This window comes from Adhaeretor mobilis (genome assembly GCF_007741515.1).
GTDB lineage: Bacteria > Planctomycetota > Planctomycetia > Pirellulales > Lacipirellulaceae > Adhaeretor > Adhaeretor mobilis.
In genome coordinates, this window is sequence record NZ_CP036263.1 from 5,565,455 (window position 1) to 5,796,140 (window position 230,686).

At 56.7% G+C, this 230,686-nt stretch carries 197 protein-coding genes (1 of these 197 only partly in view); 89 read left to right on the forward strand and 108 right to left on the reverse strand.

Translation table 11 applies throughout. The features are described from left to right. The first annotated feature begins 22 nt into the window (after positions 1–22). The gene (locus tag HG15A2_RS21895) at positions 23–619 is read left to right on the forward strand and encodes a helix-turn-helix domain-containing protein (RefSeq protein ID WP_145063327.1); all 597 of its coding nucleotides are present in this window, start codon (positions 23–25) and stop codon (positions 617–619) included. Between the two features lie 102 nt (positions 620–721). On the opposite strand, the gene HG15A2_RS21900 is transcribed toward HG15A2_RS21895, so the two are convergent. The 8 genes from HG15A2_RS21900 to HG15A2_RS21930 form a co-directional block, all read right to left on the reverse strand. Next, positions 722–1,366 (reverse strand): hypothetical protein, encoded by a 645-nt coding sequence (locus HG15A2_RS21900; protein ID WP_145063329.1) that lies wholly within the window; start codon positions 1,364–1,366, stop codon positions 722–724. Next, the gene (locus tag HG15A2_RS21905; protein WP_145063331.1) at positions 1,363–1,590 is read right to left on the reverse strand and encodes a hypothetical protein; all 228 of its coding nucleotides are present in this window, start codon (positions 1,588–1,590) and stop codon (positions 1,363–1,365) included. The genes HG15A2_RS21900 and HG15A2_RS21905 overlap by 4 nt, the downstream gene beginning before the upstream one ends. Then, positions 1,590–1,988 carry a hypothetical protein gene (locus tag HG15A2_RS21910; protein WP_145063334.1) on the reverse strand — a complete coding sequence of 133 codons (399 nt, stop codon included), beginning with the start codon at positions 1,986–1,988 and terminating at the stop codon, positions 1,590–1,592. Before HG15A2_RS21910 ends, HG15A2_RS21905 begins: the two co-directional genes overlap by 1 nt. Next, positions 1,988–2,113 (reverse strand): hypothetical protein, encoded by a 126-nt coding sequence (locus HG15A2_RS24910; RefSeq protein WP_261342141.1) that lies wholly within the window; start codon positions 2,111–2,113, stop codon positions 1,988–1,990. The genes HG15A2_RS21910 and HG15A2_RS24910 overlap by 1 nt, the downstream gene beginning before the upstream one ends. 115 nt (positions 2,114–2,228) lie before the next feature. Beyond that, positions 2,229–3,386, reverse strand: a complete 1,158-nt coding sequence (locus tag HG15A2_RS21915) for a phage major capsid protein (protein WP_145063336.1) — start codon at positions 3,384–3,386, stop codon at positions 2,229–2,231. A 92-nt stretch (positions 3,387–3,478) separates the two neighbouring features. Then, positions 3,479–3,952: a capsid cement protein gene (locus HG15A2_RS21920; protein ID WP_145063338.1), complete on the reverse strand. Its 474-nt coding sequence runs from the start codon at positions 3,950–3,952 to the stop codon at positions 3,479–3,481. Positions 3,953–4,029: 77 nt separating this feature from the next. Beyond that, on the reverse strand, positions 4,030–5,046 hold the full coding sequence (locus tag HG15A2_RS21925) for a hypothetical protein (RefSeq protein WP_145063340.1): 1,017 nt from the start codon (positions 5,044–5,046) through the stop codon (positions 4,030–4,032). Between the two features lie 444 nt (positions 5,047–5,490). Continuing rightward, entirely contained in the window at positions 5,491–5,676 is a 186-nt protein-coding gene (locus HG15A2_RS21930; protein ID WP_145063342.1) for a hypothetical protein, read from the reverse strand. Positions 5,677–6,333: 657 nt separating this feature from the next. Between HG15A2_RS21930 and HG15A2_RS21935 the strand changes: the two genes are divergently transcribed. Together HG15A2_RS21935 and HG15A2_RS21940 are read left to right on the forward strand one after the other, a co-directional pair. Then, complete coding sequence (locus HG15A2_RS21935) at positions 6,334–6,801, forward strand: hypothetical protein (protein ID WP_145063344.1); 468 nt, start codon at positions 6,334–6,336, stop codon at positions 6,799–6,801. After that, positions 6,798–7,775 (forward strand): hypothetical protein, encoded by a 978-nt coding sequence (locus HG15A2_RS21940; RefSeq protein ID WP_218932172.1) that lies wholly within the window; start codon positions 6,798–6,800, stop codon positions 7,773–7,775. The genes HG15A2_RS21935 and HG15A2_RS21940 overlap by 4 nt, the downstream gene beginning before the upstream one ends. Position 7,776: 1 nt before the next feature. Here the strand turns inward: HG15A2_RS21940 and HG15A2_RS24355 are convergent, their stop codons facing one another. From HG15A2_RS24355 to HG15A2_RS22000, 13 genes are all read right to left on the reverse strand, one after another. After that, positions 7,777–7,932, reverse strand: coding sequence for a hypothetical protein (locus HG15A2_RS24355; protein WP_218932173.1), 156 nt, complete (start codon positions 7,930–7,932; stop codon positions 7,777–7,779). A 522-nt stretch (positions 7,933–8,454) separates the two neighbouring features. Continuing rightward, positions 8,455–9,246 (reverse strand): peptidoglycan recognition protein family protein, encoded by a 792-nt coding sequence (locus tag HG15A2_RS21945; RefSeq protein ID WP_145063348.1) that lies wholly within the window; start codon positions 9,244–9,246, stop codon positions 8,455–8,457. Between the two features lie 284 nt (positions 9,247–9,530). Continuing rightward, positions 9,531–10,886 carry a phage portal protein gene (locus HG15A2_RS21950; RefSeq protein WP_218932174.1) on the reverse strand — a complete coding sequence of 452 codons (1,356 nt, stop codon included), beginning with the start codon at positions 10,884–10,886 and terminating at the stop codon, positions 9,531–9,533. Between the two features lie 211 nt (positions 10,887–11,097). Next, a complete protein-coding gene (locus tag HG15A2_RS21955) occupies positions 11,098–12,660 on the reverse strand; it encodes a phage terminase large subunit family protein (protein ID WP_145063352.1) in 1,563 nt (520 codons plus the stop codon). An 11-nt stretch (positions 12,661–12,671) separates the two neighbouring features. Continuing rightward, positions 12,672–13,199: a hypothetical protein gene (locus HG15A2_RS21960; protein WP_145063354.1), complete on the reverse strand. Its 528-nt coding sequence runs from the start codon at positions 13,197–13,199 to the stop codon at positions 12,672–12,674. A 268-nt stretch (positions 13,200–13,467) separates the two neighbouring features. Beyond that, positions 13,468–14,616, reverse strand: coding sequence for a GNAT family N-acetyltransferase (locus HG15A2_RS21965; protein WP_145063356.1), 1,149 nt, complete (start codon positions 14,614–14,616; stop codon positions 13,468–13,470). Beyond that, positions 14,592–15,158, reverse strand: coding sequence for a ParB N-terminal domain-containing protein (locus HG15A2_RS21970; protein WP_145063358.1), 567 nt, complete (start codon positions 15,156–15,158; stop codon positions 14,592–14,594). Before HG15A2_RS21970 ends, HG15A2_RS21965 begins: the two co-directional genes overlap by 25 nt. Before the next feature lie 167 nt (positions 15,159–15,325). Continuing rightward, positions 15,326–15,637 carry a hypothetical protein gene (locus tag HG15A2_RS21975; RefSeq protein WP_145063360.1) on the reverse strand — a complete coding sequence of 104 codons (312 nt, stop codon included), beginning with the start codon at positions 15,635–15,637 and terminating at the stop codon, positions 15,326–15,328. Between the two features lie 163 nt (positions 15,638–15,800). Continuing rightward, entirely contained in the window at positions 15,801–16,475 is a 675-nt protein-coding gene (locus tag HG15A2_RS21980) for a hypothetical protein (RefSeq protein WP_145063362.1), read from the reverse strand. Between the two features lie 94 nt (positions 16,476–16,569). Then, positions 16,570–18,003, reverse strand: coding sequence for a S1 family peptidase (locus tag HG15A2_RS21985; protein WP_145063364.1), 1,434 nt, complete (start codon positions 18,001–18,003; stop codon positions 16,570–16,572). Next, positions 18,000–18,620: a hypothetical protein gene (locus tag HG15A2_RS21990; RefSeq protein ID WP_145063366.1), complete on the reverse strand. Its 621-nt coding sequence runs from the start codon at positions 18,618–18,620 to the stop codon at positions 18,000–18,002. Before HG15A2_RS21990 ends, HG15A2_RS21985 begins: the two co-directional genes overlap by 4 nt. 453 nt (positions 18,621–19,073) lie before the next feature. Beyond that, positions 19,074–20,237, reverse strand: a complete 1,164-nt coding sequence (locus HG15A2_RS21995) for an endonuclease/exonuclease/phosphatase family protein (RefSeq protein WP_145063368.1) — start codon at positions 20,235–20,237, stop codon at positions 19,074–19,076. A gap of 350 nt (positions 20,238–20,587) precedes the next feature. Then, positions 20,588–21,109: a MogA/MoaB family molybdenum cofactor biosynthesis protein gene (locus HG15A2_RS22000; protein ID WP_145063370.1), complete on the reverse strand. Its 522-nt coding sequence runs from the start codon at positions 21,107–21,109 to the stop codon at positions 20,588–20,590. Positions 21,110–21,361: 252 nt separating this feature from the next. Here HG15A2_RS22000 and HG15A2_RS22005 point away from each other — a divergent pair, with 252 nt between their 5' ends. From HG15A2_RS22005 to HG15A2_RS24915, 6 genes are all read left to right on the forward strand, one after another. Continuing rightward, positions 21,362–22,579 carry a HEAT repeat domain-containing protein gene (locus HG15A2_RS22005; RefSeq protein ID WP_145063372.1) on the forward strand — a complete coding sequence of 406 codons (1,218 nt, stop codon included), beginning with the start codon at positions 21,362–21,364 and terminating at the stop codon, positions 22,577–22,579. A 197-nt stretch (positions 22,580–22,776) separates the two neighbouring features. Continuing rightward, positions 22,777–23,163: a CoA-binding protein gene (locus tag HG15A2_RS22010; RefSeq protein WP_145063374.1), complete on the forward strand. Its 387-nt coding sequence runs from the start codon at positions 22,777–22,779 to the stop codon at positions 23,161–23,163. Positions 23,164–23,324: 161 nt separating this feature from the next. Next, positions 23,325–23,885, forward strand: coding sequence for an NUDIX hydrolase (locus tag HG15A2_RS22015; RefSeq protein ID WP_145063375.1), 561 nt, complete (start codon positions 23,325–23,327; stop codon positions 23,883–23,885). Positions 23,886–24,218: 333 nt separating this feature from the next. Further along, entirely contained in the window at positions 24,219–24,659 is a 441-nt protein-coding gene (locus HG15A2_RS22020; protein ID WP_145063377.1) for a YkgJ family cysteine cluster protein, read from the forward strand. Positions 24,660–24,951: 292 nt separating this feature from the next. Further along, positions 24,952–25,494 (forward strand): HYExAFE family protein, encoded by a 543-nt coding sequence (locus tag HG15A2_RS22025; RefSeq protein ID WP_145063379.1) that lies wholly within the window; start codon positions 24,952–24,954, stop codon positions 25,492–25,494. A 250-nt stretch (positions 25,495–25,744) separates the two neighbouring features. After that, positions 25,745–25,873 carry a hypothetical protein gene (locus tag HG15A2_RS24915; RefSeq protein ID WP_261342142.1) on the forward strand — a complete coding sequence of 43 codons (129 nt, stop codon included), beginning with the start codon at positions 25,745–25,747 and terminating at the stop codon, positions 25,871–25,873. 222 nt (positions 25,874–26,095) lie between these two features. On the opposite strand, the gene HG15A2_RS22030 is transcribed toward HG15A2_RS24915, so the two are convergent. Both HG15A2_RS22030 and HG15A2_RS22035 read right to left on the reverse strand, forming a co-directional pair. Next, complete coding sequence (locus HG15A2_RS22030; protein ID WP_145063381.1) at positions 26,096–27,280, reverse strand: DegT/DnrJ/EryC1/StrS family aminotransferase; 1,185 nt, start codon at positions 27,278–27,280, stop codon at positions 26,096–26,098. Between the two features lie 641 nt (positions 27,281–27,921). After that, positions 27,922–28,827, reverse strand: a complete 906-nt coding sequence (locus HG15A2_RS22035; RefSeq protein ID WP_246117826.1) for a peroxiredoxin-like family protein — start codon at positions 28,825–28,827, stop codon at positions 27,922–27,924. Between the two features lie 277 nt (positions 28,828–29,104). On the opposite strand from HG15A2_RS22035, the gene HG15A2_RS22040 reads away from it, so the two are divergent. After that, on the forward strand, positions 29,105–29,677 hold the full coding sequence (locus tag HG15A2_RS22040) for a DUF1579 domain-containing protein (RefSeq protein ID WP_145063383.1): 573 nt from the start codon (positions 29,105–29,107) through the stop codon (positions 29,675–29,677). Between the two features lie 110 nt (positions 29,678–29,787). On the opposite strand, the gene HG15A2_RS22045 is transcribed toward HG15A2_RS22040, so the two are convergent. Continuing rightward, the gene (locus HG15A2_RS22045) at positions 29,788–30,564 is read right to left on the reverse strand and encodes a lipoate--protein ligase family protein (protein ID WP_145063385.1); all 777 of its coding nucleotides are present in this window, start codon (positions 30,562–30,564) and stop codon (positions 29,788–29,790) included. A gap of 237 nt (positions 30,565–30,801) precedes the next feature. Here HG15A2_RS22045 and HG15A2_RS22050 point away from each other — a divergent pair, with 237 nt between their 5' ends. From HG15A2_RS22050 to HG15A2_RS22065, 4 genes are all read left to right on the forward strand, one after another. Next, positions 30,802–31,893 carry a HEAT repeat domain-containing protein gene (locus HG15A2_RS22050; RefSeq protein ID WP_145063388.1) on the forward strand — a complete coding sequence of 364 codons (1,092 nt, stop codon included), beginning with the start codon at positions 30,802–30,804 and terminating at the stop codon, positions 31,891–31,893. Between the two features lie 410 nt (positions 31,894–32,303). Then, a complete protein-coding gene (locus tag HG15A2_RS22055) occupies positions 32,304–33,611 on the forward strand; it encodes a hypothetical protein (RefSeq protein ID WP_145063390.1) in 1,308 nt (435 codons plus the stop codon). A gap of 498 nt (positions 33,612–34,109) precedes the next feature. Further along, the gene (locus HG15A2_RS22060; protein ID WP_145063392.1) at positions 34,110–35,105 is read left to right on the forward strand and encodes a tetratricopeptide repeat protein; all 996 of its coding nucleotides are present in this window, start codon (positions 34,110–34,112) and stop codon (positions 35,103–35,105) included. A 130-nt stretch (positions 35,106–35,235) separates the two neighbouring features. After that, a complete protein-coding gene (locus HG15A2_RS22065; protein ID WP_145063394.1) occupies positions 35,236–36,714 on the forward strand; it encodes a hypothetical protein in 1,479 nt (492 codons plus the stop codon). A 167-nt stretch (positions 36,715–36,881) separates the two neighbouring features. Here the strand turns inward: HG15A2_RS22065 and HG15A2_RS22070 are convergent, their stop codons facing one another. Then, positions 36,882–37,547: a hypothetical protein gene (locus tag HG15A2_RS22070; RefSeq protein ID WP_145063396.1), complete on the reverse strand. Its 666-nt coding sequence runs from the start codon at positions 37,545–37,547 to the stop codon at positions 36,882–36,884. Positions 37,548–37,806: 259 nt separating this feature from the next. Here HG15A2_RS22070 and HG15A2_RS22075 point away from each other — a divergent pair, with 259 nt between their 5' ends. From HG15A2_RS22075 to HG15A2_RS22090, 4 genes are all read left to right on the forward strand, one after another. Beyond that, positions 37,807–38,700, forward strand: coding sequence for a DMT family transporter (locus tag HG15A2_RS22075; RefSeq protein ID WP_218932175.1), 894 nt, complete (start codon positions 37,807–37,809; stop codon positions 38,698–38,700). A 317-nt stretch (positions 38,701–39,017) separates the two neighbouring features. Continuing rightward, positions 39,018–39,218, forward strand: a complete 201-nt coding sequence (locus tag HG15A2_RS22080) for a hypothetical protein (protein ID WP_145063399.1) — start codon at positions 39,018–39,020, stop codon at positions 39,216–39,218. A gap of 218 nt (positions 39,219–39,436) precedes the next feature. Beyond that, positions 39,437–40,051, forward strand: coding sequence for an HAD family hydrolase (locus HG15A2_RS22085; protein WP_145063401.1), 615 nt, complete (start codon positions 39,437–39,439; stop codon positions 40,049–40,051). Positions 40,052–40,088: 37 nt separating this feature from the next. Continuing rightward, the gene (locus HG15A2_RS22090; protein ID WP_218932176.1) at positions 40,089–41,822 is read left to right on the forward strand and encodes a DUF3592 domain-containing protein; all 1,734 of its coding nucleotides are present in this window, start codon (positions 40,089–40,091) and stop codon (positions 41,820–41,822) included. Positions 41,823–41,912: 90 nt separating this feature from the next. Here HG15A2_RS22090 and HG15A2_RS22095 read toward each other — a convergent pair whose 3' ends face one another. From HG15A2_RS22095 to HG15A2_RS22130, 8 genes are all read right to left on the reverse strand, one after another. Next, entirely contained in the window at positions 41,913–42,551 is a 639-nt protein-coding gene (locus tag HG15A2_RS22095) for a PEP-CTERM sorting domain-containing protein (protein WP_145063405.1), read from the reverse strand. 335 nt (positions 42,552–42,886) lie between these two features. Then, a complete protein-coding gene (locus tag HG15A2_RS22100; protein ID WP_246117827.1) occupies positions 42,887–44,191 on the reverse strand; it encodes an APC family permease in 1,305 nt (434 codons plus the stop codon). Between the two features lie 641 nt (positions 44,192–44,832). Further along, a complete protein-coding gene (locus HG15A2_RS22105) occupies positions 44,833–45,204 on the reverse strand; it encodes a hypothetical protein (protein ID WP_145063407.1) in 372 nt (123 codons plus the stop codon). A 142-nt stretch (positions 45,205–45,346) separates the two neighbouring features. Further along, entirely contained in the window at positions 45,347–45,559 is a 213-nt protein-coding gene (locus tag HG15A2_RS22110) for a hypothetical protein (protein WP_145063409.1), read from the reverse strand. Positions 45,560–45,708: 149 nt separating this feature from the next. Further along, on the reverse strand, positions 45,709–46,269 hold the full coding sequence (locus tag HG15A2_RS22115; RefSeq protein WP_145063411.1) for an REP-associated tyrosine transposase: 561 nt from the start codon (positions 46,267–46,269) through the stop codon (positions 45,709–45,711). 382 nt (positions 46,270–46,651) lie between these two features. After that, positions 46,652–47,497: a c-type cytochrome gene (locus HG15A2_RS22120; protein WP_145063413.1), complete on the reverse strand. Its 846-nt coding sequence runs from the start codon at positions 47,495–47,497 to the stop codon at positions 46,652–46,654. 236 nt (positions 47,498–47,733) lie between these two features. Next, positions 47,734–49,407, reverse strand: a complete 1,674-nt coding sequence (locus HG15A2_RS22125) for an ATP-dependent nuclease (RefSeq protein WP_145063415.1) — start codon at positions 49,405–49,407, stop codon at positions 47,734–47,736. Between the two features lie 119 nt (positions 49,408–49,526). Next, positions 49,527–52,628, reverse strand: coding sequence for a vitamin B12-dependent ribonucleotide reductase (locus tag HG15A2_RS22130; protein WP_145063417.1), 3,102 nt, complete (start codon positions 52,626–52,628; stop codon positions 49,527–49,529). Positions 52,629–53,286: 658 nt separating this feature from the next. On the opposite strand from HG15A2_RS22130, the gene HG15A2_RS22135 reads away from it, so the two are divergent. Together HG15A2_RS22135 and HG15A2_RS22140 are read left to right on the forward strand one after the other, a co-directional pair. After that, positions 53,287–54,054 carry a hypothetical protein gene (locus HG15A2_RS22135; RefSeq protein WP_145063419.1) on the forward strand — a complete coding sequence of 256 codons (768 nt, stop codon included), beginning with the start codon at positions 53,287–53,289 and terminating at the stop codon, positions 54,052–54,054. Between the two features lie 409 nt (positions 54,055–54,463). Then, positions 54,464–55,261, forward strand: a complete 798-nt coding sequence (locus tag HG15A2_RS22140; RefSeq protein WP_145063421.1) for a response regulator — start codon at positions 54,464–54,466, stop codon at positions 55,259–55,261. A gap of 86 nt (positions 55,262–55,347) precedes the next feature. Here HG15A2_RS22140 and HG15A2_RS22145 read toward each other — a convergent pair whose 3' ends face one another. The 4 genes from HG15A2_RS22145 to HG15A2_RS22160 all read right to left on the reverse strand — a co-directional run bounded on the left by HG15A2_RS22145 (position 55,348) and on the right by HG15A2_RS22160 (position 61,769). Beyond that, positions 55,348–56,931, reverse strand: coding sequence for a hybrid sensor histidine kinase/response regulator (locus tag HG15A2_RS22145; protein WP_145063423.1), 1,584 nt, complete (start codon positions 56,929–56,931; stop codon positions 55,348–55,350). A gap of 413 nt (positions 56,932–57,344) precedes the next feature. After that, entirely contained in the window at positions 57,345–57,899 is a 555-nt protein-coding gene (locus tag HG15A2_RS22150) for an REP-associated tyrosine transposase (protein ID WP_145063425.1), read from the reverse strand. Positions 57,900–58,251: 352 nt separating this feature from the next. Beyond that, positions 58,252–61,374, reverse strand: a complete 3,123-nt coding sequence (locus HG15A2_RS22155) for a M56 family metallopeptidase (RefSeq protein WP_145063427.1) — start codon at positions 61,372–61,374, stop codon at positions 58,252–58,254. After that, positions 61,371–61,769: a BlaI/MecI/CopY family transcriptional regulator gene (locus HG15A2_RS22160; RefSeq protein ID WP_145063429.1), complete on the reverse strand. Its 399-nt coding sequence runs from the start codon at positions 61,767–61,769 to the stop codon at positions 61,371–61,373. Before HG15A2_RS22160 ends, HG15A2_RS22155 begins: the two co-directional genes overlap by 4 nt. 455 nt (positions 61,770–62,224) lie before the next feature. On the opposite strand from HG15A2_RS22160, the gene ppc reads away from it, so the two are divergent. From ppc to HG15A2_RS22175, 3 genes are all read left to right on the forward strand, one after another. Continuing rightward, positions 62,225–65,038 (forward strand): phosphoenolpyruvate carboxylase, encoded by a 2,814-nt coding sequence (ppc, locus tag HG15A2_RS22165; protein ID WP_145063431.1) that lies wholly within the window; start codon positions 62,225–62,227, stop codon positions 65,036–65,038. 121 nt (positions 65,039–65,159) lie between these two features. Continuing rightward, a complete protein-coding gene (locus tag HG15A2_RS22170) occupies positions 65,160–65,549 on the forward strand; it encodes a type II toxin-antitoxin system RelE/ParE family toxin (RefSeq protein WP_145063433.1) in 390 nt (129 codons plus the stop codon). After that, the gene (locus HG15A2_RS22175; protein WP_145063435.1) at positions 65,542–65,856 is read left to right on the forward strand and encodes a helix-turn-helix domain-containing protein; all 315 of its coding nucleotides are present in this window, start codon (positions 65,542–65,544) and stop codon (positions 65,854–65,856) included. Before HG15A2_RS22170 ends, HG15A2_RS22175 begins: the two co-directional genes overlap by 8 nt. A 72-nt stretch (positions 65,857–65,928) precedes the next feature. Here HG15A2_RS22175 and HG15A2_RS22180 read toward each other — a convergent pair whose 3' ends face one another. Both HG15A2_RS22180 and HG15A2_RS22185 read right to left on the reverse strand, forming a co-directional pair. Continuing rightward, positions 65,929–66,909, reverse strand: a complete 981-nt coding sequence (locus HG15A2_RS22180; RefSeq protein ID WP_145064224.1) for a TolB family protein — start codon at positions 66,907–66,909, stop codon at positions 65,929–65,931. 506 nt (positions 66,910–67,415) lie between these two features. Continuing rightward, positions 67,416–68,603 carry an aminotransferase class I/II-fold pyridoxal phosphate-dependent enzyme gene (locus HG15A2_RS22185; protein ID WP_145063437.1) on the reverse strand — a complete coding sequence of 396 codons (1,188 nt, stop codon included), beginning with the start codon at positions 68,601–68,603 and terminating at the stop codon, positions 67,416–67,418. 487 nt (positions 68,604–69,090) lie between these two features. Here HG15A2_RS22185 and HG15A2_RS22190 point away from each other — a divergent pair, with 487 nt between their 5' ends. The 5 genes from HG15A2_RS22190 (at position 69,091) to HG15A2_RS22210 (ending at position 76,301) form a co-directional block, all read left to right on the forward strand. Then, on the forward strand, positions 69,091–69,798 hold the full coding sequence (locus HG15A2_RS22190; protein ID WP_145063439.1) for a DUF4864 domain-containing protein: 708 nt from the start codon (positions 69,091–69,093) through the stop codon (positions 69,796–69,798). Further along, a complete protein-coding gene (locus HG15A2_RS22195) occupies positions 69,795–70,439 on the forward strand; it encodes a sigma-70 family RNA polymerase sigma factor (RefSeq protein WP_145063441.1) in 645 nt (214 codons plus the stop codon). The genes HG15A2_RS22190 and HG15A2_RS22195 overlap by 4 nt, the downstream gene beginning before the upstream one ends. A gap of 25 nt (positions 70,440–70,464) precedes the next feature. Further along, positions 70,465–71,391, forward strand: a complete 927-nt coding sequence (locus HG15A2_RS22200) for an anti-sigma factor (protein ID WP_145064225.1) — start codon at positions 70,465–70,467, stop codon at positions 71,389–71,391. 313 nt (positions 71,392–71,704) lie between these two features. Then, positions 71,705–72,019, forward strand: a complete 315-nt coding sequence (gene rplU / locus HG15A2_RS22205; RefSeq protein ID WP_145063443.1) for a 50S ribosomal protein L21 — start codon at positions 71,705–71,707, stop codon at positions 72,017–72,019. 664 nt (positions 72,020–72,683) lie between these two features. Then, on the forward strand, positions 72,684–76,301 hold the full coding sequence (locus tag HG15A2_RS22210) for a mechanosensitive ion channel domain-containing protein (protein ID WP_145063445.1): 3,618 nt from the start codon (positions 72,684–72,686) through the stop codon (positions 76,299–76,301). A 74-nt stretch (positions 76,302–76,375) separates the two neighbouring features. On the opposite strand, the gene HG15A2_RS22215 is transcribed toward HG15A2_RS22210, so the two are convergent. Further along, positions 76,376–77,035 (reverse strand): methyltransferase, encoded by a 660-nt coding sequence (locus HG15A2_RS22215; protein ID WP_145063447.1) that lies wholly within the window; start codon positions 77,033–77,035, stop codon positions 76,376–76,378. A 360-nt stretch (positions 77,036–77,395) separates the two neighbouring features. On the opposite strand from HG15A2_RS22215, the gene cls reads away from it, so the two are divergent. Together cls and HG15A2_RS22225 are read left to right on the forward strand one after the other, a co-directional pair. Further along, the gene (cls, locus tag HG15A2_RS22220) at positions 77,396–78,859 is read left to right on the forward strand and encodes a cardiolipin synthase (RefSeq protein ID WP_145063449.1); all 1,464 of its coding nucleotides are present in this window, start codon (positions 77,396–77,398) and stop codon (positions 78,857–78,859) included. After that, positions 78,856–79,641, forward strand: a complete 786-nt coding sequence (locus HG15A2_RS22225) for an endonuclease/exonuclease/phosphatase family protein (RefSeq protein WP_145063451.1) — start codon at positions 78,856–78,858, stop codon at positions 79,639–79,641. The genes cls and HG15A2_RS22225 overlap by 4 nt, the downstream gene beginning before the upstream one ends. Before the next feature lie 427 nt (positions 79,642–80,068). Here the strand turns inward: HG15A2_RS22225 and HG15A2_RS22230 are convergent, their stop codons facing one another. The 6 genes from HG15A2_RS22230 to HG15A2_RS22255 all read right to left on the reverse strand — a co-directional run bounded on the left by HG15A2_RS22230 (position 80,069) and on the right by HG15A2_RS22255 (position 84,243). Next, positions 80,069–80,611: a hypothetical protein gene (locus HG15A2_RS22230; protein WP_145063453.1), complete on the reverse strand. Its 543-nt coding sequence runs from the start codon at positions 80,609–80,611 to the stop codon at positions 80,069–80,071. A gap of 133 nt (positions 80,612–80,744) precedes the next feature. After that, positions 80,745–81,113, reverse strand: coding sequence for a hypothetical protein (locus HG15A2_RS22235; protein WP_145063455.1), 369 nt, complete (start codon positions 81,111–81,113; stop codon positions 80,745–80,747). Positions 81,114–81,219: 106 nt separating this feature from the next. Continuing rightward, complete coding sequence (locus HG15A2_RS22240; protein WP_145063457.1) at positions 81,220–81,627, reverse strand: DUF5071 domain-containing protein; 408 nt, start codon at positions 81,625–81,627, stop codon at positions 81,220–81,222. A gap of 136 nt (positions 81,628–81,763) precedes the next feature. Beyond that, positions 81,764–82,417, reverse strand: a complete 654-nt coding sequence (locus HG15A2_RS22245) for a BCD family MFS transporter (RefSeq protein ID WP_145063459.1) — start codon at positions 82,415–82,417, stop codon at positions 81,764–81,766. A gap of 120 nt (positions 82,418–82,537) precedes the next feature. Next, the gene (locus HG15A2_RS22250; RefSeq protein WP_145063461.1) at positions 82,538–83,401 is read right to left on the reverse strand and encodes a DUF1963 domain-containing protein; all 864 of its coding nucleotides are present in this window, start codon (positions 83,399–83,401) and stop codon (positions 82,538–82,540) included. A 347-nt stretch (positions 83,402–83,748) separates the two neighbouring features. Next, complete coding sequence (locus HG15A2_RS22255; protein WP_145063463.1) at positions 83,749–84,243, reverse strand: anthrone oxygenase family protein; 495 nt, start codon at positions 84,241–84,243, stop codon at positions 83,749–83,751. 376 nt (positions 84,244–84,619) lie between these two features. On the opposite strand from HG15A2_RS22255, the gene HG15A2_RS22260 reads away from it, so the two are divergent. Continuing rightward, on the forward strand, positions 84,620–85,789 hold the full coding sequence (locus HG15A2_RS22260) for a hypothetical protein (protein WP_145063465.1): 1,170 nt from the start codon (positions 84,620–84,622) through the stop codon (positions 85,787–85,789). A gap of 164 nt (positions 85,790–85,953) precedes the next feature. Here the strand turns inward: HG15A2_RS22260 and HG15A2_RS24360 are convergent, their stop codons facing one another. From HG15A2_RS24360 to sppA, 6 genes are all read right to left on the reverse strand, one after another. Further along, positions 85,954–87,468, reverse strand: a complete 1,515-nt coding sequence (locus tag HG15A2_RS24360) for an anti-sigma factor (RefSeq protein ID WP_218932177.1) — start codon at positions 87,466–87,468, stop codon at positions 85,954–85,956. Between the two features lie 185 nt (positions 87,469–87,653). Further along, complete coding sequence (locus tag HG15A2_RS22270) at positions 87,654–88,289, reverse strand: RNA polymerase sigma factor (RefSeq protein ID WP_218932178.1); 636 nt, start codon at positions 88,287–88,289, stop codon at positions 87,654–87,656. A 355-nt stretch (positions 88,290–88,644) separates the two neighbouring features. After that, on the reverse strand, positions 88,645–88,848 hold the full coding sequence (locus tag HG15A2_RS22275) for a carbon storage regulator (RefSeq protein WP_145063467.1): 204 nt from the start codon (positions 88,846–88,848) through the stop codon (positions 88,645–88,647). 223 nt (positions 88,849–89,071) lie between these two features. After that, a complete protein-coding gene (locus HG15A2_RS24365) occupies positions 89,072–89,209 on the reverse strand; it encodes a hypothetical protein (RefSeq protein WP_218932179.1) in 138 nt (45 codons plus the stop codon). A gap of 17 nt (positions 89,210–89,226) precedes the next feature. After that, positions 89,227–90,282 (reverse strand): 23S rRNA (adenine(2503)-C(2))-methyltransferase RlmN, encoded by a 1,056-nt coding sequence (rlmN, locus tag HG15A2_RS22280; RefSeq protein WP_246117828.1) that lies wholly within the window; start codon positions 90,280–90,282, stop codon positions 89,227–89,229. Positions 90,283–90,416: 134 nt separating this feature from the next. After that, entirely contained in the window at positions 90,417–91,547 is a 1,131-nt protein-coding gene (gene sppA, locus HG15A2_RS22285; RefSeq protein WP_145063469.1) for a signal peptide peptidase SppA, read from the reverse strand. A gap of 283 nt (positions 91,548–91,830) precedes the next feature. On the opposite strand from sppA, the gene HG15A2_RS22290 reads away from it, so the two are divergent. Continuing rightward, positions 91,831–92,583: a sugar phosphate isomerase/epimerase family protein gene (locus HG15A2_RS22290; RefSeq protein ID WP_246117829.1), complete on the forward strand. Its 753-nt coding sequence runs from the start codon at positions 91,831–91,833 to the stop codon at positions 92,581–92,583. Positions 92,584–92,661: 78 nt separating this feature from the next. On the opposite strand, the gene HG15A2_RS24370 is transcribed toward HG15A2_RS22290, so the two are convergent. From HG15A2_RS24370 to panC, 4 genes are all read right to left on the reverse strand, one after another. Next, positions 92,662–93,132 (reverse strand): transposase, encoded by a 471-nt coding sequence (locus tag HG15A2_RS24370; protein WP_218932180.1) that lies wholly within the window; start codon positions 93,130–93,132, stop codon positions 92,662–92,664. Between the two features lie 163 nt (positions 93,133–93,295). Further along, positions 93,296–94,471, reverse strand: coding sequence for a S1C family serine protease (locus tag HG15A2_RS22300; protein WP_145063473.1), 1,176 nt, complete (start codon positions 94,469–94,471; stop codon positions 93,296–93,298). Positions 94,472–94,680: 209 nt separating this feature from the next. Next, positions 94,681–95,970, reverse strand: a complete 1,290-nt coding sequence (locus HG15A2_RS22305; protein ID WP_145063475.1) for a prolipoprotein diacylglyceryl transferase family protein — start codon at positions 95,968–95,970, stop codon at positions 94,681–94,683. Between the two features lie 184 nt (positions 95,971–96,154). Next, positions 96,155–97,003, reverse strand: coding sequence for a pantoate--beta-alanine ligase (panC, locus tag HG15A2_RS22310; RefSeq protein WP_145063476.1), 849 nt, complete (start codon positions 97,001–97,003; stop codon positions 96,155–96,157). A gap of 606 nt (positions 97,004–97,609) precedes the next feature. Here panC and HG15A2_RS22315 point away from each other — a divergent pair. After that, on the forward strand, positions 97,610–98,206 hold the full coding sequence (locus HG15A2_RS22315) for a tetratricopeptide repeat protein (protein ID WP_145063478.1): 597 nt from the start codon (positions 97,610–97,612) through the stop codon (positions 98,204–98,206). A gap of 351 nt (positions 98,207–98,557) precedes the next feature. Then, positions 98,558–98,722 carry a hypothetical protein gene (locus HG15A2_RS24375; protein WP_218932181.1) on the forward strand — a complete coding sequence of 55 codons (165 nt, stop codon included), beginning with the start codon at positions 98,558–98,560 and terminating at the stop codon, positions 98,720–98,722. A gap of 395 nt (positions 98,723–99,117) precedes the next feature. Here the strand turns inward: HG15A2_RS24375 and folK are convergent, their stop codons facing one another. Next, entirely contained in the window at positions 99,118–99,888 is a 771-nt protein-coding gene (folK, locus tag HG15A2_RS22320; RefSeq protein WP_145063480.1) for a 2-amino-4-hydroxy-6-hydroxymethyldihydropteridine diphosphokinase, read from the reverse strand. A gap of 1,112 nt (positions 99,889–101,000) precedes the next feature. Between folK and hemE the strand changes: the two genes are divergently transcribed. Continuing rightward, positions 101,001–102,923 carry a uroporphyrinogen decarboxylase gene (hemE, locus tag HG15A2_RS22325; RefSeq protein ID WP_145063482.1) on the forward strand — a complete coding sequence of 641 codons (1,923 nt, stop codon included), beginning with the start codon at positions 101,001–101,003 and terminating at the stop codon, positions 102,921–102,923. 2 nt (positions 102,924–102,925) lie between these two features. Here hemE and HG15A2_RS22330 read toward each other — a convergent pair whose 3' ends face one another. From HG15A2_RS22330 to HG15A2_RS22340, 3 genes are all read right to left on the reverse strand, one after another. Next, entirely contained in the window at positions 102,926–103,183 is a 258-nt protein-coding gene (locus HG15A2_RS22330) for a type II toxin-antitoxin system RelE/ParE family toxin (RefSeq protein WP_145063483.1), read from the reverse strand. A gap of 44 nt (positions 103,184–103,227) precedes the next feature. Next, the gene (locus HG15A2_RS22335) at positions 103,228–103,452 is read right to left on the reverse strand and encodes an addiction module protein (RefSeq protein WP_145063485.1); all 225 of its coding nucleotides are present in this window, start codon (positions 103,450–103,452) and stop codon (positions 103,228–103,230) included. A 157-nt stretch (positions 103,453–103,609) separates the two neighbouring features. Further along, on the reverse strand, positions 103,610–103,855 hold the full coding sequence (locus HG15A2_RS22340; RefSeq protein ID WP_145063487.1) for a hypothetical protein: 246 nt from the start codon (positions 103,853–103,855) through the stop codon (positions 103,610–103,612). Between the two features lie 421 nt (positions 103,856–104,276). Between HG15A2_RS22340 and HG15A2_RS22345 the strand changes: the two genes are divergently transcribed. After that, positions 104,277–104,756 carry a hypothetical protein gene (locus tag HG15A2_RS22345; protein WP_145063489.1) on the forward strand — a complete coding sequence of 160 codons (480 nt, stop codon included), beginning with the start codon at positions 104,277–104,279 and terminating at the stop codon, positions 104,754–104,756. Between the two features lie 250 nt (positions 104,757–105,006). On the opposite strand, the gene HG15A2_RS22355 is transcribed toward HG15A2_RS22345, so the two are convergent. The 5 genes from HG15A2_RS22355 to HG15A2_RS22375 all read right to left on the reverse strand — a co-directional run bounded on the left by HG15A2_RS22355 (position 105,007) and on the right by HG15A2_RS22375 (position 109,455). Next, positions 105,007–105,873 carry a hypothetical protein gene (locus HG15A2_RS22355; RefSeq protein WP_145063493.1) on the reverse strand — a complete coding sequence of 289 codons (867 nt, stop codon included), beginning with the start codon at positions 105,871–105,873 and terminating at the stop codon, positions 105,007–105,009. A gap of 432 nt (positions 105,874–106,305) precedes the next feature. Continuing rightward, positions 106,306–106,515, reverse strand: coding sequence for a CDGSH iron-sulfur domain-containing protein (locus tag HG15A2_RS22360; RefSeq protein WP_218932182.1), 210 nt, complete (start codon positions 106,513–106,515; stop codon positions 106,306–106,308). A 131-nt stretch (positions 106,516–106,646) separates the two neighbouring features. Continuing rightward, positions 106,647–108,242, reverse strand: a complete 1,596-nt coding sequence (locus HG15A2_RS22365) for an anti-sigma factor (protein WP_145063497.1) — start codon at positions 108,240–108,242, stop codon at positions 106,647–106,649. Positions 108,243–108,400: 158 nt separating this feature from the next. Beyond that, a complete protein-coding gene (locus HG15A2_RS22370; RefSeq protein WP_145063499.1) occupies positions 108,401–109,108 on the reverse strand; it encodes an RNA polymerase sigma factor in 708 nt (235 codons plus the stop codon). Between the two features lie 149 nt (positions 109,109–109,257). Next, complete coding sequence (locus HG15A2_RS22375; protein WP_145063501.1) at positions 109,258–109,455, reverse strand: cold-shock protein; 198 nt, start codon at positions 109,453–109,455, stop codon at positions 109,258–109,260. A 659-nt stretch (positions 109,456–110,114) separates the two neighbouring features. On the opposite strand from HG15A2_RS22375, the gene HG15A2_RS22380 reads away from it, so the two are divergent. Beyond that, positions 110,115–110,438 (forward strand): hypothetical protein, encoded by a 324-nt coding sequence (locus HG15A2_RS22380; RefSeq protein ID WP_145063503.1) that lies wholly within the window; start codon positions 110,115–110,117, stop codon positions 110,436–110,438. A 53-nt stretch (positions 110,439–110,491) separates the two neighbouring features. Next, on the forward strand, positions 110,492–111,022 hold the full coding sequence (locus HG15A2_RS22385; RefSeq protein WP_218932183.1) for a PEP-CTERM sorting domain-containing protein: 531 nt from the start codon (positions 110,492–110,494) through the stop codon (positions 111,020–111,022). Between the two features lie 77 nt (positions 111,023–111,099). Here the strand turns inward: HG15A2_RS22385 and HG15A2_RS22390 are convergent, their stop codons facing one another. The 3 genes from HG15A2_RS22390 to HG15A2_RS22400 form a co-directional block, all read right to left on the reverse strand. Further along, positions 111,100–112,803 (reverse strand): kelch repeat domain-containing protein, encoded by a 1,704-nt coding sequence (locus HG15A2_RS22390; RefSeq protein WP_145063507.1) that lies wholly within the window; start codon positions 112,801–112,803, stop codon positions 111,100–111,102. An 82-nt stretch (positions 112,804–112,885) separates the two neighbouring features. After that, positions 112,886–115,072 (reverse strand): DUF1559 domain-containing protein, encoded by a 2,187-nt coding sequence (locus tag HG15A2_RS22395; protein WP_145063509.1) that lies wholly within the window; start codon positions 115,070–115,072, stop codon positions 112,886–112,888. 109 nt (positions 115,073–115,181) lie between these two features. Further along, positions 115,182–115,865, reverse strand: coding sequence for a PEP-CTERM sorting domain-containing protein (locus HG15A2_RS22400; protein ID WP_145063511.1), 684 nt, complete (start codon positions 115,863–115,865; stop codon positions 115,182–115,184). 247 nt (positions 115,866–116,112) lie between these two features. On the opposite strand from HG15A2_RS22400, the gene hemP reads away from it, so the two are divergent. After that, the gene (gene hemP / locus HG15A2_RS22405) at positions 116,113–116,313 is read left to right on the forward strand and encodes a hemin uptake protein HemP (protein WP_145063513.1); all 201 of its coding nucleotides are present in this window, start codon (positions 116,113–116,115) and stop codon (positions 116,311–116,313) included. A gap of 127 nt (positions 116,314–116,440) precedes the next feature. On the opposite strand, the gene HG15A2_RS22410 is transcribed toward hemP, so the two are convergent. After that, positions 116,441–120,337 (reverse strand): DUF7133 domain-containing protein, encoded by a 3,897-nt coding sequence (locus tag HG15A2_RS22410; protein WP_145063515.1) that lies wholly within the window; start codon positions 120,335–120,337, stop codon positions 116,441–116,443. A gap of 249 nt (positions 120,338–120,586) precedes the next feature. Here HG15A2_RS22410 and HG15A2_RS22415 point away from each other — a divergent pair, with 249 nt between their 5' ends. The 3 genes from HG15A2_RS22415 to HG15A2_RS22425 all read left to right on the forward strand — a co-directional run bounded on the left by HG15A2_RS22415 (position 120,587) and on the right by HG15A2_RS22425 (position 125,022). After that, a complete protein-coding gene (locus tag HG15A2_RS22415; RefSeq protein WP_145063517.1) occupies positions 120,587–122,596 on the forward strand; it encodes an ABC transporter substrate-binding protein in 2,010 nt (669 codons plus the stop codon). 175 nt (positions 122,597–122,771) lie between these two features. Beyond that, positions 122,772–123,755, forward strand: coding sequence for an ABC transporter permease (locus HG15A2_RS22420; RefSeq protein WP_145063519.1), 984 nt, complete (start codon positions 122,772–122,774; stop codon positions 123,753–123,755). 112 nt (positions 123,756–123,867) lie between these two features. Continuing rightward, positions 123,868–125,022 carry an ABC transporter permease gene (locus tag HG15A2_RS22425; RefSeq protein ID WP_145063521.1) on the forward strand — a complete coding sequence of 385 codons (1,155 nt, stop codon included), beginning with the start codon at positions 123,868–123,870 and terminating at the stop codon, positions 125,020–125,022. Positions 125,023–125,172: 150 nt separating this feature from the next. Here the strand turns inward: HG15A2_RS22425 and HG15A2_RS22430 are convergent, their stop codons facing one another. Together HG15A2_RS22430 and HG15A2_RS22435 are read right to left on the reverse strand one after the other, a co-directional pair. Next, the gene (locus HG15A2_RS22430; RefSeq protein ID WP_145063523.1) at positions 125,173–125,688 is read right to left on the reverse strand and encodes a hypothetical protein; all 516 of its coding nucleotides are present in this window, start codon (positions 125,686–125,688) and stop codon (positions 125,173–125,175) included. A gap of 11 nt (positions 125,689–125,699) precedes the next feature. Beyond that, the gene (locus HG15A2_RS22435; RefSeq protein WP_145063525.1) at positions 125,700–126,185 is read right to left on the reverse strand and encodes a hypothetical protein; all 486 of its coding nucleotides are present in this window, start codon (positions 126,183–126,185) and stop codon (positions 125,700–125,702) included. A gap of 123 nt (positions 126,186–126,308) precedes the next feature. Between HG15A2_RS22435 and HG15A2_RS22440 the strand changes: the two genes are divergently transcribed. Continuing rightward, positions 126,309–126,758 (forward strand): flagellar basal body-associated FliL family protein, encoded by a 450-nt coding sequence (locus HG15A2_RS22440; RefSeq protein ID WP_145063527.1) that lies wholly within the window; start codon positions 126,309–126,311, stop codon positions 126,756–126,758. Positions 126,759–126,927: 169 nt separating this feature from the next. Here HG15A2_RS22440 and HG15A2_RS22445 read toward each other — a convergent pair whose 3' ends face one another. Then, positions 126,928–128,154: a leucine-rich repeat domain-containing protein gene (locus HG15A2_RS22445; RefSeq protein ID WP_145063529.1), complete on the reverse strand. Its 1,227-nt coding sequence runs from the start codon at positions 128,152–128,154 to the stop codon at positions 126,928–126,930. Between the two features lie 338 nt (positions 128,155–128,492). Between HG15A2_RS22445 and HG15A2_RS22450 the strand changes: the two genes are divergently transcribed. The 13 genes from HG15A2_RS22450 to HG15A2_RS22505 all read left to right on the forward strand — a co-directional run bounded on the left by HG15A2_RS22450 (position 128,493) and on the right by HG15A2_RS22505 (position 143,832). Further along, positions 128,493–129,881, forward strand: coding sequence for a Gfo/Idh/MocA family protein (locus HG15A2_RS22450; protein ID WP_145063531.1), 1,389 nt, complete (start codon positions 128,493–128,495; stop codon positions 129,879–129,881). Between the two features lie 298 nt (positions 129,882–130,179). After that, positions 130,180–131,430 carry a hypothetical protein gene (locus HG15A2_RS22455; protein ID WP_145063533.1) on the forward strand — a complete coding sequence of 417 codons (1,251 nt, stop codon included), beginning with the start codon at positions 130,180–130,182 and terminating at the stop codon, positions 131,428–131,430. A 183-nt stretch (positions 131,431–131,613) separates the two neighbouring features. Further along, the gene (locus tag HG15A2_RS22460) at positions 131,614–132,495 is read left to right on the forward strand and encodes a rhomboid family intramembrane serine protease (protein ID WP_145063535.1); all 882 of its coding nucleotides are present in this window, start codon (positions 131,614–131,616) and stop codon (positions 132,493–132,495) included. Positions 132,496–132,710: 215 nt separating this feature from the next. Beyond that, positions 132,711–133,685, forward strand: coding sequence for a formylglycine-generating enzyme family protein (locus HG15A2_RS22465; protein WP_145063537.1), 975 nt, complete (start codon positions 132,711–132,713; stop codon positions 133,683–133,685). A gap of 156 nt (positions 133,686–133,841) precedes the next feature. Then, a complete protein-coding gene (locus HG15A2_RS22470; RefSeq protein ID WP_145063539.1) occupies positions 133,842–134,768 on the forward strand; it encodes a TIGR01777 family oxidoreductase in 927 nt (308 codons plus the stop codon). A 605-nt stretch (positions 134,769–135,373) separates the two neighbouring features. Beyond that, positions 135,374–135,814 (forward strand): hypothetical protein, encoded by a 441-nt coding sequence (locus HG15A2_RS22475; RefSeq protein ID WP_145063541.1) that lies wholly within the window; start codon positions 135,374–135,376, stop codon positions 135,812–135,814. A gap of 283 nt (positions 135,815–136,097) precedes the next feature. Then, the gene (gene lpdA / locus HG15A2_RS22480; protein ID WP_145063543.1) at positions 136,098–137,528 is read left to right on the forward strand and encodes a dihydrolipoyl dehydrogenase; all 1,431 of its coding nucleotides are present in this window, start codon (positions 136,098–136,100) and stop codon (positions 137,526–137,528) included. A gap of 129 nt (positions 137,529–137,657) precedes the next feature. Then, on the forward strand, positions 137,658–137,741 hold the full coding sequence (locus HG15A2_RS24920; RefSeq protein WP_261342177.1) for a GxxExxY protein: 84 nt from the start codon (positions 137,658–137,660) through the stop codon (positions 137,739–137,741). Next, positions 137,728–137,991, forward strand: coding sequence for a GxxExxY protein (locus HG15A2_RS22485; protein ID WP_261342143.1), 264 nt, complete (start codon positions 137,728–137,730; stop codon positions 137,989–137,991). The genes HG15A2_RS24920 and HG15A2_RS22485 overlap by 14 nt, the downstream gene beginning before the upstream one ends. A 77-nt stretch (positions 137,992–138,068) precedes the next feature. Further along, positions 138,069–140,783 (forward strand): pyruvate dehydrogenase (acetyl-transferring), homodimeric type, encoded by a 2,715-nt coding sequence (gene aceE / locus HG15A2_RS22490; RefSeq protein WP_145063545.1) that lies wholly within the window; start codon positions 138,069–138,071, stop codon positions 140,781–140,783. Positions 140,784–140,846: 63 nt separating this feature from the next. Beyond that, entirely contained in the window at positions 140,847–141,101 is a 255-nt protein-coding gene (locus HG15A2_RS22495; protein ID WP_315851209.1) for a GxxExxY protein, read from the forward strand. A gap of 89 nt (positions 141,102–141,190) precedes the next feature. After that, a complete protein-coding gene (locus HG15A2_RS22500; protein ID WP_145063547.1) occupies positions 141,191–142,621 on the forward strand; it encodes a 2-oxo acid dehydrogenase subunit E2 in 1,431 nt (476 codons plus the stop codon). Positions 142,622–143,157: 536 nt separating this feature from the next. Then, positions 143,158–143,832: a toprim domain-containing protein gene (locus tag HG15A2_RS22505; protein WP_145063549.1), complete on the forward strand. Its 675-nt coding sequence runs from the start codon at positions 143,158–143,160 to the stop codon at positions 143,830–143,832. Positions 143,833–144,097: 265 nt separating this feature from the next. Here the strand turns inward: HG15A2_RS22505 and HG15A2_RS22510 are convergent, their stop codons facing one another. After that, positions 144,098–144,913 carry a toxin-antitoxin system YwqK family antitoxin gene (locus tag HG15A2_RS22510; protein WP_145063550.1) on the reverse strand — a complete coding sequence of 272 codons (816 nt, stop codon included), beginning with the start codon at positions 144,911–144,913 and terminating at the stop codon, positions 144,098–144,100. A gap of 335 nt (positions 144,914–145,248) precedes the next feature. Then, positions 145,249–146,400: a site-2 protease family protein gene (locus HG15A2_RS22515; protein ID WP_145063552.1), complete on the reverse strand. Its 1,152-nt coding sequence runs from the start codon at positions 146,398–146,400 to the stop codon at positions 145,249–145,251. A gap of 426 nt (positions 146,401–146,826) precedes the next feature. On the opposite strand from HG15A2_RS22515, the gene HG15A2_RS22520 reads away from it, so the two are divergent. Next, positions 146,827–149,037: a tetratricopeptide repeat protein gene (locus HG15A2_RS22520; protein ID WP_145063554.1), complete on the forward strand. Its 2,211-nt coding sequence runs from the start codon at positions 146,827–146,829 to the stop codon at positions 149,035–149,037. 143 nt (positions 149,038–149,180) lie between these two features. On the opposite strand, the gene HG15A2_RS22525 is transcribed toward HG15A2_RS22520, so the two are convergent. Then, complete coding sequence (locus HG15A2_RS22525) at positions 149,181–150,260, reverse strand: potassium channel family protein (protein ID WP_145063556.1); 1,080 nt, start codon at positions 150,258–150,260, stop codon at positions 149,181–149,183. A 125-nt stretch (positions 150,261–150,385) separates the two neighbouring features. Continuing rightward, positions 150,386–152,629 (reverse strand): glutamine synthetase III family protein, encoded by a 2,244-nt coding sequence (locus tag HG15A2_RS22530; protein ID WP_145063558.1) that lies wholly within the window; start codon positions 152,627–152,629, stop codon positions 150,386–150,388. 413 nt (positions 152,630–153,042) lie between these two features. On the opposite strand from HG15A2_RS22530, the gene HG15A2_RS22535 reads away from it, so the two are divergent. Further along, on the forward strand, positions 153,043–153,612 hold the full coding sequence (locus HG15A2_RS22535; RefSeq protein ID WP_145063560.1) for a hypothetical protein: 570 nt from the start codon (positions 153,043–153,045) through the stop codon (positions 153,610–153,612). 429 nt (positions 153,613–154,041) lie between these two features. Here HG15A2_RS22535 and HG15A2_RS22540 read toward each other — a convergent pair whose 3' ends face one another. After that, positions 154,042–155,442, reverse strand: coding sequence for a hypothetical protein (locus HG15A2_RS22540; protein WP_145063562.1), 1,401 nt, complete (start codon positions 155,440–155,442; stop codon positions 154,042–154,044). 371 nt (positions 155,443–155,813) lie between these two features. Between HG15A2_RS22540 and hpf the strand changes: the two genes are divergently transcribed. The 7 genes from hpf to HG15A2_RS22575 all read left to right on the forward strand — a co-directional run bounded on the left by hpf (position 155,814) and on the right by HG15A2_RS22575 (position 162,985). After that, complete coding sequence (gene hpf, locus HG15A2_RS22545) at positions 155,814–156,218, forward strand: ribosome hibernation-promoting factor, HPF/YfiA family (RefSeq protein WP_246117830.1); 405 nt, start codon at positions 155,814–155,816, stop codon at positions 156,216–156,218. Positions 156,219–156,314: 96 nt separating this feature from the next. Further along, on the forward strand, positions 156,315–156,800 hold the full coding sequence (locus HG15A2_RS22550) for a PTS sugar transporter subunit IIA (RefSeq protein ID WP_145063564.1): 486 nt from the start codon (positions 156,315–156,317) through the stop codon (positions 156,798–156,800). An 87-nt stretch (positions 156,801–156,887) separates the two neighbouring features. Continuing rightward, positions 156,888–157,241: an HPr family phosphocarrier protein gene (locus HG15A2_RS22555; protein ID WP_246117831.1), complete on the forward strand. Its 354-nt coding sequence runs from the start codon at positions 156,888–156,890 to the stop codon at positions 157,239–157,241. Positions 157,242–157,807: 566 nt separating this feature from the next. Continuing rightward, positions 157,808–159,550: a phosphoenolpyruvate--protein phosphotransferase gene (gene ptsP / locus HG15A2_RS22560; RefSeq protein ID WP_145063566.1), complete on the forward strand. Its 1,743-nt coding sequence runs from the start codon at positions 157,808–157,810 to the stop codon at positions 159,548–159,550. 176 nt (positions 159,551–159,726) lie between these two features. Then, positions 159,727–161,445 (forward strand): Rne/Rng family ribonuclease, encoded by a 1,719-nt coding sequence (locus tag HG15A2_RS22565; RefSeq protein ID WP_145063579.1) that lies wholly within the window; start codon positions 159,727–159,729, stop codon positions 161,443–161,445. A 209-nt stretch (positions 161,446–161,654) separates the two neighbouring features. Next, complete coding sequence (locus tag HG15A2_RS22570; RefSeq protein WP_218932184.1) at positions 161,655–162,149, forward strand: FxsA family protein; 495 nt, start codon at positions 161,655–161,657, stop codon at positions 162,147–162,149. Between the two features lie 95 nt (positions 162,150–162,244). Next, entirely contained in the window at positions 162,245–162,985 is a 741-nt protein-coding gene (locus HG15A2_RS22575) for a uracil-DNA glycosylase family protein (RefSeq protein ID WP_145063583.1), read from the forward strand. 202 nt (positions 162,986–163,187) lie between these two features. Here the strand turns inward: HG15A2_RS22575 and HG15A2_RS22580 are convergent, their stop codons facing one another. Together HG15A2_RS22580 and HG15A2_RS22585 are read right to left on the reverse strand one after the other, a co-directional pair. Further along, positions 163,188–163,586 carry a DUF4253 domain-containing protein gene (locus HG15A2_RS22580; RefSeq protein ID WP_145063585.1) on the reverse strand — a complete coding sequence of 133 codons (399 nt, stop codon included), beginning with the start codon at positions 163,584–163,586 and terminating at the stop codon, positions 163,188–163,190. Between the two features lie 36 nt (positions 163,587–163,622). Next, on the reverse strand, positions 163,623–164,060 hold the full coding sequence (locus HG15A2_RS22585) for a hypothetical protein (RefSeq protein WP_145063587.1): 438 nt from the start codon (positions 164,058–164,060) through the stop codon (positions 163,623–163,625). A gap of 726 nt (positions 164,061–164,786) precedes the next feature. Here HG15A2_RS22585 and dprA point away from each other — a divergent pair. Beyond that, positions 164,787–165,983, forward strand: coding sequence for a DNA-processing protein DprA (gene dprA, locus HG15A2_RS22590; protein ID WP_218932185.1), 1,197 nt, complete (start codon positions 164,787–164,789; stop codon positions 165,981–165,983). Between the two features lie 763 nt (positions 165,984–166,746). After that, positions 166,747–167,439 (forward strand): RNA polymerase sigma factor, encoded by a 693-nt coding sequence (locus HG15A2_RS22595; protein ID WP_145063589.1) that lies wholly within the window; start codon positions 166,747–166,749, stop codon positions 167,437–167,439. A 255-nt stretch (positions 167,440–167,694) separates the two neighbouring features. Here HG15A2_RS22595 and HG15A2_RS22600 read toward each other — a convergent pair whose 3' ends face one another. From HG15A2_RS22600 to HG15A2_RS22610, 3 genes are all read right to left on the reverse strand, one after another. After that, positions 167,695–168,453, reverse strand: a complete 759-nt coding sequence (locus HG15A2_RS22600; protein ID WP_145063591.1) for an exosortase-associated EpsI family protein — start codon at positions 168,451–168,453, stop codon at positions 167,695–167,697. 182 nt (positions 168,454–168,635) lie between these two features. Continuing rightward, positions 168,636–169,559, reverse strand: coding sequence for a hypothetical protein (locus HG15A2_RS22605; protein ID WP_145063593.1), 924 nt, complete (start codon positions 169,557–169,559; stop codon positions 168,636–168,638). Positions 169,560–169,885: 326 nt separating this feature from the next. Next, a complete protein-coding gene (locus HG15A2_RS22610) occupies positions 169,886–170,941 on the reverse strand; it encodes a polysaccharide biosynthesis/export family protein (RefSeq protein ID WP_145063595.1) in 1,056 nt (351 codons plus the stop codon). 603 nt (positions 170,942–171,544) lie between these two features. On the opposite strand from HG15A2_RS22610, the gene HG15A2_RS22615 reads away from it, so the two are divergent. From HG15A2_RS22615 to HG15A2_RS22625, 4 genes are all read left to right on the forward strand, one after another. Beyond that, positions 171,545–172,468, forward strand: a complete 924-nt coding sequence (locus HG15A2_RS22615) for an exosortase/archaeosortase family protein (RefSeq protein WP_145063597.1) — start codon at positions 171,545–171,547, stop codon at positions 172,466–172,468. A 161-nt stretch (positions 172,469–172,629) separates the two neighbouring features. Beyond that, entirely contained in the window at positions 172,630–172,872 is a 243-nt protein-coding gene (locus HG15A2_RS24380) for a hypothetical protein (protein ID WP_218932186.1), read from the forward strand. A gap of 11 nt (positions 172,873–172,883) precedes the next feature. Continuing rightward, positions 172,884–175,403 (forward strand): tyrosine-protein kinase domain-containing protein, encoded by a 2,520-nt coding sequence (locus tag HG15A2_RS22620; RefSeq protein WP_145063599.1) that lies wholly within the window; start codon positions 172,884–172,886, stop codon positions 175,401–175,403. A gap of 579 nt (positions 175,404–175,982) precedes the next feature. After that, positions 175,983–177,062, forward strand: a complete 1,080-nt coding sequence (locus HG15A2_RS22625) for a type II secretion system protein (protein ID WP_145063601.1) — start codon at positions 175,983–175,985, stop codon at positions 177,060–177,062. 32 nt (positions 177,063–177,094) lie between these two features. On the opposite strand, the gene HG15A2_RS22630 is transcribed toward HG15A2_RS22625, so the two are convergent. Then, positions 177,095–178,990 (reverse strand): ABC transporter ATP-binding protein, encoded by a 1,896-nt coding sequence (locus HG15A2_RS22630; RefSeq protein WP_145063602.1) that lies wholly within the window; start codon positions 178,988–178,990, stop codon positions 177,095–177,097. 113 nt (positions 178,991–179,103) lie between these two features. Here HG15A2_RS22630 and HG15A2_RS22635 point away from each other — a divergent pair, with 113 nt between their 5' ends. The 3 genes from HG15A2_RS22635 to HG15A2_RS22645 all read left to right on the forward strand — a co-directional run bounded on the left by HG15A2_RS22635 (position 179,104) and on the right by HG15A2_RS22645 (position 182,694). Next, positions 179,104–180,132 carry a hypothetical protein gene (locus tag HG15A2_RS22635; protein WP_145063604.1) on the forward strand — a complete coding sequence of 343 codons (1,029 nt, stop codon included), beginning with the start codon at positions 179,104–179,106 and terminating at the stop codon, positions 180,130–180,132. Between the two features lie 230 nt (positions 180,133–180,362). Continuing rightward, positions 180,363–180,857 (forward strand): SixA phosphatase family protein, encoded by a 495-nt coding sequence (locus HG15A2_RS22640; RefSeq protein WP_145063605.1) that lies wholly within the window; start codon positions 180,363–180,365, stop codon positions 180,855–180,857. Between the two features lie 193 nt (positions 180,858–181,050). Beyond that, positions 181,051–182,694, forward strand: coding sequence for a phytoene desaturase family protein (locus tag HG15A2_RS22645; RefSeq protein WP_145063607.1), 1,644 nt, complete (start codon positions 181,051–181,053; stop codon positions 182,692–182,694). Positions 182,695–182,862: 168 nt separating this feature from the next. Here HG15A2_RS22645 and HG15A2_RS22650 read toward each other — a convergent pair whose 3' ends face one another. The 3 genes from HG15A2_RS22650 to HG15A2_RS22660 all read right to left on the reverse strand — a co-directional run bounded on the left by HG15A2_RS22650 (position 182,863) and on the right by HG15A2_RS22660 (position 184,553). Continuing rightward, the gene (locus tag HG15A2_RS22650; protein ID WP_145063608.1) at positions 182,863–183,588 is read right to left on the reverse strand and encodes a hypothetical protein; all 726 of its coding nucleotides are present in this window, start codon (positions 183,586–183,588) and stop codon (positions 182,863–182,865) included. A gap of 202 nt (positions 183,589–183,790) precedes the next feature. Then, positions 183,791–184,270 carry a PA2169 family four-helix-bundle protein gene (locus tag HG15A2_RS22655; RefSeq protein WP_145063609.1) on the reverse strand — a complete coding sequence of 160 codons (480 nt, stop codon included), beginning with the start codon at positions 184,268–184,270 and terminating at the stop codon, positions 183,791–183,793. A 115-nt stretch (positions 184,271–184,385) separates the two neighbouring features. Then, positions 184,386–184,553, reverse strand: a complete 168-nt coding sequence (locus HG15A2_RS22660) for a DUF1328 family protein (protein ID WP_145063610.1) — start codon at positions 184,551–184,553, stop codon at positions 184,386–184,388. A gap of 224 nt (positions 184,554–184,777) precedes the next feature. Between HG15A2_RS22660 and HG15A2_RS22665 the strand changes: the two genes are divergently transcribed. The 4 genes from HG15A2_RS22665 to HG15A2_RS22680 all read left to right on the forward strand — a co-directional run bounded on the left by HG15A2_RS22665 (position 184,778) and on the right by HG15A2_RS22680 (position 188,056). Continuing rightward, positions 184,778–185,044, forward strand: a complete 267-nt coding sequence (locus HG15A2_RS22665; protein ID WP_145063611.1) for a helix-turn-helix domain-containing protein — start codon at positions 184,778–184,780, stop codon at positions 185,042–185,044. Between the two features lie 156 nt (positions 185,045–185,200). Then, entirely contained in the window at positions 185,201–185,590 is a 390-nt protein-coding gene (gene sufU / locus HG15A2_RS22670) for a Fe-S cluster assembly sulfur transfer protein SufU (protein WP_145063613.1), read from the forward strand. A gap of 118 nt (positions 185,591–185,708) precedes the next feature. Continuing rightward, on the forward strand, positions 185,709–186,992 hold the full coding sequence (locus HG15A2_RS22675) for a cysteine desulfurase (RefSeq protein WP_145063614.1): 1,284 nt from the start codon (positions 185,709–185,711) through the stop codon (positions 186,990–186,992). A 110-nt stretch (positions 186,993–187,102) separates the two neighbouring features. Next, positions 187,103–188,056, forward strand: a complete 954-nt coding sequence (locus tag HG15A2_RS22680; RefSeq protein ID WP_246117832.1) for a M48 family metalloprotease — start codon at positions 187,103–187,105, stop codon at positions 188,054–188,056. 82 nt (positions 188,057–188,138) lie between these two features. Here HG15A2_RS22680 and HG15A2_RS22685 read toward each other — a convergent pair whose 3' ends face one another. The 7 genes from HG15A2_RS22685 to HG15A2_RS22715 form a co-directional block, all read right to left on the reverse strand. After that, positions 188,139–189,035: a hypothetical protein gene (locus tag HG15A2_RS22685; RefSeq protein ID WP_145063615.1), complete on the reverse strand. Its 897-nt coding sequence runs from the start codon at positions 189,033–189,035 to the stop codon at positions 188,139–188,141. Between the two features lie 204 nt (positions 189,036–189,239). Beyond that, complete coding sequence (locus tag HG15A2_RS22690; RefSeq protein WP_246117833.1) at positions 189,240–190,820, reverse strand: cytochrome-c peroxidase; 1,581 nt, start codon at positions 190,818–190,820, stop codon at positions 189,240–189,242. A gap of 313 nt (positions 190,821–191,133) precedes the next feature. Then, the gene (locus HG15A2_RS22695) at positions 191,134–191,736 is read right to left on the reverse strand and encodes a peroxiredoxin (RefSeq protein WP_145063616.1); all 603 of its coding nucleotides are present in this window, start codon (positions 191,734–191,736) and stop codon (positions 191,134–191,136) included. 153 nt (positions 191,737–191,889) lie between these two features. Beyond that, entirely contained in the window at positions 191,890–192,408 is a 519-nt protein-coding gene (tpx, locus tag HG15A2_RS22700) for a thiol peroxidase (protein WP_145063618.1), read from the reverse strand. A 248-nt stretch (positions 192,409–192,656) separates the two neighbouring features. Further along, entirely contained in the window at positions 192,657–194,138 is a 1,482-nt protein-coding gene (locus HG15A2_RS22705) for a Gfo/Idh/MocA family protein (RefSeq protein WP_145063619.1), read from the reverse strand. A 226-nt stretch (positions 194,139–194,364) separates the two neighbouring features. After that, on the reverse strand, positions 194,365–196,935 hold the full coding sequence (locus HG15A2_RS22710; RefSeq protein ID WP_145063620.1) for a hypothetical protein: 2,571 nt from the start codon (positions 196,933–196,935) through the stop codon (positions 194,365–194,367). A gap of 233 nt (positions 196,936–197,168) precedes the next feature. Continuing rightward, positions 197,169–197,591, reverse strand: coding sequence for a hypothetical protein (locus HG15A2_RS22715; RefSeq protein ID WP_145063621.1), 423 nt, complete (start codon positions 197,589–197,591; stop codon positions 197,169–197,171). 491 nt (positions 197,592–198,082) lie between these two features. Here HG15A2_RS22715 and HG15A2_RS22720 point away from each other — a divergent pair, with 491 nt between their 5' ends. Together HG15A2_RS22720 and HG15A2_RS22725 are read left to right on the forward strand one after the other, a co-directional pair. Next, a complete protein-coding gene (locus HG15A2_RS22720; protein ID WP_145063623.1) occupies positions 198,083–198,592 on the forward strand; it encodes a TPR end-of-group domain-containing protein in 510 nt (169 codons plus the stop codon). A 135-nt stretch (positions 198,593–198,727) separates the two neighbouring features. Continuing rightward, positions 198,728–199,009, forward strand: a complete 282-nt coding sequence (locus HG15A2_RS22725; protein WP_145063624.1) for a hypothetical protein — start codon at positions 198,728–198,730, stop codon at positions 199,007–199,009. 148 nt (positions 199,010–199,157) lie between these two features. Here HG15A2_RS22725 and HG15A2_RS22730 read toward each other — a convergent pair whose 3' ends face one another. The 3 genes from HG15A2_RS22730 to HG15A2_RS22740 form a co-directional block, all read right to left on the reverse strand. Next, positions 199,158–200,936 carry a BBP7 family outer membrane beta-barrel protein gene (locus tag HG15A2_RS22730; RefSeq protein WP_145063626.1) on the reverse strand — a complete coding sequence of 593 codons (1,779 nt, stop codon included), beginning with the start codon at positions 200,934–200,936 and terminating at the stop codon, positions 199,158–199,160. Positions 200,937–201,448: 512 nt separating this feature from the next. After that, a complete protein-coding gene (locus HG15A2_RS22735) occupies positions 201,449–202,300 on the reverse strand; it encodes a ParA family protein (RefSeq protein WP_145063627.1) in 852 nt (283 codons plus the stop codon). A gap of 262 nt (positions 202,301–202,562) precedes the next feature. Continuing rightward, entirely contained in the window at positions 202,563–203,138 is a 576-nt protein-coding gene (locus HG15A2_RS22740) for a hypothetical protein (protein WP_145063629.1), read from the reverse strand. Positions 203,139–203,239: 101 nt separating this feature from the next. Between HG15A2_RS22740 and HG15A2_RS22745 the strand changes: the two genes are divergently transcribed. Then, positions 203,240–203,464 carry a hypothetical protein gene (locus HG15A2_RS22745; RefSeq protein WP_145063630.1) on the forward strand — a complete coding sequence of 75 codons (225 nt, stop codon included), beginning with the start codon at positions 203,240–203,242 and terminating at the stop codon, positions 203,462–203,464. A 224-nt stretch (positions 203,465–203,688) separates the two neighbouring features. Beyond that, positions 203,689–204,807, forward strand: coding sequence for a 3-dehydroquinate synthase (gene aroB / locus HG15A2_RS22750; protein WP_145063632.1), 1,119 nt, complete (start codon positions 203,689–203,691; stop codon positions 204,805–204,807). 202 nt (positions 204,808–205,009) lie between these two features. Here the strand turns inward: aroB and HG15A2_RS22755 are convergent, their stop codons facing one another. The 3 genes from HG15A2_RS22755 to HG15A2_RS22765 form a co-directional block, all read right to left on the reverse strand. Further along, positions 205,010–208,555: a M56 family metallopeptidase gene (locus HG15A2_RS22755; protein WP_145063633.1), complete on the reverse strand. Its 3,546-nt coding sequence runs from the start codon at positions 208,553–208,555 to the stop codon at positions 205,010–205,012. A gap of 121 nt (positions 208,556–208,676) precedes the next feature. Continuing rightward, on the reverse strand, positions 208,677–209,060 hold the full coding sequence (locus tag HG15A2_RS22760; RefSeq protein WP_145063634.1) for a BlaI/MecI/CopY family transcriptional regulator: 384 nt from the start codon (positions 209,058–209,060) through the stop codon (positions 208,677–208,679). 302 nt (positions 209,061–209,362) lie between these two features. Beyond that, positions 209,363–210,619 carry a DOMON domain-containing protein gene (locus HG15A2_RS22765; RefSeq protein ID WP_145063636.1) on the reverse strand — a complete coding sequence of 419 codons (1,257 nt, stop codon included), beginning with the start codon at positions 210,617–210,619 and terminating at the stop codon, positions 209,363–209,365. A gap of 202 nt (positions 210,620–210,821) precedes the next feature. On the opposite strand from HG15A2_RS22765, the gene HG15A2_RS22770 reads away from it, so the two are divergent. After that, on the forward strand, positions 210,822–212,456 hold the full coding sequence (locus HG15A2_RS22770) for an HDOD domain-containing protein (RefSeq protein ID WP_145063637.1): 1,635 nt from the start codon (positions 210,822–210,824) through the stop codon (positions 212,454–212,456). A gap of 111 nt (positions 212,457–212,567) precedes the next feature. Further along, on the forward strand, positions 212,568–213,857 hold the full coding sequence (locus HG15A2_RS22775; protein WP_145056780.1) for an IS1182 family transposase: 1,290 nt from the start codon (positions 212,568–212,570) through the stop codon (positions 213,855–213,857). A 231-nt stretch (positions 213,858–214,088) separates the two neighbouring features. Here the strand turns inward: HG15A2_RS22775 and HG15A2_RS22780 are convergent, their stop codons facing one another. The 4 genes from HG15A2_RS22780 to rpmA all read right to left on the reverse strand — a co-directional run bounded on the left by HG15A2_RS22780 (position 214,089) and on the right by rpmA (position 217,775). Beyond that, positions 214,089–215,375 carry a GTPase gene (locus HG15A2_RS22780; RefSeq protein ID WP_145063638.1) on the reverse strand — a complete coding sequence of 429 codons (1,287 nt, stop codon included), beginning with the start codon at positions 215,373–215,375 and terminating at the stop codon, positions 214,089–214,091. Next, positions 215,330–216,214 (reverse strand): type III pantothenate kinase, encoded by an 885-nt coding sequence (locus HG15A2_RS22785; RefSeq protein ID WP_145063639.1) that lies wholly within the window; start codon positions 216,212–216,214, stop codon positions 215,330–215,332. Before HG15A2_RS22785 ends, HG15A2_RS22780 begins: the two co-directional genes overlap by 46 nt. 83 nt (positions 216,215–216,297) lie before the next feature. Further along, positions 216,298–217,296, reverse strand: coding sequence for a GTPase ObgE (gene obgE / locus HG15A2_RS22790; protein ID WP_145063641.1), 999 nt, complete (start codon positions 217,294–217,296; stop codon positions 216,298–216,300). A gap of 203 nt (positions 217,297–217,499) precedes the next feature. Beyond that, the gene (gene rpmA, locus HG15A2_RS22795; protein ID WP_145063642.1) at positions 217,500–217,775 is read right to left on the reverse strand and encodes a 50S ribosomal protein L27; all 276 of its coding nucleotides are present in this window, start codon (positions 217,773–217,775) and stop codon (positions 217,500–217,502) included. A gap of 211 nt (positions 217,776–217,986) precedes the next feature. Here rpmA and HG15A2_RS22800 point away from each other — a divergent pair, with 211 nt between their 5' ends. Continuing rightward, complete coding sequence (locus HG15A2_RS22800) at positions 217,987–218,172, forward strand: hypothetical protein (RefSeq protein ID WP_145063643.1); 186 nt, start codon at positions 217,987–217,989, stop codon at positions 218,170–218,172. Further along, the gene (locus HG15A2_RS22805; RefSeq protein WP_145063644.1) at positions 218,162–218,458 is read left to right on the forward strand and encodes a type II toxin-antitoxin system RelE/ParE family toxin; all 297 of its coding nucleotides are present in this window, start codon (positions 218,162–218,164) and stop codon (positions 218,456–218,458) included. The genes HG15A2_RS22800 and HG15A2_RS22805 overlap by 11 nt, the downstream gene beginning before the upstream one ends. Before the next feature lie 27 nt (positions 218,459–218,485). On the opposite strand, the gene HG15A2_RS22810 is transcribed toward HG15A2_RS22805, so the two are convergent. Then, a complete protein-coding gene (locus tag HG15A2_RS22810) occupies positions 218,486–219,937 on the reverse strand; it encodes a hypothetical protein (protein ID WP_145063646.1) in 1,452 nt (483 codons plus the stop codon). 151 nt (positions 219,938–220,088) lie between these two features. Between HG15A2_RS22810 and HG15A2_RS22815 the strand changes: the two genes are divergently transcribed. Continuing rightward, the gene (locus tag HG15A2_RS22815) at positions 220,089–220,337 is read left to right on the forward strand and encodes a zinc ribbon domain-containing protein (protein ID WP_145063647.1); all 249 of its coding nucleotides are present in this window, start codon (positions 220,089–220,091) and stop codon (positions 220,335–220,337) included. 71 nt (positions 220,338–220,408) lie between these two features. On the opposite strand, the gene HG15A2_RS22820 is transcribed toward HG15A2_RS22815, so the two are convergent. The 3 genes from HG15A2_RS22820 to HG15A2_RS22830 all read right to left on the reverse strand — a co-directional run bounded on the left by HG15A2_RS22820 (position 220,409) and on the right by HG15A2_RS22830 (position 226,546). After that, positions 220,409–222,112 (reverse strand): SulP family inorganic anion transporter, encoded by a 1,704-nt coding sequence (locus HG15A2_RS22820; RefSeq protein ID WP_145063648.1) that lies wholly within the window; start codon positions 222,110–222,112, stop codon positions 220,409–220,411. A gap of 450 nt (positions 222,113–222,562) precedes the next feature. Beyond that, the gene (locus HG15A2_RS22825) at positions 222,563–223,558 is read right to left on the reverse strand and encodes a hypothetical protein (RefSeq protein ID WP_145063649.1); all 996 of its coding nucleotides are present in this window, start codon (positions 223,556–223,558) and stop codon (positions 222,563–222,565) included. Between the two features lie 363 nt (positions 223,559–223,921). Continuing rightward, positions 223,922–226,546, reverse strand: coding sequence for a M14 family zinc carboxypeptidase (locus tag HG15A2_RS22830; protein ID WP_218932187.1), 2,625 nt, complete (start codon positions 226,544–226,546; stop codon positions 223,922–223,924). A 475-nt stretch (positions 226,547–227,021) separates the two neighbouring features. Between HG15A2_RS22830 and HG15A2_RS22835 the strand changes: the two genes are divergently transcribed. Both HG15A2_RS22835 and HG15A2_RS22840 read left to right on the forward strand, forming a co-directional pair. Next, the gene (locus HG15A2_RS22835; protein ID WP_145056780.1) at positions 227,022–228,311 is read left to right on the forward strand and encodes an IS1182 family transposase; all 1,290 of its coding nucleotides are present in this window, start codon (positions 227,022–227,024) and stop codon (positions 228,309–228,311) included. 321 nt (positions 228,312–228,632) lie between these two features. Then, positions 228,633–228,842, forward strand: a complete 210-nt coding sequence (locus HG15A2_RS22840; RefSeq protein WP_145063652.1) for a hypothetical protein — start codon at positions 228,633–228,635, stop codon at positions 228,840–228,842. A gap of 400 nt (positions 228,843–229,242) precedes the next feature. On the opposite strand, the gene HG15A2_RS22845 is transcribed toward HG15A2_RS22840, so the two are convergent. Beyond that, positions 229,243–230,686, reverse strand: partial view of a beta-galactosidase gene (locus HG15A2_RS22845; protein ID WP_218932188.1) — the 3' portion only. It continues 500 nt past the right edge of the window; only the last 1,444 of its 1,944 coding nucleotides appear in the window; its start codon lies beyond the right edge, outside the window; the stop codon is at positions 229,243–229,245.

The window sequence follows — 230,686 nt, forward strand, 5'->3', positions numbered from 1 at the left end:
AAATAGTGTACACACGTACATTATGGCGATCCCTGCTCACTCTTCCCCGCCGCCCGCGATCTACGACTCCCCACGCGGCACGCTCGATTCCCCTCGCGGCACGCTCTACGGGGCGAATGTGCGGCGCTTGATGGCCCGCTTCAACATGACCTTGGCCGAGGTGGTCGAGGCTACTGGGCTGGATGAACGCACGCTGCGCAGCATCCTCCGCGAGAAAACCCGCCCGCATGCGCGCACGCTCCACAAGCTGGCCACCGGCCTGGGCGTCACGACCGACGAGCTCTTTCGCGAGCCATCCCGCGCTGCTCAGCAGTCAATTCAAAAAGGCCAATTGCAGCGCGCAGCATTCAATCGGGCCACCAACCCCACAGCCGTCGCTACCGTCGAGCGCCACCCGGAAATCTTCGCCGATTGGAACGAGCAAGACCTCGCCGAGCTGTGCAGCCACCGAGGCGTCGGCGGCGAACTCACCGAAGCGGGCACGCTCGCCACCGCCCAAGCAATGAACGAGCGCCGCGAGCTCCTCAACCGCGCAGCCCTGCTCCTAGAAACCGACCAAGCGGACTTGCTGCGCGAATTCATCGCGATGCTCTACAAACGGGCGAGCGTGGAGAGTTAAGGATGTTAACCTCGTTCCCACGCAGGAGCGTGGGAACGAGGATCGACTGGATAAGAAACACTCATCTCGTAAATCCAGTCGATCCAGTAATCCGGTCCAACCTCACCCCTCTTCCCGCACCACCGTTGCCACAGGCAGCACGTCGATCCGCTCCGCCTGCTCCAGCTTCTCCAACCAGTAGACCGTGCCGTCTTCGCCCACGAGCCGATCTTCGGGCTCCAGTTCGATCGCGCCGCCGAAGAGTATTTCCAAGCGCGTCGTGCTTGTCGGCGGTGTGGCCGTGCGATCGACGAGGGTTTCCACCGGCTGAATTCTCACCGGCACAGCCGTTGCGATGTACGTCCAGCTTTCGATCTCCAGCTCGCCTTCGTTGTCGACCCACACGGCCCGCTCTACGTCGACGCGGTCGCTCAGCCCGTAGGCGATGCGCAGCTCGCGCGTTTCGCATTCCCACAGGCCAACCGCCTCCAGTTGCTTGCTCGCAAGAATCGTCCAGCGATGCCCGAGCCCATCCACCAGCACGTCGCCCAGTGTCGGCTTGGCATCGCCCGCGGGGAAGACAAATCGCCAGAGCGCATCAGCAGCGGTCGCAGCACCGGCACTGGGCGCGGCTTCAGTCGTTGTGAATGTGTAGCGCCGCGCCGCAGCAATGGCCGTCGTGCTGGGAGAATCGTTTCGCGCGAGCGTCAACGGCTCCAGAAAATCGACAACCGTTGCAAAATCATCGGTCAGATCGAGGTCAATCATCCGGTCGTTCCTTCCGTGCGAATCTCAAAAGGCTGGCACTCGACGAGTTTGCGATCGCACCAGTCCACAGTGCGTTCGAGCGTTTCGATATACTCGCTCCACAGCACGCGCTGCCCGTCAAGCCAATACGTCGGCTTCGGGTTGGCGCGCAACTCGATGAGCTGGGCGAGCGTTTGCGTGCGAATAGTTGCCAGCTGTTCTTGGGTGGTCGTTTCGTCAGCCATTAGAGGCACCTCAGTTCAAAGCGAAAGACAATGGGCTGCCCAGTCACCGGGGTCAGTTCGTAACGCACCTGGTAGACAGCGCCTGCCGCGGGGAAAGCCGAATCGGTAGAAATATCGATCTCATGTCGGAAGTTGTAGCCTGTTTCATCGATACTCCAGGGCGCACCGGTTTGCAACGTGTCGAAAATCACGTCCGCGATCACGAGCGCCTGCCCATCGTGCCCCGTCACCACCGACTGCGTTGCCGGATCGCGCGGGTCGATTTGAAAGATGGAATACTCGGCTGCCGTTAGCGAGCTCTGCGTGACCGGCGAGTCGTCCGCATCGACGATCCGCGCCAGCAGCGTTGCCGTACCGTCGCGAAAGACCGCTCCGGGAATATCTCGTGCGTTGGACATTAAACAATTACCTCGCCTGCGAGTTTGGATTGGGATTCATCCGCCAGTTCCGCCCACGTCGCACCGGTAGTGGCAACTTCGCCTGCACTCGCTCCTGCGACGACCACCTCATAGGCTGCTGACATGATGTTTGCTCCTGAGTTGTGGAAGGGAAAACTGTAAGGAACGCCTTCGGTGGCATTTAAACCCACTGGCCCGGGGCGTTCCCTACAGATGTCATGCACTTTAAGAAAACGCCGCCTACCCCGTACACTTCACCACAAAGCGCGGGTTCATCACCGCGGCGGCGCCTCGTTCGCTCGCTTTGAAGCGCAGCACCACGTCGTTGTTGAAGTCTGCCTCGCTACCCAGGGGAGCTTGTGTCACGGTGATCGGCCAATTCTCCATGTAGGCAAACGCCTTGCGGAAGTCGCCCAGGAACCACCACTTCTTCGCGTCGTCGGCAGCTTCCTCAGTCGCCAACACACGCCGATACGCTAGCCGGCTCTCCCGCACGCGGTAACTGCCCAGCGGGTTGGTGGCGGTCGTCGTGGTTTCCGAACCGGCTGCCGCGTAGGTAATTTCTGCCGCGTTGAACACCCGATTCGCAGCGTGGCGATAGGCAGGCATCACCAGCACCGTCGTACCACTCACCAACACAGGCTCGTCGGTGTCCGGGTCGAGAATCTCTGCAAACAGTTGCTCGGCCGCATCCACGCTAGTCCAATCGACCAACTCATTCGAAGCCAGCTCGTTCTTCCACGGCCCGCTGGTTTGATACGTATCCAACGCAGTGCCGTTAGGCTTGTAGTTGTTGGTCGCGCCGATCACCACGTCCAGCAATCGCTTCTCTTTGCTCAGCCCAAGCGCTTCACCCACCTCGGCCGCACGACTCAGTACCAAGTGCGTGCGGTCGAAGAAAATCGCCTCCTTGGTCACCGGCACAATGAAGCCCCGTTTGGAAGTCGACGGGGTTTCGATGTAGTCCTCGCCGAAACCAAAGTGCGGGTACGGCATCCCCGGGGCGACTTCCTCAGCAACGTCGCCCAGCTTGGTAGCACCGGGGATTTTCTCGCCGTCGAGTCGCGTCGGAATCGTTTCGACCAGCTTGCTCGCCACGAACGCTTCCTGCGTGTAGGCGTCGAGAATTTTCGAGTAGATCACCTGCCCGGCGACATTCAAGAAAGCCGTCACATCGACACCGTCCGCTTCAGTGACGCTCACCGCGCCGCCGGCACGCGGGTCCAACAGCCGCACCCAATGGCGGCCGTCTGGCACCAGCGCTTCGGCCAAGTCGCGCAGGCTAAAGTCTTCCGCCTGCAGATCGCCCGAAGTAAGCGCCTCGCTCAGATGTTGCACCGTGCGATCAGCACCATCCGCTTCGTAGCGCCGCCGCAATTCTCGATAGTTCAGAGACATGTTGATCCTTTTGGTAGAAGTTTTGTTTTCCGCTTTTCGTACCACCCAACCTCGTTCCCACGCTCCCGCGTGGGAACGAGGACATAGAGGATTTACGCCGCCCCTTGCACTCCGCCGCGCATAATCGTGCTCACGATGTCCATCAACACACGTTCGCCGGCCGGGTTCACCTGGCGAGCGCAGCGACCGATTGCCAAGTTCGTCGTGGCCACCGCCTCGACTTCTTGGGAGAGTAGCTCCGTGCCCAGACCGTCTTCCGCCACGCCGATCAGCTCACCCAGCTCGACGGTCGCGCTGAGCATCGGGTACTCAAACACTCCGCTGGTGGCGATTCGCACCGGAGTCGTATCGCCGGAGGGAGAAGCCTGCATCGCGACGCCGACAAAATCGTCGTGCAACGCCTCCTGATTGGCAGCCTTGGTGCCTTGGTCAGACAGTTCCGAAGCGGCCACCGCTTGCCCGTTGCTCAAGTAAACCAAGTCGCCAATTTCAATCACTTGAGACTCGCCCGCAGGTAGTAGCACGGGATTGGTATCGCCGTAGCGCCATCGCATAACATTTGACATAGGGTTTTCCTCGGTAGGTTGGGGGATAAGTGTTAGGGGATAGGTGTTAGGGGGATAGGTGTTAGTCCGGAAGCCTCTCAGCGCACGTTGCCGACTAGCGAACTTGCTTTGATCGCCTGGGCAAACTCGCCGGCGCTGGCAACTTCCGTTGTGTCGCTCGCTAGCAGGCTTAGCTGGTCGACGCTCCGCGGACGGCGCAACAACGCTGCTCGTTCGGCAATCAGTGCGGGGAGCTCCTCCTCAGAGATCGCTCGCAGGGTGGCGAACAGACGCTCGCCGAGAGATTCCTCGACTGAACGCGACCCGCTAGCAACCAAGCCGTGCTGCTGCGCTAGCTGATGAATCTTCAAATCGCGCGAAGCCACTGTTGCTTGCGACTTCGCGAGATCGAGTTGCTCGCGCAACGTGCGTTCTGCTTCAGCACACAAGTCGGGCCGATGCAATCGCAATGTCTCCAGCGTAAGTCCATCGAAATTGGCCGCACCGGTAGCAACCGAACTGGCAGCATCACTCGCCTCTTGCGGATCGGCTTGCGATTCAAACAGCCCGTGCGTCGTAGCCGGATCGGCCACCAGATCGACACTCCTCACGTGGGTAATCTCTTCGACCACCGTTTGCGAGTCTTCCCGCGTGAGTCGTGCGAGCACATTGTGCGAGAAGCCCACATTCCGCGGGTTGTGCTGCGCGTCCCACACCAATTGCTCAGCCAGCGGATGCTTCGGATTGAAATGCAGATCGCCAAACAGGCCGCTCTGCTCAGTGCCGGCACCAACGTATTGCACATCACGAATCACGCCCAGACGATCGCGATAATCGCGCGGCACCAGCGTTCCGCCGGCCGGGTGATTCACATTCACTTTCGCTTCCTCGTAGAGTGCCGCCGCCTGACGCAGGGTCGATTCGCGATACTCGCGCCCATTCTTCGAGTGCCTACCAATGAGCTTCACGCCCCGCAGCACACCCCCCGCAGCATCCACGCGCAACCTGACGCCGCGCGAATCGACATACTCGCTAATCGGTTCCTCCAGCGAAGTGTTTCCTGGTGGGTTGTCAAACGGCAACTCGAGTTGCCGAGCCTTAGGTTCTTGGTTCATAAGCATGTCGCTCCTATCGATTTGGGGTCCGTTATCGGTTGGGATCATGACAAGAAAAAAGCCTCGCCCCCTGCGATTCCGAAGAAAGCAAAGGGCGAGGCTCGGTGCGATACCCACCGGAAGTGGGCTCGCAACTGGATACCGTTTCAAATTTGTCTAGAGTGCCTTAGTTTCGCACCTTCGTTGGCCCGCCACATCCCGAGGCGCGGTGTGTGGCAAATCCTTATGGCAAAACATTGGGAACCGCAAAGAGCGCGAAGAGCGCGGAGAAGCCAACTTTCAACACTACAAGTCGACGCGAAGAGCCCCAGAGCGTGAGTGTCTCAACGAACTCTTTCTTACTTATTTACTTTCTTGCATGTTTTCTTTGCGTCCTTTGCGGTTAATAAAACCCTGCCAGAAAACATCACCAGACACGAGGCAGAGTGGGAACGAACGTAAGTCTTACCCTCGCACCATTTGCTCGCTCGCCACGCGCACATGTTGTACGTGACCATCTTGCAAGCTCACCGTCAGCGTAGCCGTCCCGTGAAAACCGCGTTGGCTCACGCTCAGCAACAAGCGTTGCAACTCTCTCACAGGCAACTGTTGTTTCGATCCGCCGGTGCGGGTGCTTCGTGTGTCGTTCATGCGTTCATTATCCGGAAAACGCATTTCATTTCAGCAATGATTTTTGGCCACTTTGAGAGTTGGCTAGCCTGTCATCCCCAGAAGAGTCGAACGACTGAGGAATGACAGGTGGCACCTATTTTCCTGCCCACGCCGGGTGCCTACTAGCGAAGGATTCTCATCACAGAAACTCTCGCTTCACGATCAATGAGCTAGTCGCCAAGTACCCCAGGTCGACGCCTCTTGGGTTAGTTAGTAAGTGGCCAGATTGGGACCTTGCGTGATGAATTTGACCGATTTTAGGGGCTGCCGTTCGAGACAGAGGTCATCGACACCGCCTGGAGTTAGCACTAACCGCCATCCGCAGCGGCTGATGCAACCGACTGCACGAAGCGAATCTCGAAACTCGCATCGATCTAAATCACCTCCAGTATCTTCAGGAGTCTGTGTCTGCTTCCAGGAGGCGACCCACGCACGGCACTGTAAGCGAGATGAAATACGGCGGTCGATTACCGTGCAGCAGCTTACACGAGTGTTTTGCGTTGCGTCGGCGAAACGGTCAGAAGCATGTGGTCCCTTGGCGAGGAGAGCGACGAACGGTCGACGAACGGTGAAGCAACTAGCAATGGCACGACACCAGCTACTGGACTACAATCAGAATGTTGGAAGAACTCCGTCGTGAACCAGGAGCTGATTTTGCGAGAAGTTGCGTTGATCAGGTTTAAGCGAATTCACATACAGCCTGGAGGAGAAGACAAGGCAGGACATTGGTGGTTCGAAATCGGTGATCCAAATGACACCAACTCCGAAAGCTACGGATGGTGGCCCGCTAGTCCACTTGATTCTTTGTTTCATTGCCTGAAGGGTGTTGATGGTAAACTAAACAACGGTCTGTTTGGTTGTGCTCCAGCTCGAGATCCCCATCACGCAGAGGCTGCGGATGAAGAGTTTTCTCCTTTAGTAGCCCCCGAGGACGGCAGATCGGATGATGATGTCGCCGACTGCCTTCGTTTGTTTGCAAATGACTACAGAGGCAAATGGCAGTGGTTTCTAGGATGGGGGAAGAATTGCCACAACTTTCAACGTGCTGCACTGAAGCACTGTGGGCTAGAAGTTCCCAGTAACATCAGGAGGATCAAATTATGACAGGAGGGACACAGAACTCGCGAGACACTCGTTACTTTCGTTCGTTTTCTGCCCACCGGCACCCTGTGCAACCCCAAAAACAACTTGAGTATCCTCAGGCCCAAGAACTCTCGACCTATTACGAAGCTCAATACGACGAACAAGGACGCCTCGTCGAGTTTGCTAAGAAGTTGCGAGTAAACGATGACTCGGTCGAAGAATGGCGCATCGTTTTCACGGAAATGTACCAGTATCTCGAAAGTGGAAGCCTCAAGCAGCGTACTTTGAGAATCCCCGGACAAAGCGATCAAATCTGGGAATTTACTGAAAACCAGACGTCTTGGTCGGATTACTTCGAGCGACTGTCCGAACGGTGGTTTCGGCGGTCAAGCCCTATCGATCGACCCTCGCCCTCGCAGCTATCCTTGCTCGTTCACGAGCAGTTCACGGAATTAGAAGCGGAAGTATTTGAAGCTTCTGTTGGTGGGCCACGCGACAATGAATGGGCTTTCAATACCACATTGCAAATACTAAACAGAACGCGCGACATCATCGAGGAGATTGTTCCAAAAGCTGCTGCACGGATTTGTGCTTTGGCTATAGCTGAAGGGCAACAGGACGGACTCGTGTGGAAAGGATTCGATGAGCCCGAACCCAGCCTTTCCGGGGTTATCGAATCTTGGCGAGATGGGCATCCAGAAGTAGGCGAGCTTGAAACAGTCACACTCTTGGCCAAACGCGATCTTGATGAGATGGGCCAACGTTGGGCGGCTGCTGCAAAGATTGCCTCGATTACCTTCGCACCTATTAGAGCCGCCGATGGCGAAGACCTAACCATTGGCGCGATGCTTTTCCTCATAGCAGGGCAAACACTTAACGACGACAATCTTTGCGTCGTGAATTCTATCTTCCGCCGGCTGTTGCAGCAAATTCAGTCCGTTCTCGATATGGCCCGGGTCTACCAGACCTCGAATCAAAACTCCCAATGGCCCTAGCTCATGCGGCCTCACGCTTAGTTGTTTCAGGCGTGACCTGTGTGGCTTGGCTTAGCGACGCTTTCTCTGCCCCATTATTCCACCATGAAGCTAAACGCTTACTGAATGCCGCCTCGTAGTATCCAGGCTTGCTGCGTTCGTCTGTCTCTCTTGGCATTACAGATCCCTCCTGGAAGCATTTACGAATTCCTGCGCATATTAGGCAAGGCAGATACTGTGGGTCAATACCGAATCGCAGTGGTCCGCTAGCACTACTTCAGCGTGTCGTTTCGAGCGTCGCAGTCAAGCCAAGTGCATGGTGCCCCGGGGGCGAGTTAGCTTTGCACACTGATTTCGTGCAAATGGCTAATGGACATAAGTACGTTCGTGACATTTACCATTGGCAACGGTATCTTCGTAGAGTGCGGCGATGGGTCACGACCGATTTCATAGACGGGGTCTTGTCGGTGACGCACTCATGCACTGGGGACGGACGGTTTCGCAACTGCAGAGGTGTATCTACCGACTCCAATTCATGAATATGCAAACTGCTGAGTCTGGACAAACATCAGCAGATTCCGTCCGACGCTAACTCGCTGAGGTTGTCCAAACCGAATGTCAGTTTGGGCAGCAACTTATCTAATACATGAGTGACCCTCATGGGTCGCTGACAGCCGAGTGTCCTCTCATGCTCCGCATATCAATCAGCCCGCTTCGTTTCAGTAATCAACTGGGTAGGCCCGTCTTTCAACGGCTCGCCAAGATCGATGACTAGCGGCTTTCCTTGCAGGACTTGCTCGACCCATTGCTTGAAGTGCGCCGTCTCCTCATCAAAGTAGCGAGCAAAGTCGCGCCCCGGGCAGCCGGTTTGCCCCTTGGCGACCTTCGCGTGGGTCGTGATCGCTTCGCTGGGTAAGTCGTATCTCGATACCAGCCAGGCAACCAATTGGACGGCTGACTCTACTTGCGCGGGGCTGGGTCGTTGAGCTTCAAAATTGCCCATTAATTCGACGCCAAGAGTACCGGCCAATTTGTATTTCGTATTCGTCTCCGGTTCGTACTCGAGTGATCGGCCTTCGTAGATCGTACCATCGGGCGCGATAAGAAAGTGATACGGCAAATCGGGCCAGTAGGTGTTGCGTGGCGGTTTTTCAATCTCAGGTCGACGTTTTCCCCACGATTGCATGTTGCGAATGAACTGCACCGGATCGCGATCGGTGGTCCACAGCACACCCGCATGGTGCAGCATCACCCGCCTGGGCGCATGCCGACGGTCGTCATCAATCGGATCAGGTCGAGAACCCCACTGGGCGGCGCTAACGAACCTTTTAGGTTTGGGCACTTTGACGCGTTGCTGGAAAGCCTTCTCCTGGGGACTGAGCTTCTTAGAACTGGGCTGCTTAGGCGTAAGCTCCGCAGGCTCCGTAGCGACACTCAAGGAAGTGGTGAGTAACATTCCGGCTAGCAAGCCAGCTTGGCAGAATCGACTCATCGGTAAGTTACTCAACTTGGCATGAGGAAGGGAACGCGAAGACTCTCACCCAGTATGCACCTGAGTGCTACTTGATGGCAAGAATTATTCACCACAAAGAACACAAAGGGCACGAAGAAAACAAGAAAAAGAGTTTCTCAAACCACCTGCTATCTGGGTTGGTTCGCGTAGAGTTGTAGCTTCGAAAGGCGGCTTCTTTGTGATCTTCGTGATCTTCGTGTTCTTCGTGGTTCCAAGAGTTTCGCCGTTGAAGTCTGCCACACACGCGAGTTCGGACATGTGCATTAGCCCCCAGCCACCGCGATGTTCTTCTGTTCCTGTTCGTAATCAAATCCCAGCCGTTGACTCCACGTCTGGGGTGAGAGAATGCCCTTCTCGAAAGCAACGCGTTCGACCTGGCATTCGCGCAGTTGGTCGCGCACGCGTAGGCTCGGCGGGATGATCTGGATTTCTACCAGCTCGCGCACACCTGCAGGCAAGCGACCGGCTGATACTGCTCCCGCGATCACACGCCACAACAGGGTGCAATCGTCCTGCATGAGTGTCGCCTGCAGGCGCTCGAACATCTTCACCGCGGGGCCCTCCGCCACCAGCGTCGAGGCGTAATTGGCGTTGGACGCGTCGGAGGTGAACATGAACTCAGGCATCACCAGCCGCGCGGCAATGGCGCGTAGTTCTGCCTGCAAGACGGTGACAAAGCTAGCCGCATCGATGCCCGCAGCTGGGAAGTCGTACTCCAGTCCCGCCGGCGCGTCGAGAATCGTGCCCGGCGCGTATTTCGTCACGCCAGGAGCGTTACTCCCAGGTGTTGCCGACGTTTGATCGGCCACGAATTGCTCCACCCCGTTGCGTGTGGCGCTGCGATGCTTGCGAATCAAGGCGATGGCGGACTGGATCTCTGCCACGACGCTCATATTCCGCAGCAGCTTCTCCACGCGACGCAAATTACTACGCACGGCAAAGTACAACGGCAGACCGCGCTTCACGTTGCCATCGACATTTGCCTTGCGATGCTGCACCTCCTCGGCAGGCACCGGGCGGCCATCGACGTAGTAGCCGAGCACCGTCTCCACATCGTCCACCTCGGTTTGAATCCCGAAGCTCACGCCGGGGGTGCGTTTCAACTCACCCGGTGTGGTGATTTGCTCCGGCTCGATGAATCGCACGCGTGTCAGCCCATCGGGCGCGGGAAACACGCGCAAGAACGCTTCGCCATCGCGATCCATACGCCGCACAATTTCCTGCTGGCGACTTTGCCAGCGATTTTCGTGCGTGAACTCGTCAAGCACGTTCTGCACCTCCATCACCAACGTAGCCGGCGCGTCGACGCCCTTGCGAACGGTCGCCAAGTATTGATGCCCAGGTCCCACCAGGTAACTGATGCGATTCTCCATGCCATTGATGGCAAACTCGTTAGTCGCCGCCAACAATCGGCATTGTCGGCGCACCTCAGCCAGCTGCGTTTCGTCGCGCACGAGACTCGCCGTGCCGCTGGGACTTTGCCCATCGACACTCACCTCCGGCCACCACTGGCCATCGCCGTCGAGAAACGCCTCCCGCGGATCGACCAGCGAGTCCCATAGCAGGTCGCAAGCTTCACTGACGCGGGCTTCGAGTTGGTGCATTGAGTTCTTTGGCATCGTTGTTTCTCCGGTCATAGGTTTCATTTTTAGTTCCTAACTCCACGCAACCTCGTTCCCACGCTCCTGCGTGGGAACGCAAGAGATTGCCGCTCCGCGGCACTGCACCCTGGCTCAACATGCACTCCTGAGGAATACCGAAAGCAGTGCATCGCCGCAGAGCGGCTGGATATCCCGTTCCCACGCGGGAGCGTGGGAACGAGCTCTCTAATCACACAAGTCGCTCCCCCAGTCCGTCTCCTTTGCCGTTACCGTGATGCAACTGCTCTGCTAAGCGCAGTGCCATCTCCAGCGCATCGGGTCCGTCGTCATAGGTGCCCAGTGGGAAATCGCGCAGTTGATCCACCAGCAGGCGCGTCGACGGGCTACCCGCGTGAAATCGCAATCGCCGCTGCGAGAGGTACGGCCCCAGCCGGCGGATGCGTACTTGTTTGTTCGTGGTGTTAGTGATCGCGTAGGGCTGGCAGACGGGCAGAGCGCGCCGACGGAACTCCGCGATAAACTCACCCGCCAACAGTTCTTGAAATTGATTCGTCTCCACGCCAAACGCAGCGGGCTGAAACTGCTGGTGCAGTTTCACACCCGTGGCAACCATCTCCGGCGTGGGACGACGGTCAAGATTCGCCTTGATGTAGAGGATCCCCTTGGCGTCGACGCCCAGCATGACGAACGCGGAGTAGTCCCCATGGCGTGCGTCGGAGCCTTTACTCGGATCGAGTGCCATCGTCTTCAACTGCAAGTCGGCCGGCCAATCGCGGAACCACATTTCGCCCTCGTCAAAGTAGCTCTCCGGCCATTCGCAGCGCTCGGGGTCAATCGGCGAGCTTTGCTTCTCACGCTCAAACGCCGTGCGCCCTTCTTCGGTGCGCATGCGCATCAGACGGTACAAGTCCTCCTCGTCAGGCCACAGGAGCACCGCGCCCGCATCCATCTTCGCGCGGTTCCGCTCGTAGAAGGCTCGCGCCTTGTCTATTGCGTTGGGCGTTTCGCGATCGCAGTAGAGCTGCTCCCACTTGTCCCACAGGTCGGTGTTCGTGGGCCAAGTTTCGATGGCGCGAAACAGTGAGGATTTCCAACCGGGCGTGTGCAGTAGCTGCATGGCTAACGCATCGCGATGGAGCGCGGTTGCCAGATTCACCAAGTTCGTTCGCTTCGAACCGGCCTTGAGCAGCGAGCCGTCAAACCAATGGCGGCTTAATTCTCGCTGAGCAGCAGATGCAATGTGGCTATCGTTCTGCAGATCGTCGCACACAATGAGCGTCGGCCGATTCGAACCCCGTCGCCGCCCGCGCAATCGCTGCCCGGTGCCATACGCTTCGATAACCGAGCCGTTAGGAAGCTCGATGGCCGAAGCCCGCCAGCGGGGACCTTTGCCCACAGCACCCGGATAGTCGGCAGCTAGCAGCTCGTTGGTTTCCAGCTCGTGCTTGATGTTCTCCAAGTGCGTTTGTGCTTGGTTCTTCGTGTCCGAGACGATCCACACGTAAGGTTCCTGGTCTTCCAGCACCGCCTGCAAAACAAAGCTGAGCGAGCCAATGGTACTTTTGGCCGCACCGCGCGGGCCGACCACGTTGAGCTTGCCGCCCCGCTCGCGCCGCAGCCGGTCGAGTTCCTTGCCAAGCCACTTGTGGAGTTTCGAGGGCGCACGCAGGAAATGTGTCGGCAAGTAGCGACGCCCCCACTCGAGCGTACCCAAGCCTGACTGCGCAAGGTCGCACGCTTGCTCGCGTGATACGCGGGAAATCCCTCGGCAGAGTGCGTTTTCTGGAGTCATGCTTAGCCGGTTCAAGAAACGTCTTCAGCAGAGAGATCGGATATAGAGTCTTCACGGGTCTCAACACGGGGCTCTTCGGTGGACCTCTCACGGGTCGTACCGAAGTCAGCAAAATAGTCGGCCCCCTCAGGTCGGGGACGATCAATATCATCGAGCCGAGTGAGCAGCCGCTCGCGATCTTCTCGGTCGTGAATCTCTTCATTCACGAACGCTGCGAACTGGGCAGTCGCTGCGGCCAGATCGCGGGCAGTGACCGTCGCCGCCTTCCGCGCGAAGCGTTCCGGATTGCGGCGCTCAAACCACCAGACGCTCGCCCGCCAGTTTTTCGAGTCTTTCACCGCTTCGTGAATCGTGTTCATATAGCTCACCTCCGCATTGGCTTCCGCTTTGCGCAATCGCTTGCGAAAAGCCGTGTCACGATTCAGCGCATCCCGCAACTCCACCTGTGTGCAATCGACATACAGGCAAGCAGTCTCCCGATCGCAACCAAGCAGCGCGATGCGGCAGACTTCCTCTTGTTGGTCGGGGGTGAGAGGCATTGCGGTTTTGTGTGTTTGGGTCTACTTGCTGTCATTCCGAAAGGAGTCGAACGACTGAGGAATCCGGTTTAGAGCTCGGTTGATATTTAAGCTGTATTCCTCGTTCCCACGCTCCTGCGTGAGAACGGGATACCTAGCCGCTCCTGCGGCGATCCTGTCTGTGCTGCATTACTCGATTGCAGTGTTAGCTGACAGCGATAACGACGCGGGAGCGTCTGGAACTTGCGTTCCCACGCAGGAGCGTGGGAACGAGATAGGAAACAATCGCTCAACTCCCTTGGTACTCAAAACTCACCACGGCGCGTCCTGCCGAGCTACGATATCCGGCGCTAATCCGCGATCCGTGACGTCTACCCAACTTGTTCACGCTCACCGCCTTCCAAAGTGACGAGCTCCGACAGTGACGAATCAGCGAGGGGTGACTACTGGTGATGTTCACACGATGGCCCAACTCACGATGCAGCGAAGCGACTTCCGCCAACACGCGCGTGCCGATACCCATGCCTTGAAAATCAGGCAACGTGACAAGACGCGTAAAACGACGATGCGCTCGCCGACCGATCACCGGCAATGTCGCAGCGAAGGCGACGGGCACTCCGCTCCAAGTGGCCAAGTAGCAGCGTGCGACCCGGTTGAGCGAACCGCTCAAATAGTGATGACGCGCAAAGGGTTCCCACGCAGCCAACCCGCAGCGATGGATTGCCAGCTCAAGACGTGGTCGCCGAAGCCGCCTCCGGGTAAGTGTGCCAGTGGCCATGTCCAACACCCAATCCGCCTCCAGCCACTCGGCCACATCGTAGTGGCAAGTGACTGCCACGAAGCGCGGCAAGCTGCCTCGCCGGACGCCTTTGGCAATGGCCGTCGAGCAGGCTTTCGCCACGTTGCGATCCACGACGCTAGTGAATTCATCGAAGATTATGGGCGCTGGTTGGTGGGCGCTAGGCGCTGGTTTTACGGGTTCAGAACATGTACGGGCAGGAATCTGAGAACTAGCGCCTAGCGCCCCACAACCAGCGCCCAGTGCACTCACCAAATCGCAACGGAATTGCTCGCCGTTGCTCAACACGGCATACGGCTTCACCCAAGAAGGGGGCGAGCTGAACCCCACGGCAGTGAACAGTTCGACAACGCGCTCAATCGGCAGATGCTCGAAGCAGTCAATCACTGCGCGATCGGTTGGCCAATCAGCGCGTTGGTAGAGTTGCTCTCGGTAGGCAGCCCGCGCGACGGTACTTTTGCCGCTCCCCGAGGGGCCCACGATCAGGCCGACTTCCCACGGCTCTTCTAGCTCTGGTAGTTCGACGGAGAACGACTCGTGCGACTGCGCCTCGAGCGGCACATCGAACATGCCCGCGACTTGCTGCACGCGAAACGATTCGAACACCGGACAACTCACGCTAACGTCAACACGCGGCATCGTCGGCCCTCCTTGCACATGGCTTCGTAAACTGCTTGCTGTTCCTGCTCGTCGTCGCACTCGACGACCACTTGGTAACTCTCGGAGATGGTTTTCTCAGGCACCTCTTCCGCAGCCGCCAAAGCGGCTGCGGCCGTTTGGGTTGCCGTGCCAACTTTGGCGATCATCTTTTCGACTTCCGGCTCTTCGAATTGTGCGTCGGAGATCAAGTCGTCGAGTTGCTCCGAATCAACGCCTGCCATCGCGGCGAGCGGATCGTGGGTGAGCAAGATCTGCTCCGCTTCTTGCTCGTTCACGTCGAGCACCAACACGGGTACCTCGGCATCAGGAGTCGTCTGGGCGCGGAGGTGTCCGTCGATCAACTGCAACGTGCCATCGGCAAGCTCACGCACGAGCAGCGCATCCGCGTAGCCAATCTCCGCCAGCACCCCCCTCATCGCCGCTTGCTGCGCCGGCGGATGTGTGCGCCAATTCCTGGGATGCGCCCGCAGCACGGCCGCCGGCACACGACGCAGTCCTTTGATTCTGTCTCGGTATTGCATTCGTTCCTTTCTCGTACCCACGCTCCTGCGTGGATACGGGAGTTCCAGCCGCTCCGCGGCATTGATGTTCGGAAAAAGTTAAGTATTTTTGCAACAAACGCCGCGGAGCGGCTAGTTCGTGCGTTCCTACGCAGGAGCGTAGGAACGAGAATTCGACTGCGGTGAGATCACTGCCGCGATTCCACCCGCACCGACGGGCGCGTTTGTGCGTGGATACCGTCGACCACATCGTTGAGCATGTACCCCGCGGCCGCACCCAGTAGCGCGACGAGCGTGATCCACGTGCGTCGGAAAATGCTGATCCAACCCACGACGCCCAACTCGCCACCGGTGCCGCGCAGCGTATCTTCGATATTGCGAATCATCTGGTAATTCTCCTTGATATGCCTGGGCACGTTGCCGGGCAGTTCCGAGTCGTAACCCAACTCGCTCTGCAAGTAGGAAACCACGTGAACAAGTTGCGGATCGGGATCATTCATGGGTCATCTCTAAGAGTGTCACTTCGAAGCGAGCCGTAGATAGGTCGAGTTTCACGAGGCGTAGCAGCAGTCAGGCTTCAGACTTCAGACATCAGGGTTGCCAGGGAGGCCTGAAGCCCGAGGTCTGACGCCTTCGATTCCGGAAACCCGGTTACCACTCGATTCAGCCTCGCGCCGCGGTTCCACTGGCCGTCTCGCTTCGTAAGTTTGGCGAGTCCGTCGGGCCGAGTGGTTCCTCAGTCGGTCGCACACCGGCAGCCATATCAACGCGATTCGCATCGCCGGCGAACGCTTTCAGGTACTCCAGGGTTTGCACGTAGCTGCCGTACATGCGCATCGAGTCTTTCACATAGATAAACGTGCTGCGAAATCGGCTTTCCAGGCGGGTCCAATTGACGATTGCGCGATCCAGCGCTCCCAGCAAGATGAGCGCGTTCTGACTGCGGAAGTTCAATTGGCTCGAAAGCGGAATGTTCGGATCGCTCCCGTCGAGCGCCCACGGCAAAGCAATCAGCCCACCGGGAGCCTCCTGCACTTCATCACCTCCGAAAGGCGCCGTCGAACCGAGCAAGGTCTCCTGCGAAGAGGTCGCCCGTTCGATCAAATCGCCTAAAGGCGCGCGCTCCGGATTGTAGGTCACCCGCCGTCGCATGCGATCTGCGGCAAGCAAGTGCTCGACATAGTGCTCCTTCGTCGTGTCATCGAGCCCGCCGCGTACGCCGAACTCGTCGTTGGAAACGATCTCACTACGAAAATCAAACAACGGCCCGAGCGCCGCCACGATGTGTAAATTGCGAATCTCAGAAATCGCACGACGGAATTGTTCTTGGCCTGGCATTTGGGGAATCTCCAATTGGGGAAAGGTTGTTTAACGGGGAAAGACATTGGGTGCGTAAAGGGGGAAGGCGGAAGGAGGAAGCACAGGTGGAAACTCACTCGGCGAATTCCGCCTTCCGCCCTCCCCCTTCCGCCATAAACTGCGTCGGCGCGACATCGTTGAAGCGTTCACGTAACTCGCGTCTCAAATCGTCCGCGAAGTTCGCGTGCTCCACGTTGCTTTCGGCAATCTCGTCGAGCCGGTCGAGTGCAAGGCGTCCTGCAAGCGCGTCTTGTAACGGGTCACGTCCTTCGAGTTGCGAAAGTCGTAGAAGTTGACGAGCTTCACGATCGTCGCGTTCGATGGGGCTGGCGGTTTCGATCTCGTGGCTTTGCTCAGGAAACGAAGCCTCCGCGGCAGCGGTTGCCTCCCGCGACTCCTGATCGCCAACAAGTTTCATGCCCTCACGAGCGTTTGAAGACATTGCACGTCTCGAGCGCCAACCCCGCAGTCCGAAACCTGCAGCCCGACTCTCTCGCCGCTTCCTCCTGCAACCCAGCCACCAACCGCCCAGCGTTCCCGCAGCAATCGCCGCCCAACCTACGAAGTGACCAAGGCGACCACCCTGATTGAAACTGGCTGGACGCTCGCCACTTGGAGCCAACGCCGGCGGTGCCGCAACGTCAGCCGCGCCGCTTGCCGGTTTCGCCGCGATACGTGCCGCGTCACGCTCCAAAGCTTCCAATCGCGATCGCAACTCTTCACAAGCACAATCTTTCTCTTGAGGAACCACCGGCGCCGCAGGTCCCACGGGAACCAGCGGCCTTAGCGGAACCAGCGGCTTTACTCGAACCAGCGGGCAACGCCCATCCGGGCAGTTCGCTCTCGGGGCAGGAAGTGCCTTAGGGCTCACCGGACGCCTAGCAGTCACCCGCGCAAAACGCTGCCCAAGGGTGCGCTGCAAGAAACGTCGCAACGGGCGGCCAGAACTCGCATAGGTCACCCCGTCGGCTGTGCCCCAAATGACAGCGACCAGCTGCCCGCGCGCATTGAACACGCCGCCCCCCGAATCGCCAGAGCGCACTCGCCCGCGCATCCGCAGACTGGTTCGCCCAGCGCTGACGGTTTCGCCGATCAGCATTCCACTCGCGCACTCGTACTTTCCTGTGGGTCCGTAGCCGCAAGCGATGTAACGTGCCTGAGTGAGCGACGCCAACGAAACGGGAGCCGCCTGCTGCGCCGGCTTGGCGATTTCCAGCGCCGCCAGATCGGCCTCGCGATCTTTGCCGATGAGAATAGCTGCATATTTCTTGCCATCGCTAAATCGCACCGTCACTTGCCCCGTGCCTTCGCTGAACAAGTGCGCGCAGGTGAGCACCAACCCATGCTGCCGGTTCTCAGTCACGTCAATCAACGTACCGCTGCCCAGGTTGGCAGCGCCGCCGGGAAGCTCGTTCACCACGCGACAAACAAATCGCTGCGACGCGATGAGCTTCGGCGATATCGCAAGCAAGAGAGCCGTCATTAGCAATGCGATTAACTTATTCATCGCGTCCCCCCATTGCTCACTGTTTCGCGTTGCGCGGTACCGGCAGGAACCAACGTAAACCGATACCGATAGAAGGGGCTGCGCGCGAGATCTGCCGGCTCGGTAAGTCGGTCTGCCAAGTGCGGCACAGGATCGACGCCGCCAGCCAGGCGATCGGCCATGGCACACGCTTGGCTACAAAATGGCGGGCGATCCTGAAGAAGACGGTCTTCGGTTTCCGCATGGATGAGAAATCGCCACACGGGCAAGTGACGCAGCGCCGCGGCGAGCACACCGCCGTAACCATAGTCACAACCGGCCAAACGGCGCATGAACTTCGCAGCGCCGCGCCGATTGTACTGTCGCCAACGACCTGCGGGGTTGGTTTCAAACACATCGATCGCGCCCGGGTACTTGGCAACTTGCGAGGCCAACGTGACCGCCCTGCCCCCTTTCAGTTCGCGCACTTCGCAGCAAAAAGCATCCCCGCCCCACCACACGACGCGGGCTGCATGGGTGTACTCACTGCGTCCGGCCACGCCAATCAAGCGCGACACGAGCCCCCGCCCGCGAAACAACAGCAAATCGCCATCGCGAATCTCCGCGGACGCTTCGTCAATAGGAACCAGGCAACGCATCGACTCTCTCCTTGTAGGGTCCGCTGTGCGGACCGAAATGAACTGACAACACGGCACCCATCGCGTCGATTTGGCCCGCACAGCAGACCCTACGCGCACGAAAAAAGCCCGACGTCGGCAAACGTTGCCGACGTCGGGCTCAAGGCGGATACCACGGTTACTCAAGAACCAGGGCTCCGACAGATACCTTCATGTCACACGAGCGATTATAGAGAGTCGTCTGGCACAATTTCTATAAAGAAGTTGGGGGATCGGTTCTTATTGCCTACCGTCAATTCGTAGGGCATGTCGAGTGGAACGAGGCGTACCGAAGTCAGGCTTCAGACTTCGGTCCTCAGGGTTGTTATCGAGACCTGAAGCCCGAGGTCTGAAACCTGAAGCCTCTGTATCGTGAAGCTCGGTACGCCTCGCGGAGCTCGACATACCCTACCAAGTTCTTGGCGGTTCCAACTTCTAGCGCCGGTACTGCGCCTGCTGTCTGCTGCGGCTGGCGACTTGGCCGGAGTAGTCGCGCTCGTACGCGCTGAACTCGGCCCACACAGGCAAGTGGTCGGAAACCATCAGAGCTTGCTCCTGGGTGATGTTGAACTGCCGCACCATGTCGAACACGCCGCTACGACCGGTGTACTCGGTGGTCGAGGGCTGATGAATCACCAGATTGTCGTACAACTTCGTCTGCCGCGTGTTGGTGAAGACACCTTTAATGAGCGGGTAGACGCCAGGGATTTGCCCCAGGCGGCTGCTTGCGAGATCGCGATCATCGGCATTCCAATCCCCCAAAGCAATCACATCGTCCTCGTTGCCACCAGCCCGCCGCACCACGCGGTACACGTCGGCCATGGCATCGACTTCCTCATCGGCCTCGTCCGGGTCGGTGTGAATATTTACGAGCGTGAACGAAAACGCACTATCGGGGTTCAGACGCGTTTGGAAGTGCGCTACCAGCGGTTCTCGATGCAGCACGTTGTCTGGATCGCTCAGCGTGTAGACGCTGGAACGGTCGACCATGATCTTGCGTGTGTCAAAGATAAAAGCGTACTGCTCGGTCGAACGCGTGTTCCCAATGCGAGGTCCGGTCACATGGTCGTACTGCGCGCCGCCCGAGTTGATGAGCCTCACGAAATTGGGAATATGGTAGTCGTCGCTCGTGCGTATTTCTTGAATAGCCACGACATCGAACTGCCGGACGATTTCTGCAAGGGTGCGAATCACTGCACCGTTTGCTTTCTCAACTTTCGCCTTGCCGAACACTTGAATGTTGAACGACGCGATCTTGATGGTAGGCCCTTCGTCAACACGAGGGATTGAACCACCACTCCCAGAAGAAGCGGGACGGTAGATCGGAGGCGATGGCGTGCTAGGCTGTTGATAGACCGGCGGAGCAGGTTGCAACGGTGGCGTTTGGCCCTCCGTCCAGCTGCCTTGTTGCGGGTAATCTTGCTGAGGATACGAATCTTGCGTGTGTTGGTTGCTATAGGGCCTACTAGGATCTTGAACACCGGCATTCTGCGCATCGCGCGCAGCGCCAGCCATGTCTTCCAAGCCGCCACCGGTGAGGAACACCCACACCAGCCCACCCAGCACACCAAGAGTTCCTAGAGATAATAGCCGTTGCACTGCCCGCTCCTTGGGCGCCGTCGCCAGGGTTGTGTGGGTCCATCCGTGTGATCAGCGCAGCCGCAATGAAACTCCCGCGCCGAGAGGGGGCGAAGATTACCGCAAGAGCGAATTATGTGCCAGAGCGATCCGGCCGCTTGCGGCTTAGCTGTTCCCTGAGAGCTGTTTGCCGCAGTGCTACGTATCTCAGGACTGTGTGCGCCTTGCTAGCAACTCGGGTGGCATCGGCAACTTGTTGCCTATGCTTGGGGCGCCTGCCTGTTGCTTAGGGACGATTCGGAGGAACGACAACCCGCATCGCCACAAGGGTAGCAAGCTACCCATGCCACCCATTGCGATGATCAAATCCCTCACTTCGTCGCTTCGCGCACCAAGTGGGCTAGCTCGGGGAGAATGAGCTTCTCGGTGGCCAACCTCACCGCTGCCGTCGAGCCGGGCATCGTGAGCACGACGGTCTGATCCACCAGGCCGCCAGTCGCGCGGCTGAGCATCGCCGCGGGACCGATCTCTTCGTAGCTCAGCACGCGGAGCAATTCGCCGTAGCCGGGCAGCTCTTTGGTGAACACACCCGCCAGCGCTTCGGGCGTCTGATCGCGCGGCGAAATGCCCGTGCCCCCGGTGAGCAAAATCGCGTCGATATTCTCATCAACACTGAACTGCCTGACGGCAGCTGCTAGCAACTGCGGATCGTCGGGCAGTATCTGTCGAGCTATCACTTCGTGCCCTGCCCCGGTAAGCAGTTCCACGAGCATCGCCCCGCCGCGATCGGTTTCCAACGTGCGCGTGTCGCTCACCGTGATCACTGCGCAGGCAACGCTCTCGGGCGACTGTTGGCGATGCAACTTCACTGTGGGGCTTGAGTAGTCGGGCATACGATTGTTTCAAAATACTTTTGTGAACCTATTCCCTCGTAGGGAAGCAGCGATTCCTACTTGCCTAGTCAACTACGACTCAGTCTACATCTCTGCGGTCACTGCGTGGGGTCCTATTATAAGAGCATTCGCAGTCAGGCCGCTACTTTCGTGCCATCTTTTGCCTACTCCAGCCGCAGATAGGGACTATAATTGCCAGTGACAGGAAATGTCAGTTCCGGGCCACGTCCACTCATTCACACGTCTTACTCCATGCCCCGCCTCGCCCTTACCCTTGCCGTTTTGCTAACCTTCGTTGCTGGACACCCGGCCTGCGCGGATGTGTTTCAGCTGAAGACCGGCGGCGAGGTGGTCGGCACGCTGGTGGCTCGTGGTGAGCGCGACGGCTATGTGATTCGCACCGTCGAGGGGGCGACGCTCACTCTGTCCAAGTTAGACATCACAAAAATTGTTCCCGAACAACCTGAGTTGGCCGAATACCAACAGCGCAGCCGCAGTGCGCCCGACACGACAGACGCTCATCGCGAGTTGGCCGCCTGGTGTACCGAGCACAGGCTGCAGGACGAGGCGAAGCACCACCTGCGCCGACTGTTAGAGCTCGATCCCACCGACCAAGCAGCCCGGCTGAGTCTCGGATTTCAACGACACGGCAATCGTTGGATGTCGCGAGAGCAAATCATGCAAGAGCGCGGCATGGTCCTCTACGAAGGCAAGTATCGCACTCCCCAAGACGTCGCCCTGCGTTCGATGCAACAACAACGCGAACAGGCTGAGGCCGATTGGTACGGTGATTTAAAACTGTGGAAGGGTTGGTTGAACAACCGCCGGGCTGAGCGCGTGCAAGAGGCCGAGCGGTCCATTGCCGGCATCACCGACCCGCGGGCTGTGCCGGCACTGTTGAAATGGTTGGAGAATGAGCCGGACGAATGGACGCGACGCTTGCTGTTAGAAACCATGCACGCCCTGCCCCACCCAGATGTCGTCAGGAAACTCGTGCAGCTTTCGGTAGAGTCCAACGACCCCGAAGAGCGCGTGCTGTGCTTAGACTACTTACTGAGGCTGCCCACGCCGGTGAGTCTCACGCCCTACGTGAAGTATCTTACGAGCAAGAAAAGCGATAACGTGATCGTCAACCGCGCGGGCTATGCTCTCGGGCAACTGGGCAACAAGCAAGCGATCAGCCCGTTGATCGATCGGCTGATCACGCGCCACAAGTATCGCATTGGCCCCGAGGATGAGCCACAAATTAACGCGAACTTCTCGCCGACAGCTGGCGGCGGCGGTGGCGGTCTCTCGATGGGCGGTAAGGGACCTAAGTTCATTACCAAGGACCACAACAATCTCGAAGTCCTACGGGCATTAAGTGCGCTCTCAGGCGGCCAAGACTTTGGCTACAACCAACTCGCCTGGCGCCGCTGGTTTGTCAACGAGCAACAGTACGAATACTACAGCTCCCGACGGGACAAGTAGTTCTGAAACTGCCAAGAACTTGGTAGGGTATGTCGAGCTCTGCGAGGCGTACCGAGCTTCACGATTCAGAGGCTTCAGGTTTCAGACCTCGGGCTTCAGGTCTCGATGACAACCCTGAGGACCGAAGCCTGACTTCGGTATGCCTCGCTCCACTCGACATACCCTACCAAATAGCGGTTCAAACAAAGGCTTCCTTCATGAGCGATAAACCCACTGTGGCGATTATTGGCGCGAGCAGCGATCGCAGCAAGTTCGGCAACAAGAGCATTCGCGCGCACTTGGCGCAGGGCTACGAAGTGTTCCCTGTGAATCCCAAGGGAGGCGAAATCGAGGGGCTAACCACCTACGCTTCCATTGCGGACGTGCCGGTCGAGCAGCTCAATCGGGTGAGCCTCTACGTGCCGCCGAAGGTTGGCGAGAAACTCCTGCCAGAGATTGCCGCCAAGGGGTGCGACGAGCTGTGGCTTAACCCGGGCAGCGAAAGTGAGCAGCTCGTCCAAGCCGCCCGAGACGCCGGCCTCGAACCGATCGTTGCGTGCAGCATCGTCGACGTAGGTGAGTCGCCAGGAAGCTTTGGCGATTGAAGCTATTGGATGAAAACCAGGGAGGTTAGAACCACAGAGGGCACCAAGAGCAGGAAGATTTGATCATTGCGCCGCAGAACAAGTTACCTACCTAATTACTCTTAGTGCACTTCGTGTCCTTTGAGGTTCAATCCATTCCGTGTTGCAGCGATCGAGAGAATATGCACCGCCAACCACTTCTAGATCTACTTACGCAGTACGAGCAGCAGTACTCCGAGGAGAGTGCCGTTGTCGCCCAGATTCGCGCGTTGGTTGAAAACGCTGAAGATTGTTTTGACCGGACTTGCCGGCCGGGTCACATTACGGGTTCTGCCTGGGTGATGAGTACCGACCGCTCGCGCTGTCTGTTGGTCCATCACGGCAAGCTGGTGAAATGGCTCCAGCCGGGCGGGCATGCCGATGGCGATACCGACGTGGCCCGCGTAGCGATGAAGGAAGCTGCCGAGGAGACGGGCCTGCGTTCGCTCATGCTCGCCGACTTGCTGCCGCTGGATGTGGATGTTCACGTGATCCCCGAGCGGTGCGACGTCCAGGGGCAACTCATCGAAGACGCCCACGAGCACCACGACATTCGATTCTTGGTGCTGGCCAGCGAGAAGGAAGCGCCAACCGTCAGCCATGAGTCCCGCGACGTCCGCTGGTTCACTGAGGCGGAGTTCCGTGAGATCACCCAAGAGGAAAGCGTGCTGCGCCTGTGGCGCAAAGCAGCTGCGTGGGGCTGATTGGGTGTTGGCCTGATGCAGAGCTGCAGCGACAGGAGAGGACTGACCGGATTACCGGATAGGCCAGATCAACCAGAATAGGTTTTGGGAGACGGGATTTACAGGATTCACTGGATATTGTCCGCGGCCCTCGACAGCTACGCTCTAGATTTGGCAAACCCCTTAACTCAGGTGGTCCCTAGTCTCATTCAAATCTCGTTGATCTGGCTTATCCTGTTATCCGGTCCAATTCTATGCGACTCTGCGTGAGACTTTAGAGACTTCAAACTGAGATTGGCAACGACTACAATCTGCAGTGAGTAGTCCGTTCTAAGAATAGGGGAGGGTTTCGAGATGGCCGGTGGTTTTGGGACAGTAAAGATTGATCGCAAGGATTTGCCGGAGGGTGAGTCGTTGTGCGAGTATTGCACAGCTAAGTGTTGTCGTTACTTCGCCATGCCGATCGAAACGCCTGACACGTTCAAAGAGCTGGAATACCTGCGGTGGTTTCTGCTGCACGAGCGCTCGAGCGTGTTCAAAGAAGACGACGATTGGTACCTATTGGTCCACACCGTGTGTAAGCACCTGCAAGACGACAACCGCTGCGGCATCTACGAAACACGACCGCAGATCTGTCGCGACTACACCACCAAGAACTGCGAATACGACGACGAATGGACCTACGATTTTTACCTCGAAACTCCCGAGCAAGTTTGGGAATACACCGAGGCAGTCATTCAAAACAAAGGCGACAGCCTTCGTAGCCGTAAGCCCGAGCTGCTGCCGGTCCTTTGATTGACCGGTTCGTTGGATCGGATGACTGGAGGCGCCGGATCGAGCGGATGAAGAAACATCCTGTTGATCGTGTCAATCTTGTCTCGTTTCATTCCCTAGCTCGGCACTTTCGAGGGGACAGAAATCCGACAAGAATTGCCAACTCTACGGACGGCTTATTGCAGGTTTCTTACGGTTCGGACCATTAGCCATTGCCGGCATCTCGTTTTCTGGACACGATTTACTGGATCGACTGGATCAGCAGAGCTCCCGTCGATCCTATCAAATCCAGTCCTCCGGCCATTTCTTTCTCATGAAGCGAGACAATCATTACGAAGCGGCGTTCGAGGCGTACTTGCAACATCGGCAAGTGGCCTACGTGGCGGTCGATGAACAGCGGCGCAGCCAAGTCGTCGGGGGGTCGCTCAAGAATGCCGACTTCCTCGTCACCCCGTCCGCCGGCGCGACGCTGTTGGTCGACGTGAAGGGTCGACGGTTTCCGAGCGGGCAAACGAGCCGCCAGTACTGGAAGAATTGGTCCACTTGGGACGATCTTCACAGCCTGGCAAGTTGGCAGCAGCGGATTGGTACGGGAGCGGTGGCGATGTTTGCGTTTGCGTATCACTTAACCGAGGAGCGCTCGCCCGTGCCACGGCAGCAACTGTTTCAGTTCCGCGATCGCTGGTATGCATTTCTGGCCGTGCGCGTGGCGGATTACATCCAACGCATGAAGCCGCTCTCGGAGAAATGGCAGACCGTGTCGATGCCCGTGGCAGACTTTCGAGCCGCCGCCGTACCGTTTGACGATTGGCTTGGGCGTAATGCCACGGTGCCTCGTAGAGACGCTGAGAACTGACCGGATTACCGGATCGGATCGGACCGGATCGACCAGATTGAAAGTGATCCTGTAAATCCTGTCCAGAAAAACCTCTGCCGAGTATTGCTTGGCAACAGCGCTCAGGTCAATTAGGCTAAAGACTTACGAAGCTAGACCACCAATAGCGAGCGCATCATGGCTTGGGGAATTCTACTACTCTGTACCGTCTTAGGCGCACTGGCAGCGTATCGACCGAGCAAGCGCAAGAAAGACTTCCAGCGCCCCTCGGATGCGTAGCAGCAAACGACTTGCCCGCTTTGGTGCCAAGAGCGAGTTCCCCGAGCAATCGGGCGCTGAGTTCGGAAACCGCCAAGGACGCAAAGCGCGCCAAGTTCCTCGCCGCGGCGAAGGAACGTAGAGAGTCGGGACACACAACTAACTCTGACAGGAGGAAGCGGAGTGGACTTGCATTAACACTCAGTTCCCTCTGTTACCTTCTGTTCAATAAAAAGATTTTCAGAATCGACTGGATAGGTAATACACACCTAATCCTGTTCATCCTGTAAATCCTGTCTCGTTCTTTCTTTGCGTCCTTCGCGGTTCCCCTGAACTCTCCAAAGAAGCATCCAGCAATCTAGAATTAGGCAGCATGCCGTTCGCTGGGCACGTAGGCGATGCCAGAGAATTCGGCCAGCGCTGCGATCACGCGGTCTTGCTCACGGCGGGTCAATTCTGGGAACACGGGCAAGCTCAGCACTTCTTCAGCTGCCTGTTCGGTGACGGGCAAGCTGCCCTCGGCGTAGCCCAAGTTCAAGAAACACTTCTGGCGATGCAACGGCACAGGATAGTAAATCGCCGAGCCGATTTCACGTTCTTGCAGAAACGATTGCAGCGCATCACGACGGCCACCTGGAACGCGGACAGTAAACTGGTTCCACACGCTCGTGCAACCCGGAGATTCAACGGGCAAAGTCAGGCTAGCACCGAAACTCTGCTGATTGAAACCCAATCGATCAAACTCGTTGACATAATGGTCTGCATGACGTTGACGACTGGCGGCCCAATCATCCAATCGCGGAAGCTTGACTCCCAGCACGGCTGCTTGCAGCGTATCAAGCCGACTGTTCACGCCGACCAAGCTGTGATGATAGCGCGGGCGTTGGCCATGATCGCGAAGCACGCGTAACTTGTCGGCAATTTGTTCGTCGTCGGTCGTGAGCATGCCACCGTCGCCAAAACCGCCTAGGTTCTTCGTCGGATAGAAAGAAAAGCAGCCGATCTGGCCCAAACTGCCTGCCCGTTTTCCGTGGTAGTCTGCTCCGATCGCTTGGGCTGCATCCTCGATAATGGGAATGTCGCCACAAGCCTCGCTCAGCGCGTCCATCTCTGCACACTGTCCGAATAGATGCACCGGCAGCACAGCCTTTGTGGCGGAAGTGATTTTCTTGGCCACCTCGGCTGGGTCGAGATTAAACGTATCGGGCAAGATATCCGCAAACACGGGCGTCGCGCCCAATCGCCAGACCGCCCCGGCAGTCGCAAAGAAGGTAAAACTGGGCAGAATCACTTCGTCGCCAGGACCAATCTCCAGTGCCATCAAAGCGAGCAAGAGCGCGTCGCTGCCGGAGGCACAGCCGATGGCGTACTTGCTGCCACAGTACCCAGCAATCGCCGTTTCCAAGTCACCACAAGCCGGGCCATGCACGAAGGCACCGCTGCGAGTGACTTCAGCGAGAGCCGCATCGACCTCCGCCTGCAGAGGCTGGTTTTGACGATTCACATCAAGCATCGGAACAGGCTGATTGCTGGTGGTTGTGGCGCTCATGAGGTTCTCTTCCTAATTGATTCGACGCTCGCGTAGGGTCAGGTGGAGCGATTCGTCGCGAAGATTAGAAATTCACCGCAGGAGGGTCAACGCGAATGCTGCGAAGGGCACCGCTTTTTTTGACGAAAAGATCGCAGAGGTCGCAAAGAAATGCCAAGAGGTTGCGTAGCGTGCTAGCATTGCCTTCCGTACGGCCATGCACTGTGCGGCGAAGAATAGGGCCACGGATACAAGTGGAGCAGTCAAAAACTGACAAATCATCACGCCGAGTCACAAAAACCAGAGTGAGAGACTCCACGACTTCAGGGCTTCTGCCCCATCAGTTACACATGAATCGTCCGCACATTCGAAAGCATGAGCTAAACCATGAGATCGGTTAGCCGCGACACTTCGTCCGGCATGCGGGCTGCCTATTCAAACGGCTTGCTCGGACAAGTGTCGGGGCCGCTTGCGGCAAGAGGCCTACAAACGCTGCACTCGACCCCCGCACCCTCTTGTGCTGCGCACACCGACACTTCTCCCTTGCAGCACTACGAAGAAAAGAAGCGAAATGAGGAGAAAGTGTCGGTGCTTCCCCAGATTATGGAGTTGTGTGAAAAGACACGGCTCCCGCCGATTCTATGTCCTTAACAGCAAGCCAACTACAAAGCCTGCAATGCGGCAACGATATCGGCAGGCTCGGCCCGTTTGGTGTAGTCCGCATCGAGAAACGCGTAGCGGATTTTGCCCTCGGTATCGACTATGTAGACGGCAGAGAGGGGCAGTTCATAGGAGTCGTCGCCGTTGTATTCCTCTAGGGTGCCACGTTCCTTGTACTTCTCAGCCACTTCGGGCGGCAACTTGTAGACCAAGCCGAACTTGCGGGCCAGTTCGTTTCCAGGATCACTGAGAACCTGAAAGCCGATGCGTAGCTTTTCCTGGGTCGCCGCCGCCTTGGGGGGAAGTTCAGGTGTCAGAGCAACCACCTTCGCGCCCAGTCGCTTGATCGTTGGCAACGAGGACTGCATCGCTTCCAGCTGCAAGTTACAGTAGGGGCACCAGCCGCCGCGATACCAGACCAACACGACAGGCCCCTCGGCCCACAGGCTGCTCAGTTCGACCGTTTCCTCGGCGGGACTCTTGAGCTCGCCACCGGGTGCCGAGTCGCCCACCTGTTTGGCGCTTTCGGTGATGCCCGAGTTGGCAACTTGCTGCATGCCGTCGGCATAGATCTTCCGAATCTCCTCGGGAGCCTTCTGGGCGAAACCGGCTTTACGGGCGGCCAACTTTTCTGACAAGTTGGGTAGAGCGTCTGTGGATTCTGCGCTCGGAGCGTCATCTTCCTGCGACTTCTCCACCGAATCTGCTTGATCATCCCTATCCGTTTTTTTCTCCATGACTTCCTCGGCAGAGATGGGATCCGCGATCGTTTCCTCAGCAGGCGGCGGCTGGGGAATGGGCTCCTGACAGCCGGCACAGAAAAGCACGAGCAAACCGATTAGTAGTGCCTTTACGGGATGACTATGGTCGGGATGACTGTGGTCGGGGTGCCTCTGGTGAAATTTCACAGCTCGATTCCTCAATTTTGATCAGGTGGGGAAAGGTGGGAAACTCAACAGAACAAATTGCCCGCCAAACCGCAAGCAGGTTCTCTCTTGAATTGACGCCCGAGGATTCCTGTACCCTTTGTGTTATACGAAGTGCGTCGAAACAGTTTTTCAAGCACATTCTTGCCGTAGTCTTGCGTAAAGACTTGTACCACGCCGCGAGCACGGGATAATCACAGATCGTGCGGGCTCGGCTCGCGGAGGTAACCTGTTGGCAATCGTCTGTGGAGTAAAAGCAATGAATATCAAAGGAAGAATGCTTGGCTTGGTCCTATTGTCCTGTTCGGTCGGCTCAACAGCCGTTGCCCAGATGGCTACGCCGTCTGCGGAGCACAAAAACTTGGCCGCCGAGGTGGGTGTGTGGGATGCCAACCTGCAAATGTGGATGGCTCCTGATGCCCCACCAATGCCGAGCAAAGGTGTTGAAACCAACAAGATGATGGGCGATTTTTGGATCATCAGCGAGTTTAAGAGCGATATGGGTGGCATGACGTTTACTGGCCACGGTCAGCACGGCTACGATCCGGCTAAGAAAAAGTATGTGGGCACATGGATCGATTCGATGAGTCCCTATCTCTCTACGCAGGAGGGAGAGTTCGATGCCAAGTCAAATACGCTAACTCTGCTGGCTACCGGGCGCAACATGATGACGGGCGAAATCGAGAAGTCGAAAATGGTGAGCAAATATATCGACGAGAATACGAAAGTGTTCGAGATCTACATGCCCGTCGAAGGTGAAGAAGGTAAGTGGTGGAAGTCCTTGCAAATCGACTACAAGCGCCGTGCCAAATCCGACGCGAAGCTTCAGTGACTCCTGCCTAGCTAACCCCCCAGCAGAAGGCGCGAGGACAACTAGACGGGATGAACAGGATCGATTCGGACGTCAAAATCCAGTCGATCCTGTGAATCCTGTCTCGCTTTCTAAAGCGGCTCATACTCGCCTGCGAGTTGCCCAGTGCGCTCACGCGGCCATGCTTCTAAAGTGGCGCCCGCTTGCCATTGTTGGATGAGAGCCTGTCCTAAAGGCTTGCGACCAGCCTGGAGATTCGTGACGAAACTTGCATGCGTGCGTCCGGCACGATAGTCGGGCATGCGTTTGGGAGCTGCCAGCAGGCGAGCGATTTTGCTGAGATCGAAGTCGTAGAGTAGCGTGCCGTGGTAGAGCAGGTGTCGGCGTTTCACACGCAGGCTATTGCCGGAGAATTTCAGCGATTTGCCGCCAGCCTTTTCGAGGCTCAAGTCGCTCGTCCCCGCGCGCTGCACGGTCGTAGACTCCGCAGGGGAGCTTGTAGCGAGAACTTGCCTGACCGCGGCAGCCGTGCGATCGAGAACATAACGATGGGCCGCGTCGATATTGATTAAACCCGTATCGATCCGTCCAGCATCAACCAGCCCCGAGGCCTCCCCACTGGACAGCCGGGATTGTTCCAGCACGACGGAGAACATCAAACAGCCTGGTCCCACCAACACAACGCCGCCGCCGCTACCCCGACGAAAGATGCCAACGCCTTCTTCCTGGCAGGCCGCCTGGTTTACCTCCGCCAGGTCGGATGAGCGTCCCAACACGACAAAGTCGTCAGCCGATTCCCACAGCCGTAGGACCTCCCTTCCCTCGCCCTGCTCTGCTCGTTCAAGCAGTGCTTCGTCCAAAGCCAGATTGGCGGCCGGGGTGTCGAGGGTGAGTTCCAGGAGCTGCATGTTTTGACAAGTCTTCTTGAGAACCACGAATCTTACGAATTACACGAATGCTGGGCCCTCTCAAGAGCATCCATCTGGGAGTCCCAATTCGTGTAAATTCGTACGATTCGTGGTTAAGGAAATAAAAGCTCTCCTAATAGAGCAAACGAGGTTGGGAAGCTTGGTGGTTGAGAGCTATCCGGTGGACGTTTAAACTCAGGGATTCGCTGCCACCCATTCTTCCCACCAGGCATAGTGATGTCTTCCAGTCTACCTTCTCCCTCATCCTCTGACGAACCGCCTGCCGGATCGGTTGCAGCCGACGATCTGCTCCCACCGGTCGAGCCACCCAGTGCGAAGTTTATCATCCAGCTGTTCGTCACCCCGATGATTATCGTGGCCTGCGTCGTGGGCGTGTGGCTGTTAATCCAATGGCTAGCCAATTCGGGCGGAGAAGACCCCGACAAGATTGTGGCTGCGCTGCGCAGCTCCAACCAGGCCCGTTTTCAACAGGCGGAAAGGCTCAGCCACATGCTGCAGGCTGAGGGGCGCTATCCGGAGCTTAAGACGAACAGCAAGCTGCTAGGCAAGCTGGCCGACTTGCTCATTGAGCAAGTCGACGCACCCGGCGAAGGCGAAGGGGATATCACGATGCGGATTTTCCTGGCGAAGTCGCTCGGCGAATTTCACGTTGACGACGGCCTGCCTGCGCTGATTGCAACCGCCCAGCGAGACAAGGAGCGAGACGTGCGTCGCTTTGCCGTCAATGGGATTGCCGTGCTGGCGAGCACCGTGCCCGATTTAGATCGACCCGAGTTACGGGAGCTACTGCGCTCGCTTGCCGATAGCGACGACCAGCTACTGCGCAGCGAAGCAGCCTTTGCTGCGGGCGTCCTAGCAGCCGCACCGGAGGCCAATGCCGAGTACCGCGAATTACTGGCCGCCCTCGCTGAAGACTTCTATCCCGACGCGCGCTACAACGCCGCGCTGGGACTGGCCCGAGCAGGCGATCTACGAGCGGTGCCTGTTTTGCAGGAGATGCTCGACCTCGAATCACTCTCGGCCAGCGTTGAGAGCGAGGAGGGCGTGGGCGACCAGGCAGACCAGGACAAGAGTGACTTGCTCGTACGGTTGAGGAAATCGAAACGCGATACTCTCCTCAAGACGACCCTCCGAGGTGTCGAGCTGTTGTTGGAGAAACATTCGCCGGGCGATTTGTCTGGATTGAACGATTCGCTCGATCAGTTCCTCACACAGGCCGGACAGCTCGAGGAGCCCCAGCTGGTGCCGAATTCTCTGCTAGAGAAAGCAGAGCAGCTCAAATCGAAGTTCGAGTCGAGCGCCCCGTGATCGAAACCGCTTCGCGGTAAGACAGTACGGCCCACGATCTGACAACCTACTACGCACCCGCGTTAAACTGTACCGCTTCTATCAGCTTTGCCGCTGCGCTGTTGCGTTTTCTCAACATCGCAGCCGGTTTTCTCTTGAGCTCAGCCCGGGTGTCGAGTCCCATAGAGGGTGAGGCTCAAAGCGAGTTCGCACTAGAAAAGCAGCGTGAGATCGCCAGACCGACCTGCTAGCATCGCAAATTTTACTTAAAGAAATTTGCCTTGCGCATGTTTGTCCGCAAGACTTGATCTGATGAGGGGGAAGCTCATCTTGCCAGGTTCGCGTGCGCGCACCGTGGTTGCCATGCATGGCACCTCTATGGCTAGTAGCGTCTCCTCACGACTTGTCCTTCGTATTGGGTGAAGAAAACTATGAAACGTCAAATCACAAGCCTGTCTCGGTACTGCTCTGCTTTGCTCTGCGCTTTACTGTTCGGTGCGGTCTTCGCACTCAGTTCCTCAAGTCCCGTTGTCGCTACTGCACAAGAATGCGACGCCTGTGGAATTCAGACCTATCGCGTCGAGTGCCAAACGGTTTATGAAGAGAAAGAAGTCACCGCCTATCGCATGGTGCCTGAAACGGTCTACGAGCAACGGCAAATCACGCGCCGCGTTCCCGTTTGGGAAACCCAGACACACGAGCGACGCTACACCGTCTCTCGCCCGGTGCGCGAAACCAACTATCGCGACCAACGCTATACCGTGCAACGCCCGGTGTGGGAAACTTATGTGCGCGATTGCAGTTATAACGTCACGCGCAACGTGACCGAAACGCGCACCCGCCAGCGTCGTTACACCGTGCAACGCCCGGTGTGGGAAACCAGCGAGCGCGAGCAAAGCTATACGGTCATGCGTCCGGTTCGTGAAACAATCGAGCAGGAACGCCGCTACACGGTCATGCGTCCGGTCGTGGATTATGTAACCCGCTACGTCGACCAAGGCTGTTATCAAGATCAAGTCGTAGTCTCCGCACCGGCCACTCCGCCACGTCGCGGGCTCACGTGGATGCCTGCTCGTTCCGTCGTGAACCCAGCCGTCGGCTTCACCCAAGTCCAACGTCCGGGACTGGTATGGGCCACTGTGCAGGCTCCACCGCAGCAACAAGTTCAACGCGTTTGGAAGCCAAACGTCGTTCCCGTTCGCGTACCAGTAACTCGCTACTGCCCACAAGAAGTCGTCCAGAAGGTGCCCGTAGAGGTGTGTCGCCAAGTTCCGCAACGCATGGTGCGTAAAATACCCGTGCGGACTTGCCGCATGGTGAGCGAGGAACGCGTTGAGAACATCCCTTACACAGTTTGCCGCCCCGTGACCGAGCGCGTCGAGCGAAAGGTTCCCATGAAGGTGTGCCGCATGGTCACCGAAGAGCGTGTCCGGCGGATTCCTGTAACGACTTGCCGCATGGTGAGCGAAGAGCGCGTCGAGCCCGTTACCCGTCGCGTCTGCAAGATGGTAGAGAAATCAGAAACTATCCAGGTAGCCCGCCGTACCTGCCGTCGCGAAGAGTACACCTACAAGGTCCGCGTTCCGCACACCGTCCGCTTCCGCGTGCCGATCGAACAACCCTCCTGCAACAGTTGCACCGCAGACGCTTCGTCTTCGGACGACAAGCAGGACGAAGCCCCGTCCCTCGCCCTCGCCAAGCAGATTGCCTGGTCAGATGACGAAAACGAGCGCGGCTAAGGGGTCAGGCCTCAGACTTCAGGTCTCCGTCGCAACCCCGGAGTCTGAAGACCGAGACCGTCCTACCCCGCTCTCACGTTTTGCCCTCCGCGTGGGACATTGCCTCCTGCCCGACGCGGGTGTCTGGCAAAAGTCTCTGGCAAGACCTTGAAACCACAAAAGGCACAAAGAGCACTAAGAATAGTGTTTTTTGCAATCATCGTTTGGCTAGAATCTACTGGAACGAGCTACTTGAATTGGGGTATTCAATCTAGCTAATAGCGCAACAGGGGTTGATAGGGCCACAATCCTGCAGCACATCTGCACAGCCCGCGATTCTTGGCTTTTTCTTCAGAGCTTCAGACTCAATTGTTTGTTCTTGGTGCTCTTGGTGGTTCATCAATAGACTTGCCATTATTTTTGCCACACACAGACGAAGCTCATTGTTGACACTTCGAGTCAAGAACTAGAGACTATCGGATCCGCTCCTGGTTCCTTCTTTCGTATCGTCACAGTGTCATGTCGCCTTCTCAACCAACTCTATTCGGCGAATCTCAAGCGGACACCAACCTGAGCGGGCTAAGCACGCCAGCGATGTTAGCCGAACTGCTCAACGTACCGGTCGTGGCCGTGCGGCGCTGGCATCGGCGAGGCGCGTTGCTGGCGACCTGCACGATCCGCAAGCTGCCGTACTTTGACTTCGCAGAGGCGACCATCGCCCGCAAGTTAGCCAGCTTAGTTCACGCGGGGTGTTCGCTTAGCGAAGTCGATCGCAAGTTGGACGAGCTGGCCGCCAGTCTGCCGGATTGCCGGCGACCTCTGGCCGATCCGACCATCGTCGTCCACGGCGCGCAGCTGTTAGAGCGTCGGGGCGAAGAGCTGATACAGCCGGGCGGGCAGTTATTGCTGGAGTTCGAGCAGGAGTGCGCGTTATTCATAGCCGAGGAGCCGCTCTCAGACGAAATCATCGCATTCCCCGTCTCGATTGAATCGCCCAATCAACAACTCAACAAACCCGACAGCCTTCAAGCACCCCTAGCTGCTTCCAAAGATTTGGGGGATGCGCTGCGTGAGGAGCTGCTCCAGCAAGCAGTCGATTTTGAAGTCGCAGGCGAATTCGCGCAAGCGACCGAAACCTACCGTGCATTACTGCTTGCCGGAGCCAACGATGCAGAAGTACAGTTTGCCCTCGCGGATGTCCTGTTCATGCAAGGGGACATTTCTGCCGCCCGCGAACGCTACTACATGGCACTGGAACTGGATGAAGAGTTTATCGAAGCACGCTTAAGTCTCGGTTGCGTGCTGGCGAGTGCGGGCGAAACCGAGCTGGCGATCGCCGCCTTTGAGGGGGCACTTGAGCTGCATCGCGAGTATGCCGACGCCCATTTTCATTTGGCCAATGCACTCCAGCAAGCGGGGCAAACCGAGCGGGCCAAGTCGCATCGGGAAACCTTTTTGGAACTTGCCCCCGAGAGTCCCTGGGCCAGCTCGGTGCGTGAGCAGCTACAGACATAACGGTTTGGTAGACCTTGCTGCCTAGTGGAGAAGTTCTCCCCGCTAGCTCAAATCCTTGGCGTGCTTGCACTGTCAGCTCAGCTGTTTATGCTTATAGCTGGTTCCTACGCGTCTCTCCGCACATTCGCTGATGCCCGACATCCTTTTTCACTACGAGCGCGTCAATCCCAGCAGTTGGGCCTACTTGTCGTCGCTGTTGATGTTGGCGTTATTCTTTAAGTTCAATCGCATCTGGAGTTTGCGGAACATCGACTTGTTCCTGCTGATTGCTCTAGCGCCAGGGCTGTTGCTGGTGCAGTACAGTTTCGAGAACGTGTCGGCTGAGAATGCTCTGCCGATTCAGAAACTGGGATTCATCTGGCTGTTCGTCGCAGAGCTATTGCTCATGCTGCGCATGTTGATGGATCCGGCGCTGCTGCGCCGCCCGCTGCTGGATCCCAATTTGAACACTCCTGGCCTGTTGTTCCTGGGCGGTTCGCTGCTGTTTTTCTTGATGGCCAATGTGGTATTCGGCAAGCCAAGTGCAGCCGACCTTTCCCCAGCCCAACAAACCGCTAGTGCTGCCGAAGAGGCTGAGCAAACTACGAGTACCGAGCAGGCTCTGACTAACGATACACCGACTGATCCCGTCACTGCGGATGCCGCCACAGAAGCTACCGAAGAAGTTGCCGATGAAGTTGCCAACGAGGTTGCATCGCCCGACACGTTTTCCACGGCGGCTCCCGGCTTCTCTTTACTGTACCGACTGCCACGGATCACCACGCAAACGGTCATCCGTCAAGGACAACAGGGCGAACGCCCTTCGGCCGAACTCCCCGAAGCCCAGCGCGTTGCCCAAGCGACCGCCCGCGTGATGGCGATTCTTTCGCACTTTTTGATCGTCGTAGGATTAATCGTCATCGGCATTCGTCATTTCGAAAACCCGGCGGCCGGCGTAGCGACCGCCACCATGTATCTCATGCTACCCTACACGGCACTGTTCACCGGTAGTGTTGCCCACGCGCTACCCGCTTCGCTGTTGGTGTGGGCGGTGGTACTGTATCGCCGGCCGACCCTCGCTGGCATGATGATCGGGATGGCCGCCGGGACGATCTATTATCCGGCATTCCTGATTCCGCTTTGGTGCAGCTACTACTGGGCCCGTGGAGTGAAACGCTTTATTACGGGCATGCTCGTCACCCTTGCCGTGTTGGTCATCACCCAAGCCGCCACTGCCGAGAGTTGGGGTCAGTTCCTCATTCATGTGCGTTTGATGTTCGGCATCCGCTTGCCGATTGAAGAGGCCGAGGGGGTGTGGCAATTCTGGAGCTTCTGGTATCGCATGCCGATTCTTGCCGCGTTTGTGGCCCTGGCGTTTAGCTTCACGGTCTGGCCGATGCGAAAGAATCTCGGCTCGCTCATCTGTTGTTCAGCCGCACTGATGCTGGGCGCCCAGTTCTGGCACGCGCAAGGCGGCGGACTCTACATCGCCTGGTTCCTACCACTGGTGCTACTAGCGATCTTCCGCCCAAACCTCTCCGACACAATCGCCGCCCGTATGGTGCCCGAAGGTTGGTGGCAACTACGCCTGCGTAGATTGAATTCGCAAGCCGAGAAGCAAGCCACGTAGATACAAGTCACGTAGGATACTGCCGAGCCATTGGAGGACTTCAGATTTCGGGCTTCAGGATTGCGATACAGTCCTGAAGTCTGAAGCCTGACTCCTGGTATGCCTCGCGGAGCTCGGCAGTACCCTACAGAAACTTCCAGAATCTAGCCGCAAGTTCATTCGCAAGCTCAGTTCAGCGGGAAGACGCCCACATCTTCGCTGTTCAGATCGATCAGTTCTCGCATGGCTGCTTCCTGGTTCTCAATCGTCTTCGCAGCGGAACCCTGTACGCGACGATCAGCAATACTGTGGGCCCACCACGGTGCTTCCGTCTTGATTTTCTGAGTGAGCTTGAGCGTTACCTTTGTTTGCTTGTCATCGCGCGCGAGGGTTGTACCCATTTGGTAGTCGAGCAACTTTTCGCCCGGCTTTTTCAAACGCACTTGGGAGTCGATCTCGTCAGGTGTGATTTTCACGACTTGCTGGAGCTTCACCTCATTTTTGCCGATGTACTCATCGGTCGTGCGCACTTGCAGTTCGCCGGTCAGGTCAAGCTTATAATCCGACTCGCCCGCGAGCATCTTAAGGATCTTCCCCTCGCCCACCTTCTCTTCCCCAAGGTCCAGATCGCCTCCTTCCCAATGCTGGCTGATAAACTCGCTATCGCCCCCCATGGTGACAATCTCCTTAGCGGCATTCGTGCGCACCATAATCTTACGCACCTTGGTAAAGTCCTCGGCAATCGTGAAAGTGCGCTCGGCCGTCTGCTGCGTGACGTACTCGCCACGAATAAAAAAGCCTGCCACGACCGCAATCACGAGCAAGGCAAAAACAATAAGTAGAATCTTCTTCATAGCGATCTCATTCCCAAGAACGAATACATAACAGGGCCGCCCATTGTAGCACCCAAGGTGAAGCAGAACGACCGGCTCTGCAGGCATGCTGGGAGTTCCCCTCAGCAGAGACGTCCAAGACGCTGTTTTTCCTAGTTTCGCACTACGCGCCCTAGGGCCAAGTTCGCACTCTCCAGCTGGATGTCTCCGCGTGAGACTTACGGCGACGCACTGGGCAGGCTATGTTGGGCCACTCCGCCCCTCTCCCCGCCCGCCGCCCATGGTCCCTGCGTATCTGCGAATTCCCCTGCTCAAGGCGGCGATTGCGATTCTCCTCTTCGGCACCGTCCCCGCGGCCCTCAGCCACGTGAGTACCGATTCGTTTTCGCTAGGCCTTGTGCGACTATTGGTTCCGGCGATTGCGCTCACCGCAATGCTGGCGGCCGCCAAGCAACTCCATCAGGTTGGCCAACTCACGTGGACCCAGTGGAAAGTCGTCATCACCATCGGCCTACTCTTTGGCCTGCACTGGCTGACTTATTTCTTGAGCATCAAGGAGGGCAGCGCCGCGATCGGCGCCATCGGCTTCACCACCTACGGCGTGCAGATTCCCCTCTTGGGCTGGCTGTTCGGTTTCGGACGCCCGTCGCTCCGCACCTTTGCGGCGCTCGGTTTGGCTCTCTGCGGCGCAGCATTTTGCGTTTTGGATAGTCTCACGGAAGTGCCGGCACTCTCCTCGACTGATCAGCCCAAGCAACTGGGAGCCTGGATCATCGTGGGCGTTCTCAGCGGTACAATCTACGCCGCGTTGCCGCTACTCCATCAGCGCTATGCAGAGATTCCCAACGCTGTACGAACCTGGGGGCAGTTCGCCTTTGCGCTACCTGTGTTCTTGCTAACCGCACCGCTGGCCGAATGGAACTTCCCGGTCGATCAACTGTGGCTAATCGTGTATCTCTCACTCGTGATTACCCTGGCAGCGCATTTCCTGTGGATCCAAGCCGCCACGGTGCTACCGATCTCGATCACTGGTGTGCTCGCCTATCTCCAGCTGCCTACTTCGCTCGCGTTCGCCTGGCTGCTGATCGACGAGCCGATCACGCTCTCCATGCTTTTCGGCGCAGCCCTCGTTATCGTCGCCAACGCAATGGCCATCAGCGATCGACCGAACTGAAGAACAAATAGGGTGACGAAGTGGTAGGGTATTGTCGAGTGGAGCGAGGCGTACCGAACCTCAAGGCACCAGAGACTTCAGGCTTCGGGCTTCAGGGTTGCAATGCAGGCCTGAAGTCCGAGGCCTGAGGTCTGAAGCCTGACTCCGGTACGCCTCGCTCGGCTCGACAATACCCGACAAATTCCACATCCCTAAGAGACCGCCTGTAACGATTACCCCAGCTACTCCGGCTCACACTCTCACTTCGCGCCATTCTTGCTCGTTCCCAGCCGTCCCCAGCCCGTTGGGCGACCGATACTCTGGTAGGAGTATCTCTTATGAATTCAATCGATCCCGCCGTCGGAGCTGTCCTGGCCGCCAAACAGGCGAGCCAGCAGCAAACGATTGGCTATACGCTGCTCGCCAAATCACTGCAAGCAACTGAGGCACAGGGCCAAGCAGCCCTCGACTTGCTCGATTCCGCCGCCGCTCTCGGCAAAGCCCACGGCAAAGGCTCGCATTTCGACTCGCAGGCTTAGTAATCAGCTAGCGAAAGATTCAATAGGACGCGGATGTACGCCGATCTGGCGGATTCTCGCAGATCGCTCCGGTACATTTTTTTGCGATCAATCAAGACAACGCAGTGCTACTAACTTCCAACAGAAGCAGTACCTAACGGAAATAATCTGCGCCTGTCCGCTCAATCGGCGTTCATCCGCGTCCTATTCCGCCCCAGGTTCATCGCTACAATGGCGGCATGACCAACTCCGCGACGCTACCCTACCCCGCCGATACTGCCGCTCTGCTCTTTGATTGCGATGGCACCCTGGCCGACACCATGCCCTTTCACGTGGTCGCCTGGCAGGAGAGCTTCGCCGAACACGGCATCGATCTCCCACAGGGTTTCATCGACGAGCGCGCCGGCAAGCCAACCGAAACCATCGTGCGCGAGGCAAACGTACTTTACCGCGAGCATCTCGGTGGCAAAGAACTCGACCCGGTCGCATTTTGCGAAGTGAAAGAAGCCCGTTTCCTGGTGCGCATGAGCGAAGTACTACCCATCGAACCGGTCCTCGCCACCGCCCGTGCCGCCCACGGCACAATGCCAATCGCGGTCGTGTCAGGCAGTAATGCGGCAGTTGTGTCCAAGACACTCAAGCACATCGGTGCGGATCACTTATTTGAAGTCGTCATCACCGCCGACGATCCGATTCCCGCCAAACCCTCGCCAGAAATATTCCTAGAGGCAGCCCGCCGCTTGAATGTGCCACCAGAAAAGTGCCATGTGTTCGAAGATGGCGACCCGGGCATCGTGGCCGCCAAAGCCGCCGGCATGAGTTGGACGGACGTACGACTCGTTCTGAGTTGCTAACAATCACAACTTGCCGAGTCGCAAGGCGAACATGGCTATGACAAAATCCAAAGCCAATACGGGCTCCGGCTGCCTGACTCTTTTCTCGCTCCCGTTCACGATCGCGGGGCTCTGCATCTTGGGTTGGACCCTCTGGAGTCTGTTCGGTTGGCAGCAGGCTCAGAGCTGGGTTGAAACTCCCGCCACCCTACTCGAGACAAGGCTCAAGACGAGCCGCAGTGACGATTCCGACACCTACCAGGCGACCGCGCGGTACCGTTACCAGTACGCCGGCAAGACCTACGAATCAGACCGTGTGTCACTCCACTCGGGGAGCGACAACCTGGGCTCGTACCAGCAAGATCTCGCCAAGCGGCTAAAGAAACAGTTCAAGGACAAAAAGCCTTGGCCCGCTTATGTGAACCCCAGTGACCCTACGAAAGCAGTACTGGATCGCTCGCTGCGTCCTTGGTTCACGCTGTTCAAGTTGGGTTTTGGGCTCGTGTTCGCGGCGGTGGGTATTGGTATGCTGGTCGGCGCGCGGATCATGGCACGGAAGCAGGGTGAAAAAGCACAACTCTCCCAGGAGCATCCCGACCAACCCTGGCTGCAACAACCCGATTGGGCCGCTGGCCGGATTGAGAGCAATCAACAGTACGCCATTTGGTTTGCCTGGGGTTTCGCCTTCTTCTGGAACCTCATCAGTTGGGCCGCGAGCATCAGTGCCTTTACAACTGCCAAGGATCTACCACTGTGGACGTATACGATCATCCTCGGATTTCCGGTTATCGGTCTCTACCTGCTTGGCTGGGCGATTTACACCACTTTGCAACGCGCTCGCTGGGGAAACTCCGTCTTCGAGATGGCCAACGTCCCCGGAGTGATTGGCGGGCAACTGGCCGGCGTGATCCATGTCCCTGGGCAACTGCGGCCCGACGATGGGGTGCTCCTTTCGCTCACTCGTTATGTCCGACGTACGAAACAAACCAGCGACGGAGACGAGACCTACGACGACCCTCAGTGGCAAAGCGACAAGCTGATTTCGCGAACCATGCCAGGCACGAAAGGGGGTGCTGCCATTCCGGTTGCCTTTCATATTCCCTTTGAGCAACACCCTACCGACGAAGAGGAGGGACACCTCTGGAAGCTCGAAGCCGAGAGCAATACCCCGGGTGTCAATTACCAAGCGGAGTTTGCAGTCCCCGTGTTCCGCACTGAGGCTAGTAGCAACGCCCCCCCTTCCGAAAGCGACCTACTTGCAGAGTATGAAGAGATACCACCGCTCGAATCTCTACTCAACCGAATTGGCGGGCATCTCGGGCGAGAAACAGACACCAGCCTTCAGCTCTGCTTCCCGACAGGGCACCGCTGGAAACTGGGGCTCCTGCTGGGCTTCTTCGGCTTGTTTTTCGGCGGGACAGGCATCGGGCTCCTACTGGAGCGAGCGTGGCTGCTAGCCATCCCCTTCACGCTCATCGGCGGGGGAATCTTCCTCGCTGGGCTCTATTATCTGACCGAACGCATCGACCTCCGCATTAGTGGCGACGGGCTCACGGTGCAACGCGGCCCGTTCGGTCTTGTTCAGCAACAACGCTTCACGCCTGAGCAAATCCAGGCAATCACCGTTAGCGCCTCAGGCACCCGCTCCGGGAACACGGTCTACCAACAGATCGCGATTGAGCCCCAAGAAGGCAAACCGGTAAAGCTACTCACGAGCCTTACCCGCCGCGCCGACGCAGATCGATTAGCAGAACGGTTCCGTGAAATCCTCGGCCCTGAAGTCGACTTGTAAAAATCGTCTCCGTCAGCGCACCTCTGGCATCGTAGCAGCCAAAGCCGCCGGCATGACCTGGACTGACGTACGCGAGCTTTCGGTGAAGAGCTAGTTGTACCGTCGGCGTGAGGTTGTCAGCAGTGTGCCCATCGACAGCAGCAACACGAGTGCACTTGGCTCGGGCACCGTCGGATTCCCAAAGGGGTCCGTACCAGGGGGACCTTCCCAAAACGATACGTGGGACATGTTGCGCGAGTCGCCATCCAGGTCAAGAAAATTCAAACCTGACATAAATGTGAATAGACTGAATCCGAACTGGCTTGGTCCCTTCACGGAATAATAGAGTACATTCGCATCGGAGCCAGTGTACTTGAAATAGGCCTCGTCCAAGTTAGTCAAAGCTGACTCTGTAGTCACAGGCATCGTACCTGCGGCATCTTCGAAGAACATGAATCCGTTGGCCATATTGAAGACGAACGTCGCGTCGTCGTCTGTCTTTTTGAACAGCGCAGTGGGGTCAATCAGATCGGGATCGTTGGCCGTGTTGTACTCATCGATCTCTTCGAGAACCTTAGCGAGCGTATCGTTGCCGCCCATTGCGCCCGGGTTGTTGCCAACCAGAAAACCGGCTTCAGCAATGCTGGCCGAGACGCAAAAAATGAATGCCGCGGATAGCGTCGCAAGGAAACCCCTGGCGCGTGTTGTGTAGGCGCGCAGCGCCACCACCTGAAGTCGTGTCCTGTTCATGAGCCTGACCTACTTGTAGAAAGTTGATGCGAAAATCGCATCCATGCACCGAGAGAACTCCGCCAGCGTCTTCGCTCGAGGAGTGCGATAGATTATTTGCGGCGATTCACCACAAGTTCTCCTGCGATTCTTATTCTGCGGAATACCGTATCGAATAGCCAGCAAATTGCGCAAATAATATGGGAATCTCGCATTTTTGCTCTGTCCGGGGCATCTGCGAGCCGTGCAAACTCCGCCATTACGCCGCTGAGCTTGCTCCGCGCTGATGCTAGAAGCCTACTACCACCAAGCGCGGAGCAAGCTCAGCGGCTAAATACGGTTACCTCAGCGTGGGGCTACCTCGACGCAACCTGCCCAAACAACTGCTGCCAAACCAAACCAGCAGCAATTAGCGCGAGCCCCACCACCCAAATCCTCGGCTCCACCCAGAACGCTAGCGACAGACACGCGGCAAGTCCCAGCCACGGGATGAACCGCGGGTAAAGCCGCTCCGCTTCGCTCAGTCGCGTCGCGGCCAAGTTCGTGATCGCGTAGTACACCAACACCGTGAACGCGCTGAACGACCACGTGGTTTTCACATCGCCCAGCAGTGTGAGCCCAGCGATGAGCACGCCCACAGCAACCACCGCGACCGTGGGCGTTGTGCCGCTGGCGTTGATCTTCGCCAAGCCACTCGGTAAATCGCCACGTCGACCCATCGCCAGGGCTACGCGGGAGAGACCCAAGATGAGGTTCAGCAGCACGCCAGCCATGGCGGTCAGTGCACCGAGAACAACCAGCTTTCCGGCCCCCGCTTCGTAGTAACTGTTTGCTACAGCTTCCAGCGGGGCACCGTTGTGCGCGACAACCTCTGCCAAGGCGGGAGCCCCCAGAATCGTGACGCACGTATGTCCAACGGAAATGTACAGCACGGCCGACACAGCAAGCGTTAGCAGGATGGCCAGCGGAATTGTACGCCTGGGGTTCATGACCTCCTCGCCAAGGGTCGCAATACGCCCATAGCCCGTAAATGCCACGAACATCAGTGCACAGGACTGGAGAAATGAGGCGGCGGAGTCTTCACGGGCAAAGAACGGACCAAGATAATCGTTTCTGATCCCCTCAGTATTGAGCCCAACAAGCACGAACCTCGAAAGCACATACAGCGTGAAGGTCACCATCGCGATATTCACCCAGTTGGAACGTCGCAACCCGCTGAGCACCAGCAGTGTCATCAGCGCTACCACGCCACACGCAATAGGCACCAGCCATTGCGGATCGTACTTGCCAAGAAAGCGTGACCCGTAGCTCGCCAGCCCCAGCGCAGCCGTCGCGGCCGAGGCACTTTTCGCGCACAAAAACATCCAACCTGCTGTGAACCCCAAGCGCGGGTGCAGCCACCGATAGCCGTACTCGTAGGTGCCGCCACTGACCGGATGATTGGCTGCGAGCTGCGCACTGCTGAGCCCGTTAAGCAGTGCCACCACCGCCGCCACCGATATGGCCAACACTACCGACGCGCCCGTCACGCCGGCGGCGATCCCGATGCTCACAAACACGCCAGTACCCAGAATCGACCCGAGCCCCATCATCATCGCGCCAAATACGCCCACTTGGCGTTGCAGCTGTTGGGGGGTGGCGTGCGAATTCGGGCTGGTCATCCGTCCATTATTTGCACAGATGCACGCAGTGGGAACGGAGAAAACCCCCAAGCCAGGAAAGTCCTACGAGACAAGTATGTTTTGAAGTTCGCCAAGCACCCACTTCACACATTTCGCGCCGGTGCTTGCACCGCGATGTAACTAGTTCGCAGCGCCAACTAGGAAAGCGCTCTGAGAAAAAACCTTCGCCCGTGCAGCCCTAAGATAATAACTCTGGACTACCTCGAGAGCGGACGAAGTTTCGTTAGCGTCATTGCGAAAACGCAATTTCGAAATTGTTGCCTGCATCAATCCACTTAGACGCGTTTCGCAAAGTAGATGATGAGTAGAACCAACAAAATGGTCCCTAAAATTCCGCCGCCAAGATACATAGCATTCTCCTCAAGTTGTAGGAGTGGCCCGAAGCCTGTAGCCACAAAACGGGAATGCCGAGACTTCCTCTATTGTGGTCTATAGGAACCCAGATATCCAGACTTCTTGACGACAATTCAGCCATTGCGACATCGATTATTGTGGGAACACAAGAAGTAGTGAACAGCAGGCCTCGGAGGGAACGGAGCAAATGCTAGACCTTGATGCTCACTTCTGCACTCCTTGCTCCCGAACTCCGTTCTCTCGGTTGCCTTCTGTTTTGAAAAAGTTCATTGTGTTGCGACGTGGTCTCCTTTCTTCTTTTCCGGGGCCACGTCGGGAGATTCCATCAACCAGAGGCCCAAAGTCGCGAGCTGAGCAATGATTGCCCCAATGGCTGGTGGCCAAGCGATGCGGATAACTGGCTTCGGAGAAGAGACCCCCCAATCGGTGAAAAACAGCGTTGCGACAATCAAGCATACCGTCACTGCGGAAGCGATTCTCAGCCGCCGCTTGTTTTTGGACCTGGCAACGACCATGACCAGCATGTCAACGAACGCCAAGAATGCGACACCCGGGGGCCAAGGGATGGTAGCGAACATGAATGCCACTACCGCAACAACGGTCGTGAGAACAAGTAAGCGAGCTAGGCTAAATTGCATTGAGGCACCCCAAGGTTAGTGGGCCAGCTTCACTTGCCTCTTCAGAAAATCCCAGGTCGATAGCGGCCAAGGCACGGGCTAGGGGGCGGCAATCCCCGACGGGCATCGATCGGCCAGCTGCCGCGCTACGAGCGAGATCCTTCTAGTCGTCCCAATCGTCCTGCTCCTCAGCTTGCTGTTGAAGCCCATACAGCCCCAGCACGCGCAGCTCGTCCTTGCTCAGCCGAATCCCCTTGTGCTTCTTGAGCGCCTTGCGAATGCGCTTCTGCACTTTCTCAATCGTCTCGTGTTCATCGCCAGAAAGACGAATCCCTCGCCACATGCGACGCCGAACCATTTCAAACAGGTGCTTCATGCCCGCAGTCTAACGGATGGGGGTGACGCGGCGTAGGGTCCGCTGTGCGGACCAAAAAGAACCACCAGCCAACCCCAACCCAAGGGCCAAGGGCCAAGGGCCAAGTCCGCACCAAGGCTATCCCAACTCATCGGTCCGCACAGCGGACCCTACTCACCGGCGTCATCCACACTCGCTGCTGACTTGGGCTGGCCGGTACCGCAGCCCCAAAGCTTCGCGTACACTCCCTGCCCAACCCAACGGTGGAATGACGAATGGGGCCATTGGTGCGGGCACTCGACGTAGCCGTGCTTCACCGGATTCCAATGCAGGTAGTCGAAGTGAGCCTCGAAATCCTCGACATCTTCACAGGTGTGCTCCCAGAAACGTCGCTGCCAAACACCGCGTCTACGATTCTTGTCTCGCGAAAGGGAAGTCGGTTGCTCCACGCCACCCGCATCGAGATAGCGTTTCGTAAATTCTTTTTTGAGCCACGCCCAGCGAGTGGAGTAGTTCGCATCGCCACCCGGCAGAGACCAGATCGTGTGCAAGTGATCTGGCAGCAGCACCACTGCGTTCACCTCAAACGGCCAGCGCGACTTCGTTTCGCGAAACACATCGCCGAGGAGTTTGACGTTCGGTGCCTGAGAGAAAATCGGTGCATTCCGTTCCGTCTTGAGCGTAAAGAAAAACGTCCCGCCCGGCACAAAGAAGCGTCGATAGTTCGGCATGCCTCCAGCGTAATTCGCACACAACCCAAACACAACGTATTTGTGCAAACCGTAGGGTCCGCTGTGCGGACCAAAAAGAACCACCAATCAACCCCAACCCAAGAGCCAAGTCCGCACCAGCGCCTTCCCAACTCATCAGACCCGTAGGGTCCGCTGTGCGGAAAGAAAAGAACCGCCAACCACCCCCAACCCAAGAGCCAAGTCCGCACCAGCGCCATCCCAACTCACCAAACCGTAGGGTCCGCTGTGCGGACCAAAAAGAACCACCAGCCAACCCCAACCCCAACCCAAGAGCCAAGTCCGCACCAAGGCTATCCCAACTCATCGGTCCGCACAGCGGACCCTACTAAACTGGTGTATGCTCAACGAGGCTTGTCGATGATTACTGTTTTCCGTTGTACTCGCCAAGCTGGGCATCTTCGGGAAGATGCTCGGACAAGACGAACTTAGGGCGCTGGTGGTCATTGACGAAGGCGGCTAGATCGATAGCTTCCTGAGTCGTCAGCGTCGCATCGTCGAGCGGCATGGCTACTATCAGCCATGAAGCCAGCTTGTTGACGCGGCTAAGTCCTGCTCCGTCATTGTACGAATTCTCGCCCCAAACCGGCGGCCCGTCCTCGCTGCCGAAACCATCCTCGCCGTGACAGTACGCACATAGGTCCGCATAGAGGGTTGCTCCACGCTGCTTGTTGGGCTCGAATTCTTCCAAGTTCAGTTGCGGTGTGTGATTCGGACCAAGCGGCTTCTCAGCATTCATCTGCAGCTTGCTGCCCTGGGACAGCCAAGTGATGTAGGTCGTGATCGCTACCGACACTCGGCTGCCATTGGGCGGACGAATCCCGTTCTGGCTCCGCATGAAACAGTTGAGAGCACGGTCTTCAAGCGTGATTACTCGCTGCTCCCGCGGCGACCAAGCGGGATAAGCGGCTGCCGTTCCAAGGAAACTTCCCGCAGACGCATGCCTGCCCGAGTCGAGGTGGCAAGACGTACAATTCAGCGAATTGCCCACGTACTGCTTCGAGAGCGGATGCTCGGAAGTGCGTCTGACAATTTCCTCGCCAAGCCGTACAACCTCGCCAAGCTGGCCCGCCGGGTAGGTACCTTCGGCGGTCGTGCCTTGCGGTTCGGAATGCGATACCCCTGAGAAGACAACCAGCCCACTAACACAAAATAGCAGGATCACTCCTCTCGCCATCCGACGACGGTAGTTGCAACCGTTAGACATCATGAGATTTCCTTACAGCACAATTTCATGCGATGGAGCCAAGCCAGAAGCAAACCCTTCACAGGCTCGCCCCTCATTAAACTCTCAGATTATAACCCATCGGCCCGTAGGGTCCGCTGTGCGGACCGAAAACATAGCCGCGCAGCGCCCAAAGAACACGGGCAGTACCAACCCCATTGGTAAGATTCACGACGGGGCAAAACCAACCCATCGGTCCGCACAGCGGACCCTACTTGACTCTACTCGCTAGGAATTCCTTTTCGATCTGAATTACCCAGCCATTTCCCTATGTCATCGAGAAATTTCCAGACATCGCCTTCTGAAGGATTCAGATAGCTAGAGTCATTTGGATCGTCTCCCATCAATTCAAAAGTTTCTATGAGCCAGGGCGGGCCATGGCCATTCGACTTCAATTCAGGGAGCCATGACTCCAATTCACCGCATCTAACTACAAATAGTCCGTAAGAATCAAGCTGGTCAAATAAATCATTTGCTGCTTGCCGCCCTTCATTACCAAGGACTTCTATTCCGCCGTCGCGTTTCATATCCTTCCCGGTTTCGTCCATGCCACCACGGAGTACAGATCGACTCTGCCCCAGACCTAACTTACTCATGTCAGGGATATTTCCAGCTGCCAAAAAGTTTTGCCAGTCCTTTCCGCCATTCTTCACGATGTCAATGTCAACAATTGCCGCAGAAGGTATGCCGAGTTCTCTTAAAGGCTTCACGATTTCGTGAATCGTCGTCTTGTTCTGAGCATTCAAGAACAGACAGTTGGGGATGCCCCTCGGTGGGTCAAGTCGTTGCAGCCTCGTGTTGATTTCATCATAGAACGCACGATCTGTGTCGGATTCTGTGACAATCACCGACTCATAGAATAGGCCCTGGAGGACACCAGTCGAACGCAACAGGGGCTTACGCATTAGCTCCAATAGCTTGTCTGATGCTAGGCATCGTGCCGTGCCCACGTTATCTCTATAGGTAAGCCGTACGATGTTGACCCTTGCACCGGACTGGACACATCCCATAACAAAGTTTGCGCTGTGAGTAGATGCAAATATCCGTTTGTTTGTGTCGCTAGCCGAGCCGACGATTTCTTTGCCTAGCTTGTATGAGAGTGCCGGATGTAGAAATGCTTCTGGCTCGTCAACCAGTATTATGCGGGGGTCGCCTGCAATTATTTCTGTGATTATCCCCGCGAAAGCTTTCGTCCCATCACTAGCCGTTGCTATTTCCGGTGCTCTCCTGTGAAATTCAACTGCTTTTCCTGTTATGCCCCTTTCGTGTTCTTCAGTAGGAGGCTCGATGTCGGAAAGGCGAACCCTTAGCTGCCCTAATTTAGTCGGATCCAAAACAAAGTATTTTCCAAATGCTTCGTAAACAATACGCCGCACGTCAAACCGTTTGTCATTGCTCCTAAACAATATATCCAACGGTGATTCGGGAGGTGCTTGCAAATCAGTCATCGAAACATCGTTTAGGAGGTTAATTCGTCGACGCCCATCGAGCATTAAGACAAACATATTCATTAGGGTTTTGCAAAACTGCCGCTTGTGAGCCTCAGGATTCTCTAACCAAGTAATGAGATCTTCGAAATCTACCTTTGTTCTCAGTTTCCCTCGACCTATAAGTACCTCCCCTTCCTTGAGTCTTGCTTTAGGCCCTGGTTCGACGACAAGCTTCTCGGCGAAGTCTCTGGACGGCTCAAATCCCGAACCACTAAGAGAAACCCTGTCCAGAATCACGTCATTTGTATTCTTCAATCCTCTTTGGCAGTAACCTTGGATCTCTTGGAGAACTTTGCTTTTGCCAGAGTTATTTGGGCCGACGAAAACCGTGACAGGCGTTCCATCCAGGTGAAGTGAAGCACCATATGGGTGAGCGCCAAATTTTAGTGAAATTGACTCAATCATTCGGCTTTTCCAAAAACAATTCCGTTCCAAAAAACCGCCAGCGACCAACCAAGTTTCCTCGGCCAGTCGCTGACGGCTAATGTCTCTTTCAAGCAACTCATCGGTCCGCACAGCGGACCCTACGAGCAACCCATCGAGTTCCCGCAGTTGTGGCACAGGTAACAGTTCCCGTTCCGCACGGTGATGCTGCCGCAGTTGTCGCAGCTGGGGGCGTCGGTTTGGAAGCCGGCGAATTGTTCGCTGCGGGCGGCTACCGATGACTTGTTGTCGCCAGATTGGTCGTCCTTCACCATGACGCCGGCGCGTTCTAACAGGCGGTGGCTGTAGCCGTTTGCTAAATCGCCCTCGGCATTCTTCGAGCCGTTTACGTGGCCATTCTTTGCGGGGGACGATTCCACGTCGGAGGCATCGGCTACTGAGGGCGAGTCGGTACCGGTCGAATCCTGACCACTCTTTGGCCCGCTAGCCTTCTTGGCAACGGGCCCGCTCTCGGTGGGCTCGGCTTCTTTCTTCGAAGCCGATCCACTGGTCGACTCTTCCGGCGGCAAGCCCAGGCTCGCTTCGCGGTATCCAGGCAAGAACGCAATGCCCAACCAACGGAAGATGTAATCGATCAGGCTCTTGGCGATCCGGATGTCCGGGTTCTTGGTGTGGCCCTGCGGTTCGAATCGCATGTGGGTGAACTTGCGAACGTAATCTTCCAGCGGTACGCCGTACTGCAGGCTCATGGAGACGGCCGTGCCGAAGGCGTCCATGATGCCGCCGATGGTGCTACCTTCCTTGGCCATGGTGATGAACAGCTCGCCGGGGCGGCCGTCTGGGAACATGCCGACGGTGATGTAGCCCTCGTGACCGGCGACGCTAAACTTGTGCGTCTTGCTATCACGCGTGTCGGGTAGGCGTTCGCGACGCGGCTTGGCCGTCAGGGCAGCTTCCTTATCTTTCGCCTTGTCGGCCTCGGTGCTGGTATTTAGCGGTTGGCTATCTTTGGAGCCATCGCGGTAGATCGCCAACGCCTTCAGACCCAGCTTCCAACCATCGACGTACGCCTGACCGATTTCCTCCGGCGTGGTATCACGCGGCATGTTGACCGTCTTGCTGATTGCTCCCGAAAGGAATGGCTGGGCGGCGGCCATCATCGTCACGTGAGCTTGCCAAGCGATACTACGAACGCCGTTGCGTGGGGTGAACGCACAATCGAACACGCTCAAGTGCTCAGGCAGCAAGTCGCTTGCGCCTTCGATCGTGTCTTCCTTCTCGATGTAGTCGAGAATCGACTCGATCTCAGGCTGGTCGTAGCCCAGGGTTTCCAATGCCTTCGGCACCGTTTGGTTCACGATCTTCAGCATGCCACCGCCGGCGAGTTGCTTGTACTTCACCAACGCGATGTCGGGCTCGATGCCCGTGGTGTCGCAATCCATCATGAAGCTAATCGTGCCGGTCGGCGCGAGCACCGTGGCCTGAGCGTTGCGGAAGCCGTGCGATTTGCCAGCAGCAAGCACACGGTCCCACGTTTGGCGAGCGTCATCGACAAGCGCCTCGGGGCATTCCTCGTTGATGTGCTCAACCGCTTGACGATGCATGCCCATCACGCGGAGCATCGGGTCGCGATTCTCTTCAAACCCATCGAACGGACCAACCGCTTCGGCCAGTTCCGCACTGGTGAGGTTCGCTTGGCCGTGTAGCAGTGAAGTGATCGCACCGCACACGCCCCGACCGGCGTCGCTGTCGTAAGCCAAACCATTGCTCATCAACACGCTGCCCAGGTTGGAGTAACCCAAACCGAGTGGACGGAATGCATGACTGTTGCGAGCGATGTCTGCCGTGGGGTAGCTGGCGTGATCGACCAGAATTTCCTGAGCGATGAAGAACAAGCGACAAGCTTTCTTGAAGCCGGTGGAGTCGAAGACGCCATCGTCGCCACGGAACTTCATGAGGTTGATGCTCGCCAGGTTGCAAGCCGTGTCGTCGAGGAACATATACTCGCTGCACGGGTTGCTGGCGTTGATTCGCCCGCTATTGGGGCAAGTGTGCCAGTTGTTGATCGTGGTGTCGTACTGCACGCCAGGATCGCCACAGTGCCAAGCACAGTCGGCCATGCGATCAACCACTTCGCGGGCCTGGTAGGTCGGACCTTCCTTGCTGCTATCGGTGACCCAACGCGTGGTCCACGGCTCGTCCTTCTCGACGGCATGCATGAAGTCGTCCGTGAGGCGGACCGAAAGGTTGGCGTTTTGGAACATGATCGAGCTGTACGCTTCGCCATTGAAGTTCGACTCGTAGCCGCCCTTTTCGATCAGCACGTGCGCCTTCTGCTCTTCCTTCCACTTGCACTCGATGAACTCCATGACGTCCGGATGCCAGACTTTAATGGACTGCATCTTGGCAGCGCGACGCGTCTTGCCGCCACTCTTCACCACGGCTGCGATTTGGTCGTAGACCCGCATGAACGAAAGCGGCCCCGAAGGATTACCACCACCGGCCAGCTTCTCACGATGGCTTCGCAATGTGGAAAGGTCGGTGCCTGTGCCCGAGCCGAACTTGAACAGCATGGCCTCGCTGCGAGCGAGCTCCATGATGTCTTCCATGTTGTCTGCGACGTGCTGAATAAAGCAGGCGGAGCCTTGGGGGTATTCGTACGGGTTGTCTGGCTGCACAACGTCTTTCAAAGTCGGATCCCAACGCCAGTTGCACTTCGCACCCTCCACGCCGTACTGATGGAACAGGCCCACATTGAACCACACGGGCGAGTTGAACGCACCGACTTGATGCAGGCACAACCAGGAGAGGTCGCGATAGAAGCGCTCCGCGTCTTCATTGCTGGCGAAGTAGCCATCTTCCAGCCCCCAATCGGTGATGGTGCGCGTGACGCGATGCACCAACTGGCGAACACTGTACTCACGCTCATCACTACCGACTTCGCCGTAGAAGTACTTGCTGCAGATAACGTTGGTAGCGAGTTGCGACCAGAAGTCGGGCACTTCGCAATTGGTTTGCTCAAACAGCACCCCGCCATTCTCATCCTTGATAGCAGCACTGCGGATTTCCCACTTCACCGTGTCAAACGGATCGGCGACGCCCTCGGGACAGAAGTCGCGGTCGATCTTCAAGCGTCCATGAAATTGCTTCGGCCCGCGCTCCTCGTTCGGCTCTGATGAGAAACCTGTGCTCGAATCAGTGCTGCTTGAAGCTGGGGACGTACCAAGATTGACTGTCGCCATGACGTAACCTCCTGTTAAGGGTGCTGTTGCTTAACGCGGTGTACTAACGAAAAAGCAAAGGTGGGAGAGGGGCATCCGTACCAATGTACATAACCATACGTGTGTACGCACGTTCATATCGCTCTGAGTACCTCATCGACATCCTCTGTCGATCCACGGTACAAGATTTAGAGTGAGTATCGAATAAACACCGCATAAAGCAGTAGTCATTTTGAACCGAAACACAACATGTGGTACTCGATGCCCTATTGAGTACCCCACATGCAGTGAGTAGCGAGGAGTGATTCTAGACCTTTGAGCCGATGCGTCAAATAGAAACTTGTGTTTGCCCTAAGTAGCTATCATACCACGGGTTGTGTCTAACGTGAAGTGCTAGCGAAGTGACTATGAAGGTATTGCTAAGGCACTTAAGCTGTTACCCCATAATGGTTTGCGTAGAATATCGCGATGTCTTCAAGCAGCGCGGCCGAATGCGACAGAAGTGATGGAAATCTCAGCGTTGCGACCGGGAAGTTTCCTCTAGCTTGCGTGAGGTGCGCAGAGTAACAGCAGCGGAAAAGACCTGTGGTCCGTCGAGCTCCAGCTAGCACGGTGATCGGCCTCGTGCGATCAAGTTCCCGTCGCCTATAGTCTGCCAGACTTCGATGAACTTCCCGGCGTGCTTGTGCGAATTGCGTTGCTACTTCTGACCTGCTGGTGCACTGCGGGCTGCAGCGGTTCACGCTGGGCTAAGAGCGACCTGGACTACGCAGCCAAGTACCCACGCCATACAGACGATCTCGCACGAACCACCAAGCAGGCCATCGACGCGCGGCACGTCTATGGAAAGCGGGGCGCGTATGCGGGAGCAATTGCCAGAAACCAACCCGCTTCCGCTGGCGCGCAGGTGGGAGTCTTCGCCTATCCACAAAGCTATCTGGAAACGTACGGCGGCTTGGCGGGGCTACTCCAGGAAGGTTCCGATACGGCCATCTCAGGTGGAGTGGAAGTTGGCGCTCGTTTGCAAACGCCGACCCGACTCGCACCGTTCGTCGGCGTGAACGGCTACCTCGGGTACTGGCCCTTTGGAGACGGCAAGGATGGTCGCGACAACAACGGCAATGGTTTTGTTGATGAGGACGCGGAGGACGACGGTGGTGAAGTTGTCTTCGCCGCCAAGCCCGAGGCCGGTTTGCACTTCTGGCTGACACCACGATTGCGGCTCACGGGCTCAGCCGGATATCAATTTGTCGCGGAAGGGTCGGAGCCAGACTCGTTGACTTACGGCATCTCTTTGAGCCTGTTGGAAACGAACCAATCGTGTCCTGTTGAGGCAAGTTCTAGTGCCCAAGAACCTTGGGAATTCGTAATGCCCCAATTGCCGGAACCCGTGCCGGTCTCTCAGCCGTCGTTCGACATGCCTGAGGGATTGCCACGGGTTGAATAAAGCGACGAAGCAGAAATTGTCTTGACCATTGCTGGCGGTTTCGCCGGCTCGCCGGACCAGATTCATGCCAGCAGCGAAGTTCTCAGCGAGCAAGCTCGACCGCTAACAGCAAGAATTGAACTGCTAGCACTTACTTGCCCTACCTTTTTGGCACAGCAACTGCTATTTGGCATTGAGGCCCTTTAGGGTATTTTGTGTGAGTTCGCAAGGAGCGGACTCGACGTGCGCGGGGATGGATCTCTGGATAGCCGAAGGATTGAGACAACGGCTGTTGCGTACGTCACACTCGGTCAGGCAACCGACGTGTTGAGTTGCGTTTGGGTTAGCGGGAGTGAACCCGCAACAGACGCAGAATTTTTCGCGGCGCTGTATATATCGGAAACAGCATCCGCCGGAAAGGAGATCCGCCATGCTAGTTTTATCTCGCGGTCCTGAGGATCGTATCTGTTTCCCCACACTCGGGGTGAACATCGAAATCATTCGCGTTGACGGCAATCGTGTCCGAGTCGGAATCGACGCGCCACGTGAAATCCCCGTGCTTCGTCACGAGCTCGTAGAAAAAAGCGAATATAGTGCCACTGAGAACGCAGTTTCGAGCCCCTCCAAGCACTCTGCGAAACCTCAAGTAGCCGACAAGGGCCCGTCGCACGACATGCGCAACAAGCTCAACTCAGCTAATCTGGCACTCAACCTAGCAGTCAAGCAGCTTGATGCCGGGATGAGCGAGAAGGCGATGCAAACATTGCACAAGGCACTGCGGAGTTACGACCAGCTCGAGGAAGAAGTCGCGCCCACCAGCAAGCCAACTCCCAACCAGCCACGCGCACTCCTCGTGGAAGATAACGAGCGTGAGCGCAGCCTGCTCGCTGAAATCTTGCGGCTCAGCGGCTTCGAAGTCGATACTGCCGAAGATGGCCTGCAAGCGCTCGTTTACCTTTCCCGAAGCCGCGCCCCGGATGTCGTATTGATGGACATCAACATGCCCCGATTCAACGGCGTGCAAACGATCGACGCCATTCGCGAGAACCCCGAATTCGCCGCCATGCAAGTGTATGCCGTGACCGGCGAAGATCGCGACACGGTGAAAATCGAAGTCGGTCCCAAAGGCATTGATGGCTGGTTCCAAAAACCATACAACCCGCGCGAATTGGTCGACCACCTGCAAGGTCAATTTGAAATGCACGCCACTTCGCCAATGGCGGTGTAGGTTTTGTTGTGCGGACTTCTAACCAACTACCATCGGTCTGCACAGCCGGCCCCTACTAGAAAACAACCGTCGCCTGCAGCTACGGGCTAATCGCGATTCTCTGCGCGCGACTTGATTACGCGATTCAATGCAACAGGATCAACCGGTTTCACTAGGTGTTCGTTAAAGCCGGCGGCGAGGACCGCTTCGCGATCGTGCGCGCCTCCAAATCCGGTTAACGCCACCATACAGACTTCCGAGGAGTCGAGGGTAGCTCGTACTTGCTGGGCAATCTGATAGCCATCGAGCCCCGGCAGCGCGATGTCCACTAAAGCCACATCAGGCTTCTCGCTCAGGATAGTCGCCAGACCTTGGACGCCATCCTCGGCAGTTATGACTTGATATCCATCCATTTCCAACAGTTGCGCTAGCATCTCACGCGCGTCCTGTTGATCTTCCACCAGCACGATTCGGCACGGCTTCTCGGAACTCACAGCACCAGCATTCCTGCCCTGCTGTTTGCCCTGCTGTTTGCCCTGTTCCTGCATGCTCTGTTCCTGCATGCTCTGCTGTCGAGCTTCCGAGGCTTCGACGGCGGGAATCAGCGGCAAGTGCAACTCGAATCGGCTTCCCTTGCCGATGCCGTCGCTCTCGGCGGTGATGTGCCCACCGTGCATTTCAGCCAGCGCTTGAACGAGCGTGAGCCCCACGCCTAAGCCGTGCGACTGCTTCATGTTCGGCTCGAGTTGCACAAACATTTCAAAAATGCTTTTCAGCTTCTGCTTCTCGATCCCGCGACCGTTGTCGATGACGGCAAGGATGGCCTCGTTGCGATCGCACTCCACAGTCATCTCGATCTCGCCCCCGGCGGGGGTGTACTTCATGGCATTGGTGAGCAAGTTTTCAATGACTTGCAGAATGCGGGTCGAGTCGGCACGAATCCAGATCGGCTCTACCTCCCAATCAAACTCAAAATGGTGCCCCACCTCTGTCATCATCGGCTCATTCGCTTCGTAGACTGCTTTGGCAAGTTGTACGAGATCCCAAACTTGCAGATCCAAGACAAGACGATCTTTGGTGATCCGTGCCACGTCGAGCAAGTCATCCAGCAGGCGAGAGATGTGTTCCGACTGGCGGAGGATCACTTGCGCTTCACGCGACAACGCGCCTTCAGGCGTTCGCTTGTTGATCACACGGATCGCGCTCAGCACTGCGGCCAAGGGGTTACGTAGCTCATGGGAAAGCATCGCCAGAAAGCGATCGCGGCTGGCGATCGACTCGGTGAGCTCCGCCTCGAATTGCTTCCGCTGCGAGATGTCTTGCACGAACGCAATCGCGTAAAGTGGTTGAGAAGCCTCGTCGAGTTGCATCGAGACGGTCAGATTGATCCATATCGGAATGCCCGACTTTTTCACGTAGCGTTTCTGAATAGAATAGCTCTTGATTTCCCCGGCAACGAGTTGGCGATACCGCTGCATATCGTCCGCGAGATCATCGGGATGAGTCACTCGCTGGAAGTCGGTAGCAAGCAGTTCGTCCCGCGTGTACTCGACAATCTGGCAGAACTTGTCGTTCACGCGCAACCAGCGTCCATCCACAGCAACGTGCGCAATCCCCACGGCCGCGTTCTCGAAGGTGCTACGAAATCTCGCCTCAACATCCTGCAGTGCAATCTGCTCAGTTTCGATCATGGTAAGATCGCTCCCAGAAACAAGATTCTAAGTGGCAGAGGCTAGGCGACAGTGCAAGGCACCCCTGAGATTCCCTAGGAAAATTCTATGCGAACAGCAGTCCCGGCAATAGAGTGGTGAGCCCAGACTCACGTAGGGTACTGCAGAAATATAGGGTGCTGTCGAGAGGAGCGAGGCGTACCATTTACTCCGCTTGCGGCTTGAGAAGAGGTGAAAGCAGCAACCACTCTTGCGCAGTAAACCTCCGGAAGTGCGTAGCACTGCGGCTATGGGGATTTCCCCTTGGTCGATGCCGCCACTTCGCTCAAAGCAACCAACTCACGTAGGGTACTGCCGAGCTCCGCGAGGCATACCACAACCAGCGTTCATGGTATGCCTCGCTCCACTCGAGGGTACCCTTCCATCTCTCCATCTTACTCGCCCCATTCGGGTGCGTGCCAATTTGGCACGGGGTCCGTCCCACCCCAATCAATTGTATACTCGCCTGCATCGACGTAGCGATGAAAGCTCGACAAGGACCAATCAGCGACTCGCTGAACGAAGGCGTGCTTCCTCGGATTCCAGTGAACATAATCGACGCAACGCTTCAGATCTTGTGGGCCATCGACCGTGTGTTCCCAGTAGCGTTTTTGCCAAACTCCTCGACGACGATATTTGATACGCGATTCCGACTGCTGAAACTCTTCTCCACCCGCCTCCAACCATTTCCTAGTAAACAGCTCTTTGATCCGACTCCAGCGCATGGGATAGGCAACGTCCCCTTCCGGCAATTGCCAAATCGTGTGCCAGTGATCAGGAAGCAGCACCTGAGCAATCATTTCAAACGGATGGTCTTCACGCACCTCTTCAATGGCTTCTCGCAAGCATTTCCTGGCAAGGTCGCTGGTCAGAAAAGGTTGCCGAAGATGCGTCACTGCCGTGAAGAAGTAGATTCCACCAGGCACAAAATTACGTCGATAGTTAGGCATACCTGTTATCGTAATGCGCGCATCTCACGGTGAGTACTACCATGATCCGTAGGGTACTGCCGAGCTCAGCGAGGCATACCACGCCCCTCGCCCACGGCATGAGTACCAACAGACCGTAGGGTACTGCCGAGCTCCGCGAGGCATACCGCAACCAGCGTTCATGGTATGCCTCGCTCCACTCGGCAGTACCCTACAATTCCCCCACATCACGGTCGCAGGGAAAATGCGTTCGCAGTCGGGCCACGCCAAAAGCACAAGCGTCGCGGCAAACGACAACTCACTCATGCGGGGCACCATCCGCTTGCGGTTTCGCCGCGTCTGTGTTTTCGCGTTGCATCTGCTTCTCAAGCAACTAACCCTTCAGCTTGCGAACTTTCGCTTTCGCTTCTATCTCCTGCAAATTCACTTTTGCTTCGCTGCGCAACTTGACCGCCTCGATTCGCTGCTCCAACATCGCAAGTCCCGCATCGTATTGCGCTTGCACCGCAGCCACCAATTCTTCGGCGGCCTGGACGGCTGCTTGTTGTTGCTTGAGTGCTTCTTTGAATTTGCCTTCCGCTTCGGCCAGATCAACGCGAGCAGTCGCTAGTGCGTATTTGGCTTGAATCAACTTCTCCACGCTGCCGCCGTGCGCCCCAGTCTCGTAAAGATGTTTAATTTCTTCGAGGAGCTTTTCGTACTCGGTAACGAGCTCACGCAGCGGGGCGAGTTTGGCGTCTTGAGACGCGTCGTCCGCCGCTTGCGGTTTTGTCGCCGGCAACGCTACCGGCCCGCTCTGATTCTGAAGCACCGCAACTGGCACATCCCCATAACTCTTCGAGGATTTGCCATCGCGTGTGTATAAAAGCTGAAGCGATTCAATCGGATAAGCAGCCCAGCGACTTTCATCGACGATGGCCGGCACCGGCATGAGAAGCATCGGTACGATTTGCTTCCTCAAGACGCCGCGCTCGTCCTGGTTGCTGCCGCCTCCGGTACCTAGTTGGTAACCGTCAAGTATCTTATCTTGTTCTACCATCATCTGAAGTTTCTCAGCGATCCAACTGTTCCCCTCTGCGCGTTCCTGTGCAGCCACCTTCGTAAGACTTGCGCGTAGCTGCTCAACCGTCAAGTCAGGAATCGGCGGATCGAACAACGTGCGACGATCTTCTGCCGTTTCGTTATTGAATATCTTGGTAGCTTCGACGAGCGACATGGGGCCTTTGTCGAGGACTTTTCCCGCCGCTTGCGGCTTCGCCGCCTCTCCCTCGGCAATCCCCAGTTGATCCCCTATTATAATGTCCGTCTTGCCTCCCGCCCTCATCAGAGCCAGCTTGGCTTTGAAAAGCTCCACACCTGCAGACTCCCAGCGCTTCGTGGCTTCGTACCACGGTTGTTGTGCCTCACTCAGATTTCCAACCTCAACAGGATTCGAAAGCAGCTCCTTCTCTTCGGCCTGCATCACTTTCTCGGCATCTTGGAGTGATGTTTCCGCTATTTCGACTGCTCGGCGGAGTTCTCTCAATCGCTTTTCAGCCTGCCCTAACTCGGGTGCTACAATCTCCGCTTGCGGCTTCGCCGCACCCTCCTCGGCCCTCGGCTCTGCTGGCAAGTTCTCAAACTCCACCCACTGAAAGGGTCGCGTTTGAAATTCGAGCCGCGTTATTTCCTCAGGTTTCAAACCAGCAAAACTCCACTCTGACTGTTTTACCGTTCCCGCAACTCTCCAGGTTGCTCTCACCGATTTGTGCTGCTTGCCTGCTTGGTCAATGGCAAGGACGCGGCATTCACTGTCGAGAAAGTTGTCAGAAGTGACGACGATCGTTTTGTCGTCCCTCGTCGATGCAGCGGCGAAGACGACGCCCTTGCTATCCGAGAGGCCAGCGGCTGAGCCAAGGCCGTCGTCGATCGCTACCGTTTTCCACTCGCCTGAGGCTATGCCGATGCGAAGATCAAACCCCCTGTCATCTTTTTTGACAAGAAATACTTGGCCTAGGTAGCCTCGGGGTAGTTCTTTGCCAGTGGACATAACTTCGCAACTTGCTTTAGCGCCAATCTGCTCAGATTCCGTTCTCCAACTAGCATCTTTCGGCATGTTCGTGATTCGAAAGACGAGTTCACGCTGCAACTGCTTTTCGCTTGATGAGACACTCCCGCCCTCGACACGGAATGGTACATCCTTGAGCGACATACCTCTCCCATCCCACCAACGCTGAGGTTTCTCACCATGCGTGCCGATTGCAAGTATTTCGACTTCCAAACCATTGGGGAGTCTTCGAGTTGTTGAAGCATGCGCTGCAAGTGACTTTTCTGAATCTTGAATTTCACTAGCTAATTCCCCCCCACGCTCCGCCCAAACCAACGGCCCTGCCAACACCAGCGCCACAACCGCCAGCAGCGTCCACATCCCCCCGCGGCCTAACGGCAGCGGCTCGCGAATTGGCTCGTCGAATAACCTTGCCAGCCGGCGGCGTAACTCGCTGGGACTACGACCACTTGCCGCCAAAGTGGCGACTTGATCTGCACTGCTCTTTCTCTGTGCCAGTTCCACAACGCGCAGTAGCGCCTGCGCATATTGCACTTGGGGTGGAGAAGTCTTGCCTTCGACCGCTTCGCACGCCAGTTCGTCGCAGCAGTATTCGCGCAACGTGCTAATGCGACGGCTCAAGAACCACAGTGCCGGGTTGAAAAACAGCACCGCCTCGGCAATGCGCTGCAACAGGTTCACCCACATGTCGGCCCGCCGCACGTGAGCCAGCTCGTGGGCGAGAATCATTTCCAGCTCGGGTTGGGTGAGCCCGGTGAGCGCGCCCGCCGGCAGCAATATCGTGGGCCGCAGGAGGCCCACCACTTTTGGAACCAGCACGTCATCGACCTGCTTCAAGACGGGTGCAACACGCACATGCCACTTCTCGCTGAGCTGCTGCAGGTATCGGAAGAGCTCCCCATCGCGAACCGTTCCTCCGCTGCGTGCCAATTTCGACGTGTGCCAAAAGCCTCGCGCCAATCGCAACAGCATCGCAGATACGCCCACAAAGTACAGCACCAGCAGCGCTGGTGTGTAACGCTCCCAAATCCCAAGTCGACGTGCGTCAGCTGTCGGGTTTTGCGGCGCTACATTCTCAGCAAAGATTTCGCTCTTATTCGCAATGCTTAGTCCGTCATCGAATACCAATTCACCCTGAGAACCAAGTTCCGTCTCAATGGCACTGTGCGCAGATTCCGCGTGCAGTTCAACCCCCGCTCGCTGAGGCAACTGGGCCGGGATTGCGATCACTGCATAGGTCGCCGGCAGCAAGGCAAACGTCACAGGCAGCAATGCGAAACCTACCACCAACGCCGCAACGCAAACCAAGTACTGCTGCGAGGCTTTGCAAACGAGCCGCGTTATCAGACACGCCAGCGCCGCCAGCAACGCGATTTGCCACAGCGAATGCGCGAGCGTCAAACAAAGCCGCGTTGCGAAGTCGCTTGTCAACCAATCAGTCGCATTCATGATTTTTCCTCGCGGGCTTTACGATTGATCATCTTCCGCAATTCAGCTAGTTCCTCGGCATCGAGATCGGCCGTCTCTAGTAGGTTCAACACCATCTCTTGAGGCGAATCGTTGAAGAGCTTCTTCATCACGTCGCGCACCACGCCACCCGTGACGCTTTGCTTTTCCACCTTGGGCGAAAACAGAAATGCTTTTCCCTGCTTGCGGCGTTTCACGAATCCCTTGCGATGCATGATGTTTAGCATCGTGATAACCGAGCTATGCGTCAGTGGCCTAGCCGCTTCAGCGGCCAGGCGCTCGCGCACGTCACGCACCGCCAGCGGCGACTCGTCCCAGAGAATCTTCAGGAGCTCTAGCTCCAAGTCCGTCGGATGTTCAGAAGCAGGTCGTGACATGCAAAAGTCTAGAGTCGAGGGTTGAGAGACTAGTGGAAAGGAAGTTAGCCCGCATCGTACCGATGCCGTTTCAAAATCGGAAGCAGCTTACCTCGTTCCCACGCAGGAGCGTGGGAACGAGCGTTGCATGGTAGTACTATGGTTAACTTTTAATTCTTTCGTTGATCCTACCCGTGCCAGAATTTCGCGTCAAGCTAAACTTTGAAAGAATTAGAAGTTCCCCTGCGAATCGCACAAGAAATAGCCGCGAGCCAACGGCCCGCCGGTGCACAGCGACAGGCTCTACCCTGCGAGCAAACTCTCGGCAGCCCGCTAAGTCGCGACTATGTTCCCTCCAGACGCAACGCTTACGAAAACCGCCTAGCACCGTTAACCTAATAGCTGCGTGTGCCCAATCTCATTCTGCACTGGCGACTTCCCACTAGTCTCTTAACCCTAGACTCTAGACTTTCATTATGCCCCGAGCCCCTGAACTGAGCCGTGAGATCGACCAACTGGGCCGCCTATGTGGCGACATCATCAAGCAGCTCGCCGGTGGAAAAGGCTTCGAGCTCGTCGAGCAGGTCCGCCGGCTAGCGCGCGAAACGCAGCGAGCCGGCTCGTCCCCGAACCCGACTGGAACGCAGAGCCCGAATGATGCCGCGACTGAACTGGACGAGCTGCTGCAAGGACTCGACCCGCACCAGATTGAAGTCGTCACTCGCAGCTTTACCGTATTCTTGGAATTAGCGAACTTGGCTGAAGATCGCCAACGCGTGCGCGTGCTCCATCAACGCCAACAGCAGGCACACCCCTATCCCTCCAAGGAAACGGTCCGCGCGGCGATCGCCGACTTCCACGAGCGGGGCCTCTCTGCGAAGCAAGTACAAGCGTATGTCGATCAAGCGCGCATCGAGCTAGTGCTGACCGCACACCCGACCGAAGCCAAGCGCCGCGCTGTGCGCCGTTTGCTGGGCGACATGCGCCGGCTGCTTGGCAAGCTCGACGCTAGCGACCTGTTGCCAACCACTCGCCAGCGTCTCCACGAGAAACTAGCGGCTCAGCTTTCCAAACTCTCGCAAACTGATTTCCTCCGCCCCTGGCGGCCGACCGTTATGCAGGAAGTCGAGCGGGGCCTCTCGATCCGTCACGTGTTATGGGAGCAAGTTCCCCGCATCGCCAGCGATTTGCGAAGCGCGCTGGCGGAGTTCTATCCTGAGGTGATCTATTCGCATCCGATGGTCGAATACAACTCCTGGATCGGCGGCGACCGCGACGGCAACCCATTTGTCACGCCAGAGATCACCGCTCAAACGCTGCGCGAAATGCGAGACATGGCCTTCGAGAAGCATCTCGCGAGTTGCCGGAAGCTATCGCGTTCGTTGTCGCTCTCCGATCGTCAAACACCACCGGCCGCGGAGCTCACCGATGCCATTACCGCCGCCGGTAAACAGTGGCCCCCGTTGGCAGAAGAACTAGAAAAGCTGCCGCCGTTGGAATCGTATCGACGCTGGCTGCATGTGGTCGCTTGGCGTCTGGAAAGAACTGCCGAGGTTGATCTGGCAGTTGACGGCCAATCCGCAAACGAGGGGGCAAGCGCGTACGTCTCACCAGCAGAACTGCTTGCCGACCTCGCGATCATGCGTGACTCGCTCGTCGCCACAGGCAATCAGGCAATTTACGACGCAGACGTCCAACCGTGGGTTGATCAGATTGAAGCTTTCGCGTTTCACACCGCTCGGCTCGACATTCGACAAGACTCAGGCGTCTACCGCGACGTGCTCAACGAAGTTTGGAAGCTCACTGGCGATTGCGAAGCCCCCGAGAAGCTCGACGAACCGGCGCGACAAAAGCTGTTGGTCGAAACGCTCGGCAAGCCGTTTACCGTTCCCAAAGAAGCCTCCGACACGACGCGCGAGACGTTCGAGCTATTCACCCTACTCCGCCGCACCGCCCGGCGCTTCGGCCTGACGGCAATCGGCAGTCATATCGTCAGCATGACCCGCGTGCCGAGCGACTTGCTCGTCGTGCTCTGGCTGTGGCGCTGGTCGGAACAAGTTGATGGTACAGGAAACAACGAGGCCGACTCCTCGATGCATCTACCGTTGGTGCCGCTGTTTGAAACCATTGACGACTTGAAGCAAGCGCCCGACACACTCACTTCGCTACTGGCCGAGCCTGCGTACCGCGAGTACGTGCGCCAGCAGGGCGACCGGCAGACCGCCATGGTCGGCTACTCGGACAGCACCAAAGATGGTGGGTACTTCTCCGCACAGGTGGCGCTCCAAACTGGCCAGACCGGCCTCGCGGAAGTTGCCAAGCGCGAAGGCGTGGATCTCACCTTCTTTCACGGGCGCGGCGGCTCGCTCGGACGCGGCGGCGGCCCGGCAGCCAAAAGCGTGCTCTCGCTCCCAACCGAAGCGTTCAACGGCACGCTCCGATTGACTGAGCAGGGAGAGGTGCTCGCCGATCGCTACGACAACCCAGCCATTGCGCATCGCCACCTAGAACAGCTCACCTGGGCAGTGCTCACTGCCGTTTCGCAAGATCCCACGCCACCGCCCGCCCAGTGGCAATCTTCCGTCGAGCAACTCGCCGAGTCCTCGCTCAAGGCGTATCGCGAACTGGTCGACCACCCCACCTTCGCCGACTTCTATCGCCAAGTCACACCGATCAGCGCGATTGAGCAGTTGCCCATCGGTTCGCGACCTTCCAAACGTAAAGGGGGCAATCGGATCGAGGATCTGCGAGCCATTCCCTGGGTCTATTCCTGGACGCAGTGCCGTTGCCTGCTGCCCGCCTGGTACGGCCTGGGCAGCGCGTTCGAGGCGTATGTGGGCGATCAATTCTCTCGCTTAGAGTCGCTCCAGAAAATGCATCGCGAGTGGCCCTTCTTCGGCATCGCCATCGACAACTCCATGCATGCACTCGCACAAGCCAACATGAGCGTTTTCGCCAAGTATGCCTCGCTGGCCACCGGCGTCGAGGAACACGAAGAACTCACCGAAGCGATCCTCAAGGAGTTCGAGCGCTCCCGCCACGCAGTCCTCGCCATCACCGGCAGCAGCCAGCTGCTCGATCGCATCCCCTGGCTGCAGCGTTCTATCAAAGCACGCAACGGCTACGTCGACCCATTGAACCTGCTGCAAGTGGAACTACTGCGGCGCGGCAAACAAGATCGTGTTAAACAAGAAGTCGAAACAGGCGATGACGACCAACTCAACCAGTGGGAGCACTTAACGCACCTGACGGTGAAAGGGGTTTCGACGGGGATGCGCACTACGGGGTAGTCTTATCGCGAAGCGGTCCCGTCTCATGGCCCAGGGTTGCCCGGCGGGCCGGGCTACCTTGGGTCTGAAGATACAATTTGACCGTATCACAATATTGTGATACACTTGGAGAGCGGCGCGGATGCCACAAACAGAGTTGATATTCTACCAGGACGAGAACGGTACAGTGCCTGTGCGTGACTGGCTGCAAGAGTTAGAGTCGAAGGACATTGTCGCGGCTGACAAGTGTGTTGCCAAGCTCGGGCTGCTCAGTGAACGAGGCCACGAGTTGCGACGGCCTCACGTAGACATGTTGCGAGATGGCATCTTTGAGTTGCGCATTCGACACGGGAACGTCAATTACAGGATTCTCTACTTCTTCCACGGGAAGAACGTGGCGATTCTGGCGCACGGCCTGACGAAAGAAGCAAAGGTGCCGAAGCAGGATATCGAGCGAGCACTAGAACGCAAAACAGCATTTGTGAAAGATGCCAAGCGTCACAGTTACCAGGAGGACAATAATAATGGCTAAGACACGCGACGCAATGAAAATCATCGACAAGATGATTGGTGACGACCCGGAAAGACGGCAGAGGATTGCCGAGGCTCGCACCCAGTCAGAAATTGCCCAGATGGTTTACGACGCCCGGCACGCAGCTGGACTAACGCAGAAGCAACTTGCAGACTTGATCGGCACGGGCCAATCGGCCATCGCTCGGCTAGAGGATGCCGATTACGACGGGCACTCACTAACGATGCTGCAACGGATCGCCAAGGCACTGAACTGCCACATTCGGCTGAGCATGGTTCCCAACGACCCCCAGCCGCAAGTGGCGTGAGTTGGTTGCGTTTACGCAGACAGGTTTTCCGTGATCTTTACCGTGATCTTGCCACACCCTACGGAACTATTCTTACTTCACGGGCAGACCGGCGCTAAACGTCAACTTTTTTCCATCGGGAGAGAAACTCGGATCCTTGAGCGAACGGTTCGTAGGCTGCTGCGGTAGCAGGCTAGGAGGAGACCAGTCGTTCGGGTTGATCGAGTAAATCTGCGAGCGGCCATCTCGCTGAGGACATACGGCAGAAAATAGGATTTGCTCTCCATCAGGACTCCAACACAGCGCTGGAGCAAAAGCACCGATGTAGCGGATCTTGTGGCCCTGCTTAGCTCCGCGGGCATCGACGATCGCTAGCACGGTTGTGTCATCAAGCCTCGCTTGGAAAGCAATTTTCTTTGAATCAGCCGACCAAGCAAAATTCCAGTTGATGTACTGGTACGGGCTGCTCGGATCGTCCAGCAACATTCGCTTCTCCTCGCTGACGGTGTCGTAGATCACAAGATTTTCGCTCAACCCATAAGCAACGCTCTCACCGTCGGGCGACCAAGCGGTGCCCCAGCCTTGGTTATCGAGCGACTCCGTTGTGACCTTATCGCCACTAAAGTCCATCAACAGAACACCTTTGCCAGATTGCGTGTAGGCTAGTCGATTCCCCCCGGGAGCAAGCGAGGGCATGACGCCAGCTCCCAGTATCCGCGGCTCGCTCCCATCGGCATTCACGATGCCGATCTTTCCAAACTTGACTCCCGACTCGTCACCGCCACGACTCGTATCAAAGACAATGCGTTTGCCGTCGCGCGACCACTCCGACGATCCCTGAAATCTATGATCGGGAACATTTCCTAGGAGGCGCATTTGAGAACCGTCAGGCTCGGCGATGAACACCTGAGAGTTGTGTTCTTCCGGTTCTCCTTCGATAACATCTTGGGTTTGCTGGGCCTGTAGGGGCGGGGCACTGAGGAGAAGGCTAAGCCAGACGCAGACACACGCAATATTCGGCAGCATGCCGAGAGGACCAATAGAAGAGCGGACAAGTCGTCTCGTGAGTCCCATGAAGTAGCTCCAGGTGCAAGGCTGACTCAATATAGATGCTTCCCTCTATTCGCCACGGTACCCGCGCTCGGTGCGCGATGTCAATGACATGCGCGCCGGCGTGACATTTACCTACGTGGATTCAGCAAAACCCGTCGCGTTTTATCGCGAAGCAGTGGCGTCTCCTAGCCCGGGGTTGCCCGGCGGGCCGGGATACCCTGGGGCGCCACGGCACACGTCGTGTTTACGCTGAAAGCATTACGTCGAACTCACGAAAACCACTTCACGAATCCTACCAACAGCATCGTAAAGATGCAGAACAAGATAAGGTGCCACAGGCACCCAGGTCCGCCGGTGAAGTCGGGTTTGTAGACAGTATCGTAAATGGGGTACACGGCTGTTGACTCATTCCGTGGAGTTTCAAGTAGGGTCCGCTGTGCGGACCAATGGGCATGGTACGAACTCGTGGTTTCTTAGCAATTGAATAAAGGTTGCCGGGCGAGTTTTATCGGTCCGCACAGTGGACCCTACGCCTTCCCCAACTCTTCCATCAACCCATCAACCATCGCCTCGGTATGAGCCGTCGTCAGACTCAACCGTAACAACGATTGTCCTTCAGGCACGGAAGGCGGACGGATGGCGGGCACCCAGTAACCTGCTTCGCGCAACCTGCCGGCCAAGGCCAGTGCCTGCTTGGCAGAACCGATGCGGATGGGAATGATCTGGCTCGCCGAAGGCGTTACGTCCCAGCCTTGCGCGGTGAGCCGCTCGCGCAGGTCACTCGCCTTCTGCAACAATAGCGCTCCGCAATGCGGATTGGCTTCGATTATATCCAGTGCCGCCAGTGCCGCGGCGGAATTTGCAGACGGGTGCGCAGTTGAGAACACGAAACTCCGTGAACGATTTGCTAACCACTTCACTAGCGACTTGCTACCGCACACCAACCCGCCTGCCGAGCCGAGTGCTTTGCTGAGCGTGCCCATGCGAACGACCGGTGCAGACTCCGCATCGGGAATCTCGTCGGCAATGTGTTCCCAGAGGCCTCCGCCCCCTCCCTTGCCTACACGGTTCCCAAACACACCCAGCGCGTGGGCTTCGTCGATCAGTAACATGGCGTCGTATTTTCTGGCGAGTCGCACGAGCTCTATCAGCGGGGCCAAATCGCCATCCATGCTGAACAGCGTGTCGCTGACGATCAGCCGGCGGCGAAATCCACCACCCGCAGCAAGCAGCGTTTCCAACTCGCTCATGTCGCAGTGGGAATAGACGTGCCGCTCTGCTCTGGAAAGCCGGCACCCATCAATGAGACTCGCATGATTGAGCGAATCGCCGTAGACGCAATCGCCACGATCTACCAGCGCCGGCACCACACCAACGTTTGCAGCATAGCCACTGGTGAACAGTAGCGCCGCCTCAGCGTTCAAGAACTCCGCCAAGCGAGCTTCAAGTTGCTCGTGCAACGTCGAGCGCCCACAGATCAACGGGCTAGCCGCGCGACCGACGCCCTGTTGCTGGCACGCCGCCACTGCCGCGCTGCCCAAACGTGCGTCGCCAGCCATGCCGAGGTAATCGTTCGAGGCAAAGTTTACGCAACCCGCTGACAAAGGACCGGTCGTCAGCGGTCCCGCCGCTTCCAGCCCCGCAGGCAATTCGCGCAGCAGGTCGCTTATCTTGAGTTCAGCGAGCGACGTGTCAATCCAAGCAAATGGGTTCATCACCCCAGTCTACTTGGGAAACTGTCCGATTGAATCGGGTAGCCCCGACACTTCTTCCTTGCCTGCTTGATAGAGTGACTACGCGAAACACCGAAAAAGTGTCGGTGCTTCCCGTCTTCTCAAGAGATTTGAGCTGTTCGTGCGGGGCAACGGACATCAGGACAAAAAAGAACACTCCCATGCCACTAACGAGCGACATGGGAGTGTCTTCAACGGCGGTGTGGAACTGGGCAATTCCCGGAGGGATTGCTCGATGGGGATACCATGAGAAATCACACCACACGTTTGGGCCGTAGGTGATACGGCCGCCTGGAATGCTTGGATCTAGGAAATCTGCGAGAATCTCAGAAACTTTTCCGAGGCATCATGTTGGACCTTTAGTTCGCTTGACCCGCTCTTGTAGTCCTTCTACTTTGAACTGTTGGCAGTCTACTCTGCTGGCAGATAAGTCGATTCGACGCCCCCTTGGCCCAGCTTGGTTCTATCCGTGTCCAACCCTCCACCAACTGAGCCCAACTCTCCGAGCAAGTCGCATCCCACGTGGCTGCTCTTGGCGGGAATTGCTCTGGGCGTTGCGATCGGTGTCAGCTGGGCGATAGCTTGGACACCAAGTATCGAACAGCAGACGACCCAACTCCAAGCTTCGCGAAACGAAGCTCTCCTCAGCGACGTAACCACTGCCAACGTGCAACCCCAGCCTGAGTGGTCGCCTGCGGATGTCGTGCAGCAGCAAATGGAATCGCTCACCGCCAGTCGCACCGATCCCTTGGCAATTCGCAATTGCTTTGCGCTCGCTTCGCCCTCCAACCGAATGGCGACGGGCCCGCTCGAGCGTTTCGCCGCGATGGCATCCGGTCCCGGGTATCGCCCGCTGATCGACGCGCGCTCGTATCTCGTGGGCGATGCTGTCATGCGAGACCATAGCGCCGCCGTGTTGGTAACGCTGATCACGCACGACGGCGAGCCCTTCTCCTACCGTTTTTTCCTTTCGCAACAGCCGCCCGTCATGAAAGGAAGTGCGCCAAAGGAAAGCAGTCCCGACATCAGCGGTGGCACGCCATCAACAGCCGATGGCCCACAACCAAACGCCGACTGCTGGATGACCGACGGCGTTGTGCGAGAGCTACCGCCGGTACAGCGATCGCCAGCCCAGCCTTCCCCTTCTGCTAGACCCAATTCGGGGTCCAGCGCATGACGGCCCGAGATTCGGAACTCTCCACCAATGACGAAACGGCTGACGATGGTGCGCTCATGCAGCAAGTAGCCCAGGGCTGCGAGGCTGCACTGGCCGAATTATACGACCGCCATTCGGGCCGTTTGTACGGAATATGCCTCAAAATTCTCCGTCGTCCTGCCGATGCGCAAGCTGCTTTATCCGACATTTTCTACGAAATTTGGCGTCGGGCAGATCGTTTCAATCCAGAGCGGGGGCAGGTGCGTACCTATTTTACTACCCTAGCTCGCAGCAGAGCCATCGATCGACTCCGCTCGGATAGTACTCGGACCAATCATGAGCGAGAGTACTCCCGCGAGTCGAGTGAGGAAAAAGGACAGCGATCCCAGACACACGATCCGGTCCAAGCAGCCATAATCGACGAGACCATGCAGTTTGTTCGCGAGACCCTTCGCGGTTTGCCTGAAGACCAGCAAACCTGCTTAGAGACGGCCTACTTTGAAGGATTAACTCAGCAGGAGATTTCCGCCCGCCTGGGACTGCCGCTGGGAACCGTAAAGACGCATATACGCGGCGGGCTCGAAAAGCTCCGCCAAGCGGTGAGCGCTTTTGAGGCGGGAACGCACTTGGAACCCAAGGTAACTACCAACAAGCCTCGTTAATAGAGACGACACGACCTTCAACCTAATGAATTGCCAAGAGTGCCAACCACTGTTGATCGACTCCCTGCTGGGCGACCTATCGCCTGAGCAAGCGAGTGAGATTGCGCACCACGTGGAAACGTGTGAAGCGTGTGCGTTGGAATGGCAACTCGTGCAGCGTGACTTCTCGCAGTTGGCTGAGACGAGCGAACCGGTCGATCCCCCCACGGATCTCAAGGCACGACTGCTCTCCTCATTGCCTGTTAAATCGTCGCCAGCAAAACCGTTGCCTGCTAACGAAGGCCTGACGATCGTCGCCGACGTTCCGCCCACAGCACCCGTCGTGGCATTCGGCATGTCCGAGGCGCTCGATGAGCCGGTTGACTACAACACGTTGGCATCGGATGCTCACCGTGCCGACGGCGCTGGCTGGACGAAGTTTGCGCTCTTGGCGGCAACGCTGGCTGGTGTGTTGCTTGGCGGTTGGGGAGCGCAAGCCATTCGCTCCACGCTTGCTGAGGCAGCGGCCGAGAGAGCCGTCGCTCAGTCACGAGCACAAGCCGCCACGACTTTGGCTACCACAATGCAGGCCTCACGACGGCTGACCGACCAAGCAACTTTGCGCAACGCTGCCTTCACTTCGGCAGAGAGCCCCAGCCTAGTTGCCACACTCAGCTGGGACGTGCTTTCCCAGCAATTGCACTTCCATGCCGTTGGGCTGCCAGCTAAGCCCGATGATCAAACCTATCGCTTATGGCTGATCGACGATGTCGGTCAATGGGTCGAAGCCGGCGATATTCTTGCTAGCTCGGAAGACGACCCGAGCGTGTACCGGCTGCTTGCCCCAGCTCCAGAGCACGAGCACCCCTTTGTGGCAGCTGCCCTCGCGCTCGATTCCGCCGAATCACCAGACCTCGACAAGCATGGTCGGGTAATCTCCCAAACCCAATTCGGGCCTGCTGCGGGTGAATAGCCCTATTTCCTTCCGAGGGGGGAAGGCTAGACGACCGAGGAATCCAGTCTCAACTTGGGTTTGGACCGCAAATTCTGACAGATTGGCTCCAATGCTGAGACACCTGTCGAAATGACACGAAATGCGACTCTGTGCTGCCTTGAATTGGTTATGCTCGCCCCCCTCGACGGCCCGCGAGAATCTGTTATTCTGTAGGGCTCGATTTTGCGCGGGCTCATGCTTGTAGGCATAGTCCTGAGCACGCCCAGAATTCCGTCGGTTCGTAGCACCGCAGCCACTAAACAAGTCACCTGTAACCAGTCGTAAGAATATCATGTACGCAATCATCGCCGATGGCGGCCGCCAGCATAAAGTTGAAGAAGGACAAGAAGTCACCGTCGATTACCGTGACATCGCCGCTGGCGAAGTGTTCACCTTCGAGAAAGTACTCGCGGTAAGCGATGGCTCCGGCGACTTACAGCTCGGCACGCCTACCGTCAGTGGTGCAACGGTCACTGCCGAAGTGGTCGGACCCTCGCAGGGCCCGAAGCTGGTCGTCCAAAAAATCCGCCGCCGCAAGAACAGCCGCCGCAAGACGGGCCATCGCAGCATGTACACCAAAGTGAAGATCAGCAAGATCAGCTCCTAGGGCAACACCCCGTCAAAAGAACAACCGTGGCCGGGGTGCTTTAGCACTCCGGCCTTTTCCGTGCGCTCTTGCAGCGCAGTATCAGCACAATTGCACCGTAAGTGAAAATTGGTGTCTGGCAACAATCTCTGGCAAGACCTTGAAACCACAAAGGGCCCAAAGAGCACTAAGCATATTTTTTTTGTAAGTATCGGTTGGCTAGAATCTACTCGAGTGAGCTGCTTGAATTTGGGTGTTTCACCTAGCTAATAGCTCAGCAGGGGTTGACTCAACAGGGGTTGATAGGGCCGCAATTTTGCAGCACGTCTTCACAGCTCACGATTCTTGGCTTCATTCTTTAGAGCTTCAGACTCAATTGTTTAGTTCTTAGCGTGCTTTGTGATCTTGGTGGTTCATCAAATGACTTGCCATAGAATTATGCCACAGACGAAAATGGTGCCTACGTTGCCAGCGCCTCCTACAGTGGTAGAATGGTGCCCCCCGCGCTGCTTCTAACCGCTTCCCACCAAAAAAGAACAGCTCCCAGCTCAACCACACGGAATGTGGTTCGGCAAGACGGTCCCCCCCTGGGAATTATTGCCGCCCTCCTGTGGTCTTCGCCAGTCGCCTCCAGGCGATCCATCCACCAACGCCAAGTATACCTGTGCTTGGAAGGATCCTTTCGATGCTTTGCTTTCCTAAAAAGCTCCTCCTGCCACTGCCCCTGATGGGGCTTCTCCTACTGCTGGGACTCTCCGCAGAACCAATACTAAGTCAGCCGGCACAGGCACAGCAGGCAATAAATCAACTTCGAGAGCCTGCTCGCCCAAATAGGTACGAACCTGCTAGCAACGCAGCTTCTAGCCAAGAAAATACCAACCAAGAAGCAGATAGCAAGGAAGCACCAACTACGGAAAGCACTGACAAGAACAGCACCGCTGAAGAGACATCCCCGATTGTCGCCACGCCGACGGGTGTCTCCCGCGAAGCGATTCAACGGCGTCTGGAAGCTCTAGAATCGGCTGGCCTCGACGAAACAGAAAAACGTCGGGCTACCGAGGCCTACCAGAGCGCGCTCGAATCGCTCTCCATCGCAGAAAAACAACAAGAAGAACTGCAATCCCTCACCGAGAAATTCGACAGGCTGCCTGAGAACATCAAGAAGTACCGGCAGGAACTCGCCGACCCCCTCCCCGCCAACCCGTCGATCGATCCCCAAGCAGATGTTGCCGAGTTGGAACGTCAAGCAACCGAACTTGAGCAAACGGTTAAACAGACGACCGAGTCACTTGCGAAGTACCAAGCAGAGCCAGCGATACGCACTACGCGTTTGGCCGAACTCCCGAGTCTGATTGCAGACGCGAAAAGCGAGCTGGCGGAGTTGCAAGAGCAGACTAAGGCAACGCCTGTCCCTGCCGATTCCACAGGAGCGAGCAACCTTTCGCTGGCAAAATCGCTCGCAGGGCAAGCCCGCCTACAAGCGCTCCAAGCAACGCTCGCCGTGATGGAGAAACAGCAGCAGTTGTACTCGACCGGTGGCGAGTCGCTGAAGCTTCGTCAAGATTTAATATCCCGCGAGCTGGCTGCTCAAGAGAAACGGCTTGCCAAACTGCGCGAGGTGATCAACAACCGACGCCAAGCGGACGCTACTGCCCAAGCCGCCAATGCCGCTCGCGATGCGGAGAAGAAACGTCTGCCCCCGATCGCAGCGCTCGCCAAGCGTAATGCGGAACTTGCCGATCTGCGCAAGGACGCCTCAGAGCGAATTGGGAAACTTACCAAAGAGCGTGAGGAAATCGCCGAACGAAACCTCACCCTCAAGACCGAATTCGAACGCAGCCAGCAACGCGCCGAAGGCACCGGCCTTTCCGAGGGTATGGGACAATTACTTCGTCAGCAACAAGCCGACCTGCCCGACTTGCAAAATGTAAAACGCCGCAGTGCGACCCGCTCTCAGCAGGCTGCCGACGTGGTGTTCAAGCAGTACGAACTCAACGACATGCGCAGCGACCTGTCGGCCCTGGACATTGAGGAACAGGTGGAGAAAGTAATCGCTCAGCTCCCCAAGAACTATCAAACGGGAAAGGCGCGCGAACGTGCCGAGCAAGAAATTCGTGAGCTGCTCGAAGCCGAACGCAAGTACCTGGACGATTTAATCGAGGACTACGACACCTATTCGCTGAACCTCATGCAGCTCGGTGCCGAAGAAGCGACCCTGATCAAACGGACCGAAGACTACGCAGCCTTTATTGCGAAACGCGTGTTGTGGATCCGCAGTTGTTTCCCGCTAGCCTCTGCCGACGTTCGCCCAGCTGTGGACGCATCTGCCTGGAGCCTCGACCCGCACCATTGGAGCGATGCGGTGACAACCTTAGCCCTTTCAGCCAGGGAGCATCCCTACCAGATTGGCTTGCTGTGCCTAGCAATGATCGTGGTCTTGGGTGCCCAGCGACGTTCGCGTCGCATCTTGCGAGAGATCGGCACCCAAGCGGCCAAAGGCTCTTGCACCAACTCTTTTATTACCGTCAGGGCCATCTGGCTGACGACAACGGTGGCCCTGCCCTGGCCGGTGCTGATGTGGTTCTCCGGGTGGTGGATGGATCGCCCGCTCCAAGAATCAGAATTCGTGCGATCGTTGTCGCACGGCCTGCGGTTCACTGCCAATTGCTTATTTCTCCTCGAATTTGTCCGCCAGCTTTGTCGTTCCGGCGGCCTGGCCGACGCGCATTTCCAGTGGCCTAGCGCCTGTTTGGTGCAAGCTCGCCGGAGCCTGCGTTGGCTTACTTGGGGCGCGCTACCACTCGTGTTATGGCTAGTTGGTTTGGAAGTACAAAATGTCGAACCGCTGTGGAGTTCCTCACTGGGTCGCGTGCTGTTTATTATTGTGATGTTGCTCCTCTCGGCCGTGCTGCGCAGGGTGCTCTTGGTCAGGGGTAGTCCGCTCCTATTGACGATGAAGCAATCCGGCAAAACGTGGCTCTCGCTACTGCACTACCTGTGGGGGCCGCTGCTGGTCATCCTGCCAGTGCTACTGGCTGTACTGGCAGGACTGGGGTACTACTACACGGCGCAACACATGGCGGTTCGTCTACTGCAAACCGTCGGCGTGATCCTCGGGCTGCTCGTCGTGGGGGGAACGTTGCGACGTTGGATTCTCATTAATCGCCGCAAACTGGCGAAGGAAAGTGCCCGCAAACGCCGTGAAGCACAACGGGAGCAACAGCAGCTGGCCGCTGCCGCCGACACCTCGACCACTAGCGCGACACCCATTCAAGAAATCGCCGAAGAAGTCGTCGACCTGAAAGCACTTGGTGCGCAAACCGACAAATTGGTTCACACGGTGCTCATGGCGATTGGGGCGGTCATCGCGGTACTCATTTGGCAAGAGATGCTCTCGGCTGTCGCCTTCATCACAGAGAAACCTATCTTCCTCACTAAAGGTGGGACCACCTGGGGGCAACTTCTGGGCTTTGGCCTGCTAGTGACAGTCACGTGGGTCGCCGTGCGCGACTTGCCTGCACTGCTCGACTTCGCCGTCCTGCAGCACCTGCCGATGGACGGCGGAAGTCGCTATGCCTTCACGGCAATTTGTCGCTACGCGATTTTGGCAGTCGGCATTGTCGCGGCTTTCGGCGCGCTGGGCTTCCACTGGGATAGCATCCAGTGGCTCGTTGCCGCCATGGGCGTCGGCCTGGGATTTGGTATGCAGGAAATCTTTGCCAATTTCATCTCCGGCATTATCCTGCTGTTTGAACGCCCCATTCGCGTGGGCGATATCATCACACTCGGCGATCGCACCGGCGTCGTGAATCGCATCCGTATGCGTGCGACAACCATTGTCGACTGGGATCGCAAGGAATATATCGTCCCGAATAAAGATCTCATCACCGAACGACTCCTGAACTGGACGCTCACCGATCACACCAACCGAATCGTCATCGAAGTGGGCGTCGCCTACGGCAGCGATACCGAACTCGCCTGCCAACTGCTCCGCGAAGCCGCCCACGAGCATCCATTGATTCTCGACGAGCCTGCCCCGGTGACCACGTTCGACCGCTTCGGCGACAGCGCGCTGAACCTCGTCCTCCGCTGCTATCTGCCGAACCTCGACAATCGGCTCGACACGATCCATCGATTACACACGATGGTCGACAAGAAATTCCGCGATGCAGGCCTGGAGATCGCCTTCCCACAAACCGACCTGCACGTGAGAAGTGTGCCCAAATCGGTAGAACGCCTAGCTCGCAGAGAAGCTGAAGCAGAAACCGTGGCATCGAACGGCGCCAGTAACGGTTCTACGTAGTGCCCACCCCGTAACCAATGGCCCGGGGTGCTGAAGCACCCTGGCCACAATCGGTTTGCGTTCGATCCACTCGATCACTCTCCACGATTTCCGTAGAGATACTCCATATCCGGCTTCTCCGTAGCAAAAAAGTGAACCCAAATATAGGCGTGACTAAATGCGGCAACTAAAAGTGCCGCCTTGGAGTTCAGACCAACCGCAATTGCCCAAAACAGCAGAAAGGCGTAAGCGTACATCCCGTTGCTGGTGAATCGGAAAATGCCCTTCTCCACAAGCGGCAGATCGCGGTAGCGCGGATCGAAATGATCGGCACCGGCCGCCCGCCTCATGCCGAAATAGCGCATGACGCTAACCATAGCGTAGCACCCCGGCAGCGCGAGCAGCGTCGTGAGAATGACTCGCGGGAGAACGGGAAGCTCAAGACTACCACGATCCAGCCACGCCAGCACAAACAGCGAGACGAATCGTCCGCCAAACAACAGAAAAAAACCTACGAGGTAGCCCCCAAAGCCTATCGCCTTGCTAGTCGCTGCGGATCGCAACTCCAACCGCCATGCCAACCAGACGAACAGTTGGTGCACGACCGGAAAAGCAACGGCTGTCCAAAAAGCTACTGGAAAGGGTCGACTAAGCCCCCCCCAGGCTAACCAAACGAGTACCAACAACAGCGCTAAGCTGCAGTAGTGGAGTGTCTGTCCAACCCACATGCCGGGTGCGGTCTTGGCAGCCGTCATATCGGGCTTTCTATTCTAGAGTGTGACCGTTTGCGAATCATGTCACTCCATCATAGCGACTGCAATTGCCGAGCGCGACTCAATCCTGTGACGGCATTCAATGGCACCAGCAAGCACGCTACGTAACGTAGGGCCTGGCGCGCCAAAGTACCCTGGCCACCTAAGCCTAGCCGGTCGCCCGGTTCTCCTGTGCTTCGCAATGACGGGAATAAACCCCACGCAGAGTCGCAGAGGATTGCATTTTCAACTCTCCGTCCTCCACGTCTCTGCGTGGGGCAAAAATTTGCCTATACTAAGGGTGAAGCAATAATCCGGCGGAAAACTCCCGCGAGCCACGAAAGACTGCAACTGCCTTCCGGCATGCTGAATCCAATCTACCTCACTGTCGCTGCAACGCTGCTCCACATCACCGTCGTCGGGACGATCTTCTTCCGTGTCGTCATGCGCAAGCCGTCGGTTGGAGTATCGCTGGCGTGGATGATTCTGGTCGGGACCATCCCAGCGGTCGGAGCCGTGTTTTACTTGTTGGTCGGTGAGCGGCGGGTCGGGCAACGTCGCGTCCGGCGTATTGAAGAAATGCGAATGGACTACGCACGGCTTGCCGAAGCGGTCATCGACAAGGGTCTGACCCAAGTCGATTGGACTCAACACCCAGCAGGCGCCCAAGGGATGGATCGCCTGGGAACCAGTCTGGCCGGTCTACCTACGGTTGCCGGTAGCACAGGTAAGTTGCTCACAGATTCGGACGCCATTCTGCAAGGTATCGCTCAGGATATCGAGGCGGCCAAGCATAGCGTTCTGATGGAATTCTATATTTGGAATGCAGGAGGGCTTGCAGACGATGTCGTCGAGGCACTGATCCGCGCCGCCGAACGTGGCGTTTCTTGTCGAGTCTTGGTCGACGCCATCGGTGCGCGGCCTTGGTGGCGCACCGATCAACCTGAGCGACTACGTACGTCGGGCGTAAAAGTTCAGGCCGCTTGCCCGGCTGGAATTTTCCGAGCACTGTTCAGCCGCAACGACCTACGCTTGCACCGTAAGGTTGTGGTTGTCGATGGCGAAGTTGCCTGGACCGGCAGCATGAACCTGGTCGATCCTAAGTTCTTTAAGCAAGATTCCGATGTCGGTCAGTGGGTCGATGCCATGCTGCGTGTAGAGGGCTCGGTGATTGCCCCACTTGCGATGACGATGATTAGCGACTGGATGCTAGAGACCGATGAAACCCTTGAGGAGATTGTCGAGTGTGCGAATTTGCGCACGGTGCAGTCGAAAGGCAATCAAGATATCCAGGTGGTCCCCTCAGGCCCCGTCGGGACTGCCGATGCGGCACTGCAGATGTTGTTGGCATTGATCAATGCGGCACAGGATGAGTTAGTGCTAACGACACCCTACTTCGTGCCAGACGAATCGATCGTGCGGGCTTTGCGTGGCGCGGCAGGGCGCGGGGTTGCAGTGCATTTGGTACTCCCCGAGCGCGTCGATTCCGTACTCACTCGCTACGCGAGTCGGTCCTACTACCAGGAATTACTGGAAGTCGGGATCTATATTCACCTGTTCCGCGGCGGCCTCTTGCACACCAAGAGTGTCACGGCCGACCGAGCGATCTCGATGTTCGGCACAGTGAATATCGATATGCGTAGCCTGTGGTTAAATTACGAGGTGTCTCTGTACGTCTACGGCGAAACCTTCGGCCAACACTTACGCTACGTACAAGAAGGCTACATCGCCGATAGCGATCTCGTCGATCTAGACGAGTGGGGCAGTCGCTCGCTGCTGCAAAAAATGATCGAAAACACACTGCGGTTGATGAGCCCCGTACTATGAGTGCGCCCGAGAGAATTTCCGCCGACGATTCGGGAATGCCGCTCCGGCTGATGACCTACAACATTCATAAAGGTATTGGCGGCCTCGATCGCAAATACCGTTTAGAACGCATCGTCGAAGTGATTGACCACTATCGCCCCGATGTTGCGTGCTTACAGGAGGTCGATGAAGGAGTTCCCCGTTCCCACCGAGACCATCAGGTCGAAAAACTGGCCGAGCAACTTGGCTACCAACACACGGCTTTCCAACGCAACGTAAAGCTTCGACGTGGTGCGTACGGCAACGCGATCCTTAGTCGCTTTCCGATTCAAGAATGCATCGACATTGATTTGACCGTCCGTCCCAAGAAACGCCGGCAAGCCCAACTTGCCCGACTAATCGCGGAGACTCCCCACGGAAGTGCCAACCTAACGGTCGTCAATTTGCACCTCGGCCTAGCAGGTTTCGAGCGCACAATTCAACTACGCCGCCTGTTTGCGAGCGGAGAGCTGAGCAAGCCGCCTAGTGATCACGTGCTGGATCAAGCCATCATCGTCGCGGGCGACTTCAACGACGTGTGGGAAAATCTCGGCAAGCGCCTCCTGCAACCCCAAGGTTTCCAACGGGCTGGAGCCGGGATTCGCACGTTTCCTGCCATCGCGCCGCTGCGAGCACTGGACGGCATTCATTTCCGTGGCAGGCCGTTGTCTTACGGGCACAGCTTCGCTGGACGAACCAACATCGCCAAACAGGCGTCCGACCACCGACCCCTGGTGGCAGATTTCGAGCTCAAATTGCAATGAGCTGCATTTGGCGTGCAGAATCTGTCATTCCGAAAGGAGTCGAACGACTGAGCAGTCCGGTTCACACTCGATTGCGCTTGTTAGGTGATCGAGATTGCAGACTGGATTTCTCGGTCGCTATCGCTCGGTCGAAGCGACATGACTCTTGCCCCTTCACTTCTCTAGTCTCCGTGATCGCCACGACCTCTGCGCGAGACTCCTTTCTTAGGGTACCGCACAGATTCATGTAAAATGCACGCTAAGCAACCCATGTGGGTCACTCAGGGGTTAGATAAATTGGTGCCCAAACTGATAGCGGTTTGGACAAGCTCAGCGAGTTCGGGGGATGTTCCTGCGGTCGGTCAGGAACGCCCCCGTTCACCGGGCCGCGGCGAACGAATTCGATTCCAAAACCCGCGCGGCCCACGGCTCCATGTCCAACGCTTTTTTATCCGCTTTCTTCCTTCACAATCTTCCGATGCCGATTCCACCTGAGAACCAAGATGAGAATGATCGGCAACGCAATCATTAAAACGTCAGCAACGACTGGAGAAGCAATAGTCCCACGAATCACAGTTGCATTAGATGGAACCACTAGCGTCTGTGCGGCGGTAGACGCCTCAACATAATCATGCCGAATGAACACGACAGAGCCATTGAGCCGGTTGTGTGCTTGAAACCTTGCTGGCGGTTGATAGCTTGCTGCACATTGCGACACCGGGATCACCAGTAGGTCCGATCGCTCGTCCATCACACTGTAGGAGTATCCGGGAAAAGACGCAGCTATCGAATCCGAGATTGTGCGTCGGAACCAACGCCTATAGTCCTCCTCGCCGTGGATACGGTACTCGTCAATATGCTGTACAGCCTTTGTAGGCCTATCCTGAATGCACCCGGCCAACTCCACAGGTGGTATGCGAAACCATCCGCTCCAGAGAGCAACGGCACCAGTCAGAACGAGTAGCTCGCCAAGTGAAAAGCGTTTAGGCATGCGTTAGACCCAGCTCAACTTCGCTTTGTTCGGATAACGTATAAGGCTCAGTTGCCGGCCGCCCGCGGAATGCAGGCTCCAAACCGACAACAACATCATAACGCGGGCGTTGCCGGTCAACTGCAGCCGGTGGTTAGGGCGATCCTTCGGGATGCTTGGCGAACTTCGCAATCCAACCTTCCTCAGTGAACTGCTCACCGTGAAGCCCGTCAGATTCATCAGCGACATTGACCCCGTCGACCATCACGTGCACATTCTCAAAATCGTTGGCCTCGACCAGAGCGAACAGAAAGTCGTGCATACCGGTTTCGATCGCTTGGATTACACAGCGTCGGATCAGGTCGATTTGCTCGGGCGTCTGATCTGCAAGTTCACGCTGAAGGTTTTGGAGAGACGGAGCACGCCAGTGACCTTGAGAGGCGAGGTCAAAAAAGTCGATGGCGTTGTCGCGGAGCTTGGTAACGACGATCTTCCCAAACTTGTCCACGGCGGGATGTGCCATATCGCCCTAACGTAAAAGGCTCAGTTGCCGGCCGCCCGCGGGAGCGGGCGTTGAACCGACCACACCATTCTACACGCGGGCGTCGCCGGTCAACTGCAGCCGGTGGTTAGCCACCGTCAGACGGCCACAGCACGTTAAGCGCATCTTTGGCAACTTCGTGCAACTCTTCCTGTCGCTCAGTTTCCGTTGGGTCTTCAGCCAGGCGGGCCAGCTCTGATCGGAACTGCTCAGCTGTGTCAGCGGGCATCGTGCTGATGAGCCGGAAGATGCACCAGTATTTCCAGACGTGGTCATTCCCTCGCAGGACGGTCCATATCAGCGGTGCCATCTCATTTGGTAGCGTCGTGAGAAAGTCGCCAATAGGCTTCGATACTGGCCAGTTGCAGTCTTGTAGCCATTCGAGGAGATCAGGCAAAACGGGAGATACAGCGGGATGCCCCAACGCGATGAGAGCTTCTGCGTTCGCGATATCGAACTTGTCGCGTGGCAGGTGTTCGCGTACGTCAATTGCCATAGGTGGCTAACGTCGAAGTCCTCTCACACCTGCCCCGGGGCGACGCTTCGACTGTGGGTTAAAGGTTGAATGGCCATGGAAAAATGAACTCGCGGCGGGGCAGGTGTTGAGAGCGACGCCTTGTTCGCCTTAATTTTTATGTGTTGTGATTGAACGAGTAGAGTCGTCCTCCAACGAGATCAACGATGAAAAAGTCCACATCGCCAACGCAACCTGAAGGCCGATAGTAAAAGAAGGCGTAAAACGATCCCTCGCTCTTCAATGCGGATCGAATCGCTTCAAAGTGATTGGTGAGTTCTGACGCATTGCCGGCATCGTAGGTGCTGAGAGCGAAATCAAGATACTCCTGGAACTTCCCATCGAAGGGAGATCGCCTCCAGCGCTCAAAGCTCCAGTGATCGCGATAGCTGGGGTGCTTCGGGTATTCGGAGAGCAACCTCTCGTCCGCAGCTTCGAAACGCGTCCGGATCGAGGACGGTAGCTCATAGACAGAAATCGAATACCCATCCCCGTTGAACGCCCGCTCTGAGTCGTATTCAAAGATTGGAGGCCCGAGGTCCACTTCCGTGTCGTAAAGCCCTTCGAGATACCGCTCGTCAGCACCTGCATTCACTATTGCCGAGGCCCCTGCCAGCAATCCAAATGCGATGATTGGGATTCCGATCTGCAGCCCCAGTCGCTTCCATCGCTTCTTAACGGCAGTGTAGATTATCCAGATGCCGTAGGGAATGCACCCGAGTAGCGTGACGAGGAGGGCTATGCCCCAAATGGCTGTCACGATGTCACTCATTTTTTAAAGGCGAACGTTAGGCATAACCGGGCCGCCGCGGTTGATGCACCATTTGAAAACGCGTGACCGGCGGCTCCGCGTTCATGCCTTTGTTATGCCGCATTTTGTGCGACGGTCTTCTCAATAGCACTCAAAGGAACGCGATACATTGCCATCGTCATCAACAAACAGGTAAACGCTACCCATGTCTCCAAACACGGCGCAGTTGTCATCACCGTAGATGCCTTTGTCGTTGAATTGCAGATCAAGAGCATCACGGTGGTTGGACCACGGGAATGGCGCGTAGGGTGCTGCCTGAATGGAACCCAATTGGCAGAGGAACTGCCCGGGCGAGTCGTCACCGCTTTGGATGAAATGGGGCAGCCCGCCAATCTTGGTGCCGTTAAGAATTGGGAGATTGTAACCTTGCGACACGTCCAATTCGTAGGTGGCGTCACCAGCGGCGGGATAGTCGGCAGACCGATATCGGACTCCATAGAATGGACCAGCCGAACCAACCGCAGATAGTACATTAAGATCCCGCCGTGGAGTGGCCGCAGCGGAAACCCAGTGAAACGTGAGGCCATCGTCACCCCAAAGCCAGTCGTCTTCGTTTTCTGTCAGGAGCAAAAGGATGGTGCCGGGAAGGTCGGCGTCAATGATGTCCATTGAGTCGCCAAAATTGAATTGTGCGAGGAAGCGGCACGGCGAACCAGTGCTGGCATTAGGCCATTCCATGTCATCGGGCCAAAATGGTCGGCCACCGACCTTGGTGCATGCAGGATCGTCAGGTTCGCCTTTGCCAAACACGAAAACATCTGTGGGGAAAGTATCGCCAACGCGAAGTTTGTGACGGTCCCGGAGCGTTTCGACTGAGTAGAGGTCAAAGGCGCTGGTGATGAGTTCACCGGACAGCTTCTTGTCGCTCATCTCGGCGTCGAACAGTGTTGCAGCGGTGGCAAGATCGAGTTCGGCGTGCGCCTTGGACGTGTTCCGTTCAATCATGTGCAAGTCTTTAGCGGCATAACTTGTTATTAGACACAAAAAATGTAGATAACACCTGCTTATCTACAAAAAGTGTGGATAAGCAGACTCCGTAATTGTATCAAAATCGTCCACTTCTGGCATGCTGCCGGGATGATGGCAAAGTGTAGAGAGGTGAATGCCTACCCTAGCTCAGCTTCATCGTCCGAGGCACTTTTCGCAATTCTCTAACGACAAGAGGGGTTGATGACCTCTGTCTCAAACAGCAGCCCCAAAATCGGCCAAATTCGACGTTCTAGGCACAAGTTTGGCCACTTCCGTATCTGACCAAAGGAGGCGTCGAACTGAGCCACCTGAAGTAGCTGGAATCAGAGCCTCCATAGCAGTAGGAGCAGTGCAGCCAGTATTGCGACTGAGACTACAGTTCGTACCTGATTCCATCGATTCCACTGCGATTCAAACGATAGACGTGCCTGACTGGCGGCGTCTTCATCCAGCGAATCGCAATCAAGAGACTGCACCTCGTTGTTCAGCGGGATGTTGACCGTCATGGTCGGCAACTGCACGAGGAAAACGCTTGCCAATGCAGCAGTTGAGATGATTAGTCGGCTTTGCACACCGGGATCCAGCAAGGCCAGTGCCGCAGCAACGATCAACGCAATGGATGAGCCCAGCCACATGATCATGAATAGCGGCTGGCCACTTTGGATCACGCGATCGATTGCCTGAAAGCTACGAAGAAAGTCTCGATCACTCAGTTGCCTAATCCCCGGCATGACCACGGCAGAGAACGCAAACAGGAAACCCGCCATCAATGCGTTTAGAAATGTCGCGACCATTAGAAAGTATGCGTAAGTGCTCATGTCTGGAGCGTACGGTTTCTCTTGTAGGTCCGCAATAATCTAGTGCTCTACGAAAGCTACGCTGAGTGCGATTCGGGTCGAGATCCGACGCTACTTTCGCTTGGCTCCCAACTGACGCAGGAGGCGTCGAACTGGGGTAGATAATGTCCCAAAAACGGACGTTTTTGGGACTGCTGGCGAGAGATTGTCGCTAAAAAGCTTACGCCGATGGTTTCGTTCCAAAAGGCGTCCCTCAATCAAAGTCCCATAACAAGCAGCGGTTCTAGCTTTTTGGGAATCTCTTAGAGTGCATTTTTACATGAATCTGGGCGATACCCTTTCTTTGCCTATAATAGAGTCTCGCAACTCCCCACCGATCGCATACGAAGCAAACGCCATGACAACCTCCCAAACCACCGCCCTGGAGTCTCTAGCCGAATTGGCCGACAAGCCGCAGGAACTCTTCGACCGCGTGGCTCAAGACCTCGCCGCAGCCGAGCAGTGGCATCAGTTGTTCGACCTGCGACTCATGCAGCGACGACACGAGCTGGGCTTGCCGCTGGAGCGCAACAGCACGCTCGAAGACGTAGACGAGTCGCTCCGCGATGATCTGGAACAGGGCTACCTAGCCGCCTGCCGCGAGGTAGGCCAGTTGCTCCTCGACAAGCACCAGCTCCGCGAGGCATGGATGTACCTCCGCCCAGCCAGCGAAAAAGAGATGGTGCGCAAGTACTTGGAAAGCGTCGTTCCGAACGAAGACAACTGCGATGCGTTGATCGAAGTTTCGCTGCATGAAGGAGTCGACCCTGAACGCGGCTACGCGTGGCTGATCGCCAATCACGGCACGTGCAATTCGATCACGACGCTCGACTCGTTGGCCGGCCAATTGCCCGAACAGCAACAAGAGTCCTGCGCCGCCGTGTTGCTGCGTCATGTCTACGCAGAACTCCAAGGCAACATGCGTGGGCACTTGCACCGCTTAGAAGGCGAAGCGCCCGAGGGCATTTCTATCGGCGAGCTCATGCAGCAGTTCCCCGCGCTCACCGAAGGAGGCAGCTACCACATGGATGCCTCGCACCTAGCAAGTACCGTGCGCTTCGCCCGGTTACTTACCGATCCGCAGCTCGTGAAGAAAGCCATCGAGATTTGTGAATATGGCAAGCACCTTATCGAAGACATGCAGTACCCAGGCGAAGCGCCCTTCGAAGAGCTCTACCCCACACACGAACTGTTCCTTCGCGCCACACTCGGAGAACGCGTCGACGAGGCAATTGAGTTTTTCACTCGACGTGCCCGCGAAGAACAAGCAGCCGAACCGGCGCTCGGCGTACCCACCAACACTGCCGTAGAAACACTACTAGTATTGTTAAATCGCAACGAGCGGTACGCTGAAGCAATGGAACTCTACGCAGAGCTAGTGCCCACCGACCGAGCACTTTCGCCCCTGTCGCCAACCCTCCTGGAACTGGCCACCCAAAGCGGCGATTGGCAGCGTTACGAAGCACTCTGCAGCGAACGCAACGATATCGTCGGCTATGCGGCAGGACGGGCCCTGCAACAAGGGTAGCTTGCTACCCTTGCGGTACATCTCGCAATGCCATCACAGCTTAGTCACCAAGAGCAGAGTACCTACGAGGGCAGCAAGTTACCCAAGGCACCCCGAGAATTTTTCTTGCCGCTGGGCTACAGCCTGCTTACGTTGGGTGGCATGGGTAGCTTGCTACCCTTCGGCTACCGTGACCGATCGCCGCGTCTGGTCGGCGGACCTTCGCCATCGCGGGGGCCGAACTCACCACCTGGCGACGGACCACGCCGACGATCACGCTCGCCACGTGGCTGTTCGCGTGAACTCCCACCGGGTCCTTCATGCGCTCGATCGCGCTGCCGATCTCCCTCGGGGCCACCGCGTCCCGGGCCACCACGTCCCGGCCCCGCCGGACCAGGGCGATTACCATCACGCGGCACTCGCTCCCAGTCGGGGCGATAGTCCCAACGAGAATCAAACGGCTGACCTGAATCGCGATGGTACATACTACGCAAACGACTCTGCATGTCCGAAGGCGAGAGACTTAGCAACTCAGCACGCTGCTCGGGAGAGAGCTCTTTCGTGAAGAAGCGTTCGAGCTCAGTCTCTGAAACTTGACCTTGAAGTGAGCGAGACTGTCGATACCAGCGCATCACTTGTTCGAGTTTCTGCTCTGGGGATAATTCCCGAAAAGACTCCTTTACGTTCTCGGGCAATGCCGATTGCCACTCATCACTTCGATCAGCCAAATTCCGGTACTTTCGACGCCACTCCTCCGGGTTTCGTCCTCGCTTGGCTTGTTCGAACAAACGCATTCTTGCTTGCATCACAGGTTTGGCCGCTTCGAGAACTTCACGTAGCTCCTTCTCGTTGAGCTGGAACTTCGCGTCGGCGCGAGCCTCCACTAACCACTGCGCGACCGTTTTCGCGCGTTCCTCAGGATCATCGATACTACGCAGTTCATACTGTTTTGCCTCAGGCAATCCGCTTACCCAAGTTTCATACGCAATCAGAGTCGGCAGCAATTCACCATCAGTCACCGTCTGGTGGAGTTTCTGAATACGCTCTTGCTCCTCATCAGACAGTTCACGATAGAGAAGCGTCTGATAACGCAGTTGGGTCCGCTGCTGGGTGTCGATTGTCGCAAGCCAAGTATCTCGTTCACGCAAGTCTGAGAAACTCGCCAGTTGCTCGGCTTTCGCTTGAATATCTTCTTGTTCTTCGGGGGATAAATCTGTAAGTAGGTCCGTGCGCTTGGCCAATTGCTTGAGGAACGACTCATCCTTGAACTGGGAGTACGAATCGACATGCAGAACCACCGGCAACTGAGCTCGCAACTGACGATTAGGACTCGTCCATGCTAGGCGGAACATCACAAAACCCAACAGCGCTGCCGAGCCGAAGAGCAACCAGTTGGAAATGCGTCGCTTCCGCTGCACGACAGGCATAGCGGTGGTTTTTTCGAGCACTTCCCGCTCAGCAGCGGTAACGACCATTTCCATCGTCGTGCGTGAGAATTGATCGCCGACCGTCGTCTGCGGCAGCTCATCCAAAGCGGCCCAAGCCTGCTCCAACTGCTGGAGTTGCTGCCTGAATTGCTCGTCCCCAGCAAGCCGCTTCTCTACCTGCGCATTCTCCGCCGGGCTGAGCTCGCCATCCAAATAGGCGACGATCAGTTCTTGCGAGGAAGTATCAGCGGTTGAGGGGGGGTGCTTTGCCAAGTTTCAGTTTCAAATCAGGTTATTTTGAACCGTAGATAATTGAGTTAAGAATCGATGTCATTCCCAATGGAGTCAAACGACTGACCAATCGGGTTGGAATTCCAACACAGCAGCTAACTGGATCTCTCGGTCGCTGTCGCTCGGTCGAAGTGACATGCTTATTCGAGTTTGCAGTTCTCCGCACCTCACTCCACTTTCTGCCCTTGTTGCATATACGGTTGAATCACATCGCGCAAGTTCGCTCGCGCACGAGAGAGCAGCGACTTCACTGCTGGCCCGCTCAGGTGCATCACTTCTCCAATTTCTTGATAGCTCAGGTGTTCAAACTTGTTGAGCAGCACAGCCATGCGCTGCCGCTGGTCGAGCGTGGCAATCGCCACATTGACAATGTCGCGCAGTTCAGCCTTATCGAGTTGTCGGGTTGGCATTTGGCCACTAGCCGCCACGGCCTGGACTTCGAGTCCGTTGAAATTTTCCTCGCCGCTATTGCGAGCGGCTAGGTTCACTTCCTGTCGACGAGCCAGAGATCTCCTTGCGTTGGAAGCTACGTTGTTGGCGATCGTGAACAACCAAGTCGAGAACTTCGAGCCAGGCACATAGCGCTTGCGAGCGCGGTACACACGCAGGAATACATCTTGGGCTAAGTCCTCGGCCATGTCGCGTTTACCCACCAAGTGGGTCATCAGCGATACGAGCCGGTTTTGGTAGTTCTCCACCAACTGTTCAAACGCCTGCGCATCGTCATCGCGTACGCGCAGCATCAACCGCACATCAGGGTCCGAGGACGTGTAACGCTGAGCAGTGGTGTCAGAAATCGCCAACGGCGTACTATCCTCCCTAAAATGGGTTTAATACTGGGGAACCGAGTCATTCTAGCTTATGCGGAATCGATGGGGGAACTCAACTTGAAACCCCTGATAGAGGGCCCAGTTTCGCAGAAAACGCAAGAACGAGACCAAATCTGAAGGGATCGCGCAGCTCCACCCTCTCCCAGTTAGCCTCGGTACTTGCACCACGATGCTATGGATTTCGCCACGAGAAGCCAGAGGATGCGCCAAGCTGAGAACACCTTGCGCTAAAAGAAACACCCACCAAGAGGCTCCAGAGGATCAAAAAAAGACTCCCTGAAGCCTCTTGGCAGATCATGGCGTCGTAAGGATTACCGTGAACCGTGCGTCAAGATTCAGACCGGTGATTTAGCCGCTCGGTCTCTACTTTCTGACAGGGCAGCTCTGGCGAGAGCTCCCCACGACGAATCGGCACGCTTCGCGGTGCTTCGATGGCCAACCGAACACGACCGCCTCGATTCCTCACTACTTTCACAATGATGTCGTCGCCAATCCGAATTGTCTCGTCTTCCCTTCGAGTCAAAACTAACATTGCCTTCTCCTCCGTTTGGCCCCAACCATGCGGAAGTCTCTAGCAGAACGCCGATGCGGCTACTACAGAAACCTGTTACCTCGCCGGAGGGGATTATATCACATATTATCGGAAGTTCGTTGTTAGTTTTCCGGAGTCACTTAGGTGGGCATCCACCGTCACCATGGATTTAATCTGCTATTTCCCATCAATCGCAAACCGGAGGCGCCGAATCGCTATGAAATTATTCAGCGAGTACCGCTGCTAGCATGGCTGCCTTAGGCAGAAACTTCGCACTGGGTAGCAACCGAGCATATTTCGCCGCTGAGCTTGCTTCGCGATCAAGGGAAAGCGGAGCAAGCTCAGCGGCGAAATGGGACACAGAAATACGCAGAGATCCTATTCCAGCGCAAACACTTCCTGCTGCGAGCGTCGCAACTGCCCGCAAGCCGCGTCAATACGGTTGCCTTTGCGGTGCCGAAACTGCACCCGAATGCCCGCCTGCTCCAGAATGTCGCGAAACGCATGTTGCCGCGCGAGCGTCGGAGTTTCGTAAGGCAAGCCCGCGACCGGATTGTAGGGAATGACGTTCAGCAGCGCTTCTCGCCCGGAAAGTCGATCTGCCAGTTCGCGGGCGTGCTCGTCTTGATCATTCAGATCGTGCAATAACACATACTCATAAGTCAGCCGCCGGCCGGAAACGTCGAAGTACCTATCGGCCGCGTCGAGAATCGCGTCGAGCCCAATTTTATCGTTCACCGGCACCAGCTTATTTCGCAGCTCGTCGTTGGGAGCATGCAGCGAAATCGCCAGGCGGTACGTTCGCTTGTGCTTGGCGAGGCGATCGATGCTTGCCGGCAAGCCCACGGTGCTGATCGTGATTCGCCGAGCAGAAATCCCCAGGCCGTCCTCGCGGTGAGCTTCCTCCAATGCCGGCAATAAGCCGTCGAGATTTGCCAACGGCTCACCCATGCCCATCACTACGATGTGACTGAGCCGCTCTTCCTTGGCCAACAAATTTTGCAGTAACAGGATCTGCTCGATGATCTCGCCCGTCGTAAGATTACGATCCACGCCATCCAACCCGCTCGCACAAAACACGCAACCCATCCCGCAGCCGACTTGTGTGCTGATACAAATGGTGCGCCGTACCTTGTCGCGTAGCAATACGCACTCGATCTGCCCCCCGTCGGCCAGGCTCAGTAGCAATTTCTCTGTGCCATCTTCGGCCTTCGTATGCTTCGCGACGCTGCTAGTCCACAGCGGTAGCTCCGCCGTCAGTTGATCCCGTAGCGCCTGCGGCAAGTTCGTCATCGCTTGCCAGTCGGCTGCGCGTTTCTCGAATAACCAATTGCGAATTTGCTTGCCACGAAACTTTGGTACATCGCGCTCCGCAAGCCACGCCGTGAGCGTGCTATCAAGCGAGTCCAGGAGGTGAGTAGATTGGGAAGGCATGTTTATGAGACAAGTTCTGCGAATGAGCGTAGGGTACTGCCGAGTGGAGCGAGGCATACCATGTCCGCTGTTCATGGTATGCCTCGCTCCACTCGGCAATACCCTACAACCAATTCATGGTTTTCATGCAAAACCTAACGCCCTGCCGACAAAATCGACGGCAACCATGTACACAGGTAATAAGCCCGCGGTGCGGTCAGGTCGAGCAACGATGCTAGGTCCAAGCCGCCACTGCTTTGGTTTCGCAACCGTTGCCCCTCCGCTCCCAGTAGTGCAGTGAGCGCGGCCGCCGGCTCGTTGTACTTGATGGCACGCACATTGTCGGTGCTCACCCCAGCAAGCTCCGCTGCACGCTCGATAGCCGCATCGATGAAGCCGATTTTGTCCACCAAGCCATTGTCGACCGCCTGCTGGGCAGTAAAAATTTGCCCTGTGGCAATCTTGTCCACCAGTTCCGGCTTACCTGCAAACTCAGGCCGGCCTGAAACGACGATCTCTTTGAATCGCTCGAAGCTCAAATCGACAAGCGTTTGCAACAGCTGACGTTCCTCGGCACGCTCCTCATCACTCAAGTCGCGCGTCGGACTGCCCATCAGCTTGAACTTGTGACTCGCCACGGAGTCGTCCTCGATATCCCAGGCAGTTAGCAGACCACTCAGGTCGTAATGCGGAATCACCACGCCAATCGAACCGGTCCACGTGGCGGGCTCCGCGAAAATGGTATCTTCCTTCTCGCCGACGGCCATCGCCATGTAATAGCCACCGCTAGCACAGATACTCCCCATGCTCACCACAATCGGCAGATCGCGGTCATCGGCCAATTCCAGCAAGTGATGGTACAAATAGTCGCTCCCGGTGACCGTGCCGCCAGGGGAATCGATCCGCAGAACCACAGCGACCACGTTTTCGTCTTTTCGAACGCGATCGATTTGCTGCTTGATGTAGCCGTCGCCCTCCATGATGGTGCCGGTGGCTTGGATGATAGCAATCTTCTGCTTCGCCTTGCCGTTAAGCGAATGGAACTTCTCCTGCGGCCCATTCGGCGGGCTGAAGTAGCTCTGGTAAGCGGTCGACTGCCCGATGAGTCCCATCACGCACAGCCCCAGGGCAATCAGCAGAAACTTCCCGTACTTGCCAAATGCGGAGGGCGGCTGCTGCTGCAAAATCACCTGCGGCGCAGGTTGTGGTTGGCCGGCAATCGGGGTGAGCCTCGGCTGGGGCGCCGCGCCCGGCGCAGGATCGTGAGGATTATCGGAAGGACTCATACTGGCAGCTCAGGTTGAGGGGAGCAGTGGAAGGAGCGGATCGACGAAACTGCATTCTACTGCCGCAGTGCAGGGAAAGAAACGGGCCCGGTTTCTGGTGGCTTGCTTCGTTCGCTGCGGCAATTCGTGCTGCAACTTCTCTGGCAACCTTCGGCCACCGACCATTGCCCCTGCCCTACCCTACGCGGTAGATTAAGCGGTCTGGAGAAGAACTCACGCCCCGTGTCGGACTTGCTTTACAGCTGGCCGGGGCCGCGACTATTGATTAAAGGAGTGACCCGCCGTGATTGTTTGTGCTTCGATGGAATGCCTGCCCGACCTGCCCAGGGAAGAAGTCCCCGGGGCGCTCGTCGACTTGGAATACACAGCGATTGAGCTACCCGTGCATAGCTCGGGTGTCAGCTGGTATCAGCCGTCTGCCGTGGCGGCCAACTTGGAAGAGGCCACCGAAAAGTTCCGCGACACCAAGCGGCTGAACATCTCCGCCTTTAGCTTCGACACCGACGATACCGGCGACGCGTACTACGAGCAGTTCGGCGCACTCTGCAAACTGGCCAAGTCGTTGCGAGTGGTGCCAATCGTCGTGCCCGCTGCTAAGCAGGGCACACCATTCAACGAAGAGATCGATCGCCTGCGCGAGCTCGTGAAAATCGCCTCTATGGAAGGCTGCCTCGTAGCGATGAAAACCACCATCGGCTGCATGAGCGAAGATCCTGACACCGCTGCCGTGCTATGCGATAACGTGAAAGGCCTGGGAGTTTGCCTCGACCCGAGCTGCTTTATCACCGGCCCGTGGCAAGGGAAAGACTTTGGCAAGATCGTTCCTTACACATTCCACGTGCAGATGCGCGACTCAACCACCAGTAAGATGCACGTTCGCGTTGGACAAGGCGAGATGGACTACGCCAAACTCATCGGGCAACTCGAAGCGGCCAACTACAAGGGCGCGCTCTCAGTCCACATGCCGCCCCTGGAAGATCTCGACCATCGCGCCGAGATGCGCAAGATGCGTCTGTTGTTGGAAAGCCTGCTGTAGCTCATCGAGCGACCTGCCGCAGCCGCGGTGCTACGCACCGCCGGAACGTCGCCTCTGCAAAGGTTCCTGTGTTACGTTTCAGGCTCCTCGATCCCAGAGTACCCCGCGATGCCTTGGCAAATACACGCGCATGAGGTGGTCGAAATGGTCCATCACTTTCACCGCCTGCCGACTTCCACCTTTAGAAAACCACTGCTGACGAGCAATTTGTTCGTTGAGACGTCGTGATAGCGAAATCTTCAAGGAACGGCTGATACTTTTCGAGTTTCGTTCAGTCCTCCAGCTTATCAGAGTATGCGCGTGACTTGGATCGGTTGCCACAGCGTGGCATCGGGCATCTAGATAGCTACACGCCTCTCGCACGCCATCGCAAATATGTTGCTGCACGACTCGCTCGAACACGACAGTAGGATTCGATTGCTTGCGGCGGTACTCGTCAGCTCGTTCTTTGTCGGGAGGTTTGAGTCCCTCCTTCCAATGCACATACCCCTGAGGGCGATCGGGCATCCAACTGCCATAGGCGTGGTAGGCGAAGAGATAGCAAGGCATACCTCTACTTGAGTTCAAGCCTCCGGCGGTGCGTAGCACCGCGGCTATCGACCCCCAAACAACAACAGCCGCGACGGGAGGGGGTGTCGCGGCCGTCGTGTCAATCGTCGCAGGGCTGCGACGATCGAGGGAGGGTTCCAATTGTATTACCGTGCCAAGCTTCTCAACGCGCTTCGTCCTCTTGATCCAAGCGGCGCTGCATCTCTTGCATGCGTTGCTCCAACTCTCGCATGCGATTGAGCATGCGCTGCTCATTTTCATTACGAGGAGCCTCAGGGATATTGATTCCTCGTCGTGGACGGAAAAACTCTTCCATTTCTTGCTCCAGCTCTTCGGCCAGACCACCGTTGAAGCCGCCGCCATCGAAACCACCGCCCCCACGGTTGTCCCGTCGAGCTTGGCCTCTGAGCATCCGCTCGACCGGCCCGCGAAGCTCCTCAGGCAACTGCTGGAGCGACTCGGGGTCGTCGCCCGTGACTTCCCATTTTTCATCGCCTCGTTGCACCGTGATCCTAGCCGGCTCGTTGTTGTTGCGTTGAATCGAGATCGAAACGCCGCCTGGCAAAGCCATCATCCCGCCCCCCATACCAAACGGCTGCATGCCTCCCCGATCTGGAAAGCCTAGTCCACCTCGCTGCAGCATCTCACGCATGAGTTGGCCCGCATCACCTTGAAGATTCAGCGGCAATCGATTGGCACTACCGTTATTCAATTGCACATCGTCCGGTCGCTCCGCAGGCGTGACGGTAATGGTTTTCTCCTTCGCCAGTCGCAAGATTTTTAGTTCAATCGGCTTAGCTCCATCGGCAATCACTAGCTTTTGCAAGCCACGCATGTTGAGTAGTGGCTGCCCCCCGGCGCTAATAATGACATCGTGAGGGCGCAAGCCGGCTTGCTCAGCCGGGCTGCCGGCGATCACTTGTTCGATAACCACGCCCAGATCGTCTGCCAATTGCAGATGGGTTCGCAACACAGGGCTCTCGACCGCGCGTCCCTGAATGCCAATCCAGAAGGCCGGCTGCACGACTTCACGTTTCGGTTCTTTCCTGAGGGCATCTTCACGCATCGCATCTCGCCCGTCGGGACCGATGGGCACGATCGGCCCATCAAGTTCCAGCTCAGAGTCTTCGGCCGCTTCTTCGGCAATCTCGGCGGCGATGGCTTCGGAAGCGTCGCCCGACTCATCATCCAATACAGCACTCTCTCCGTGGGCTTGTGGCAGAAGCGCCTCTTGGGGCAGCCATGCCACCAATGCGACCAACGTTAAAGCGGTGCACGCGATGGCAAGTATTCTGACTAAGGGAGACTGCTGGGTGGATAGTCTTGTACGCTGGCTCATCTCGGAATTCTCCTCGTGGTCTCATCTTTCTATAGGAACAAACTAACTTACAGATTCGCAGAATCCGCGGAAAAAGTACAGCTTCGCCCGTTTCTACGAGAACACCTGGAACTTAGTTCGCTACTCGCAATAATTTCTCGTGAGCCCGAGCCTTTCTAAATCTCTGAGCTGTCATGCGAGAGCAGTCGACTCGGAGGAAAGCTTAACTATCATTCCGCATTGTGCAATTTACCAGCGTAGTGCAGTTGGTTGCCAGCCGTTGTGCGCGTGTACACCCACAACGCGACCGCTCCAGCGAAGATCAACAGGCTCAAGTTCTGCGAAATGCTGAGCCCCGTACCGAAAACGGGCGACTCGTCCACGCGAATGTGCTCCAGCAGGAAGCGAGCGATCGGGTAGAGCGTCAACATCAGCACCACGACTTGCCCGTCGCGCGTTCGCCAAGGAAAAACCGCCCACAGCAACCAGCACAGCAGCGCCGCGTTGACCGCGCTGTAAATCTGCGTCGGCTGCACCGGCAAGCTGCGCTCCGGCGGAGAACTGATCGACACGCGATGCGTCTGCCCACTACCATCGACGATTTCCAACGGATGGTTCTGCAAGAAGGCGCGCACCGTGAGCGACTCCGCCTGAGGGACTGTTTCCACCAAATATTCCCCAATCGCCTGAACCGTCATGCCCGGCTTGAGCTGCGCATCCGCTGCCGGTGAGTCGGGAACCACACTGGCGATCACCACCCCGGAGGGAACGTCTCCGGCGGACTCGTCAGCAGCTGTGCCGAACCGCAAACCAGAGAAGCGCCCCTGCCCGGCTTGCTCCGCATAAGGGCCGCTCAGTTTCCCGGGCGAGCTTTCCTTGGGAAAGGTGATTGCATAGGGGACCTCACTCACACCGCCATAACAGCAACCGTTGAGCAGGCACCCCACCCGCCCAAACGCCAAACCGATCAGCAAGCTGGGCGCTATCAAATCAGCCAGCGCGAGCGTGGGCAGCTTATGCTTGCGCGTGAAGTAGAGAAACGCTCCCGTTGCGCCGATCAACGAGCCGTACACCACGAGGCCGCCCTCGGTGAAGCTGAGCGCCGCTTTGATAGTCTGGCCTAGAGTCTCTTGCTTGATGCGTGCGTCCCAGTACTCGATCACATAAAACAGGCGCGCCCCCACGATGCCAGCCACGAACATATGCATCGCGAGCGACATGATCGTCTCCCCGGCGATTCCAGCATTCCGCCCGCGCGATATCGCTAGCCAAAGCCCTGAAAGACAACCCAGGAGCATCATCAGGCCGTAACTGCGGATCGGCAACCCGTCGGGAAACAACTTGGGCAGTAACACAATGGCTAGCGCCACAAAAGCCAGGGTCGTCCATGCATCGACAGCGCCGCCGTTTTTATAGACAGAGTAACCACCCACGGCCAACCATATTGCCAGCAGCACGCCAAATCCAAAGATCGGCACGCCAAAGGCTTCGACGGGAATGCGAAAGAGTTCAGAGCACATGGGGAAACGGTTATTGGCTATTGGAGTGGGTAGCCGCGACACTTCGTCCGGCTTGCGGGCTGCCTATTCTAGCGGATGGATCGGACAAGTGTCGGGGTCGCTTGCGACAGGAGGCTTGACGATTTCAACTATTCTTCCCAAACACCTCTCGTGTTGCGCACAGGCACCTGCTCCCATCCTAAGGTCATTCGCCGGTACCCAATATCACATTGTCAATCAATCGCGTCGAACCCACCGCTGCGGCGATCAGGGCAACCGCCGACTCGTCAAGCGTTACAACCGGTGTCAGTGTGCCTTGGCGCACAATCGAAACATAATTCGCCTCAAGCCCTGCCGAATTCAAAACGCCATACATATTGCGAATCAGCACTTCGGCGCTCCGTTCGCCTCGCTCGAATTCTGTTTCGGCAGCTTGCAGGGCTCTGGGGATCGCCAGCGCTTGTTCGCGCTCCGCTTCGCTAAGGTACGCGTTCCGCGAGCTCATGGCGAGCCCATCCGGCTCGCGAATCGTTGGGCAAATCTGCAGTTCCATGGGCACATTCAAGTCGCCGATCATCTGCTCGATCACCAAAGCCTGCTGGTAATCCTTCTGACCAAAGTACGCACGATCGGCAGGCATCAGGTTGAAGAGTTTCAGCACGACCGTAGCTACGCCATCGAAATGCTCTGGTCTGACACGCCCCTCAAGCCGCTTGGCGATTCCCTCCATGTGAACCGTCGTGGAGTGCCCCTCAGGATAGATTTCGCTTTGCTGGGGGGTGAACACCAAATGGCAACCGCGCTCGCGCAGAGCACTCAGGTCTTGCTCCAAGGTGCGCGGATACTTCTCCAGGTCTTCACTTGGTGCAAACTGTGTGGGATTCACGAAAATGCTAACGGCAACTAGGTCGCACTCCGCCAGCGCAGCATCGACCAGGCTCAAGTGCCCTTGGTGCAACGCCCCCATCGTGGGGACCAGCCCCACGACTTTGCCAGATTGCCTAGCCGCGATGATTGCGGCGCGTATTTCGTTGCCTGATTCGATTGTCTCCATCCAACTACGGTACCCCTTGGATTTACCTTCCAGCAAGGCCCTAGAAGTCTAGCCCTGCCTATTTGTGCTGCGACTTTGGGAAATAGCCGCGACTTAACAAGTCGCCGGAGAACTGGAGAAAGGCAACCTGGATGAGCAGGCTCTCGGCGACTCGTTGAGCCGCGGCAAGGTGCCGGGTGCTTTGGGTGCATTATCTCGCCCAGGACGATGCCACCTTAGTCAGTTAGCAAATGGCCAGATTTGTTCCTCGAACGATAAATTTGGCCGATTTTGGGGCTGCCGTTCGAGACTGAGGTCATCGACACCGCCGGGAGTAAATCTGTCCAAATCGCAGCCAGTTTCGACGCACAGGACGATGAAGCCGAGGGGAGTTGGAATGGCGATGATTGACCTGTTATTGGTGGGATTCGGGGCTTCATTCTAGCTACCATTTGCTGCAGAAAGCATTTCGACCCCTGAACTTACTGAATAGCAGTGCGTTAGGTCGGTGTGCTTCTCCGCGTGTCGTTAGCGTCGCCATCGCGACAACGTTATAATCTTTGGGAGAACCGACTGAAATCTACGTTGCCAGTTTTCGCCATTTGTCACCTCGCCACTTCAAATTCCATGGCAGATAGCTATGACGACGCCTTGAGGTATCGGGCCGTGAAGTTATTCACGGAGGGCGACTTCGATTCTGCAATTACTTTGTTTGACGAGTTGGTGCAGAACACTGATGATGCCTGGGATTGTTCGTGGCGTGCTAACACTCTTCTACTGCTTGGGCGATACGAAGAGTCACACACGACGTATTTGCGAGTACTTGAAACGCATCCCGATGATATTTCAACATTGCAACATCTAGCCTACATACTTGCGGCTTGTCCTTTCTCAAATTTGCGAGATGGGAACAAAGCGGTTGAGTATGCCACCAGAGCCTGTGACTTAACAGCCTGGAAAAACTGGGCATCGCTGTCCGTCCTAGCAGCGGCATACGCCGAACTCTCGGATTGGACTAAAGCCCAATTGTACGCGAAACAAGCCCTAGGAGTCGCCCCAGGCGAAGAAAAGAATAACCAAGAGTCGGCCATTCAGCTCTACGACAACCAGAAACTATTTCGAGCAAGCCCTGAGCGAGACAGAGCAAGACTTCGTTCTCGTCTATGCCAGTGGAAGGTCCCTTCTTATGGGGGCGACAATGCCGACACACCGAACGATAAGTGAAGATAATTATGGGAGTGCACATCCACCGAACGAAGAAATGGTGGCTCAATAGCTTACAGCGGCGCGCTCAATTTGCACCGGAATCGTAGCTTCCAACCAGCATCTGCATGAAACTTCGACGCGTCAGCCGATGAAGCGAATGGCACCTAGTTTTTCGTAAAGCACTACGAGAAAATGAGTTAACCACATATCCTATAGTGAATAAGTTCCATCAAAGGGCAGCAGAAAACTTCGATGCGATTTTCAAAAAAACTTGCTCTACTATTCAGGAAGCCCAGACAGCATCTGGCTGCAATCGATAAAGCACGCGAGTTCTTCCAAGATAATTGTAACCGAGAAGACCATCGTTCGATGGCAAAGGTTATCGCTACCACAGACGACGGCTTTATTGTCCGACTTTGTTTTGGCCACACCAAGCCACCCAGTCGTGCGTATTTCAAAATTCATGAATCTGGGGCCGTCGACGAACTTGAATTTGAGCAAGTACGTCAATATGGTGAGCGTCCTTGGCGGTAGCTCAATGACATAGCCCGCCCGGCAGTACGGACTGAAGCTACGACGCGTCGGACACAGGTTCGCTAACGTGCGTCGGCGAGTATGCCCGAAGCACCTTAGGGATATATGGCTTCGTGCGTTCGGCGAGAAACGCCGAGGCAGATTGGCGACATTCGAAATCACCCGCAAAGTGACAGAGGTTGTCCAAACCGCTGTCAGTTTGGGTAGCAAGTTATCTAACCCCTGTGTGACCCACCTGAGTGCCGTAACGTGCAAGATCACACCGACGTGGGCGGCACCTCGACTAGCCGCGACCTAACAACTCGCCGGAGAATAGAAGAAAGACAACCTGGATGAGTAGGTGCCCGGCGGCTCAGTGAACCGCGGCTAGGTGCGATTCCACACGCAACCCTGCATCAGGTGGCAGCTTCCACCGCTGCGATGGCCTCTTTCTCGACTGCTTGGCGCTCCTCGTCGTTCGCAGGCATCGGTAGCACTGCCGTGGGACCAGCCAGCACTAACTTCGACGCCACAGTATCTGCCGGCAACTCACCAAGCCAAATTACGAGCTTTGCTCGTGGCTGCTGAGGGTCGTAGTGTAAAACCCTTACATCGGGACATGCCTTGCCCAGCTTGCCTGCGAGAATCCGCACAGCTTCCTTGCTCTCAGAACCAACTGCGATGCTATTCTCCGCGTTCTTCAAGTGAGCTAGTAACCCGGTAACTGTCCAGTCGCTGCTCGGATGGCGCATCCAGGGGGCTACCTCCGCGGCCGGTTCCAACACAAACCGCCGAAACGACATCCTAGGGTGCGGCACCTGGAGCCCTTCGCTTTCGGGCCCCCCACCGCATGCGGTTTCGCCGTCAATTTGCTCAGCATCATAGAGCAGCAAATCCAGATCAAGCGTTCTCGCCTGCCAGCGCTCCACACGCTTGCGATTGGCAGCCGCCTCGATAGCGTGCAGCTCTTCAAGCAGCTTCGAGGGCGGGAGAGACGTACTGAGCAACGCAGCCGCGTTAAGAAACTCCCCCTGCCCCGTCGGGCCCCCAATGGGCCGAGTGGCGTGCAACCGACTGCGAACGCGAAGTTGCGTGCCTGGGATTTGCGTGAGCGCTAGGAACGCCTCTGAGAGCGTCTGATCGCGTTCGCCAAGATTCGCGCCAAGTGCAATCAGTGCGTTCGCCATCGGCTGCTCTAAAGCTCACAGCTAAAAGCCAACAGCTGATAGCCTTCAAAAAAATGGAGGGGCCTGAGGACATCGTGTCCCAGACCCCTCCAATGCGAATCCGTTCAAAAACATCCGTTCAAAAACATCGGGGGACTACCCTGTCGCGAGACCCCAAGCAATGAAGCAAGAGAGAATGCCGTACGCTGCATCCGTACTGTTGACGCCCCTTTGTAAAAAATGTCTCCAACAATTCAGACGGTGGTTGACGGGACCAACCCGCACAAGTGCTTATTCTTAATTCGCTATTTCTTGGTTCGCTTACTGCTTCACAACAGCTAGCCATCGTAGCTCTCAGACCAGTCAACGGGAAGACGGTCCGCAAGAGGGACCGCCACAATTAAATTAGACCCATGAGCACGCAACTTGAGACGCTAACGCCAACAGCCGAGCAAACTTCGGAGGTGAAACATCGCAGGTGAAACATCGATACGGAACTTCGTTCGATTCAGAAACAAGAGGACAGCCTGCATGCAGCTTAGATGGAGGCAAATACGCGGTCACATTGTGTATGATCCCGATATGTGTTGATTGGATGCGGGTTACACAAGTTGCGATGCCCACTCAATCAATACCCTACCACTCTAACTTTGCGGCCTGCCCCACCAACACATCGCGACTAGTTCGTTGCGACTCCTAAATCTGCCATGCAAAGCGGAAGAGCATTATTGCAGGGCGATTTCTTGGCCGTCGCTCGCGAAGTAGATTATTTGCAAAAGAACCCCCGAGTTCTTTACCCGGGTTTTCGTCCGTTGGTCTCTCTTGAATCATCAACTCGACTGTTGCCCATTCTTGTGATCTGAACGAATATGTCAACCACGCTTCGCGACGACGACAACACAAAATCAAAATTTGTTTCGTGCAAGGTTTTTGTTGGCAGAAAAATTGAAAAAATGATTCGGCAATTTATACAGCAATTTCGTTGCTGCTTGACGTTCTCTTGGCCCGGTTTGTAGCGCATCGGCGCTTCACTCGCTTCCCTCTATAAGGGGCGACAGCTAGCATGAAATCTGCGATGCACGACTCGCCGGAAAATACTGAGAACGACTCTAGCAATAACTCAACGAACAAGCATGCCCCCCCCCCCCCCCCAACAAAACTTCCAACAACGTTGTATCGTCGCTCTTGAGAGCCGTCGCGCTGAAGATACGCAACGCATGATCGAGCGATTCGAGGGGCGCGCCTTCGTCAGCCCCTCGATGCGTGAAGCCCCCGTCGAAGCCGAAGGGCCACTTGTCGACTTTGCCCATCGGCTTATCACCGGGCAAGTCGATGTGATGATCCTACTCACCGGTGTCGGCACACGGCAGTTTATTGAGCGCGTCGAATCTCGCGTCGATCGCGAGCGCCTGGTGAACGCGCTCGCCGACATCCAAACCGTCGCCCGCGGCCCAAAGCCACAAGCCGCACTACGCGAACTGGGCATCTCCGCTACAATCGTGGTGCCCGAACCCAACACCTGGCGGGAGATTCTCGAAACGCTCGACAAGCGACTGCCGGTCACCAATCTCAACGTCGCCATCCAAGAATACGGCATCCCGAACATTAGTCTCACCGCCGGTTTGGAAGCGCGCGGCGCAACCGTCGAAGCCGTGAAAATCTATCGCTGGGAACTCCCTACCGACCTGGGACCACTCAAACAAAACGTGCAACGTCTCGCTCAAGGCGAAGTCGATTTGGCACTGTTCACTTCCGGCCAGCAGGTGGTGCATCTACTGGAAATCGCGCAGCAACTCGATCTAGAAGCGGAAGTGCGCAAGGCATTTCAACAAACCGTGGTCGCATCGATTGGCCCTACCACGAGTGAAGCACTGCGCGATCGAGAATTGCCGGTCGACTTTGAGCCATCGCATCCGAAGCTAGGGCATTTGATCTCAGAATCAGCAGAAGCCTCGGCAGAGTTGATCGCGCGAAAGAATCGTGTGCAATGCGCGACCGCAAACCAGCAAGCAAATCGGAGTGCCCCTTGGTATGACAGCCCGTTCATGAAAGCGTGCCGGCGCGAACCGGTTCCCTACACGCCGGTGTGGTTGATGCGCCAGGCGGGGCGCTACATGAGTGAGTATCGCGAAGTCCGTGCGAAGACCACCTTCCTCGAGCTTTGCAAGAATCCTAAACTTTGCAGCGAAGTCATGTGTACCGCCGTCGACAAACTGGGCGTCGACGCGGCCATTATCTTCAGCGACTTGCTGCCCATCCTTGAGCCGATGGGCTTCGATCTAGAATTCACCCCCGGCGATGGCCCTCAGATTCACAACCCGGTGCGCACCGCAGGCGATCTCAGTCGCGTTGTCGAGCTGGAAAACCTCGATTCGCTTGACTTTGTGTTCGAAACCGTCTCGCAAACTCGGACCGACTTACCTGAAGATTTGCCGCTCATCGGTTTCGCCGGCGCGCCATTCACCCTCGCCAGCTACGCCATCGAGGGAGGCTCCAGCCGCAGCTTCCTGCACACGAAAAAGCTCATGTACACCGACTCCGCCAGTTGGAATGAACTATTGGGGCGCCTCTCGCGTTCGATCACGCGCTACCTAAACGCCCAGATCGCCGCCGGTGCCCAAGTAGTACAACTATTCGACAGCTGGGTCGGTTGCCTAGGCCCGCACGACTACCGCACGTATGTCATGCCGCATGTCAGCTCGATCATCGCCGGCATTACGCCCGGCACGCCGGTGATTCACTTCGGCACCGGCAACCCGACCTTGCTGCCACTTCAAGCGGAAGCTGGTGGCGACGTAATCGGCGTAGACTGGCGCATCGACTTGGCCGACGCCTGGAAACGCATCGGCTACGACCACGCCGTGCAAGGCAACCTCGACCCGCTCACACTACTGGCCGACGAAGAAACGCTCCGCGAGCGCGTGCAAGGTGTCCTCACTGCGGCGGACAACCGTCCAGGCCATATCTTTAATCTGGGCCACGGCGTGCTCAAGCAAACGCCCGTGGAGAATGCCCAGGCGGTGGTGAAACTGGTACAGGAGTTGAGCAAGCGGTAGGGTTAGCGATGTTTCCAATGAGCTGGTTCTCGCGAAGTGTGCGAGATCGAAATGACGATGATCTCGCTTCTCACCACTTTGTAGATAATACGAAACGGAAATCGCTGCATCAGGAAGTAACGATGTACGTCGTCGCACTTGGGGAAACGTTCGGGTGTCCTAGCGATTTGACGGATTGCGTGATCCACGGCGGAGTCGAAGGCGTCGGCCGCATCCAAGCTACGCTCGGCGTACCAGCAGCAGAGAATCGATGAAATCATTCTCTGCTGCTGAAATAATGATGACTTTAGTCATCAAGACCCGCCTAGCGTCGGGCACGTTCTCGCACTTCGGCCCAACTGGAGCCGGACATGTCCCCCGCATCAAAAGCGTCGCTACGACGCTTTGCTTCGGCTAGCCACGCAGGCGAAGGAGGGGACCAGTCGTCGGGTGAGACGTTAGACAGTAGAGCTGCAACTAGCTGAGCACGCTCCGCGGAAGGAAGCGTTTCAGCAGCTGTGAGAACGTCTTGATACGAAGCATTGACCATGCACTTATTCTAATGGGTAGAGCACATCGATCACAAGCAAAAAACCCACGGCTTGCACCGTGGGCTCGTTGTCTCTTCCAATGTTGCGACTTGTCGCTTAGCTGACCTCTTCTCGAAGCAACTTCTGAGAGAGGGCTCTCGGCTAAGCCGCAAGCGGTCAGGCTGAAGGCCGGCTGTAGTACTGATACGCGAGCAGCACTTCGTAGAGGTCGGCGCTCACGGTGACGTCGTCGTCTTCGAAGTCCTCAAGCCAAGTGCGCTTGCTGTTGAACGCGTCCGCCAGCATCGGTAGCAGCTTCGCGAGCGAAGAGGTGACTTGGGCTTGACCCTCGTCGTTCTTCGTGAGCTGCGGGGCGGCCGATTCTTCGGGGCCGCGGAAAATCTTTAGTTGAGGTGCCGACATGCTTTCGAGTTCCTTCTCGGTTTTCTACGCCACTAGTGACGTTGCGTTGTAATCGCTCACGCTCGGCAGGAATCCATTCCGTACCGGTCGCTTGCACAGCGCCGCCCTGTCTCCTCGATAGGTATCGGCGTGCCTCGGGCGAAAGCATTGGTCCATTTAGAGAAAAACTTCCGTTTAATCCGCTCGCAACTGCTAGCACGGTTGGATTACGCTCGCCCTGGGGGAGCGGTTGCCCAATCGCGAGGGCTTCGCGTACCATGTTTCCAGCGGCAGCGATGCCTGTGTGCTTACCCAGTCGTATCCAAAGCAGCTAGCTTCAGCCCCTGTTTGCACGACAAGCACGACTTGCCTTTATCGCTGTTCACCAACTCCCCCTGCCAACCCATTCTCGCATCCGCCTTCCTCCCTCCGCCTTAATGACATGGATTTTAAACGACGCTTACAAAAGGCTGCCGAGCGCGGTGAGCAGGCCCGTGAGGAGCGAGCCAAGGAGGCAGCCGCCAAAGCCCTCAGCGAGGAGGAGTACCGCCGCCTGCATTCCAGCTACCGCCTGGAGTTGGCCGACCACATCGAAAGCTGTGTGAAGCAACTGGCCGAAAACTTCCCGGGCTTCAAGTACGAGGCCGTGGTGAGCGAAAAGGGCTGGGGCGCGGCCGTACACCGCGACGATCTCTCGCTGAAACGTGGCAAGCGAGACAACCTGTTTAGCCGGCTAGAGCTCACGATCAGCCCGTTCAACAAGTACCACGTGCTCGATCTCGTGGCTAAAGGAGCGGTTCGCAACAAAGAGAACTTCACGCGCAACCACTTCCAGAAGCTCAACGACGCAGACCTCGACTCATTCCGAGAACTAGTCGAACTGTGGACGCTCGACTACGCAGAAGAATTTGCTGGGAGTTGAGTACAGTTCACTAGTGGAAAGAATTACCAAAGGGGAGTTTGCTCCAAACGCAATTTCGCCAAGCGCAGTTCCTCCAAACAAAAATAGCCGCGAGCTAACAGCCCGCCGGTGCGCAACCAGGAAGGGATGCCCACGAGCATTGCTTGTTTGTCGTAACCTATTCGGGACTGATCGCGCAAGAGGTAGCAAACTCTTGCGGGCGAATCACCGGCAGGCCGTTGGCCCGCGGCTACTTCCCCTACCACATCGCTCAATCCAATGGCGCTTCGGCCAACATCTTCAATGCGTCGAGGCATTCAACCACGGTCTCGCAGCGGGTCTCATTCCACCCTTCGCGACGATGCGAGATGATCGCCAGCTTGAATTGCTCGAACGCTTCTGCCAAATCGTCCGGCAGGTCATCCACATCGACAGGTAAACGCTCGCGTTTGGTCTTGGTGGCTTTGGGGGCATCTTCAAGCTCGCTGGATTCTTCGCCCGCTTCGTCGTAATCCTCTTCGGACCCATCCGATCCACGATTCTCTGCGGATGCTTTTGGTGAAGCGTCTGAACCGGGCGATTGCAACTCCTTGGACTTGGGCGTGAGCGACTCAGTGGCTGTTGAATCGGCCTGCTCATCGCGAAGTTGCTGACCATCTTCCAGCGAGCCTTCGAGCTCTGCCGATGGCTCCTCGGGCTGCTGTTCACCCGGCTTGCCAACAGTTTCCCAGCGCTTGCCGCGCATTTGAGAAATCGACCAACCGTTTTGAATCGCCCCTTCGAGCCACATTTCCGCATCGTCCCAATCGATGGCCGCTTGGAAGTGGCTCCAGAATAGTCCCGGGTACTGCTGGACATTCTCACCGAACTGCTGATACACGCGCCGGAGACGACCCACGTGCTGACTTGTCACACCGCCCACCAATTGGGCCCAGGCTTCGTCGGAATACTCACTAGCCGCGGCGTCGGCGGCGATCAACGCATCACGCCACTCGCTGATGATCTGGCCTTTGTCCCAATTGGTCGTACTGACCAAATTGTTCCACTTACCGATGAAAGGTTGGCTCGGCTCGCTGGAGTCTTCGGTAGCGGCTTCAGCTTCAGCAATGCGATTGGTAGTTTCTGTGGTCTGGGCCATGGGCGGCATGCACTCCTTGCGAAGAGGGGGGAATCCGTAGGGGTAACTCGTAGCTAGAGCGTGTCTTGAAGTGAGTGCAGTACCGAATTCGAACATTTCGCCACGGTGCTTGCACCGCGATGTCTTCGATTCGCTCTAGCGACTCCAAAACGCCTCAAATACGCGACGCGCTGCACTGCATTACATGCACTGCACGGTTAGCGGGGGCGGATTCTAACACGCTAGCAGCGCTGCCGACCACTAGCGCGAAGCACCCAACGATGAGAAAAGCAATCGCCAAGGGAACCACACGCGACAAAACCGCTACGGGCGGAAGTTTCCGTCGTTGAGCTTTCGCAAAAGTCCGGCTGCGCAAAGCCTAGGGCCTGGGGATAACCTGTCGACAAGGACTGCCAAGATTCACTCCGCGTCGAGTCTGTCGAGATTCACCTATTACCGCGCGGGCTGATCCGCCTCAAAGCCGCATGCCTTGTGCGATCCGTCGCAGAACGGCAAGTTCTTCGATTCGCCACAGCGGCACAGCGCATAGGCCGGCTTGTCGGGATCGAGCTTGAACTCATTCCCTTGAGAATCAACAAGCGTAAAAGCGCCTTCGACCAATAGCGGACCATTCGGGCGGGTCGTGATCTTAACATCAGCCATCGGCAGAGTTCCTTCGTGATGAATTGTGCGAATCATTCAGAGAAGTGTTATCAGAGGCTGGCATTTTACGACGAGGCGCAAAAACCCGCTAGCGGTCGATAGGCGACAAGATCGCCTCTAGCCCTAGCGTATTACTCGTGCTCACGAAAATAGAAGAACACCCGCACACGTTTCGGTGCCGGCTTCAGCCCGCTGATCGACGACTTCTCTTCGAGGCCTTCCTGTTCTGCTTGTGCAAGTTCAGCAATCCGGGTGTCTGTGGATTGAGACTTGCGATCTTCACCGGTGCGACGCCACTGTTCGGGGCTCATCTTTAGTCGCATCGCCCAGGAGGCATCCCTCTCGTCGACATCAGTTTCCTGACTCTGCACTCTGCCGATCATGCCTCCGCCTCCGCCACCTCCATAACCACCAGATTCTCCACCGCCATAGCTCCGCCCACCACCATACTCACCCTCGCCATAATCACCGGCGCCCTGTGCACGACTCGAACGCACTCCGCGATGCGACACTCGCCAACTCTTCACCACACGGGCGATCTCCTCAGGCGTTGCTTCCACGAGCAAGCCCTCCGCTTCTGTTGGCACGTCTTTCTTGTCGGATTCTTCGAGTTCCTTCTTTGCGGCAAGTGGCAGGTTTTTTACAGCTAACGGTTCGCTCAGTGCTCTGCTCGATTGGCCTTCCGATTGCCGGGTGTTCGAATTATCCAAGCGAGATAGATCGCGCGGCGACCCGCCCTCTTGCAATCGCAAGAGCTGCTCCCGCGAAGCGACGCGCAGTAAAACACCTTGCCTAGTGAACATCGTTTCCAACCTCGCAAGCGCTTCCTGCGGCTCTCCGTTGTAGGCAAGCTCAACCGCGTCGACAGCTTGGTCTGGTGAGAATCCGTCTTTGGAGAGTCTGCCTTCCGTAGAAGAATCGATATCCACGGGTTCCGATTCCAAGGGCTCATCGACTGCACTCTCTTCCCGCGGCATCGCAGCCAGCTCTAACTCAGCTAAGTCAGAGACATCCGCAAGCTCACCTGCCGCTCCCAGCTCAGCCGTCTCAGGCTGGCCCTGCACTCGCCCCGGTCTTGCCGGCGTGCTCTCGCTGAGCATTCCTTGAGCTTGTGCATTCTGCCTAGCGCTGAAGACTTCAGTGCCAAAGGCCTCATCACCGGCAACCGCTTTGCCGTCGGTAATAGTCCCGCTACGAGCCATCTTTGGAGAAACCGTTTGCGAACGCACGGGAGCAGGTTGTGATGCTGTCGCGGCGGCTAGCTTATCGTCGCTCTCACTATCAGCTTGCATTGATAGCTGGGAGCTCGGCGTGGCTTGAGCCGGCTCTGCTGCTGGTGTCGCTTCTTTCACTTGATCAACCGCGGCAACCGGCTCACGCACTTCACGATCCGGCGATGCAAAGAACATGAGCATCAGCGTCGCAGCAGTCGCCAAACCAGCCCACACAAACCCACGACGACGTCCGGAGGAGTGATGGTCCATCGGCAAGTTCGCGGGCGTTGCCCTCTCGATTTGCTTCTGGCTAATTTGTTCCAGCCCAATTTGATCTAGAACGCGTTGCTTCAAGTCGTACCCCAGCCCCTCGGCAGGCAAGGATTGAACCGTCGAGGAAAGCTGACGCAACTCGTCGAGCGTCTTCCTCGCCGCCGGGTCTCTCTCCAGTCGCGCCTCAACCGCCGCGCGATCCTCGGCCGTCAGTTCGCCATCAAGATAGGCGCTGAGCAATTCGTCGGCGGGTGTGGGATTGTTCGTGTTCAGTGTTCAGTACTCAGTTAATTCACGCTTCGTGTCTCAAAAGTTCGCCGCTTGCGGCTTAGCAGCACCGCCTCATAGTGCCCAACTCCATACCGTTCCCAGCTACCGGCTAAGCCGCAAGCGGCAATTCACCCCTGTCCAATCGGTTCTCCCAACAAGCTGCTAAGCTTCTCTTTCAATTGTAACCGCGCCCGAAAGAGCCGACTGCGCACCGTGCCCACCGGTAGGCCCAAGATTTCGGTGATTTGTTCGTAGCTGCAACTTTCTAGTTCCCGCAGTACGAGAATCTGCCGATGCTCGTCGCCCAGCTGGCCGATCGCAGCATGCACCTGTTCGGTTTGCTCGTCAGAGAGCACCTGCTCCTCGGCACTGGGCTGGTTGTCCACGGGTTCGTCTCCCACATTCTCACGGGCTGCCTCAAGACTGCGTGTCGCCCTGCTCTCTCGATTTTTTCGGTGGCGACGGTGCGAGAGAGCCAGGTTCATGCCCACACGATACAGCCACGTGTAGAACTGCGAGTCACCCCGAAAGGCGTCCAGCTTTACGTAGGCTTGCACGAAGGCGTCCTGAACCAAGTCGGCCGCATCCTCTCGCGAGCCGGCCACTCGCAGCAGCGTGTTGAACAGTCGATCCTGATACTTCTCGACTAGCGGCCCGTAGGCCTGCGTATCGCCCGCTCGCACGGCGGCGATTGCCTGATCGTCTTCAATCGCCGAGTCGTCAGTCAGGCTCGAGTTATCAGTAGGGACTGGATCGCTCACACTGCTCTCAACTGCTGCCGTAGAAGTAGACGTAAAGCGGAATAGAATAGTTCCCCAATACTCATAGGTACTCATAGCATTCTTGTGCCGCCCGCGAGTTGCGTCAAACGGCTCGTTACAAGCGTGTTACGTCTGGATCCACGAAAAACGCCCGCAAGCCAATAATGGCCTGCGGGCGTTCGATTTGTCGTAGCTATTGTCTCGCAAGTCGAGACAGGACTCACCTAGGCGGGGGCGACCGTGACTGCGCACGGACCCTTTTTGCCTTGGCCGATTTCGTAGGTCACTGTTTGACCCTCGGAAAGATCTTCGATGGTGGTGCCCTGAACTTCCGAGTGGTGGAAGAACAGATCGTCACGATCTCCCTCAATGAAACCGAAGCCCTTGTCTGTGATCAACTTCTTAATTCTACCTTCTGGCATTGCTGCACTCCAAATACGTGAAACCGGACACGTGGCCGGGGTCGAAAGAACTGCTAGATGAGACTCTTACGACCCAAAAAAATTAAGGAGCAGGGGGAACTGCACAACTGGGCAACTGTGAATTCCTGATGGCGCGAACCACGAAGAAAGCACGGTAACGCAGAATGCGCACGTGACGGAAAGATCATCCAAGAAGGTGGTAGCCTAACTCTCAAGTCTCTCACTCACTCGTACTCGCTGCTCGTCGCGAACACTCCGCGACTAGCAATAGTGTACGGTCGCCCGCGTCCAAAATCAACTAACGTTGCTGAAAAGAATGCTAGCAGAGCGTTTTCGCACGAGAAAACGCCTGTTTTAAGCTATCTCCCGAGCCAAACCCGGGCCGACATGGGCTAGCCGTCGGGTCGAAGCTTCCAGAGCGTACCACCCGAGCGCTGTCGCATCTCGGCTCAGAAGCATTCACTCGAACACTGCGATTCACCTGAAATAGCTGTCGATGCGTGTTAGACATCAGTATGCTTGGAGAGTCTGCACTGTTTGCAGGCCTCCTATAAGCTACTCCTCTTAGGTTTTTCGGGGTTCGTCATCGTACCTCAATCACTCTATCGTTTTGCCTGATCGCCAGCTCGGGAATAATTGTTTCGGCGCAGTTCAATACCGTGCTGAACATCCCAACCGACCCAAACATTGCCGAATACACGATCATCGGCAATCACACGCAAGTCAATCTCTCCGATGGGGGTGTGATTGAAGAACGCGTGCAAGTGGGGAGTCGCCAAGGGCTCAATGCAAATATCGAAATCAACATCGCGGGAGGAATCGTCGAAGAACGGTTTACCGCCTACAACAAGTCGACGGTGAACATCTCGGGCGGCAACGTCGGAAGCAATACTCACTTCGGGGGCATCAAGCAGGGCAATTTCACGGGGGGGGAACAATCGGCGACTTTCTCGACATCTGGGAAGGCAGCACGGTCGACATGACCGGTGGAGAGGTTGGCTCCAATGCTCGGATTGACTCGCGAAGTACCTTCAACGTGTCGGGCGGATCTATTGCCTACAGCTTAGCAGTGACTTCCGGCGGGCATTTTAATATGAGCGGCACGGCGGTGGTCAACGCTCCGAGAATCATAGGAGGCGCAACGGCTACGGTTACTGGTGGTGTCGTTGCCTCCAGCCTCAATGCCAGTTCCGGTAGTGTGGTCACGCTTTCGGGTGGAGCAATCGGCGGGCGCGCCGATTGCTCTGCTGGTAGCGATGTCACGTTCCAAGGGGCGGAATTCCAACTCAATGGCACCCCAATCGCTGGACTGGTCAGTCCCGGAGACACCACCACGTTGACCGTCCCCGAAGGCTCCCTGTTTTCAGGGACACTCGCCGATGGAACACCGCTTACGGCACAACCGACGCCGCCGATGCAAACAACGACGGCGAGACCAACGGTATCGACCTGCTCGCTTGGCTCGGTCATCGACGCCACGGCAGTGCCGGAACCAACATCGCTATTGCTGTTGAGTTTGGCGAGCGCACTCACAGTGCGCCGCCCTAGGCGCTACCTTACCCGCTAGCCGAAACGCTTACCCCCCCCCCCGTTAGCAGTCGGCTCGGGGGGGGGATGTTGAGCTCGATAAACGCTGAACTGCGACTACTTTGCGACTTCCAGCACCTCGATGTCCCCAAGGTGCTCCACATCTGAAGTACCCGCCACGGCCAGCAGTGCCTTGCCTGGGCCAGGCACTAGCTGGTGGAAGAATCTCGGCTGCTGCAATTCGCCGACAGGTTGCCAAGCTTGGCCCGCGGCATCCAGGCGATAGACGACCCCCTCCAAGCCATTCGCATAGAGCTGGCCGCCCTGATTGATCGCTGTCGTACCGAAACCATCCATACCACTACCAGGGAATTCCGCAAAGTCGCTCACTTGCCCAGTCGCCGGATCGTAGATCGTGACTTTCTGGGTAATGTCATTGTCTTCATTCATACCGCCTATGATCACGAGCTTGCCCTCGTGCTCGCCAACCGAGAGCGCGCGGCGTTTGAGCTTCAGGACTTCCAGGGGACGCCACGAGCCACTTTCTTGGCTGAGGTCATAGGTAAGAATCTCGCCCTGCCATTCGCCGGGTGTTTCGCCTGTAAGATTCCAACCACCCACCACGTACATCGTGCCGTCGATCACCACGACATCGTGAGACGAGCGGGCCGCCGGCAGCGCCGGGAGGTCGGTCCAAGTTTTAGTCTTGGGGTCGTACACTGCAAAGTCAGCCACCGAGTGCAGATCTGCCTCGTCCCCATCAGCATTGCGTGCTTCCAAACCACCGACGCGATAAATCTTGCCGTCGTAGGTAGCTGCTGCTAGTCCTTGCAGGGGGCGCGGACAAGGCAGGTCTTCCCAAGCTGAGCCACCGGATAGATTCAAACGCTGGAAATGGGTCGAGAGTTCTTCACGTGAGTAGCTATGCGCCGCACCGGTATGACCGCTGTACACGTACAACCACCCGTCGCTGACCGCGGCCCCGAAGCTCGTGACGGGCTCAGCAACCGGCGGATAGGCAGAATGGGTGTTGGCAGCCGCGGAAGTCGCCGCTTCTCGCGGTTCCGTGTTGCCCTCTTTATTGGTGTGCATGAACGTGATCGTCGCATAGTGCGACTCGTTGTTGTAGGGCTCGCCGTCAACGGTTCCTTCCTTATCAACTTCGTGCCCCACAATCGCCGCGATCTGCGTCTCACCACCACCGGTAACCGGTGGCGGGAACCACGCCTCGCCATCGCGGTCGCTCTTGCTCTTTTCAGACTCACCATCGCCCACCATCAACGTCGCTTCCACTCCTTCGAGCGGCTTGCCCTGCCAAAGAACCGTCAAACAGAGCCCTCGCTGGCTAACACTAGGGATCACTTCCAACCCGGCTTGCGGCTTAGCGGCGCTGACTTTCTGCTTCGAGCCCTTCTGTTCTGAGGGCTCCTGCGTAAGTCGTGGCGGATCTGTCGCCACCTGCCCTGCGTGGTAGGCGTAATACTTCAGCAGGGTCCCATGATAGTTCCCATAAGTCAGGCTTGTCGCAAGCGTCGCCCGCGGGTTAACTGGCTCCGCGGAACGCCGGCCAATGAAGTCCTCCTCGTCAACTTCCACGAGCTTTACGTCGGCATGCTTCTTGCCCTCTGTGAGTGCGTTCACCTTTGCCTTGAGCAACGATTCAGGCAACTTGTAAGCCCGCTCATCGGGGCTCTCTCCGAAGAACAGCAAGGCACGATTCTCGCTATCAGTCGTGACCCAAGCAAAGTGGGCTAAGCAGCTTTGCGAAGTTCCAAAAAGCAGCAGGGCTATCAGTGACTTGAATAAGAAGTTCGGTTTCATAACAGTTATTCCTTCATGCAATTGTTAGCCGACGAGCTTGCTCGCCGTGTGGTCTCTTCTTCTTGTAAGTGTTCGCCACTATTCACAGCGAATGATTGACTTCCTCGCCAGCCCGCGTCACGAGCGCTGCTCGCACGTCGGGATCGGAATCGTCGACAATAAAAAGCACCGATCCGTCGAGCTTCACAAATTGCACGCCGCCGGAATGATCGCTACGAAACGACCGGCTATTGGCGGTAGGAACGTAGTGCTCGCTGTCGTTAAACAGAATGGGCGCGCGGGCTGCTAGATAGCCAGAGCCTTGCGCCCAGTAGCCCTCCGCCCAAGCGAAACTGGTGCGCCTGCCAGGCGAGGCTGGCTCGTCGGTACTTGCCAGCGGCTCATGGTCGAGAAACGCGTAGTTGATCTCGCCAGCCAACAGGGTGTTGCTCGCCCCGTCGATCACGTTGCGAAGCTGCAATCGGTAGCGATCGCCACTCACATTATCGAACGCCCCGTTGTTGATCGCCGGTTGGTTGTCCGTGCGCGTCGAAATCAAGTAGCTCCCCATACCGAGGGTCTGTCCGAGCCGTGCGGTACCGGGACGCTGCATCGAGGGACAAACGTAGACATCAATAGTGCCGGTCGTCACGTCAATATTCGCTGGATCGTTAATCGGCTTTGTGAGATCGTAGGTTGCGAATCGAGCACCCTGCTCCAAATACGGCAGCAATAACACGAGCGTGCTACCGAGAGTTTCGTATTGCGTCCCCAGTTTCGGCGGTGGCAGCGTCCCGTGCGACGATTCGTAACTGAGCGTGGCGAGGCCAACTTGCTTCAGATTATTCTGGCAATTCACCCGCCGTGCCGCTTCCCTGGCCGCCTGCACTGCTGGAAGCAGTAGCCCCACCAGCACGCCAAGAATCGCAATCACGACGAGCAGTTCAACGAGGGTAAAGCCGCTTCGCGAACGTCCGTTAGCCGATGTCTCTGATTGCACGTGGCTTGATCGCCGCGAGCTATGCCGACCACTCGATAATAACCCCGCTATGATTGTCATCGACATGAGAGTGCTTGGTTCAGGTACCGCGGAGAAGCTAACAGTGCTGGAAGTACCATATCCACTATGCCAATCGCTTAGTGCATCGCCGCCAAGTTCATCGCGCTGCCAATTGAGAAAGTCTGCCCCATCGACAACCTCGTTCCCATCAAAGTCGCCTGGCAATCCCTCGCTGATCGTGAAATCAATCGCCAGAGTCGCTGCCTCGCCGTTGGGGAAGACTATTTGGTTGAAGGGAGTCTGCGATTCCTTCATGTACCATTGGGGGAAACCCCCGCTGCCGCCATATTGATCTGTCGGATGCAACGAAGAGAGGAACAGCCCCAGTACCCCTTCTGACAAACCTTGCTGAACGTACTCAGTAACACCCGGCAATGTGAGATCCAGCTCGAATGAGAACGTCGCTTCGTCGGGAATGGTTTCCCCGGGTAGCAAATCTGCCGTGTCAGCGGCGTTGCGCGCTGTTCCCACGGCCCAAGGCATTACCTCGAAAGGATCGGTCGTCTCTCCGGGAGCGGTCGCACTGAATCCGCCGGTGATGTTTGAATTCACGTCAATCACGCCGCCGCTTCCGTCTCCGACGATTGGGTAGGCGACATAGGAATTGCCGGGACCACTATGAATGGCTTGACCGTTCGACTCCTCAAGCCGTTGGCCGCCCTGACCGGAACCACCTGCGCTTGTCCCCAGATCGAACCCCTCATAGCCGGCACGGAAGCCGACGCCGAACAGTTCGACAGCTTGCTGAGAATCAAGCGTGCTATTCTGGAAGTTGGCTAAATAGCTCGTCGGAGTCGCTGGTGTGTCGCTGTAGAGCGTGCCACTGGATTGCATTTTGGCGGTGAAAGTGACCGAATTAATTTGGTAAGCACTCGGTGCAAGGCCCGCAGTGACTTCCTCGGTCGTTTCAAAAGCAAACAGCACGGCACTTTGCCGCGCAGGGAAATCCGCCTCGCGATGTAGAAACATGCCGGTTTGGCTATCCACTTCAAAGCCACCACTAAACGACGAGGCTTGAGCTCTCGTAGCGGGCGACCCTCCCGAAAGGTAGGTCCACATATCGAGATCGGGCTGATCCCAAGTCGCGACCTCGGCACGAGCAAACTCAGCGCTGAGCACCAAGCTACCCACCGTCAGCCATAACAGAAACGTGCCGATGATCAGGCCCAGCAGCGCGGCAAAACGCCGACTGGGTTGCGATGGTCGGTTCGGAGTATTTGGAGTACGCATGAGGTATCTCCCGGTCACCTTTTTGTAGTCACTTTTTTGTGATTCGAATAAAGCCAAGGGCCGAGCGAGACAGCGAAGCAACTCGCTCGACCTGGCAAATTCATTTCCATTACTTCTTACGACGTGCCCAGCACAACCCGAGACTAAGCAACGAGGCTAACGCTACGCTGCTGGGCTCAGGGACTGCCACTGAGACGTTATCTAAGTCAATCGTGATCGGCTGCGTGCTCGTCTCAAATCCAACAGGCACACTCATTGAGACCTGCACATGGCCGACATTGGAGAAAACCGTTTCGTGATCGGAACCTTCATAAGTAACAATCGAAGGGCTCCCTGCGCTAAATTCGAATGTCAAATCAGTCCACACGTTCGGTAGTACGGGAGCGCCGAAAGTTACGGACGTAGCGCCAGGGAAATTCCCAGGTCCTGAAGCACGTGCCGAGAAACTCACTGGGACTGGAGCATTGTGACGTACAGAGTATTTCAGCTGCGTATAACCGAGTTCGCGCCAATTTCCAACAAAGGCATTTCCGCTCGAATTGAATTCGTCTTGAGCGCGAAAGGTGACCGAACTTCCACCCGCAATCTCCTCAAAGGTGCGTTGCGTAGTCACATAGCCACTGTCGAGGACCCCGCCGGTGGGAACATGTGTGACAAAATCGTCTGCAGCGGAGTTCGCCCAACTTGCGTTATTGGTGTCGAAGGTTTCCGTAAAGACAATCTCTCCTGCGGAGACCGGTAGTGCGAAAGCGCAGGCAATTAGGCCGGCAGACAAAAGGTTCCAACTTCTCATCAGTCACTCCTCACAAATAAATGGGATGGCATCCACACGCGCGAATGCCCAGAAAAACCTTTAGCTGGCGAGTGACCGATCCGTGTTTTCTGAGCGAGAAGTTTGCTCTAAACAACGGCCTGGCTGGCGGGAAGGCTACTTGATATCAAGTCTCAGTAGCAATAGAATAACGCTCCGCTGACCGGCCACAAGTGCCATTTCAGCGTTTTCACAAATAAATATGCGTCAATTCGTTTCGAGCGAAGATATGCCCAATTCTAGAAGAGGCGATGAGCACAAAGCAGCCCCTGCGAAACGAGAACGGGCAGGGATCGAGACGCCATCGAATGTTCGAACACTCGACGCTACAGACCTATTCTGTGGCCAAAAACAGGTCGTCATCCGCCACGCCGGCGAGGACTATCGCCTCATCGTCACCAGAAACAACCGGCTCATATTGCAGAAGTGAAACGGCTGGCTAGATCACAAGCGTCGCGAGCCGAGATGCGTTAGTAGTCGGGTTGCGCACTCTCGCGCTTCCCCCCGACTACTAAAGCATGTCGGCTCGGGGGGAGACTTCTGTGTTTCGAAACTAGCTAGCGCTGAGAACCTGCACCACGCTTCGCAACGCTCGTCTCCTGCCCACCACTGGCAAGATACGCAAACAGGTCACCCACTTCTTCGAGCGTGAGTTTGTTGAGCAAGCCCGTCGGCATCGCACTCTGATCACTCGAGCTGATATCTTCGATTTCCGCGTGGGCGAACTCCTTTACCTGGCCAGACTGCGTGAGCATCTTCACGCCGGCGCGTCCTTGTGAGGCAACAATGCCCACGTAGGTTTTACCACTGGCAGTAACGACTTTGCTCGCGTACTGGTCAGAGATCACGTGCGAGGGGTACACGATCGATTCGAGGATCTCCTTGCGCTGGAAACGCCTAGCTACGCTCGTAAGATCAGGCCCCATCGACTCCCCATTGGTACCCATGCGATGACATGCGGCGCATTGCGCCTTGCCAAACACCCCATGGCCACGCGTGGCATCGCCACTACGGCCACTACCAGAGTCCAAATACGTAAGCAGCTCGTTGTAGCTCCACTTATCGCGTCCTGCATCAACCGGCAACCGCGCCGGTTGCGCATCTGGGTACCTAGCCGCATACCAAGCTTGCCATCCAGCGAGTTGCCTAGAACCGCCAGCACTACCGATGTCGTCACCCGCACGACTGGCCTCTTCGCCAGTCCAAAACTCCAACAACTTGTTCACCTTACGAGCCACCTTCGGCTCGCCGCGCAGACCCACGAGAATCAAGCTGCGGTAGTGTTCCGCCTCACTAGGACGCTGCCGAACTCTCGTGAGCGCGTCGAGCACTTCCTCAGCCGGTGCGCCTTCGACAATCTTCAACGCATCAACGAGGAACGACCAATTCGCGTCAGTCGGCTGTTGCGTGAGACTCATCGCGACCGTCTCGCGATAGTCCGGCTCGTTTACGTAGATTTCATGCAGATGCTCGTGCGAAGCCGTCTCCTCGGTTTGCCCTAACACGGCAATGAGTCCCACGCGCAGGCGGCGTTGGGCATCGCTATTCTTACACAGTGGCTTCACGCGCGAGTCTAGCTCTCGCAGTACAGCCAGCATTTCGGCACCCGGTTCCTTGGGCAGCTTGGCGAGTACCGACAACGCGGACGCAGGCCAACGTTCGCCCGATTGCAGCAAGTGCTGGCGTTCGGCAAGCGAGAGCTGCGTGAAGAAATCACGCGCGAACTGCTCAACGTAAGCCGCCACGCTATAACCACCTTCCACGCTACGCGCCTGCTCATAATAGTTCAACAATGCGAGCTTCGCATCACGATCCCAGCCTGTGTGCAGACGAGCGGCATACGCGGCTATCTGCATTTTTTCGACAATCGCAATGTCTTCTCGTGCCAATTCCGTCGTGAACTTTGCTGCCGCCTCGTGTGATTGCAAGTGAACGAGCAATCGCACCAACTCGCGATTCACCATCGTGTTCTCAGTAGGGTAAAGATCTGCGAGTTGGTCGGTCAGTGGGACAACCGTCTTGCGATCGACTTCTCCGTGAATCAGCGCCAACTGAACCACTCGTAGTAGTTCCAGCGATGGTTCATCGGCTTCGTTGAGGATCTCTTCGCAACGTGCGAGCACTGCCCGCGCTGTGGCCTCGTGGCGCTCGATGGTCAAGAGGGCTACCGAACCGTTGAGGAAGAGCTGGTCGTTTCCAGAGGTGAGCACCGTGCGGGCCCATGCCTCTACCGGCATTTTTTCCAATAGTCGCCGCGCGGCAAACGCGACAAAGCGGTCGTCATCAGCCAGCAATGGCAGCACGGCTTTCGCATCAGGCAGTTCGCCTCGACGCATGAAGGATTCACAAGCTAACCGACGCACGAGCGCATCCTTGTCCGCGAGCATGTCGGCAAGTTGCCCTCGCACATTCACGGCGTCGCTAGCGTACATCAGTCGAGCCGCTTTGGCGCGGATGGCCGGCTGTGGGTCGGTCGCTATTTTCATTAGCAGCGCATCATCGGGGCGCGGGCCGAAGGTGATCAGTAGATCAACCGCGCGAATGCGATCGCGCACCGATTGGTTCGTATCGCCCACGATGGCTTGCAACTCAGTAGCCCAGGCGGCACCCAGCTTGCGCTTCACACCGGCAATTTTTCCGCGTGCCCAGTCGGCATCGAATTGCGGTTGGCGAATCGCACGCTGGATTCCCGTGCCAAGGTTGGCCAGCTCAGAAGTTTCCTTGCCTGTGTAGCGAACCCGATACACGCCGCCATCAGTGCCTCGCCCGCCAGTGCAAAAGTACAACGCTCCGTCTGGTCCCACGGCAATGTCCGTGGCGTTCAGCGGACGACCTTCGATGAATACTTCCTTCTTGCCGCGGAAACTGGCCCCATCACGCTCAAACGTCACACTGTAGATCTTACCTGTCGCCCAATCGCAAGCGAACATCGCGCCGTGATACTTCTCAGGGAATGCAAACGAATCGTAGAACTCTACGCCTGTCGGAGAGCCCGCACCCAGTTCCACCGCGGCGGGCAGACTATCTAAATAATACTCTGGCCATTTCGCCCAGCCACTGCGCCAGCCCATTTCAGCACCGGCGGTAACGTGATTGATGCGAGTCGGGCGATACCAGGGAGCTCCGCGGTCCCATTCCATGTCCGCATCGTAGGTAAACAGTTCGCCTTGGGCATCGAAGGCAAAATCGTAGGCATTGCGCAAACCACCAGCCACCAGCTCGACAAAACTACCGTTCGCATCGGTGCGAAACACCGTGCCGCCTGGCGCGGGGATTCCCACAGCATGCCCCTGAGGGTCTTCATAGCGAGGACGTACAAGATCCCCTTCGTACCAACTGTGATACGCACTGCGACCCACCGGTGTGGCATCCACGCGGGCATGATCGCCGATCACGACGTAGAGCATGCCATCGGGACCAAGTCGCACGGCATGCGCACCATGCTCGCCGCGCGAGCCTTTGAAACCTACCAGCTTGGTAATTTCGTCGGCTGTGCCGTCGCGATCAGAATCGCGCAACCGATAAAGCGCCGGTCCCTCAGGACCACTACCCACGGCAAACACGCGGCTGCCCAAAGCCACAATGCCCTGGGTATTCATCAGCTCGTCGCAAAACGTGGTCACTTCATCATGCACGCCGTTGCCGTCGGTATCGGTGAGCTTCAGCAGGTGGCCCCCTTCTTGCGAGGCATAAATATTACCGCGGGAGTCGAAGGTCATGGCGATCAGCGAGCCAACTGCTTCGTCGCGCATCAGCCGCTCAACGGCAAACTCGCGGTCCACGGTAAACCGTGCACCTTGCCCGGCGATGACCACTTCGTCGCCCCATGGGAGCGTCGCTCCCAGCGGGCCGAAACTAGTAGCGTCAAGCCAGTCGGCATCGCGGAATTCTCTCAGCCGCCAACCTTGAAAGCGTCGCACGCTCGTCTTCCAGGTGTTGTCAGTGGAAAAGCTCTTGTAAGTTCCCGCCTTTTCTTTAATCAGCAAGCGGGCGACAAGTCCGGCCGCGTTGCCGTCGGTATTCGAAACACGAATCGCTATGGTGTGCGTATCGCCACTTCCGGTGTAACGTTTGATGTCGTGTACCTGCATCTGTCGCCAGTCGGTTCCAGTGGCAACTGGTTCGCCATTGATGAACAGCTCGAAGGCGTTGTCCGCGGCGATTTGGATTTCCGCAATCTCAATCGGACCCGTCGTGAACGTCTTGCGAAAGTAGCAATCGCCTTGGGGCGCTTCATTCTTCTTGTGCGCCGGCGACCAAATCCATTCCGCGTCGAATCCGATCTGCTCCTGGAGCTTCTCGACCTGGGCTTTCTCCTGCAGAGCTTTGGTCGTGACTTCGACCACCTGCGCATGAGCCAGTGCTGGTAAGCTTGCCAGAAACAGCAAAAAAGCGAGAACGGAGAGAACCTGACTGGGTCTTGGACTGGGTATCTGATTAGGAACCGCCTGCATGGCAATCTCGCTGCGTACGCTGTGTGGGTAAGTATAGTTGCGTCGAGAGCATAACAGCGTAGCGTGGAGAGCGACAACAGAAGTTAAGGTGCTAGCAGCGATAGGAATTGGCCACGAGCTAACAGTCCCCCCAAACGTCTTTCCTAATTCGCCATTGCCTTTCCAATTGCCCTAGCCTCACATGGGTTGATTGCAAACAATAGCCCTTAGTTCAACAGTCCCTCACTTATACTTCCACTTTTCGCCACTATGACTATTGCCAAGTTATCACTCACGCTGTGCTGTTTGCTAGCACTTACCGCCGGTTGCTCTTCCAGCACGGAGGCTCCACCGAAAGCTAAGCAAAGCGAAGAGCAAGCGATCGCTGACGAGTCGACAGACTCCGCTGAGACGAGTGAAACCGAGGAAGCCGAAGCCGCCCCATCGGATCAACCCTTCGTATTGGGTAATGCTATCGTTGACTTCGATCCACCGACCTTGGAGGAGCTAGATGAGTCAGCCGACTGGCAAGACAATCCGGTTCTCGATAGCGAAGCGCAACTGCGCAAAGAACTTGCCGAGGAAGAACCGCCTGAGGTCAGCGTAGAGGAAGCACTCAAACTTAAGAACGGACCGCCCGGAAACAACAAGAAAATTCTCACCGCACTGGGTGTGTTGGCTGACGCCGACGGGAAGAATGTCGACTACGACCAAGACTTCGTACGCCACGTCACTGGCGACCTGAAGACAACGAACCCCGTGATGGTAAGTAGCGTGACGGACTTCGAGTTCAGCGATCTCTCCGGCCTGGGCTTTCTAAGCTTCGACCGCCACTTCAACTACTTCGCCCCGCAAAATTCCGTCGTTAGCTGGCAGACCAGCAAAGACGGGCTCACCGACAAGATGGTCATTCGTGACGACCTCACCTGGAGCGATGGCAAGCCGGTAACGGCGCACGACATTGAATTTAGCTATCGGCTGATCATGACCGATCACGACGACTTGGTGATTCCCGCGGTACGGCAAGGAACCGATCAACTCAAGCTGGTAAAGGCCTACGACGACCACACAATCGTTTACTTTCACAAGACGGCTTTGGCTACGAACAAGCCGAACATGATTTTTCCGATCTTGCCCAAGCACATCTACGAGAAAACCCTGCCTGAAGACCCCTCCATGAAGCGCAGTAAACGACACCGCGAACTGGAAGATCACCCCGTGGTCAACGGAGGGTACACGCTCAGCAAACGGGTGCGCAACCAAGAGTTTGTCGTCAAGCGGCGCGAAAGCTACTACATGCACAATGGCAAGCAGGTGCGCAAAAAACCTTACTTTAAGTCGGTGCGTGTGAAAGTCATCGAAGACGCCAACACGGCACTGCTCGCGCTCAAGAAGGGCGATATCGAAGAGATGTTGCTCCGACCCGAGCAGTGGGAAAGCCAGACCGGTGATGCAGCCTTCTATAAGCACAACACGAAAGTCACAGCCATTGAGTGGACCAACTTCTTTTTCCAATACAACGTGGAGTCCCGCTACTTTGCAGATAAAAAGGTCCGCTGGGCAATGACCTACGCAGTGGATTACGAGGAGCTGTTGAAAACCATATGTCGCGATCTCTATCAACAGAGCCAAGGCACCTACCACCCTGAGTCTTGGATGTTCCCTGAGAACGCTCCGAAGATCGTGCAGCAAGACCTCGACAAAGCAGAGGATCTGCTGGACGAAGCGGGATGGGACGACAGCGATGGTGATGGAATTCGCGACAAGATGATCGACGGCAAGCTTGTGCCGTTCGAGTTTGCTCTGATGACGTACACCTCGGAGACAGGCATCCAAGCAGCCACACTCATGAAGGAGTGCCTCGACCAGATCGGTATTATTGCGCACGTGAAGTCAACGGAATTCACCGTCATGCAGCAGAAAAATCTCGATCATGAATTTGATATGACTATGGGAGGCTGGGGCACCTCGACTGACCCGGACTCGAACGAGAACATTTTCGCCACCGGGCAGAATCGCAACTATGGGCAATATTCCAATGAGGAAGTTGATCGCCTGTTTAAAGAAGGACGTAAAGAATTGGACAAGGAAAAACGTGCAGCGATTTACGCAAAGATCCATCAGATCCTTTGGGACGATCAGCCCTACACGTGGCTGTTTTACCGACCCGCGTTTTATGCCTTCAACAAGAAACTACGCGGCTACCACTTCAGCCCCCGTGGCCCCTACAACTATAGCCCTGGTGTTAGCAGCATCTACGTGCCAGCGGAAAGGCCGTAGGCACCAGCCATTCAACCTCGTTCCCACGCTCCTGCGTGGGAACGCAAGTGGAGGCCGCTCCTGCGGCCACGAAGCTGAAGAAAAGCAAGCCGATATTTGACAAAGCGCCGCAGGAGCGGCTGGGCATTGCGTTCCCACGCAGGAGCGTGGGAACGAGACTGAAGAACCTCTCCACATGACTAGTTATCTCCTCCGTCGCACTGCCATCGGCTTGCTCACGCTGCTGCTAATCACCTTCTTGATCTACGGCCTGATTCGCGCCATGCCCGGCACACCGCTGACTGGCGACATGGCGAACTTGGATCCCAGTAAGCAACTCAGCGAAGAGGCCCTAGAGCGTCGTCGCGTGCAGTACGGTTTGGATAAGCCGTGGTACCAAGCATACTTCGTGTGGCTTGGAAATACCCTCAGCGGCGATCTGGGAAAGTCGATCCCGCAGAACGACAAACCGGTCGCCACGCTCATTGCGGAACGCGCCCCGGCTACGCTGTTGCTCTCGGTCACCTCGTTGATACTAACTTACCTACTGTCGATCCCTCTCGGGTTGTGGTCTTCCACGCATAGCGACAGCGTGGCCGAACGCACCACGAGTACGCTACTCTATATGCTCTACTCGCTACCCTCGTTTGTTGCTGCGCTGTACTTGCAGTTACTCTTCTACGTGAAGCTCGATTGGCTGCCGCTCTATGGAATGCATTCCGACGGGTACGAGCAGTTCACCGCGGCAGAGTACGCTTGGGATTTGCTAAAGCATTCCATCCTGCCGGTGATCTGTTTCACCTACGGCAGCTTGGCTTACTACTCGCGATTTATTCGAGCCAACATGCAGGAAGTGGTACGGCAAGACTTCATCCGCACCGCCAAAGCGAAGGGCGTGCCGCCGGGGCGCGTCGTGTGGCACCATGCATTTCGCAATACACTCATCCCGCTGGTAACACTCATGGGACTCACACTCCCCGGGCTGTTGAGCGGCGCGGTCATCCTCGAACAGATTTTCGTCTGGCCCGGCATGGGGCGACTGTACTTTGAAGCCATCGGCCAACGCGACTACGAAACCATCATGGGCCTCACGCTCATGTTCTCTGTGCTGACACTGTTGGGACAATTACTGGCGGATGTGCTTTATGCTGTTGTCGATCCACGAGTAACCTATCACTGAGTTCATCACCTCCACATTTCGCCTCTGAACTTGCTCCGCGCTCAACTTGAGCAACACCAATCGAAAACCAAACACCGAGCAAGCTCGGTGACAAAATTGACCAGTAATAGCAATGCTTAACGAACTTCCTACCGAAACGCCTGCTGAACTGCTTGAACGAGACGCTGCCGATCCTCACGTGCCCGAGCAGGTATCGCGCGGCTTCTGGGGCGAAGCATGGCAGAGGTTCCGGCAACGCAAGCTGCAAATGATGTCACTCGCGTTCGTCATGTTCTTAGGCATCGTCGCGCTCACTGCGCCGATGATCGCTGGCACCAAGCCGATTGTCTGCAAGTACAAGGGCAGCATCTATTTCCCTGCAATGGGCTACTACGTGCGCAGCTGGGAAAACCCGATCTTCCGCAAAGAGCGCTTCCGCAACATCTACCCAAAGAACCTCAAGAAGAAAGACCCCGAAAGCTGGGCCGTGTGGCCGTTGGTGTATCAAGACCCGTATCGTCGCGTACGCAAGAATGAATGGGTCGATGAAAACGGTGAAGGCCGCCCTGGCAACCCCTCAGGCACCAAAGGATCGCCCAGCAGCTTGAACTGGTTTGGCACCAACCAGCAAGGGTTCGATGTGTTCGCCCAAATGGTCCACGGCACGCAGATAGCCCTGAGCGTCGGCTTCGTGTCGATGGGCATTGCCGCGTCGATTGGCATCTTCATCGGTGCGCTGGCCGGCTACTTGGGCGGTTGGATCGACATCCTACTAAGTCGCCTCATTGAAGTGGTGATGTGCGTCCCCTCACTGGTGCTGATCCTTGCACTGGTGGCCATGCTCGACAACGTGACCAACTGGCATCTGATGGCAATCGTCGGCTGCACAAGCTGGACCGGCATTGCTCGGCTCACGCGCGCAGAGTTTCTCAAACTCAAGCAGATGGAGTTCATCACCGCCGCTAGAGCGTTGGGCGCAAACCGCTGGCGAATCATGTTCCGCCACGTACTACGCAATGCGCTCGCCCCGGTACTGGTTCCGATCACGTTCGGTATTGCGGCGGCCATTCTCATCGAAAGCGGGCTGAGCTATCTAGGCTTCGGCGCGTCGCCCCCAAATCCCAGTTGGGGAACGCTACTCAAGAGCGGTCGCACAGCAATTCAACAAATGTGGTGGCTCATCGTCTTCCCCGGCACAGCGATTTTCTTGACCGTGCTCGCTTACAACCTCATCGGCGAAGGCTTGCAAGAAGCGACCGATCCACGCTTGCGACAAGATAGCCATTGAGTTGAGAGTCGAGAGCCAAAAAGCCGTAGGGTAGGTCGAGTGGAGCGAGGCGTACCATGCGCCAGCAATGACCAATGACCAAGGCACGTTGGCCAACCGCTTGCGATTGGTCATTTAGGCTTGGTCATTGGTCATTCTTCGGCACGCCTCTTAGTGATCACCAACCGTGAACTCCGTCACAAAGATTCGCTCAACCAGCGGCACCGGTAGCAGCCGATTGATGCGCAGGAGGATCACGTTCTGTAGGCGATGTAGGCTCGGCTCTTGATAGCTTGCCAGCTCCAATGAGCGCACTGCGGTTAGCGCTTCGTTGCGAAGGCGCTGTTTCCAGTTGGCTAGTTGCTCGATCGTTCGGGGGGAAGTCCCCTCGTTAAGCTTCAGCGAAACGGCAAACAGTACTCGAGAGGTCTCATTTCGCGTGGGGCGAAACTCCTTCAAGCGAAATTCACCCAGGTCGAAAGTCGCATACGCCGGACGTTCCTCCTGTTCTTCACCCTCTGCGCCAGCCTCCACACCGCTTGTCGCAGTCGCGGTATCTTTCGTACTTGCTCCGTCATTCTCAGCAGCACGAGCCAAAGCAACCGGCTGGCTAAAGACCAGCACCGTCAGCAGCAGTTTGCAGAATCCCAATGGAGCTGTCCTGTGTAGCTTTGTCTCGAATGTCATAGCACTAATTCCTAAATGGATTCGTCCAGAAGTTCCACGATCACTAATTGCTGCACGCGATGCTCACCCAGTTGCATGCGGGCCATATCCGTCAGGCGCATCTTCACGCTGGCAAGGCGCGGGTCTTCCAACTCATCGGCCGTCACGTTGCGTACGATCTTCAGCACGGAATCCTGAAACGGTCCGCGTCGACCTTCAAACGCCTCGGCAAGGGATTTCTTCTTGGTCTCTGCCGTCACTACATACAGCGCGAACTTCAACTGACGCCACTCGGGCTCTGGCTTGCTCCTGTCCGGAACCGACACTGGCACGCGATATCTGCCCACTGCAACCTCCACGGTTGCGTCGGTGGGCGCGTCGAACTCCAGATCGTCGAAGTAGTCCACCAGCCGCGGCACTTCCTCGCCACCACAACCGGGCAGCGCAAGCACCAGTAGCAGCACCCACCAGAGGCGGGAAGTACAGAACTTGGCAACTGAATTGGGAACGAAATGCATAAATAAACATACTTCCCACTCCCACGGCGGCAGTGAGCTACCTTTCAGAAGAACCACTCTCTTGGGCTCGCTCCGCGCAATCAGCGGAAAGTGCCGCTTGTAACGATTCTGCCTGCAACCCGTATGTCGAACTCTTCAAATAAACATCGCTCGCAAAGACTGCTCCCGCTACTCGCGCTGCCCCTATTGATTGGCTGCGTAGATGCGGATGCGCTCATCAGCCAACGTCGTGCCGCGGCCGCCGGCATGCGGCTCGAAGAAGTCGATCTCGGAAAGTTTCACATCTCGCTCCCTCCCCACGGTCCCGACGGGCAAAGTGGCGTTGTGAATTTCCACGCCTTCGTGCAGGTCACTAATCGCAACCTCAAAGAAGTGCAAACCACTGTCGAGGAGCATCGACCCCGCCTGCGCCACCAAATGCTGATGGCCGTGCGAAATTTCTCCGCGGAAGATCTTACCGCTCCCGAACTAGCCTCGCTACGCAAGAAACTGGTCGACGCCGTGAACGAGCCCTTCGACGAGCCCCTAGCCCAAACAGCCGGCTTCTATTCAGTGAAGTTCTTTCCTCTGTAGAGTCTGAGGGTGGCATGGGCAACATGCCTGGGAATTCCTGAGGCCTCAGACTTCAGGTATCAGGCTTCGGGACTCGGGGGTTAACCGAACGTGTACTGAAGCCTGAGGTCTGAAGTCTGAAGCCTTACTCCGCAAGGCAACAAGCTGCCCATGCCCCCTCTCTGCACAGCTACTGCTTCACCTCAACCCCAGGTATCGCCGCCTTAAGCTTCTCTGCGGCAGCCGGCGTCGTCGAGCTTTGCGTAATCGACAGCTTCTTAAGATTCTTCAGCGTCGCCAACTTCGCCAGCCCGTCGTCGGTAACGAGCGTCGCGTTGAGATTCAGGTCTTCCAGGCTGGTGAGCTTCGCCAAAGGCTCTATGGCCGAATCGTCCACAAAGCTGTTCCACAGGTTCAGCCACTTTAATTTCGTGCAGCCGACAAGGTGCGCGAGCCCTGGACCCTGCACGCCTGTTTCGCTCAGATCGAGCTTTGCCAGTTCGCTCATCTCAGAAAGATGCGCGAGCCCCTCGTCGCTCACGTAGGTGCCACGCAGGATGAGCAGCCGCATCTTTTTCATCCCGGCGAGCGCCGCCATTCCTTCATCGCCAAATGGGACCCGCAGTAGATTCAAGTCGTCAAGATTCACCAGCCCGGCGAGCGTCTGCATGCCCTCGTCGGTGAGCTTGGCATCTTCTAGATGCAACCCGCGCAGTTGCTTCAGATTCTTTAGATGAATTAGCCCATCGTCGTCGATCCCCGGAGCGCGAAGCTTCAGACTCGACAACACGGGCAACTCGGGAGCTACACCCAACGACTTGTTACTCAACGTGCAGCCGCGCAAGTCGAGCAGTCGAAGCTTCTTCAAAGCCCCCAACTGTAAAACGCCTTCATCAGTAAACTTGGTGTACGGCGCTGCGAAGTGCGTTAGCTCTTTCAGCTTAACCAGGTGCTCGATCCCCTCGTCGGTGAGTTGTGAAGAACGATGCAAGTTGATTGATCGTAGCGACGGAAAGCGGGCCAGTTCTGCCAACCCGGAGTCAGTCACACTCGTATTAAGCAGTCGCAGTTCCTTCAGTTGCGGAAGCACCGGCAGCGCGGCCATAGTTTCGTTCGAGATGGTAGCGCCCCACAACACCAACTTCTTGAGTGAGTCTTCCCCTTCAAACAGTGCCATGTCTGCGGTTTGTGCTTTGCACTTTTCTAAATCGACGACGATGAGATTGCCCTTGTCGTCCTTTTGCATCTTTCCGCGCAGTTGCTCCACGCGTTGCTCAAGCGTCTGCGGCGCGACACTCGGGGGGTTCGCCGAGGTGGTTTGACCCGTGGCGGCGTGACCGGCCACCAATGGCGCGAGAATGGCCGCGGCCGTTTTTAGTTTTTTGAGATTCTTCGCGAGCGATTTCAAGAAGGACACAAATGGCTCCTCGTGCGAGCTTGTAAAGGGTTTGGGAAGGAAAGGGAAATGCCCATGCGGACCGTGACAGTCTAGCAAATTCTGCCGCCAGGCGTGATTCGCTCCCCAGAAAGCTGATACGCATAGGCCACGATCATGGTGCGGCTAGAAAAGTCTGAAAAGTTCTTCCATCAGGTTTGCACGGTCCGAGAAAACTATGCGGGATTGGTTGCTTCGCGATTTTCGCTCGACTAGAATTCAGCCTTCCTCCAGTTCTTGCCAATTCCCAATGTTAATAACACTCTCCAGTGTTTACGACACTGTGTTACCAGTCCTGCCGTATCAAAGGGTTTCTCTCGATGACTAAAAAGCCTACCGCTCTGCTATCCCAGGGCACCACTCGCCGCGGCTTTCTTTCCACAACAGCAGCCGGTGTCGGTTACTGGGTCGCCGGGGGCGTGCAAGCGCAGACCTCAAAAATGGTCAACGGCGGATTGCAAATCGCCTGCGTGGGTGTGGGCGGCAAAGGCAAGAGCGATACAAAAAACGCCTCTCGCTTCGGTAAGATTTACGCCATGTGCGATGTCGATCGTCGTACGCTGAAAGGCACTGCCAGGCAGTTCAAGACCGAACACACGTTTACCGACTATCGCGAACTGTTTGACCAGCTCGGCGATAAAGTCGATGCCGTTACCGTCAGCACGCCCGATCACACCCACGCCGTGATCGCCTCGAAGGCGATGAAGATGGGCAAACACGTCTACTGCCAGAAGCCGCTCACGCATTCCATTCACGAAGCGCGCCAGTTGCAAAACATCGCTCGCGAAATGGGGGTCGTCACGCAAATGGGTAACCAGTTCACCGCGTTCGATCCTATGCGGAAAACCGCTTACCAAGTGCGCAGCGGCCAACTGGGCGATGTGAGCGATGTCCACGTTTGGACTAACCGCCCTGTGTGGCCGCAAGGCGAAGATCGCCAACCCGACAAGCCCGTTCCTGATTCGCTCGACTGGGAATCGTGGATTGGCCCCGCGCCGATGCGGCCTTACGCCGACGGCTACCACGACTTCAAATGGCGCGGCTGGTGGGACTTCGGTACCGGAGCTCTGGGCGACATGGCCTGCCACACGGTTAACATGCCGTACATGGCGCTAACCATGCGCGACCCAACTTCTATTACCGCAGAAACTTCCGGCCACAATGGCGATAGCTATCCCGAGTGGTCGAGGATCAAATTCGAGTTCCCTGAGCTTGACGGGCGCGCTGCCTTCACTCTGCACTGGTACGATGGCAGTCAACTTCCTCCCACAGAACTGACCGGCCCATTCCTCTCGCAATCTGATGGCGACGGCAAACCGGCCCAACTGGACAACAGCGGCTGTATCATGGTAGGCAGCAAAGGCAAGCTGTATGCCGCGGGTGACTACGCCCAGGCAGGCATCTATTGGTCGGATGCCGATGGGGAAAAACTGGAACCGCGAGAGGTCGATTACCCAAACAACATGGGCGGCCCTGAATTAGGCCACGTCAAGGAATTCTATGCGGGCATCGCCACCGGCGATCCTCACCTGCCCGTCTCCAACATGGTCGACTACAGCGGCCCGCTCACCGAGACCATCCTGCTGGGTAACTTAGCCGTTTGGAAAGGCGGCAAGGTCGAGTGGGACGCCAAGAAAGCTATGCCCGTAAACGATCCCGAGCTAGAGAAGATCGTGCGTCGGGATTACCGCGATGGGTATACGCTGTAGGGGAGTTCTGAGCGTGTTACAACGCAGCTAAGCCGCAAGCGGCAAACCGGAGGAAATAGCCGCGAGCTAACAGCTCGCCGGTGCCCCGCCCTTCACGCCCCCCTAAAGAAGAGTAATCGGCGGCACAATTATGCCACTTGTAGCGATTGCCCCACAGGAACCTGCTCAACGCAACTGGCTATCGAGTGAAAAACTTGACCCTGCCCAGAGCGGCATTTAGTATCAAGTGAAGGGCCAGTCACTTTGCTAGACGCGCAGAACGGCCCTTGGCACCTCATTTCAAGTTAGGAAGCACCCGTTGGGCATTGTCTTTACAGCCGTGATTGGGATCGTTGCGCTGGTGGCGCTCGTGGCGACGTTCCTCTGCATCAAGAACTGGCACTGGGCCCAAATGCTGCTCATGCTGGGTATCTTTTTGGGCGGCTTGGGTGCGCTGTTCCTCTCCGCCGAAACCTTACGCATCCATCGCGCGTTGCGCCAAAAATTGCCACGCGAACGCACACTTATCGAAGAGGCAGAAGAAATCAACCTCGCGTTCCGCAACGGCACTGAGAACGCGGGCCTCATCGGTAAGATGTTTCGGGATTCAGAGAAGCCCCCCTTTGGTGCCGATGTCGAAAGCATTCCGGGCATCGATACACTCGCTCGACAAGTGAAGCAACTCACTCGCCAACGCGGGCGCGTATGGCGCGGCGTTCGACCCTCGGGGCCGCTTGCCAACGACGCGATCCCAGTTGCCATCCCCCAACCGTCTCCCCACGGCATGCCACCTGAGGCAATTGTCTTCGCCTTCGAGATTGGTCTTTCCAACGGCCCAAACCCCTCGGAAGGCACGCAGTATCTCGGCCAATTCAAAGTGGTGAGCGTCACCCCCGATGGAGCCGTGCTGTCACCGATTCAGCAACTCGACCAACGTACCGGCAGCCGACTCGAGCGCAGCAAAGGCCCGTGGAGCGTTTATGAAACCATGCCCGATGATCGGCACGAGCTCTACGCAGAGCTCAACGAGCAACAGCTTCGCCAGTTGCTACCACCGGCCACAGTCGAAGAATATCTTCGTCACGGAGGCCCGGCCAACGCAGATGACGACGAATACCACACTGCCGGCTTTGATGAAGAGGGCAACCGACTAGGCCCGGACGAAATCAGCAATGCCGCTGAGAAGCGTTACGATCGCCCATTGCGCTCCTACGGATACCTGTTCGAGGAACTCAATCGCAGCAAGGTCGTCATGCAGGCCAATGCCATGGCCCTACAAAAAGACATTAGCCTAGTCCAGGAAGCCCAGGCCAGTGCAAAAAAGTTGCAAGCTTATCGCGAAGGCGAAAAAGTTGCTCTCGCCAAAGATCTCACGCTCATGAAACGCGACCGAGAAGCCATCGAAGCACTTTCTCAGAAGCTGGCCGAGATCGTCGACAACGCCAAGGGCTTGCTTGATCAAGCACTCACCGCCAACGAACAACTGGCCCAGCAGCTTATGCTCCGCCAGGTAGGCAGTGTCCGTCCCGCTGCCCCAGCAGGCGGCAATCTCTTGCGATTTGAACCTTAGCCCGCTTGCGGCTTAGCAGTTATCTAGCACTGCATTCTATTGGAAACTCTTACCCCACTGCTTGCTAACCCGCGAGCGGCTGCTAGCATTTCTTGCACCGGTTCGCCTATCGCTAGCCCCGCGAGCAAAGTACCCTCCCTAGACCTATCTCCCTAACCACCTAACCCCTAATTCCCTCCCCCCATGGGTTACGAAAACCGCGACTACGCCCAGTACGAAGGCCAGGGAGTACAACTCTCTATGCCGCAAAGTGTGACCATGCGCCTCGTCATGGTGAACGTCGCGGTCTACTTGCTGCAAATGTTCACGCAGTACCAAATCCCCGGTGGCCCGACTTCGCCACCGATGGTTACTTCAACCATCGACCAATACTTTGCCCTCTCGGCCAATTGGTTCCAGCAGCCTTGGAAAGCATATCAACTCCTTAGCTACGGGTTCCTCCATTCGTTAGCGGATATCGGCCACATCCTCGTCAACATGGTCGTGCTGTGGATGTTCGGTCGGGAGTTAGAAAACCGTTATGGCTCGAAGCAATTCCTCGGCTTGTACCTCACCGCGATTGTCTTCGCAGGTCTCGGGTGGTCGATCATCGAAGCCGCCTACGGCGGCCCTGCTGGTGGAATGCTTGGCGCCTCGGGTGGTATCGCGGCACTGTTCTTGCTCTATGCACTCAACTGGCCATACCGCAAGGTGTTGTTCATGTTGGTCATCCCCATGCCCATGTGGCTGGCTGCCGGTATCGCACTGTTCTACGACGCGATGGGAGCCGTCAACCGCTCGGGTAACGTCGCCTTCACCGCCCACCTTTCGGGTACCCTATTCGGCTTTTTGTTCTACAAAACCGGCTTCAACCCATTGGGCAATTTCCTAAGCGGACTTTCCACGACACAGCTTCCCCGTCGCGGCCCCAAGCTGCGCGTTCACTCTCCCGAAGAAGAGGAAGAGCGTGAGAATGAAATTGACCGCATCCTCAGAAAAGTCTCAGCGAGCGGCCAAGGCAGCCTCACCCGTGGCGAACGTCGCACACTGGAGAAAGAAAGCCAACGCATCAAGGATCGGCGGTAGGATCCGCAACAGAGGATCCTGATGTTCATTGTAGGGTATTGCCGAGTGGAGCGAGGCATACCGGATTCGGACTTCAGGCTCCGGGCCTCGGTATTACCATTGAGGCCTGAAGCCTGAGGTCTGAAGCCCCCCGAATCCTCGCTCCGCTCGACATACCCTACCTAACTCGCGAAGCACTTGTCCGCACAGCGGACCTCACCAGGCACGGACGCCACATGACACGCCTCATTCTCATCGCCGCTGCCCTCGCTGCTACCGCCGCCTGGCCTCGCGGTACCGACACGAATTCAGAAACTGTCCAACATCCACCCCGGCCCGCCCGAGCGAACCCCGGCAAACTTGTCTCGCTTCCCGGCGGCATCTTCTCAATGGGCGCACCGCGCCCTAGCCCGGCCGATCAACGCCCCGTGCATCAACGGGCCGTCTCCAGCTTCCAGATCGAAGCAACTTCTGTCACCAACGCTCAATTTGCCAAGTTCGTTGCCGCCACCAGCCACATCACCACGGCCGAGCGCCGTGGCAGCTCGCGCGTGTTTGTTCCCAACGCACGCGCCTGGCGTGTCGTTACCGGAGCAGCGTGGCAAACGCCTAAAGGACCGGGCAGCTCAATTGCCGGCAGAGAAGATTACCCCGTAGTGCATGTTTCATGGTACGACGCCAGTGCCTACGCCGCCTGGGCAGGACGACGCCTTCCGACCGAAGCCGAATACGAATACGCTGCCCGCGATGGACGCGTCGATTGCCCCTACCCGTGGGGCCGCGAACTCATGCCCAGTGGCAACCACCAAGATCAAACGGGGCAAGCTCCAAGATGGCTGGCTAACGGCTGGCAAGGCTGGTTCCCCCAAGCAGACACCGCTGAAGATGGTTACGCCGGCCTGTCCCCCGTCGGTGCGTTCCCAGCCACTCGCCGCGGCCTCTATGACATCACCGGCAACGTCTGGTGCTGGTGCCAGGACGCCTACGACCCCCAAAGTTATGCCAAGGCAACACCGCACAATACAAGCAAGAAATCAGGCCCAACAGCCAAAAGCCAACAGCCAACAGCCTTTGTCAGTGAACAACGCGTCCGTCGTGGCGGTTCATGGTTATCAGCAGCCAATTACGGCGACGCCCTCGTGGTAAGCTACCGCGACCACGCCCCACCCGAGGAAACCACCAACCACACCGGCTTTCGCTGTGCAAAGTAATAATAGTTGTAGGGTTCGCTGTGCGGACCAAAGAATCGCCGCGAAGCGACCACGAACCGACGAGCCAATCAACTAGACTCCCTATCATGGTCCGCACAGCGGACTCTACAACTTTGACCCAATTTTCAAACAAGTTTCGTTAGCGAAGTTCGCATCATGAGCAATTCCGATCAAACCATCATCATCACCGGCGCCAGTGGCCTCGTCGGCTCGGCCCTGGTTAATGCCCTCGAAAACGACGGCCACAAAGTCATCCGCGCCGTGCGCCGCGAAGTGAAAGACTCCGCACGTGAGTTGCACTGGGATCCCAACAAAGGCGAGATCGATGCAGTCCGCTTTGAAGATGCGGATGCAGTCATCCATCTGGCCGGCGAAGGCATCGCAGACAGCCGTTGGTCGGACGCCGTCAAGCAGCGCATCCTCCACTCTCGTACCAAGGGCACGCTGCTGATCGCGGAAACAATTGCCAACTGTCAGAACAAACCGCACACACTCGCCTGCGCCTCGGCCATCGGCTACTACGGCGATCGGGGCGACAGCGTGCTTACCGAACAATCAGACCCTGGCGAGGGCTTCCTTCCCGACGTCTGCCAACAGTGGGAAGCCTCCTGCGAACCGGCCCGCGATGCAGGCATTCGCGTAGCGAACATGCGCATCGGAGTCGTGCTCAGTCCCAAAGGTGGCGCGCTGGCCAAGATGCTCACCCCGTTCAAGATGGGCGTCGGTGGTGTCCTCGGCAACGGCCAGCAATACTTCAGTTGGATTGCGCTGGATGACTTGGTCGCGGGCATTGTTCATGTGATCAACACGCCCACGCTCTCCGGCCCGGTGAACATGACCGCCCCAAACCCGGTAACAAATCACAAATACACAAAAACTCTAGGGAGCGTGCTCGGTCGCCCGACGTTCCTCCCCATGCCCGCCTTTGTCGCAAGGCTCGCCTTCGGCGAAATGGCCGACGCACTGCTACTTGCCAGCACTCGTGTGAAACCCACGGTACTCAGCGACACGGGATATCACTTTGAGTATCCCGAGTTGGAACCTGCGCTAGAGCATTTACTGAATGAGACGAAGACTTCATGAAAGCTCAGACTTCAATGAAAATTGCAGCTAATCCGCAAGCGGCGGTTTCAAAATAGCCGCCGGACAACGACTCACAGGAGCCCCGCCACCAGTTCCCCATCCCAAGAAGCCTCACCACCGAAAGCGAATGTTCGGCGGTTGCGGATCGACGTAGTAGATTCCATACCCCTCCATCCGTTCCATACCCGAGCTTCTTTTTCTCGTCGAGTTGAATGTCTCTCGACAGGCAATAATTTTTCGCAGGTCGTCGGAATCCACTCATGGAATATGCCGCCCATTCATCTTGTGTTTCGTTAGTCTTGGCAGTTAATGGCACGGAGAACCGCTGCTCTCATGTTGATCCAAAAGGCGTTTTTCTGAAGGGAGAGTATACCCCAACCCCTCCCACCGAGGCAGAGTTGCGTGTCACCGTCGATGGTACGCTCAATGCGCACTGTGTTCTTACCTAACGGTATCCAAGCCGGCGAGCCTCGCGTGGAGTATCTCGCAACTGTTCCCAACAGCAAGTAGCCGCGAGCTAACAGCTCGCCGGTGAACCGACGCAGCGCCACCTGATCGCACAATCCGCTTCTCAATCCTATGCGATTTCTCAGCCCCCCCTTCTCTTGTTCACTCTACTAGCGGTTGGTTGCGACCCGCTCACTAGTGTTGAGGATACACAGCTCCCCCCACGGCGTGCAGCAAAGTTGGAGAAAGAAGAACACGAGCAAGAAGAAGCGGATGCTTCAGCTGAGGTTGTGCTGGCTGGGATTAGAAACTTCGTTAAGTCCAATGGATTCGAGGCGCAGAAACTTGTCGTTACGCTGCGCAACACTGGAGACGTACCAGTTCGTACCGTCGATGCCAACATTACTACACGTGATTCCGGCGGTAGTATCATTCAGACGTGGAACTACACGATCTATGCGGTCTCGAAAGCCGAATCAGAAATACTCCCCAACAAGCTTTGGAGAACGCCCAAGAGCAAAGGTCATGTTTTTCCACATATGGAACAGGCAGACTCAGTGGATGTCACCGTTTCCTACGCCTCCTCAAAGCAAGGCTGATAGCAGAGTCCCCCACTCGCACATCAATCTATCTTCCCCTAACTCCCCCGGCGACCCGCCCGGTCACGTCTAGCCCCTCGCTTTCGGTTTAGCCGCGTCCTTTGTTGAGCAGGGCAGCCCCGCTAAATTGCCTTGATTTCACCCTCCTTAGGCCCCGCGGCTAAGCCGCAAGCGGCCCTACCTCTGACGCCCCTTTCGCGTTAAACTGGGGGTTTCTCGCGAGGGCCACCGCCCCCGTCCTAGCAACTGGTTCCTGGCCCCTCAACCCCTAGCCCCTTCCCACATGCATTCTCAAGTTGTCGTTCTCGGAGGCGGGCCCGGTGGGTACGCCGCAGCGTTCATGGCCGCCGATCTTGGCCTCGAGGTCGCTATCGTCGAAGCCGACCCGCGCCTGGGTGGCACCTGCCTGTTGCGTGGGTGCATTCCCAGTAAAGCCCTCCTGCACGTGGCGAAAGTCATCAGTGAGTCGCGCGAAATGCACGAATGGGGTGTCGACTTCCAAGAGCCTAAGCTCAACGTCGATGCGATGCGGGCGCGAAAAGAAAAAGTCATCGATACGCTTACCGGCGGACTGGCCGAGCTCGTCAAACGCCGCAAAGTGAAACGCATCCATGCTCGCGGCGTGTTTGTCGATTCGCAAACACTGCAACTCGAAGGTGGCAACCCAGAGACCTACGAGAGCGAACGCATTACGTTCGACCACTGCATCCTTGCCACGGGTAGCGTGCCCGCCATGCCGCCGATGTTCAACATCGGCAGCGACCGAGTGATGGACTCCACCGGCGCGCTCAATCTTGTGGACATCCCCAAGTCACTGCTCGTGATCGGCGGCGGCTACATCGGCCTAGAGATGGGCACCGTCTATGCAGAAATCGGCTCGGAGGTTTCCGTCGTCGAGATGACCACCGGCCTGTTACCCGGTGCAGATCGAGATCTCGTGAAGCCGCTTGCGAAACGACTCTCGCAGACGATGACCGCGATTCACTTGAATACCAAGGTCACCGCTTTAAGAGACGCGGGCGATCACGTCGATGTCGATATCGAAGGTCCTGAAGGCGATGACTCAGGCGTCAGCGGCACGCATCAGTTCGAACGCGTACTTGTCGCAGTCGGCCGTCGCCCCGTATCGAAAGGCTTCGGACTAGAGAACACCAAGGTCGAGCTTGATAAGCGCGGCTTTGCGAAAGTCGATAACCAACAACGCACCACCGATGAGCGCATTTTCGCTATTGGCGATATCGCAGGCGAACCAATGCTCGCTCATAAAGCCTCCTACGAAGGCAAAGTAGCCGCAGAGGTACTCGCCGGCCATGCCGCCGCAAATGATGCACACGCGATTCCTGCGGTGGTCTTTACCGATCCGGAAATCGCCTGGGCCGGCCTCACCGCCGACCAAGCCAAGGCCGAGGGCCGCACCGTAAAGATCGTCCAGTACCCGTGGCAAGCCAGTGGACGAGCCATCGCCATCGGCCGTACCGATGGGCTCACCAAGTGGCTCATCGATCCAGAGACCGACCGCCTGCTCGGCTGCGGTATCGTCGGCTCAGGAGCCGGCGAATTGATCGCCGAAGCCGTCGTCGCCATTGAAATGGGCTGCAAGGTCCACGACCTAACCGAATCCATCCACCCGCACCCAACCTTGAGTGAAACATTAGCCTTCGCTGGCGAAGTCTACTTAGGTACGGCCACGGAAGTTTATCGACCTAAGAGATAGTCACGATTTCACAGCTGCATTTTTTGAACCACAGAGGGCACGGAGAGCACGGAGGTTGTTAGTGAACCCAATCGACCGGATGCCGTGATGAATGACGAAGACCTAACGAGGGAGATTATTGGGTGTGCGATGGAGGTACATCGTGCATTGGGACCAGGCTTGCTTGAGTCGACTTACGAAAAGTGCCTGTTATTTTGGATTGCTCCAGCGTAAGAACAATGCAAAAGCGCAGGTTGCTCTCCCCATCAAATACAAGAGTATAGAATTAGAAGCCGGCTATCGGATTGACTTGCTCGTCGAAGAAAGAGTTATCATCGAACTCAAGGCCATTGAATCAATACTGCCAATACACAAAGCACAACTCCTTTCTTACTTAAAACTAAGCGGCATCCGAACCGGATTGCTTATCAACTTTAACGTACCACTACTAAAAGAGGGCATCACTAGAGTCGTCAACGGCTAGGTTGCGAGTAACCAACAAACCTCCGTGCTCTCCGTGCCCTCTGTGGTTCAAAAAAATAACGCTACAGGATTTCCAACATGGCAACCGCCGACACCACACCCCGTTCACCCATTCCTAACGACTCCGACCCGGGCGAAACCGCTGAGTGGTTGGAATCCTTAGATTACATTCTCGAAAGCAAAGGCCCAGAGCGCGTGCAACAGCTGCTCGCCGTGCTCGATGAGACGGCCCATCGCAACGGCGTGGAGCTCCCCTTCACGGCGACCACTCCGTACATCAACACGATCCCCGCGGACAAGACGCCCCCCTTCCCGGGCAATCGGGAGCTGGAGCGTCGTATCAAGAGTTTCGTGCGCTGGAACGCCATGGCCATGGTCACACGAGCTAATCGCGACCCAGCTGCACCCGGCGGACACATTAGCACGTTCGCTAGCAGTGCCACGCTATACGAAGTCGCCTTCAATCACTTCATCCGTGGTCGCGGGGAAGATGGTTACTCCGGCGATCAGGTCTATTACCAAGGACACGCCGCCCCTGGCATGTACTCGCGTGCGTTTCTCGAAGGTCGCCTCACCGAGCAGAACCTCGTAAACTTCCGTCGCGAACTGAGCGAGGGCGGCGGGCTTTCCTCGTATCCACATCCTTGGCTCATGCCGGAGTTTTGGGAATTCCCGACCGTCTCGATGGGCTTGGGGCCGATCATGTCGATCTACCAAGCGCGGTTCAATCGCTACCTGACTGATCGCGGCATCAAAGACGTTGCCGGCAAACGCGTGTGGGCATTTCTAGGCGATGGAGAATGCGACGAGCCGGAAACCCTCGGTGCGATCACGCTCGCCTCGCGCGAACATCTCGACAATCTCACGTTCGTGATCAATTGCAACCTACAACGGCTCGACGGGCCAGTACGGGGCAACGGCAAGATCATTCAGGAACTCGAAGGCGCTTTCCGCGGAGCCGGTTGGAATGTCATCAAAGTCGTATGGGGCGGCGACTGGGATCCGCTTATCGAGGACGACGAGCAAGGTCTGCTGGCTGAGCGCATGATGGCTGCCGTCGATGGCGAGTACCAGAAGTACGTCGTCAGTGGTGGCAAATACATTCGCGAACACTTCTTCGGCACCAATCCCGAGCTGCTCAAGATGGTGAAAAACTACTCCGACGAACGCCTCGCCAAACTCAAACGAGGCGGCCACGATCCTGAGAAAGTCTTCGCTGCGATGAAGGCCGCCACCGAGTGCAAGGGCCGCCCAACAGTGATCATCGCTAAGACGATCAAGGGTTACGGCGTGGGCGAAGGGGGCGAAGGTCGCAACATCACGCACAACCAGAAGAAGCTCAACGAGCAAGAACTCCGCGAGTTCCGCAGTCGATTTGGCATTCCCATTTCCGACGAGCGCGTGTCCGAGGCCCCCTTCTATCGTCCCCCCGAAGATAGCCCCGAGATGAAGTACATGCGCGAGCAACGCGCTAAGCTCGGCGGTAGTGTCCCGGCACGTAACAACGCCCCCGTGCCCTTGAAAGTCCCTCGGCTGGAGGACTACAGCAAGACGATGGACAAGCTCGTCAGTCCCAGCCCAGACAAGCCGATGTCCACCACGATGGGCTTCGTACGTCTGCTTAGCGACCTGCTGCGGGACAAAGGCATTGGCAAACAAATCGTGCCGATTGTGCCCGATGAGTCGCGCACCTTCGGCATGGAAGGTCTGTTCCGCCAGGTGGGCATCTACGCACATACAGGGCAGCTCTATGATCCTGTCGATTCCGACCAACTCGCGTACTACAAAGAAGCGAAGGACGGGCAGCTACTCGAAGAGGGTATCACCGAAGCGGGCTCGATGAGCAGCTTCATTGCCGCCGGCACCAGCTACTCGTCGCACGGCGTGAACATGATTCCGATGTTCATCTACTATTCCATGTTCGGCTTCCAGAGAATCGGCGACCTCATATGGGCCGCAGCCGACTGCCGCACGAAAGGCTTCATGCTTGGCGGCACGGCAGGGCGCACGACACTCAATGGCGAGGGCCTTCAGCATCAAGACGGTCACAGCCTGCTCAACGCGATCGCGTTCCCGACGGTCCGCGCTTACGACCCTGCCTATGCGTACGAGACGGCGGTCATCATTTTCGACGGGCTCAAGAAGCTCTACGAAGAGAACGAGACCGCCATCTACTACATCACCCTCGAAAATGAAAACTACGAGATGCCTCCCATGCCCAAGGGTTGCGAGGAAGGCATCATCGCGGGCATGTATCAGCTGAACAAGAAGCCAGAGAATCTGAAAGGTAAGGGTGAGCACAAGGTTACGTTACTGGGAAGCGGACCCATCTTGCGAGAAACCTTACGGGCCCAGCAAATTCTTGCCGAGAAGTACCAAGTGTCCAGCGACGTGTGGAGCATGACCAGCTACACACAACTGCGCCGCGAAGCCCAAGAATGCGAACGCTGGAACATGATGCACCCCACCAAGAAGGCCAAAGTGCCCTACATTGCCGAGCAGCTCAAAGGAATCGAGCACCCAGTAGTCGCCGCCAGCGACTATGTGCAAGCACTCCCAGAGCAAATCGACCCGTGGGTACCCGGCGGATTAACTGTCCTCGGAACTGACGGTATGGGACGTAGCGAAAGCCGCGAAGCCCTCCGCCGTCACTTCGAGGTCGACGCCGAATGCATCACCATCGCCGCGCTGTACCAATTGAGCAAGCGAGGCGAAATCGATGCCAAGGTCGTTGCCAAAGCGATCAAGGACTTGGGCGTGGACGAAGATAAGCAATCGGCGTTGTATGCTTAAACCTAAATGATTTTGAACCACAGAGGACACGGAGGTTCACAGAGAAGCAAGAGAGCACCCTAGGTGTTGGATGATCGAGAGCTTACTGAGAAAATCATTGGGTCTGCGATGGAAGTTCATTCGCAGCTAGGGCCAGGGTTGCTGGAATCGACTTACTTGTTGAAGATAGTTGAATTAAAGGCTGTCGAATCGATCCTTCCCATCCATGAAGCACAATTATTGTCCTATCTCAAGATGAGCAATCTTCGAGTCAGCCTCCTACTAAACTTTAACGTCGAACGCTTAAAGCACGGAATCACAAGAATGGTCAACGGCTAGTAAAGCCCTCACCAAGTTTCCTCTGTGAACCTCCGTGCCCTCTGTGGTTCAAAAAAAGAATTCCAACAAAGCTAACCAACTATTTAGTCATGCCTACACAAATCAAACTGCCCAACTTGGGCGAAAATGTCGAATCGGGCGATGTCCTGAGCCTGTTTGTTTCCGAAGGGGACGTGGTCGCCAAAGACCAAGACCTCATGGAACTTGAGACCGACAAGGCCACCCTCCCGATCCCCAGCCCCCAAGCCGGCAAGATCGTGAAGATCCTCGTTGCCGAAGGCGACACCGTCACCATCGATCAAGCGATCATTGAGATCGAAGCCGCTGATGGTGCGGGAACTTCCGAACCGGCCCCTGGCCCCGCCGCTTCAGCGGCCGGGTCCGATGCATCGCCAGAGCCTGAACCCGAACCAGCAAAGCAAGCCCCCGAGCCGGTCCCCGCAAGCGAAGTCTCCGATGGCGGCCTTCCAGGGAGTGCAGCACCGGAGCCCAAGTCAGCACCACAACCCACTGAAGCACACGCCGATGCTCCCAGCCGTGCAGTCAGTTCCCAGGCAACCGTTTCGAGCCCCTCCGCACCGCAGCCGAACGTCGATCTCCCCGGCGACGGTCACTCCGCCGCTGCCGCTGGTCCTGCTGTGCGCCGACTAGCCCGCGAGCTGGGCGTCGATCTCCGACGCGTGCAACCGGCCGCCGGCGATCGCATTACTGAAGCCGACGTGCAGGCATTCGTGCGCAGCAACAATCAGCAAGCAGCCGCGTCGGCTCCCAAGGGCGTGACGCCCCCAGGAATGCCCGACTCCGACGGTGGCGGTGCAGTGCGTGTGGAGAAAATGTCGCGTATGCGGCAGACCATTGCGCGCAATATGCTCGCTTCCTACTCGAACATCCCGCAGCTCACCAACTTCGACGATGTCGATGTCACCGAGCTCGAACGCATTCGCAAGGAAAGTAAGGAAGACTACGCCGCCCAAGGCGTGAAGCTCACGCACATGCCGTTCATCGTCAAGAGCGTCGCCACGGCTTTGAAGCATCACCCGATCGTGAACGCTTCGGTCTCTGACGAAGGCGTCGAGATCATCTACAAGGAATACGTCAACATAGGCATCGCCGTCGACACCGATCGCGGCCTCGTGGTGCCCGTCCTGCGCGATGCAGATCGAAAAAGCATCCCGCAGATCGCCCGCGAGATCGCCGAAATCGCCGAAGCGGCACGCACCGGCACGCTTTCCGTCGACGACATGCGCGGTGGCACCTTCACCATCAGCAACCTGGGCGCCATCGGCGGCACGTACAGCACGCCGATCATCAACCCGCCTGAAGCGGCTATCCTCCTCATCGGTCGGAGTCGCATCTTGCCACAGTTCGACAAGGCAAGCGGCGAGTTCCAACCCCGCCTGATGATGCCCCTCTCAATCTCCTACGACCACCGCATCGTCGACGGCGCCGCAGCTGCCAGGTTCTTGAACGACGCAAAGAGCTATCTTGCCAATCCGGGGCGTCTGTTAATGGCTCCGTGAATGAATGCGGACGGTCATTTCCTGAGTTTCCCCAAAGGGGATTCGTATCATAGCCCAGGGTAACGCCTAGCGCGCCTAGGCGAGCAACTGCCACCCTGGGTAATCAAAGAGGAACAAGAAGCGGCCGAGTAATTCGCGCTGCCAATCGTCGGAGCACCACCGAGGCCGCAATAAGTCGATGCGCACCGAAGAGAGACCAAGGTGATCAACTCACTAAATAGCTTTGCGCTACTTCTCGCCCTGACCAGTGCTTTGGCGATCAGGCTGCAATTGATGTCTGGGATGGGCGGCCGATTTGTTGGTAGTTGGACTCCTCCGAATGAAGCTAGCTTCCGAGCAATCTGCGGAGTCATAGCTCTTTCCACGGCAGCAATTCTCTTGGGAGTCTGCGTCTACGTATTCTTCCGTGGAGCAAGTAGGCAATGCTACATTGCTCTTGCAATCTTGCTTGCTACACCGGTTCTCTGGTGGCTAAGCTGCGTCGTCTAGGTACGTAGTCAAGCTCTAGTCGGCCAAATAACAACGGTATAACAACCATGCGTTTTTCCGCCCCCAAGCTCGCCGACTGCACCCAACCTGGCCCTGATTCGGAACTCTACATCGTCGAGGGCGACTCCGCCGCGCGGGCCGTCTTGCGAGTCCGCAACGCCGCCAACCAAGCCGTGCTGCCCATGCAGGGCAAGCCGCTCAACGCGATGAACACTTCAGCCAACGAAGTACACAGGAACGTTCAGTTCGCAGCCGTGCTAGACTCTCTCGGGATTGAGCTGTCTGTAAACTCGAACGCAGCCCAGCTAGTGAACGTGCGCTACGAACGACTCATCCTACTGTTCGACCCCGATGCCGACGGCATCCACGCTCGCACGCTCATGCTGTTGTTCCTCTATCGCTGGCTGCGCCCACTGCTCGACGCTGGGCGTGTGTTCGATGTGCACGCACCACAGTGGATCATCGCTGCCGCAGGAATGCCCCAGCCGGTGTACGCTTCCACCGAAAGCCATCTCAATCGGGTGCGCGACTATCTGCGCGAGCAGGGCCTAACAGAAATTAAAACCAAACGCTTTCGAGGCCTCGGCGGGGTGGACGCCCTCACGCTTAAGACGCAATGCATCGCCCCTGAGTCGCGCAACTTGAAGCCGCTCAGCGCGGAAGATGCGGACCGAGCGCTAATTGTGTTTGCAGAGCTACGCGTTCTGGGCCGCGAGCTGTAGGGTCTGCTGTGCGGACGATTGCGCAGACCATTGTGCAGAGGCTCGCGGACAATCTGTAGGGTACTGCCGAGTGGAGCGAGGCATACCAAGCGCCTCGTTCATGGTATGCCTCGCTCCACTCGGCAGTACCCTACAAGACGAAGGAAAGTTCTTGATCCGCACAGCGGACCCTACGGCTAAGGCGGGATCTCGACTGAACCGTTATTGTGACAGGATTGACAGGATCGCTATTCAGAATAAATCCTGTTCATCCTGTCCAAAACAACTACGGAGTCGGCTCTTCCAACTCTGCCTCGATCGCCCGAATCTCTGCCTGTTCCTTGGGTGTTGGGAATCGCTCTCCCCGCTCGAACTTCTGCTCAGCTGGCGGCTCCGTATCGTGATCGGTAATCGACTCCAGCGAACCGTCGTCATGGAAGCGGTACCAATTCCCTACTGTCGAGCCGTAGCCCGATCGATAACGCCCCCGTGCCTTCGGCTTTCCGTTGTAATGTTCAGAGATATAGGCACCATTCACTAGCTCGTCATGATCGTAACGAGTGTGGGAAAGCGTTACTCCATCAGAAGAAAACATCCAATGCTCGCGCCGAGTACCGGCCTTCAATCGCAACTTCCAAATGATATTGCCTGCTGCATCACAAAGTGTCTGCGTGCCCGTGCCATTGATGACTTCACTCAACAAGCTTCCGTCGGGGGCATAAAACTTGCCTTGGAGAACATCGTGTTCGTCAGGCATGGGATCCTCCATACCGCCATTGGGCTCGACCAAACAGAGCCCCGTACCGCGCAGCTCGCCGTCGGGATAGTAGGATTGGAACGGGCCGTATCCGTAGTCATCGATGAGCACCTCCGTAGAGATGCCGTCATCCGTTTCCCAATGAACGCGAAACCAGTTCTTACCAAAGTACCCGGCCCCATCGTGCAGCCCTACGCCTCGATATGTGCCAATGTAGGCAGGGTTAAAAGAGAGCTCTTGCTGCCGTGGGTAAACGTATATCGACATTACTACCAGCAAGAACAGAGCGACTGCCAACCCACTTAGAAGATAGACGAGCTTTCGAGGTCTGCGGGCTTCGCTCATGAATCATCTCGCTCTCTGCGGCCTCTGCGACTCTGCGTGGAAACACTTACCATTCCAACAGCTGTAGGGTCCGCTGTGCGGACCATTGCGCAGACCATTGTGCAGAGGCTCGAAACAATCTATAGGGTACTGCCGAGTGGAGCGAGGCATACCATGAACGAGGCGCTTGGTATGCCTCGCGGAGCTCGGCAGTACCCTACAAGACGAAGGAAAGTTCTTGATCCGCACAGCGGACCCTACAGCTAAGGCGGGATCTCGACTGAACCGTTATTGTGACAGGATTGACAGGATCGCTATTCAGAATAAATCCTGTCCAATGAGTTTCGTAAACACCCTTACATCGTAAACCCAAGAATCGGAAAGCAAAGCACCGGGATACTCAAGCTGGCGATCCCGATCCACCAGCGTACTTCGCCAATGTCGATCTTGTCGTTGGCCGTTTTAGGATGCTGAATGCCCATCAGGATTACCAGAATCAGCATCGGCGTCCACATCACTGCGTGGTCGAGATTGAAGACGATGTAGGCAATGCAAAACGAGGTAAATACTTTGGCAATCGTGTGAGCGCGATCCAAGAATAGTGCGTAGATCGTGTGTCCACCGTCGAGCTGGCTCACCGGCAACATATTCAAGCCGGTGATCAACATGCCCACCCAGCCGGCCATGAAGTACGGATTCACCTGCGAGAGTGGTATCCATCGCGTGCCCGCCCATTGCGGTTGTAAGTAGTCGAGCATCCAACTCCCCAGCACCGGCAGGTAGAGTTTCAATTCGTCGGGACGCGTGGGGCCGCCGAGTTTCAAGTCGCCAATGCCCCACCAGAAAACGGGCACCGCCACCACCAAGCCGGCCAGCGGCCCCGCGATGCCGATGTCGAAAATCTGTCGACGGTCGGCGCGCATGCCGTCCATGCCGATCACTGCGCCCATTGTACCGATTGGGTTGAACGGCACAGGAATACACATCGGGTAACTGGCTGAGATGCCATACTTCACGGTTTGAATGAAGTGGCCCATCTCGTGCGTGAGCAAAATTGCGAGCACGGCCACCATGTATTGCAGACCGGTCCGCCAATTGTTGGCCATCACCGCTAGCATCTTGGACAGATCGCCAAACGAACGGTCTGGCATCCAATCGGCAGCGCCCACGTAGTACGTGGATAGACAGGTCGCCAAGAAGAGCAAAATCGGCAGTAAAGTACGCCGCTGCCGCACAGGGGGAGGACTGTACAAGTCGGAGGCCTTCAATTCCGGTAAATGAGCGTAAACAGGATCAAGAAAAGGATCGTCCGCCGCCGGTTCCCGACCCGCTGGCGGCTTAGCAGGCCCCGGAGCCAATGAATCGCCTACCGATAGATCGCGCGCGCCACCTGCCGGTTTCTCCGCAGGCTCCCTAGCAGGTTTCTGAGCAGCATCTTCCGCTTGGGCCTTCTTCACGGGCTCCTTCCCAGAAGGGTCTTCGTCATTATTCTCGCGTTTTTCCATCATGCAATCTTACGGCAGAAAACAAGGAAAGTCGAAGGGGCTTCTACAAAGTCAGTTAGCCTCCGATACGAGCCGTGGGGTTGTGCAGCATGAGAGAAATTCCCAACCTCGCGGCTCGTGTCGGTCGCTAGTCAAAAAGTAGCTTGGGGGATCTGCCCACCAAAATATCTGCACATTCGTCACATTTTCCGCAACCCGCACCACGCAACCCGCCGATAGATGACGATGGTCAGACAAGAAGTCTGCCGTTGCCCTGGCAGTTCTTAGGAACTGCCGGTGGCGTGCAAACGGCTGGCTCAGGACAAGTCAGCCACCTTGCCATGCGGAGATTGGCCGCGCTAGTGGCGGGTGAGCTTGTACCAAAACAACTTTTCAATTTTGATCGCGTCTTCTGGGCCTAGTCAGCGATCATCAAGGGGGAAACGAGTCATGGTGGGCAAATCTCTACTTATCGCTCTGCGCGGCAGCTTGGCAATCGCCGTTGTCGGTTCGCCGACACTAGCTTGGGCCGATGGTGTCGATTGCGACACGCAAAAGAACCAGAAGTCGGTCGTCATAAAAGCGGGTGAAGCGCTCGATCGCATCGCCAAGGCCGAAAAGACACAACTCCAGACAACCACGGCCGAAGGTACGGAAGCTGCCTTACAGCCCATCGCAAACGTCAGCGACTACGAGCCCGATCTAGCGGACGAACCGGTTCAAGCGACTGCTGTCGCTTCTGATTCGCCTGTCGCAGAGCCCAATGAAGTTGAAGAAGTCACAATTGATGATACCGCTTCGGCCAACGAATCTAACGAAGAAGTCGCTATCGAGTCTGGCGAGCCACAACCGTCGAGCTTCTTCGGAGCAACGCCCGGAACCACCACTCGCGTTCAACTCGTCGAAGAGTGGGGCTCGCCAGTCGATGACGATACCACTTCCGATGTGCTGGCCTACGAGTTGAAGGGTTTCCCTCGCGTAACCGTTCGCCTGCAAGACGACGTGGTCGTGAAAATTCAGGTACAACTCGCCGAGCCGTTCGTAGCCAACTCGCTCATGGAGCGCTTGCAGCTGAACGAATTCGACTCGTACACTCGCACCAACGAACTGGGCGATGTTACCGAAACAGTTATTCCCGAACGCGGTGTCACGCTCAGTCATGAACTGGCAACCGATGGCACTTCCATCAACGCGGACGGCGAGCATCTCGTCCACGGACTTGCCATCCAAACCCTCAGCGGCAGTCAATTCCTCCAGCGGGCTCAACAGCGTCCGGCTCGCGACTTCGACGCTCGCATTGCCGATCTCGAAACCGCTCTCACTTACGACGGAAACCTTACCGTTGCCAAGTACGAGCTCTCGCGTATCGGTCTTGAACTGGGCCGCCCAGTGCTTGCCTCGGAGTTGATCGAAGAAGCACTCGAGAGCGATACCCAATCACCAGAATCTAACTCACCTGAGTTCAAGCTACAACGTGCTCGCTGCTTGACTGCCACAGCCAAGTACCGCGACGCAGTTGCCACATGCCAGGAAATCCTGGAATCGACAGATACTTCAAAATTGATCCGCGCTCAAACGCTACACCAAATGGGTTTGCTCTCGTCGCTTGGAAGTAAAACGATTGCGAAGCAAACGGTACCGTTGCACAACAAGGCCATCGAACTGGCAGACCAGCTCGCCACGAGCCCCGACGCCGGCACAGCAACCGCAGCCGGGGAGCTACTAGTCGATGCTCATCTAGCCATCGCCAAGGCCATCGCTGCAGGTGAATGGCAAGACCAAGAGAAAACCGTCGCTCAGTGGATCACCCGCGCTTCGGGTCTCGCTGAAGAGCAAATCGAACGTAGTGCAACGAACCTGCCACTACGATTGCAAGTCACCGTTAATGCCCTGGCCGCCGGAGCCAAGCTGAATCCGCCCATCGACCCCAAACTGTGGGTCGCTGAAGCGGAAGACACCGCCGCCAAGCTAAACGCGCTCAGCGGCGACGTAACCGCTGCTGCTCAAACTCAGTGGCAACTAGGCTTGGCGTACTACTACGCGACAGACATTCAACATCGTCGCGGCAAGAGCGCTTCGGCGTTGCGCTACGGCGACCTAGCTCAGTCGCAACTGGTTGAGTTGGCCGAGACGCGCAGCGAATGCCCCGATACGGACTTCCTCATCGGCCGCACCTACTTCCAAATTGGTGCCGTTCACGCTGTGCATCGCGGCGATCACGAAACGGCCTGCGAGTACTACGACAATGCGGGCCCACTCCTGATGAACTCTGCCCCAGTGACCCCACTCGCTTCACCGGGCCGTCATGGCGACGCCCTGGTTAGCATGGGCGTGAGCTACTGGAACGTCGGTCAACGCGACTTGGCTTACGAGTATACTGAGAACGGTGTTGACCTCGTCACCCAAGGCATCAGCGAAGGCCTGCTCACAGCCGACGCCGCAGCCGTTGCCCAAGGGAACCTCGCCGCTATGGACCGAGCCCTTGGCAAAGTAAGAGCCGAAGACTTCGAGCCCATCACACCCACAGCTCCGCAGCGAGAAGCCCAAACGCAAATCGCTCGCAAGACGAACTCACGGACCCGCACGAATTCAAGCCGTACGACTTCGAACGGCAACAGTTCGCAGCAACGCGTCGCTCGCAGAAACTCGCAACGTCGCTAGCAGAAGTGACCACTGCCGATCCAGTTTGGATCGGGAAAAACGCACCAACCCTAAGACTGGCACCCTACCTAGGGTGCCAGTCTTTTTGCTGTACAAACAAGAGGCCTACTGGCATCTCTAGACACCTTGCTCCTCAAGGCGAGCTACCCGTTCATTGCCACCCCGCGGTACATAATTGGGACTGCGGTTTTCTTGAACTTGGCTTCTAACTGGGGGATGTCGTCGTGGTGGCCCAGCACGATCACCGTGTCGCCTGCGGCCAAGGGGGTGCTGGGCGAGGGGTTAAGCAGCAACTTGCCGCCCTCGCTCCTGACCCCCACGATGAGGAAGCCTTGGTTGCCGCGGACTTCGATATCGCCGAGGGTCTTCTCCACCAATTGCGAATCGGCGGTAACCTGGATCTCTTCAAATTGCAGGCCGATTTGGTCGAGCTCCTCGTTGACGCTGCTCTGGTGGGTGATCTGCTCGAGCAGGTTCTCTGCCGAAGGGCGAATGATCAGCTGGGCAACCTTGGCAGCACCAATAGCGGTCGGCAAGATCACGCGATCCGCTCCGCTGCTGCGCAGCTTCTTTTCCGTGCGTGGGTTCTCACCCCGTGCAATGATCATCAGCTGGGGATTCATCTCTCTGGCGGTAATCGTGACAAACAAGTTAAGAGCATCTTCAGAGAGCACCGTGGCAACCGTCGCGGCTCGATGAATCCCAGCTTGTTCGAGTATACTTTCCTCAGTAGCATCGCCATCAATGATCAAATAGCCCGCCTCGGCAGCTTCTTGCAAGCGCCGCTCGTTGCGATCGATCACCACAAAGGGTTTGCCAGCTGCATGCAATTCCCTGGCGAGCATCGATCCCATTCTCCCGACGCCACACAAAATCGTGTGGTTCTTCACTTGCTCGAGCTCTTTGGTCATTCTTCGTGCTCCTAATGAACGGTTCAATTCGCCATCGATGAGCATCTGCAAGAAGCCTCCACCGATGTAGATTAGCGCCCCGTAACCCAGGACGATCACCGAGATGGTCAATACTCGTAGGCCAAACGACTCAATGGGCTGAACTTCTCCGTAACCGACCCCAAAGATGGTGATCACCACCATGTAGACCGAGTCGGCGAGCTTCCAGCCAGCGGCCATGTAGCCAGCCACGGCCAACAGGCAGATCAGGAAAAACAGAGCCGCCCCGATGAGGACCTTACGAAATGGCTCGGGAGCAGGCGTGCTTTTCATGTTGAGCTAACAGGCAATGTTGAGCTAACAGGCCATCCAGAATGAACGAGCGCAGACTTGCAGGCTCAGCATCCCGCATGAGGGTTATGGTCTTCCGTGACCCCAAACCCTCACGCAGGAGTGAATCATTTAATGAACAGCATTTCCTGATAGGTCGGTAGCGGCCAAAGGTCGTCTGCCACCAAGCCTTCCAGCTTGTCAGCGGCATCACGAACCTTACTCATCGCGGGCAGCACGACATCGCAGCAATGGCGCGCTTCGGCATGATAATCGTCCGAGGCCACTTCCGTGACGGCAGACTCTAGCTCGCCTACGCTATCTTGCAACGCCTTCACCAGGCCGGTGACCTTGTCGAGTGTCTCCGTGTCGAATTCATACCCCAGGGCTTGCAAGTTGGCGCAAGTCGCTGCCAACTCATTTTGATAGCGAACCGCCGCAGGGAAAATCAGCGTCCGCGCCATTTCGATGGTCAAGTTCGATTCGACGGCAATCGTCATGCAGTACTGCTCAAGATAGGTCTCTAGGCGGCTTTCCAGCTCGCGCTTGCTCAAGACTTCGTACTTCTCGAACAGCTCCCGCACTTCCTCAGCTTGCAGCGCGGGCAATGCGTCGGCTGTGGTCTTGAGATTCAGCAGACCACGTTGCTCTGCTTCACTGTGCCACTGGTCGCTGTAACCATCACCGTTAAAGACGATCGAGCCATGCTCGTTCATGATGTTGGTGAGTAGTTTCTGCAGTTCACCGTGCAGTTTCTCGGGATCGCCGCCGGTCGCTTCTTCGAGGTGTGACGCACAGAAGTCTAGCGACTCCGCAATGATCGTGTTCATGGCGACCAAGGGGCCGGAGATCGACTGGCTGGAACCAACCGCCCGGAACTCAAATCGATTTCCCGTAAAGGCAAACGGGCTCGTGCGGTTGCGGTCGCCAGCATCCTTAGCCAACGCCGGCAGCACATCCGCCCCAACCGTGAGCTGCCCCTTGGGGAGTGAGGATTTCGCTCCGCCAGACTTGATTTGCTCAAACACGTCGGTCAGTTGATCGCCCAAGAAAATCGAGATAATCGCCGGCGGGGCTTCGTTGGCTCCCAGCCGATGATCGTTGCTGGCTGAAGCTACCACCGAACGCAACAACCCTTGGTACTTGTGGACGGCACGGATCACGGCAGCGCAAATCAGCAAGAACTGAGCATTCGCGTGTGGCGTATCACCCGGGTCGAGCAAGTTCCCCTGCGAGGAGCTACCCATCGACCAGTTCACATGCTTGCCGGAACCGTTGACCCCAGCGAAGGGCTTCTCATGCATCAGACAGGCCATGCCGTATTTCTCGGCAACTTTCTTGAGCATGGTCATCGTCAGCTGCTGGTGATCAGCCGCCACGTTGGCACTCTCGTACATGGGGGCGATTTCATACTGTCCTGGGGCAACCTCGTTGTGGCGCGTTTTGACAGGAATACCGAGCTTAAACAGTTCACGCTCCGCCTCAAGCATGAAGGCGAGCACACGATCAGGAATTGCGCCGAAGTAATGATCGTCGAACTCCTGACCCTTGGGGGGCTTGGCGCCGAACAGCGTGCGACCGGCTGTCAGCAAGTCGGGCCGAGAAAAGTAAAAGTGGCGGTCGATCAGGAAGTACTCCTGCTCAGGACCGGCCGTAGAAGAAACCAGCGCCCCGTCGTCGTGCCCGAACAGTTTCAAAATCCTCTGGGCCTGCTTATTAAGGGCTTGCATCGACCGCAGTACAGGCGTTTTCTTGTCGAGCGCTTCACCCGACCAAGAGACAAACGCCGTGGGAATGCAGAGCGTGGAACCGTTAGCATTTTCTAGCAAGTATGCCGGGCTGGTGACGTCCCAGATCGTGTAGCCTCGGGCTTCGAACGTGACGCGAATGCCACCGCTAGGGAAGCTGGAACCGTCCGGCTCACCCTGGATCAACTGTGTGCCACTGAACTCCGCAATGGCGGCTCCCTCGCCATCGGGCGAGAGAAAGCTGTCATGCTTCTCGGCTGTGAGTCCCGTCAACGGGTAGAAGACGTGAGCATAGTGAGTGGCTCCGTTGTCGAGCGCCCAATCCTTCATGGCGGCAGCAACGACATCAGCGGTCGAGCAATCCAGCTTCTGCCCTGCTTCGATGGTCTTGGTAAGTGTCTTGAAGACATCCTTCGGGAGTCGTTTCTTCATCTCCGCTTTAGAAAAAACGCTGGAGTTGAACAGTTCCCCCGTATCCTCTTCCGCAAAGCCCTGAGCACTGCCCGCCTTGTAATTCACCACTGAAGAAATGGCTGCCGCTCGCGCAGAGCCTGCTGAGGATGCGGGGGAACTACCGCCGCCGGAAGTGGATCTGTTGCTACCTTTAGTGAGAGTCGTGGACACGGTGTTCGCCTAACCAAATAGAAGGAAGAAGGGGAGCTGAAGGACGTCAGGCAGTCACTTGCCTATTCCCTCAAAGTTTCAGCCCTAGGCAATCCATTGCGAGGCAATCCAGACTTTGTTCGCAAACCTTGTGCCAGTCGTGATAAGACCTAATTCTAGAGAGTTCTACGAAAAGCGGTCACAAGATCGCCCAACCCATGAGCGATGCGTGCGTGGATTATGGGCACGCGATGGGTTAGCTTAGGCGGTTGGCTGTGCTATGCCCTGACGCAAATCACCTTCGTTAGCCGACGAGCATGCTCGCCGCGCATTCACCAGCTTCAATACCGTATCCATTTGACTGGTGCCCATTTGACTGTCGCGCGGCGACCAAGGTCGTCGGCTAACCAAAGCTCTTAGAGATTTCAACGATCATGCACAAATTCAATCCCGCCGATTACGGCCCTGTCCTCGCTGAGCTAATCGACATCGATCGCCGCCGGCCGCTCGATGCCACTTGTGGCTTAGCAGCGCCGGGGCAATCGTTACAAGAGAATGCTGCTAACACGCAAGCGGCATTTGCGCATACGAAAATCACCGACGATTCCCTAGCCCACTGCGTACTCGCTGGCGTGTGGCTACTGCACGACTTTCTTGACGAGTCGCACAACTTCTCCCAAACGATCAAGACCCCGGAAGGCAGCTTCTGGCACGGCATCATGCACCGCCGCGAAGGGGATTTCTCCAACGCGAAGTATTGGTTCCGCAACGTGGGCGATCACGAAGTTTTCGCAGATATCGCCGCCCGCGTTGCTGAAGAAGTGGCAGGAGCTGAGGCAATTCTTGCCGGCGGCGATTGGGACCCATTCAGCTTTGTCGATGCCTGTCAAACCGCACTCCGTAACGGCGACCACGACGATCAAGCAGTTCACGAAGCTTGCCTACATGCTCAACAAATCGAATGGGAAGTGCTGTTCGACTATTGCTACCAGAACGCAACGTAACCCTCATCTGTAGCTCGTGCCTCATGTAGGCTCTGTCGAGTGCAGCCTCGGAGCCTGCGGCAAGAGCCTGGGCGATCTCTCTCAGGCCATGTGAGGGTCCGGTAAGGGGGCTGACTTCTTGGAATCGACATCGTAGGCGACGAAAAGAGTCGCCAATACCGCACAGCACACAATCACACGAGACAGGAATAAACGAGAGGAGATTAGCATGGCGCGTCTCGTTGAAGGGAGGAGGACAATCAGCTGAGCTGGGCTGTCGCTTCCGGTTCGCGGGGACTCATCCTAATTGGTGAGCTGCTGCGTGGCAAATATCGTGATCTGGTGGGGTGGCCCGGGTTGCTTAAGCACCCCGGCCTGAGAAATGGTTTCGCACCAGTGCGACCAGCGCCAGGACTAGAAGTAGCGAGGAAGAGGGCTAGCTCTAGTGAGCTACCTATTGTGAGGCACTAATCGTCTCGTTCTCTTGGGAGCGAGGAGGGCCAAACTGAGTACCAGTAGAAACGCGGAGGCGGGCTCCGGCACGTTAACGAAGAGGAACGCGGCACCGGGGACCTCGCTAGTCCCCAAATAGGGCCCCGCGCCTACGAGTAGTCGGCCATTATCCAAGGAAACGCTCGTTCCAAAAAATGGGTCGTAATCGGAATCGGGTGAGGTGATCGTATCGAAAATATTCCAACTGTTCTGGGTATCGCGACGATACAGTTCAACGCGATTGGGTTCGCCAGTTTCCCCAGCCATACCGATGGCTAGGATGTTTCCTTCAATGTCGACCGTCCTCCCACTCGAACTGTTAGCCCCCTGCAGTCTGGTGGATTCTTCCCACTTGGCAGGAGTACCTCCTGCTTGCTGCAGAGTTCTTGTCATGATTAATGACTCATCGACGCCCCTGAGAACGGCGACGTCACCTTCGAGGCGGATTGAACCTGACCTGAAGCTGTCCAGTAGGGTGAATTCCTCGGGAGGCGGGAGTCGATTCTCGGCTTCGAAAGCGAATTGGTCTGTTTGAGTCCATTGGCCACTACTGTCTCGATCAAAGAAATACAGCCCTACCGATCTTGTCCCTGCACCAATTCTGCTGCCGGGGTGAGTAATGGAGATCGCGGTGTCACCGCTTAGATCAACTGAATACCCGATTTGCGACATACTGAACGAGCCAAAATTATTGGGAGAGATCAGCTGCTCAGCTCTCCACTGCCCGCTATTATCCTTTTCGTAGACAAGAATAACGCCTTCATTGTCGCTCGAGCGACCATCGCGACTGCCATGAGTGTCACCAGCGATTGCAGTCTCTCCCGAAATGGCAACAGACCTACCCGGTGCCGTATAACCGGGAGAGTATTCAAGCATCGCAGGAGTTTTCAAGCCTGGCTTGCTAGCCTGCCACCCATGCTCCCCCAATTCAGCAAAGGTGACAGCATCAAGGTGAGACCCGAGATCCCCAAAAGTCTGTCCAATAATTATCGTGCCATTGCTCAGGGCCGTTTCCTGGCCGATATAGAGGCCTCTGGTGAATCGATCAGCGAAGCTATCGCCAGGAGGAAGTAGGTCGTCATAACCGATCAAGTGAGTTTCTTCCCAGATGCCCTCCGTGCTAGGCTGAAAAATGTGGGTGCGAGGTACGTCTGAAGTAGCATACCTAGTCCCACTTCGTACTATCACCAAATCACCTTCAATTTCCACGTGGGTGCCGAACACGTTTCCGTCATAGTGAACGCTGGCCATCAGGGTTTGGGCATGCTGATAGTGCTGAGCAGCTGTCTCCAGTGCCGATGAAGCTCCGGCCAGTATTCCCAGAGTCAGTGAGAGAAGCAAATTTCGAGTGCGAATCATTAGGTCTGCCGGCAAGCGGGGTTAAATTTCGTCGTAGAAAGACCATTCTAGCAGGCACACCGAATGCTTCAAATCTTATGGTTGCCTTCTCCAGGGGGATCGCATAGTCGAGATTCGCTCCGCGAATCTTGTTCACCGTCAGCAAGATTCGTGGAGCGAATCCCCACAATCAGCGACTTTGCAGTTCTCCCCCAAGCCTCCCAAGCGCGGCTTTCCGGGCGAGATCTCCCCCGCCTCAGAGCCTGCGGCTCAGAAATACTACGATTTGGGCCCTTTTAGCCCGTTTGTCGCTTTGCCCTCGACCCGCTAAAATGCAGTTCTACCCAGAACGATTAACGGCTGGTCTGATCGCCAAGGTGGTTTAATTCCACATGGCGAGCAGCCTGGAGTTACCTGCAGCACCGAAGGAGCAATACGTGCAAATCAGCGTTTCCACCCGACACGGTCACCTGAGTGAAGCCTCGCAGGAGAAGCTGAAGGCGAAAGCCGACAAGTTGACCCGCATTTTCGATCGGATTACTTCGATCGAGATCGTCATCGATTTGAAAAACGAGCAACACCCAGAGGTGACTCTGGAAGTTTCGGCCGAGCACAAGCACGACTTTGTGGCTCACGAAACGGCAGAGCGAGCAGACAGCTTGCTGGGGGCGGTGGAATCGGCAATTGCCAAGCTCGAACAGCAGCTCCGCAAGTACAAGACCAAAGTGCAGGAACGACATCGCAACCCAGACGCTCGCCGCCAAGAAATAACTGTCGGTGATGATGAAGAAGAATGAGCCAAGCCTAATCGCCCCTCTTTAGCCGCGGAGATAGCTCCGCAAACTAGGGGTTCAAAACAACTCAACGAGCAATTGATTAAAGGTCAGATACGTATGAATTTTGTAGATTTCATTTGTCGCGATGCCATTCGCACGAATATTGAAGCGACCGCCAAGGAAGAAGTGATTCGCGCGATGGCCACTTCGCTAAAAGAAGCGGGCAAGATTGGCGAGGACCAGTTTGACGGTATTGTAGAAGCGATTCTCAAGCGAGAAGAGCTAGGCAGCACCGGCATTGGCCGAGGTGTGGCGGTTCCGCATACAAAACACCCGAGTGTCACCGAACTTGTTGGCACCGTGGCCGTAAGTGAAGAGGGCGTGGAGTTCGACAGCCTTGATGGGGAAAAGGTGCATCTGCTGTTTTTGCTGATCTCCCCCCCCGACCGGCCAGGCGACCACCTGCGAGCTTTAGAGAACATATCACGGCAGCTGCGTGACGACACTTTTTGCAGCTTCCTGAAACAAACCAAAGAAGCCGACGACGTGTGGCAACTGCTTGAGGAAGCGGACGCGAACAAGTTCGGCGCTAAAGCTAAGTAGGACTAGTTAGCTATTGGTTATTCGCTTTCCCGCGAGAGCCAACGGCCTAAAGCCTCAAATGAGAGACAGACACTAAGAAGCTGGGGCGTGACTGACACGGCAACCCTATTTGCCGGCTCCACAAACCTGCGAGAAATAATGAACGAGCCCGTCCAACGAACCGTGGTGGTGACCAATCCGCAGGGGATTCACCTCCGTCCTGCTGAACAAATTGCACGATTGGCTGAGCAGTTTGAATCAGAGATCACGATATCTCACGAGACCTTCAGTGTAGATGCCAAAAGCATCATACACGTGATGACACTAGCCGCACGCGAGGGGGTTAAGCTTACGCTCAGCGCCCGAGGCCCGGACGCCCAGGAGGCGGTCGATGCCCTGGTGCAGTTAGTAGAGAGTGATTTTGTCGACGACAAATCGAAGACTGAGTCAATGAAACAATGAGTCAAATGAAACAATGAGTAGCAAGAACGCTAGATAGATCGGAGCGAGCCGGACAGCCGCCCTATAATACCACTGCTAAATGGTATACCGCTGTCACGCTTTCGCCCCCCGAGACAGATCGCGAACCTCTTGTCGCTCAAACCGTCGTGCGTCATACCGCTTGTTGCGAAGACCATGGCAAGAGAAACCAAATGCCGCTTGTGGCCCAGCTGCAATCAAGCTGAGTCGCAAGCAAATCGCACGCAAACTGCGAGCGAACCGAGACCTCCTTCGACTCTCTTTTGGAGCGACCATCAACGTAAACATGCCGCTTGCCGCCGCTACTGGAAACGCGTTTCTTACGAACGCGCTTCGGCAAAACCACCAAAGTGCATGACGTGAATTGTTGAACTACGAGAGATTGATTAAGGGGAACCTTGGATCGCTGCGTGACTTCGTTTGCGAACGAGTTTGCGGATAGGCCCCCGTTGGGGCTGCTAGGCCGTAAGTGGCGATCGTGTTTGGGATTCTTGCTGGTGCTCGCGCTCGTGTACTGACGCCCCAACCTATTTTAATTTGGGGGCGTAATGGAACGCCTACAGGGAATTGCCGTATCGCCCGGAGTGGCCATCGGTGAAGCGCTGGTACTCGATAACGAGGGATTTCGGATCCCCCGGCGGTTCCTTCCGCGCGATGCCGTCGAGGAAGAACTTGATCGCCTGCACAAGGCGCTCGAATCGGCCACGAGCGAAGTCGAACGCAATCGCGATCGCGTAGCCGCAGAGTTAGGCGATGAGTACGCCGCCATCTTTTCTGCCCATCTGCAGATGATGCGAGACAAGCGACTGCATGAAGAAGTAGAAGAGTTAATCCGCACTCGGCATTACTCGCCCGAGTACGCAGTAAGCCGTTCGTTGCGGAAATATGCGAAGATCTTCGAGTCCCTGGACGGCGAATATATGGCCGAGCGGGCGAACGATATTTTCGATATCGAGAAGCGCATTCTGCGTAATTTGCTAGGCATGCGGCGCGAGGAGCTTTCGCAAGTCACTTCGCCCGTGTTGGTGCTCGCTCGCAACTTAACGCCCAGCGAAACGGCTAACTTGAATCCGCAGTTCGTCATGGGCATGGTCACCGAGGTGGGTGGACCGGGTAGTCACACAGCAATTGTGGCTGAAGGCCTAGGTATTCCCGCGGTCGTGGGCGTGGGCCTGTTTCTGACAGACGTGTCGGGCGGCGATACGGTGATCATCGATGGCGATCAGGGGCAGATCATCCTGAACCCGGATGAAGAAACGCTCGCCCGTTATCGCCATGAGGTCGAAGAGCAACGTTCCTTGGCCGCGAAGCTGGAGACCCTGCGCGAGTTGCCTGCCATTACCACCGATGGCCAGGTCGTCCAACTGCTGGGCAATATCGAGTTCCCCCACGAAGTGACACAGTGCCTGGAGCGCGGTGCCGATGGTATCGGGCTCTATCGCACGGAGTTTCTGTATCTGGGTCGCGAAGACGACCCGAGTGAAGACACGCACTACGAAGCATACAGCGGCGTGGCCAAGGCGATGGGGGACAAACCGGTGGTCGTGCGCACGCTCGATTTGGGTGCCGACAAAATGCGCATGCTGCCCAACCCCGAGGACGAACGCAACCCGTTTCTCGGCCTGAGGAGCATTCGCCTAGCACTACGTAATCGCGATTTGTTTCGTACCCAGTTGAGAGCGATCCTACGCGCGAGCGTGCATGGCAACATCCGTCTGATGTTCCCGCTGATTAGCACGATGCTGGAGTTTCGGCAAGCAAAAATGGTGCTCGCCGATGCGATGGAGGATCTGGAAGAAGCTGGGGTTCCATTCGATCGGGACATCAAAGTTGGCATGATGGTCGAGGTCCCCTCGGCGGTGGTCATGATGGACCGCTTTGTCGAAGTGGCAGACTTCTTCAGTATCGGCACGAATGATCTCGTTCAGTACTGCTTGGCGGTGGACAGGAGTAACAAGGACGTAGCCAACCTGTACACGGCCGCCGATCCTGCCGTGCTACGGCTCATCAGAGACACAGTCAATGCCGCCAAGGCAGCAGATCGCCCGGTCAGCATGTGCGGCCAAATGTGTGGCAACCCGATGTACACAATGCTACTTCTGGGTCTCGGTTTGCGCAGCATGAGCGTAACTCCCGCCGCGGTGCCAGAGATCAAACGCGTTTGTCGCAGCGTTTCCATTGCGCAATGTGAGGCGATTGCCCAACACGTAATGACCCTCGAAAACGCTCGCGATATCAAGACCTATTTGAGAGATGAATTATCAGGAGTATTCCCGGAGTTGCCGGTGTGATGGAGTGACATAACAAACGCTGTAGGGTACTGCCGAGCCCAGCGAGGCATACCATGCAGAAGAGTCAGGTTTGGCTCGCTCCACTCAGCAGTACCCTACGAGACATATCCAACGAATGAAGCCGAGGGTGAATGACCCCTCGCTTCCATAGAACCATTTGAAGAAAGTAACCCAAAATGAAACAAGAAATGCTGATCAACGTCGCTCAGCCGGAGGAATGCCGGATTGCGATTGTTGAGGACAACCAGCTTGAAGAGCTGTACGTTGAGCGAAGTAGCCAAGACAACTACGTCGGCAACATTTACAAAGGCAAAATCGTAAACCTAGAACCAAGCATCCAGGCGGCGTTCGTTGATTTTGGCGTGGGCCGCAATGGCTTCCTACATATCAGCGACGTAGAGTCGCAGTACTTCCGTCAGGGTGGGTTCGACCCCGACAAGCCGATCCAGCCGGATGGAACGCAGCGCGACGATCGCGAGGAGCGAAAAGAACGCAGCAGTTCCAATGGCGCGGCAAGCGACTCGCACGACGAAGACGACTTCGATGGCGAAGAAGGGGGTGAGGAAAGCAAAGAGCGCGAGCAAGGGGGAGGCACCCGTACTCGGAAGCGTCCGCAGCAGCGCAAAGTGCGACCTGGCGTACGTCCGCGCGTGAAGCCACCGATTCAGGACATTTTCCGCCGCGGCGACGAAGTGCTTGTGCAAGTCATCAAAGAAGGCATCGGCACAAAAGGGCCCACGCTTTCCACCTACATCAGCATCCCAGGCCGTTACTTGGTGCTGATGCCCGCGTTAGGACGCATCGGCGTTTCGCGCAAGATCGAAGACGAGCAAGCCCGCCGCCGGCTGCGCGACATCCTTCGCGACCTCAGCCCGCCGAAGGGCCTAGGATTTATCGTACGCACCGCGGGCACCGATCGTACCAAGAGCGAACTGTCCCGCGACTTGGCGTACTTGCTACGTCTGTGGAAAACGATTGTAAAACGCATCAAGTCCACGCCCGCTCCGTGTGATATCTACCAAGAGTCCGACATGATCATTCGGACAATTCGCGACATTTTCACCAGCGAAGTCGATTCGATCCATATCGATCAAGAGGAAGCCTACGAACGGGCAAAAGAGTTCCTGCAAATCACGATGCCCCGCTACGCGAGTCGGCTGCAACTCTACGATGGCAAGGAGCCGTTGTTCCATAAGTACAAGATCGACGAAGAGATCGCCCAGATCAATCACCGCCAGGTGCCACTCAAAGGGGGCGGTTCCATCGTGATTGATCAAACCGAAGCACTTGTCGCGATCGACGTGAACAGCGGTAGCTTCCGCACAGATGGCTCTGCTGAAGAGTCCGCATTCCGCTTGAACCAAATCGCCGCTAAGGAAATCGCTCGACAGCTACGCCTGCGCGATCTGGGCGGCGTCGTGGTAAACGACTTTATCGACATGCGACACGATCGTCATCGTCGCAAAGTAGAGAACACGCTCCGCGACGCAGTGCGACGCGATCGAGCACGCACCAAGATCTTGCGCACGAGTCCCTTCGGCCTGATCGAAATGACACGCCAGCGGATTCGTCCCAGCCTCAAACGCAGCGTCTACAAGGAATGCCCCGGCTGCTCGGGAACCGGCGTGGTGAAGAGTTCCGAAAGCATGGCGATCGAAGTGGTCCGCAAGCTCATCATGGCCGCACAGGATACACGCGTAAAGAAGCTAACCGTCGCAATCGAAGAAGATGTGGCCAGCTACATCAACAACCGCAAGCGGCGAGAGCTAGCCCGTATCGAAGACGTCCACGATATCGAACTGCTCGTTGACAGCCGCGAGGACGTATCGCCAGAGTTCTTGCGCATCGCCTGCGAAGATGAAAGCGGTCGCGAGATTCGCGTGGTAGATAGCTGAGAGTTCGTCATCCCGTAGCCAACGGTGTTGTGGGCATCGTTAGCTGCCGAGCTTGCTCGACGCGAGGCTCATTTTGGCAACTCGCGTCGATCAAGCCGTAGGGTATGCCGAGCTCCGCAAGGCATACCGTGCCCCTGTTTCATGGTATGCCTCGCGGTGCTCGGCAGTACCCTACAAGAATACAAGAACAAGCCCGAACTGAACCAACGATGTTCTTCCGCCTACTACTACTGTTCACGCTCATTCCCGTGCTCGAAGTGTGGCTGTTGTTCCGACTAAGTGGGCAGTTCGGCTTTTTTACGACCATTGCCGTCGTACTCGGCACAGGCATCGTAGGTGCGTGGTTGGCGAAGCTGCAAGGCTTTTTGGCCTTAAACGCCCTGCGTGCAGAAATCATACAAGGTCGCATGCCAACGGCGCGAATTGTCGACGGCGTACTGATACTCATCGCGGGCGTGGTGCTCATCACACCGGGCATTCTTACCGACATCGCCGGCATTGCCCTGCTTCTGCCGCCGGTGCGAAGTGTGGTGCGCAAGATCGCAACCGCCTGGTTCACCAGACATGTGCAGGTCACCACGAGCAACATCTGGCAACAGTTTTCCGATGAGGCCCAACGACAAGATTCTCAGACAACGGATAAGCCATTGCCGCAGGGAGAAGTGATCGATGCGCGCGTGGTAGAAACCCGGGTTGAAGAGTGACTAACTAGTTCCCCGTAGGGTATGTCGAGTGGAGCGAGGCGTACCCTACAATCTAAGCAACATGAGTCACCGAGTCTCGTGATACAATAATCGCCATGCCTGACCTCACGAATGCTCTCATTAAAGCCGCTCGCAAGCTCTCCAAAACCGTCGACACGCTTTCCTTCGCTGAGCCCGTCACCCACGTCTACAACCCGCTCTCCTACGCCCGTGGTGCGCACGAGCAATACCTGCACCTCGCCAATCCCAAAGGTGCGCGCGTCCTCTTCCTCGGAATGAACCCCGGCCCGTGGGGCATGGCCCAAACCGGAGTGCCGTTCGGCCAAATCGAAACCGTCCGCGATTGGTTGAAGATCGACGCAAAGATCTCACGCACAAAGATCGAGCACCCCGCTGGTGAACATCCTAAACGGCCCATCCAAGGCCTCGAGTGCCAGCGCAACGAAGTTTCCGGCGAGCGCCTCTGGGGCCTGTTCCGCGAGAAGTTCAAGACACCGAAGAAGTTCTTCGCCCAGCACTTCGTCACGAATTACTGCCCGCTAGTTTTCATGGAAACCAGCGGCAAGAACCGCACGCCTGATAAACTGCCAGCAGCCGAGCGCGCCCCGCTCGACGCTGCCTGCGACGAGCACTTACGGACGTTGCTGAAAACGCTCCAACCAAAATTCGCCATCGGCGTGGGCGTTTACGCAGAAAAATGCTTACAGCGAGTGAACGAAAACGAAGCGATCAACATCACCCGCATCCTGCACCCCAGCCCCGCCAGCCCGCTCGCCAACCGCGGCTGGGCGGAGCAAGCCACCAAGCAGCTTGTCGAAGCGGGCATCTGGAAATAGCTCGGGCCTCCAGGCCTGAGTTTCTCGACGCCACATTTTTTTCGACGCAAAGCCGCCAATGACGCAAAGAATCGCGGAGAAACTATTTAGCCACACGTTAATTCTCTCAACGAATCGCTCGAAGTAAACGAATAGCCATTCGTACAATTCGCGAAATTCGTTGTAAAAAATGACACGGCAACGGAACGATGCGGGCTAACCATCAATCCCACCACAGCCCGACCGCCTTGTCACGCACCAGCGCCCGGGCCAACAGCTCCACGCCGTAGTTCTCCTCGGAGAGGTCCACCCCCTCAACTAGCGAGTGTACCCTGGGGTCAAGTTCCTGCCCCATCTCCTCGGCCATCTCGATCATCTCGTCGTAACAACCAAAGCCTTGATCCACCGTGTCGGGGCAGAACTCGTAGATCTCCTGGGCCAGCGTCCGCGTATCCTCGGGCAACGAGGCAAACTCGACGGTCACCCGATCATGACCGATGTCGGAAATAGCGATCCCATACTTCGCATCCCAGGCTTCTAGCCGTGCGATGATGTCCGCGTTGCTCACGTCGCAGTTATCGCCGTTGGTGACTTTGGATTTGAGTTCTTCGGTGTTGATCATGCGGCCCCCTAATTCGAGATTCTGAAACCAGTAGTTTTATTCCAAATTGGCACCCAACAAGCCGACATCGAGTCCCACTTTTCGGAAGTATCTCATTGCGAAAACATGGAGAACTAGCAACAGCAATAGAGCAACCGGGTAACCAGTTTTGAGGGACACGACACTAGCCACAGCAGTACAAGTGATTGCCAGTGGCCAGTTGGTCAACTCTTTCATTAACATGAGACAGGCAACAATGGAAAAAGCCTCAATCGCCCACAAGAGCAAACCAATGAAGAGCCAAGCAGCTGATGGTCCTTTAAACTCTCCAAAAGAGTTATCGAAAGCGAGGACGTATAGGAAGATCGATATTGGAAATAGGAAGGTTCCAAGCTTCAACCCAATCGCCAGCACCGCCCAGCGGTGATACTTTAACAAGCGAGATAGGTTTAGCCAGAACTGCGAATGAGCATTGTCATTGATTTCGTCACCCATATGCTTCGCCTTGGATCGGATTCCAACGAGGTTTGAACCCCTCACTCCTCAAATAACTCCGTCGCCGTCAACCGCACCGAGGGCAACGCCAAGGGACTCGCCGCGTCGTCCCCTTGTGAATCGTCTTATTCTTATAGGTGAAATCTACCGGTTCGCGATAAACCTCAGCTGGAACTGCGGAGGTCAGTCGAATCAAGTCGCCCTACCTAGGGAATTATATGAGAAAACTAATGCCTCTTAGCGATTCTTTGCACCCTTGGCGTCTCCGCGTCAAAACTCAATAACTCCCACAACAGCGCCAATAAGCTGTCACTCTGGCCCCTCGCCTCTGGCCCCTCTGCCCTCACTCCCCACAAACTGGCACAAAAATTCTTGCAGCGGCCCCAATACCCATGGTATACAATTGCACACGTTCGACGGCGGCCCTTGGGGCGACTGCGGCGGACTGCGAAACACCCAAGCCCACGCTTGAACAACTCGACAGAAGCTCTTTAGCGGGGGCTGCCTGTCGTTTCCCGGGAGCGTGTGGCTGAACGTGCGGTAGCAGTGCTCGCATATGCGGTTCCGCAAGACCGACGAACGGGACGGCAGTGAAGGACCCGCCGACCCTCTCGAATGATGGACGTCCATCCTTTTGTTGTAGGGTCCGCTGTGCGGACCGTTGTTTTGCAAGCCATGTAGGGTACTGACGAGTGGAGCGAAACATACCGCGCACTAGTTCCTGGTATGCCTCGCTCCACTCGTCAGTACCCTACGATCAACATCATGGTCCGCACTGCGGACCCTACTACGATGAAATTTACCGACTCTGATCGCGCTCAGATCCTGCTCGCCCTCACCCGCGATGTGGGACCGCTGCTGCGCGCCCGGTTGCTGGAGGCCTTCGCAACGCCAGAGCGCGTACTTACGGCCAGCGAGCACGAGCTGCAACAAGTTTCCGGCGTGGGCCCGAAGATCTCCAAACGCATCATCAACGCTCGGCGTGACATCGATCTCGATGTGCAATTGGGCATCGTCGAACGTGAAGGCCTTGGCGTGCTCTTGCCGCCACGCAATGAGAGCGACACAGAACAAGCCGACTATCCGCGTATGCTGCGCGAGATTCCCGATCCGCCGGGCGTGCTATTCACGCGCGGCGAGTTGCTCCCGGGAGATGCCGTTGCGATTGGCATCGTCGGTACGCGCCGCGCTACGCATTACGGAAAGCAACAAGCAGAGCGTCTCGCTGGCGCGCTGGCCCGTGCGGGCATCACGGTCGTAAGCGGCTTGGCGCGGGGCATCGACACAGCCGCCCATCGTGGTGCACTAGCAGCTGGCGGTCGTACGATTGCCGTGCTGGCGAGCGGCGTGCTGAACATTTACCCGCCAGAGAATGAAGGCCTCGCCGAAGAGATCGCCGCCAACGGGTGCGTGCTCAGTGAGGCAGCTCCCACCATGCCGCCCATGAGTGGCATGTTCCCACAACGCAATCGCATCATCAGCGGCATGTCGTTAGGGGTGATCGTCGTAGAAGCGGCCGAACGTAGCGGCGCGCTCATCACCGCCCGTCATGCCTACGAGCAGAACCGCGAAGTGTTTGCCGTCCCTGGACAAGTTACCAGCCGCGTGTCGGCCGGCCCGCACAAGCTGCTGCGCGACGGAGCGAAGCTGGTCACGTGCATCGACGACGTGCTGGAAGAGCTAGGCCCGCTGGTCGAACCCACCCAGCGAGCCGACGGCACCACCATGCGTTCACCCGCGGAAATAAAGCTCAACGAGATGGAGCAACGCGTGCTGGAGAAAATCGAACCGGGCGGCACCTACATCGAGAATGTGGCCATCCACTGCGAATTACCCATTCATCGCGTACTCGCCACGATAAGTGTCCTGGAGACGCGACATTTGGTTAGGAAAATTGGTGGGAACCAAATCGCGAGGATTTGAGTCTAAAGCGTTGTGGCACCAGCCAAAGGGTTGCTTGCTACCCTTGTGAACCTGGGGGTGATGCCTACCCTCAGTGTCTGACCTCAGTGTCTGACCTCAGTGTCTAACCTCAGTGTCAGGGCCCCAGGTGCTGAGACTCCTAGGACAACCCCAAGGGCAACAAGTTGCCCATGCCACCCATTCCGGCATGGAGAGGAGTGACAATCACCCCAGAATTCGGCCAATATCATGGTCCCGTCAACGAAGCACCCTTCTAGCACTCCAAACTGACCCGACCAGCCGAAAACCGTGTAGTTACCCCTCCACGGGGCTACCTACTAAAAAAGATGTTCACTGTATTAAAATCGACCACACACCCCCCCAATATGAGACTCTACGAGCCCCCGAAACTGACATAATCGGTGTAAGAGTTGCAGATTTGGCAGTCGAAAAAACTGCAAAAACCGCGTGAACCAACCTCCTTGAAGCGACGTAAACCCTTAGCAGTAGTGATTTTCGCCCTTTTCGGCGGTGCCGACGCTAGCAACGAAACTTTCGCTCGGCATGTGAGTTGCATAACAATATTGCGGTGAGTCATCAGGTACGATGGCAGAAGTCACCCGCGGTAACGATTGCCACCACGGCAGGACGCCGCAAGAGACGCTATCCCCAACCCATGGAAATGCCCGTTGAGGCTAGGGCTGGTGGATTACTGATTTGACGGCGAGGTGAAAGGATGTTCGCCTCCGTAACGTCGGACTCTCTTTTTGAGGAGTTCGGGACTATGACTACCCCACGCACGGAAGACCAAAAGAACAGAAAAGTCAAAACGACCAAACGAGCAAAGAGCACGAACGTGGCCAACACCAAGCAAGATCAGCCAACGACTACTGACGAACAACTGTTCGAGTCGTACCGCGCCGACGGTGACTCGACCGTATTCGCAGAGCTTGTCTCGCGCTACCAGCGCGAGTTATACAACTACCTCCGTCGCTACATGAACGACGCCTCGCTGGCCGAAGACGTGTTTCAGGCGACATTCCTAGCGGTTCACGTCAAGCAACACCTCTTCCAAGAGGGACGTAAGTTTCGCCCGTGGCTCTACACAATCGCCACCAACCAAGCGATTGACGCCCAGCGCCGCAACAAACGCCACCGCCGCCTAAGCCTCGACCAAAGTCACAGCACCGGCACCGAACAACTCGGCTCGCTATTAGACATTGTCGCTGGCGACCAACTGAGTGCGCACCAGACAGTCGATAACAATGAGCAAGCTCAGTGGGTTCGCGACGCGGTCGCCAACCTGCCAGAATCGCTTCGCAACGCGGTCAACCTCGTGTACTTCAAAGGCATGAAATACCGCGACGCAGCTGACGCTATGTCGATCCCCGTTGGCACCGTCAAAAGCCGCCTGCACTCGGCCATCAGTCGCCTCGGTGACGCCTGGCACGAAGGGAAGACCACCAAGCTCGGCTAAGCCGGTACGGGCCCACTAGGCCCGGCTACTCAGCTGTATGCACAAAGAGATGCAGGTATTGTTACCCTACAAGCCTGTCGCCCGGCCCGTCTCGACGATGTGGCCCGGGCGGCAGGTTTTTTGTGCATCAGGTATGAAGCTTTGGACGGGCGAGCGAGAGCCAGCCGAGATGTGACTTGGTGAGTGGAAGCCCCTGGCAAGGCTCCGGTAGTGCGTAGCACTGCGGCCTGTGGGAGAAAGGACCACAAAAGCCGCTTAGGGTGTCGCCGTTGATTCTTCCACGACGCCATCAGCGGGCTCTTTGCCAGGTTCAATGGCATCGCGCACGGGATTGGCTGAAGCACCCTTGGGGAAGAGTGCCGCGTTCACCTTGGGCAGCATCAACTTGGCAAACTCGACCGCAGAGCTATCGTTGATTTCCTCTTCATCGGCAGTGACGGATGTGGTGAAGTACAACTTGTAGAGCGCCGTGTTGTTGCCGTAGTAGTAACGCGGATCATCCGGGGCATCCCATTTATCCTGTCCTTCTTTGTTACCGTTCCAGGCCCAGAATACGCGCACTTGGTAACGCCCCATGGCATCTTCCTTGTGGAACTTAGCCGTGTAGAACATGCCCGGCTCGCCCTGCTTGGGGGCAATCTGGTGCTTGGTCTTTGTACCCGTTGGCGTAAAGCCGGCACTAGGGAAGCAAATGTCGGGCGTGTGGCGGACGATATCGCGTGAGTGCCCCACAATGAGCCACAGATCGACTTCGCGCCCCGAGTTAGGATCGACGTACTTGCGAGACACGTGGCCAACAGCGCCCGCCGTGTCGCGGACCTCATCGGTCACCTTCTTATCTACGCTTTCCCAACCGGCCACATTTTTTGGCACCTGCTCGAAGCGCTTAGCGAATTCAGCAGCGGTGACACTAGAAGTATTCAGCCGGTCGGAGAAATAACCTTCTACTACGGTCAGCCCTACCAAGGACACCACGGCAACGAGCAAGGGAATGAACAGATTATTCTGAGGCATGACAGCAAAGCCGGAAACGGGGTTAAAAGCACCAGTAGGGGTCTTTCAACGGTAGGCTTGTACCGCGGGGCTGTCAAGCAAGGGGCGAGCCAAAGGCGATAGCTTCGGGTGGCCCTATGATCGCGGTCCGTAGTCGTAAATAAACCCGATGCCAGCGTACGGCTCAGTTGATCGCTCTTCTCTTACTCTTCCGAACCCTCGAAGTAAATCGCCTGCTGAAGGCCACCCTTGCCGGGCTCGGCCGCGTAGGCCGAAGCTGGGTTGATAATACGGATGCCGCCGTTGTCGGTGCTAACAGCGTTGGCACTCGTTGGCATTACCGCATTATCGGTACGAATGCGAAGCCGGCTGGCAGGCACATTCTGCGGAGGCGTCACCGGAGGCAGTGGTTTGAGCAAGCCGGTCAGGTGAGCTACGCGCCGAAGGCTTGTTGGCAGACTCGGCGGTGCGTTTTCGCCGTTAGGTTGAGTCTGCTGGACAGGACTCAGGTGGCTTGCCGGGCGAACACCATCGTCCTTGATTTGTTTCTCCAAAGGCGTGAAGCGAGCAGCCGGATTGGCCAGTTGGGAACTCACGTTTGGCAGAGGCTGTGGCGCGGAACCGTAGATTGGATTGGCTCGATTCTGGAAGGCTGGATTCCGTAGTCCGAGAGCCGATTTAGGGATACGAGGAAACGAGCCCTCAGCAGCCGGCGAGCGCAGGCCGAGAGGTTCGAGCTCCGGCAAAGCTTCCGCTCCGCCACCCTCTGGCGATAGCGGATCGCCCAGGGCCTCCACGGTCGCATCATCCTCTTCTCGTTCTTGCTTTTCCGGCCCCGCTTTGTCTTCCTTGGAAGGAATGGGTCGTTCTATGCCTTTCAATCCTGCCTCCTCGTCCTCGGAGTACTGCGGATCGGCAGTCGTCGGAGGCACTGCGGCCGGATCGCCCGGCCAGGGACGCCAGTGGGTGTGCCAAACTCCCCAAGTGTCTCTCTTGGGACGGCAATTGCCGTCGGCAGCACAGGCACAGGGAGTCTCGGGATGGGCTGCCCAGGTCAATGAGTCGGCAGCCAACAGGCCAAGCAGGGCGACCCCTGATAGTACGGGAGCGAATAGATTGCGTTGCATGGTGCTATCCTTAATGGCACTGCCGGGAGCAGTTTCGTTTTTTCATGGCCATCGCTGGCCGGGGTGCTGCGTTGGGTCTTTTCTTCGTGGAGTGCGCGGGGAGCCCCATAGGCTACCCGCGTGTAATTTCACTCCTCTGGTGGTGTGTTTCTTAACAGTCTCTCTTAGTTTTCTAGCGATCGAGATCACTAGTACTAGTTTCCTTAAATCAGCCGCCAGGTGTCCTGTCCGGCTCACCCACAGAACCGTGGGCTAACACCCTGCGGCTGATAGTTTCTTTTATGGCATCTAAAACAGTACTACATGTCGGTCAGGGTCGATTCGGCTTAGAACGTGTTGCCTAGGCCGAAGCGAACGATACGGTTAGCAGTCGAGGTGCCGAGCGAGGTGATGCCGAGGATTTGCTCGAAGGGACTCAGCACAGTACGCAGCACGCTGCTGAACTTGGAGAGCTTGTTCCCCGCGATGTAGAGTCGATCGCCAGGCATCATTTGGTAGTTAGTTGCTGTGACGGCACCGCCGGAGATTGCTTTCCAATCGACCGGTAGGATTTGCTCGCAGCCAACACCATTCGGTGCGGGCCTGGCAATCCACAACGTGGAGGTCGAGAATTGAGAGATACCTTGAATGTTGGCCACCGCATCAAGCACGGTTTCATTGCCAGTGATCGGCAACTTCACAACGCTATCCCCCTGCCCACCATCGGCAGTAATGATGTAGTACACCTTGCTATTGTACGCGAGGATATCAAGAAACACTTCGGGATCGTCGAGATCCTTAGAGAGCTGCTCTTCAATCGCCGTTCGTGCTTGCTCGATGGTAGCACCTGCCACGTAAACCGAACCGTAAGTGCCCAAATTCACTCGCCCGTCAGGACCTACTAGGTGCTGCCCGGTAACCTGCTGAGCACCAGCTGAGGCTACTAGCGACACAGAGATTTCAACGTTGGCGAGAATCTGTGAGAGCTCGTCCCGCAGAGTCGCTTCCGCCTCTTCAACCGTATCGCCAGCGATATTGATGCGACCGTATGTGGGTCCCAGATTTACACTGCCATCGGCATCGATGTTGTAGGTGTTATCGATCGGAAGTTCCGGGAAGTTACCCGTAGCGCGGATTAATACCACGTCGAAGACTTCCAGCTTATGGGGCGATTTGGGCACCAAACGCACGCCTTCGATGAGCAGCACATCTGGCGGCTCGATCACGTAACGTGGCAAAGTGACTTTCTCAAGCTCACGCGGCACGCTACTCGCGGCAGGGGCTTCCGGCGGCGTTGCGGGGAATGGATCTCTGGGCTGCATAAAGGCTGTGCAGCCTGTGCAGCTGACCGCGAGGGCCAACAGAAGAGGCAGGACTGCATTGGTTGTCTGGCAGGACTTCATCGTGATCTATCTCGCTGGAGAAACGTCCTTGTTTCGCGGCTACGCTTCCGGTATTCGGCTGCTAGCATGCGGATGCATTTTCCACAGGCAGCAGGAAACGGAGGAATTGCTTGCGCGACGGTTACAGAAGGAATAATCGGCAATCTTTACCAGCGACTTGTGTAGTAGCCTCGGGAATTCCCAAAAAACAACGCGGAGAGTCCCTGCGCCTACCACGCGTGCTTAGATCGAGCGCCCAGATCGAACTTGGCCAGCGATGGGTGCTCAAGCCGCGCGATCATTGCCATTGCTTGGCGAAAGGGGCAAGCTAGAAGGCCTTGCTGGCAAACCATTTGCAGCAAGTCAGGCGATTTGACAGAACTGTCAAACCCGCGTAACCTCAAGGCACTGGCACCAAGGGCAAATATACCTTTTCCCAGCGATTCGCGCGAACCGCACTAACAGTCTCGGCGTAGTAGTTAGAGCTGCTAGCATTCCCGCGAATCACGTTACGTTAAATCTGTGATGGTGAAGCTGAGAATAGTCAGTCCTTAGACTTATCGCCAAACTCCCCCGTAAAAAATCTTACTAGCAATTCTCGCCTCGGCGAGCCTTTCTTCGTCTATGAGCAGCACTTTCGACAACGATTTCATCGACGAGGACATTCAGCTAGATGCTGATGCCGAGCAGAAGGCTTGGATCATATTCGGCGTTCTATTCGCGCTCGTCACGCTCGCCTACGAGAACCTCATTCGGGCAACCGTCCCGTTTTGGTTCGACTCCCTCTACTCGCATGGCTGGCTGATCCCCGTGATCGCAGCCGGGTTGTTCTGGGTGCGGCGACAACCGTTGACCCGAGTGGCAACCTCCGAGCGGTGGATCGGGGCGGCTGTCATGTTCTTGTTTTTGAATCTCCGCTGGTATTTCTCGATTATCGACATGCAGCCTGTCATTCGCATGACTTTCATCGGTGTCCTGCTCGGCGTTGTAATGCTGGTTGGTGGCTGGCGCATGCTGAAGTGGGCTGGGCCTGCCGTGGCTTTCTTACTGTTCATGTTCCCGCTGCCCAGCGTACTGGAGCATACCGTGCTCTTGGGTCTGCAAAAGATGGCTACTATCTGTAGTACCGCGGTGCTGCAAACCCTGGGGATTTCTGCGGTCAGAGATGGCAATCGAATTCTCATCGGGGAAATGCAACTGGGTGTGGTCGATGCTTGCAGCGGGCTACGGATGCTCACGATATTTGTGGCCATGAGCGTTGCCTTGGCTATCGTAATGAAACGCCCCTGGTGGGATCGCCTCGCTGTGCTCGTCGCGGCTGTGCCGATTGCACTGCTTGCAAACATTATCCGAATTGTGATCACCGCCTTGCTCTACAAGTGGTTTGGCATGGAGAACGATCTGATCAACACGCTGGTCCACGATTGGGCCGGGCTGGCGATGATGCCTATCGGTCTAGGCTTCCTAGCCCTGCTGTTTGCGATACTTTCCAATCTCACGATTCCGATCGAAGATGATTATTCTGATTTCGGCATGGCTGCCGGATGAGTTACGCGAAGTACATTCCCACTTAGAATCCGCCTGCAGAGGGTGTTCTAGCGGAGGTTCCGGAGCCGGGCATCAAGCGATCGGCGCCGGATCGTTCGTCGCGGAACCAGTCACCTAGCTGACCGGTTTAGGCTGAACTATCAGCCCGAATCAATAGGTACGTGGGTCGCCAAGAGCATACCGCCGGGCTGCTGGCTGTTGCTTTTGGACAGCACCTGGGTTGGCTTTTCACCACATACACGCTGCGAGAACGACTATACACAGGCAAAAATGCCTGCCACAGGGCGTTGGCCCGGCAATTGCGTACCGCTACCTCCGTGACCGCTCCCCCCAAGCAACAGATTCGCAGTAAGCCTAGCAATCACGCACTGACAGCACTCACGCACTGGGACTCGTTTCATTAGAGAGGCATCCGATGGCAAATCATGACGACAACTTTTCAAGTCCGGCAGCGACCTACGAAGCTCCTGAGAGAGAAGCTCCCTCACGAGCTTTAGTAACGGCCCCGCCTGCGGGCCCCGCTTCTTCGCCGATTGGAGCCCCGGCACCGATGTACGCAGGCGAAGATCTCCTGCGAGGTGGACTGAGCCAAAAGTGGCTAATGAACTGCCTGCGACGTCGCTGGCTCATGGCTTCGCTGCTGGGGCTCCTCGCGGCAGCACTAGTTGCTATTCCGCTCTATCTGCTCTTCCCCGAGTCTCACAAAACGGTTGCCTACTACCGAATCAATTCATCAACACAAGACAACCCTATTGGCAAATCAACTCGCTCGAACATGGACACCAAGAGCTTTGCCATTTTCGCCAAAACTCAAGCAGCACTCGTAAAAACTCCGCTGGTTCTGAATCGAGCTCTTGCTGAGCCCAAAGTCCGGCAGACGGAAGCCTATAAGGACAAGGGTGACAACGCCTCGAATTGGCTCAACGATGAGCTACGAGTGAACTTGGCCAGCGAAAGCGAGATTTTGGAACTCCGCTACGATGGTCCCGAGGACAAGAATGAGATGGAGCTCATCATGAACGCCGTCTGCGACGCATTTGAGGAACAGATTCTGCTTGTCGAACGTGAAAAGCGGTCCGATGAACTGGAGCAGCTTGTCAAGCTCCATAAGAAAGTGAAAGAGGACGTCGCAGAAAAATTTAAGAAATTCAAGCAGCTTGCTGAAGCCAGCGGAGCCGGTGACTCAGAAACCGCGGCGAATGAAGTCCGCATGCTAACCTCTGAAATCATGGAGATCCAACGCGCCATTTCAAAGATTGAAAAAGAGATGATTGAAGTCCAGATTCGTAAGGAGATTGCGCTACGGGAGATCGATTCCCCGGCTCGACTCGACGCAATGGTTGATGGAGTGTTGGCCTCGGACATCACTATCAAGAATTATGAGCAGGAGCTGTTTGGTCTTGAGCAACAGTTGCGGGGTCAGGGTGGAGTGGGACTCAATCAACAAGCACCTAATTTGATCCGTTTGCGAAACATGATCGCCCAGTCGAGTCAGAATCTAAACCAATACCGCTCTGAGAAAGAGAAGCAGGTCCGCAAGGATCTTGCCGATCGCCCCGATAACGAGAAGCAAAGAGTCATCATCGAATTCCGCATGCGGATGCAGGCGGCAGCGGCGCAGTACCAAAAACTCTCAGCTCAGCTTGAGGAGAAAAATGACCTCCTTGCACTCAAGAGCAAGCGAGACCCCGACTTGGCAATCTTGCAGCAGGAGGTAGAACGCGAGCGCGAGACCGAGAGTATTCTGGCCTCGAAGGTTCAATCCCAGAGACTCATGCAGGACGATTCAAGAAGGAAACAAATCGAAGTCATCCAGAAGGCAACAGCAACCACCAACATTACTACGATTGAACGCTTGGCGATCGCTGGCGTGGGCGGGCTCTCTGCTCTGGCACTTACTTGCTATGGCGTTGCCCTCATGGATTTCCGCAAGCGTCGCCTGAATGGTCCGACCGACTTGGATGAAGGCCTGGGCATTCGCGTGCTCGGTGTGCTTCCTGCGGTAACGGCACGCAAGGCGCTAGCGGGAGGGAACATGGCTTCGGTGCAAGTCTCCGAGGCAATCGATAACGTGCGAGCCACGCTCATGCACGATTCAACATCGAAGAAACGGCAGGTTGTACTCGTCACCAGCTCCGACACACTGGACGGCTGCACAACCGTGGCTTCGACGCTAGCGGTAAGTCTTGCTCGGGCCGGTCGTCGCACATTGCTCATTGACGGCGATCTACGATCACCCTCACTGCACAACCTGTTCGGCCTGCCTCTAGACGATGGCTTCAGCGAAGTGCTGCGAACCGAGGCGGAACTGACCGACGTCATTCGCCCAACAAGTACGGAGAGCCTGTATGTCATCACAGCTGGCATCTGCGACTCTAGTGCGGTGCATGCTTTGGCGACCGATCAGCCACAGCCGATCTTCGAGAAGCTACGAGAACAGTTCGATTTCATTATCGTGGACAGTGCTCCCGTGTTGAGCGTTTCCGACAGCTTATCACTGGGTCAGTATGTTGATGGAGCGGTGCTCTCGGTTCTCCGAGATCATAGCGAGCTTCGCAAGGTGAACAAAGCAGCTGAGCTACTGGATGGACTTGGCATTCGTCTGCTCGGCACCGTGGTCAACGGCATGCCTCTTAAGACGGATCGTCGGATCCTGCAGCTTCACAAGAACACGGTTCGCAGCCAAAAGCAGTTGGCTGCACCGGATAAGAAAGCGAAGAAGTCGAAAGGGAAAAGTAAGAAGGCCGCCAAGGCCGAGGCAAAAGCAAAAGCTGAAAAGCCTGCTGAGCCGACGCCGACTGCCATAGCTGTCGCCGAGCCTCCCAAGGCTGCTCCACCGAAGCCAATCGACCCCGTCGTCGAAGAGAAAGGCAACTCCATCGACCTGGATGATATCCAGCTCGACATGGACGACTTCGACATCGACGAGTTGTAAGAAACGAAGAACCCTAAGAAACGGCCCTCAGCCGTGATTTGCTGAGACGTCGGATCGCCCTTTGCGATCCGGCGTCTTTTTTGGTTTGTGCGTCAAGCATGACGCCAATGGCCATGCCCCTTCAGGGTTCACTCCTGGTCGATCGTGCACACTAGAGATACTTCAAGCTCTTCAATGGCGCACGGGGAGCCGTTGGCTCGCAGCTCTCGTAACTGAGTACTGAAGGATCGAAGGCGGGAAGCGATTTGTGCTGAGCGACTTGCTGATTTACCGCTTGAAGTTCCGCTGCCGAATCTCCAAGAAGCCATCAGCGGGCCTTTTCCAGCCTCTTTCGGGGAAAATCCCCACTTTTTGACAACTCGCCTCCTTCAGACGATGGTAGAGAAAGTCCTGTTTTTCAGCAAACAGAGGCTGCCCTCGCTGCGTAGAGTCTATAGAGAGAGTCCAGGGTCCCCCTCTACGGGGTTTGGTTTCCAGCTCAGCTGCCAGCACAACTGCTGCTGAAGGGATGTCAGATCCGTGGCCTTGACCTAAAATTCTAGTATCTGCCTTTTGAAGCGCTTGCTACTATTCGCCACCATGACTGACGAGCTGATTGCCTATTTGCTGAACGATCTTCCCGACGACCGCAAAGCGGAAGTCGAGAGCCAGCTCGCAGCCGATCCGAAGTGGCGTGAGGAGCTCGCTCGCCTGCAAGACTGCTTGGGAGAGAGCAGCGGCGAAGACTGCAGCGATTCGGCAGAACAGCCGCCACCTGGTGATTTGGTCAACCGCACGTGCACATTGGTCGATAGCGTGTGCGGCCCGCCGGCTAGCCTCTCGCCGACCACCGAGCGCTGCTGCAGCCGATCCAAGTGGACCCTGGCAGACGTTTCCGTGGCGGTTGGCATCGTACTGATCCTTTCCGCGCTCGTGCTACCAGCTATTCGCGGTAGCCGCGACAGTGCCCGCCGTGTTGCTTGCCAAGACAACCTCCGCACGCTCGGCACCGCGCTGTTCGACTACGCCCAAGCTCGCAACGGGCAACTGCCGAGTGTGGGTCCGAATGAAAACGCTGGAACGTTTGCCGTGAAACTTGCCGCTGCCGGTTACCTGCAACCTCAGCAGTTGGGCGAATCGCTCGTCTGTCCGCAGTCGGCACTGGCCGGTGAATCGGGCAAGCGTCGTGTATTGGTCCGCGTGCTTTCCTCTCGCGACGACAAGGGCGATCCAAAGCTCAAGATTCAAATGTGGCCACTCATGAGCGGCAGCTACGCCTATCGGCTGGGCTACTTTGATAAGCATGGCGAATATCGCCAAGTGAAATTCACAGGCAGTCACAACGCACCCATGTTGGCAGATGCACCCAGCTTTACCAATGCAAAGTTCCGCAGCCTCAATCACGGCAATGGCGGTTACAACGTGATCTTCCAGGATCTCAGTTCGCGGTTTGTCATCGAATGCGATTTAAACTGCTCGGGCGAAGGGCTCGACGATCCGTTCCTCAACGACAATCGGGCCCATGCCGCCGGACTTTGCCGGCGAGATGTCGTACTCGGTCGCAGCGAATGGACCCCTCTGGGCCCGCTCTCACCCGTAACGCAATCGGTCGCGGCACGTTCTTCAATGCCGATGATGCTGTACTTCTCCGGGCTCAACTCGTCGAACAAGCAGGACTAGAGCGAGTCCCTACAAACTCGCAGCACGATCTCTCAGCCCGTCCGCAGCTGCTTGCGTTGGGCAACCAACTTACGAATGTGTTCCAAGTCGTCGTTCGGCGTCGCGCTTATCAATCGCCGGGTGTAATCTTCGCGTGGGTGCTCGTAGATTGCCTCGCTTGGGCCGAATTCCACGATCTTCCCTTGGTTCATCACAGCCATCATGTCGGCCATGAACTTCACCACGCTCAAGTCGTGGCTAATGAAGATGTAGGTGAGCCCGCGTTGTTCTTGCAAACGCTTCAGCAAGTTCAACACCTGGGCCTGCACCGAGACGTCCAATGCCGAGACGGACTCGTCGCAGATGATGAATTCCGGTTCCACGGCAATCGAGCGGGCGATGCAAATTCGTTGTCGTTGGCCGCCGGAAAACTCATGCGGATAACGCCGCAAGAATGCCGAGCTTAAATCGACTTCTTCCAACAGCGCCGCCGCCCGATCGCGACGATCTTTCTTACCGCTGCCAATGCCTTGAATGACCATCGGCTCGGTAATAGCCGACTCAATCGTCATACGTGGATTGAGCGAGCCGTAAGGGTCTTGGAAAATGATTTGCATCTGGCTGCGAATCTCGCGTAAATCAGTCCGCCCCAGGGCCCTGACATCCTTGCCATCGAAAGTCACCTTGCCGCTCGTTGGTTCTACGAGCCGCAGGATGGCCCGCCCACAAGTTGTCTTGCCGCAGCCGCTTTCGCCTACCAGCCCCAAGGTTTGCCCCGGATAAACATCGAAACTCACGCCATCGACGGCCTTTACGTGATCCACCACGCGAGCGAGCAGCCCACGCCGCACGGGGAAATGCACTTTCAAGTCTCGCACCGATAGCAGCGGCTTGGTACCTTCCTCGACGGCTGTGGCATCGGGCAGGTGGTTGGCTTCCTCCCACGGGTGACCGATCTCCGCCAGCTGGCTCTTGGGATGTAACAGCCGTCCACGGCCTTGAGTCTTCAGCTGATTTAATCGCGCCGCATCGAGTTCCTTTTCGATGACCTCGATCCGCTGGCCCTGGGGACTCTCAACGACTTTGATATCCATGAAGTCGCTCACTGTCGGCAACAAACGGTACGGTGTGTCCAGTCGCGGCCGGCAAGCGAGCAGGCCCTTGGTGTACGGATGCTTGGGATTCTCGAAAATATCGAGCACGGGCCCCTGCTCAACCATCTCGCCACGGAACATCACCAGCACTTCGTCGGCAATCTCTGCGATGACACCCAGATCGTGCGTGATGAACAAAATCGCCATGCCACGTTCGTCGCGCAACTTGCGGAGCATGTCGAGAATTTGCTTCTGAATCGTCACGTCGAGCGCAGTCGTTGGCTCGTCTGCAATTAATAACTTCGGATTGCAAGAGAGCGCCATGGCAATCATGACGCGCTGCTTCTGCCCGCCAGACATTTGATGCGGGTAGGAATCAACTCGCTGTTCTGGCTCGGGAATGCCCACCTCCTTGAACAGTGCGATCGTTCGTTCGCGAGCTTCTGCCTTAGAGACCTCTTGGTGTAGGATGATCGCTTCCATGACTTGTGCGCCCACGGTGAACACCGGGTTGAGCGAAGTCATCGGCTCCTGAAAAATCATGCTCACATCTTTGCCGCGGATGCCCCGCATCTGTGGTTCTGGCAAGCCAACGAGGTCTTTCCCAAGCAGCGAGATCGTGCCCGTTTCAATCTTTGCTGAAGACGCCAGCAGCTGCATGATTGACAACGAGGTAACCGACTTGCCCGATCCGCTTTCCCCCACGATTCCTAGGGTGTGTCCCTGCTCGATGCGGAATGACACCCCATCGACGGCCTTAACGACGCCCTCGTCGGTATGGAAATGGGTATGCAGATTGGCGACATCAACAACAGGGCCATCAACGACAGCGGCATCCTTAACAGCTTGTGACACGTGCTTGACTCGTTACGGTGTGAAGGCTTCCTCAGGGTAAGCGAGCATTCTAGGCGAATTGGGCACCGTACCGAAGCGCAACTTTTGGCTACCTCATGCTACAATGCTCGACTATGACAATTCTCATCGGCGTCGACGAAGCGGGCTACGGCCCAAATTTGGGCCCTCTGTGTATCGGAGTGACCGCTTGGTGCGTCCCGGATAGGCGAGCCGGATCGTCGCCGATCCCGTCTGATGCGTTCGACCTCTATAAACTGCTAGCCGAGGCAGTTTCGCGCAAACCGGCCGAGGGGAAGATCGCGATTGCAGACTCTAAGCAGCTCTACAAACCTGCCTCGCACTCTAAAGGTGGCGTAGGACTGAAGCACTTGGAACTGGGGGTGCTGGCGGCGCTAGACGTTTCAAACGACGACGAGACGTCGACGGCTAGCTTGCGTGATTACATCGCGACAACGCAGGCGGACCCTGAAGCTCTTCGCAAAACAATTCCTTGGTACAAAGATTCCAACGCATCAATCCCCATCGATGCCGACACGGAGTTGATCGACCACACTGCTTGCCGGTTTCGCCGTGTACTAGAACAAACCCATGTTGAACTTCTCGCGGTTCGTGCAAGGCTCGTGTTCCCCGAGGAGTTCAACTCGCTAGTCGATCGCTACACTACCAAAGGCGCCGCGCTTTCCCACGTGACACTTGCTTTGGTTCGCGAAGTTTACGACGCATGCATTGAACAAATCGCGGAGCAAGCTCAGAGGCGAAATATTGTGATCGTCTGCGACAAACATGGGGGGCGCAATCGCTATGGGGCGTTGTTGCAGCATCACTTCCCCGAGCAGTGGATCACCACGCAAGTCGAAAGCCGCGCTGCGAGCCGCTACACTTGGGAGGATGATGCTAGCCGAACCGAGATCTCTTTCTGCACCGGCGGCGAATCGTTCTTGCCGACGGCGCTTGCCTCAATGACCGCCAAGTACCATCGCGAGTTGGCTATGCGCAGTTTCAATGCGTTCTGGCAAAAACACGTTCCCGATATCAAACCAACAGCCGGTTACCCGCTTGATGCGAGGCGATTTAGGGCCGAGATTGCGGGGAAGCAGGAAGAGTTGGGGATTAAAGATCGCATCTTGTGGCGGAAACGATAAACCTTGAACCACGGAGTCACGGAGTTGTAAAGACAGCGTTGTAGAATAGGACGCGTACTAGGCAGATGGACGCTGATGTAACAAGAATTCATTTATTCAGAGCATCGTATGACATGCGGGAGTTACCTTCCAAGCCATTTGCAGTTCTAATCCTTTGCATCCGCCCGATCTGCGTTCATCCGCGTCCTATTACTTCCCCGTGACCTCTGTGACTCAGTGGTAGATCAGCAATGTCCAACTTCATCTACATCGCCCGTCACGCTTGGGCTGGTTCGTTTGGCGATCCTGGCTGGGTGACTGACGCAGATCGTGAGCTCGAACCCGAGGGGGCGGAGCGCTATGCTCGTGTGATCGAACTTCTCGCCGAACGCGGCCTAGCACCTGAGCTTATCGCCACGAGCCCATACATTCGCTGTCGCCAAACGGCCGACATCATGGCGGAGGGGGTGCCGGGCGAAGTTGAAGTGGTGGAGCTCGACGCATTGACCCCCGGTAGTGACTTCGCAGCCTTGGTGAAATGGTCGTGCAAACACGCCGGTCAATCGTTGGCTTGGGTCGGCCACGCGCCGGATGTGAGTACCTTGACTGCCGCGCTCATCGGCGACAGTCATGCCACCATCCGCTTCGCGAAAGGCTCGATCGCTGCGGTGCAACTTTATGACGAAGTTGACTACGCCTGTGGTGAGCTGCATTGGCACGTCACGGCGAAGTCGCTGGGGTTGTGAGTAACGCATAGTGAAGTACCAGCGCGATTCGTAGGGTACTGCCGAGCTCCGCGAGGCATACCATGTGCAGGGTTCCGGTATGCCTCGCCAAGCTCGGCAATCCCCTACCCTCCCCCGTTCTCAAACCCCTATCGCTCCGCATATCCTAAGAGACTCAATTCACGGAAGGCCACTACACGGAGCATTGAGCACGATGGCTCGACACGGAAAGTACGACTGCCTAATCATCGGCGGGGGACATAATGGACTCGTCTGCGCGGCTTATCTGGCGAAAGCGGGCCGCAAGGTGTGCGTGCTGGAACGGCGGCATCTGCTCGGCGGATGTGCGACCACCGAAGAGCTGTGGCCCGGCTATAAGGTCTCGACCGCGGCCTATGTGATCAGCCTGTTCCAAACGCAGATCATTCGCGAGCTGGCGCTCACAGAGAACGGCCTGAAAATCCTGCCACGGACGCCGTCGTCGTTCACGCCGTTGCCTGATGGCCGCAGCCTTACGCTTGGTCCCGATGCAGCGATGTGTGAGCGCGAGATTAGCAAGTTCAGTATGCGCGATGCCACGGCTTACCCGCGTTACAACGAGCTGCTCAGTCGAGTGGCAGCAGCGCTGGAGCCCACGCTTTCCGAGGCGGCTCCTGATCCGTTACCCATGCCTGAGAGCTGGCGGAAGATTGGTCTCGGGAAGAAACTACGCGATGGTAAGAAGCTTTGGGCGATGCACGGTGCCCTGAAAAACCTGGGCGACGCCATGCCTGAGGCAATCGAGCTACTGACTGCGGCAGCTCGACCGATACTTGATCGTTGGTTCGAGTCCGATGCGCTCAAGGCGACGCTAGCGACCGACGCGATTATCGGTGCGTTCACTTCAATCAGTTCGCCTGGTAGTGCGTATGTGTTGCTACACCACGTCATGGGCGAAGCGGGCGGTGCGCGAGGCGTGTGGGGTTACGTTGAGGGGGGCATGGGCGGACTTGCCGATTCACTGGAGAAAGTTTGCACGCAACTTGGCGTGGATATTCGCCGCGAGTCGCCCGTGCATGCCATTCACACGGACAAGTCGGGTGTAAGCGGGCTAGGTCTGATCGATGGTTCGCAACTTGAAGCACATGTCGTCGCATCAAGTGTCGATGCCAATCTTACGTTCAAAAAAATGCTGGACCCGGCTGTGTTGCCGGACGATTTTCGTGCGGCCGTCAATCGTATCGACTACGCCAGCGCTTCGGCCAAGGTGAACCTGGCGCTCAGTGAGCCGCCCAACTTCACCTGCCTCCCCTCGACAGGGGTCATGCCGCACCATCATGGCACCATGCATGTGGGACCCACGATGGACTATATCGATCATGCGTACGACGATGCCAAGTATGGCCGGCCGAGCGTGAACCCGGTCTTAGAAATCACGATGCCTACCAGTGTCGACCGCACAATCGCGCCTGAGGGAAAACATATTCTCAGCATGTTTGTGCAGTACGCACCGTACGATTTGGCTGACGGCCCTGATGGTCCCACTTCATGGGATGACGTCAAGGAATCGTTCGCAGATCGCTGCGTTGCGGCGCTTGCAGAATACGCCCCCAATGTGCCCGCGGCGATCGAGCATCGTCAGGTGCTTTCACCGCTTGATCTCGAGAGAGTCTACGGCCTGACGGGCGGCAACATCATGCAGGGGGCGATGGGGCCGCACCAGCTATACTGTTTTCGCCCGGTCGCCGGCTGGGCCGATCACCGCACACCAGTACCGGGTCTCTACCTGTGCGGGGCAGCCAGTCACCCCGGCGGCGGCGTCATGGGCAGCTGCGGCAGGAATGCCGCTACAGAGATTTTGCGGGACAAGAGCTGGTAGATGGGCGCTAGCTATTGGACGCTAGGCGCTGGTTTCAATCCGCGCATAGCAAAACCCGCGGCAATCTAAAGGATTGCCACGGGCTGCAAATACTATTCGCACTCTGCTGATCGACATTGCACAGTTCACACTGCTATTCAAACGACCCAGATTGCGTTGCCGCTAGCGTTACCGCTGCTGCTCCAGCTGAGCACCAGCATCAACATTAACGTCGGTACCAGCTTCGATACTTCCGCTCTGCGTATTGGTGTTCACATTCGCATCGGCATTGGCATTGGCTCCGGTCTGGCCAGAGTTTTGATTACTCTCGTATTGGTTACTCTGTTGGCCAGTCTGCTCACTCTGTCGTGGAGATGGGTCAGACTGCATCCGGTCAGATTGGGTTTGACCCGACTGCATTTCGCCGGACTGGTCTTGGCCAGATTGGTTAACAGTAGGCGAGTTGTCGAAGTAAACTCGGCTACCGTTCTGACAGATAAACTCACGACCTGATGCATCCCACTGCAAGACATACGTTTGGCCTTGGACAGGTTGATTGTAGCCCTGGTTATAGGTTGGCGCACCATAAGTTTGGTTGCCATCGTACTGACCTTGAGTGACAACGCCTGCGTTGGCTTGAACGCCACCGCGGTAGCCCGAAGTATGCCTACCTGTGAACGGCTGAGTTACGCGTTGAGTCGCATTGATCGCCCCTTCGCCTACTCGACGGGTCACATTGGCGGCACCCTGAGCCACGCCACGGGTAGCCTGTGCAGTCCCCTGGGCGATCCCGCGGGCTGTATTTCTTACAGGACCTTGACCGTTGACTTGACTCATCGCTGGAAGCATCAACATCGCGCCAATCGCGGCACAACCGACCTTCACTACTCCTAAGTTCTTGATTGACATGTTCATCTCAAACTCCTTTCAATACTTAACTCTACTAGTCCGTCACAATCGGACGGACGGGGCAAGATGCCCCCTTGTGAAAAACTCGGTGTCAAAAAACGTGCCGAAGCCGAGAGGTGCTCGGCTCCAGCTTTAGTGCGATCCATGCAGATCGGTGCTCCTAGAATTTGTAATTCCTAAGATCACGCCTGCGGATCATGGCAAGCCGCTAGCTGCACTTACAAGCGTCGCGTAAATCGCGAACGCGGTCATGTACGGCCTTCACCTCGGCGTATTGACGCTGCAGAACGTCGTTGACCGCTGAGCCGGGAGTCTCTTTCAAGACCTCTTCGTAGGCACCCTTGATATGGTCCTCACCAGCCTCGGCTTCGTTGAGGACTGCTTGCTTGTCGTCGGAACTCAGTGCCGTTTTCAGGCTAATGTAGCTCCGATGCAGTGCCGCCAGCCAGCTTCCCTCGCGGCATACTTCTTCGCCATTCGTAGCGATCAAGTTGCCAAGCTCGGTGGAGTTGGCGCGACGCTGCTGAGCCCATTTCTGGAACTTCTCAGCAAGCTGCGGATCGCTCAATTCTTTACCTGCCTCGGTAAAACCGTCTGCCGAGTCAATATTCGCTTGGCGAATCTTCTTCAAGTTTTCAATAACCTCAGGCTTGAGGTCAGCTACAGTTTCGGGGGTTGCAATACTCATGATTGATATCCTCCTGAATTTCAATTTGTTTAGAAAACCTTGCTCCGACCGATCGACTTCTATGGCTTAGTCCAACGGCGATCGTCCGGATTTGTGTTATCGCTGTGCATTGCTGCTAAGGAGTTGCTCTGAATCGCGGAATGATTAGGCTAACTACAAACAGCACCAAGAATACGAAGAAACAGATCTTCGCGATGCCTACCGATGCCCCAGCGAGACCGCCGAACCCAAGAGCGCCAGCAACGAGAGCGATAACAAGAAACGTAAGAGCCCAACTGAGCATAATGCACCAATCCTTCCCTTCAGGGTGAGTTGATTACCGGATCGCGACTGAGCTAGGCCCAAGTCTGCGTCACCAGTACATGTTGCAATGATCATGCCAATGTCCACAAAACACTTCTATTGCAGCGCAGAATCGGCAAACGAGAGTTTTTCACGCACGCTAGCTGCGTGAAAGTCGACCAACCAGGTCGTTAACTAACCAACTTCCCGTTTAACTCGCCTCCAATGACTCACAAGCTTGCTGATGATGCTTTCCTCAGTCTCTCGGTTGTGTTCTCTAAGGTCGAGATAATTCCCATGGGTAAGCTGCTTCAGGTCGAGCGAGTCAACACTGACCTGATCACGCTTCTCCTCCGCAAGACAAACGGCAATCAGTTCGAAGCGGCTCGCATTTTGGGGATAACCCGGGGGAGTTTACGAAACAAAACTCGCTCGCTCGGTATTGTCATTGACCAAATAATCAAGGTCGAGGAAGAGGTCACGTCAGTGTAAAAATAGAACGAGCGACAAGGTGCCGCTTAGTCTCCTCGGCTACGGGGCTGGTAGATTTTGTGACTGTTGGATGTATGATGTGGAGAGGAAGATATTCCGTGTAGGTACGTCCTACAAGCACGTTATCAATTTCACCGCAACCATCTCATAGTCCCCATGCCTTCCGAAGAAGAGCTCTACCAAGAGCATATCCTCGATCACTACGAAGACCCGTTCCATCGCGGCACGCTTGCTGGCGCGACGCATGCGCACGAGGATAAGAATCCGCTGTGTGGCGATGTCGTGAAGATCGAACTGCAGCTCGACGATGAGGGTAAGATTGTCGACGCGTACTTCGATGGTAAGGGCTGCGTCATCAGCCAGGCCTCTGCGTCGATGATCCTCGAAGAGATGCATGGCAAAACAGTTGACGAGGTCAAAGAGTATACGGCCGAACAAATGCTGGAGTTATATGGCCCTCGGCTCACACCAAACCGGCAAAAGTGTTGCTTGCTGTCGTGGAAGGTGCTGCAGTCGGCGGTTCATGCGCCGGTAGAGAAAGGCTGAAAGAACACTGTTGGGTACCGTCGAGTAGAGCGAGGCGTACCATGACAACGGCGCTTGGTACGCCTCGCTCCACTCGACATACCCTACGACTTTCTCCGTGACCTTTGTGGTTCAAAAAATGAATAGCGTTATAGCCAAGCATTCTCAATTGTTGTCCACGTCCTTGCGCGGCGACTTTCCCATCCTGTCGGAAACCGTCCACAACGGCCACCCGCTGGCATTTCTTGACAATGCCGCCAGCACGCAGCGCCCGGCTTGCGTGATCGACACCATCTCGGGTGTTTATGAGCGAGATTATGCCAACGTGCATCGGGGCATCCACACACTCAGCGAGCGTAGCACGGAGCTTTACGAACGGGCGCGAGAAAGTGTGCGCAATTTTCTAAACGCGAAGAATGTGAGTGAGTGCATTTTCACGCAAGGCACGACGGCATCGATCAATACCGTCGCACGCAGTTGGGGCGATGCGAACCTCGCTGCCGGCGATGAGATCCTGCTCACCGTCATGGAGCATCACTCCAACCTTGTGCCTTGGCAGCAATTGGCCGAGCGCAGCGGGGCGGTGCTCAAGCACATTCCCCTCACCGACGATGGCCGGCTCGATATGTCGTCTCTAGATACGTTGCTTTCTGAGCGCACGAAACTGGTAGCCATCGTGAGTGTGTCGAACACGCTGGGCACCATCAATCCGGTCAAGGAGATCATCGAGAAGGCGCACGCCGTTGGCGCATTGGTGCTCGTCGATGCGGCGCAAAGCGTGCCCCACATGCCGATTGACGTACAAGAACTTGATTGCGATTTCCTCGCCTTCAGCGGCCACAAGATGTGCGGCCCGTCTGGCGTTGGTGCGTTGTATGGCAAAGAGGCGTTACTCGAGGCGATGCCGCCGTTTCTTGGTGGTGGGAGCATGATCAACGAAGTGCGTCTCGACAGCTTCACGCCGGCCGAATTGCCCGCGAAGTTCGAAGCCGGCACGCCACCGATTGTGCCGGCGATCGCCATGAAGGCAGCAATCGACTATCTCACACATATCGGTCTCGAAAAAATTCACGCCCACGAGCAAGTGCTGATCACGGAAGCTTACAATCGCCTGCAGGAGGTTGATGGGCTAACGATCCTCGGTCCAGGACCGTCGCATCGCGCCGGCTTAGTGAGCTTCTCTTTCGAGAAGATTCACGCCCACGAATTTGCCCAAATCCTCAACGACAGCTTCGGTGTTGCCGTGCGAGCCGGACATCATTGCACACAGCCGCTACACGCGTTGTTGGGAATCACCGCCAGTACGCGAGCGAGTTTCTATCTCTACAACACGCCTGAAGAAGTCGACCGGCTTGTAGAAGGTGTACACGCAGTGCAGAAGAAGTTCGCGCCGCAGGGCCGGAAGCGCAAGCCTCGGAAGTAGGGATTGCCAATAATCGTAGGGTACTGTGACTATCTAACCGCTTTGCAATTGTGCCGCCTCCGCCGCTATAATCCACAAGAGTCAAGAGCAACTCTCCCAAGGATGCAACAATGCCTTTTCAATTCCCCGGAACTTCCCGCGGTGGCGGTTTTTCGTTTCCTCAACAGCGTCAACCGCAGCAGCGGCGTCAGCGGCCGATGTTTGGTGGTGGCGGTCGGGCGAGCACTGCCAATCGCGGAGTCGGTAGTGCCATCAAGATGCGGCTACTGATTGCTGCGGGTATCGCGGTGTTCGCCTTAATTAGCTACTACGGGAAGCCGGGTGATGTGAATGAAGTGACCGGCGAGACTGAACGCGTAGCGATGACCGAAGAGGCGGAAGAGATTCAACTCGGTTTACAAGCGGCGCCCCAAATGATCAGCCAGCATGGCGGCCCATCGCGCAGCTTGGCGGATCGACAACGTGTTCACAATATCGGGCAACGTCTGTTAGCCGCGCTCGATGAAAAGCTGGCTGATTCAGATCGGCACAACCCTTATCGCGACAGCTTCCATTTCACCCTGCTGGCCGATCCGAAAACGGTCAACGCATTTGCCTTGCCTGGTGGGCCGGTGTTCATTACCGAAGCACTCTACAGTCGACTTTCCGATGGACAACTGGCCGGCGTTCTCGGCCACGAAATTGGCCACGTGCTACTTCGTCACGGCAACAAGCGCATGGCCAAGCAGGGACTCTACCAAGGTCTCGCCGGCGCAATGGGCGTACTGGGTGGCGATGCGGGCGGCGCACGCATGGCACAGATGGTTTCCAGCGCGCTAAGCATGAAGTACGGACGCGAGCACGAACTGGAAGCCGACAAGTGGTCAGTCACCTTGACCGCCAACGCGGGTTACGACCCGCGAGCGATGATCGGCGTGATGAAAATTCTCGACGAAGCGACCGGCGGCGACGGCCCGCCAGAGTTTCTCAGCACACATCCCAAGCCAGCGAATCGCGTAGAGTACATTGAGGAAGTGATCGCGGAGACGTTTCCTAACGGTGTGCCTGAAGGGTTAAGGCAGTAGCCGTAGGGGAAAGTGATCGGCGCGCGAGTGGTCGAGGCACTGGTTGGCTATTTCTTGGCTATTTCTAGTGCTTTACTTAATCTCAAAGGAACCTGCGGCGGTGCGAGCCGACGGCCCATGCTAAGCAGACAGTCGCTAGCAGCAGTGTGGATGGTTCGGGTACGCCCTCGAAGATCGTGAGCTCATAATCGCCGATTTCGCCGTGTTCGCCGAATAGATCGAAGTCGGAATATCCCGTGACGGCTAGTACGACTTCACCGCTGGCAGGGACGGTGCCCATAACTCGCGACTTCAGGCCATCGCCACCACCCGCACCGTCGTCGTCGAGAACGATAATGTCGCCGAATTCGTCTACCCATGCCAACATGGTATCAAAAGGGATACCGAAGTCGGTATCTGACGTTTCCGCAACAAACGATTCACCAGGCGTCAGGCCGGTAAATCTCCAGTAATCGAGCGGATCAGTCCCAAGCCCCAAAGCATTGTCTGTGATGGCATCGAAAAAACCACCAACCCACGTGGGGTCGTCGAAAGAGAACGTATCGAGTTCTCCAGGAGTGAGGCTCTCGGGGACAGAAAACGAATCAAGTGGAGCGCCTCCGGCATCGAAGACCTCAACAAAGAGTTCGTAGTCGCCGTCCTCAGAGTGCGTACCATCGAAATCGTCGCAGCAGCCTGTGACTGCCAAGTGAATGCTCCCGTCAGCATTCACACCAACGCCGAAGATGCCGCTCCCAAGGCCATCGCCCAAGGGACTACTATCGTCGTCTTCGTCTAAGGTTGGCAACGAAAAAGTGTCGTCAGCAAAAGCGCCGAGATAAGTGTCTGGAGAGGGGAAGCCTTCCAGTGAGTCGAGAACCGAAATGACGCCGGGGCCGAGCACAGTAGCGCTGCCAAAATCATCATTGGGTTCTGCGCCATAACCCGTGCTGATAGTGCACAGAGCGGACAGAAGTAGAGCGGCAAGGAATCGGCGCATTGGGACTCACCTCGAAAGGACTTGAAAACGGGAATTGGACAGCCCAAGCAGTTTAATTGCTGAGTGCCCCACGCGTCAAATCTTAATAAATCGGACTAAGTAGCGAAGTTTCATCGCAATCAAGGCAACATGACGTGGGGTAGTATTCGGCATGCTCTTGGGGCCGGGGTCGGTTTCCACTGGTGATGGTCCGCACAGTGGAGCCTACTGTTCCGCCGCTTCCTCAGCCTCTTCCTGTGCTTCCTCTGCTCCTGCGGGCAGACGTTCTTCCTCCACCTTTGGTAGCTCGCCGTGCAGGCCTTCTTTCAAGAAGTTCACGAGGTCCTTCTTGTCCTGCTCGCTAAGGTCGAGCTTCTTGACGTTTTCGCTGAGGTAGGGGTTCTTGTGTCCGCCTTTGGCGTACCACTCGATGACTTCTTCGAGCGTTTCCTGCGAGCCGTCGTGCATGTAGGGGCCCGTTGAGGCGATGTTACGCACGGTCGGGGTTTTGAAGGCGCCGCGGTCCAGGTCTTCGTTGGTTTCCGTGAAACGGCCCCAATCGAAGTCCGCTGGTCGATCTTCGTCGGCCATTTCTTCCTCAAAGCCGACGCCCAGGTTGTGGTACTTTTCGTCGGTAAAGTTCGCACCGAAATGGCAGGCAGTGCAGCCACCCTTTTCGCTGAAGAAGAGTTCGCCACCGCGCCGGGCCGATTCGCTCAGCGGAGATTTTTCTGCTAGCGCTTTCAATGCCATGTACTCCTCGTAGACCTCGGGCTCTTCCTCTTTGAGTTCGTCGAGATATTCCTCTTCGATCTCGAAACCTTCTTCAAGCGACTTAATCTCCAAATGGTAGTCCCAAGGCGTAGGACCAGTGACAAGGGCTCGTTCGAACGCAGCGAGTGCCTTGGCGGCATTGTCGATCTCTACGGCATCGTCTCCCTCGCCATCGCCGAAGACCGCTTCGAACTGGGCGACATACTCAGGCACGGTTTTCAGATCGGCAACGGTCGCCTCGTGCGTGTTGCCCATTTCAATCGGGTTGGCAATCGGCCCGATGGCTTGCTCTTCGAGTGTGGCGGCGCGACCGTCCCAAAATTGTTTGTCGCTGAGAATGCGATTATACGCGACTGGCGAATTACGATTACCGGTTTGCCCATCGACACCTACACCAAATTGCGTGTCTTTCCCGTAGCCAAAATCAGGGTGGTGGCAACTTGCACAGCTGATGCTGTTGTCGCTGGAGATGCGCGGGTCGAAAAACAGTTGGCGGCCTAACTCAATCTTCGCGCGGGTGAGTGGGTTTTCTTTTAGGCCTTTGATTTCCCCGGCACCGGCTTTCAAACCGAGGGGCAATTCGGGATCGAGCGTAACGTGGTTGTCTGGATCTGCGAGCCACATCTTCACTTGGTCGAGTGTGAGCACGCCTTCGCCAGGGATGCCGTCGTAAAGTTCGTCGGTGCCAAGGAGGATGGTTTCTGGTTCCGCTTGCGGCTTAGCAATAACTTCTTCCACGCTACTCTCAGTTTCGCTTTTGAGTTCGAGCTCAGGTTCGTTTTCCATCACTTTCTCTACATCCTTCGCCGGTTCGCTCTCTTCTCCTACTTCCGCTAAAACGCGAGCGGTGGGTTCTGTGGATTCTTCCGTTTCGGATTCGCTAGGTTCCTTGGCGAGGCTTTCCTGTTCCGCTTCTTGCTTCATCTCTTCGACAAATTCTTTGGGTGGAGCATCGCCACCTTGGATAATGTACTTATTGACCAAGAATGCCACGGCCAAGAGGACCAACACGATTACGATCAATCTACCCATCGTCAGTTTCCCCTGATTCAGATTTGTCTAACAGAAAGTACTCGTAAAACTCAGACGACTACGACTGCACCCGCAAGCGGGGCCGCCCAGTAACACCAGTGTAACGTAAACACATCGTAACAAAACTGGATCCGTTTCAATGAGGCAATATGTCACGAGTTTTTGGACCATGAAGGTCACAAAGAACACAAAGAAAATCTCTTTGTGTCCTTTGTTGTTACTGATGTTCCTATTGGCGTTCTTGGCGGCACATAAAAAGAACCCCCAGCTTGCGCTGGGGGCTAGGGGCTCTTCGATGTTTCAATTGTGCTGCTTAGCTAGCCGTTTGCAGGTTGGCTTTCTCGAAGTAGGCTTTGCTTTCCTGTGGGCTCGGCTTGATGGTCAGCTCGCCTTGCTTCCAGTTCGCGGGGCAGACTTCGCCATTACGCTCGAAGTATTGCAATGCATCGACCATGCGGAGAGCTTCTTCAACGCTGCGGCCCAATGGGAGGTCGTTGACCACCTGATGCCGTACGATGCCTTCCTTGTCGATAAGGAACAATCCGCGGAGCGAGACGCCTCCTTCGAGCAGCACACCGTAGTCGTCAGCGATTTTCTTGCTGATGTCGGCGATCATCGGATACGCAATGTCACCGAGGCCGCCTTCGGCTCGAGGGCGTTCGCGCCACGCGAGGTGTGTAAAGTGGCTGTCGATGGAGCAGCTAAGTAGTTGCACGTCGCGCTTGGCAAACTCTTCATTTGCATCCGAGAAGGCGATGATTTCCGTCGGGCAGACAAAGGTGAAATCTAGTGGGTAGAAGAATAACAGCGTGTACTTGCCGCGGTAGTCTTCGAGAGAGATTTCCTTGAACTGGCCGTCGGGCATCACTGCCTGGGCGGAAAAATCAGGCGCGCATTTCTGAACTAGGCAACTCATTCGGGTATCTTTCTTCGTAAGGTGGGATTCTGGCGGGGTTTCGTTCTTGAGCTAGTAGGGTGTCGCGAGCGACAGCGAAACGCCGCCAACTCGGCAGTAGGTGCGTTTCGCCAAAGCTCACGACACCCTACATCTACTGTGAACTCCATCTAACTACAGCGCTGCATTCAATGCGGCAACGGCTGCGTCGTAGTTGGGCTCGTCGGTTACTTCAGGCACGTACTCTGCGTAGGTGACTTTGCCGTCCGCGTCGAGCACGAATACTGCGCGGGTGAGGATCTTCAATTCTTCAAGCATGGTGCCATAGTCAGTACCGAAATTTCGGTCCTGGTAATCACTGGCAGATTGCATGTTTTCGATGCCTTCGGCACCGCAGAATCGGTTCATGGCGAAAGGCAAATCGAGACTCACCGTCAGAGCGTTGATTTTATCGCCCATCGCACCGAGCGTTTCGTTGAACTTCTTGGTTTGTGTGGCACACACGCCAGTGTCGAGCGAGGGCACGACGCTGAGGATGGTTGGCTTGCCCTTAACACAATCGAGGCCGATGGTCTGCATACCATCTTTGAAGAAGTGCAGCTTGAAGTCAGGAGCGGCTTGGCCGACCTTTACTTCTTCGCCAGCGAGAGTCATGGGGTTGCCTTTGAATGTAACGACGCCAGAGCGGGACATAGGAGGGACCTATAAGGAGGGAGGGCTGCGGGGGATTGATTTCGAGCACCCCATTATCGCGGATTCTGGCTGGGTTTCAAGGCTGTAGCCCAGGCTCCTATGCAGAGACCATTGATCGCCTCGCGCAGGGGCACGAATCCGGGCCGGGGGTGGTTAAGCACCCCGGGCATTGATCGTAGCATGCGTTACGCAGACTACATCGATTCACGGGCTATGCATGCGGCGTAGGTTGGTCCGCACTGCGGACCCTACCCAGCAGCCACTTTTGTGCCTTCAATTTCCGGCACAGCAAATCCCTTGCGATAGTTGTCGTCCCGTAAGAAGCTATTCGCCAGTTCTGCGGTCTCACCAGTGAACTGCTCAACCGAGGTATCAAAGTCGAGCATTGGGCCCAGCTGGAAATCGCTAGTTGCGCCACCATGCTGCTCGCAAACCCTTTGCAGACCCTGGAACACTTGGCCAAGCTCCGGTGTGTCTAGCGTCGAGACGGCGTCTTCAATCTTCGTTTTCTCACTTTGCTGAGCAACTTGCGCACCCACGTTCGCCAGATTGCACCATCCGGTTGAGTAGTAACCTTCCTGGATAGGAGCATTGAGTAGCAAGGGGTCGTTTGCACGAATTGCATCAGCAAAGTTCTGCTGGTGGTTGCCCTTAGCTTCACCGCCTCTACCGCCGAATTTCGCGATTACTTGCCCCTCGGCGTCAAACGCAGTGGCATGACCGCGTTGACCCTCGAAGCGTCCCCCCTCGCAGTGAACGACGTAGCCACTCGTAGGCCCGTTCATGCCAGCGGATTCACGAATAGCTTCGTCCATTTCCAGATTGCATATACCAATCGTGACAGGAATCCCGCCCGCATTGAGTGCTGCAAAGTGCAGGTTCGGTGTGTTGCCGGCGTCGTGCCAGCCAAACCGCCCACCCGCAGCAATAAATTGCGAGGGCATTTTCACTTCGTCCCGGAACACATTGTTTCGCACGTCGTCAACGATATGCACGCCCCAGTTGCCCATTTCCCCTGAACCGGTATTCCACACCCAGTGCCAATCGTAGTGGAAATTCTCTCGATACATCGGCACATTCTGAGCGGGGCCCAGCCACAGGTCGTAGTCTACGCTTTTCGGCGGCGCGAGCGGCGTGTCGCGTTTACCGATCGAGGCTCGCTTGCCGTAACGATTCACCTGTACCCAACGTATCTCACCGATTTTCTTCTCTTCGTGCAAGAACTTCTTGATCTCTGCCTGCATCGGATCGGTGCGTTGCTGCGTGCCGATTTGACAAATGCGATTGAATTTGTGCGCGGCATTTACAACCTGCCGACCTTCCCACTGGGTTTGGCTGAGCGGTTTCTCAACATACACATGCTTGCCCGCTTGCATGGCTAGAATCGCTGCCAATCCGTGCCAATGGTTGCACGTGGCAACCACCACCGCGTCGAGGTCCTTAGACTCCAGCATCTTCCGCAAATCCGTGTACTTCGTAGCGCTGGTGTACTTCTCACCTAGCTTGCCTGTGCGCTCGCTATCCGGGTCGCACAAACCCACGACCTTCATGCCTGGGACGCGTGAACATCGGGAAACTAGATGTTCCCCGCGACCACCACAGCCGATGAGTCCTACGTTGATTTGCTCGTTCGCACTCGCTGCCAATAGCGAGCGTGAAGGCAACGCCAGGGCGGTGCCAGCAGCAAGGCCCGTTTGGAGAAATGTTCTACGTGAATGGAAGCTTTTCATAGCAATTTTCCGGTAGCGTTGGCGTTTAGGAACGTGGCGAAGCAAGCGTCTCAATATAGTATCCGCTTCTAGCCTAATATTTTACGGCGAAAAACTGAAATTTTCTTCGCCACCGGCAGGATTTCTGCAAAGAATCTCAGATTTCTCCGCCGAGATGGCCCCGCGTCACAAGGCATCCGAGGATCTAAGCCGGAGTGTTTGAGCACCCCGGCCGCTACTGGATGGGCTACTTCCGTGGCTTCAACGAGCCATCCTCAAGATCTTGCCAATATCGGGCCACCGCACTGCGGCGTTGACTAGCGGTGCGTTCGGGGCGATAGCCGCCCAGGTTTTTCTTGCCAGTGATCTCGTTCAAGTTATGCAGCGCGAGCACGCGATAGTCGAGCTGGTCCGAATCGAGCCGACGAATCAACTGCGGCAGCGCGCCTTCCTTGCGCTGCTCGGTCGTGGAACCAATTGCCGACTGGTCGTAGCCCAGCAGCATCTCCATCAAGTCTTGTGCTTCGCGATTGCCGCGCTGTTTGGTAAAGTCCTCGTACAGCGAATCGGCTGCCTGGGGATCGCGAGAGATCGCCTCGCGCATGGTCCTAATTAACAGGTCCCAGTTAGCACGCTGTTTCTCATCGTTCAGTGACTTTACGAACGGCTCGAACACACCCACGTACGCACCGCTTTCCACCGCAAGACTGCGCACTTCGCTACGTCGTCCCAACTGACGCGTATCGGCTAGTTCCAAGAGGCGAATGTTCACCGGTTGTGCCGGAGTCAACGCGTCTGCCACGATTTCAGCCGCGCGACGTTCCAGTGCGGTCACTGGTTCCTCATCGACCCACTCAGGAAAGTCTTCCATGGGTTTCACTGCGCTATCGACTCCTTGGAGCGTGCTCCAAGTGCCATCGCCCGTGGCCTCCCTGCCGTCCCACTTCACCGAACCGCCCGTGAGATACCAACTCAATTCCAACGGACCCAGCGACTCGAGGTCAGATCCAGGGACAAAAAGTCGCCGCGATTCAACGGCAAGCGTTGTGGAGGGACCCAAGTCTAGCACGCGAGTTTCATTGCCCGTGGTGAGAGCTATCTGATTGCCCTCCAGGCCAGAAACTAAAAGTAATCGGCCATACACCAAATCTAACGCAACGTCAGTGGCATCTGAATCCCCAGGAACGACCGGTAGAAGGGTAACTTCGGTACCACCGCCCAAGTAAGCATTCACTCCACCGGCGAGCACGGCATGCGCCCGAAACTTCGGCAGCACGAGTATCTTCTCGTGTGTGGCGAGCGCGCTGCGATTGGGCAAGCGTCTCCATACGGCATCGCCCGCATCCCAGCGAAGCAGCACGTCTTTATTGCCCAAGTAATTGCCAATTTGCACCGGCCCAGCAGGCACGTCTGGCACAGCACGTTCTTCGTCGATGTCTTGCGATTCGGCGGTCCCTACTTCAGCGGGCGTCCCATCAGTCATCGCAACTTCGCCAGTTGACCCTGAAGCGGTTTCACTAGATTCTGCTTCGGCAGTTGTCGGAGGAGTCGGAACCGGTGGCGGAGTACCCCCACTACCTTCCGCGCGAGTCATTGCTTGACCGTCAGGTCCGCCTCCGGTGGCTGCTTCCTCCTCCGGCTCCTCTTCGAAGTCCGGCACATCGAGCGGATCAAGTCCTACAATGTCGCCGTTGCCATCGACCCGTACAGCGGGCTCACCAGTTTCCGCCCCGGCCGTCTCTTCCATCGGCACCGTTTCCTCTGGAGTTATGTCAAATCCGTCCTCGCTCGGCTCGTCCTCCGTAACGATTACGTCTTCGCCGTCTACTGACTCGCTTTCCGCAGCGATTGCGGTTTCGCCGCCACCCGACTCAGCAGGTTTGACTCCAGGAACAAACGGCGGCGGAGGCCCATCACTCGCCACACCAGGAACAAACGGTGCTGGTGGTCCCTCGGGAGCTTCGCCAGTTCCAGTTCCTGTTCCGGCGGCTGGCGTTTCGCTCATCTCAGGTTCATCAATCTCGATTCCTTCTTCCAGCAGTTCCGAGCCTCCCATGTCAGCCACTGCGCCTGGGTCCTGCGGCTCTTCTTGCGGCCAAAACAGATAGGCACTCGCCGTGCCCAACACCAGTAGCGCCGCCACCGCCAATTTTCGATTCCGGCTCCTCCGCTCAACATCGACAGCAGCTTGGAGGTAGTCCGGCACTGTTTTGCTATCCGAAGGCTCGTCTCGAATGGCCGCCACTGGTGGTGCCGCGCTTGCCGCAGGGGCGACTACAGCTGGAGCTACCGGAGGCGCGCTCGCAGCTGTCTGAACTTCGGGCGGGGCATGTCCTGGCTCGATGCGCAGCTTCTCGCCAATCGGATCCGATGCCGAGCCCGCCAGCAATTGCTCGGCACGCTCCTTCAATTCGTACATGCGTTGCCGCACATCCGGCGGCACATCGGCCGGCTCGCCGAGCACCATGGTTAGAATGTGATGGCAGGAAGCAACTTCCGCCAATCGCATATCCGCATCGTTACCCATTTCCAGGGCTTGTCGCTCGAAAACCGCCACTTGCTCGGGAGACATCGTGTTATCGAGATACTCCGCCACCGCGTTCGCATCCAAATTGGGCTCGCCACCAAGCACCTCATCGTTGTCGCCCGCATCTACCTCAGGAGCGCCGAGCTTCTGGCGGCGGACGGCATCGCGCGTGCGATGGATCAGCTCAGTCGCGAAGTCGCTCGATTCGATCTTGCGACCCAATTCCTCATGGTCAGCCGGATCGAGAATATCGTCCATGTAAGCAAGCAAAGTGCGGAGAGTAAGACGCATAGTAGGGAGTGAGGTGTTAGGTTGAGAGGGAATAGGTAATAGGAAAGTCGCAGAGCAGCCAATTCTCTAGTCAGGTTGTTCCCTGAAACAGATAATAGCCGGCGAGCCAACGGCTCGCCGGAGAACTGCTACAACGTCCCGCTACCAGTAATAGTGGGAACCCCGAGTAGTTTTCGTGCAAAGAAGTGCGGAGAATTATTCTGCGTAGACACAACACGTGCCGACGAGAGAACTTACGACGCGGCCACAGTTTTGCGAGAGACGTAAATCCGCCGTTTTCCGCTTCGTAGCGGGAGCGCCTGCGGAGTGGCTTCTGACGGAGTGGCTTCCGACGGAATGGCTTCTGAAATGGCCAGCAGCTTCACTGGACTAGGAAACGCGATCAGCGCAAACAGCGAAAGCCCAATCTGGAACGCCGCGATGAGCCCCGGATGCGGCAAAGTCGGCAACGGCACCTGCGGCTGCCGGAACAGCACCTCCCGCCGTTCCCAACCATCGCTCGTGCGAATCCAGTCCGACGGTCCCAGGGTCGCAATACCGTAGCCAAGAAATTCCCACGAATCACCAGCGGCACGCAGTCGATCACCATTCTCAAACTGCTGCACCACGCCCGCCAAGCAGCAGACCGTCAGCAAAGTGATCAGGAATCGTCGCACGTGTGGCACCTCACGAAGAAGAAAGAAAGGCCAGAAGTGGCTGACTCTCCTATCTGCAACGCCCATGCCGGGGCAGAAATCCCTATATTCGCAGTGCCGATCTTCGGAACATGATGCAGAAAAGCAACGCGGCCCGTAGCAAGTTCACCACGAACAATCATGACGGTTCTAGCCCGGCTCGTCACGATGCCGCGTAGTTTCCCCAATGGCACAATTAAGCCCTCACCAACCCAACGGCACCGGGACACGGTGCGGGCTAACGGTTCCTGGCGTCACACGGCCAACCACAAACTCAACCAGGCCCACATACTCGTTATTGCTGTCCAACTCATTTTCCGAACCGTAACGCAATGCCTGCTTAGAGTTACGGCACGAGTTACCTGGCTTGCTGCGCACGTTGCGAACTGGCGTGTACAATAGAGTCTTGTCAGAGAGGTGCCTGCGAACACTCGTTCCTGGCCTCGTATTCGCTCCCAACTCTATTCCTAATCATGAACAGTTACCCCCGCGATCGCGTTGAGCGACTTCGTCGAGAAGCCGAAGGCTATCTCGAACTAGGAATGCCCCAGCAGTCGTTTCAGGCGCTCCAACGTCACGGCAAACTCGTTCATGGCGACGCCCGCGTGTGTTACCTGATGGGCGAGTCATTGCGAGAGTTGCGCCGACACAGCGAAGCGATCTTTCCGTTGCGTCGCAGCCTGGAATTGATCCCCGACAGCATGCACACGAGCCTCTCACTCGCTTGGTGCTACAAACGGGTCGGCAAGCTGGACCGCGCGATTGACGCGTTGGAGCATGCAGTGCATCTGGAACCTGGTGAAGCGATCCTGCACTACAACTTGGCCTGCTACTGGAGCCTCGCCCAGAACCGCCGCCGCGCGCTGCAGCATTTGGCGAACGCATTAGAAATCGACGGCAACTTCCGTGACATGGTCTACGACGAACCTGATTTCGATCCGATGCGTGCGGACCCGTTGTTTCGGAGTTTGACCGGGGTGTAGGGTCCGCTGTGCGGACCTTTAAGCCTCAACTCTTCAGCATTTCGCCGTCGGAGCTTGCTCCGCGCTTGGCTTGTACTCCCTAGAAGTTACTCTTTTGACGGGAAGAGCACAGAGAATCGCAAGGTAGTCTCTGGCATGAAACCTCTCTTGATGCGAACACTGCACTATCTGATCGCTATGGCAGTCTCGTCGCTTGCAGCTTGGATTGTGCTGCAATTGCTCTACTGGGAACGAGGCTTTGCAGGCCTCTATGCGTTTAGAGACGGGCTCTGCATCGGTGCCTTCGTACTACTCTTCCTCTTTGCCATTGAAACGCTGTTGCTGAAACGTACTTCACAATCAAAACAGCTATTGATGGTTTCTGCGGCAACGACGGCTGCGATCTACTTTGTTTGGCATGTCTTATTGATGGCTTGAACCTGCAAAGGGTACCACATCAGCCGCCACGCCAAACAAAAGCAAAAACCCCGGCCGGCGCCGAAGCACCGACCGAGGCTTTGAAGGGGTACACACACTTCTTCACTCTCTCACTCTCTCGTCACTCAACTCTAGACTCTCAACGCTTCTAATAGTTGAACTCCAAACCAGCCTGCAAACCGTGCAGGAGGATCGAGCCATTCGTGTTCACATAGTTCGCTTGAGCGGCATCAATATACGCTCCAGGCACCTGCTCAGTAGCCAGGGCAACGCCCGTCACACCGAGTGCACGCCAACCACCGTACAGGCGCGTGTGGCAAGTGCACTGGTAGCTCAAGCCGGCACGAATCTCGCCAACGAAGGAAATGTCATCCTTCATGGCGTTCACGTAGAAGCTTTCGCCACTATTAGCGAAGGTAACATCGCCGGTTGGCGAGTCAAAGTATTGACTGGAGCTTACGTCATTACCATAAATACCACCGTTGACACCGAAGTTCAGCCCCCACTTGCCCGCGCAACCCAGGCGATAGATGCCACGGCTACCCAGTTGGAAACCATACAATCGGTTCTCCACATCGGAGTGGTAGTCCATGAAGCCAGTAGCAGCCGTATTGGTGTTCGTGAAATCAACACCGTACATGAACGATTCGTTGATCTCCATATAGCGGAACCCGAAGATCGAAGTCAGCTGGAAGCGAGGTCCGCAGCCACAACCACAGGCTCCAACGCCGCACGTGTCGCATGCCTCAGCAGCACAGCCACCAGCGTCGCATCCGCCAGTTGCACAACCACCGGCACCGCAACCACCACGTCCGCGAAGGCGCCCGCCAAGTCCGTTGCCAAGGCCAGCACCGTAGCCGTAGCTAGGTCCAGCAGCGATGCCAACTCCGCCACCGAATCCGAACGTTGAGACACGCAGCAAATTCACTTCCGCACTGAGCAGTTCAAACGAATTGCGAACACGAGCTAGGTCAACACGAATTGGGTCGCCATTGTCAGGCTGGACTGGTGGTCCGTAGTCAAAGTAATCACCCATCGCACGGTCGCCCGTACCGGGATCGTAACGCAAACCTTGGAAATTCATCATCGAGTACATGCGATTGGTAGCGCTATCAACCTGGAAAGCCGTCTGATCGTCCTCGAAAATCTGCCAGTAGCCAGCTTCGACACCCCAGCGTGGTCCACAGCCGCAAGGATCGCAATCCAACCACCTGCCAACGCGCGCTTCAAAGCCGCCTTGGTAGCCCGTCTCAATGTCCTGCGTGGACAGCGTGATCGCGTCTGAGGTAGGGTAAGAACCAACCGGCATCGCGTCGGCACCGATAAATACCAGAGGTACCTTGTCCTGGCGATCACGTTCCATCAGCAGACCATAAACACCACCGAACCAGTTGCCGCAACCGCGAACACCGCAACCGCCGCATTGGCCGCAATCGTCACACTGACCACAACCGCCAAGTCCGTGACGCACTGCAGCAGCACCTTGGCCGTAACCAGAGCCAAAAGTGTTGTAGCTACCACCACCGCAGTCAGCAGCGCCGTAGGCAGTTCCGCCCATGGCGTAACCGGCACCGCAGTTGCCAGTCGAGCAACCAGCAGCAGCTGTTGGTGCGTAGTAGTTTGGTGCAGGTGCCGGAGCTGGCATCGCGTAGTTTTGTGCTGGATTGCCGGCACTTGCATCGGCAGGCACTGCAGGTGTCGGTGCGGGCAATGTGCCTGGTTGGGCATTGAAATTCATTGCCACGCGAGGCGCGGGCCCCTGCGGGACCACATAGCCTTGCTGTGGGGCTACATAGCCCTGTTGCGGAGCATACACAGGCTGAGCCTGGTACTGTTGATACTGTTGCTGAGCTTGGGCAATTGTGCTCCCAAGCAGGGCGGCCGATGCCGTTAGCAGGCCGAGCCCAAATAATTTGGATACTCGCATCTTCACGCTCTCCTTAGTGTGTGTGTCCCGTTGTAGCCACCGGTGACTTGGCAGCATCCATCTGCCAGCGGGGATTCGGTTCCATGCCCGCGTGCGCCGCACTCAGGCCTGTTCGATACATTTCAGAAGGACTCACCGCCCGTCACTTTGCAGCGCATGTGTTTCCATCCATTTACGCCATCGACCAGGAAGGTCCGTTAGAATTGGCACAGGTGGTACCGCGAGACAGGTTTTCCAGAACGCCGCACGAGCAATCCGCACAGCCGGAAAAGCTTAACAGGCACGCACTGCGCAGCCCGCAGGGTTTACCAAGCGGTCAAGAAAAAAGGCGACAAGCAGAAAGAAATCGGCCGCCAAGGCGCCAGATGCGCGCACTTGCAGAATTCGCCGCAGAGCTTGCTCCGCGCTGGGGGTTGGGCGCTGGGCGCTGGGCGCTGGGCGCTGGGCGCTAGTACTTGGCTACTATGCGAGAACGAGCGCCTAGCGCCCGACAACCAGCACCCCAAAGGCCGCTAAGCCGCAAGCGGCAGTATGGAGGATTTCGCTGAGGGATTCACCACATCCGCATATAGCGCGATCACTTCTTTCGCCAGCTGCGCGTAATCTTCTGCTCCAGCGGATTGCGGTGCGTATTGGAAGATCGACTGCTCATGACTCGGCGCCTCGGCCAAGCGAATGTTCCGTCGGATGGGGGTCTCGAACAGCCGCACGTCGCTCCAGGCGGTGTTGCCCGTTGCCGCTTCTTGAAAAAATGCTGCTACGTCGTCGCTTACTTCTGCTGCCAAACGCGTGCCCGATTCGTACAGGCAGCGAACCACGCCGGCCAGCTTCAGTCGATCGTTCAATCGCCGGCGCACCAGGTCAATCGTCTGCAGCAATTTACTTAACCCGTGCAAAGCCAAATAGTGCGGCTGCAATGGCAAGAACACATCATCTACGGCGCTCAGGGCGTTGAGCGTCAAAATGCCCAGCGAAGGTGGGCAATCAATGAGCACAAAGTCGAGGTCCTGCTTCATTTCGGCCAATGCATCGCGGAGGATCACTTCGCGACCCACCACGCCAGCAAGTTCCACTTCCGCTGCCGCCAAATCGATATGCGAACTGGCCACCAGCAGGTTCTCGCCCACTGGCTGCCACACCTCATCCAACGGCACATCGCCGGTCAGTAGCTGATAAGTCGTAGGCTTGGGATCCGCTTCGCCAGGCGCCGGGCCGACGCCCAAATGCAGCGAAGCATGCGCCTGCGGGTCGAGATCGATCAGCCCCACGCGATAGCCAGCCTCGGCCAATGCCGCGCTCAAGTTCACTGCGGAAGTGGTTTTACCCACGCCCCCTTTTTGATTGATAATAGCAATCGAACGCATAGCGTGCCTCGAAAGAAATGGAATTAGCGCCGCGGATTGTAGAACCCACGCGTAAGCAATCCCAGAGCATTCAAGCAAAGGTGCTAGCAAGTAGGGTCCGCTGTGCGGACCAGCGAATCGTTTTGGGTGCAGGAGGTAGGGTACTGCCGAGTGGAGCGAGGCATACCATGAACGAGGGTTCGGTACGCCTCGCTCCACTCGGCAATACCCTACAAGACACGCGAAATCACAAGGGTAGCAAGCTACCCATGCCACCCATCAATTACTCGACCTTCCCAAAATACTCGCTCGTCATACGATCCAAATTCACCGCCGGCGTCACCAGCACGCTCTGCCCGTCGCCCGTGACGCGGCCCCAGTGCTTGTAGCCTTGATCCAACAGAATCGTCAGCTGCTGCTCTCCGCCGGAGAAAACCAGTGCCTGCCGCCAGCGATCTGGGTTCGTGCTGATCTGCTCCTCGCGCTGCTCGTTCCAATGGAAATTCCGGTCGAGCGTCATCGCATTGCGAAAGTGGACCATGCCGGGCTTGCCGGTGAGTTCGTGGCGGGCGACGACTTTGAATCCGCCCGGCCAGTCCTTAGCGTTCTCACGGCTACCCAACTCCAGCAGTTCTACGTGCGATTGCTCAGCGACGAGACGGGCCCCCTCGGCCCCCCAGAACTTCACACAATCGTCGGTCGAGCTAACCCGAAACCAAGCCCCCCCCGCCGCCACTGCCGCCGCGAGGCCCACGCAGACGAGAATGGCCAAACGTCCACTGATCTCGGGTGTATGAGGCACTGGTTTTTGGGCGCTAGGCGCTGGTTGCTCGTCGATCACAGATTCCCCTTTCGGCATTCCCCTTTCCCCTTTCGTATACGCTTCCGCCTTCGGTTCAATTCACTATACTATGGGGCTCACTTCCCTCGAACCACCCTAACCACGCCCCCTCCCCCGCTATGGCCGATAAGTTTGATCCCTACCGCGAAGCCCTGGTCATGGAAACCGAAACTGAGTGGCCCGACGCCTACCTCGAGCGCGACGAGGCCGAGCTCACTAAACTAGCCATCGCCTTGCACGCCACGGCCGAAGAGGCCAGCGAGATCCAATACGTGCGCATGCACACCGGCTTCTGTCGCAAGATCGTCGCCACTGAGGAAGACATCGAGCGGGTTTCATCTTAATTTTTACGCAAAGATGCAAAGAACGCTAAGAATCGCAAAATAGGGTGCCGTGAGCGACAGCGAAACGCACCAAGAACTGACAACGCTATCGATGGTGCGTTTCGCTAAAGCTCACGACACCCTACATGATCAGTGTTTATCCGTGTTCATCTGTGGTTCCGAATAGTTTCTTTACGATTCTCTGCTTCCTTCGCTTCTTTGCGTCAAGTCATTGTTGCCTCACCATGAACAAAGAATCCAACGTCCGTGTCAATCTTGCTGAGCGCAGCTACGATATCGCCATCGGCAGCGGCAATCGTCAACAACTAGCCGAATTCCTGCGCGAGCGCACTCAGCGCGAGCATGCCGTCATCATCACGGACTCCAACGTCGATCAGCTCTACGCGGATGCCCTCGGCGATGTGCTCACTGCCGACGGATGGGAAGTGCAGGTCCTGATCGTCGAGCCCGGCGAACCTAGCAAGTCAATCGAGACGTGCGAAGATCTCTGGGAAACGATGCTCAACGAGGGGGCCGATCGGCATTCCATCGTCGTCGCCGTGGGGGGCGGAGTCGTCGGCGACTTGGCTGGCTTTGTGGCCGCTACGTTCACACGCGGACTGGAATTCTTCCAGGTGCCCACCACGCTGCTCTCCCAGGTAGATAGCTCGGTGGGTGGCAAGACGGGTGTCAACCTGCCCGGCGCGAAGAACATGGTCGGCTGCTTCTGGCAACCCCTCGGCGTGCTGATCGACGTGGAAGTCCTCACCACCCTGCCCGACCGCGAGTACCGTGCCGGTCTAGCCGAAGTCGTTAAGTACGGCGTGATTCTCGACGAGCCGTTCTTTGCCTATCTGGAAGACAACGCCGAGGCGATCAATGCAAAAGACCCCGCTGTGCTCACAGAAATCATCCGCCGCAGTTGCGAGCTGAAAGCGAAAGTCGTCGAGGCAGACGAGCTGGAAGCCGTCGACATGGCCAGCAAATTCGAGGGTGGCAAGCTCAGCCGAGCCATACTCAACTACGGCCACACCTTCGCCCATGCGTTTGAAGCGATCACTGGTTACGAATCAATGCTTCACGGCGAAGCGGTCGCCGTCGGCATGCGTTGCGCCGCCCGACTCGCAGAAAAACAGGGGCGCGTCGATGCCGAGTTCGTGCAACGGCAAGACCTCCTGCTAGCCGCCCTCGGCCTGAGCGTCTCCCCGCCTGAAGCGGACCCGGAAGACATTCTGCATCTGATGTCTCGCGATAAGAAAAGCGACAGCGGCGCGATCCGCTTCATCCTGCCCACCAAGATGGGGCACGTCGAGCTCGTGAGCGATTTCCAGAGCGAAGATGTGATTGCGTCGTTGAGTTTCTAGCTCTGCTGTGCATTTTGGCGGCGCTTTGTTATCAACGAATCTCTCGAATGACCCGAATGGGGTTTGAAGTGGCGACGTGAATCCTCAAAGGTTTCTCGCAGAGGACACCGAGTTATAGACGCATCTAACCACACGGAGTGTGGTTGTACTGTATCACCACACTCCGTGTGGTTTGAAGCGTCGAACAGCCTTTGCCGTAGTGCTACTGCCCGAACACGGCAGCTTTCTCCTCGATCAAAAGTTCGTTAATCTTGCCAAGTGTTAGTTGCGTTCCGTCTTTGGAACCCAGATTCACGTGCAGCAATTGCCGCCCTGTCATTTCGTTGCCAAACACGCGGTTCAGGGCATAGGCGGCAGCGACTTTCACTTCCTGACTGTCACTATTAGCTACAACACTAGAGAGCATCTCGTGTGCTTGCACGGCAACCTTGCCCAGGGCGGCAAGATTGCGAATCACTGCGAGTTGATGTTCCTCAGTAGCTGCCTCATCGGGAGTTTTCAGTTCACTGAGCATCAGCTTCAATACTTCCTTCGCGCCTCGACTTTGGTTGACCTTGTCTAAAAACCTACGCATCTCTGATCTTGATTTTTGTGAATCGGAAAACGTCAGCTCCATCAACTCAGGGCCGATACCCGTGACATTGACTAGTGGAATTAGCACACTTGGGTAGGAACTCTTCTTAAACCTCTTAAGAATATGTTGCACGACTTCCTGTCGATCCTCGTTGCTGATTGGCATCCCGTCTCCGAGATAGTACGCCTGGGCATCTCCGCCATCTCTGGATTCCGAGAGACAAACCTTCTTGATTAACCCTAACGCCTGCGCTCGCTGGCCTTTGGCTTGCACCCTGGAAGCGGCACTCAGGATGAGAGAACTCCACTCAGGCGGGTTGGCATCGTATTCTTTTTCCAGTCGATCCAACCAATACTTGGAGTCGATGCTCTCAAGCGACTGAACTATTGCTGCTGAAAGCTTGGTCTGTGCTTGACCCGTGCTGGGGAAATCATACTCCCCCGCCACATCCAAAATCGCCTCGGCCGCTTCTTTGCCTTTGCCGGTGCGACCAAAGGCGGCCAGCGCTTGGATGGCTTCAATGCGGCGTTCGGTACTGAGCTCGTACTTCCAGAGATCGCGCCAATGCTCGAACGGTTGGCCGGCGTAGAGGTAAGTGGGTCGGGCGTTTTCTCGGTCACGTTCTGCTTTGCGAATCTCTTCGTCGCTTTGTTTGCTCCCCTCGTCTTCGGAAGTGTGCTTAGCGATAAAGGCTTCTAGCTCAGCGACATCCGGGCCGCCTGAGTATCTAGCAACTTCTTTTCCATCTTTAAAGAATGCGAAATACGGAACTTGCTGAATGTCAAATTTCTTCGCAAGTCCGGGCTCTCTGGAGACATCCACTCTCACCAAGTCAAAGGTAACTTTCTTTCGTTGCTCCGCCTCTGACATGGCTGCGTCCATCACGCGGCAAGGACGAGAATTGAGCGGTGAGCCAAAGAAAAGAAATCCTGTTGAGCTTTCGTATTGTCGTTTTTGATTTGATACCAGCGGCCAACCATAGTGCGATTGTTCTGCTCGGGAAAGTTGACCAAGCTGTGAAAACGATTCGAACTCCTCCTGCGCCTCCTCCAACTGCTTCGCTTGTTCCTTTGCTTGGCGGCGTTGCTGTATCGCTTTCCACGCTTGCAGGTTCGGTTCAATCCGCCCGGTGATGAGTTTATCGTCGGCTCTGTACTTGAACGACTTCTCGCCGTCATATTCGATACCGTACCCAACACCGATTTCATCAGATTCCGCACCTCCAAATCCTGCTCCCGAGTCTTGTGGTAGAGAGGTTTTGACTTTTCGGATCACATAGTATTTCAGCGGTGAAAGCTCATCGATGTCATCGCGCTCGAAGATGGTTCGCACATCCTCCAGCGAAGTCGTCGGCCACACGTGCAAGCCGACTAGAAGGTCTCCCTCTTGGAGGGTGCCGCTCAGACCGTTGCGGCTTGCGTCGGAGATCTTTAATCCGCCGTCAAAATACATCGCTTTTGCGCGAGCCAATTCCTTAACGTCCAGCTTCTCGACTTCCACATTGAGCAGCTTAAAAACCAAGTCCGCGGCCCGTTGTTCTTCGAGGGTTGGGAAGGGGGAGTTGGCGGCGGTGGCGGGTTTTAGTGGAGTTTGCTCTGTGCTCTCGTTTACCACTTCAACATGGCTTGTCATTGCTTCGTTGATTTGCTTGATCAGCTCGGGATGTTTGTCAAAGAGGGCAACCTTCTCTTTGACCATGTTGCTAATCTCCTTCCTTATCTTGGAGCTTTGCGTATAGAATCTCTGTTCTACATTGTGATCTGAGGTGCCCAGCGCCTTGAGCATTCTCATTCGTTCTTCGTTGATCTTTTCAATTCGTTCTTTAGCAGCTTTGATTTTCTGATCTATCTCAGCGAGCTTTTCTCCGGCAATGGCAAGCTCCGCATTCTTTGTGTTCTTCGTGTCCTTGGTGGTTTCTTTTTCCGTCTTGGTATCCTTCTCTCCGTCGCTACTCAGGCCAGAGGCATGAGCTACTGTTTTCGTCTCGTGCGCAACGCTGCGCAACGCAGGTTGCCAGAGGACAATACTAACGACTGCTACGGCCGCGAAGCCGGCTAGCGTGACGGTGGATCGCTTGACGAGCATGGGTTCGTCCTCCAAGTTGAGGATACTGCGAATGCGACCGGCGAGCGGGTGGCGCGCCATTGCGGAAGCGGCGAGAGTGGGGGGTAGTTTCGCGTGTTTAGAATTCCCTCTGGCGGCGGCGAAGTCTACGAGCAGCTCGGCATACGCTTGCGGCCGGGCCGTTCTAGCTACCACCAGTGCATCGACGCACTGTTCGCGATCGATTCGAACCTGTCGGCTCAGCCACCACACGCAGGGGTGGAAGAACAGGAGCGATTCGATGATGCGCTGCGCGAGGTTCACCAAGTTGTCCCAGCGGCGCACGTGGGCTAGCTCGTGGAGCAGGACCATTTCTAGTTGCTCGGGCGACCAACCGGTGAGCGCGGCCGGGGGGAGTAGGATCAAGGGGCGAAGGATGCCAATAAGCACCGGCTCGGCGAGGGCATCGCAGATTTTCACGACAACCTTCCTCGAAACCTGAAGTGTCTCTGCAAGTCGTTGGCAGGTTTCGTTTACCGCTACGCCCATCTCACCAAATGAACCCATCGGCTTCGCCGCGCGGCGTAGACGCTCTGAACCAACCAGCCCCGTGACCAGCAGCGCAAACGTAAGCGGCGTGCCAACGATCCAGAGCCAGGGGAGGAGTGGGATGAGTTTGTAGTGTATTGCCGAGGTACGAGGCATACCATGTTCCTGGCTCATGGTATGCCTCGCGGAGCTCGGCAGTACCGTACGAATATCGTTTGCCGCCGTCGTCGATGTGTCGCTCTGCTGCTCGGGAAGTTTGGCTAGGTCGATCACTAGCGGCTGTCGTTGCGCATTGAACTCTGGTTGCAACTCTACAGGTGTTTCAGGAGTCGCGACTTCGATCTCAACGAGCGGCTTAATTCGCGACGATAATTCAATCGCAATTCCCACTGGCGCAACGGCGAACACAACGAGCGTGAGTAGCGAGATTGCGTAACGCACGCCGGGCCGCTTGCGGCTTAGCGGCCCCGCAAGCAAGCGTAGCGCCGCCCCTACCAGCGCCACGACGGCACCGATCCACAGGAAGTGCAACATCGTCCAACCGGCGATTTGCCACACGTGCATTTGGATGAGAGTGGACATAGTAAAAGAGGAATTAGGGTTTAAGGGTCAGTTTGTAGGGTATGTCGAGTGGAGCGAGGCGTACCATGAACAAGGGGCATGGTATGCCTCGCGGAGCTCGGCAGTACCCTACGGTTGCTGGTTACTTCTTTCGTTTCTGATCGATCAACGTTCGTAGTTCTTTCAATTGTGCATCACTCAGCTGGCCGCCTTCAACTAGGTGCGTTGCTAGGCGATCGGCAGAGCCGTCGAAAACGCCTTCGACCAGTTTGCGGACCATGCCGCGGGCAGTTTTCTTTTGCGTGATGGCTGCCGCCCAGGTGGCGCCGCGGCCTTGGCCGGTGCGTTTCACGAGGCGTTTGTCGAGCATCACGCGCAGCATCGTGGCGACGGTGGTGGTGGCGACCTCGCGTTGTTGGCGGAGCTGTTCGCAAACATCGCTAAGTGACGTTGCGCCGGTGCTCCAGAGCACGCGGAGGATTTCTAATTCGCCATCGGTCGGCTGATTCGCAGGAGGACGAGCCATTTGAGTGAGAATATAGGTGTTAGGGAATAGGATTTTAGGAAGTAGGGTTCAGGCGGCGGACTACATGGCCACGCTGCTTTCGCTAATTCTATCGAATTAGAACCATGCGTGTCAAGCGTTTTTGTAGGGTCCGCTGTGCGGACCAAAATCGAAGGTTCCGATGCCTATGGACCGGAGGAGCAAGCCTGGGGACTGGTCCGCACAGCGGACCCTACGGTTTTGAGGCTCTTTTGCGAGATGCTAGGCAATGCTGCGTTCACAAGGGCAACAAGTTGCCCATGCCACCCTTTGCAGGCAACGGCCTACTCAAAGAGAAGCACGGAGAAGTCGATTGCCGCTTGTGGGCTAGCGGCTTTTTCAGAGGGCGCTGCTAAGCCGCGAGCGGCGGGGAGGAAGCGCTCAACGCTTACGCCCCAAGCGTCGCCAGCGACTGGTGGAGTGGCGACGAGTGACTTCCAAGAAATCGCCGCTTCGACATGCCAGTGGTTGTCCATTGGTTTAGCGGCAACGAACCACTCGGGGTTCCACGTGGCATCGCCCCAGCAGGCATCGGTGGTCCAACCGCGATGGTCGAGCGTTAGCTCGTACGCGCTCTGGTAGTCGCGATCAGTGTCGAGCCGAATCGTTACGCGGTCGTGCTCCGATAGATCCGCATCGCGAGGGCGCGGGCGCACGTTGGGCGTGTAATCGCATTCAGCATCGCGTTGTGCGCGAAGTGCTATGTAGAGATACTCGTCATCGTAGGAAAAACACGCATCAACCGCTTGCGGCTTTGTTGTCGCTACGTAGAACCGTTGCCAGCACTCGTCGGTGGTCTGCCCATCGAGTAATGGTTTGCTTGCCGTGTAGTCGCAAGCGACTGTTGGTATCGGGGAGGGAACTTCCTCTTTCTCACTGAGCCAATTCTCCATATCGACGCGATCGCGCCAGGCGTCACCAGGTGGGCGATGCTTCAGCTTTGTGAAATGCCCGATGGCTGCTTTGTCTCGGCCTAGCAGGCGCTCAAGGGTTCCTTGCTGCCACGTGAGTGCGGGGCTCGCCAACTGTTCTTTGTTCTGCTGAAGTACTTGCGCGGCGAACAGGCTGGCGTAGGTGAGCATTTGCTTGTTGGTTGGTTGAGCTTCCTCTGAGACCGGCATGGCTGAGGTGAGCCGATGGGCGTGAGAGACCTCTCCGCTCGAGTAGGTTTGCACAAGATTGAGTAAGGCATGAGGCGCTTCGGGTGACTCTGGAAACTTTTCCAACAGCGTACGACGACACTCGCAGGCCAGATCGATTTCACCTGCAGCATGCCACTCTAACGCCATCTCCGCGAAGAGCGTTGCCGAAGATTCCTCGGGCAAGTCGCGAGCCAGTTGGAGTAACATCGCCACCGAGGCAGCGTTAGCACCACGACTATGAACGATGTGGCGGATACGTGTGCGTTGAGCTCTATCCGCCTCACTTGCGACGAGGGAAGTCGAGTGGCTCGCTTGCTCAATTTGCTCCTCAGCAATCGAGCCGTGAGCAGCGATTACGAAGAGAAGCAATACAGCGAGAGTTCTTAGGAGCAAGGACATAGTGAGGGGATTCTATCGCTGAGGAAGGAATTGACCTAGATGGATGGGCCGCTAGGCCGCCAGTGGCTATGGATTAAGACGATTATGCTAGCAGTAGGGTCGGCTCAGGAGTCTGCGGTGAGCTAAGTTTAGGTAGCCCTGTGGATTCAAAGCTCCTTCACATTCAAGGCCCGGCGGTGTGTAGCACCGTGGTTACTGCCCTATGCCCACTATCAACTCCGCACCTACTGTTGCCGCCACGAAACCGAGTAGTCCGCCGCTTGCGACTTTGGTGCGGCGCAGCTCATCGCTCTATACGTTGCCTGCGGTAGCGGCAGAGGTGCTACGGCTGACGGAATGCCCTCAGGTTGATGCGCAAGCACTGAAGGAATGCATCGAGCGAGATCCGGCGCTCACTGCCAAGGTTTTGCGGGTGGTGAACAGCTCGCTGTTTGGTCTTTCCAGTGGCGTGAGCGACTTGAATCAAGCAGTCGCCATGCTGGGTGTGAAACCGTTGAAGCTGCTGGTACTCGGGTTTTCTCTTCCTGAGAATCTATTCGTCAACGTCGCAGCCGAGGAATTGCAGTGGTACTGGCGAACGACCCTCGCTCGTGCGGTTGCCGCCCGCGAAATCAGTGAACATGTCTTCGGCAAGAGCGGCAACGATGCGTTTCTCGCTGGCCTGCTACAAGGCATCGGCATCTTGGCGTTGTTAGGAGAGCTGGGAGCGACCTACGCAGAGTTCATTAGTCGTGTTATTGCTGAGCAAGGGGATTTGAGTGGCATCGAGGATGCCGCACTAGGATTTGATCATCGTGAGCTCACCGCAGCGCTGCTTACCCAGTGGCGATTGCCGAATAGTTTGGTCGATGCAATTCGCCAGCCGCGAGTGATTCGCATCTTGGCACGAGGGACAGACGATGCGCACCGGCTACGGCAATCGGCTCACTTGGGCGATTTGTTGGCTCAGCTTGTCGCACAGCGACGCATCAAAGTGTTGCCAGAGTTGCTGGAAGCGGCTGATGCGTATGCTGGGTTGAATCGCGATCAGCTGAATGCGCTCGTTGCGACGCTCCAGGAACATGTGGAACAACTGGCCGACGTATTGAGTGTGTCGTTGCCCGAGCAGACCGACTATCTGGAAGTCGTGGCCGAAGCACACGAGCGTCTCGCGGGTGTTGCGGAGGAAACGACCAAGCAACTGGGCCCCGTAAGTGCTGACGACGAGATGGGCTCAGCCGAACTGGCGGGCAAGACGGCACTGTTGCAATCGGCCGTGGCGACGTTGGCGGAAACACCTGATGTTGAGCAGGGAGATTCGCAACTGGATTCAGATTCGCAAGAGCCTGCCGAGAAGGACCAGAACTGTGCAAGAGAGTCAGCTAAGCCGCAAGCGGTGGCGCAAAGCTTTGAGAATCGACTTACACTGACGGTTGGGCAATGTCGAGCAGCGCGACAACCGTTGAGCGTGATTTGGTTGGCGGTGGAGGCTTCGCCATCATTGGATTCGAAATCACTGGCGGTTCTGAACCAGTTATTCGACGCGGTTTGTCGGCAAGTAGATCACGAGGGCACAGACTTCAGTGCGGTAGAACCTGCCACACGTGCCGTACTGCTGGCAGACTGCGAACGGAGCGAGGCGATTGACTTGGCTCACCAAGCACTGCAGCGATTGCGAAGCGTATTGAAGCAACTGGCAGCGGGCGGGAAGCTACCGCCTTGCACCCTGAGCGCCGGTGTGGCGACGGTGGCACTTGCGCCGAAGAATTTCCCACCGGCCGCACTCTTAGAAACGGCACAACGCTGCCAAGCTGCGGCGCAGGCTGCCGGAACGGTGAAGAGTCTAGAAATTTGCTGAGCTATTGGGTCCGCTGTGAGCTTGTGAATTATTCAGCTACCTACTCGGCAGCTAAGAATTTAGAATCGGTGACTGCTTTGATTCTAACATGCTTTGCGATGGAGGTTCTTGATGGAACGTACCACACAGACCGGCACGGCCCGTTTTCAGCGTGCTGAGCGACGACAGATCGAGTTTCGCCCGCTCGCACTCGATCACTTGCTTGCTGAAGATCACGCAGCGCGACTGATTTGGGCCTACGTGGAAGGACTCGACCTGACGCTCTTGTATCAGAAGATTAAGGCGGTGGATGGGAATGCTGGTCGCAATCCGATCGATCCAAAGATTCTCCTCTCGTTGTGGCTCTTCGCCACCGTCGAGGGAGTCACCTCCGCTCGTCGACTCGCTAAGCTCTGCCAAGAACACTTGGCTTACCTGTGGATCTGTGGCGAAGTGAGCGTGAATTACCATACGCTGAGCGACTTTCGCACCCAACACCATGAGTTTCTCGACGACCTGCTCACTCAAAGCGTGGCCACGCTGCTGCACCAGGGACTCATTGAACTCAACAGCCTGGCCCAAGACGGGATGCGTGTTCGCGCATCGGCCAGTTCGAGTTCCTTCCGCAGGAAGCCCACCCTCGATGAATGCCTCGCCCAGGCGGAGCAACATCTGGAAACACTTCAGAGGGAGAGCGAAGAAGATGTCGGGGTTGAGAACCGTCGTGAACAGGCAGCACGGGTGCGTGCGGCTCGTGAGCGGCAGGAGCGTATTGAAGCGGCTTTAGAAGAGCGTGAAACGCTCGTTCCGAAAATGGAGCGTCGTAAGAAGGGTTCTGGTAGCGAAGCACGCGCTTCGACCACCGACCCCGAAGCACGCAAGATGAAGATGGCCGATGGGGGCTTTCGTCCGGCCTATAACGTACAGTTTGCGACGACGACCGATACGCTGGTGATTGCTGGTGTGGATGTGGTCAATGCGGGGACTGACGGTGGTCAGATGAAGCCCTTGATTGATCAACTTGAGCGGCGCTACCAGCAGGCTCCCGAGCAGTACCTGGCCGATGGGGGCTTCGTGAAGCTGGACGACATTACTGCCCTTGAGCAGGCGGGTATCACAACGTACCTGCCGATCATGGAGCAAACACGTAAGGAGTCCAAGGGGATCGACCCGTTTGCTCCGGTGAAAGGCGATAGCGAAGAGGTCAAGCGGTGGCGTGCCCGGATGGGCACTTCCACAGCGAAAGAGATCTATCAGCAGCGCAGTGCGACTGCTGAGTTCCCCAACGCCGGCTGTCGGAATCGGGGGCTGGGTCAGTTCCCGGTTCGAGGGTTGCTGAAAGCCAGAGCGATCTGTTTATGGCAGGCACTAGCGCACAACTTCCAGAGAACACTTGATTTACGGCGGCAAGCGACCGGGTAAGCTTGTGATGATCAGGCAAGGATGCCAACGCCATCGGGTCGTCAGCATCCCAAGCAACTTTAGCAAACAGGGGTGTTTAACAACGACACAACCAACCTTTCAAGAAAGAACCCCCGAGCACTAGGACCTCAGGCCCGGTTGAGAAAAATTCACGGCCTCTGTGCGGACCAACTCTTGAACTCACAGTTCCTGCCTGTTCGGCGGGCTCAGCTCTGCTCACGGTAAAAAAGATCAAGAACTGGTCCGCACAGCGCACCCTACGGTGAGTTCGTTGCAAGTCTCTTTTGCGGCTTCGAGTTTGTCTGCTTGAATTGCTTCTGTTAGTTGATCAAGCAAGCCGACTTGGCGCAAAGTGAACGGAATGGGCTCGTCTGCTTTTGGCAGAGTGGGGATAAGTCGCTTCACGATCTGTTCGATCAAAACGGGGATGCCTTCGCCGGTGAGCGCGGAGGTGGCAACGATTGGTAGCTCGGGCTTGGTGGCCTGAGTCGTGCCATCGAGCTGGTCGATTTTGTTCGCGACGATTAACGGCACGAGATTGTTCGGCGGAGACGCCAGCGCGGGTCCGAGTAGTTCTTGGGATTCCTTGGCGACTGACTTCTCGATGTCACTGCCTGCTTCCACAACCCAGAGGACCAAGTCGGCCGTGGCGATCGATTTCCTCGCTAGCTCAACGCCAGCGGCTTCGAGTGGTTCCTGGGTGGTGCGCAAGCCGGCGACATCGATGAGTTCCACCGGCCAACCATCCAGCGCGGTGGTCGCGGTGACGACGTCGCGTGTGGTGCCAGGTTGATCGAACACGATGGCCCGTTGGTATCCGAGTAGCGCGTTGATGAGGCTGCTCTTGCCAACATTAGGGCGGCCAGCAATCACGACTTTCCAGGGTTTCGTGAGGTGCAGGCCGAAAGGGATGCGGGCCTGCAGGTTTGCAATGCGTTGCAATGCTTCGCTTATGTTCTTCGCTGCGATTTCACTTGCAATGAAATCGATTTCGCTTTTCAGCGTGCCTCCATCCTGCTGAAGCAGCACGGCCGAGGTCTTGAGGGTGAGCGAATTGGCTAGGGCGATCTGGGCTTCGGCGGCGATTCTGTCGGCACTCTCTTGCTCTAGCCACTGTTGCCAAGGAATGATCTGGCAACCGGCATCGGCCAATTGTTGCGTGATTCGTGCAACTGCTGTGGGGCCGCCGTGGCACTGGACTTCAGTGGTGGCTCCAGACGTGCGACAGACGATCACCTCTTCGCGGTGCCCCTGTTCATCATGCCAGTGACCAAAAGTAATTCGACCAGTAACTTGATCGCCGAGAGGATGTCCGTTGGCGGCAACGAAAGCGGAGTCGATTGCGCTTAGCGCCGCCTTTCCCTTGGCGGCAATAACAGCGACGGCGGCACGACCCGCGGGAGTGAGTACGCTCGCGCAGTCTTCGCAGGGAATAGAATTGTCCGCGTCGATCACAGTGTCTCCCGCGGCGCTCACAAGGATCTCGCCTTGGAGCTTGCCTTGGAGCTTGCTGTCCAAATTCCTGACAAGACCAACGCTGGTTCACTACGAAGTTGACGCTTCTCTATCTCCAGGTGTTTCGCCAACAACGGCGCGTCGCCGCCGGTGAGAATCACCAGGGGGGGCGTTGTTTGCGGCGAAGCCGCCAGTGTTCTGCTCAGCTGATTCGTAAGTTCACGCACCGCACCGATGGTTCCCCAATAGATACCCGAGCCAATCGCTTCTTGTGTGGTACGACCAATCGCTGCGGGAGCTTCTTGCTTGGAATCGATCGCGATCTGGGGAAGTGCTGCGGTGCCTTGCTGCAATGCTTGACTGGCGAGCTGCATGCCCGGCAGGATGGCGCCGCCTTGAAACACGCCCTCTGTATCCAAAAGATCGACCGTGATCGCCGAGCCTGCATCGACGACGATTGCTGCTTCGTGAGCGCGTCGTAGTCGATTGGCAGCAACCACCGCGAGCAGCCGATCGATGCCTACTTTTTCTGGCTCGTTGATATTCGCCTGTAGTGAGAGTGATTTCTGCGTGAGCACTTCCAGTGGGCCGATGCCGGATCGCTTCAGGCCTAACTGTAGATCCCCGAGAACCGACGGATGAACGGAAGCCACGCTGCAGGCGAGCGTAGTGCCCTCAACGGACTCGCACTGTACTTTGTCCACAAAGGCACGCACTTCGGCGAGCCACTCACGCACGCTGCGATCGCGATGCACCACGCTTGCTACCTCGTCAGGCACTGCCAGTGGCGGCGGGGCGATGGGCAACATCGTCTGGGGCTTGTCTTCGCACGCAGCAGCTGCGCGAAAAAGCCCAAGCTTCACGCGGGAGTTTCCGACATCGATGGCAAGGAGATCAAGCATGGTCGAGGAAACCACTGAGTGTCGGAATTGGATTTACCACAAAGGACACAAAGATACTTCGTGTCCTTTGTGCCCTTTGTGGTTTAACTATTCGGAGTCTCGGCCAAAACGGCATAGGTGCGATTCATTAAGTCATTCAATCCCTCGCCGGTGACTGCTGAGAAACGCAAAATGTCTTTGCCGGTTAATTCAGCGAGCTTCGCTTGCACCTCGGTCGCGTCGGGCAGTTCGCACTTACTGACGGCAATGATCTCTGGACGGTTGGCGAGATCCACGTCGTACGCTTCCACCTCTTGGCGGATGGCTTGGTAGTTTTCGACGGGGTCGGTACCATCGACTGGGGTGGGCTCGACCAAATGGACGAGCACGCGGGTCCGCTCTACGTGGCGGAGAAACTCGTGCCCCAGGCCCGCGCCTTCGGCCGCACCTTCGATGAGGCCCGGGATGTCTGCCATGACGAGGGTACGATCGATATCGATCTGCACGATGCCCAAGTTGGGGATTTTCGTCGTGAACGGGTAGTCGGCAATCTCTGGGCGGGCGCGGGAGACACGACTGAGCAGCGTGCTCTTGCCGGCGTTCGGCTTGCCGAGCAGGCCGACATCGGCGAGCACTTTGAGCTCAAAGGTCAGTCGACGCGCTTCACCGTCGCCGCCGCGAGTGAACTCGCGCGGCGCTTGGTTGGTGGCAGACTTAAAACGTGTGTTCCCTTTGCCCCCCTTGCCACCACGGGCTGCGACGACTTGCTCACCAGGGGCAGCAAGATCTTTCAGGAAGAAGTCACCCTTCTCGTCGATCACAACCGTGCCGGGCGGAACATGGATGACCAGATCGTCGGCGTTCGCGCCGTGACATTTCTTTCCTTGCCCTGGCGTGCCCGACTTGGCGCGCCAATGCTTGCGATGCGTGAGTTCGGAGAGGCTATCGACGCCTTCCTCCGCGATGACAATCACACTGCCACCGTTGCCGCCATCGCCGCCATCAGGTCCGCCGCGTGGCACGTACTTCTCACGCCGAAAGCTCATGCAGCCATCGCCCCCACGGCCCGCTTCGACATCGACGGTAACTCGGTCTATGAACATTGTGTGGGCACTGGTTACTGGGCGCTAGGCGCTGGTTACTTGTTGGCGGGTTGGTGTACGGGGTAAACGTAACATTAGGAAACCAGCGGCTAATAACTAGCGCCCGATAACAAAAAAGGGATGCCACCGGGTTCGGCGCATCCCTTCGTTTGGTTTGGTTTCCAGTAAGGAAACTTGCAGCGGCTAAGCAGCAAGCGGCAACACTACGACTTCACAACGACGCCGGCAACTTCCTCGGCAGGTAGCACGTTGATGCGACGGCCTTTGCGGTCGAACTTCACGTGACCTTCGACCAGCGCGTAGAGCGTGTAGTCGTTGCCCTCGCCGACGCCCTTGCCGGGATGGAACTTGTTGCCAAGCTGGCGGATCAGGATGTTGCCGGGCATGACGTGCTCGCCGCCATATTTCTTGACTCCCCGCCGTTGAGCGTTGGAATCGCGACCATTGCGGCTAGAGCCTTGTCCCTTTTTGTGTGCCATCGGTGCACCTTCTATAATTCATGTCTGATTTGGTAAATTGCCTAACCTGCAGCGGCAAGACGGGTCGAGCCCCAGATTTTAGCAGGCGGGGGGGAGGTGGGCAAGGGTGCGGATTTGGCCTGTATAGTCGAATGAAATGGCCCCACCTGGCCCTTGGGGAGTAAACTATTAGTATAGGCCAATGAACCCTTTCGATTTGAGGAGTGGATCAATGACTACCAAGCAAAAAGCGATTTCCGTGATAGAATCGCTCGACCAGGACGTCACGATGGACCAGGTCATCGATAAGCTCTACCTGCTGCGGAAGATTGAGCTGGGTATAGCTCAGGCGGACGCCGGCGATGTGATGGACCACGACGAGTTCATGGCCGAACTTGAGGGCGAAGATGTCGGTTGAAATCGCCTGGACGCGGCAGGCCCGCCAGGACCTGCGTGGGATTCGTGCGCACATCGCCCAGGACGCACCTGCCACTGCGGCAGCTTATGTTCGAGGCCTACGAAACTCCGTGAATCGCCTCAAGAAGTTTCCTTACTCGGGAGAGGTTGTCCCAGAGCTAGGCCGCGAGGAGTTGAGAGAAGTCCTGCGTGGGAATTATCGGCTGATCTACCGAGTGTCCCAAAATCGCGTCGACATCCTAACTGTTTTTCACGGAGCGCGGCTATTGGATGAAACCGACTTCTAACTCGGTAGAGTTGTTCACGAATTATGCCTAGCGTACCGGCTGTCTCCGCTCGCGGCCTAGCAGCAGAAGGCCGCAGGATAGTAGCAAGAGCGCGGACGGCTCGGGGATGAGTTGGAAGGAGTGGGAGAGGCCAGCAAATTGTACGTAGGGTCCTTCTAGGTAACCCGTTGTGACAACTCGTAGAGACTGTACAGGCTCGAACTCGGCCACTTTTTCACCCCAGAACGAGTTGTCGTACTCCCACTGCAAATCTAACTCCGCTAGTGGTGTGAAGCTGCCGGAAGAATTACTACTTTCCATTCCGCTAACGAAAGTTGTAACCTCAAGGTCACCATTCAGCCCCCAGTAACCGCGGCCGTTGAAATGAAAATTTGGCTGGCTACGGACCGAAGCTCCAGAAATACTTACTCCCGGATTCACAACGCTTACATCGAACGAATACCCTAGCTTCATAGCTGAACGTCCGGCTGATAGTTCGTCTGTTGAGGCTATATAGTTTTCGATAGCATCGTAGTCTGGAATTTTTCCGAGAAAGAGCCAGTCTTCGTACTGTGTGAATAGGCCGACCCCACAACAGGGGTCAATGTACGTCTGACTACCGGCTGCTACTCCAATAGTCGTTGGATCGATAGTCAGCGTATCTCGACGGTTGAAACCAATGAATGGATACAAGGGATAGCTAACCGGGAAGTAATCAAGACCCTCCGGAAACTGGTTTTCGATTCGGTCACCAGAATACAGGACCATCTCAAAGTTCTCGTATCGCAGTCCCCCGCGTATGATCGTACCGCCGGACATTAGCTCAGCCAGCGTGGAATCCGGTGCCGGCCCTTCGTACCCCGGTTGAACCAGCGCCGCTTCCTCCAGCGTTAGCCCTGACTCAACGACCCACTCAACGATTGGCCCCGCCTGCACATCGGGCACGTACACGAGGTTGTTGGTGCGTGCGATCAGCTCGACTTCCTTTTCCCAGCCAGACATTCGCATGAGGTGGCCAACGGCGCAAGCGGTGTTGTCGCTGTCTACAAAAATGGGCAAGGCACACTGGGTGTCGTACTCGTTCTGGGGAAATAGGCCGCGTTGCTGGTAGACTCGCAGCCGAGCGATCTGCTGGGCTCGCTGTTTGGCTAACTTCGCCAACCAGTGGTCACGCTCGCTGGGCGTCCATTTTTCCTGGCGGTGCTGCTCTAGACGCTGGAGTGCGACTTCCAAGGCGACCGTTTCATCGTGCTGAAGCTGCTCGATGACCGCGTCGAAGTGGCGCTGGAGGCATTGTATTCGCTCTACTGAATTGGCCGAGGGCTGGCGCAGGTCCTTAACTCGTAGGAGGTACGCGCTACGCAAGCGATTGTCGACCTGCGTACTAATCGGGTACGAATGCTCTTTGAGATCGCCCGGGGTCATGTTCGACGGTGTTAGCGATCGGGTAGTCCAAACCACTTGAAGCAGGACGGCGATTGTCAGCACGGCTCGAAGCATATTGTGTCCTTGAACTGCTGAAGTTGAGGTGTAACCTCACAGTCATTGGCCTCCCTAGCATAAGATACCTAGCGCACGTGGTCAAATATTTCGCTATCCTGCGGCTAATCAAACACGCTTTTTCCGCAGATCCACGGTAGCAGCTCCCCAAATGATTCACCGCCCACTAGAAGATTGGGAATACCCCGATCCCGACGACGAAGAGGACGACGAGCTTGCCGTCGATACACGGCCCTGCCCTACTTGCGGCGCGGAAGTCTATGAAGACGCGCAGCGTTGTGCCTTGTGTGGCGAGTATGTGACGTTTCGTAACCCGGCGCTCGAGGGTTGGCCGTGGTGGTTTGTGGCGTTGGGGCTGGTAGGAATTATTGGTGTGATGCTGGCGCTGAGTGGGGTGTAGGACCCTACCCTTGATGATTCCTCATGGTGCGTTTCGCTGTTGCTCACGACACCCTACGACCGCTCCAACTTCTATACGGCAACTTGAAAGTCTTGCTCGCTGGCCTCGACTTCTAGGATGGGCTCGGCGCGGGTGAGTAGGCCTTGGCAATCTTCGCTGAGATTGTTGAGAGTGACGGTCTTGCCTAGCTCTTTGTATTTCGCACAGATCGTGTTGATCGCTTCCAGGGCCGTATGGTCGTAGACTCGGGTGTTTTTGAACTCGATGTTCACATGACTTGGGTCTTCAGTCGGCGTGAAGATTTCCTTGAAGGAGGTTGCCGCACCGAAGAACAGCGGGCCGGTGAGCGTATAGGTTTTCACGTCGGCCGTTTCGCTGACCTCTGCTTGAATTTGATGCGACTTCTTCCAAGCGAACACCAACGCACTGATCATAACGCCCGCGGCTACCGCGATGGCCAAGTCGGCCAGCACGGTGATTGCAGAAACCGCTACGATGACGAAGATATCGCTCGGTGGAATCTTGTTCCACAAACGTAGGCTCGTCCATTCGAAGGTGGCGATCACAACGATGAACATCACGCCGATCAACGCCGGTACGGGAATCATGCCGATGCAGCTCCACAGCGGCGGAAACACGATGAAGCCCAGCAGGCACAAGGCCGCGGTGATGCCTGAGAGGCGATGCCGACCTCCGGAGCGGATGTTGATCATCGATTGACCAATCATGGCACACCCGCCCATGCTGCCAAATAGCCCAGAGACCATATTGCCGAGGCCTTGGGCTAGGCATTCGCGATTGCTGGAACCGCGGGTTTCGGTGAGTTCGTCGATGAGCGTGAGCGTCATGAGCGATTCGATGAGCCCGATCGAGGCAAGCGTTATCGCTAGGCCGAAGATGATGCCCAGGCTTTTCAAGTTGAATGGGATCGCAGGAATAGCGAAGTGCCCTGCTTTGTGAACACTGGATTCAGACTCCTGGTTTGTCGCCAGCGTTGGGTCAAAGTCCTCTGCTGCGATCGCTTGTCCGCGGGCGTTGACTTTCGAGAAGATGAGCTGGGGCTTCTCTGCCTCGAATTGTTTGCTCTTTGCCGACTGCTCAGCGGCAATGGCATTCATCTGAGCAACCGATTCGCTCACGGTGAGTGCCTTGATCGGGGTGAACTGCACGATCATTGTGAGGACGACAATTGCAACCAGGGTTCCCGGGACTGCTTTGGTGAGTCGAGGGAAGTAGTAGATGATCGCCATCGTCAGCAAAATCAGCGCGATCGTGGTGAAGAGCACGGTGCCACTCATCCACTGGGCAGCGACTTCAAAGGTTTGCGTGTGGTCGTTGAAGGCAACCGAGTGATTCGATTTGAGTTGGTGAACTTGCGCTAGCCCAATGACGATCGCCAAACCGTTCACAAAGCCTAGCATCACTGGGTGCGGTAGCAGGCGGATGAATCTTCCCGCGCCAAACAGGCCGCAGAGCATTTGGATCACGCCACAGAGGATTACCGCGGCGAAGAGATACTGCAGCCCATAGAGTACGACGAAGGCAGTCATCACGACGGCCATGGCACCGGTCGCTCCGGAGATCATCCCTGGACGCCCGCCCAATAGCGAAGTGATAAAGCCGACGAAAAACGCTGCCCACAGTCCAATCGATGGATGCACACCAGCCACAAAGGAGAACGCCACGGCTTCGGGCACCAATGCGATGGCAACGGTGAGACCGGAAAGGAGTTCATTCTTGACGTTGATATCGCGTTTAACTAGCAGGTCGATCATGAGGAGTTTTTCTCGGTTTACTTTTTTCGTTACTTCAAATTTGCCAACAGCTACTGAGAGCGCACCGCGTACGCAGCTCTGGGTACTCGGAGGAAGGTTTCTGACTCTCAGGACGTCAGGTAGGAAAACGTCCCGTGGAGCGGTTCAATCTTGCTCGGTCTGGCCGCTTGCCTGCGACCGCCGAGCAGTTTCTGCAGACTTGCTAGTCCGCACACCGCCAGGAGGTGGGAGCAATTGCTTGCTGTGGGTAGCAGTATAGTTACGCCGGGCTGAGAGAGCTAGGCGAATTTAAGGTCGCTCCACAGCCCATGTGGAAAGAAGCGGGGCGATTCCAGTATTTTCCTGGTGGGAACTCCCCCGGCCGACAATCTTGGGGTAATGCGGGGGCGGCTACAGGAAGCGACTTGCAGCTAACCACATAGCGTGTGGGGGTGCCGTGTGCTTGTACGATTACCGAAACAGCCAGCGGTGGGCGACGCCTTCACCGGCACCGTCGTAGAGGTTCGCTTTGCCGCGGGGGACGCCGAAGCGGATCTCGCGTTCGTTTTCTTCGTACTCGTCGCCGGGGCGCCAGAAGTTAAGCTGCAGCACCTTGTGCGTGAACTCCCGCCCTGTGGCAGGCGCATCGCCCACTTCAAACGCACCTGGGGGATCGTCCCAGCGGTAAGCGTTCGACAGGCCGCGGACGTAAACGCTGAAGAAGTCGATCGAGGGATCGACATCTTCCCACATGGCTACGCCCCACAGGCCGCGGGCTTCGCGTCCCTCTTCGACGGGCAACTTCTGCTGAGCCATTTGGGCACTGGTAAGTAGCTTGCCGGTGGAGAACTCACGACGGCGGATCGTTTCCAACGCTGCGGGAATCACGCGGTCGAGGTAAGCCTTGCGGATGCGCTGCCCCGTTTCGTCGCGGTCTTGCGTGCTGAGCACGAAGCTCGGCAGAAAGCGCACGTTCTCAATCCCTTCTGACTTCGTGACGAATTCGCCATCAGGCTGCACCGTCGGAACGAGGCCAGCACCCGTGTTGCGCACACGGTAGACCATGTACCAAATGAGCTTGCGTTGTACTGCTCCATCGTCTGTGGGCACTTCAATACTAATCATGCGCAATGGCTTAAAGGTGAGTTCTAGGCACCACACATCGTGGATGAACGGCACGTCGGCGGCCATTTCGTAAAGCGTGCGACTGACGGCCGTCGAGTCGGGTTTCCACTGGAGCGACTCGTCGGCACGAATTTCGATAAGGTTGTGGATGGCGATGGCGTCTGAGGGTTCCACGCTTGGTGGAATCGTTGTGAGCACGCCAGGGGCAAAATTGGGCACGGTCCCCAAACTATCACCTTGCGCGCAGGCAACGCCAGCGGTCGAGAGGACCAACGCAGCGAGCGCTAGTGGCACGTAGGTGAGGAGAGTGATCAGTGAACGATGAATTCGTGGGGTGGCCATAAACTGCTTTCGAGCCCGTGGGCTAGTTACGGTTGGCGGGGCTTCATCGAGTGAAGCGCCCCTGCTCTAGCAGTATAAATGGAGGCCCCGGGCTGGGCAAACTTTTCCTGCGGGGAAGCGGGGGCCCCGGGCCAGCGTGGCGGTAGAGAGCGAGTAATCGGTACAACCGGGCCTTGAAAGCTCGTGCGGCAGTACCCTACGACTTGGGTGCACACCCAGTAGGGTCCGCTGTGCGGACCGAGCTAAGCGGACCAAGCTATGCGGACCAAGCCACACGGACCGAGAAGAACCACCTGCCAAGCGCCTATTAACAGGCCAAGTTTTGCCTGAGTCTGCCCATTGGATTGGTCCGCACAGCGGACCCTACTTAGCTGGGCGCGAACGACTGCCACTTAGTGTAAGAGTCAAAACTGTGAATGCCGCGAAAGCAATCGCGCTCGGCTCGGGTACGTTTTGTGCGGCTGGTGGCGTACTCCCGAGTTGTTGCTGCCAGATTAGGAAGTCCGAGCCGTCAACGGCGGTGTCGGCGTTCGCATCGCCTAGGAAGTGGGTGGCTTCGCCATTCAAGCCGTAGTTGTCTTGCCACGTGGACAAGTCGTCCTCATCGACGTCGCCATCTTCGTCGAAGTCGGCGGCTTCTGGATTGGCGACCTGAATCCAATCGCTGTAGAACGCGATGCCAAAACTCTCACCGAGTTCTTGGTAGTACGACAACGGGCGATTGTTGCCAAATTCGAGCTCGAAGGTGACATCGACGTCGGCATTCAAGAGGAGGTCGGCAAAGTTTGCGCTCGTCCAATTCATGCCCGTCGATTCGACTTGCTGGACGTTCGGCTGCAGCGCGAGCAGGTTCTGCCACCACGGAGCGTTTGCGTCGCCTTCGGAGATTTCGATGAAGCCGAAATCGTTACCAGCCGAGGAAGGGATGGTGGAATGGAAATCGATAAAAACATCGACTTCGGTGCCTGGGGTCGAGGCAACGTCGGCCAGCATGGCTTCTCCGTTGGCGCGGATGTCTTCGTGGGTAGTCCACAGCGACGGATTCCAGAGGCCGTTAGGATCTTGATCTGGATTTTCTACCGTCGCACGGCTCGTCCCCGCAAAGCGACCGGCCGCATTGAGTGTGGGGTAGGCGAAGAACTCGACCTCGTCGCGCAAACGAGCAGCTCGCACGTCGTCGGAAATGAGCCAGTTGATCAGCCCCTCGTAGGTGTGGGTTCCGAGGACTTCGCCTGAGTGCATGCCCGTGGTGAGCACGACCTTGCGTTTGGCGGTCGGAGAATCGGTAGCCGGATTGGTGATTCGATAAGCAAAAATATCCTTCCGTGGCACTAAGCGATCAAGATCGTCGAATGCCAAGGGCGTCTGCCCAATCACGCCGTTGGCGTCGCCGGAGACGGTCGGCTCTGCCCAGGGGGAAGCAAGTACGGTGGCCGTATGCTCGGCCGAGCGACCATACGAGTAGGGCTGGGCATAAGCTACGAAAACTTCATCACCAGTGAACGCGCTGTTGTTGGAGAACGTGTAGAGATTTCCACTGCGCCCGTTGTTTTCAAAGAACTGCCAGTTCTCGTTGTCATAGGAGTAGACCATCGCATGAGAGTTGAGTGCGTAGTTGCCACCGGCGAACTCCTGATCGATCGAGAAAACGGGTTGAGCGTTGTCGAGACCCGTCGCTTGAAAGTACATCCAGCGCCAACCATCTTGAAACGGATGATTTTCGCGTCCCACGAGCGAGATATTGTTGAGGTCGCCGCTCCAACTCTGCAGTGCACCATGATCGAAGTTGGCAAACAAGTTTAACTGAGCTTGGGCCGGCGAAGCGGTGATTGTGGCAAATGCAAGTAGGACCAGCATGAGCATCGACCGGGTGCGCCGAAGCGAGACGACGACCAGCGCCACTGCACTAAGCAAAATCGTTGCACTGGTCGGCTCGGGGACAACGACTGCCGGCGACTGGGCTTGAGCCGCCAATGGGTCCACCAAACCTTGGTACACACGTACATTGTCGAACAAGCCGAACGCCAGAGAGGAATCGGACGCTGCGCTGGCGTAGAGGTCGGTCATCATCAGACCAATCCCTCCTTCGAGATTCACAGACTGTTCTTCCGCATTGAACCCATCGTTGGGGTCGTTGATGACGCTGTTGTTGATCGTGCCGAGTACCAGGGAGTTGCCACTCTGGTGGCTCTCGAGTGTAACTCGCACCGTGCCTACCGCTGATCCTGCACCACTTCCTGGCGCAGTGGGATCTACTTCGAGCGTAACCGTGACCCACTGGAAGCCGAGTGCACCGGCCGGCTGCGTGCCGGTGGCATTCATGTTGCTGGTGGCCGACTCGATGCTGAACGATGGAAACAGGTTCTCCAGATCGACGTTGTCGTTAGCATTCGTATTGTTATATCCAGGCTGATTCTCTGAGTGGATGTCACTCTCTCCATACTGCCCGCTGGCCAAGTCGAGGTGCGCGCCGTCCTTCACCAGGGCAAAGTCACACTCCCCCCCGCAGCTTGCATCGCCGTCGGTGGAGTAGATGACACCCGCGCCGTTCTGGCCTGGAGAAAAAGTGTTTTGTGCATCGTCCACTTGAAATCCCGCCAGCACGCCCACGTGCTCGGTCGAACCACTGCCTGAAGGCGCAACCCAGTTTGCCCACACATCGACTTGCACGGTGTACGGACCAGCGAACGCCGCATCTTCGTAGACAGCTGCCACTTGATCGCCGCGCCACAAGCCGGGCACATTCACCGCCAGGCGCAGCCCGCTTGTGCCCACATCGCCGGGCGCTGAGTTGGGCGCCTCGGGAATACCAAACTGCGAGTAGTTGAAGCCGAAGTCGGCATCGCTCGTATCGCTCGAGTCAGGCTTGTTCGTACCGCCGAAGTGCGAGTATCGCCAACCGGCGCTCGTGCTGAGATCGTCCGAAAATAGTACGGTCTGCGCTGCACCGGTCGAAGCGGTGACACAAAGCCACACGAGAATTAACATACAACGAATCACAATCACCTCAATGTAGGAACCATCGCGAAGCAACTCGCGCGTGTAGAAGTTTAAGACGCCTTAACTGGCGCAGCCTCCATTGTAGCATGAGCGTGTCGCTTAATGCACGTAGTGGGCACTGTCGGATGGCGGCAAATCGGGAGTGGGGAACCCGCACAACCAGGCCCAGGAAGCCGCAGGCGGGAGTTGGTAGGGTATCGCCGAGTGGAGCGAGGCGTACCGAGCGTAGGTAATGACCAATGACCAAGCCCAAATGACCAATGCACGTTCGCCAGTCGCTTGCGATTGGTCATTACCTACACATGGTATGCCTCGCGGAACTCGGCAATACCCTACGACTTGGGTGCACAGCCATATAGGGTCCGCTGTGAGCTTGTGAATTATTCAGCTACCTACTCGGCAGCTAAGAATTTAGAATCGGTGACTGCTTTGATTCTAACATGCTTTGCGATGGAGGTTCTTGATGGAACGTACCACACAGACCGGCACGGCCCGTTTTCAGCGTGCTGAGCGACGACAGATCGAGTTTCGCCCGCTCGCACTCGATCACTTGCTTGCTGAAGATCACGCAGCGCGACTGATTTGGGCCTACGTGGAAGGACTCGACCTGACGCTCTTGTATCAGAAGATTAAGGCGGTGGATGGGAATGCTGGTCGCAATCCGATCGATCCAAAGATTCTCCTCTCGTTGTGGCTCTTCGCCACCGTCGAGGGAGTCACCTCCGCTCGTCGACTCGCTAAGCTCTGCCAAGAACACTTGGCTTACCTGTGGATCTGTGGCGAAGTGAGCGTGAATTACCATACGCTGAGCGACTTTCGCACCCAACACCATGAGTTTCTCGACGACCTGCTCACTCAAAGCGTGGCCACGCTGCTGCACCAGGGACTCATTGAACTCAACAGCCTGGCCCAAGACGGGATGCGTGTTCGCGCATCGGCCAGTTCGAGTTCCTTCCGCAGGAAGCCCACCCTCGATGAATGCCTCGCCCAGGCGGAGCAACATCTGGAAACACTTCAGAGGGAGAGCGAAGAAGATGTCGGGGTTGAGAACCGTCGTGAACAGGCAGCACGGGTGCGTGCGGCTCGTGAGCGGCAGGAGCGTATTGAAGCGGCTTTAGAAGAGCGTGAAACGCTCGTTCCGAAAATGGAGCGTCGTAAGAAGGGTTCTGGTAGCGAAGCACGCGCTTCGACCACCGACCCCGAAGCACGCAAGATGAAGATGGCCGATGGGGGCTTTCGTCCGGCCTATAACGTACAGTTTGCGACGACGACCGATACGCTGGTGATTGCTGGTGTGGATGTGGTCAATGCGGGGACTGACGGTGGTCAGATGAAGCCCTTGATTGATCAACTTGAGCGGCGCTACCAGCAGGCTCCCGAGCAGTACCTGGCCGATGGGGGCTTCGTGAAGCTGGACGACATTACTGCCCTTGAGCAGGCGGGTATCACAACGTACCTGCCGATCATGGAGCAAACACGTAAGGAGTCCAAGGGGATCGACCCGTTTGCTCCGGTGAAAGGCGATAGCGAAGAGGTCAAGCGGTGGCGTGCCCGGATGGGCACTTCCACAGCGAAAGAGATCTATCAGCAGCGCAGTGCGACTGCTGAGTTCCCCAACGCCGGCTGTCGGAATCGGGGGCTGGGTCAGTTCCCGGTTCGAGGGTTGCTGAAAGCCAGAGCGATCTGTTTATGGCAGGCACTAGCGCACAACTTCCAGAGAACACTTGATTTACGGCGGCAAGCGACCGGGTAAGCTTGTGATGATCAGGCAAGGATGCCAACGCCATCGGGTCGTCAGCATCCCAAGCAACTTTAGCAAACAGGGGTGTTTAACAACGACACAACCAACCTTTCAAGAAAGAACCCCCGAGCACTAGGACCTCAGGCCCGGTTGAGAAAAATTCACGGCCTCTGTGCGGACCGAGTCGCGCGGACTGGAAAGAACCATGTTCCAACCACCAACCAATGAACCACGTTTCGCTAAAATCGCCCATTCCATTGGTCCGCACAGCGGACCCTACCTGGCTTATCAAGTTTGGGTTTCTTCGTTGACGACAACCCGTTGGCTGACAGTTTGCCAAGAAGCAAAGACGCGGCATTCGAGGACGAGCAGATCGTTTACCTCGTAGTCGACGATTTACTTGCGACTCTTGTTGCCAGCGATTCATGGAGCCATGCAACCAATGAAAATGCGCTGGGCGATGAACTTACTGGAGACGAAAAAGAAACGGAGGACCTCTACGCATCGTTGGCTGCTGATCTCCTCGAAACGCTCTTCGACTGAATTTGAAAATGAAACAGACGATAGTATTTCAATTCCTTAAATCTCGAATCGTACTTGCAAGAACTTGCCAAACAGGTCGGCTCTTGAGGGCAAATTGCCGGGCGTTCTGAGAGTTGCTTGGACAACCCCAAGAAATGGATTCGACGTTCTTTGCCTCTGCGAACGCTTTAAGTTTGTTTTCGCCCCGCAGACCCAAGCGTACTCTGAATAGCGCAGGTAATGAATCGCGTGACAAGCGGCCCTGAAAGCACGTCTTTTGGCAAGACACATTGCATTGCTTTGCTTACCCCATTGAAGAGAGCCATGTTGTTGGCGAGATACCGCTGGTGCTGAGGTGTGTTTCCACAGACCTGAATTGTACGAAGCGAGTATCACAACACTTCGAAGTGGCAGGCGTTACTCAGGTTTTTTCGCGTGACCTGAACAAGCCGGCCCAGGACATCGTGATTATCGCACAGAGAGTGGCCGAACTTGGTTCGGGGATAGCATGGATCTGAGCATGCACTGACTTCAATAAGCCACCCAATTCGGGGTTTAGGAGGTCCGCATTCCACACCTCCAAATAGTTTATCCCGCTGGATAGCGCCAACTCAAGCGTCTCGTCAAATTCCAATTCCAGGAGATCGGCCGGTGCAGTACCAGCTTCGCCACCGAACCGCTCTGGCTGGTTCGTAACGCTGCCGACGATCTGCACTGTCCCGAACGTCGCAGCCGCAGTGGATTGGATGATCTCGGACATCCCTGGGTATACTTCTTGGGCATTGCCTAGGCTCCACCAGGCAGCAAATGCGCCAAGCTGATCGGGATGCTGTGAGACACCATAGCTAATCACTTGCTGAGCAACCTGGTTATTGTCCCCATCGCCAATGCCGCGGAGATCATCGGGACCGAGGACAGGATGGATCTCGATATCGAGTGCCGTTGTGGGAAATGCTTTCGCAAAGCTATCAGTGACTGTGTTCCACGAATCAACATGCAAGACAGTGCTGTACCCAGCCTGTTCCCAGGTTCCACCCGAAGCGGATGACGCGGGTAATTGCATCTCAAAACCGTTGAGAGTCGAATGGGTAATGTGTACCAAATCGAGCGTTGCGTTATCTGCGTACCGACTTCCCAATTCTTGGACAAAGCTATCCCATGCGCCCAGATATACATTGTCCCAAGGAATAGGCATGGTTTTAGTCTCCCCCCGAAGGTCGTACTCAAAGACTTCTGCTCCTTCGCTATGAAGCCAAGACGGTGCGCGTTGTCCGTTGACGATGCCCAGTGAAATCCCCAGCCCTGCGGCTGTTGCCAGTTGGAACTGCCGATCAAGGTTATCCCAATTGTAGACCCCAGGCGCGATCTCAATTTCATCCCAGCCGAGACGAACCAACACGCCGTCGACAAACTCAAGGTCACCCAGATCGGTGAGCACCGAGTTGCTATTGTCGCTAGTCGGAGGACAACTGCAGTAGATTCCAACCGGCGATTGTTGCGCCATCGCGACCTTATTCGGCGATAAGGTTGCGGCCAAGGCCAGCACCACCACAGAGCAATGCAAATAGGAGGCTCTCTTGCGGCCGCAGATCATCACAACTATCGCAGCCAGCCCCAGGCACAAACCGGTCGGTTCGGGTACATTCCCGTCGTGTGCCAGCAAATGATCAAACCATGCATCAGCCATCGCCTCAGCGCCAATCACATTCGGATGAAGCTGGTCGGCTTGAAATCCGATTGGCCACAGGGGTTCTGTTGCGGTCCAAACGTCGGGACCTGCGAAGAGATGATCTGGGTAGCGGTTCGTAAGTGCCTCTAGTGCGTACTTTTCGTTTTCGATCTCGGGTTCCTGGGTCACTTTGTAG

What these genes read in the sequence shown, in the direction of transcription:
- HG15A2_RS21895 (WP_145063327.1), top strand. Translation starts at nt 23, where the DNA reads ATGGCGATCCCTGCTCACTCTTCCCCGCCGCCCGCGATCTACGACTCC.
- HG15A2_RS21900 (WP_145063329.1), bottom strand. Translation starts at nt 1,366, where the DNA reads ATGATTGACCTCGATCTGACCGATGATTTTGCAACGGTTGTCGATTTT.
- HG15A2_RS21905 (WP_145063331.1), bottom strand. Translation starts at nt 1,590, where the DNA reads ATGGCTGACGAAACGACCACCCAAGAACAGCTGGCAACTATTCGCACG.
- HG15A2_RS21910 (WP_145063334.1), bottom strand. Translation starts at nt 1,988, where the DNA reads ATGTCCAACGCACGAGATATTCCCGGAGCGGTCTTTCGCGACGGTACG.
- HG15A2_RS24910 (WP_261342141.1), bottom strand. Translation starts at nt 2,113, where the DNA reads ATGTCAGCAGCCTATGAGGTGGTCGTCGCAGGAGCGAGTGCAGGCGAA.
- HG15A2_RS21915 (WP_145063336.1), bottom strand. Translation starts at nt 3,386, where the DNA reads ATGTCTCTGAACTATCGAGAATTGCGGCGGCGCTACGAAGCGGATGGT.
- HG15A2_RS21920 (WP_145063338.1), bottom strand. Translation starts at nt 3,952, where the DNA reads ATGTCAAATGTTATGCGATGGCGCTACGGCGATACCAATCCCGTGCTA.
- HG15A2_RS21925 (WP_145063340.1), bottom strand. Translation starts at nt 5,046, where the DNA reads ATGAACCAAGAACCTAAGGCTCGGCAACTCGAGTTGCCGTTTGACAAC.
- HG15A2_RS21930 (WP_145063342.1), bottom strand. Translation starts at nt 5,676, where the DNA reads ATGAACGACACACGAAGCACCCGCACCGGCGGATCGAAACAACAGTTG.
- HG15A2_RS21940 (WP_218932172.1), top strand. Translation starts at nt 6,798, where the DNA reads ATGACAGGAGGGACACAGAACTCGCGAGACACTCGTTACTTTCGTTCG.
- HG15A2_RS24355 (WP_218932173.1), bottom strand. Translation starts at nt 7,932, where the DNA reads ATGCCAAGAGAGACAGACGAACGCAGCAAGCCTGGATACTACGAGGCG.
- HG15A2_RS21945 (WP_145063348.1), bottom strand. Translation starts at nt 9,246, where the DNA reads ATGAGTCGATTCTGCCAAGCTGGCTTGCTAGCCGGAATGTTACTCACC.
- HG15A2_RS21950 (WP_218932174.1), bottom strand. Translation starts at nt 10,886, where the DNA reads ATGCCAAAGAACTCAATGCACCAACTCGAAGCCCGCGTCAGTGAAGCT.
- HG15A2_RS21955 (WP_145063352.1), bottom strand. Translation starts at nt 12,660, where the DNA reads ATGACTCCAGAAAACGCACTCTGCCGAGGGATTTCCCGCGTATCACGC.
- HG15A2_RS21960 (WP_145063354.1), bottom strand. Translation starts at nt 13,199, where the DNA reads ATGCCTCTCACCCCCGACCAACAAGAGGAAGTCTGCCGCATCGCGCTG.
- HG15A2_RS21965 (WP_145063356.1), bottom strand. Translation starts at nt 14,616, where the DNA reads ATGCCGCGTGTTGACGTTAGCGTGAGTTGTCCGGTGTTCGAATCGTTT.
- HG15A2_RS21970 (WP_145063358.1), bottom strand. Translation starts at nt 15,158, where the DNA reads ATGCAATACCGAGACAGAATCAAAGGACTGCGTCGTGTGCCGGCGGCC.
- HG15A2_RS21975 (WP_145063360.1), bottom strand. Translation starts at nt 15,637, where the DNA reads ATGAATGATCCCGATCCGCAACTTGTTCACGTGGTTTCCTACTTGCAG.
- HG15A2_RS21980 (WP_145063362.1), bottom strand. Translation starts at nt 16,475, where the DNA reads ATGCCAGGCCAAGAACAATTCCGTCGTGCGATTTCTGAGATTCGCAAT.
- HG15A2_RS21985 (WP_145063364.1), bottom strand. Translation starts at nt 18,003, where the DNA reads ATGAATAAGTTAATCGCATTGCTAATGACGGCTCTCTTGCTTGCGATA.
- HG15A2_RS21990 (WP_145063366.1), bottom strand. Translation starts at nt 18,620, where the DNA reads ATGCGTTGCCTGGTTCCTATTGACGAAGCGTCCGCGGAGATTCGCGAT.
- HG15A2_RS22000 (WP_145063370.1), bottom strand. Translation starts at nt 21,109, where the DNA reads ATGCCCGACTACTCAAGCCCCACAGTGAAGTTGCATCGCCAACAGTCG.
- HG15A2_RS22005 (WP_145063372.1), top strand. Translation starts at nt 21,362, where the DNA reads ATGCCCCGCCTCGCCCTTACCCTTGCCGTTTTGCTAACCTTCGTTGCT.
- HG15A2_RS22010 (WP_145063374.1), top strand. Translation starts at nt 22,777, where the DNA reads ATGAGCGATAAACCCACTGTGGCGATTATTGGCGCGAGCAGCGATCGC.
- HG15A2_RS22015 (WP_145063375.1), top strand. Translation starts at nt 23,325, where the DNA reads ATGCACCGCCAACCACTTCTAGATCTACTTACGCAGTACGAGCAGCAG.
- HG15A2_RS22020 (WP_145063377.1), top strand. Translation starts at nt 24,219, where the DNA reads ATGGCCGGTGGTTTTGGGACAGTAAAGATTGATCGCAAGGATTTGCCG.
- HG15A2_RS22025 (WP_145063379.1), top strand. Translation starts at nt 24,952, where the DNA reads ATGAAGCGAGACAATCATTACGAAGCGGCGTTCGAGGCGTACTTGCAA.
- HG15A2_RS24915 (WP_261342142.1), top strand. Translation starts at nt 25,745, where the DNA reads ATGCGTAGCAGCAAACGACTTGCCCGCTTTGGTGCCAAGAGCGAGTTC.
- HG15A2_RS22030 (WP_145063381.1), bottom strand. Translation starts at nt 27,280, where the DNA reads ATGAGCGCCACAACCACCAGCAATCAGCCTGTTCCGATGCTTGATGTG.
- HG15A2_RS22040 (WP_145063383.1), top strand. Translation starts at nt 29,105, where the DNA reads ATGAATATCAAAGGAAGAATGCTTGGCTTGGTCCTATTGTCCTGTTCG.
- HG15A2_RS22045 (WP_145063385.1), bottom strand. Translation starts at nt 30,564, where the DNA reads ATGCAGCTCCTGGAACTCACCCTCGACACCCCGGCCGCCAATCTGGCT.
- HG15A2_RS22050 (WP_145063388.1), top strand. Translation starts at nt 30,802, where the DNA reads ATGTCTTCCAGTCTACCTTCTCCCTCATCCTCTGACGAACCGCCTGCC.
- HG15A2_RS22055 (WP_145063390.1), top strand. Translation starts at nt 32,304, where the DNA reads ATGAAACGTCAAATCACAAGCCTGTCTCGGTACTGCTCTGCTTTGCTC.
- HG15A2_RS22060 (WP_145063392.1), top strand. Translation starts at nt 34,110, where the DNA reads ATGTCGCCTTCTCAACCAACTCTATTCGGCGAATCTCAAGCGGACACC.
- HG15A2_RS22065 (WP_145063394.1), top strand. Translation starts at nt 35,236, where the DNA reads ATGCCCGACATCCTTTTTCACTACGAGCGCGTCAATCCCAGCAGTTGG.
- HG15A2_RS22070 (WP_145063396.1), bottom strand. Translation starts at nt 37,547, where the DNA reads ATGAAGAAGATTCTACTTATTGTTTTTGCCTTGCTCGTGATTGCGGTC.
- HG15A2_RS22075 (WP_218932175.1), top strand. Translation starts at nt 37,807, where the DNA reads ATGGTCCCTGCGTATCTGCGAATTCCCCTGCTCAAGGCGGCGATTGCG.
- HG15A2_RS22080 (WP_145063399.1), top strand. Translation starts at nt 39,018, where the DNA reads ATGAATTCAATCGATCCCGCCGTCGGAGCTGTCCTGGCCGCCAAACAG.
- HG15A2_RS22085 (WP_145063401.1), top strand. Translation starts at nt 39,437, where the DNA reads ATGACCAACTCCGCGACGCTACCCTACCCCGCCGATACTGCCGCTCTG.
- HG15A2_RS22090 (WP_218932176.1), top strand. Translation starts at nt 40,089, where the DNA reads ATGACAAAATCCAAAGCCAATACGGGCTCCGGCTGCCTGACTCTTTTC.
- HG15A2_RS22095 (WP_145063405.1), bottom strand. Translation starts at nt 42,551, where the DNA reads ATGAACAGGACACGACTTCAGGTGGTGGCGCTGCGCGCCTACACAACA.
- HG15A2_RS22100 (WP_246117827.1), bottom strand. Translation starts at nt 44,191, where the DNA reads ATGACCAGCCCGAATTCGCACGCCACCCCCCAACAGCTGCAACGCCAA.
- HG15A2_RS22105 (WP_145063407.1), bottom strand. Translation starts at nt 45,204, where the DNA reads ATGCAATTTAGCCTAGCTCGCTTACTTGTTCTCACGACCGTTGTTGCG.
- HG15A2_RS22110 (WP_145063409.1), bottom strand. Translation starts at nt 45,559, where the DNA reads ATGAAGCACCTGTTTGAAATGGTTCGGCGTCGCATGTGGCGAGGGATT.
- HG15A2_RS22115 (WP_145063411.1), bottom strand. Translation starts at nt 46,269, where the DNA reads ATGCCGAACTATCGACGCTTCTTTGTGCCGGGCGGGACGTTTTTCTTT.
- HG15A2_RS22120 (WP_145063413.1), bottom strand. Translation starts at nt 47,497, where the DNA reads ATGATGTCTAACGGTTGCAACTACCGTCGTCGGATGGCGAGAGGAGTG.
- HG15A2_RS22125 (WP_145063415.1), bottom strand. Translation starts at nt 49,407, where the DNA reads ATGATTGAGTCAATTTCACTAAAATTTGGCGCTCACCCATATGGTGCT.
- HG15A2_RS22130 (WP_145063417.1), bottom strand. Translation starts at nt 52,628, where the DNA reads ATGGCGACAGTCAATCTTGGTACGTCCCCAGCTTCAAGCAGCACTGAT.
- HG15A2_RS22140 (WP_145063421.1), top strand. Translation starts at nt 54,464, where the DNA reads ATGCTAGTTTTATCTCGCGGTCCTGAGGATCGTATCTGTTTCCCCACA.
- HG15A2_RS22145 (WP_145063423.1), bottom strand. Translation starts at nt 56,931, where the DNA reads ATGATCGAAACTGAGCAGATTGCACTGCAGGATGTTGAGGCGAGATTT.
- HG15A2_RS22150 (WP_145063425.1), bottom strand. Translation starts at nt 57,899, where the DNA reads ATGCCTAACTATCGACGTAATTTTGTGCCTGGTGGAATCTACTTCTTC.
- HG15A2_RS22155 (WP_145063427.1), bottom strand. Translation starts at nt 61,374, where the DNA reads ATGAATGCGACTGATTGGTTGACAAGCGACTTCGCAACGCGGCTTTGT.
- HG15A2_RS22160 (WP_145063429.1), bottom strand. Translation starts at nt 61,769, where the DNA reads ATGTCACGACCTGCTTCTGAACATCCGACGGACTTGGAGCTAGAGCTC.
- ppc (WP_145063431.1), top strand. Translation starts at nt 62,225, where the DNA reads ATGCCCCGAGCCCCTGAACTGAGCCGTGAGATCGACCAACTGGGCCGC.
- HG15A2_RS22170 (WP_145063433.1), top strand. Translation starts at nt 65,160, where the DNA reads ATGCCACAAACAGAGTTGATATTCTACCAGGACGAGAACGGTACAGTG.
- HG15A2_RS22175 (WP_145063435.1), top strand. Translation starts at nt 65,542, where the DNA reads ATGGCTAAGACACGCGACGCAATGAAAATCATCGACAAGATGATTGGT.
- HG15A2_RS22180 (WP_145064224.1), bottom strand. Translation starts at nt 66,909, where the DNA reads ATGGGACTCACGAGACGACTTGTCCGCTCTTCTATTGGTCCTCTCGGC.
- HG15A2_RS22185 (WP_145063437.1), bottom strand. Translation starts at nt 68,603, where the DNA reads ATGAACCCATTTGCTTGGATTGACACGTCGCTCGCTGAACTCAAGATA.
- HG15A2_RS22195 (WP_145063441.1), top strand. Translation starts at nt 69,795, where the DNA reads ATGACGGCCCGAGATTCGGAACTCTCCACCAATGACGAAACGGCTGAC.
- HG15A2_RS22200 (WP_145064225.1), top strand. Translation starts at nt 70,465, where the DNA reads ATGAATTGCCAAGAGTGCCAACCACTGTTGATCGACTCCCTGCTGGGC.
- rplU (WP_145063443.1), top strand. Translation starts at nt 71,705, where the DNA reads ATGTACGCAATCATCGCCGATGGCGGCCGCCAGCATAAAGTTGAAGAA.
- HG15A2_RS22210 (WP_145063445.1), top strand. Translation starts at nt 72,684, where the DNA reads ATGCTTTGCTTTCCTAAAAAGCTCCTCCTGCCACTGCCCCTGATGGGG.
- HG15A2_RS22215 (WP_145063447.1), bottom strand. Translation starts at nt 77,035, where the DNA reads ATGACGGCTGCCAAGACCGCACCCGGCATGTGGGTTGGACAGACACTC.
- cls (WP_145063449.1), top strand. Translation starts at nt 77,396, where the DNA reads ATGCTGAATCCAATCTACCTCACTGTCGCTGCAACGCTGCTCCACATC.
- HG15A2_RS22225 (WP_145063451.1), top strand. Translation starts at nt 78,856, where the DNA reads ATGAGTGCGCCCGAGAGAATTTCCGCCGACGATTCGGGAATGCCGCTC.
- HG15A2_RS22230 (WP_145063453.1), bottom strand. Translation starts at nt 80,611, where the DNA reads ATGCCTAAACGCTTTTCACTTGGCGAGCTACTCGTTCTGACTGGTGCC.
- HG15A2_RS22235 (WP_145063455.1), bottom strand. Translation starts at nt 81,113, where the DNA reads ATGGCACATCCCGCCGTGGACAAGTTTGGGAAGATCGTCGTTACCAAG.
- HG15A2_RS22240 (WP_145063457.1), bottom strand. Translation starts at nt 81,627, where the DNA reads ATGGCAATTGACGTACGCGAACACCTGCCACGCGACAAGTTCGATATC.
- HG15A2_RS22245 (WP_145063459.1), bottom strand. Translation starts at nt 82,417, where the DNA reads ATGAGTGACATCGTGACAGCCATTTGGGGCATAGCCCTCCTCGTCACG.
- HG15A2_RS22250 (WP_145063461.1), bottom strand. Translation starts at nt 83,401, where the DNA reads ATGATTGAACGGAACACGTCCAAGGCGCACGCCGAACTCGATCTTGCC.
- HG15A2_RS22255 (WP_145063463.1), bottom strand. Translation starts at nt 84,243, where the DNA reads ATGAGCACTTACGCATACTTTCTAATGGTCGCGACATTTCTAAACGCA.
- HG15A2_RS22260 (WP_145063465.1), top strand. Translation starts at nt 84,620, where the DNA reads ATGACAACCTCCCAAACCACCGCCCTGGAGTCTCTAGCCGAATTGGCC.
- HG15A2_RS22275 (WP_145063467.1), bottom strand. Translation starts at nt 88,848, where the DNA reads ATGTTAGTTTTGACTCGAAGGGAAGACGAGACAATTCGGATTGGCGAC.
- rlmN (WP_246117828.1), bottom strand. Translation starts at nt 90,282, where the DNA reads ATGCCTTCCCAATCTACTCACCTCCTGGACTCGCTTGATAGCACGCTC.
- sppA (WP_145063469.1), bottom strand. Translation starts at nt 91,547, where the DNA reads ATGAGTCCTTCCGATAATCCTCACGATCCTGCGCCGGGCGCGGCGCCC.
- HG15A2_RS24370 (WP_218932180.1), bottom strand. Translation starts at nt 93,132, where the DNA reads ATGCCTTGCTATCTCTTCGCCTACCACGCCTATGGCAGTTGGATGCCC.
- HG15A2_RS22300 (WP_145063473.1), bottom strand. Translation starts at nt 94,471, where the DNA reads ATGAGCCAGCGTACAAGACTATCCACCCAGCAGTCTCCCTTAGTCAGA.
- HG15A2_RS22305 (WP_145063475.1), bottom strand. Translation starts at nt 95,970, where the DNA reads ATGTGCTCTGAACTCTTTCGCATTCCCGTCGAAGCCTTTGGCGTGCCG.
- panC (WP_145063476.1), bottom strand. Translation starts at nt 97,003, where the DNA reads ATGGAGACAATCGAATCAGGCAACGAAATACGCGCCGCAATCATCGCG.
- HG15A2_RS22315 (WP_145063478.1), top strand. Translation starts at nt 97,610, where the DNA reads ATGGCAGATAGCTATGACGACGCCTTGAGGTATCGGGCCGTGAAGTTA.
- HG15A2_RS24375 (WP_218932181.1), top strand. Translation starts at nt 98,558, where the DNA reads ATGGCAAAGGTTATCGCTACCACAGACGACGGCTTTATTGTCCGACTT.
- folK (WP_145063480.1), bottom strand. Translation starts at nt 99,888, where the DNA reads ATGGCGAACGCACTGATTGCACTTGGCGCGAATCTTGGCGAACGCGAT.
- hemE (WP_145063482.1), top strand. Translation starts at nt 101,001, where the DNA reads ATGCCCCCCCCCCCCCCCCAACAAAACTTCCAACAACGTTGTATCGTC.
- HG15A2_RS22330 (WP_145063483.1), bottom strand. Translation starts at nt 103,183, where the DNA reads ATGATTTCATCGATTCTCTGCTGCTGGTACGCCGAGCGTAGCTTGGAT.
- HG15A2_RS22335 (WP_145063485.1), bottom strand. Translation starts at nt 103,452, where the DNA reads ATGGTCAATGCTTCGTATCAAGACGTTCTCACAGCTGCTGAAACGCTT.
- HG15A2_RS22340 (WP_145063487.1), bottom strand. Translation starts at nt 103,855, where the DNA reads ATGTCGGCACCTCAACTAAAGATTTTCCGCGGCCCCGAAGAATCGGCC.
- HG15A2_RS22345 (WP_145063489.1), top strand. Translation starts at nt 104,277, where the DNA reads ATGGATTTTAAACGACGCTTACAAAAGGCTGCCGAGCGCGGTGAGCAG.
- HG15A2_RS22355 (WP_145063493.1), bottom strand. Translation starts at nt 105,873, where the DNA reads ATGGCCCAGACCACAGAAACTACCAATCGCATTGCTGAAGCTGAAGCC.
- HG15A2_RS22360 (WP_218932182.1), bottom strand. Translation starts at nt 106,515, where the DNA reads ATGGCTGATGTTAAGATCACGACCCGCCCGAATGGTCCGCTATTGGTC.
- HG15A2_RS22370 (WP_145063499.1), bottom strand. Translation starts at nt 109,108, where the DNA reads ATGAGTACCTATGAGTATTGGGGAACTATTCTATTCCGCTTTACGTCT.
- HG15A2_RS22375 (WP_145063501.1), bottom strand. Translation starts at nt 109,455, where the DNA reads ATGCCAGAAGGTAGAATTAAGAAGTTGATCACAGACAAGGGCTTCGGT.
- HG15A2_RS22390 (WP_145063507.1), bottom strand. Translation starts at nt 112,803, where the DNA reads ATGAAACCGAACTTCTTATTCAAGTCACTGATAGCCCTGCTGCTTTTT.
- HG15A2_RS22395 (WP_145063509.1), bottom strand. Translation starts at nt 115,072, where the DNA reads ATGCGTACTCCAAATACTCCGAACCGACCATCGCAACCCAGTCGGCGT.
- HG15A2_RS22400 (WP_145063511.1), bottom strand. Translation starts at nt 115,865, where the DNA reads ATGAGAAGTTGGAACCTTTTGTCTGCCGGCCTAATTGCCTGCGCTTTC.
- hemP (WP_145063513.1), top strand. Translation starts at nt 116,113, where the DNA reads ATGCCCAATTCTAGAAGAGGCGATGAGCACAAAGCAGCCCCTGCGAAA.
- HG15A2_RS22410 (WP_145063515.1), bottom strand. Translation starts at nt 120,337, where the DNA reads ATGCAGGCGGTTCCTAATCAGATACCCAGTCCAAGACCCAGTCAGGTT.
- HG15A2_RS22415 (WP_145063517.1), top strand. Translation starts at nt 120,587, where the DNA reads ATGACTATTGCCAAGTTATCACTCACGCTGTGCTGTTTGCTAGCACTT.
- HG15A2_RS22420 (WP_145063519.1), top strand. Translation starts at nt 122,772, where the DNA reads ATGACTAGTTATCTCCTCCGTCGCACTGCCATCGGCTTGCTCACGCTG.
- HG15A2_RS22425 (WP_145063521.1), top strand. Translation starts at nt 123,868, where the DNA reads ATGCTTAACGAACTTCCTACCGAAACGCCTGCTGAACTGCTTGAACGA.
- HG15A2_RS22430 (WP_145063523.1), bottom strand. Translation starts at nt 125,688, where the DNA reads ATGACATTCGAGACAAAGCTACACAGGACAGCTCCATTGGGATTCTGC.
- HG15A2_RS22435 (WP_145063525.1), bottom strand. Translation starts at nt 126,185, where the DNA reads ATGCATTTCGTTCCCAATTCAGTTGCCAAGTTCTGTACTTCCCGCCTC.
- HG15A2_RS22440 (WP_145063527.1), top strand. Translation starts at nt 126,309, where the DNA reads ATGTCGAACTCTTCAAATAAACATCGCTCGCAAAGACTGCTCCCGCTA.
- HG15A2_RS22450 (WP_145063531.1), top strand. Translation starts at nt 128,493, where the DNA reads ATGACTAAAAAGCCTACCGCTCTGCTATCCCAGGGCACCACTCGCCGC.
- HG15A2_RS22460 (WP_145063535.1), top strand. Translation starts at nt 131,614, where the DNA reads ATGGGTTACGAAAACCGCGACTACGCCCAGTACGAAGGCCAGGGAGTA.
- HG15A2_RS22465 (WP_145063537.1), top strand. Translation starts at nt 132,711, where the DNA reads ATGACACGCCTCATTCTCATCGCCGCTGCCCTCGCTGCTACCGCCGCC.
- HG15A2_RS22470 (WP_145063539.1), top strand. Translation starts at nt 133,842, where the DNA reads ATGAGCAATTCCGATCAAACCATCATCATCACCGGCGCCAGTGGCCTC.
- lpdA (WP_145063543.1), top strand. Translation starts at nt 136,098, where the DNA reads ATGCATTCTCAAGTTGTCGTTCTCGGAGGCGGGCCCGGTGGGTACGCC.
- HG15A2_RS24920 (WP_261342177.1), top strand. Translation starts at nt 137,658, where the DNA reads ATGGAGGTACATCGTGCATTGGGACCAGGCTTGCTTGAGTCGACTTAC.
- aceE (WP_145063545.1), top strand. Translation starts at nt 138,069, where the DNA reads ATGGCAACCGCCGACACCACACCCCGTTCACCCATTCCTAACGACTCC.
- HG15A2_RS22500 (WP_145063547.1), top strand. Translation starts at nt 141,191, where the DNA reads ATGCCTACACAAATCAAACTGCCCAACTTGGGCGAAAATGTCGAATCG.
- HG15A2_RS22505 (WP_145063549.1), top strand. Translation starts at nt 143,158, where the DNA reads ATGCGTTTTTCCGCCCCCAAGCTCGCCGACTGCACCCAACCTGGCCCT.
- HG15A2_RS22510 (WP_145063550.1), bottom strand. Translation starts at nt 144,913, where the DNA reads ATGAGCGAAGCCCGCAGACCTCGAAAGCTCGTCTATCTTCTAAGTGGG.
- HG15A2_RS22515 (WP_145063552.1), bottom strand. Translation starts at nt 146,400, where the DNA reads ATGATGGAAAAACGCGAGAATAATGACGAAGACCCTTCTGGGAAGGAG.
- HG15A2_RS22520 (WP_145063554.1), top strand. Translation starts at nt 146,827, where the DNA reads ATGGTGGGCAAATCTCTACTTATCGCTCTGCGCGGCAGCTTGGCAATC.
- HG15A2_RS22525 (WP_145063556.1), bottom strand. Translation starts at nt 150,260, where the DNA reads ATGAAAAGCACGCCTGCTCCCGAGCCATTTCGTAAGGTCCTCATCGGG.
- HG15A2_RS22535 (WP_145063560.1), top strand. Translation starts at nt 153,043, where the DNA reads ATGCACAAATTCAATCCCGCCGATTACGGCCCTGTCCTCGCTGAGCTA.
- HG15A2_RS22540 (WP_145063562.1), bottom strand. Translation starts at nt 155,442, where the DNA reads ATGATTCGCACTCGAAATTTGCTTCTCTCACTGACTCTGGGAATACTG.
- hpf (WP_246117830.1), top strand. Translation starts at nt 155,814, where the DNA reads ATGGCGAGCAGCCTGGAGTTACCTGCAGCACCGAAGGAGCAATACGTG.
- HG15A2_RS22550 (WP_145063564.1), top strand. Translation starts at nt 156,315, where the DNA reads ATGAATTTTGTAGATTTCATTTGTCGCGATGCCATTCGCACGAATATT.
- ptsP (WP_145063566.1), top strand. Translation starts at nt 157,808, where the DNA reads ATGGAACGCCTACAGGGAATTGCCGTATCGCCCGGAGTGGCCATCGGT.
- HG15A2_RS22565 (WP_145063579.1), top strand. Translation starts at nt 159,727, where the DNA reads ATGAAACAAGAAATGCTGATCAACGTCGCTCAGCCGGAGGAATGCCGG.
- HG15A2_RS22570 (WP_218932184.1), top strand. Translation starts at nt 161,655, where the DNA reads ATGTTCTTCCGCCTACTACTACTGTTCACGCTCATTCCCGTGCTCGAA.
- HG15A2_RS22575 (WP_145063583.1), top strand. Translation starts at nt 162,245, where the DNA reads ATGCCTGACCTCACGAATGCTCTCATTAAAGCCGCTCGCAAGCTCTCC.
- HG15A2_RS22580 (WP_145063585.1), bottom strand. Translation starts at nt 163,586, where the DNA reads ATGATCAACACCGAAGAACTCAAATCCAAAGTCACCAACGGCGATAAC.
- HG15A2_RS22585 (WP_145063587.1), bottom strand. Translation starts at nt 164,060, where the DNA reads ATGGGTGACGAAATCAATGACAATGCTCATTCGCAGTTCTGGCTAAAC.
- dprA (WP_218932185.1), top strand. Translation starts at nt 164,787, where the DNA reads ATGCCTCGCTCCACTCGTCAGTACCCTACGATCAACATCATGGTCCGC.
- HG15A2_RS22595 (WP_145063589.1), top strand. Translation starts at nt 166,747, where the DNA reads ATGACTACCCCACGCACGGAAGACCAAAAGAACAGAAAAGTCAAAACG.
- HG15A2_RS22600 (WP_145063591.1), bottom strand. Translation starts at nt 168,453, where the DNA reads ATGCCTCAGAATAATCTGTTCATTCCCTTGCTCGTTGCCGTGGTGTCC.
- HG15A2_RS22605 (WP_145063593.1), bottom strand. Translation starts at nt 169,559, where the DNA reads ATGCAACGCAATCTATTCGCTCCCGTACTATCAGGGGTCGCCCTGCTT.
- HG15A2_RS22610 (WP_145063595.1), bottom strand. Translation starts at nt 170,941, where the DNA reads ATGAAGTCCTGCCAGACAACCAATGCAGTCCTGCCTCTTCTGTTGGCC.
- HG15A2_RS22615 (WP_145063597.1), top strand. Translation starts at nt 171,545, where the DNA reads ATGAGCAGCACTTTCGACAACGATTTCATCGACGAGGACATTCAGCTA.
- HG15A2_RS22620 (WP_145063599.1), top strand. Translation starts at nt 172,884, where the DNA reads ATGGCAAATCATGACGACAACTTTTCAAGTCCGGCAGCGACCTACGAA.
- HG15A2_RS22625 (WP_145063601.1), top strand. Translation starts at nt 175,983, where the DNA reads ATGACTGACGAGCTGATTGCCTATTTGCTGAACGATCTTCCCGACGAC.
- HG15A2_RS22635 (WP_145063604.1), top strand. Translation starts at nt 179,104, where the DNA reads ATGACAATTCTCATCGGCGTCGACGAAGCGGGCTACGGCCCAAATTTG.
- HG15A2_RS22640 (WP_145063605.1), top strand. Translation starts at nt 180,363, where the DNA reads ATGTCCAACTTCATCTACATCGCCCGTCACGCTTGGGCTGGTTCGTTT.
- HG15A2_RS22645 (WP_145063607.1), top strand. Translation starts at nt 181,051, where the DNA reads ATGGCTCGACACGGAAAGTACGACTGCCTAATCATCGGCGGGGGACAT.
- HG15A2_RS22650 (WP_145063608.1), bottom strand. Translation starts at nt 183,588, where the DNA reads ATGAACATGTCAATCAAGAACTTAGGAGTAGTGAAGGTCGGTTGTGCC.
- HG15A2_RS22655 (WP_145063609.1), bottom strand. Translation starts at nt 184,270, where the DNA reads ATGAGTATTGCAACCCCCGAAACTGTAGCTGACCTCAAGCCTGAGGTT.
- HG15A2_RS22660 (WP_145063610.1), bottom strand. Translation starts at nt 184,553, where the DNA reads ATGCTCAGTTGGGCTCTTACGTTTCTTGTTATCGCTCTCGTTGCTGGC.
- HG15A2_RS22665 (WP_145063611.1), top strand. Translation starts at nt 184,778, where the DNA reads ATGACTCACAAGCTTGCTGATGATGCTTTCCTCAGTCTCTCGGTTGTG.
- sufU (WP_145063613.1), top strand. Translation starts at nt 185,201, where the DNA reads ATGCCTTCCGAAGAAGAGCTCTACCAAGAGCATATCCTCGATCACTAC.
- HG15A2_RS22675 (WP_145063614.1), top strand. Translation starts at nt 185,709, where the DNA reads ATGAATAGCGTTATAGCCAAGCATTCTCAATTGTTGTCCACGTCCTTG.
- HG15A2_RS22680 (WP_246117832.1), top strand. Translation starts at nt 187,103, where the DNA reads ATGCCTTTTCAATTCCCCGGAACTTCCCGCGGTGGCGGTTTTTCGTTT.
- HG15A2_RS22685 (WP_145063615.1), bottom strand. Translation starts at nt 189,035, where the DNA reads ATGCGCCGATTCCTTGCCGCTCTACTTCTGTCCGCTCTGTGCACTATC.
- HG15A2_RS22690 (WP_246117833.1), bottom strand. Translation starts at nt 190,820, where the DNA reads ATGGGTAGATTGATCGTAATCGTGTTGGTCCTCTTGGCCGTGGCATTC.
- HG15A2_RS22695 (WP_145063616.1), bottom strand. Translation starts at nt 191,736, where the DNA reads ATGAGTTGCCTAGTTCAGAAATGCGCGCCTGATTTTTCCGCCCAGGCA.
- tpx (WP_145063618.1), bottom strand. Translation starts at nt 192,408, where the DNA reads ATGTCCCGCTCTGGCGTCGTTACATTCAAAGGCAACCCCATGACTCTC.
- HG15A2_RS22705 (WP_145063619.1), bottom strand. Translation starts at nt 194,138, where the DNA reads ATGAAAAGCTTCCATTCACGTAGAACATTTCTCCAAACGGGCCTTGCT.
- HG15A2_RS22710 (WP_145063620.1), bottom strand. Translation starts at nt 196,935, where the DNA reads ATGCGTCTTACTCTCCGCACTTTGCTTGCTTACATGGACGATATTCTC.
- HG15A2_RS22720 (WP_145063623.1), top strand. Translation starts at nt 198,083, where the DNA reads ATGAACAGTTACCCCCGCGATCGCGTTGAGCGACTTCGTCGAGAAGCC.
- HG15A2_RS22725 (WP_145063624.1), top strand. Translation starts at nt 198,728, where the DNA reads ATGAAACCTCTCTTGATGCGAACACTGCACTATCTGATCGCTATGGCA.
- HG15A2_RS22730 (WP_145063626.1), bottom strand. Translation starts at nt 200,936, where the DNA reads ATGCGAGTATCCAAATTATTTGGGCTCGGCCTGCTAACGGCATCGGCC.
- HG15A2_RS22735 (WP_145063627.1), bottom strand. Translation starts at nt 202,300, where the DNA reads ATGCGTTCGATTGCTATTATCAATCAAAAAGGGGGCGTGGGTAAAACC.
- HG15A2_RS22740 (WP_145063629.1), bottom strand. Translation starts at nt 203,138, where the DNA reads ATGCCGAAAGGGGAATCTGTGATCGACGAGCAACCAGCGCCTAGCGCC.
- HG15A2_RS22745 (WP_145063630.1), top strand. Translation starts at nt 203,240, where the DNA reads ATGGCCGATAAGTTTGATCCCTACCGCGAAGCCCTGGTCATGGAAACC.
- aroB (WP_145063632.1), top strand. Translation starts at nt 203,689, where the DNA reads ATGAACAAAGAATCCAACGTCCGTGTCAATCTTGCTGAGCGCAGCTAC.
- HG15A2_RS22755 (WP_145063633.1), bottom strand. Translation starts at nt 208,555, where the DNA reads ATGTCCACTCTCATCCAAATGCACGTGTGGCAAATCGCCGGTTGGACG.
- HG15A2_RS22760 (WP_145063634.1), bottom strand. Translation starts at nt 209,060, where the DNA reads ATGGCTCGTCCTCCTGCGAATCAGCCGACCGATGGCGAATTAGAAATC.
- HG15A2_RS22765 (WP_145063636.1), bottom strand. Translation starts at nt 210,619, where the DNA reads ATGTCCTTGCTCCTAAGAACTCTCGCTGTATTGCTTCTCTTCGTAATC.
- HG15A2_RS22770 (WP_145063637.1), top strand. Translation starts at nt 210,822, where the DNA reads ATGCCCACTATCAACTCCGCACCTACTGTTGCCGCCACGAAACCGAGT.
- HG15A2_RS22775 (WP_145056780.1), top strand. Translation starts at nt 212,568, where the DNA reads ATGGAACGTACCACACAGACCGGCACGGCCCGTTTTCAGCGTGCTGAG.
- HG15A2_RS22785 (WP_145063639.1), bottom strand. Translation starts at nt 216,214, where the DNA reads ATGCTTGATCTCCTTGCCATCGATGTCGGAAACTCCCGCGTGAAGCTT.
- obgE (WP_145063641.1), bottom strand. Translation starts at nt 217,296, where the DNA reads ATGTTCATAGACCGAGTTACCGTCGATGTCGAAGCGGGCCGTGGGGGC.
- rpmA (WP_145063642.1), bottom strand. Translation starts at nt 217,775, where the DNA reads ATGGCACACAAAAAGGGACAAGGCTCTAGCCGCAATGGTCGCGATTCC.
- HG15A2_RS22800 (WP_145063643.1), top strand. Translation starts at nt 217,987, where the DNA reads ATGACTACCAAGCAAAAAGCGATTTCCGTGATAGAATCGCTCGACCAG.
- HG15A2_RS22805 (WP_145063644.1), top strand. Translation starts at nt 218,162, where the DNA reads ATGTCGGTTGAAATCGCCTGGACGCGGCAGGCCCGCCAGGACCTGCGT.
- HG15A2_RS22810 (WP_145063646.1), bottom strand. Translation starts at nt 219,937, where the DNA reads ATGCTTCGAGCCGTGCTGACAATCGCCGTCCTGCTTCAAGTGGTTTGG.
- HG15A2_RS22815 (WP_145063647.1), top strand. Translation starts at nt 220,089, where the DNA reads ATGATTCACCGCCCACTAGAAGATTGGGAATACCCCGATCCCGACGAC.
- HG15A2_RS22820 (WP_145063648.1), bottom strand. Translation starts at nt 222,112, where the DNA reads ATGATCGACCTGCTAGTTAAACGCGATATCAACGTCAAGAATGAACTC.
- HG15A2_RS22825 (WP_145063649.1), bottom strand. Translation starts at nt 223,558, where the DNA reads ATGGCCACCCCACGAATTCATCGTTCACTGATCACTCTCCTCACCTAC.
- HG15A2_RS22830 (WP_218932187.1), bottom strand. Translation starts at nt 226,546, where the DNA reads ATGTTAATTCTCGTGTGGCTTTGTGTCACCGCTTCGACCGGTGCAGCG.
- HG15A2_RS22835 (WP_145056780.1), top strand. Translation starts at nt 227,022, where the DNA reads ATGGAACGTACCACACAGACCGGCACGGCCCGTTTTCAGCGTGCTGAG.